Consider the following 223,132-nt stretch of genomic DNA (forward strand, 5'->3'; position numbering starts at 1 on the left):
CATCGACGGCCATCCCCATAGCCGCATCGAAGACCTCATGCCGTGGCGATTCCGCAAAACGTCAAGCCAGCCTCAATAGGGTTGCGGCTAAGCGCTTACCCGAAGTCTCGGTTTGTGCCGGCTGGTCCGCGATCTGATTTTCCGAAAGGAGCTTTGCCGCGAGTTTGCGAGCTTTCTTGAAACTGATTTTATTCACCGTGCCGATCAGCTTCTGAATGCGCCTTCCATCCTCAAAGTACTCGACAGCGTAAACCATTCGACCCTTTCGGGTCAGAAACACTGCAAAGCCCGGCAAGCCGTCTAGCTCTACCAATGTCTGGCCGATCCCGCTCACACAATAATTGTTAAACGAAAAATATGAAGAAGGCAATACCTGTTAAACAAAAAAGAAGAGGACGGCCTGCCACTGGGCAAACTCCCCTTCTTGGTTTTCGGGGGTCGCCGGACTTACGAGCTGAAATCGTCAAGTGGGCTGAACGTCAGCCTGATCAGCCGAAATTGTCGGAGGCTATTCGGCGGCTCGTCGAGTTGGGACTAAAGAAGTAGCGTCGCGGTGCTTCTGCGCCCTCACAAAACATTCTGCACTCCAGAAATAGGCTTGCTTTCGGAATGACCTTCAACGTTTTCGCGCAGACCAGCATCGGCTCTTTCTACAAGGCGATTGATCGTTGGGAAGACGGCTATCCAGAGAACACATTTGCCTACATGGCTATTAAGCAAGGAGCCGATTTTGTGCTTGCGCAAGGGATGCTTTGGCTGAATTCGCTAACCCATAAAACTCCGCTTATGTACTTCGAAACGGAGAATGTTTGCGCGGGACATTTTAAGCTGGCGGACGCCGGGAAGACCTATCGCGAATTCATCAGCAATTTAGGCGCTGGCACAATCGTCACGCCTCAGCGAACATTGCAATTTCCTTTCACTGGCGGTGCCAATCATCACGCCTCGTTCACACCACTCCATCCTTCGGCTTTGCAGGCGCAGTCCCGAGTAAATGTGCTCAAGATAACGGGCAACAATGCGCCATTGCAGGCCGAGACATCTGTGCTTGATTGGGAACTGAGGAGTGCCCCTAATCCGTACGACACAATTGCTGAGCTGCTTTCGGAATTTGGACTGGGCGGTCTGTTCACCGACAAGATCACAGTCGAAGTGATCGCCACTTCGGTGATGGGCTTCAACGGCGACGGTTGCACTATTTCTGGTGAGACCGGGACCATCGTTGTCCAACTCGCAAACACGTTAGACCGGAAGAACGCCTCTGTGGGATACAGGCAGATTAGCCAAGGCAAGGTCGTTCGGGGCAACCTAAGTGGATCACAGTTCGAATGGGAGCAGACGGACGAGAAACAGGTTGGGACCTACAATATTCCAGTCGCAAAGGGATCCATCCTCCATTGCTATGCTCTCTATAGCGGTGTCGCTCAAACACACTGGTTTATAACTGATCCCACCACGTCCCAAAATCCACGCCGCGTGGTAACCGAGGCTTTCGATGGCGGCCTTGCAATTCTCAATGAGTTTCTTGGTCGCTCGCGAGGAAAAGGCCGCGATGCACGCGATCTCGAAGTCGGCGTCGCGTGGCTATTCTGGATGCTCGGGTTTGGCACGGTCCAATTTGGCTCGACTGCACGAACGCAAGACTTCTCAGACGTGGTCTTAGTGACGCCACAGGGGCACATGGCAATTGTGGAATGTACGACTGGTCTCCTCCGAGTTGACAACAAACTACCTAAACTTATTGCTCGCGCTGCCGACGTGCGGGCGCGCTTGGACCGATCCAATCACGGCCACGTAAAGCTCCTGCCGATAATGGTATCAACGCTCTCGCGGCAAGAGCTGGAAGCCGACCTGGACGGCGCGGAAAAGCTGGGAGTTTTGGTTCTCGCGCGAGAGGAGTTGGATGAAGCCGTAAATCGCACCGTCATTAGTGCGAACCCTGACGAGCTGTTCGCTACGGCGGAAAAAGAGGTCGATAGGCTGAAGGCGAAGGCCCGAGGGAATGACGAACCTGAGCTTCCGCTGCCTCCGACAGCATGATCGATGTAAGCGCTCTGTGGACGTGATCTTGCGCGCTTGAGGCGGCTACCACGTGATCGATGATAGGACCACGTGACTTTCACGCCGAATTGCGCTCCTCCGGCCAGCACGTGATCGCGCGTCCCCGAGGATTAAATTTGCAACTCATGGAAAAGATTGAAGTTTCTCCAGGTTTAGAGCACGTGATTTTCTGTTTCTTATTTTCGGTAGTCGAGGAATTTCAGCAACGTCATGGAGTTTAAGAAAGCCGCATAACAGCTTGAATTCTCTGCAAGTCTCGCCATGTCGCGTTATGTCGCGTTACGACTATACTTTTAATCACGGGGTCCTGGGTTCGAGCCCCAGCGCGCTCACCAACACAATGAAGCAGTAATCCCAAACGCAACTTCGACAGAAAGCTCCATGTCGGCACTGTGTCGGCAGCTGAATTGCCGCTGCCGACGCGTCCTGCCGCCGCAAACGAGCGGCGCTTTGATGTCGGCGCTTGCCGACGAGACTCTTCCGGAAAGCTGGTGTGCCCAAAGCCATTCCGCCCCAAATAGGCCGCCTCAGTTGCCGCTCTCTCAGACGGTGCCGACGTCCCGCACGCCGGGCTCCGCCTCGTCACCGGAGCCAGAGAACAAGTAAAGTAAGGCGGCGCCGGTCGTCCCCGCCTTAAGCGCGCAATCTTGATTTGGGCTCTCTCCCCGGCGACAGGCCAATCCTATATGATAGCCAACGGACCATCGGCAGGAGCCACTCCATGCTTGCCTCAATCATGTTTGGCTTGGTCATTGTCACCCTGATGATGTGGTGTGGGCGCGTGACCGCCAATTTCGCGGCACAGAGAGGCCGGTCTAGGCGCATTTGGTTCATCTGGGGAGCGCTGCTGTTTCCACTGTTTCCGGCTCAATGGTTCGTCTTGGGACTTCTGCCAAAGAAGTAAGGCCGCTTCTCAAACGTCCGCCTCTTTCATTTGCCTATCGGCCTGAGTTCCGGGCGGAACGAACGGACAGTCGAACGATTGCTCCTCTTGAGTAGGAGTTGCGTCATGCGTCATGCGCCGTCGATTGTGCCGCTGGATCGGCTCGACCGGGAGATTTACCTGGTACTGGAAGACTTCGGCGCGCGCGCCGGCTGCTCCTGGCGCGAGGCCGACGAGCAGGATACCGACGTCGAGACCATCATCCGCGACCTACTCTCCGGGCAGTACGCGTATCCCGTCCGTATCGTCGCCTTCAACGCCATCGAGGGCTGGTCTCGCGATGCCACCAGCGAGATCGCAGATGAGCTTGCCGAGCGTGTCACGAGTAGCGAGATCACGCCGGCCTTGCAGGCCTTCGTCCAAGCAAATGCTTCCCGACCTTTTGCTGTACAACTGGCGCTTCCTCTACGGGGGGCCGCCTGAGTTCAATCTGTGATCGTGATGTTGCGTGGGGATTGCGGTGCCAGTGCACTAAACAGGCACAGCCATCGGAGGTTCGCGCTTCCCTTCGGCATGATTTTTTGGTACCAAATAAAATGAAACCAGCAAAAAAGATTCGTGCCAAAAAGCATCGCGGCCGCCCCGCTACTGGTCAAGGCGTCCAGATCGGCACGCGCTGGCCGGAGGCGACTGTCGCTCAGATCGACGCATGGGCGTCGGGGCAGGAAGACACTCCGGCTCGCTCTGAATCCATCCGTCGGCTGGTTGATATTGGCTTGGGCAAACCCGCCTCCGCCCTCGCGGTTACGTCTACCGCCAAGGCCTCGTCCGAGCGGGCTCGGGAAATGGCGGGTAATGCGATCGACAAGCTCAAAGACAACAAAGCGAGCCCGGATGACCAGGCCAGCCGCAAGCGGCGGCTCGTCAAGGGACCCGAGGAATTCCAGAATGTTCGACGCGACCGGCCAAATCGAAAATGAATTGACCGGCGCCCGCCTGGTCAATCTCGCCTGAAGGCAAAAAGCAAATGATCAAACCCAAACGGTCGGCCGCGCAACAAGTCGCGGACGAAGCCGATCGAAGGACCCTCAATCCGATAGGATCGAGACAGACAATAGCGGACAGCCAAGCCACTCCGGAGTTTCAGGAAAACCTCAAACGCCTGAAGTCCGAGCGGCTGGAGCGTGAGGCTAGACTGAATCCGAAGCGCAAGGTCTGATTTGAGCTTATCGACCCTTCGCCTCGCCTGGCTGGGCCGGTCAGGCGAACGGGCCGCGTCGGATGGCGGGTGCAGAAGGTCATGGGAATGTTGAACCGACGGTGGATGATCTTCCTGCTGGTTTGCGTGGTGATTGTTTGCTCGATCTTCGCAGGCGCTCGGTACTATCTGAGCAAATGCCATGGCATGGATGCGTGCGCGGCCGCCGAAGCCGAGAGCCATGAGCGAGACAAGCCAACCGAGCCACAATAGTTTTCGGGTGAAAAGCCGGCTGCGGAGGCGGATGAAGCCACCGGCGAGTTCGCGAACGAATGGCAGTCGACCGCGATGACCGCCTACACCACGCCGCCGAAGTCGATGCCTTCCTTGGCGAGCGCCTCGGCTTCCTCGGCGGACGCTGTCGGCTTCGTGTCGAGATAGGGACGCTCAGTCGCCGGCATTATCGTGCGGATGTTTTGGCCGTCTGTCCGCGTGATGCGAGCAACCCAGCGCTTGGGCCCGTGCTCGACTTGCTGGATGTGGTACTGCTTATAGGTAATCATGACTCACGGACGCAACTGACGCTAACGGCGGCTCCCTTTATATCCAACGGCACGCCGCCGAACAACGATTTCCTAAAGTGAGGTTAAGATCGCCGGCGTGAACCCGTTCAGCGATCATTCAGCCGCTCAGGCGTAGGCATAGTGCGATTGGGAGAAGTCCGATGATCGGTGCAGTTGTGGCAACCTTGCTGGCTCTACAGCTCGGTGAGGTTCATCAGGTTCAATACCGTGTCCCTGTGCACCCACCGCCGTGCGGCCACGGCTGGGACGTCAGCGCCCGCGACGGCATGTGCTACCCCAACGGCTACTTGCCGCCGCAAGAACAGGCCGCACGGCAGTACTATGGAGGCGGTAGAAGCTATGGCCACTATCCCGTTCCTTGCGGAAACGGTGCCGATATCGATACCCGCGACGGCCAGTGTTACCCGACCGGAACGGTTCCGCCGCAGTTTCAACAGGGCCGGCAAGGCTATTACGGCGATGACTATTACGAGCGCCGTCCGCGGCGTCGTTACTATTGAACGGCCCCTCAGGGCAAACCGGCGGGCCCCTGGTCGCTTCTTAGGATCCGGTGACAGTGCCGGAGCGCACTGTCACCAGCATTCCGTAGTTCCAAGTCGGGTAAAAAGCCGCGCTCACGTTAGCCCGCCAAGTGAGCGCGGACAAAGTCTCAGATCACCTGCCTGACCCTATCTTCAGCTCTCCGGGCCCGAAACTGTGGCAGGCACGCTCAACGGCGCTCCTCCAACTGAAACGGGACCTGCAGATTTCGACTGCCGAACGATCCGCTTGCGCATCGCTGCGGACAGTCCATAGCGCGCATGCGCTCTTCGAACGGAGGACGTGACGTCCGACATCATGGCATTTTGCAGCGAGTCGATCTTCGCAATCAGCGTGGACAGCTGCGAAGATACCTTCCTCACATCGACCCGTTCATCCGTGATGCTCTGCCGGAGCGAAAGCAGCACCATCGAATCCGCCTGCAGCACAGCCGCGTTTTGTTGCAAGGCCTGATTGCTCTCCTGCAGCGAAGCCGTGTGTTGCTGCTGGGTCGACTGAATATCCTTCAAGGCCGCGACAACCGGATCCGGCTTTGGCGCTGAAGCCTCTTGGCGCGGGAGCAGATCAGCCAGGCTGCTCAGATTCAGCGATGGCAGGCCGGACGGCCATGTGTAGATCGCCGCCGCGCCGTTGATGGCCAGGGCACACACCGACAGCGCCATGACCGACGTCCGGCCGGACCGCTTGATCGGTTCTGGCGCGTCCAAGCTTGCGGGTTCGCCGGCGGCGATGGCCGCAGCCAGTGCTGCAGGGTCGAGCTGTTCGACAAGGCCTTGCGTTTCGAAAGTCGCGGTCATGGCATTGACCCCAAATGAGCGAGCAACAGGAAGCCGTCGCCGGAACGTCCTCGCGACAGCTCCCTTACGCAGCACCCATCTACAACTGTCTAAAATTGTGGGCTTTTCAGCTTAATTCCACGTTAGCGGCCGCGGCCTGCTGCAGACCCCGGCCATCCCGGCCGACTACGGGGTCGTGCGAGGGTCATGACAGGCAGGCCGGTGCGCGAGCTCCTCCCGATCCCGGGAAGCCGCCCTGGTCCGAAGCGGATTTTCCGAAGTTCGCAGACTACCCCTGTTTTGCCCGACGCGTCAACCGGCGTCTCCGCCGGATGCAGGACCGCCATGTGCCAAAAAGAAAGCGTTGCGCCAGCGGGACTTAGCTACTGTGCATGGGGTTGTTTTGGCGATTTTGGCCATCGCCTGCTCGTGCGCCGGGCCCCTGTCCCAAAAGCCGCGAGACAACCCGCTCAAAAAGTGTAGGATTCGACAAAACAGGGAGGAGCGGCATGTTTGAAATCAGCGGTTTCGACACGGCAGGAATCGTCAGCCTCAAGCGGCTGTCACTCGCCGCCGCCCTCAAGAAGGCCAAGGAGCTCATCGCCGACGGATGCTGGGGCGTTCAGGTGATTGGTCCGGGTGGCCAGGTCTACACCTCGTTCGAGGAGCAAGCCGCGTAGTCGCCCGCCTTCGGCATCATTCGAAAAGCACCCGACCGATCGCGCGCCGCGCGGTCTGGCCGTTGCGGTGATAGACGTGAAAACCCCAGCGCCTGGTGGAGCGCTGGGGCGTTTTCAAAATATCATTTGGTCAAGCAATGAGGCCTTCGTAGCAGCGATCTCGACCATCGCTTGTGAACTGCTTCACACGGCCTTCGATCTTTCCACATCTTGACGAGGCTCAACTGCCGCGCGCCGTGCCGTTGCCAATCAACTCGTTTGGGAGCACGCTCTCTCCAGGCGCGCAGACGCCGCTCAGGGAGAAAGCCATGAAGGACACGGGCCTGGATCATCGCCACCGCGACAAGGATGGCGCGATCAGCAAGAAGCACGGCAACACGCTGGTCGGTACGTTGCGCAAGATCTACGGCAAGGGTTTTGCTGCCGGTTATCCGGATACGACTGAACTCAGCGAGGTCTTGCATCAGCTGAACGAGACATCGCTCAGCCAGTTGCGGCGCGATCACGACACCGGGCATCTCAGCCACAAGATCGACCACGTCCCGAAGTGATGGACGTCACGAGTCCCAACTTCAGGTAGTTGAATCAACTGGGCTGCCGGGCGTCTCGGCGAACTTGCCGTTTGAGCCCTCGCCGCCCGAGCGCTAGGATGAGCCTTTTACGGAGGCTCATTTGAAACAGTTCATGATCATCACCGCCATTGCACTCGCCGTGACGGCTCCCGCCCGCTCGCAGGCTCTCGTCGATCCCAACAAGGTTGCTCCCGAATATCGCGAGGCGGCCGAGAAGCGGCGGGCCGAGCAGATGCGGCAGCGCGAATGCGCGCTGAAGGCGGATCTCGAGAAGGTGCTGCCCAGGGATCGCACCGTCTATCTCAACCATTGCCTGGACACGATGGCGGCCAAGCAATAGCGCCTGATCGAGCGGCTTGAAGTCGCCGACGCGTTCAAGCTTTCTTCAGACATTTGGGATCACCTGACGATCCATTTTCATCAGTCATTGTCGATCGACCGCGCATGAGTTTCGTCCAGATTCAGTGCACGCGCTGCAAGACCGTATTCCGCGACCGCGCGGGACGGTTGCAGGACGGCTATTCCAGGCAATGTCCGAGCTGCGAGGTGGTGCTGTTCTTCGCGGAGGATTCACCGAACCCTCAGGTCAAGCAGGCCATGAAGCGCGCGCGCAAGGCTCGCAAGGAGCAGCGCGAAGCCGAAATGGCCAGAATGTCCGCGCCGCAACCGCGCGCCAATTTTTCGCGGGCCCACACCGGACGGATACAGCTCTCGTCGGAGGACGACGAGGAGGCCTAGCTCACCCGCGCTTCCGCGGAAACAGGCGGTCGCGGATATAGCGCGAGGTCGGCGTTAGGCGGATGCCGCGCGGCTTCTGCCAGACGGCGCGGTCGATCTCGTGCTTGTCGCCGATCGCGAGCCTGCCCTTGGCGCCCTTGGCGATGAAGATCGCGTCGCTCATCTTGCGGCCGGAACGCTTGTTCCTGGCCGTCACTTCCTTCCAGAGGCTGATCCGGCCGAGCTTCAGCTTGGGCAGCTCTTCCTTGATCTCCCGCCGCAGGCAGTCCTTGTCGGACTCGCGCGCGCGCTTGCGGCCGCCCGGAAACATCCACAGGCCGTCCGACCGGCGTCTGACCAACAATACCTTGCCGCGCTTGGCGGCAACCAGTTTGGAAGACTTCGCCATGTCCGCCGTAATCGAAAATAGAATCGAGCCCATGGTAACTTGTCTAGTCGGATAGACAAGTTCCGGATGGATCTTGATCACCCGGGCCAAGGCCGTCAGATCTGATTAAACCCGGCAGGCCGATCCCGCCGTTCGAGGCGCCAGATCAGCCCTCGCCCGCCGCTGTGCCCGCCCTTGCCCCCGCCTCTGCCCGGTCCTCCGTCCTGATCCAGGCCATCATCATCTCCCAGGCCACCGACAGGATGATCGGGCCGATGAACAGGCCGACGATGCCGTGGGCGAGCGTGCCACCGATCACGCCGACGAAGATGACGATGGTCGGCGTGGTCAGGCCGCGCCCCATCACCAGCGGCTTCAACATGGTGTCGAGGAAACCGACGAGGACGAGAAACACGGTGAGCAGCAGCGCGGTGGTGACGTCCTTGGCGGTCCAGATCCAGATGATCACCGGCAGCAGCACCAGGAAGGCGCCGATCTGCACGATCGAGAGCAGCAGCACAATGAAGGCGAGCAGGCCGGCGCTCGGCACCGCGGCAAGCTTGAAGCCGATGCCGGCGAGCAATGCCTGCACGATCGCGACGCCGATCACGCCTTGCGCCACGGCGCGGATGGTCGCGCCCGCGAGCCCCAGGAAATGCTCGCTCTGTTCGGGCACGATGCGAAACAGGAAACCGCGGCCGGCCGCAACCAGCCGCGGCCCGTGCGGAAACAGGAAGCCGGCCACGAACACCGAGACCAGGAACTGGAGCGTGCCGACGCCGGCATCGCCCGCGAGCGACAAGAGCGGTCCCGCCAGCGGCTGGAGATACGGCGCCACCTCGCGGAGCACTGCGCGGATGTTGTTGTAGGCCTGCTCCCAGAGGTCGAATAACCAGGGGCCAACGACCGGCCACGACTTGAGCTGCTCCGGCGCCGATTGAAGCGCGAGGTCGCCGGTGCCGAGCTGGTGCGCCAGCTCGCGCACTCCGTCCACTGCGCTGATACCGAGCCAGGTCGCAGGACCGATGACGATGCCGAGCGTGATCAGGGTCAGGATCGCCGCTGCGGTCTTGGGCCGGCCGCCGAGGATCTTGGCGACCCAGCTGAAGGCCGGGTAGAACGCGACCGCGAGCACGCCGCTCCAGGCAAGGATCGGCACGAAGGGGCGGATGATCAGCAAGGTCCAGATGATCAGCAGGCCGAGCAGGCCGACGCGGATCACGAGCTGGATGATGTCCTCGCCCGTCAGGAGCTGACGCAGACTTTTCACGGGCACGGCTTTCCTTGCGGCATTGACGCGGGTTCCGGCACTTGCGCGGCCCCGCGTTATTGCCAGCCGCGCACCCGGCGTCAAGACGACCGGGCCGGCACGAGCCGGCGATTAGGAACGCATCGGGCCATTCTGCATTCCGAGACGATGGCACGCCGCCCCAGAGAGCCCGTCGCACACGCGGGAATTCACCGCGGCATCCGCTTTTCGCTGAAGCCAAACGGCGCACCGGGCTATTGGCGCTACGCCTATGCCGTCGGCGACAGGGCCCGCACCGGGCGCGTGCAAGGCAGGCTGCCGTTGCTCGCCATCAGGCGCGTTCAGATGTGCATCGACCGGGACATGCGAAGCATCCGGACCGGCGATTGATCTTGCGGCGGCGCCGTGGGCGAGCGCCGGCAAGGTGCGCGACGTGATGCCGGCTTGGCTAACGGTGATTAACCGGATTTCGGCCGACCGGTTTACGTCGATGCAAAGGCGTGCACCTACGCTTCCATCGAGGTCCCTCAAACCACTTCGGTGCAATGGCCAATACCATCTGGACGATCGAAGAATTCACCTGCGCGGGTTGCAGCATGAACTACACGGCGACAAGGGAGGAGCACGCCGAAGCGCATTCCGGCACCTTCAAGTGCAGCATCTGCAGCGGCGTGGTGCACACATGGTCCGGCAAACATCATTTCTTCGGCTGGGAAGCGGTGAAAACCAAGCCACCCGTGTTCGGAAGGCGTTGGGCCGGAGCCGGCGGGTAGACTGCTTCCACCGGACCCAGACCAGCTACTCCCGTCAACGCCCCCTGCCCGAACTGCGGCTTCTGCTACTCTGCGGCAACGGTTAAACTCTCCGCCCCGCAACTGAAGCCGACACGCAATGACCTCACCCTTCGTTCCCCAGATCGCCCTTTACCGCACCTGGCTCGCCGAGAAGCGCGGCCTCAACTTCGACAGCTACGAGGAGATGCGGCAATGGTCGGTGCGCGATCTCGACGGGTTCTGGCACGCCATCTGGGACTATTACGATCTGCAATCGCCGACGCCGTTTGCCGCCGTGATCACCGAGCGCAAGATGCCCGGCGCGCTCTGGTTTCCCGGCGCGCAGGTCAACTATGCCCGGCAGGTGTTCCGCCACGTGGACGCGGCTGACGCCGCCGGCCTGCCCGCAATCGTCAGCTGTGGCGAGGACGGCAGGCTTTGCGAGACGAGCTGGCCGGAGCTGCGGCGCAAGGCGGCTGCGCTCGCGCTGCATCTGAAAGAAAAAGGCATCAAGCCCGGCGACCGCGTCGCCGCCTATCTGCCCAACATCCCCGAGACCATCATCGCATTCCTGGCGAGCGCCAGCATCGGCGCGATCTGGAGCCTGTGCGCGCCCGACATGGCCGCGCCCGCCGTGATCGACCGCTTCAAGCAGATCGAACCGAAAGTACTGATTGCCTGCGACGCCGTCACCTATGCCGGCCGCCGGCACGATCGCAAAGACGTCCTCGCCGAGCTGCGGCGGTCGCTGCCGACGGTCGAGCACGTCATCCTGCACAGCGAGGCCGCCGCGCCCGCAGCGGCCGACGCCCTGCTCTCCGAAATTAGCGCAACAACCGGCGCGGAGATCGACGCGTTCGAGCCGGCCTGGCTGCCGTTCGATCATCCGCTCTGGATCGTCTATTCCAGCGGTACCACCGGCCTGCCGAAGCCAATCGTGCACGGCCATGGCGGTATCATCATCGTGGTGCTGGCGCTGCTCGGCCTGCACAACGATCTTGGCTGCTCCTACCACGAGAACTCGTTCGGCGAGCGCTATCACTGGTACTCTTCGACGGGCTGGATCATGTGGAACAGCCAGGTCGGCGGCCTGCTCAGCGGCACCACCTGCTGCATCTTCGACGGCAGCCCCGGCGGCGCCAAGGACAAACCAGACTGGACCACGCTGTGGCGCTTCGTCGCGCAGTCGAAAGCGACCTTCTTCGGCGCGGGCGCCGCGTTCTTCGCCAACTGCGCCAAGGCCGAGGTCGACCTCGTCGCCGCCGGTGATCTCTCACAGCTTCGATGTCTCGGCTCGACCGGCTCTCCGCTGAGCGCCGACACCCAAGCCTGGTTCAACAACCGCTTCGCTGGCCTGTCGAAGACCAACGGCAGCAAGGCGCAGGCCGATATCTGGTGGGCCAACATCTCCGGCGGCACCGATTTCGCCGGCGCGTTCATTGGCGGCAATCGCGAACTGCCGCAGACGCCGGGCGCGATGCAGTGCCGTCTGCTGGGTGCTGCCGTGGAAGCCTTTGACGAACAGGGCCGCGCCGTCATCGGCGAGGTCGGCGAGCTCGTCTGCACCGAGCCGATGCCGTCGATGCCGCTCTATTTCTGGAACGACAAGGGCGGTGCGCGCTATCGCGCGAGCTATTTCGAGACCTATCCGGACAATTTCGACGGCACCGGCCGTGGGCCGGTGTGGCGGCATGGCGACTGGCTCAAGGTCGACCCGGACGGCTCCTGCATCATCTATGGCCGCAGCGATGCCACCATCAACCGGCATGGCCTGCGCATGGGCACGAGCGAACTCTATTCCGCGATCGAGGCCTTGCCGGAGGTGCTGGATTCCCTCGTCGTCGATCTCGAATATCTCGGCCGTGACAGCTACATGCCCCTGTTCGTGGTGCTGCGCGAAGGCGTCGCCTTCGACGGCGCGATGCAGGCGAAGATCAACAAGGCGATCGAGGCCGGCCTCTCGCGCCGATTCCTGCCCAACGAGATTTTTGCGGTCGCCGAAATTCCCCGCACGCTCTCGGGCAAGAAGCAGGAGCTGCCGATCAAGAAGCTGCTGCTCGGCCAGCCCGTCGAGAAGGTCATCAACCGCGAGGCGATGGCCAATCCCGCCTGTCTCGACTGGTATCTCGCCTTCGCACGCGACTATCTGGCGCGGAGCGAGACTTGAGGGAGATCGCCGCAATTGCGCCGATGCCGTTTGGACTCCGTTCACCGATCGCCGCTAGAGCAGGATGCATCTTCCGCAGCGAACGCGCGCCATGGCCGACCTCAACGCCGTCCTCTCCAGGCTGAACGACCGTCTGCTCCGCCTCGAGGGCGAGCTGTTCGTGCTGCGCTCGCTGGCCCGCGCGACGCTGACGGCGGGCGATGACCACGCGGCGCGAATGCGCAAGCTGGTCGAGGCCGCCAAGGTCGCGCTCGACGACGAGGCCACGCGTCCCCTCGACAAGCCGACGCGCAAATATGTCGATGCGGCGGCCGCGCTGGTGGAGGAATTGCTGGTCGAGCCGACCCAGGCGCGGCCGTTGTTCACCGTCATCGACGGTGGCCGGCGCGACTGAACGTCAAACTGGCCGTCCGTCGTCCGTCGCGGCGATATCGCCCGACTTGAGCCGGCTGAGGCCGGCTTCGATGATCGCGATCTCCTCGTCGATCTGGCCGATCGGCAGGCTGAAGTCGTAGCCGGACCTGCTCTTCAGATCGACTGCAAGCCGTTGCCTGTGCATCATCAGCTCGTCGAGGCCGCGCCGGTTCTTCAGCCGGACATAGACGTCGACGATCTGCTCAATCGCGCTCGGCATGAAATAGGTCCCGGCGAAAAAGCCCGCACGGCGCACCCGCGCCGGCGCGACAATCTCGGTGTCGCGGTACGCAATACAAATCCGCGACGGATTCGTCGATACGCCAAGCTGGTTGAGATCACGTTACCGTCAGATGATTTCGTGATGGCCGAGCATGAAAAAGCCGCTGGCGATCACGCCAGCGGCCAAATCCGGGTTCGAAAACGGATGCGGGTTGAAATGTCGCCAGCCCCGGTCGGTCCACGTTCTAACGGCAAATCCTGGGTCTCTCTGTTAAAAACGAAACACAGGAACCGGCCGTCGGCACTCGCCGCACCACCGTGGCGGCGCGGCAACGCTAGTCTGTGCCGCAGAAATATTTGCGCGGCAGCCTGCGGTAGGCGCTGTAGCGGTAATGCGGCCGGTACGCGTAGCCGCGATAGAGCGCCGGCGGCTCCTGGCCGTATTAGGCGCCGTGATAAAAATTGGTGACCGGCCCTTCCGCGCAGCGATAGGTGTCCCAGGTCGGGCCGATGAAGGGCGCCACCCCGACCTCGGGCGGAACCACGGGATAGGGCGGTCCGCCAGCGCGCGCCGAAGTGGTTGCAACCAAGGCCGCGAGAAGGACAAACCACGCGCTCCGCATGCGTTCACTCCGAGCCGATGCCATGCGCATGGAAGCACCGGACCGGCCGACACCGCAATCGCGGAATTCATCGCGCAGCCTCGCCCGGCGCGTTGTTGATAACCGGCGCAAACCCAGCGCGGGTGGTGACAGGACGTCCGGACGTGTTATCGGGAGATGACGCAGTTGCGAGACGGATCGGACACCCATGCGCATTACTCTTGTCGGCTCCCGCCATTTCGGCGTGACCACCCTGAACATGCTCCGGGAGCATGGTGTCTCGATCGTGCGCGTCGTGGTGGCCGACGCCGAGGATCGTCTCGCCGCAACAGCCAAGGCGGCGGGCATCGACGTCGTGGTCCAGGCCAATCCCAAACTGGTGGTGGCCTCCGAGATCGCCCCCGACACCGATCTGATCGTCACCGCGCACAGCCACGCCCGGATCGGCAAGGACGCGCTTGAGGCAGCGAAGCTGGGCGGTATCGGCTATCATCCCTCGCTGCTGCCGCGTCACCGCGGCAAGGCGGCCGTGGAATGGACCATCAAGGAAGGCGATCCGATCGCCGGCGGCACGATCTATCACCTCGCCGACCGCATGGACGCTGGCGCCATTGCGGCCCAGGAGTGGTGCTTCGTCAAGAAGGGCGAGACGGCGCGGGAACTGTGGGAGCGCGCGCTCGCCCCGCTCGGGCTCAAATTGCTGGCCGACGTGATCGACTATGCCAAGGTCCACAAGGCGCTGCCGTCCAAGACTCAAGACGAGCAGTTCGCGACTTCAGCGCCAAGTCTTTCCTGAGGCCCTTTATCCTGAGTCGATCTCCTGACGTTTACTCTTAACGTAACGGGGCATTGATTTTGCTTCAAGAATCCCAGCTTGAAACCCAAATAAACCATTGTTCCCACAGGAACAATTTTCGATTTGGCACTGCACCAAATTTCCGTCACATTTGGCCCGAATAAGGGTCAGCATATCAGACAAATTCAAGGACGGATTTTATGCGTTTTGCTCGCATTGCGGCGTTCTGTGCCGCCTCAGTTACCACCCTCGCCGCGCCCGCCTTTGCCCAGACCCCCTATGACGGCAACTGGCACGTCACCATCGTCACCAAGAGCGGCACCTGCGAGCCGACCGCGAGCTCCTTGCTGACGGTTGCCGACGGCAAGATCACCGCGCCCGGCGCTAACGTTTCCGGCACCATCGGCAGCGGGGGACTTGTGAAAGTTTCGATCAATGGTGCATATGCCAACGGTCAACTCAGCGGCAACGCCGGATCGGGGAAGTGGAATGGAGCATCTGCAGGCATACCGTGCAGCGGGCGGTGGGAAGCATCGCGCCAATAGAAAAATCGTGACGAGCGGTGTGGGCCGGCGGCTGCTGATCGCGGCCGCCGTTATGTTTGCCGCCGGAATTGCAAACTCCGAGAGCAAGGCCCAGTCCGGCCCGTTCGCCCCGCTGGCCGGCAGCTGGAGCGGCTCAGGCACGGTCACCCTGGATGACGGCTCGACCGAACGGATCCGCTGCCGGGCGAAATACGCTCCGATCGGACCGACCATGGAGTTGTCTCTGACCTGCGCCAGCGACGCCTACAAGTTCAACCTCGGCGCCAACGTCAAGGCTGAAGGCAGCGCCATCGCGGGCAGCTGGTCCGAGGCCAGCCGTAATATCAGCGGCTCCCTTTCGGGTCGCGGGGCCGGCGGAAACTATGAGCTGCTCGCCTCCACTGCCGGCTTCAACGCCAACATTTCGCTGAAGACGTCCGGCAACAAGCAGAACGTCACGATGCGCGCCGACAGCCAGTTCCGCGGCGCCAACATCTCGCTGTCGCGCTAAGCCGATACGAGTAGATTGACAATCGACCCGGCGATCTCGCCGGGTCGATTTTTATGTGCCCGGCACGAACGCCGTGACCTCGATCTCGACCTTGGCCCGGTCATCCACGAGGCCGCCGATGTAGAGCAAGGTCGAGGGCGGGAAATTGCGCCCCAGCGTTTCCTTCCAGGCCGCGCCGATGCCGGCCCCGGCTGCCTCATATTCGCTGCGGCTGGTCAGGTACCAGGTCAGGCGGACGATATGCTCGGGGCTGGCGCCGGCCTCGCCCAGGAGCTTGATGATCCGCTTCAGCGCGGTCCCGACCTGCGCTGCCATGTCAGGCGCGTAATTGCCGGTCTCGTCGCCGCCCGTCTGCCCGGCCAGCACCACCCAGCGGCCCGGCCCCTCGACCACGACACCATGGGAAAAGCCGCGCGGTTTTTTCCACTCGGCCGGCTGCAAGATGTGCATGAGCGAAGATCTCCCGATTGTTCTCGTTGTTCACTGATGCCTTAGCACGGCGCCCTGCATCGCTGCACCGGCAGATTTGACCGTTGCAAACGGCGAGGATGTCGCCGATACCGGCCTTCCCTCAAGACCTCGCCTCTCACACCCGCGCCGATGAACACGACACCGTCCAAAACGATGGCTGCCCTGTGGATGGCCGGCTGGCTGTCGCTGATGCTGGTCATGGCGGTCGCCGGACGCGAGACCACGCGCGAGCTGAATGTATTTCAGATCATGGAAGTGCGTTCGCTGCTAGGATTCCTGTTGCTTTCGCCGTTCATCTATCGGGCCGGCGGCTTCAAAGTGCTCAGGACGTCGCGCCTGCCGCAGCACATCGGGCGCAATTTGGTGCACTATGTTGCGCAGCTCGGCTGGTTCTTCGCGCTGACGCTGATCCCGATCGGCCAGGTGGTGGCAATCGAGTTCACCATGCCAATCTGGACGGCGCTGCTCGCAGCGAGCCTTCTCTCCGAGCGCATGACGCCGTGGAAGATCGCCGCCATCGCGCTTGGCCTTTTCGGTGTGATCGTCATCGTCCGACCCGCCACCGGCGAGATCAATCCCGGTCAACTCATCGCACTCGGCGCCGCCATGGGCTTTGGCGTGTCCATGGTGCTCGTCAAATCGCTGACCCGCACCGAAAGCGCGCTGTCGATCCTGTTCTGGATGCTGGTGGTGCAATCGGTCGCAGGCTTCATTCCGACGCTGTTCGTCTGGACGTGGCCCTCCGCCTACGTCTGGGCGTGGGTCGGCGTGATCGGCGTCTGCGGCACGTTTTCGCACTACTGCCTCGCCAGCGCGATGCGCTATGCGGATGCGACCATCGTTGTTCCCATGGACTTCCTGCGAGTTCCATTGACCGCGACCGCTGGCTGGCTGCTGTATTCGGAGCGGCTTGACACCTGGACGGTGGTCGGCGCCGCGCTGATCCTGTTCGGCAATCTCCTGAATCTAAAGCCAGCTCCGGCAGATCCTGCTCCCGCGCGCTGAACCTCGCGCCGCCTCGCGCGACAAAACCAAGTGGCCGTGTGATTTGGATCACGTTGGAAGGGTATTCCATCGTGCACATTCTGCCACACAGCAGCGGGTTGAACGCGACGAACTGCCGTTTTGGTGGCGCCGAGGCGGGCACTTCATGTAAGTTCGTGCCAATTCGTTGCTGCCTGCAATTTCGATTCTGTTGGGGATTCCAGATGCGCACTCTCACCCTCCTCGCGTCGCTGATGTGCATGGCACTGTCGGTCAGTGCCGCGAAGGCCGACCGCCGCGTTGCTTTCGTCGTCGGCAACGGCACCTACAAGAACGTCGCACAATTGCCGAACCCGCCGATCGACGCCAAGGCGATGGCGGCAACGCTGCGCAATGTCGGCTTCGAGGTGATCGAAGGTTCGAACCTCTCGCGCGACCAGATGACGGAGAAGCTGCTGGACTTCGGCCGCAAGGCGCAGGGCTCCGACGTCGCAGTGTTCTATTATGCCGGTCACGGCATCGCGGTCGGCGGCTCCAATTATCTTCTGCCTGTCGACGCCGACATCAAGTCGGAGATGGACGTCAAGCTCGGTGCCGCCATCAACATCGATCTGACGCTCGAGCAGACCATGGGCGACGCCAAGGTCAAGCTGGTGTTCCTTGACGCCTGCCGCGACAATCCGTTTGCCGCCAAGATCAAATCGAACTCCGCGACCCGCAGCGTCAACGTGCAGAGCGGTCTTGCCGAGATGAAATCCGGCGAAGGCACGCTGATCGCGTTCGCCACCGGCCCGGGCCAGACCGCGCTCGACGGCCAAGAGGGCAACAACAGCCCGTTCACCCGTGCGCTCATCGACAACATCACCAAGCCTGGTGTCGAGATCCAGCAGGCGATGACGTCGGTCCGCGCCCAGGTCAACGAGGAGACCCACAAGGGGCAGCTGCCCTGGGGCCACACCAATTTGACCGGCGCGGTCTATCTCAACCAGGCTCCGACGACGCAGGTCGCCAATGCGGCACCGACGGCTGCTGGCAGCGTGCCAATGGCGACGGGCGGCAGCTCGGACGGTGTCGAGCTCGAATACTGGCGTTCGGTCAAGGAGAGCAATAAGTCGGAAGAGCTCAACGCTTACCTCTCCGCCTACCCGAACGGTCAGTTCAAGGCGCTTGCGCTGGCACGCCTCGCGGCCATCAAGAGCGGCCCCTCGACCGCGACGCGCACCCTCACCGCTGGCGTCGATCCCGCGACCTTCACCGAAGAGGCCACCCAGCTTACCGAGGACCAAATCGGACTCGACAAGAACCAGCGCCGCGACGTTCAGCGTCGCCTGGGCGGGCTCGGCTTCGACAACAAACAGACAGGCGTCTTCGGCGACGAGACCCGGTCGGTGCTCAAGCGCTGGCAGGCGGCGCGCGGCTATCCCGCGTCTGGCTACCTGAACAAGCTCCAGCACAAGGCTCTGCTTTCGGAAGTCGTGGCCGGCCCGCCGACCGCGAGCGACAACAGCCAGAAGGCAGCCCGCCGGGCCGCCGCCCCCGCGGCCAGCAGCGCGCCCGCACCTGCTCCCCATCGCAGCAGCGGCGGCGATCCTGCCGGCGCAGCCTTCGTCGGCGGTGTCGTCGGCGGCATGATGGGCGGCATGTTCCGCCGCTGAGGCGAGGCCAATCGCAGATACAAAAGCCCGGCTCGCGCCGGGCTTTTTCGTTACGAATAAACCAAAGCTTTGGCGTCTACTTCCCCGCGGCCTTTCGCAGCGCCTCGTTGATGCGGTCCTGCCAGCCGGGCCCGCCGGACTGGAAATGCTCCAGCACGTCCTGGTCGATCCGCAGCGTGACCTGCTCCTTGACCCCCGGCGCCACGTTCTGCTTTGGCGGCGCCGCAGCGACCTTCGCCGTCACCTTCTTGAACGCCGCCTCGGCCTCCGTCCTGGCGTCGCCCAACGTCCGCGGCCGCCTCGGTGGTTGATCCGCCATGTCCTAGATTCCCTCAAACAGAGCCGTCGAAAGATACCGCTCGGAGAAGGACGGCACTATAGCCAGGATGGTCTTTCCCGCAGCTTCGGGTCGCTTGCCGATCTCGACGGCCGCGGCAATCGCGGCGCCCGAGGAGATGCCGCCCGGAATGCCCTCATGCCGCGCCAGTGCCCGCGAGGTCTCGATCGCCGTCGTCGAGTTGACCTTGACGATCTCGTCGATCACCGAGCGATCGAGAATGTCAGGGACGAAGCCCGCACCGATGCCCTGGATCTTGTGCGGCGTGTGCTGGCCACCCGACAGCACCGGGCTCTCCTCCGGCTCGACCGCAACCACGCGCAGCGAGGGCTTGCGCGGCTTCAGCACCTGGCCGACGCCGGTGATGGTGCCCCCGGTGCCGACGCCGGCGACGAAGAAGTCGATGTTGCCGGCGGTGTCATTCCAGATCTCCTCCGCGGTGGTGCGGCGGTGCACCTCGGGATTGGCGAGATTCTTGAACTGCTGCGGCATCACCGAATTCGGCGTCGTCTTCAACAGCTCTTCGGCCGTCGCGATCGCGCCCTTCATGCCTTGCGCGGCCGGTGTCAGCACCAGCTCCGCGCCCAGAAAGGCCAGCATCTTGCGGCGTTCGATCGACATCGACTCCGGCATGACCAGCTTGAGCCTATAGCCGCGCGACGCCGCGACGAAGGCCAGTGCGATGCCGGTATTGCCGGAGGTCGGTTCGATCAGCACGGTGTCGGGCTTGACGATTCCGGCCTTCTCCATGGCGATGATCATGGCCGCGCCGATGCGATCCTTCACGCTTGCGGCGGGATTGAAATATTCAAGCTTTGCCAAAATGGTCGCGTTCACGCCATGCATGCCCGGCAGCCGGCGCAAGCGCACGATCGGCGTGTCGCCAAAAGCATCGACGATCGAGTCATAGATCCGGCCGCGGCCGGGTTGGTGCGCTGCACCCGTGGTGGACGATGCGTCCATGATGAACTCCCTGTGGCGACGATTGTGCTTCTAGACAGCCTGCGGCGACACGCAAGCGAGATTGCGTTACATGTTAAATACGCTGCATCGCAAAATCGCGTGAGCAATAATTATCAGAAAACCAACGCATTTGTGTTGCGACCTCGTCAACTGATTCTGCTTATGTTAGACTTAGGTCTCAAGCTGGGAGGTCACCACGATGTCAGCAGTCGCTGAAGTGTTGTCGACCGTCGCACCGAACCGCGCTCCGCGTTGCAGTGAGTTGCCGGCCTGTCCCGTCTGCGCCGACTCCATGATCGCCGCCGAAGGTTCTGCGTATTTGTCGGAACACGTGATCAGCTATCTCTGGACCTGCGACAATTGCGGCTACGGCTTCGTGACCAAGCACTCCGTCAAGCAGCGCCTCGTCTGCAACTGACGTTTTGCACTTGACCTAGCGCGGGGCGATGTCGCCCCTCCCCCAGTCTTCGCGCGTACGCCGATAGAACTCCTCGAACGTTCCCTGTGCGATCGCGTCCCTGATGCCCTGCATCAGGAACTGGTAATAAGCGATATTGATCTCGGACAGCAGCATCGCACCCAGCGTCTCGCCCGCCTTGACGAGATGGTGCAAATAGGCGCGCGCGTAGCTGCGCGCCGACGGCCAGGAGCTCTCTTCGTCGAGCGGACGGGGATCGTCGGCGTGGCGCGCGTTGCGCAAATTCACCTGGCCGAAGCGTGTGAAGGCAACGCCATGCCGGCCATTGCGCGTCGGCATCACGCAGTCGAACATGTCGATGCCGCGCTTGACCGCCTCGAGGATGTCGTCGGGTGTGCCGACGCCCATCAGGTAGCGCGGCCGCTCTCTCGGCAGCAGCGGCGCTGTCTCGTCGATCATCGCCAGCATCACCGCCTGCGGCTCACCGACGGCGAGGCCGCCAATGGCATAACCATGGAAACCGATCTCGATGAGGCCTTGCGCGCTGGCATGGCGAAGCTGGGGTATGTCGCCGCCCTGCACGATGCCGAACAGCATGTAGCCGTCGGGCGCGCTCTCGAAGGCGCGCTTGCTTCGCTCGGCCCAGCGCAGCGACAATTGCATCGCGCGGTCGATGTCGGCGCGCTCGGCGGGCAGTCGCACGCATTCGTCCATCTGCATGGCGATATCGGAGCCGAGCAAACGCTGCACCTCGATCGAGCGCTCCGGCGACAGCTCGACCTTGGCGCCGTCGATATGCGAACGGAAGGTCACGGCCTGCTCGCTGACCTTGCGCAGATCCGCCAGCGACATCACCTGGAAGCCGCCGGAATCCGTCAGCATCGGCCCGTTCCAGCCGGTGAATGTCTGCAAGCCGCCAAGCGCCGCGATCCGCTCGGCGCCGGGACGCAGCATCAGATGATAGGTGTTGCCGAGCACGATGTCGGCACCGGCCTCACGCACCTCGCGCCAGTGCATGCCCTTCATCGCGCCGGCGGTACCGACCGGCATGAAGGCGGGCGTGCGCACCACGCCGTGCGGCGTGGTCAGGCGCCCGGTGCGCGCGGCGCCATCGGTGGCGAGCAGTTCGAAATGATTGGGCAGACCGGTGTCAGGACGATTCATGACCTGCTTATTGCGTGTCGGAGCAGGCCGATCAACCCGCTCGGGCGATGCCTCGGCCGGCTTATGCATCAGACTGGGACAATGGGTTCAAATATTGGGGGACACGGAATTGTGCGCCTGCGACGCTTGTTAAACAAAACGACACAGTGTAGTTTTACCTTGGGCTGGACGAGATGCCGCGGCGATGTTGCCGGCGGCGGTAGATGCGTGATCGCCAGCCACCGCAATGCCCCTCCCTTCAAGTTCGACTGACCCAGCCGGCCGTTCGCATGGCTGGACGAGGTGGACCGGCGCCCGCCTGTTCGGATTGCTGGTCCTGACGTGCAGCTTGGCGCTCGGCGCCTGCACCTCCCTGCCCCGCACGCCCTATACGGCCACCGAAGCCAGCACATCGCGCGTGCTCGATATTGATGGCCTGCGGCGCTACGCCGACGAACCCATCACGAAATTCAATTTCGAGAAGGACACCAGCACCGCGACGAAGTCCTACCTGGCGCTGTCAGGCGGCGGCGCAGATGGCGCCTACGGCGTCGGTGTGCTCAACGGCTGGACCGCGGCCAGAACCCGTCCCACCTTCTCGGTTGTCTCGGGCGTGAGCACCGGCGGCCTGATTGCGCCCTTTGCGTTTCTCGGCTCGCAATATGACGACACGCTGAAGGAGGTCTATACCAGCGGCGTCGCGGAGAGCCTGTTGAGCGATCCCAGCATCATGCGCGTGCTGTTCGGATCCGGCCTGTTCGGCAACACCCGGCTGCGCGAGCTCGTCGCCCGCTATGTCGGACCGGAGATCATGGCGCAGGTCGCCCATGAAAACGCCAAGGGCCGAAGGCTGCTGGTGGTGACGACCGATCTCGACACCCAGCGCACCGCGATCTGGGACATGGGCAGGATCGCCGCGGTCGGCACGCCCGAGGCGCTCAAGCTGTTTCGCGACGTGATGGCGGCCTCCGCCAGCATCCCGCTGGTGTTTCCGCCGATCATGATCGACGCCGAAGGCGAGGGCCGCAGATTTCAGGAGATGCATGTCGACGGCGGTGTGACGGCCCCGGTGCTGACGCTGCCGGAAGCCTTGCTTTTCCAGGGCAGTCGCCTTCCCGGCCCTGCGAAGCTGGACATCTACATCCTCGTCAACAAGAAGATCGAACGCAATTTCGAGCTCGTCTCCAACAGCACCATCGACGTTGCCTCCCGCAGCCTGTCGTCAGTCGCAGACCCGCTCGATCATCTTCTCGACTTATGATTTTGCGAAGCGCAACCGCCTGGGCTTCCATCTCTCCTATATCGCGCGCGATTATCCGGCCGCCCCCTCGGAAGGGTTCGACACCGCTTATATGCGGGCGCTGTATCAGTACGGATATGAGAAGGCGGCTTCGGGCGAGGCCTGGACTTCGACGCTTCCGTGAGCGCTCGGTGAGGAACGGGGCCGTGCCGAGACGGTTGACGATGCGATCATTCGGCCAGATTAGCCATGACGCACTCGTTGCCGCGCGTTATAGAGCAATGACTGATGTCACGACCGCGCAGGAATCATTGGGCATGGGATTGACTGCGACCAGGACAAGACCGGCGGCGCCGCGGCGCGAGGTGCCGAAATCGCGCGGCGGCCGGCCGACGAAAAGCGCCGCGATCGAGCGCGATCAGCGGCTGATCGAGGTCGCAACCCGCCTGTTCCTGGATCGCGGCTTTGATGCGACCTCGCTCGATGCGGTCGCGGAAGCCGCGCGAGTGAGCAAGCCCACCGTCTATGCCCGTTACGGCGACAAGCGCGGCCTGTTTGCAGCCGTGCTGAGACGCGAGATCGCGCGATGGCTGGCACCGCTGTCCGCGGCCGCCGAGACGCAGCTCGGCAGCGCCTCGGATATCTCGGTCGAGCAACGGCTCGTCGAGATCGGGCGCGAGATGCTGACATTCACCTGCGGACCCGATGCCGTCGCCTTCAGCCGCATGATGACGTCGCAGGCCATCAACTTTCCCGACATCGCCAAGCTCGGCAAGGAGGAAGGCTGGCTCAAGGCCGTCGCCACCACGGCACGCTTCTTCGACCATCTGGTGGCGCAAGGCGCGCTCGACGTCGACGACACCACCATCGCGGCGGAAGTGTTCCTCGACGTCGTCGTCGGTCATAACCATCGTCTGGCGACGTTTGGAACGCCGCCGGAGATGAAGGCCGCGGAAAAGCGCATGCGCGCTGCGATCAAGCTGTTCCTGGCAGGCGCGCTGGGATCAGCGGACGGCAGCCAGAGTGCCGCCAAGGGCACTCAGCGACGCCGCCCGTCGCGCTGACAATTCCGTGAGGTTGCGAACTTTCCGGGAGATCTCGTGGCCGCGCCGTTGACCGAAACAAAACGATACGGTATGGTTTAATTATAGGGCGATGCGGATCGCTTTTTCACCAGCCCCAAGAGGTCCGCACCGCTTCGATCGTCCCGGCGGTACAGCCCGTCGCGACGCTCAGCGGCCGACCGATGCCCAAGGTCGGCCGCAAATTCTTGACGATCATCCGGCATACTCGCTGGCCGAGGGTTCGAGCATGACGACGGCCAAACGACGGATCTCGGGACTGCTCGCGATCGCCCTGTCCGCACTCCTCCTCGCAGCGCCGGCGCGGGCGATCGTGAGCACGGGCACGCCGACCACCCTTCACAACGACACAGATGGTGACGCCGAGGCCGACCGCCAAGCGGTCAGCCGCGAGATCGAGCGCTTCCGCAGCTCGTCGATCTCGATCAACCAGGCCATGGCGATTGCGGAAGCCCGCCACGTCGGTGCCACCACGGCGGATGTGAGTTTCGACGGAGCCTCAGGCGTGCCGGTCTACCGGGTGAAGACCCTGCACAACGACCGGATCTGGCGCCACACCATCAATGCCGCGACCGGCGAGCTCGTCGGCGGGGAAGCCGCCCTCCCTCTCGCCGAGCTCGACCTCGACGATCGCAGCAATCTCGCAGCGCTCGGTGCCATCAAGCACCGACTTGCGGATGCCGTCCACGTCGCCGAACGCGCGGCCTCCGGCAAAGCCATCAGCGGCGGACTGGTGCGCGAACGCGGCCGGCTGAATTTCGCGATCGTCGTCATCAGTGGCGACAACCTCAAGGAGGTCATCCTCGAACCGCCGGGCGCCCGGACCAAATAGCGGCAGCCCCAATCCCGCCGAAAAGCCATTGACGGGGGCAGGACTCTCCCGCATAAGCTCCCGCCATGTTCGCGACCACCAAACGCACGACTAAAACCACCACGGCCTTCGGGGCCCGGGGAGGCGTGCGCGTGTAGTCGTCGACTAGAACGCAATCCACTCTACCGAAGCCCCGCCCATGATGGTCCGGGGCTTTTTTGTTGTTTAGATCGCAATTCAATGGAGGACAAAGTGAGTAACGATCCCGTCGTCGCGATTGTCGGCGTCACCGGTGCGGTGGGCGCCGAATTCATCGCCACCATGGACAAGCGCGGCTTTCGCGTCGGCAAGCTCAAGGCGCTGGCCAGCGCCCGCTCGGCCGGCAAGACGGTGTCGTTCCGTGGGCAAGACGTCGTCATCGAGGAGCTGACCGAACGCGCCTTCGAAGGCGTCGACATCGCCCTGTTCTCCGCCGGCGGCAGCATCTCCAAGAAGTTCGCGCCGATCGCAGTCAAGGCGGGCGCCGTCGTCGTCGACAACTCCTCCGCCTTCCGCATGGACCCGAACGTGCCGCTGGTGATCCCCGAGATCAACGCGAATCGCATCCGCGACCACAAGGGCATCATCGCCAACCCGAACTGCGCCGCCATCACGGCGCTGGTGCCGCTGTGGCCGATCCACCAGAGCAACCGCATCAAGCGGGTGATCATCTCGACCTACCAGGCGGCCTCCGGCGCCGGCGCTGCCGCGATGGAGGAGCTGGTCGAGTCCACCCGCGCCAACCTCAACGGGCAGGTTTATACGCCGAAGGTGATGCCGCATCCCTACGCGTTCAACCTCTTCAACCACAACACGGCGATCGACCCTGACACCGGCTACAACGACGAAGAGACCAAGGTCATCAACGAAACCCGCAAGATCTTTGAGGACGACAAGATCGCGATCGGCGTCACCTGCGTGCGTGTGCCGGTGCTGCGGGCTCATTGCGAGGCCATCACCTTCGAATGCGAGAAGCCGATCAGCGAGGACCAGGTCCGCGCCATCATGGCACGAGCGCGCGGCGTCAAGGTCGTCGACGACCGTGCCAGGAACTACTTCCCGATGCCGATCGACGCCTCGGGCCAGGACGACGTCCTGGTCGGCCGCATCCGCAAGGACTTCAGCGACCCCTCCGGGCATTCGATCTCGATGTTCGTGGCGGCGGACCAGCTGCTCAAGGGCGCTGCGCTCAACGCGGTGCAGATCGCGGAGCTCCTGCCACAGCGGGTGATGGCGTAACGGAAGATGCGTAAGGTGGGCAAAGGCGCGCAAGCGCCGTGCCCACCACTTCGCATCAAGAAAGTTGGTCGGCACGCTTCGCTTTGCCCACCCTACAATGGCAAATAGCGCGGTCAGGTCAACGCGGGGAGAATGTCTGTCTTAGCAAAGTCGGCTCCCTTGAAGAGCAGCGGTTGCGAACGCGCTTTCGCCAAGCGTAGACCGCACAATCGACGATGTTGAGCTGCGCCGGATGCCCCCCGCCCTTGCCGAAGCGTTGAAATGCCTCGAACGCGCCTTTCGCCATGTCTGCGTCGAACGGCACTACGACAATCCCGGCAGTCTCCAGCAATTCGTCGAAGAACTTCACGGCCGATGCTCCGAGGCGAGCAGAGAGAACGATCTTGTTTCCAGGATTGCTACTGCTGACATCGACAGGCTGGCAGCATCCAGCATGGCTTTCCGATAGCGCTGCCCATCTGGCTCGTTGGTGACGGTCGCGACGATCGCAGACGTATCCAGCACCATCAGGACGGCAGCCCGAAACGGTCATAGCCGAGGATTTCGTCTGCAGGCCGAGAATCGAGAACGGGCAAGCCAGCGGTTCGCTCGAGGAACGACGTCAGGGCGGCCCTCCTATCGACCGCCGGCGATGCCACGCGAGACAAGCGCTCCTCGATGGCGCGTTCGAGCGCCGTCTCGATATCTTCCCCCGTCAAGCGGGCGAGGCGCTGGGCAAGCTCATCGACTTTCGCGGAACGGATGTTCATCGGCCACTCGATCCATGCAAAACGTATGAGCAGTATAGCACGAGAACGCCGCCCGCGTCACTCCCGCGCCGGAAACAGCAAACAGGCATCCCCGTACGAATAGAACCGATAGCCGGTTGCGATCGCGTGTGCATAGGCTTGCTGCATCGCCTCCAGCCCGGAGAACGCCGACACCAGCATGAACAGTGTCGACTTCGGCAAATGGAAATTGGTCAGCAGAATATCAACGGCGCGGAAGCGATAGCCGGGGGTGATGAAGATCGACGTCTCGGCGGCGAACGGCTCAATGGTGCCGTCCTCGCTGGCTGCGCTTTCGATCAGGCGCAACGACGTGGTGCCAACCGCGATGATACGGCCGCCGTTCTTGTGCGCCGTGTTGAGCCGCTCCGCCGTCTCGGACGACAGCGTACCCCACTCGGCATGCATCTTGTGGCCTTCGGTGTCGTCCACCTTCACCGGCAGGAAGGTCCCTGCCCCGACATGCAGCGTGACGCGATTGATGCCGACGCCGCGCGCGTGCATCGCCTGCTCCAGCGCCGGGGTGAAATGCAGGCCTGCTGTCGGCGCGGCAACGGCGCCTTCGTTCACAGCGAACATGGTCTGGTAGTCGGCGAGATCCTGATCATCAGGCGTGCGTTTCGAGGCGATGTAGGGCGGCAGCGGCGGGCTGCCGAGATCGGCGATGGCTTGATCCAGCGTCGGGCCGTGAAACGAAAATGACAGCGTCACCTCGCCTTCCCCGCCCTTCGCCTCGACCTCGGCGTCGAGATGGCCGAGCAGGCAGACCTTGCCCTCATTGCCGAAGCGGATGCGGTCGCCGGCGATGAGTTTCTTGGCAGGCTTCACCAACGCCTGCCAGCGCGAGCCGTCGAGGCGCTTGATCAGCGTTGCCTCGATCTTCGGCTCGGTCTCGCGGCCGATGCGACGGCCTTTTAATTGCGCCGCGATCACCTTGGTGTCGTTGACGACGAGCTGGTCGCCCGGCTTCAGCCATTGCGGCAGGTCGGTGATGATTTGGTCGCGCAGCGTGCCGCGATCGACGACCAGCATCTTCGCGGAGTCGCGCGGGCTCGCCGGGCGCAATGCGATGCGCTCGGCGGGCAGGTCGAAATCGAAGAAGTCGGTGCGCATCTCGGTCTCAGGGCCGCACAGTCACTCCTCATCCTGAGGGGTGCGGAACGCGCGTCTCGACGGATGAAGGCCCCGCTGCTGCAGCTCGGCCTTCATGGTTCGAGACGGCGCCACGCGCCTCCTCACCATGAGGGTTGAACGCCTACGCCGCGTCAGCCGCCATCCGCGCCTTGACGATCTTGTCGGGGTTCTGCACGGGCTCGCCACGCTTGATCTTGTCGACGTTCTCCATGCCCTCGGTGACCTTGCCCCACACCGTGTACTGGTTGTCGAGGAAGCGGGCATCGTCGAAGCAGATGAAGAACTGGCTATCGCCGGAATCCGGGCTGGCGGCGCGCGCCATCGAGGTGGTGCCGCGCACATGCGGCTCCTTGTTGAACTCGGCCTTCAGCTTCTGGCCGGAGCCGCCGGTGCCGGTGCCCTGGGGGCAGCCGGTCTGCGCCATGAAGCCGTCGATCACGCGATGGAATACGATGCCGTCGTAGAAGCCTTCGCGCACGAGTTCCTTGATGCGTGCGACGTGGCCGGGCGCCAGATCAGGCCGCATCTCGATGGTGACGGGGCCCTGCGTGGTCTCGAGGATCAGTGTGTTTTCGGTGGCGCTCATGCTCGTCTCTCTTGGGTTGGGGGTGAAGTCCTGTCAGGTGAAGATTTGCGGTTGCGAAACTGGATCGCGAACGGACGCCCCGCAGCGGCGCCGGCCATCGCATCGGTAAATGGCATCGGCGTGCAGCGTTGCAATGCCTCCATCACCGCGACCCGGTATTGCAGCCGGTCATTGTCGGAAGCCTCCGCGGATTCATAGGTAATCCTCGGATGGCCCAGAATGTTTCCAGCCCGGTTGAAGCTCACCACGACGGTGATGTCGATCGGGCGGGCCCTGGCGGCGGGCGGCGGCTTCCAGCAGGTGCGCAAATGCCGGAAGATGTCCTGAATGGTGTTGACCTGTGCGTCCTCGGCGACCGCGCCTGGGACGCCGAGCAGCAGCACCGCGGCAACCAGCAGGAGCTTGCCACCGCAGCGCGCCATCGCCGCTCCTATTTGATGTCGGAAGCGACCTGCACCTTCACCATCTTGTCGGGGTCGGTGACGGTGCCGCCGCTCGATCCGGGAGGCGCCTTCTTCAGCTTGTCGACGACGTCCATGCCCTGCACGACCTCGCCGATCACGGTGTACTGGTTGTCGAGGCTGCCGCCGTCGGCAAACATGATGAAGAACTGCGAATTGGCGGTGTCGACGCTGTCGCCGCGCCGGGCCATGCCGACGATGCCGCGCGCAAAATGCACCTTCGAGAATTCCTGCTTCAGGTTCGGATATTTCGAGCCGCCGGTGCCATTGAAGTTCTGACCGTCGCCGGTCTGCGCCATGAAGCCATCCATGACGCGGTGGAACGGCACGTTGTTGTAAAAACCCTCGCGCGCGAGCTGCTTGATTCGCTCGGCGTGCTGGGGCGCAAGGTCCGGCCGGAGCTTGATGACGATGCGGCCCTTGGTGGAGTCGATGACGATGGCGTTGGCCTTGTCGAGGCCGGCCGGCAAGGCTTGCGCGAAGGCCGGCACCGCGAACAGAACCGCGGCAAGAACTGCGAGAATTCGGATCATGACAACTCCGGATCAGAGATGAGAAAGGAAACGCGCCGTTATCAGGCGAATTTTGCCTTGAGCTGGGCCGCAACCAGCGGCGGGACGAAGGCCGAGACATCCCCGCCCATGGCAGCGATCTGGCGCACCAAAGTGGCGGTGATCGGGCGGACCATGGGAGAGGCCGGCAGGAAGATCGTATGCACCTCGGGCGCCATGGCCTCGTTCATGCCGGCGAGCTGCATCTCGTAGTCGAGGTCGGTGCCGTCGCGCAGGCCCCGAATCATGATCGTGGCACCGTGCTTGCGCGCCGAGGTCACCGACAGATCGTCAAACGTCACGGCCTCGAGCACGCAGCCGGCCTGGGCGGCCACCGGCCCGCAGACGTCATGGAGCATCTTCAGCCGCTCCTCGGTCGAGAACAGAGGCTTCTTGCCGGGGTGCACCCCGATCGCGACAACAAGCCTGTCGCACAGCGACACGCTGTGCCGGACCACGTCCAGATGGCCGTTGGTGATGGGGTCGAAGGAACCTGGATAGAAAGCAATGCGCGGCATGGCCACGTCCTACCGCGCCCTGCCCGGCCCGGCAAGCCGGTCAGGTTCCCTGGCGGTTTTTCCGCAGAAGCGTGTCGGAATGCGCCGAATTGTTTCGTCCTGAGGGCGGCCACGACACAAAACGGAGCGCGAACGAAACCATTTCCCGCGTTCGCGAAGACGTCCGGAAACTGGCCATGGTTACTAATCCAGCCAACGAACGACGGGCCGCACACTGGGCGTAGCGGCCGCATCACAGGGGACTGTCATGATCAAGGCTCTTTCGGCGATCGCCATTTCTGCGTGTGTTGCTGCCACCCTCACGCTCCTGCCCGGCTTCGCCCCCACCGTCGAGGCGAGCGTGCCGCAGCCGCTTGCCAAGAGCGACCGGCTCGATATCCGTACCGTCGGCAAGGACTGCTCGCAGCAGGCCTGGCCGAATTTCGAAGCGTCCTGCCTCCGCCAGGCCGGCACCAAAGCCAACATCCGCGAGGCTCGCCTTGTGACTGCCAACCGTACTCCGTAGTGGGGGTCTGTCAGTTTCGCGTCAGCTAACTCTCAAGATAAACCCCAAAGATATACCCCATGGATATTTGCGACGTCCCGTCGCACACTGCCTGATGCTCGCGCCCGTCGGAATGACCCGTCGGGCGCGATCCCATCGGGGGGTCGCCATTGTCCAGCACGCCTGCAGTCGCCTCCGGCCATCAACCTGATCCACTGCCGATTGCCATGACCATGGGCGCCCTCGGGGTGGTCTATGGCGATATCGGCACCAGCCCCCTCTACGCCCTGAAGGAAGCCGCCAAGGCCGCCGCCCATGGCGGCACTTTGACGAACGATGCCGTTCTGGGCGTCGCCTCGCTGATCCTCTGGGCGCTGTTGCTGATCATCTCACTGAAATATGCGCTGTTGATTCTGCGTGCGGATAACCGCGGCGAAGGCGGCATCGTCGCGCTGCTGGCCTTGCTGCATGCCCGCAACGCTCAACCCGGTACCTGGCGCGCGCATTTGCTGGTCGTCGGCCTCATCGGCGCCGCGCTACTGTACGGGGACGGCGCGATCACGCCGGCCATCTCCGTGCTCTCAGCCATCGAAGGTCTGAAGGTCGACGCACCCTCGCTCGCGCCGGCGGTTGTGCCCGTGACCGTCGTCATCCTGATCGGACTGTTCATGATGCAGAAGCAGGGCACCGGCTTCATCGGCCGCATCTTCGGACCGGTGATGCTGGCCTGGTTCTTCGTGCTGGCAGCGCTCGGCATCCACGGCATCGTCAAGGCGCCGGCGGTGCTGGCGGCGCTCAGCCCGCTCTATGCGTTCGACTTCCTGATCCATCAGGATTTTCATGTCTCCTTCGCGATCCTGGGGGCCGCCTTCCTCGCGGTGACCGGCGGCGAAGCCATGTACGCCGACATGGGGCATTTCGGCCGCCTGCCGATCCGGCTGGCCTGGTTCGCGATCTGCCTGCCTGCGCTCGTGCTGAACTATTTCGGCCAGGCCGCGCTGCTGATCACCGATCCCACCATGATCGAAAATCCGTTCTTCCAGCTCTGCCCTGACGCCCTGCATTATCCGCTGGTCGCGTTCTCGGCGGTCGCGACCGTGATCGCCTCGCAAGCCATCATCTCCGGCGTGTTCTCGTTGACGCAGCAGTCGATCCAGCTCGGCTTCCTGCCGCGCATGCAGATCCGTCACACCACGAGCGACGCGATCGGCCAGATCTACGTGCCGTTGGTGAACTGGCTGCTCGCCGCCGCAACGCTCGGCGCCGTGCTGAGTTTCGGCAGCTCGGAGGCGCTGGCCGGCGCCTACGGCATCGCGGTGTCGCTATTGATGGCGATCACCACGCTGCTCGCCGCCCTGGTCGCGATCCAGTGGGGCTATTCACCGTGGCTCGTGGTTGCCGTGAACGGCTTCTTCTTCGTGATCGATTTGATCTTCTTCTCGGCCAATTCGATCAAGCTGTTCGAGGGCGGCTGGTTTCCGCTGATGCTGGCGGGCTTCGTCGCCTTCCTGATGCTGACCTGGCGCAGCGGCGTGAAGCTCGTCGAAGCCGCACGCGCGAAGCTGCGCCAGCCCGAGGAGGATCTGATCGAGACCGCGGTCAACCAGTGCAGCGCCAGACTCCCCGGCACCGCCGTGTTCCTGGCCTCGGCGCCGCGCGGCGTGCCGCTGGCACTGACCCAGTTCGTCAAGCACAACCACGTGCTGCACGAGCGCATCGTCCTGGTCACCGTGCTGATCGAGGAGCTTCCTCACATCGCCGACGAAGACCGCATCGAGGTGATCGAGATCATTCCCGGCATTACCCGCGTCGTTCTGCATTACGGCTTCATGCAGAACCCGACGATTTACGAAGGGCTGACCTTCGCCTGCCGCCACGGCAAGCTGCCCGGCATCGACCTCTCCGACATCACCTATTACGTCGGCCGCGAGACAATCATCCCGCGCGAGGACGTGCCGGGCATGTGGGTCTGGCGCGAAACCGTGTTCGCCTTCCTGCAACGCAACGCCGAACGCTCCGCCGCGTTCTTCGGCGTACCTACCAAGCAGGTGGTGGAATTCGGCACGGAGCTGGAGATTTAGCTGGTCAGTGCAGTATCCGGATCGAGCACAACTCAATCCGGGACAGCCGTCCGAATGAAGAACCCGGATTTCGCTTGCGCTCCATCCGGGCTACGGGGTGACGCATCACTCCCCGTTCGACTCCCCATTCGCCCCGTTTCCGCTCTCGGCCTCTTCCGTGATGTGCTCGACCGAGACGACGTGTTCGTCCTCCGCGGTGTCGAACACGATCACGCCCTGGGTCGAGCGGCCGGCGACGCGGATGCCTTCGACCGGGCAGCGGATCAGCTGACCCTTGTCGGTAACCAGCATGATTTGATCAGCATCCTCCACGGGGAACGACGCTACGAGGTTGCCGTTGCGGTTGTTGACGCTCATGGCGACGATGCCTTTGCCGCCGCGGCCCGTGGTGCGGTACTCGTAGGACGACGTCCGCTTGCCGTAACCGTTGACGGACACGGTCAGCACGACCTGCTCCTGCGCTGACATCTCGACGTAACGCTCCTGGGCGAGTTGGAAGCTGCCGGAGGTCTCCTCGGTCTCGGCGTCCGCCGCCGGCTCCTCGGCCGCAGCTTCGCCGGCGACCGCACGACGCATCTTCAGGTACGCCGAGCGCTCGTCGGACGTCGTCTCGACGTGGCGCAGGATCGCCAGCGAGATCACCTTGTCGCCCTCGGCAAGCGCAATGCCGCGCACGCCCATCGAGGTGCGGCCGGTGAACACCCGCACGTCGGTCACGGGGAAGCGGATGCACTGGCCGCCGGCGCCGGTCAAAAGCACGTCGTCGTGCTCAGTGCAGATCTGCACGTCGACGATCGCTTCATTGTCGTCGAGCTTCATCGCGATGATGCCGGAGCGGCGGACATCCACGAAGTCGGACAGCTTGTTGCGCCGGACGTTGCCGCCTGTCGTGGCAAACATCACGTCGAGATTGCCCCAGGTGGACTCGTCCTCCGGCAGCGGCATGATGGTGGTGATGCGCTCGCCCTGCTCCAGCGGCAGGATGTTGATCAGCGCCTTGCCGCGCGCATTCGGCGCGGCCATCGGCAGGCGCCAGACTTTGATCTTGTAGACCTGTCCGCGCGAGGAGAAGAACAGCATCGGAGTATGCGTGGACGCCACGAACAGCCGGCTGACAAAATCCTCATCGCGGGTCTGCATGCCGGCGCGGCCCTTGCCGCCGCGGCGCTGGGCCCGGTAGGCCGACAGCGGCACGCGCTTGACGTAGCCGGCGTGCGAGACGGTGACGACCATGTCCTCGCGCTGGATCAGGTCCTCGTCCTCGACCTCACCTTCCTGCTCGATGATGACGGTGCGGCGCGGGGTTGCGAACTCGGCCTTCACTTCGGCGAGCTCGGACTTGATGATGCCCAGCACGCGGTCGCGCGAGCGCAGGATGTCGAGATAGTCGGCGATCTCGCCGGCGAGCTTGTCGAGCTCCTCGCGGATTTCGTCGCGGCCGAGTGCGGTGAGGCGTTGCAGGCGCAGATCGAGAATGGCCCTCGCCTGCTCCATCGACAGCCGGATCGTGCCGTTCTCGCTGATGCGGTGGCGCGGATCGTCGATCAGCGTCAGCATGTCCTCGACGTCCCGGGCCGGCCAGTCGCGCGACATCAGGGTGTCGCGGGCGGTGGTCGGGTCGGGCGAGGTCCGGATGACGCGGATCATCTCGTCGATATTGGCGACTGCGATGGCGAGACCGACCAAAACATGGGCGCGATCTCGGGCCTTGGCGAGCAGGAACTTGGTGCGCCGCGTGACGACCCGCTCGCGGAAGTCGACGAAGATCGCCAGCAGGTCCTTCAGGTGCATGACCCGTGGACGGCCGCTGTCGAGCGCCACCATGTTGACGCCGAAGCTCGTCTGCAGCGGCGTGAACCTGTAGAGCTGATTGAGCACCACATCCGGCACGGCGTCGCGCTTCAATTCGATGACGACGCGGTAGCCGTCGCGATCGGATTCATCGCGCAGGTCGCCGATGCCTTCGATCTTCTTTTCCTTGACCAGCTCGGCGATGCGCTCGACCATCGTCGCCTTGTTCACCTGGTAGGGAATCTCGGTGATGATGATCGCCTCGCGCTCCTTGCGGATGGTCTCGATCGCGACCTTGCCGCGCATCATGACCGAGCCGCGGCCGAGGTGATAGGCGGCGCGGATGCCCTGCCGTCCGAGGATGACGCCGCCGGTCGGGAAGTCCGGTCCCGGCACGATGTTGATGAGCTCGTCGATGGTGAGCGCGGGGTTGTCGATCAGCGCGACGCAGGCGTCGATGACCTCGCCGAGATTGTGCGGCGGGATGTTGGTCGCCATGCCGACCGCGATGCCGCCGGCGCCGTTGACGAGAAGGTTCGGGAACTTGGCTGGCAAGACCGACGGTTCGGTCTCGTTGTTGTCGTAGTTCGGCTGGAAGTCGACCGTGTCCTTGTCGATGTCGGCCAGCAGAGCCAGCGCCGCCTTCGTCAATCGGGCTTCGGTATAACGATAGGCAGCCGGGGGATCGCCGTCGACCGAGCCGAAATTGCCCTGGCCGTCGATCAGCGGCACGCGCATGGAGAAGTCCTGCGCCATCCGGACCATGGCGTCGTAGATCGACTGGTCGCCATGCGGATGATATTTACCGATGACGTCACCGACCACGCGGGCGGACTTGACGTACTTCTTGTCCGGCGTGTGCCCCTGCTCGTTCATCGAGTACAGGATGCGGCGATGCACCGGCTTCAGGCCATCGCGGGCGTCAGGCAGCGCCCGCGCCACGATCACGCTCATGGCGTAGTCGAGATAGGACTTCTTCATCTCCTCGAAGATGGAGACGGGGCGAATATCCGAGGGTTGCGCCGGCTGGTCGCCGGGCTTGTCGTCGTCGTCAGCCAAGGGGAAATCCGGTGAGGTTTTATCTGGGAATCATATAGCGCATCGAGCCTCTGATAACCACCCTCGCGGCGTTCTGGGAAGCGCTTTTTCCGCCTATTTTTCCAACAACTTAAGCCCTTGCGAGCGGTGTCTCGGACAGCACTCGCATCGGCCTTGCAAAATCGCCGCTCACGCGTGGAAAACCGCGCGGTGAGCTTGCCGCGTCGGCGCGTTTGCCAAGCCGCAATCCGAGCTCACCCCAAACATGAAGCGGGCCCGGAAATGCCGAGCCCGTCCTGTCGATTAGTGGGATGTTCTGACATGAGATGAGAAGCGCCGCCCATCCGGCCGGGCGTCCGCATCAGGCGCCGCGTTCTTGGAGCGGAATCGCTCAGAACGGGATATCGTCGTCCATGTCGCTGTTGCGGCCACCGCCGCCGGCGGCAACAGGGCGCCGCGGCGTGCTGCTGACCGGACCGGAGGAGCCGAAATCGCCGCCCGGCTCGTCGCCGAAGCTGCCGCCTCCGCCACCGCCGCTACGACCGTCCAGCATCGTCAAGGTCGAGTTGAACCCCTGCAGCACGACTTCGGTCGAGTACTTTTCGACACCGCTCTGGTCGGTCCATTTGCGGGTCTGGAGCGCACCCTCGACGTAAATCTTGGCGCCCTTCTTCAGATACTGTTCGGCGACCTTGCAGAGCCCTTCATTGAAGATCACGACGCGGTGCCACTCGGTCTTTTCCTTGCGCTCGCCAGTCGCCTTGTCGCGCCACGTCTCCGAAGTCGCGACGCTCAGATTGGCGATCGGCCGCCCGTCCTGGGTGCGGCGGATTTCAGGATCCTTGCCGAGATTTCCAACCAGAATGACCTTGTTGACGCTTCCCGCCATCTCCGCTCTCCGCTCCGAATGCCACTGAATTCAAGAAGGCCGGTCCGCTCCCGCGTTCCGCCGTGCCTGTTGAGGCGACCCTATACGCTCGCCGAACACTTGCGGACGACGATCAGGCCGTCACCCTTCCGGTTATCCCCACATATAGCATCGACCTCCGGTTCGTTCCAGATTTGTTCTTGGCGAAGACAGATCTGAAGGCGTGGGATCGATCGGCCACATGTGTTGCGGAAAGGCACACGTCGATTGGAACCTTTGTAGGTTCCCAAAAATGGAAGAAAGAACTTAACATTCAGCAAGTTATGGGTACTCGCACTGCCCCGGTCTTGTTGCATTTGGGAGACGGACTCTGCCGCTCCGTAGAGCTACGGTTGCCTCGGACTTAGTTCATATGGGCCCTCGCGCCTGATCAGCCGCTTCGGGGAAATAAGAAGCGGACGAAACCTGGGGAGACTGGCAATGAATAAGCTTCTTATTTGTGCAATCGGTGCAGTGGCGATGGGCTTGTCGGCTCCCGCAAGCGCGGCGGACATGGCCGCGCGTCCCTACACCAAAGCCCCGCCGCCGGCGATTGCCGCCATCTACGACTGGAGCGGCTTCTACATCGGCATCAACGGCGGCGGTGGCTCCAGCCACAAGTGCTGGGACTTCGTCACGCCCGCGACCGGCGTTCTCGTCGGCGAAGGCTGTCACAATGCAACAGGGGGCACCGTCGGCGGCCAGATCGGCTATCGCTGGCAGTCCGCCAATTGGGTGTTCGGTCTGGAAGGCCAGGGCAACTGGGCTGACTTCCGGGGCGACAACGTGAGCACCCTCTTCCCTGGTACCGCTTTGGTGACGGGTGATCGCAACCGTTCCCGCATCGACGCTTTCGGTCTCATCACCGGTCAGGTCGGTTACGCCTGGAACAACGTGCTGCTTTACGTGAAGGGCGGCGCCGCCGTCGTCGGTGACAAGTACGACATCTACGCTGCTGCGGGTACGCCCGGCGCGGGCGCGCTGCTGGCTTCGGCCCGGGAGACTCGCTGGGGTGGCACGGTCGGGGCCGGTCTGGAATTCGGCTTCGCCCCGAACTGGTCGCTGGGCTTTGAGTACGACCACATCTTCCTTGGCGATCGCACGATCGGCTTCACAACGCCCGCGGGTGCGGTATTCGGCAGCGACCGGATTCGCCAGGACGTAGACATGGGCCTGGTGCGCTTGAACTATCGCTGGGGCGGTCCGGCCATCGCAAGGTACTGATCGCGCTGGACATATCGCACTTCGAAGGCCGGCCTTGCGCCGGCCTTTTGCTGTGCAGTTCTCCAATATTAATCGGTCAATAACCGTTCCGTTTTCCGACCGTTGTTGCTTTTGAGTGACACAACTTGCGGCTTCACTGGTGTAAGTACGGCATCAGTTGGGCAAGTGAGTCCGATGCCCTCCCTATCGTGGAAGGCACAATCAGAAACTGGGACTGGGATTAGTTGAAAATGAAAAAGGTTTTGTTGGCTTCGGCCTGTTTGTTCGCTCTCGCCGCCCCGGCTTCGGCCGCTGATCTCGCGGCGCGCCCCTACACCAAGGCCCCGGTGGCCATGGCTTCGGTCTACAACTGGACCGGCTTCTACCTCGGTATCGTCGGTGGCGGCGCTTGGGAAAATTCCTCGACCGACCCGAAGATGAAGGGCGGCTTCGTCGGCGGTACTGCCGGCTACAACTGGCAGACCGGCAATGTCGTGCTCGGCGTCGAGGCCGATGGTTCCTGGGCTGATGTCAGCGCGTCGGTCACCGGCCCCGTTGCCGTCCCCGGCTTCGGCCTCGTCAGCACCACCCTCAGCTCCAAAACCGATGCGATGGGAACCGTGCGCGGCCGCATCGGCTACGCCGTCAACAACGTCCTGTTCTACGGCACCGGTGGTTACGCCTGGATCGACAACAAGCTCAGCGTCAGCGCGCTCGGCGTGACCGTTTCCGACAGCAAGTGGCACTCCGGCTGGACCGTCGGTGCGGGCGTCGAAGCGTTCTTCGCTCCGCAGTGGTCGGTCAAGGGCGAGTACCTCTTTCGCAGCCTCGGCGGCGAGACCTACTTCTCGGGCGCCCTGCCCTCCGGCACGCTCGAGTTTCACACCGTGCAGGTCGGCGTGAACTATCACTTCGGGGGCCCGGTGGTCGCCAAGTACTGAGTTCAGTACTTAGCCCCAACGCCATCCGCGTTACGAGAGGCCGGCCTTGTGCCGGCCTTTTTGTTTTGTCGGGCACGTTGCCGCGCAGTTCCACCCTGCTCCTGCCAGATGCCGCCAGTGCGCCAACAATCCGTTGACGATTCGCAAGTCCCACTGGAAATCCGTCTCCGTTCTTCCTACGTTCGCTGACAACCCCATCGGCGCCGATCCCGGTTCCGGGCGAAGCGCGCCTTTTTTGTTGGCGCGATCGCGCGCCTTTGGGATTCCTTGAGGGCAACCCGGATGGATGAAGTGATCAAGGCGAAGCGCCAACAGCAGAACGTGGGATCAAACCTGCGCGCAATTACCATCCGTGGCGCGCGCGAGCACAATCTCAAGAACGTCGATGTCGAGATTCCCCGCGACAAGCTGGTGGTGTTCACGGGGCTGTCGGGCTCCGGCAAATCCTCGCTCGCGTTCGACACCATCTACGCCGAAGGCCAGCGCCGCTACGTCGAATCGCTGTCTGCCTACGCCCGCCAGTTCCTGGAGATGATGCAGAAGCCCGACGTCGACCAGATCGACGGCCTGTCGCCGGCGATCTCGATCGAGCAGAAGACGACGTCGAAGAACCCGCGCTCCACCGTCGGCACGGTGACCGAAATCTACGACTACATGCGCCTGCTGTGGGCGCGCGTCGGCGTGCCCTATTCGCCCGCCACCGGCCTGCCGATCGAGAGCCAGATCGTCTCGCAGATGGTCGATCGCGTGCTGGCGCTGCCCGAGGGCTCGCGCCTCTATCTGCTCGCGCCGGTCGTGCGCGGCCGCAAGGGCGAGTACCGCAAAGAGCTTGCCGAATGGCTCAAGAAGGGCTTTCAGCGCGTCAAGATCGACGGCGCCTTCCACGAGCTCGCCGAAGCCCCTGTTCTCGACAAGAAATTCCCGCACGACATCGACGTCGTCGTCGATCGCATCGTGGTGCGCCCCGACATCGGCCAGCGCCTCGCCGAAAGTTTCGAGACCGCGCTGAAACTTGCCGAGGGCCTCGCCGTCATCGAATTCGCGGATGCGCCGGCTGCGGCAGCACCCGCGGAAGAGAAGAAGAAGACCGCAAAGATCCACGACAAGAGCGGACCCGAGCGCATGCTGTTCTCGGAAAAGTTCGCCTGCCCGGTGTCCGGCTTCACCATCCCCGAGATCGAGCCCCGGCTGTTCTCGTTCAACAACCCCTATGGCGCCTGTCCTGCGTGCGGCGGCCTCGGCGTCGAGCAGCATGTCGACGAAGACCTCGTCATTCCCGACAAGGAGCTCGCCATTGGCAAGGGCGCAATCGCGCCCTGGGCCAAATCCTCGTCGCCCTATTACATTCAGACGCTGACTGCGCTCGGCAAGCACTACAAGTTCACGCTGACCACCAAATGGAAGGATCTGCCCAAGAAGACGCAGAACGCGATCCTCCATGGCTCCGGCGAGGACGAGATCAAGTTCTCCTACGAGGACGGCGTCCGCTCCTACGACACCAAGAAGCCGTTCGAGGGCGTCATCACCAACATCAACCGCCGCTATCGCGAGACCGAGAGCGAGTGGGCGCGTGAGGAGCTGGCGAAGTACTTCCACGACGTGCCCTGCGAGGCGTGCCACGGCTTTCGGCTGAAGCCCGAGGCGCTTTGCGTCAAGATCGGCGGCAAGCATATCGGCGACATCTCCGAGATGTCGGTGAAGGGCGCCGGCGCGTGGTTCGAGACCGTGCCGGAGGCGCTGAACACCCAGCAGAACGAGATCGCCGGCCGCATCCTCAAGGAGATCCGCGAGCGCCTCACCTTCCTGCTCGACGTCGGCCTCAACTACCTCACGCTCTCCCGCTCCTCCGGCACGCTCTCCGGCGGCGAAAGCCAGCGCATCCGGCTGGCTTCGCAGATCGGCTCGGGGCTAACAGGCGTGCTCTACGTGCTCGACGAGCCCTCGATCGGCTTGCACCAGCGCGACAACGCGCGCCTGCTCGACACGCTCAAGAGACTTCGTGACCTCGGCAACACCGTGATCGTGGTCGAGCACGACGAGGACGCGATCCTGCTCGCCGACCACGTGCTCGACATCGGCCCCGGCGCCGGCATGCATGGCGGCAACATCATCGCCGAAGGCACGCCCGCCGAGATCATGCGCAACCCCAACTCGCTGACGGGCAAATATCTCACCGGCGAGCTCGAGGTCGAGGTGCCCGAGCGGCGCCCGCCGAACCATCGCCGCACCATCAAGGTGGTCAACGCGCGCGGCAATAACCTCAAGAACGTTACGGCCGAAATTCCGCTCGGCCTGTTCACCTGCGTCACCGGCGTCTCCGGCGGCGGCAAATCGACGCTGCTGATCGACACGCTCTACAAGGCGATCGCCCGCAAGCTGAACAATGCCAGCGAAGGCGCCGCGCCGCACGACCGCATCGAGGGCCTCGAGCACATCGACAAGATCATCGACATCGACCAGTCGCCGATCGGTCGCACGCCGCGCTCCAACCCCGCGACCTATACCGGTGCCTTCACGCCGATCCGCGAATGGTTCGCCGGCCTGCCCGAGTCGAAAGCGCGCGGCTACGAGCCCGGCCGGTTCTCCTTCAACGTCAAGGGCGGCCGCTGCGAGGCCTGCCAGGGCGACGGCGTCATCAAGATCGAGATGCACTTCTTGCCCGACGTCTACGTCACCTGCGACGTCTGCAAGGGCAAGCGCTACAACCGCGAGACGCTGGAGGTCCTATTCAAGGGCAAGAGCATCGCCGACGTGCTCGACATGACCGTCGAGGAAGCGGCCGAGTTCTTCAAGGCGGTCCCACGTGTACGCGAGACGTTCCAGACGCTGCATCGCGTCGGCCTCGACTACATCCATGTCGGCCAGCAGGCCACGACGCTCTCGGGCGGCGAAGCCCAGCGCGTCAAGCTCGCAAAAGAGCTGTCAAAGCGCGCCACCGGCCGCACGCTCTACATCCTGGACGAGCCGACCACCGGGTTGCATTTCCACGACGTCAAGAAGCTGTTGGAGGTGCTGCACGAGCTGGTCGCGCAGGGCAACACGGTCGTCGTCATCGAGCACAATCTCGAAGTGATCAAGACCGCCGACTGGGTCATCGACCTCGGCCCCGAAGGCGGCGATGGCGGCGGCGAGATCGTCGCCTGGGGCCCGCCAGAGGACATCGCAAAAGCGCCGCGGAGCTATACGGGGAAGTTCCTGGCGCCGGTGCTGGCGAAGGCTCGGAAGCCGAAGCGGAGACGCGCGGCGAGCGAGGCGGCCGAGTAGGTTACGCCGCGGGAGCGGCCGACACATTGTCTGAGGGAGACTGAGTTTGCCTGCCGGACTTGTGCAAACCTATCGTGCGTTCGCCCACAATAATGCTTGGGCAAACCACCGGCTGCTCACCGCTTGCGCGGCGCTGTCTCAGGCCGACTTCGAAGCCGAGCGGACCGGCTTCTTTCCGAGCCTGCAACGCACGCTGAACCACATCCATGTCATCGACCTCTTCTATGTCGATGCACTGAAGGGCGGATGGTTGGGACCGGCAGCTTGGAAGAACGACGTGCCGCACCTTTCCCTTGCTGCGCTGAAGCCTGCGCAAGCCGCGATCGACAAGCGCTTGATCGCCATGTGCGATGCACTGACGCCCGAGATTCTCAACGGCATTGTGCGGATCAACCGCGACACGCGGGTCCAGGCCGAACGCCGCGACCGACTGCTCATGCATCTGTTCCAGCATCAAATTCATCACCGCGGACAAGCGCACGCCATGCTGTCCGAAACGAGCGTCGCGCCGCCTCAGCTTGACGAGTTCTTCGCCGAGGGAGAGGCGCCGCTCAGGGCCACCGAATTCGACCAACTCGGATGGACCGAGGAAACCGTGTGGAAAGCCTAGCGGTGTAGCTTCGTCTCCATGCCCTACTCCCTCGCCATCTTTGATCTCGACGGCACGCTGGCCGACAGCTTTCCGTGGTTCCTGCGCACCATCAACGACGTCGCCGATCGCTTCGGCTTCCGCCGCGTCGCGGACGAGGATATCGAGGGGCTGCGGCATGCTTCTTCGCGGGAGATTCTGAGCCGGCTCGAGGTGCCGCTGTGGAAGCTGCCGGCGATCGCGCGGCATGCGCGGCGACTGAAGGCGGAGGCTGCAGCGGAGATTTCGCTGTTTGCGGGGGTCGAGACAATGCTGCGGACGCTGGCGGAGAGTGGCGTGCAGCTCGCGATGGTGACGTCGGACAGCGAAGCCAATGCGCGCGAGAAGCTCGGCGATTGCGCGACGCTGTTCGCCCATTTCGATTGCGCGGCCTCGCTTTTCGGCAAGCCCGCGAAGTTCCGACGGGTCATCCGCCGCGCCGGCGTGGAGCCGGGCAAGGTCATCTCGATCGGCGACGAAGTGCGCGACATCGAGGCGGCGCGGACAGTGGGAATTGCCTGCGGAGCGGTGGGCTGGGGTTATGCGGCGCCGGCGGCGCTGCGGGCGATGGTGCCGGATCACATGTTTGATCAGATGGATGAGATTGTATGGACGCTGTGCCCCGGTGCCGTAGCCCGGATGAGCGAAGCGATATCCGGGAACGCCGGTGGATGAGGAGAGCCCCGTCCCGCATGTCGCTCCGCTCACGCGGGCTACACGCCCCTACTCCGTCCTGCGCAAGAATGCCCCAAACGCGCGCGGGCCGTCGCCGGTATTGACCTCGCCGATCAGCTTCAGCTCGACCGCATCGATGATATCGAGCGTGTTGCTTTCCCAGCAGGCGACGATAATGCGCTTGCCGTCGGCAGTCGCGGCAATGCCTTCGGGATAATCGCCGACATTGATGCGCTTGAGCGGCTTCAAGGTCGCCAGATCGAACACGCTGACAGTGCCGCCATACTGATCGGTGACGAAGCCGCGGCCCTGCGCCAACGCCACCGCATAAGGGCGCATCCCGACCTGCACGCGGCCGGTCTCGGCCCCAGTGGCGATGTCGATCACGGAGACGTCGTTGGAGCCGACATTGGCGGTGTAGGCGCGCTTGCCCTCGGCATCGATGGTGACGCCGAACGGACGGGTGCCGACCTTGATGGTCGTCGTGCGCTGGCGCGTCGCGGTGTCGACCACCGACACACTGTCGTCGTCGCGGTCGGCCGAGAGCAGCAGCTTGCCATCCGGCGTTACCGCGAGCCCCGATGGCGAGGCGCCGACCGCAATGCTGGCCGTGACGCTGCGCGAGGCCGCGTCGATCACCCGCACCGCCGCCGCATACCAGTCCGCGACATAGACGGTGCGGCCATCCGGCGCGACGGCAATGCCGAGCGGCCCGCCGCCGACCTCGATCCGCGCCGCAACCTGCCGCGTTGCTGCGTCCACCACCGTCACGGCTTTGGCATCCGGGCTCGTGACATAGGCAAAACGTCCGTCCGCGCTGACGGCGACGCCGGCCGGCTTGCCGCCGATCGGGATGGTCGCGACGCTGCGCGCCGTGGCGAGGTCCACGACCATCAGATCGTCGCTGAGCTGGTTGGTGACGAATGCCTCTTCGGCGAACACATGCGCGATGCCGGCCAGGCAAAAGCTGGCGGCGAGCGCCGCCAGGACCAGCGCCCGCACCGTCAGCTTCCGCTCTCGATCTTCTTCTTGAGTGCCTCGAGGCCCGCCTGGTACAGCCCCTTCACCGCCTTGACCGCGGCCTCGTCACTCAGCTCCGGCGGCGGCTCGTTGTTGGGAAAGCCACGATAGAACGCGCCGGCCCATTCCAGCGTCAAGCCCTTGCCGTCAGCGCTCGGCGTCACCGTCAATGTCGAGGAATAATTGGTGACCGGCAGCACCTTCACGTCCACATTGGTGATCCGGTAGGAATAGCTCATCGCGGCGGCGTCAAACTTGTAGAGCTCCTCGTCGACGGTCGCGCCTCCCGTCAGCGTCAGCTTGCGCGTCGCGCCGATCTCGTTGCCCTTCTCGCCCTCGGTCTTGGTGACAGGTGGCAGCCAGCTCATGTCCTGGAAATTGCCCATTGCGGCCCACACCTTGGCCGGGGCGGCGTTGATCTCGATGGATTCGCGCACCTTCTGACGGGTCGGCCCGTGGGCCCAGGCCGATGTCGAAACCGGGCCAAACGCCGCCGTCAAAGCCACCGCGCCCGCGGCAATCAGCACCGCGGCCAGGACCGTGCGCCGTCCAATCGTCACCCTCATCTCGTTTCCTCATACGTGTCGGTGATCATGCGCGACTTGAAGCGCGCTGGAATCATGGTAGCGCATTTTGCGGCCGCGGGGAGACCCGTTCGTGGCCGCGTTGCGGCGGGGCTCGCGCGCCCCACAACCCCTTGCCGCCCCGGCGGGCAAAACACCAATAAGCGGGTCAATCACGGCGCTTAAAAATATTTCTCTTTATCCGCATTTCGGATTATCATATAAAGAGCCATCCCAACCCGGCCGAGGGGCGGATCGCGATCGTCCACGAACGCGGGATGGGACGTGGTGGACGTGGGCCACACCGGCGCGAAGGCTTCGCAGGGCGGGCAACCGTGAGCGAAAGTGTCGCGCACACGACCGGTGCAGCCTGCGTACGGCAAAATCGTGTGGTCCTGGCGCCCGGGGTCTGTGCGCCAAGTCTTGCGGTGATGCGTGCGGGCCGACCGGGCCGCAGCGTCAGCCATCCGCAAGGCGACGGGGGCAATAGTGCATCGCTCCCCGGGGAGATCACGACATAAGCCGTAAAACCACTGCGCAGGGAAGGCCGTGTGTTGGGCTTCACCTGTATGCCGCTGTGCAGCCTCTCGTAGCGCAACCTTCGCACAGTGGACCGTGGGTGCCAGCCGGCACCCGGCCTTCCCTGCGCCCTCGGCATTTTGGGGGCAAAGAATGCCGCAAAGCTCGGGCCGCACAGGCCGCGAGAATGCGAAACCGCGCGTATCACGCGAATAGCAATGCCAGATGACTTCGGGCTCTCGTGCCCCGGACGCGGCGCAGCGCCCCTTCGGCGATGCGCCGCAGAGCCGTGACCCATCCTGCGGCAGAATGCACGGCTTCTGGATCCCGGCTCAACGCCACACCGCCGTAAGCGCGTTTACGCGCGTCTTCGACGCGCTATGGCGCTGCGTCGCGTTCGGGACGAGAGCCATTCCGATCGATCTCTTGATCGGGACATATCCGGAACGCAACCCTCACGAAAGCTGTATCTGAGAAACATGCAGCAACAAAACCCGATATGCCTCGCGAGGGCAAACTTGAATCTGGGATCGCGGTCCGAAAATGGCCTTGGAGAACCTGGCTCTGAGACAGTTTGCCGGCATGAGGCCAGCCCCACCTCGCGACCCCGCAATGATTGACGGACGTCCGGGACCGTAGGAGTGCGCGATGGTATCAACGTATTTCAGTTACAGCTACATCACGCGCAATCTCAAGCAGTCCCTGACGCGGGTCGAACAGCAACAGGACGTAGCGCGAGAGGCCGCCTATTACAAAGCCCACATCGGCAACGTGAAGTCCGTCGACGACTTCATGAAAGACTATCGCCTTTATCATTATGCAACGAAGGCGTATGGCCTGGAAGACATGGCCTACGCCAAGGCCTTCATGAAAAAGGTGCTGGAGAGCGACCTCTCCGACGCAAACAGCTTTGTCAACAAGCTGGTCGACAAGCGTTACCGTGAGTTCGCCGCCGCGTTTTCCTTCAATGGCAGTGCCACGCCGGTGGCGCAATCGGAGAACCAGACCGACGAGATGATTGGTCTGTACACGGCGACCAGGAAAAGCCAGGTCGATGCACTTGCCGGCGATTCGAATTACTACAGCGCCGAAATCGGTAACATCAGCAGTGCAGACCAGCTCCTGAACAACGACCGTCTTCGCAACTATGTCTATTCGGCGTACGGGATCGATCAAAGCAAGTGGTCGCGTGACACCATAAGCCAGGTCTTGCGCAGCGATCCATCCGATCCCAACAGCTACGTCAACACCACTTTCGCTTCTCAGCTAAGTGGCCTCAACGCCGACCTTGCTCAGGCCCGATCGGATGTCACCGCGGCCAATTCAAGGATCGCCGACTACACCGCCCAACTATCGCAACCGGGCGCGAACGTGACCCAGTTGAACGTCCAGATTCTGGTCGAAAAGCATCATTTGGAGTCATATGCGAGCAGCATTTCCAGCCTTAGCGAGCAGATAGGGACGATTGGCGGGTTCGTCGACCTGGCCGGTGCGTTCGAGTTTTCCTCCGACGGGTCGCTTCCGTCAGGTGTGTCGGCGCAGACTGCTGCAAATGTCACGATCACGAAACGGAAGTTCGACGACAGCAAGTCCGCCGTCTATTCGGCGGCGAGCCCGTTGAACGAAGCTTTTGCAATCAGGCAATTTAGAACTGCCATCCTCAAGATCAATTCAGTCCAGGCGTTCGTATCGACACCGGGCGTGTATGAATTTGCGCTGGGAGCTGTCGGCCTCGAGCCCGCGAACGTCTCGCCGGCGACTGTCAAGGCCGTGCTCGAAAGCGACATCAACGACCCCAAAAGCTACGTCTATACCCTCAAGGACAATCGATATTTGGAGCTGGCACGCGCCTTCAACTTCGACGCAAAAGGCAATCTGACCACCCCCTTGGTGGCTCAGGACTCGGCTGAAGTCCTCCAGATCGCCAAGGACTACGTCATTGGAGCGGTGAAGAGCGCCAGCACGGCGACTCCCCAGCAGCAGGCCGCAGTTCGGGCACAGGCCACGAAGGATGCGTCGGAATATCAGCAGGCCATCGCCGGCATCGACAGTGTTTCCGATCTTCTCGCAAACAGGCCGATGGTCGATTTCATTCTCTTGGCCAAGGGTCTGGATCCCAGGAAGGTCAGCACCGAATTTCTCAAGAAGATCTTCAGCTCCGACCTGAACGATCCAAAGAGCTTCGCGAACACCGAGAGCGATCCTCGCTTTGCCGAAATCGTGGCGTCGTTCAATTTCGACAGTAAAGGCAACGTCGCGCGTCTTCCGATGATGGGTCCGCAAAAGCGGGATCAGTTTCGGGAAACACAAGCGAACTATGTCGAGCAAAGCCTGGAGCAGCAGCAGGGCGATGCCAATCCCGGCGTGCGCCTTGCGCTCTATTTCCAGCGAAAGGCGGGGGACATCACGTCCGCATACGACATCCTTGCCGACAAGGCTCTTTCGGAGGTGTTCAGGACCACTTTCGATTTGCCTGACTCGATGGCGGCGATGCCGATCGATCAGCAGGCCAAGTTCGTAGACAGATTCATGAAGATCAAGGATCTGTCCGATCCCACGAAGGTGACAAAGCTGTTGAGCCGTTTCTCCGCCATGTATGACATCAGAAACAGCCAGAGCACCGGCCAGGGTCAATCCCCCCTGCTCAACCTGTTTCAGGGATCCAGTTCGGGGATCAGTGACTCCACATACTTGGCCATCGCCAAGCTGCGCACCCGCTGATGATCGCTCGCCGATACTAGCCCAACACCTCGAGCACCAGCTCCATGGTCATCAGCACGGGATTGTCGCCACGAATCAGACGGCCCTCCGCTATGCCGCCAGTGTAGTCGATCAGGGCGACATCGAGTGCGGCTTCGAGGGCGCCGGAGGAGCCGGCCGCAATCGCGCCGCCGGTTACCGCAAGCTCGGTCGCGAAGGGCTCAGTCACGCCGCCATGGGTGAAGCGCGCCCCAATGGTCGAGCCGACACCGCCATGGATCCTCGCGCGCGCGATGCCTTGCGCGCGGCAGAAGTCTTCGAGACAGCCCGCGAAATCCTGATTGGGGCGCAGCCGCAGCGCGAAAGCGCGGCTGGTCGTGCGTGCGCCGGTGCTCGCAGCCGCCACGGGCCCGAACAGCTTGAAATTGGTCTCGCGATCTGGCTCTGCGGCGAACATCGCACCATCGATGCCGAAGGCCTCGACCTCGAACGGCTCGGCGACATCGGTCACGTCCGGCAGCATGTGGCCACCACCGGCGCGGCCATCGGCCTCCGTCCACAGCCCATGGCAATGAAAGAACGGGGCGCCATTGTGCATGCCCAGCGTCATGCTGCCGAGCCTGGTGCGCGTCACGCCGCTTGGCCGGAATGTGTCGCTATAAAACGCGGCATTCTCGCTGGTCTTCGACAGCGCCGGCATGACATAGCCGAACGGCCCGAGCGCGCCGCGCCCGAAGCTGAGCACGCCGCCGGCGAATCCCTCCGCGGCGAAACCGCGGCGCGCCGCCTCCAGCAGCGGCAGACCTGCTTGAAGCGTGAAGGAGAAAGCGCGTCCCCTCGCCTCCGCCCATTGGATGCGCTCGGCGACCGGCGCGCCGGGCTGCTTGATGCTGCGCATGACCTTCGCTCAGCCCGCCCGTGTCTTGTCGAGATCGAGCAGCCCGCGCGCCTCGAGCTCGTCGCGAACCATCCGTTTGGGAACCTTGCCGTAGCCGGATTTCGGCAAGGCCTCCCAAAAGAAGAACCGCTTCGGCATCTTGTAGCGGGGGACCTTGGGGCCGAGGAATGCCGCCATCTCCGCTTCGCTCACCGGCTTCGCGCCTTCGCGGGCGACGCAGACGGCAACGCCGACCTCGCCCCAGGTCGCATCGGGTACGCCGAGCACCGCGACCTCGCCGACGCAAGGATGGGTCAGAATCTTCTCCTCGATTTCGCGCGGATAGATGTTGGAGCCGCCGGAGATGTACATGTCGGAGGCTCGTCCCGTGATGTAGACGAACCCCTCCTCGTCCATGTGGCCGAGATCGCCAGTGCGGAACCAGCCGTTGCGGAAAGCCTTCGCATTGGCTTCGGGATTGTCATAGTAGCCGGCCAGCACCGCGGGGCCGATTACGCAGATCTCGCCGCTCTGGTTGGCGCCGAGTTCACGGCCCTCGTCGTCCTGGATCGAGACCTGCATGCCGGTACGCTCGAAGCCACAGGTGCCGATCTTCGCGTGCGGCCCGTCCTCGGGGTCATGCAGCGCTGCCGGCAGCACGGTGATGTTGCCGGTCACCTCGCCGAGGCCGAAATACTGCACGATCACCTTGCCGAGCTTCCTCAGCGCAGCCTTCTGGTCCTCGCGATACATCGGCGCACCCGCATAGATCACATGGCGCAGCGAGGAATGATCGTATTTGTCGGCGGCGGGATGCTCGACCATCATCTTCAGAATGGTCGGCACCACGAAGAGATTGCTGACGCGATGCGCCTCGATCAGGCGGAACGCCTCGTCAATGTCGAATTTCTCCGTCGGCAGCAGCACGGTGCACACGCCGCGCGCGGTCTGCACCAGCTGATGCACGCCGGCGCCATGCGACAGCGGCGCCACCACCAGCGAGGCATCTGCTTCGGTGACGCCGGGCGTAAGATCGGCGAGATGGTTGGTGACGACAAAACCCATCTGACCGTGGGTGAGCACCGCAGCCTTGGAGCGGCCGGTGGTGCCCGATGTAAAGAAGAACCAGCAGGGATCGTCGTGCTCGACTGCGACGTTCTCGACCACCGTGCCGGCGCGCGACGCGACGGCATCCGCAACCGACGTCTCGGCAAACGGCGCCCGACCGTCGATGCTCCAGGTGAATTCCAGCGCGCCACCGCTTACGGCCGCGGCGTGCTCGGGAAAATCGACATGGCACAGAAACGCCTTCGCGCCGGAGGCCTGCGCGAGATAGGCGACCTCGTCCGGCATCAGGCGGAAATTGGTGGGTACCCAGACCGCGCCAAGCCGGAACGCGGCGAACATCGAGAAGAACATCTCATCGCCGTTCTTGGAATGAACGAGGATGCGGTCGCCCTTCGCGATCCCGCGCGCCGCGAGAGCGGCTGCCAGTGCCGAGACCTGCGCATCGATCTCGCGCCAGGTCCAGGATCTGTCGCCCCAGACGAAACCGGGACGCGCCCCATGCCGCCGCGCATTCTGGGTCAGCATGTGAGCGAGATTCATGACGCGGCGGGACATGCGCAGGGGCTGCATCGGGCTTCCTCTTCGGCGGCGGACGGCACGCGAGCCGGCCGCTCATTGCAGCCCATTTATCGCCATCGCCAGGAGCCCTGCAAGGTTGCCGGGCGCAGCGCAGCCCATCCAACCGTTCAGGAAATTTTAAACATGATCGGCGCAACCTCGCTCAGTTCTCGCGTACAGAGTGCCGCATCATGGTCAAAGCGCCCGCCCTCCTCATGTTATCGCTGGCGCTTGCCGGATGTGCCGTGGGCCCACAAGCGCACCTCGCCTCCGATCCTGCCTTCAAGCCCGCGCGCTATGCCTGGGACGGCGCCGGCGAAAATCCCAATCACCCGCGCGCTGCTTCAGAACCAGTGCGCGCGGCCCGATCCGAGCGCAACAGGTCGCAAGCCGCGCTTCAGCCCTATTCAAAGGAATGGTGGCAGGCGAAGGATGGCATCGAGGAGGAACGGGACGCCATGGTCAACCGTTCCCTCGTCATCTGCCAGGGATGCCTGCGCCCGCAGGCGCAGCCGGAGGATTCCAGGCTCGCCAAGGCGACCGATTGAAGCATCCGGGCGATCAGGCCTAGGAAGAGATCCAACGCCGGCGTTGCGAGAAGCGGCGGGGGGCTACAACGCCCCGAGCTTCCATAACGACTCCTGCACCGTCGGCAAGCCCGGCTTCAATTCCAGGCTGAGCGGGACACGCAGTTTCCGGATATCTCCCCTGCGGCAACCACTCTTGCTCGCACCTTGGCAAGGACCGGTTGAGGCGCCTAGATCAGAGGCAAGCAGCATGTCGGAAGGATTTTTGCATGGCGCCGTCGGTACGGGATAACAAGGACAGAAGCCGCTTCGAGCTCGATGTCGGCAGCGAAATCGCCTTCGCCAATTACCGGCTGACGCCGTCGGCGGTGATCATCACCCACACCGAGACGCCGCGCGCGCTGCGCGGCCGCGGCATCGGCTCCGAGCTGGTCAAGGGCGCGCTGGAATTGATCCGGCGCGACGGCAGGAAGGTGATTGCCGGTTGCGGTTTCGTCGTCGATTATCTCGACAGGCATCCGGAAGATGCGGATCTCGTCGCCTGAATGCAAAAGGGCCCGCGCGATCGCGGGCCCTTGGATTGCGACCGGGCGATCGGTCAGTGCTTGATCTCCGGCGGCAGCTTGCCGCCATTGGCGGCGAGCTTGGACATCACCTGCTTGTGCAGCCAGACGTTCATGGTCGCGGAATCGTTAGTGTCGCCGCTGTAGCCGAGCTCCTTGGCGAGGTCCTTGCGCGCAGCGAGGCTGGAATCGATGTCGAGCGCCTTCATCAGATCGACGATCGAGGTGCGCCATTCCAGCTTTTCGCCCTTGTGCGCAGCGGCCGCCGCGTCGACGATCGCGGCAACGTCCACCGTCGCCGCGGATCCGCTCGGCGCGGCCCCTGCGGGCGCGCTGCCCGACGGTGCGCTGCCTGCGGGCGCGGCGGAAGCTGGCTGGCTACCGAAGATCGCGCCCATAATTTTCCCGAAAATGCTCATGTCTGCTCCCCGAAAAGGACCCGCTGGAAGGGCCTTGAGTGGCACTTATAGACCAAGTTGCGTCGTTGCGCCCGCCAAAGTTCCGCGAACAAGCACGCAGCATCAGCTTATCTGCGGCGAAATAACGACCGAATGACACTGTAGAGATTGCACCGCGGCATCGAATCTCACCCAAGCGTGAGGGACAGGACTCGCAAATGGGCGTACGGTTGACGTTCAGTTCGCGATGCCATCCGGAATTCGCGTCTGGTTGGGGATCGCGAAACTCAGAATAGCGGCCGCTTGCGCCGTTGCTGGCGCCAGATGCGGCCGCATGGCAAGGGAGCTAGCGACCATGGCCACACTCTACCCGGGCAATGTCCCGTCCATGGCCCAGACCGCCGAAGCGGCTGGACCGGTGATCCGAACCATCCAACTCTCCGATCTGCAGGATGCGCTCAAGCGCGGCTGGGACGATTTCAAGGCGGTGCCGAGCCACGCCATCATCCTCTGCGTGATCTATCCTGTGCTGGGCCTCGTGCTCGCCCGCGTGGTGATGGGCTATTCAGTGTTGCCGTTGTTGTTCCCACTGGCCGCAGGCTTCGCGCTAATCGGCCCGTTCGCCGCTCTCGGTCTCTACGAGCTCTCCAGCCGGCGCGAGCGCCATGAGGAGGCCAGCGCCTGGGACGCCATGGAGGTGCTGCGTTCGCCCTCGTTCGGCGCCATGCTCGGTCTCGGCGCGCTGCTGCTGGCCCTGTTCGTGACCTGGGTTGCGACCGCGCAGGCAATTTATGTCGCCGCTTTCGGCTATGAAGGCGCATCCGGGATCTCGGATTTTCTGACGCGCGTGCTCACGAGCCGGCAAGGCTGGTGGCTGATCGTGGTCGGCTGCGGCACCGGCTTCCTGTTCGCCCTTGCCGCGCTGTGCATCAGCGCCGTGTCGTTCCCGCTGATGCTTGACCGCCATGCCGGCGCGTTCGAGGCCATGGTGACGTCACTGCGCGTCGTCGCGAAGAACCCGGTGCCGATGGCGGCCTGGGGCCTGATCGTGGCCGTCCTGCTGGCGCTGGGCACCATTCCGGCCTTCCTCGGCCTTGCCGTGGTGGTCCCCGTGCTCGGCCATGCCACCTGGCATCTCTACCGCAAGGTGATCGCGGCCGATCCGGGCGCGCGTCCGGTGCCGCCTCCGCCGCATCGTGCACGCAAGCCGGCCGCCGACTTCCCCGCCAACCTCTTCCCCTGGCGCAATCGGACCGACGCCTGACGATATCGTGACATGCGATCCTGCCCCGGTGCGGGCAGGATCGCGCACTGTCATACGCCTTGCTTTGGCCGCGGTTTCCATCGAGATTGCGCGCGCCGTTCAGATCACTTCACGGAATTTATTTGCTCGAATGACCCCGACGATTTCTCGTCTCGCCCTCGCAGCCTTAGCCATCACCGCGTCCATCCTATCCGCTCAGCCAGCGCTCGCCGCTGTTGCCTGCGGTTCAGGCAATTTCGACGCGTGGCTTGCAGACTTCAAAACGGACGCCGCGGCCAAGGGCGTCTCGCAACAGGCCATTTCCGCCGGGCTCGCCGGTGTGACGCTCGATCAGAACGTGCTCAACCGCGACCGCTCGCAGAAGGTCTTCAGCCAGACCTTCGAGGAGTTTTCCGGCCGCATGGTGCCGCCGCGCCTGACGCGCGGCTCCAACATGATGAAGCAATACGGCTCGGTGCTGTCGCGTATCGAGCAGACCTACGGCGTGCCTGGCGAGGTGCTGGTCGCGATCTGGGGTCTCGAGACCGATTTCGGCGTCAATACCGGCAAGTTCGCGACCATCCGCTCACTGGCGACGCTGGCCTATGACTGCCGGCGCTCCGAGCAGTTTCGCGCCGAGCTGTTGGATGCGCTCCGCATTGTCCAGCGCGGCGACCTCGCACCGGCCGACATGAAGGGCGCCTGGGCCGGCGAGCTCGGACAGACCCAGTTCATGCCGTCGTCATGGATGAAATACGCCGTCGATTTCGACGGCAATGGTAAGCGCGATCTCCTGCACAACGCCCCTGACGTGCTCGCCTCCACCGCGAACTATCTTGCCGGTTATGGCTGGCAGAAGGGTAAGGATTGGCAGCCGGGCAGTCCGAATTTCGCGGTGCTGCAGCAGTGGAACAAGAGCGAGGTCTACTCGAAGACCGTCGCCTATTTCGCCACCCAGCTCGCGCGCGCCCCTTAGATGAGATGCTTGCAGGACAAAAGCGTAGGGCCGATCGCTCGGCGACCGGCCCTCTCCTAATGCGTTCCTGAAGTTCCTATTTGCCCATGGTGGCGTGCATCGCTTTGTTCAGATGCGCGCCGCACGCACCCATTTTGCCGTTGAGCAGCGAGTCCTGCGCGGCCGCGATCTCCTTCTGCGCGACGAACTTGCCGTCACCATCGGCCATGTTTTCGATCGCGGTCTCTGTCTTCTCCAGATTGGCCGAGCTGCAGCCGCCGGCGGCGTGCTTGGCGGCCTGGGCCGGCGTGACGGCGAACGCAACGGCGGCAATTGCGATAACCCCGAGTAACTTCGTCATGACGTTACCTTCCTTCTCTTGTTCTTGGGCCAGAGCCAGCGACATTGCCGGAATCTGCGACATCACCTTCCTCCGGGCGCGGCAACTTGACGCAATGAATTCCCCGCGAGAATTGCGTGATGTTGCGCGGCGCGCAGAGCTGCATGCAAAATTTCTGATTTTCATTACACGCTTGTAATCAACGCCACACGTTCAGCGTGTGTGCACTGCGAGCGGGGACGGTTGTGGCTAACCAAGCGGGATAGTCCTGACTCGCCGCCCTTCGTCATGTGGATCCGCTGCAACCAGGCGAATCGCTGGCGAGAGTTGGCAAAAGTGTACGCACGCGCCAACTAATGAGTATCAATTCATTAGAATCATGCGATTCTCGCATGTGAGACTTGGTTATAGAAGCTAGTCGATCCGCTTGCGGACAAGAGCAAAGCGACTTATTTCGCTCCGAACGGAACCCGACTAGCCCATAGCAAATCCGTGAATTCACGGGACTTCAGACCTGTGCTCCCTGTTCCGCCTACCCTTTGGGCGGGAGTGCTTTCGGGTTAATCGTCCGTTACCAGCGCCATGCACTCAGCGCTTAGCTGCATCGCAGCATCGGAACTTTCGCACTGCACCACTCTCACCTATATTCATTTCAACGATGAGGCTCGGGCAAGAGCTGAATCGAACTACAGGAGATTACCAATGCTGCTCTCGCTCATCCGCATGATCCAAGCTTTCCGGGACTATCAGCGCAATGTTGCCGAGCTGTCCCAGCTCAGCGATCGCGAGCTTTCCGATATCGGCCTCGATCGCTCGGACATCCCGCGCGTTGCCGCCGGTCAGTATCAGGGCTGATATCGTTCAGCCCTGAACCGGACGGACCGATAGCGCCCGCCTCGTGCGGGCGTTGTCGCATCCGGAGGCAGAAAACTCGATCTCGGCGATTCCACTGATCGCCGAAAAGCGCTACCTGTCCGCCCCATGACAGGACCCCAATCAAATACCGTGCACGTGATCGGCGCAGGCCTTGCCGGCTCCGAAGCCGCCTGGCAGGTGGCCGAATTCGGCGTGCCCGTGGTGCTGCACGAGATGCGGCCGACCCGCATGACCGAGGCACACCGCACCGATGGGCTTGCCGAGCTCGTCTGCTCCAATTCGTTCCGCTCGGACGATGCCGCCAACAACGCCGTCGGCCTGCTGCATGCCGAGATGCGCCGCCTCGATTCGCTGATCATGCGCGCAGCCGACGCCAACCAGGTACCCGCTGGCGGCGCGCTGGCGGTGGACCGCGACGGCTTCTCGGCGGCCGTCACCAAGGCGCTGAACGATCATCCGCTGATCGAGATCGCCCGCGGTGAGGTCGCAGGCCTGCCGCCGGCCGAGTGGAGCAACGTCATCGTTGCGACCGGCCCCCTCACTTCGGCGCCGCTGGCCGATGCGATCCGCGAGTTGACCGACGAGAACGCCCTCGCCTTCTTCGACGCGATCGCGCCGATCGTGCACCGCGAATCCATCGACATGTCGGTGGCCTGGTTTCAGTCACGCTACGACAAGGTCGGTCCCGGCGGCACCGGCGCCGACTACATCAACTGCCCGATGACAAAGGAGCAGTATGACGGCTTCGTCGCAGCGCTGGTCGCCGGCGAGAAGACCGAGTTCAAGGAATGGGAGACCAACACGCCCTATTTCGACGGCTGTCTGCCAATCGAGGTCATGGCGGAACGCGGCCCCGAGACTCTCCGCCATGGACCGATGAAGCCGGTCGGCCTCACCAATCCGCACGATCCCACCACCAAGGCCTACGCGATCGTGCAGCTGCGCCAGGACAACAAGCTCGGCACGCTCTACAACATCGTCGGCTTCCAGACGAAACTGAAATACAGCGAGCAGCAGCGCATCTTCCGCACCATTCCGGGGCTGGAGAAGGCCGAATTTGCTCGCCTCGGCGGCCTGCATCGCAACACCTTTCTCAACTCGCCAAAGCTGCTCGACGGCCAATTGCGCCTGCGCGCGCAGCCGCGGCTGCGCTTTGCCGGCCAGATGACGGGCTGCGAGGGCTATGTGGAATCCGCCAGCGTCGGCCTGATTGCCGGTCTCTATGCGGCAGCGGAGGTGCGCGGCGAGACGCTTGCGAGTCCGCCGGTCACGACTGCGCTCGGATCCCTGCTCGGCCACATCACCGGCGGCCATATCGAGACCATCGAGCCCGGCACGCGCTCGTTCCAGCCGATGAACATCAATTTCGGCCTGTTCCCGCCGCTCGCCAGCGCGCCGACGAAGAAGCCCGACGGAAGCCGGCTGCGCGGGAACGAGAAGACGGTGGCCAAAAAGCAGGCGATGAGCGCGCTGGCGCTCGCCGATCTCGATCGCTGGATCGCCGATCACCTGCGCATTGCCGCCGCGGCGTGAGTTTTCGATGAACCTTCCCAAAGACGACGCCGCAACACTCTCGGCGCGCTGGACCGAGGGCGTGCTGCTCAAGCGCGACGTGTTCTCGACCGTCGAGCGCGGCCGATTCCGCGACGATGACGGCGAGGTCGACGCGGTGCTGCGCCGCCTCGACGAGGTGCCGTGGTGGTCATTCCTTTTGGCGCGCCACCTGTTCGCCCGCGAGAAGCATGCGCTGGCACTCGCTAAGGGACTCGATGTCGGCCCGGAGCTGCTGTGGGCCGGACGCCGCGCGCTGGTGCGCAGCTTCGTCGATGGTGTCGCACTGCATCTGGCGAAACCGCATGGCGACCTCGCCTATTTTCGCTCGGCGAAGGCCGCGCTGCGACGGCTGCGCCGCGCCGGAATCTGCCACAACGATCTTGCCAAGGAACAGAACTGGCTGGTCGGCCGCGACGGTCGCGCCTATGTGACCGACTTCCAGCTCGCCGCCTGCTTCGACCGTCGCGGCCGGCTTTACCGGATCCTGGCCTATGAAGATCTCCGGCATCTGCTCAAGCACAAGCGATCCTACGCGCCCGAGGCGCTGACGCCGCGCGAGCGCAAGATCCTGGCGAAGAAGTCGTTCGCCGCCAGCCTCTGGCTCGCCACCGGCAAGAAGGTCTATCGGGCAATCACCCGCGGCCTGTTCAACTTCACCGACCGTGAAGGCGGCGGCCGAAGGCTCGTCAACGACGCGCCGGTGCTGGCAGAATTGATCCGCAAGAACCCCGCCGTGCGCGACACCGCCATCGTCGCCTTTGCCGACCGCCGCTCCGGTGTCGGCCTCTATGCCTTCGTCGAAGCCGATCAGGCCGCGCTCGAAGGCCAATTGCGCATCGAGCTCACCGCTGCCAAGGGGCCAAAGCCGCCGGAACACATCCAGGTCGTGCACGCACTGCCACGCAATCCGGACGGCAAGCCGCGCACGGAGATCCTGCAACTGGTCGCCATGAACCAGCTCGACCTGATCGAGCCGATGATGAAGAACGACCAGGACCGTGCTTTCCTCAAGGACATCCTGGAGCAGCGCAAGAACCTGCGCGACCGCTTCAATTTCGAGGCCGACCTGCCGGCGAGCTAACGTGGATCACGCCTTGAAGCGTCCACATTGGCGATAGAGAAGCGATCCGATAATTCGAACTTGGTGGGGGGACTTGGCGGGGTCATGGGCACTCGGGGGTACATGATGCATCGTGTGGTTGGCGGCCTGATCGCTAGCCTTCTGCTGCTCGCCACCACGTCCGCAATGGCCGAGTCCCCCGCCGAGCTGATCTCGAGCTTCCGCCTCAAGCATGGTGAGGTCCGCGTCGTCCGCGATTCGACCCTCGACCGCATCGCCATGGACCAGGCGCGCGCGATGGCGACGAAGGACGACCTCAGTCACGACGCCCTCGGCCCGTTCAACCGCCGGGTCGCACCGGCCGGCGCAGGCCGCGCCGCCGAGAACATCGCCTACGGCTACGACAATTTCGAGAAGACCCTCGGACAGTGGATCGACTCGTCGGGACACCGCAAGAATCTGCTGCTGCACAACGCTTCCCGCGTCGGGATCGCGAGCGCGAAAAACGCTAGCGGCAAGCGCACCTATTGGGCAATGGTGATCGCCGGCGACTACGAGCCGAAGGGCAAAGGCAAAGGCAAGAAAGACGGGGAGCCGCTGGTTGCGGTGAAGCGCGAGGCTGCGCCCGCCAGCAAGCCAAAATCCAGCGGCTGCCACATCAAGCTGCTCGGCCTTTGCATCTGAGACCAAGCTTGGCCATCTTGTTCGCATCCCTCGACGCGTTTAATCCATGCATGAGGATCGCGAGACGCGGAGGCATGGATGATGGATATCGACCGAATTCGTCGCGACACCCCGGCTGCCTCTCGGCTCGCCTATCTCCACAACGCGGGCGCAGCGCTGATGCCGGCGTCGGTTGTTGCGGCGATGAAGGAACACATCGATCTGGAGAGCGAGATCGGAGGCTATGCCGCCGCCGACCGCGAGGCGCGCCGACTTGAATCCGTTTACGGCTCGGTCGCCCGCCTCCTGAACGCCGCGCCCGATGAGATCGCCCTCATGGAGAACGCGACGGTTGCCTGGCAGATGGCTTTCTACGCGCTTCCATTCAGCAAGGGCGACCGGATCCTGACCGCCGAGGCGGAGTACGCGGCCAACTATGTCGCCTTTCTTCAGGTCGCCAACCGAACAGGCGTCGCGATCGACGTCGTGCCGAGCGATGCCAGCGGCGAGCTCGACGTCGACGCGCTCGAACGCATGATCGATGAGCGCGTGAAGCTGATTGCGATCACCTGGGTTCCGACCAATGGCGGGCTGGTCAATCCGGCTGCAGCCGTCGGCAAGATAGCGCGGGCGCACGGCATCCCCTATCTGCTCGACGCCTGCCAGGCAGTCGGACAGATGGTGGTCGACGTCGAGGCCATCGGCTGTGACATGTTGTCGGGGACCGGGCGTAAATTCCTCCGCGGCCCGCGCGGCACCGGCTTTCTCTACGTCGGCCGAAAAATGCTGCAGCGGCTCGAACCGCCAATGATCGATCACTTCGCCGCACCCTGGGTCTCCCGGGACGCTTTTCGGCTGCGTGACGATGCGCGCCGTTTTGAGACCTGGGAGAACAACTACGCAGCCCGGCTTGGGCTCGGCGCGGCTGTCGATTATGCCCTCGATGTCGGGATCGGCCCGATCGAGCGGCGTTGCCGCATGCTGGCGGACCGCCTCCGGGGCGGCCTTGCATCCATTCGCGGCATCAGAGTTCGCGACCTCGGACGCGCTCCGGGAGCCATCGTCAGCTTCACGGTGGAAGGGTACGAGGCGGAAGCGGTCGTCAGCGACGCGGCCGCAGCCGGCATCACGATCGGTGCCTCAGATCCGTCGAGCACGCGCATCGATGCCGAAATCCGCTCGCTGCCGCCGGTGGTGCGCGCCTCCCCGCACTACTACAATACGGACGCGGAGATCGATCGGCTGATCGTCCATTTGGCGGGTTTGACGCGGCGATAGCGGCGATCATGCACGCTCAGGTACAGCGCGCACTCAATCCGGATGCGCCAAGCTTCGCCATGACCTCGTCGAGATGGGCGCTGTCGCGGGTTTCAATCACCAATTGCAGCAACGTCGCCTTGGCCGGAAGATCCGAGAACGTGCGCTGGTGCGAGACCTCGATGATGTTGGCGCCGGCCTCGGCCAGCAGTGCCGCGACCGCAGCCAATTGGCCGGGCCTGTCGGGAATGTCGAGCGACAATTGGGTGAGCCGCCCCTCGCGCGCCAACTCGCGGGTCAGGACCGATGCGATCAGACGTGTGTCAATATTGCCCCCGCTCAGCACCAGCCCGACCTTCTGACCGGCGAAACGGGACGGGTCGGACATCAGCGCGGCGAGGCCAGCGGCACCGGCGCCTTCGACGACCGTCTTCTCGATCGAGATCAGGGTCGCCACCGCGCGCTCGAGCTCGGCTTCGTTGACGAGCGCAATGTCGTCGACAAGGCGGCGGACGATTTCGGTCGTGATCTTGCCGGGCGACTTCACCGCGATGCCTTCCGCGAGTGTGTCGCCACGTGCCGGCAAATTGCCGTCATGGATGGCATTGTACATCGAGGGGTAGAGCCAGGCCTCGACGCCGAGGATCCGCAGCGACGGCTTGATCGATTTCGCGGCAATGGCGATCCCGCTGATCAGGCCACCGCCGCCGATCGGGACGACCAGCGTATCGAGCTCCGGCACGGCCTCGAGTATTTCCAGCCCGACCGTGCCCTGCCCTGCGATGACAAGCGGATCGTCATAGGGATGGACGAAGATCATGCCATGGACTTCGCCGTGGCTGCGCGCATACGCGGCCGCCTCCTCCAGCGTGGCGCCCGTCACCACCACCTCGGCGCCGTGATGCCTGGTGTTCTCGACCTTCACCATGGGCGTGCCGACCGGCATGACGATAGTGGCGGGAATGCCGAGCCGCTTGGCGTGATAGGCGACGCCCTGCGCGTGGTTACCCGCCGACATCGCGACGACGCCCCGCGCGCGCTCCTCCGGCGTCAGCGCCTTGAGGCGGTTGAGCGCGCCGCGCTCCTTGAACGAGGACGTGAACTGGAGGTTCTCGAATTTCAGCCAGATGTCGCAGCCGCAGATATTGCTCAGCGTGCGGCTGTAGCTACAGGGCGTCTCGACGACGGCGCCGCGGATCGTCTCGGCGGCGGCATGGATGTCGGCCGGTACGACCGGAAGGCCGCCCAGATCGGAAGATATGGTTTGGGACAACTCAGCCATAGGACAGCATAGAGCATTTGCCCGGCTCCGGCGATAAGCCAACCGCTATTTGGTAAATTCCCGCGAACGTGAAGCCCGCCACAGCGTCCACAGCGTACGCAGCCGCGATGACGGTTGCGGCGTAAATGGATTGCGCCCGGGTTGCGACAGGCGCTTGAGGTCGGCCCGCGCTTGTCCGAGCGGAAGGAACGTTGGACGCACTGATGCCGGCACCTCCACCAGCAGCGACAAGGCCGTCGTCAAATGTTGCTGCGCCTCGCCCGAGAGTTGGCCCAGCGCGGCGCGCAAGTTTGGCGTCTCCTTTCCGGCGAACACGTCTTCCACGTCGCAATCGTGGCTCGCCAGCACCTGCTGCGGCAGGAACAATTGCCGGCGCGCCGCATCGCGCGGCAGATTGGCGATGACCTGTACGATGCCCTGCGCCAGCCCGGCATGGCGGGCGAGATGCTCGGCCGCCGCCGACGGTGGTCCCATGATCCGGGCGGCGAGATCGAACAGCGCCGATGAGGTCGCCGCGAGGTAGCCCTCCAGCGCCGCCATTGTTGGCATTGGGTCGTTGTAGAGATCGAATTGATGCTCGTCGGCGAGCAGCGACAGCGGCTCGACCGGCAGGTCGAAATCACGGATTGCGCGGAGCAGCTCCGCCGCCACCGGATTGCCCTCGGCACTGCCATGGACTTGGCCCGACAGCATGTCGGTCCACCATTGCAGGCGGATTTCACCGGGCAAGGGCTGGCTCACCTGATCGCGGACGCGGACGATCTCGACATTGAAGGCATAGAGCGCCAGCAGCCCGCGGCGCTCGGCAGCGGGCGCGAACAGGGTCGCGGCATAGTGCGGAAAGTCGTGGCTGCGCACGAGGTCAGCACAGAACGCAGCAGAATCCGGCGGCGGCGCGGAGCCACTCATGGCACGGCGATCAGCGCGGCCGCGACGCGCCGCCGTTCGCCCATCATGATGTTGTAGGTACGCACGGCGGGACCGGTCTGCATCGCATCCAGCACCACCCTCGCCGCTTTGAGCGCCTGGCGCAGTTCCGGCGGCGGCAGCCAGACCCCGGTTCCGGTGCCGACCAGGAGCGTGTCGATGCTGTTGGCAGACTTGAAGACTCGATCCAGCGAATAGCGGTCGATCTTTGCAGGGTCCGTTATGTCCCAGGCCCAGATCGCGTCGGGCAGGCAAAGCAGCGATCCCCGATGCGACATCCCGGCAAAGGCAAAGCCGCCCTTGCCATAGGCTTCGATCGGCGCCGAGCGGGGGAAATGCGGTGCGTTGGGATCGCCGGCCATGAGCTTCGTCCGAATGAGCTTACTGCCCTCCCAAACTCCTGCGAGGGCATGCGGTTCGGATCATGCCTTGCTTTTCTTCGCCGGCGTAGCCTTATCGACCGCATCCTCGCGATGCTCGCCGACGCCGAGATAGATCAGGATCGGGGCCGCAATGAAGATCGAGGTATAGGTGCCGACCAGCACCACGCCGAACATCATGACCGCGGTGAAGCTGTGGATGGCATGGCCGCCGAACAGCAGCAGGGCCAGCAGCGCCAGCGTCACAGTGAAATGGGTGATGATCGAGCGCGACAGCGTCGAGTTGATTGATTCGTTGAGGAGCTGCGGCATCGGCATCTTCTTGTAGCGCCGCAGCATTTCACGGATGCGGTCGTAGATGACGACGGTGTCGTTGAGCGAATAGCCCAAAATCGTCAGAAGCGCCGCGATGCTGGTCAGGTCGAAATCGACCTGACTGATCGACATGAACCCGATCGTGAGCACGATGTCGTGCACGTTGGCGATCATGGCGCCAAGCGCGAACTGCCACTCGAATCGGAACCAGAGGTAGATCAGGATCGAGACGATCGCCAGCATCAGGCCGAGCATGCCGTAGGCGAGCAATTCGCCCGATACGCGCGGTCCCACCACCTCGACGCGGCGATAGTCGACGGAATCGCCAAGCGCGGTGCGGACCTTCTGCACGGCCTCCTGCTGGGCGGCGTCGCCGCCCGGCTGCTCCGCGACACGGATCAGGACATCGGCGGGGCCGCCGAATTGCTGCAACTGGACTTCGCCCAGACGCAGGGCATCCAACGTCGTACGCATCGCCGCAATATCGGCGGTGCCAGACTTGGCCTGCACCTCCAGTAGGGTGCCGCCGCGGAAGTCGATGCCGAAATTCAGTCCATGGGTGAAGAACAGCGTGATCGCGACGATCGACAACGCCGCCGAGATCGGGAAGCTGATCCGGCGAAAACGCGTGAAGTCGAAATGGGTATCGTCGGGGACGATGCGCAGCGACGGCAGCCAGCCGAATGCCGCAACCACGGTGAGAATGGCAATGAGGACGCCGAGCCCGATGAGAACAGTGTGATTCACGATCAGGCTCCTAGATCGGCACGCTCTGCGGCCGCTTCCACCGCACCCACCAGGCCACGATCAGCCGGGTCAGGGTGAAAGCGGTGAACACCGTGGTGATGATGCCGATTCCGAGCGTCACGGCGAAGCCGCGCACCGGACCGGTACCGATGTAGAACAGCACCGCGGCGGCAATAAAAGTGGTGATGTTGGAATCGAGGATGGTCGCAAGCGCCCGCTTGAAGCCGGCGTCGATCGCCGAGATCGCGTTGCGGCCGCCACGCAACTCCTCGCGGATGCGCTCGTAGATCAGCACGTTGGAATCGACCGCGATACCGACGGTGAGCACGATGCCCGCGATGCCCGGCAGCGTCAGCGTGGCGTTGAGAAGCGACAACAGGCCGAAGATCATGGCGACGTTGATGGCCACCGCGATGTTGGCGAACACGCCGAACAGCCGGTAGGTCAAGAGCATGAAGATGATGACCAAGATCGAGCCGACATAGGCGGCGAGCTCGCCCTTTTCGATCGAGTCCTGGCCGAGGCCCGGACCGACGGTGCGCTCCTCGACCACCGTGAGCGGTGCCGGCAGCGCGCCGGCGCGCAGCAGGATCGCGAGATCGTTGGCCGATTGCACCGTGAAACTGCCCGAGATCTGGCCTTGTCCGCCGGTGATGGGCTCGCGGATCACGGGAGCCGAGATGACCTTGTTGTCGAGCACGATCGCAAAAGGCAGCCCGACGTTCTCTTGCGTGGCCTGCGAGAACTTGCGCGCGCCCGACGTATTGAACTTGAAACTCACGACGGGTTCGCTGGTGCGCTGGTCGAAGCTCGCTTGGGCATCGGTCAGGTCGCCGCCGGCGACCAGCACCTGCTTCTTGACCACATAGGGTGTGGGCGGCGGTGACGCGCTCATCAGAAGCTCGGATTCCGGCGGCAAACGTCCTTGCTGCGCCTGATCGGGCGGCACCGACGTATCGACCATGCGGAATTCCATCTTCGCGGTCTTGCCCAGCAATTCCTTCAGACGAGTCGGGTCCTGGAGGCCGGGGACCTGCACCAGGATGCGGTCGTTACCCTGGCGCTGGATGACAGGCTCGACGGTGCCGAGCTCGTTGACGCGGCGTTCGACGATCTGGATCGACTGCTCGATCGTCTTGCGCATGCGGTCGAGCATCGCGGCCTGCGGGATGGTAAGGCGGATCACGCCACCGCCGGCGTCAGTCACATCCAGGTCGCGCTGACCGCTGGATCCGACCAGTCCTCCCAGCGGCTGGGACAGCTCGCGCAGCTTGGCGAGCGCAGGCTGCAGATCGGATTCCTTGGTGATCCGAACCTCGGCCGCGTCGTTGCGCACGGTGACGCCGCCGGTGAAGCCGATCTTGGCATCGCGCAGCGTCCGGCGAACGTCGTCGCGGACCTGGTCGAGCCGCTCCTTCTTCACATAGTTGCCGTCGACCTCGAGCAGCAGATAGGAGCCGCCTTGAAGATCGAGGCCGAGCACGAGCCGACGCTGCGCCCAGGCGGGCCAGGTCTTGACCTGCGCTTCGGGGAAGAAGTTCGGGACCGCGCAGAGGCACACGATCAGCGCCGTCAGGATAATCCCGAGCGCCTTCCACCGCGTGAAATACAACATCGACTGGACCTGTCAGATCAGGAGATTTGCAGGAAAACTTGAGAGACTCGCGGAAGCACTCACTTCGACGCGGCGTCTTCCTTGGCGCTTTCCTTGGATTCCTTGGCCGGCTCGCCCTTGGCGCGTACGCCGGAGACCATCGAGCGCATCTGCCGCACGCGCACGCCATCGGCGATCTCGAACTCGATCTGGTCGTCGTCGACGACCTTGGTGACCTTGCCGACGAGACCGCCCGAGGTCACGACGGTGTCGCCGCGGCGGATGTTCTTCACCAGGTCGGCGTGGTCACGGACCTTCTTCTGCTGCGGACGCAGAATCAGGAAGTACATGATCACGAAGATCAGGGCGAACGGCAGCAGCGACATCAACATGCCGCTGGTGTCGCCGGCGCCCGCAGCCTGGGCATACGCAGGGGTAATCAGCATTCGGACGATCCTCGTGAGAACGGGGGAAAACCGGTCAGGCCCAAATGGCGACCGGTTCGGTCAAATTCGCGCGGACTATAGCGGCCATTGCCCCAATTGCAACGCTGCCAGACCGCCCTTTTAGCCACCTTGCGGCGCGCGCACAGGCCCGATAAGGCTGCATTCTCAGGAACTTCGGACATGCCCCAAAAACCAAGCAAAAGCCCGGCCGGCAAAGGCCCTCGCACCCCTGCCGCGAAGGCAGCCGGCGTCGCGGCAAAACGTCCCAAGGTGGCCCTCAAGGCGGCTTCCAAGACGATTTCCAAGACGACGTCCAAGACGAACCAAAACGTCTCCCAGCAGCGCATCGTTCGCGCGCTGGAGACGATTGCGGCGCACCTCTCCGCGCAAGGCAAGCCCGCCGCCGAACGCGAGTCGTTCAAGCAGGCGGATGCTTTCGTCTGGCACCCGGACGGCCGCCTTGCGGCGGTGCCGCGGGTCAGCCGCGTCGAAATGTTCCTGCTCAAGGGCGTCGACCGGATGCGCGACATCCTGATGGAGAACACCGAGCGTTTCGCCAACGGATTGCCCGCCAACAACGCGCTGCTCTGGGGCGCGCGCGGCATGGGCAAGTCGTCGCTGGTGAAGGCGGCGCATGCCAGCATCAACGCGGAGCGCAAACCGGCCGACAGACTGAAGCTGATCGAGATTCATCGCGAGGACATCGAGAGCCTGCCCGCCCTCATGGAACAGCTTCGCGCCTCATCCTTCCGTTTCATCGTGTTCTGCGACGACCTCTCGTTCGACGGCAATGATGCGTCCTACAAATCGCTCAAGGCGGTGCTCGAAGGCGGCATCGAGGGGCGGCCGGAGAACGTCATCCTCTACGCCACCTCCAACCGCCGCCATCTGCTGGCGCGCGAGATGATCGAGAACGAGCGCTCGACCGCGATCAATCCCGGCGAAGCCGTCGAGGAGAAGGTCTCGCTGTCGGATCGCTTCGGTCTCTGGCTCGGCTTCCACCGGTGCAGCCAGGACGAATATCTCGCCATGGTGCGGGGCTATTGCAGCCATTTCGGCGTGAAGATCGACGATGACGCCCTGGAACGCGAGGCACTTGAATGGTCGACGACGCGCGGCTCGCGCTCGGGCCGTGTCGCCTGGCAGTTCGTCCAGGAGCTTGCGGGACGGCTCGGCGTCAAGCTGGCGGCGACGTAGCCACAGTCATAGCCCAACCCAAAACTGTCATCGCCCGCGAAAGCGGGCGATCCAGTATTCCAGAGACGGTTGTGATCGATCGAGAGGCCGCGGCGTACTGGGTCGCCCGGTCAAGCCGGGCGACGACAGCTTCAGTTGGGAGACAATGTAGGCCTCATCACGCCCCGTTCAGGAATTGAAGCGGATCAACCGGGCTCGATCCCTTGCGGATCTCGAAGTGGAGCTGCGGCGACGCCACCTCCCCGGATTGACCCGACTTGGCAATGACCTGGCCGCGCTTGATGGTATCGCCGCGCTTCACCATCAGCTCACTCGCATGGGCATATGCGGTGACGTAGCCGTTGGAGTGCCGAACCAGGACCAGATTGCCGTAACCTTTCAGCTCGTTGCCGGAATAGGCAACGACACCGTCTTCGGCCGCCTTGACCGGCGTGCCCTCGGGCACCGCGAGATTGATGCCGTCGTTGGATTTGCCATTGGTCTTGGCGCCGTAGCTCGTGACCACCTTGCCGCGCACCGGCCAGCGGAAAGTCGGCAGCGCGCTGGTGGTCTCCGCAGCTTTCGCGGGAGTGTCCGCGGCCTTGTCTTCGACGTTGGCGGTGGCCTGGGCCAGGCGCGCGCTCTGCACCGGCGCGGCGACGGCGGCCATCTTGGTGGCGGGCGCAGGCGCGGCAGCAACCGGCTGCAGCGTCCCCGCGACGGGAGCGGCTCCGACCGGAGCCGCGGCAAGCGGTGCTGCGACAGCGGCGGTCTTGGCCCCGGGCACGGCCAGCCTGGCGCCGAGCTTGAGTTTTGCAGAGGGATCGAGGCCGTTGGCGCGGGCCAATTCGGCCGCCGAGATATGGTTCTTGCGGGCAATGCTGGCGAGCGTGTCGCCGTGGTTCACGAAGTGCGTGCTTGACGGCGCGGCAACGGCCGCAACCGGCTTCGCAGCGGGCGCTGGGGCAGCGGCAACGGAAGCCATGAGCGGCGCGGGCGCAGCCGCCGTAGCTTGGTGCGGAATGATCAGTTGCTGGCCGGGCGAGAGCGCGCGCGGCCCCTTATAGCCGTTGGCGGCGAGGATCGCCTGCGGCGTGACGCGATAGCGTTTGGCAAGCAGGTCGAGCGTATCGCTGGTGCCGACGATGATCTTGGTTCCGCCGACCGGCTGGGCGGCTGCAACCGAGCGTGGCGGCACGGTGGCCGTGGTCTCGAGATGCGGCTGCGCCGGGGGTGCGTAGGAGCCCACGCCGCGTCCGCCTCCGGACACACCGCCTGCTGCAACGGGGTAGGATTGCGGCGTGGATACCGCCGGCGGCAAAGGCTGCGACTGATAATAACCGGACTGCGTCTGCGGCCGCGAATATTGCGGCAACTCACGCTGCGGCGGCGGGGCCTGCTGCACCGAACCGGTCGATTCCTGCGCGAAGGGATTGGAGAAGTTCGACTGGGACATGCGCGACGACATGTCGGCGCTGCACCCTGCGAAGCTGAAGGAGATCAGCGCCAGCACCGCGACCTGCGGCACACGGCGCGAGTAAAGCAACTCGGCGGCAACGGACATGGTTACTCACTCGTACGCAACAGAACTGGTGTTTTAAGTAAACACGCGCCGAGTAAATAACGGCTTAACCCTCCCAATAAGATGTTGGCAGCGCAGCCAATCCGGAATTCTACAGCTCCCGCGCCACGCCGGGCAGCGCCGGCACGAAGCGGACCTCGACGAGTTCCTTGCGCTCGATCCCGGCTTCGGTCCGGCTCAGCCGGATCAGCGTCTGCACCCCCTGATGCGGGCCGACGGGCGCGATCAGGATGCCACCCACCTCCAGCCGCTCGACCAGGTTCTCCGGGAGCTGCTCCATCGCGGCCGTGACGATGATGCGATCGAACGGGCCAATATTGGGGGGCAGATTGAGTCCGTCGCCCAGCATCACCTCGACGTTGTGATAGTTGAGTTTTTCAAGCCTGATACGTGCGGCATCCGCAAGCTTGCGGTAGCGCTCGACCGTCAACACCTGGCCGGCGAGCCGCGACAGCACCGCCGCCTGGTAGCCCGAGCCGGCGCCGATCTCGAGGACGCGGTGCTTCTTCTGAAGCTGGAGCTGCTCGGTCATGTAGGCGACGACAAAGGGCTGGCTGATGGTCTGCCCGCAGGCGATCGGGAGCGCGCTGTCGCGATATGCGCCGTCCCGATCGGCGTCGTCGACGAATTGATCGCGCGGCACCTCCTCCATGGCCCTCAGGACCGCCTGGTCGCTGATGCCCCGACGCCTCAGCGTGAGCTGAAACATCATCTTTTCCGGCGGGTGCTGATGGGGGGTCATTGCCTGCTTGTGCTGTGTTTGCGGTCCGGGACGCCCAACCCGGGCGCGAGATTCCTGTTCCGGCTCAGGGAACCCATGATAGGCTTCGGATGGCGTAGTTGACCATAAATTGGCTTGCAACGGGCGAGCCGCGATGGCCATTTTCAGGCATCCGTTCGTCGAAACGCGCATTGCGTCGATTCATGTTATCTGCGAACGTTTTTGGCAATGGGCAAGGACTCGACCATGACCGCGACGGGGCTTACTGGCCGCTCTGTATTCCTCGTCGAAGACGAGGTGATGATCAGGATGATGGTCGCGGACATGCTCGAAGAGCTTGGCTACAAGATCGCAGCCGAGGCGGGCGACATCACCGAAGCCATGCGGCTCGCCCAGGCAACCGAGTTCGACATCGCCATTCTCGACGTCAACGTCAACGGCAAGGTCATCTCGCCGGTCGCCGATGTCATCAAGGCGAAGGGCTGCCCGTTCATCTTCGCCACCGGATACGGTTCCTCGGGCCTGCCCGAGCAGTACCGCGATCGGCCGGCGCTTCAGAAGCCATTTCAGCTCGACGCCCTCGGCAAGACCATCGAAGCCGCGCTTCGCGGCGGCTAGGCCCCATTCCAGGTCGGATTACTTCAGCGTCGGACTTACTTCAGCGTCGCACTCAGCGCCTCGGAAAACGCCTCGTTGGTCCGGTCGAGCCTGAGCGGCGTGACGGAGACGTAGCGTTCGCGGAGCGCCGCGAGATCGGTGCCGTCGGCCGGCGTATCCATCATCGCGGTGCGCTCGAAGCCGATCCAGAAATACGGATTGCCACGGCCGTCCCTGCGCTCGTCGATCCTTAGGAAGCCGAGATTGCGCTTGCCTTGCCGCGTCACGCGGATGCCCAGCACATCCTCCGGCGCGCAGGCCGGGAAGTTGACGTTGATGACGGTGTCCTTCGGGATGCCGGCGGCGATCACCTTGCGCAGGATGTCGGGCCCGAATTTGCGGGCCGTGTCCCACAGCGGCCGGTCGCGGGTCTCCACGCTGAACTCCTGCGACAGGGCGAAGGACGGCAGCCCCAGGATGGTGCCCTCCAGCGCACCGGCGATGGTGCCGGAATAGACCACGTCCTCGGCGACGTTGCGGCCCTTGTTGACGCCGGACAGCACGACATCGGGCAGCTTGGCGCCGAGGATGTGGCGCGCGCCCATGATGACGCAGTCGGTCGGCGTGCCGCGCACCCCGAAATGCCGCGGACCGACCTCGCGCAGGCGCAGCGGATCGTTGAGCGACAGCGAATGCGACACGCCGGACTGGTCGAGCTCAGGCGCGACCACCCAGACGTCATCGGACAATGCGCGCGCGATCTCCTCCAGGACCTTGAGGCCGGGGGCGTGGATGCCGTCGTCATTGGTGCAGAGAATGCGCATGGGAAAGGTCGATTCCTGAAGCGGGTCTGAGCCGTCTTATCCGGCCGGGGCCGATCAGGCAAACCGGCCGACCGGGCGGCACCTGGTCGCCGGCTTGGCGGTTATCGGCGAACTCGCCATTGCGGCAGAAAGCGCGCAAGCCGGCCCTCCGCGTGCAATCTCATCGCCGGCACGACCGGGCTCACCATCGGCGCCTCAATCACGCCGAGCGCCTCCAGCTGCGCGACGAATGGGTCCGGCACCGGCGCCTGCGGAAAGCGTTCGCGTGCCAGCGACAGTGCCTGGTCGAAATCCGCGGCATTCACACCGGGCTTGGCGCGCCGGCTCTGGACCAGATCGTCGTCCCAGAGCCGCGTGATCGCGATGTCGAGCACGCCACGCAGCCGCTGATCGACGGCCTGGATACCGGCACCCGTCACCGCCCATTGTCTGCCGACCCAGAAGATATCGCGGTGCAAGGCCATGAACGATCGGTTCGCGTTGTCGGGTGGCCGGCAGGATAACCGGCCGCCCGATCTTCGCAACCAAACGTTTCTCCGTTTCAGATTGGCGGCACGCCTAGTCGCGTGCGACCACCTTCAGCCCGCCCATATAGGGCTGGAGCACGCTGGGGACCGCAATCGAGCCGTCCTCTTGCTGATAGGTCTCCATCACGGCGATCAACGCGCGGCCTAGCGCTGTGCCGGAGCCGTTGAGCGTGTGCACGAACCGCGGCTTGCCATCGGGGCCGCGCGAGCGCGCGTCCATCCGGCGGGCCTGGAAATCGCCGCAAACCGAGCAGCTCGAGATCTCGCGGAATGCCCCGCCGTCGCCCTGACCCGGCATCCAGACCTCGATGTCATAGGTTTTTTGCGACGAGAAACCCATATCCCCGGTGCACAGCGTCATCACGCGGTAATGCAGCTCGAGCCGTCGCAGCACTTCCTCGGCACAGGCGAGCATGCGCTCGTGCTCGTCCTTGCTCGTCTCCGGCGTCGTGATCGAGACCAGTTCGACCTTGGTGAACTGGTGCTGCCGGATCATGCCGCGGGTGTCGCGCCCTGCGGCGCCCGCCTCCGCGCGAAAACACGGCGTCAGCGCAGTCAGCCGCATCGGCAGCTGCTTTTCGTCGAGGATGGATTCTCGGACGAGATTGGTGAGCGCCACCTCCGCGGTCGGAATGATCCCGAGACGCTCGGTCCGGAGCCGCTCATGGTCGGGCGCGGCGAGCAATTCGCCCTTGATCGCCCAGAACTGGTCGTCCTCGAACTTCGGCAATTGTCCGGTGCCGAACATGATCTCGTTGCGCACGAGCAGCGGCGGATTGATCTCGGTATAGCCGTGCTCGTCAACGTGTAGATTCAGCATGAACTGGCCGAGCGCGCGTTCGAGCCGCGCCAGTCCCTTCTTCAACACGACGAAGCGCGCGCCGGAGAGTTTCGCTGCGGTCTCGAAATCCATGTCACCGAGCGCGGCGCCGAGATCGTCATGGGGTTTTGGCACGAACGCGTAGTTGCGCCTGTTGCCGAAGACATGGCGCTGCACATTGCCGTGCTCGTCGACACCATCGGGCACCTCGCCGAGCGGCAGATTGGGGATCGCCGCCAGCTCCTTGGCGAGCTCCTCGTCGGCAGCCTTCGCGGTCGCCTCGAGCTCCGGCATGGTGGTCTTGAGCTCGGCGACCTCCGCCATCAGCTTCGCCGCGCGCGCCTCGTCCTTCGTCTTCTTGGCATCGCCGATTTCCTTTGAGGCCGCATTGCGCCGCGCCTGCGCCTGCTCGGAAGCCAGGATCGCCGCACGCCGGGTCTCGTCGATCGCAAGCAGCGACGCCGACATCGGCTTCAGGCCGCGTCGTGCGAGGCCGGCGTCGAAGGCTTGCGGGTTGTCGCGGATCGATTTGATGTCGTGCATGGCCGTGGTCCTGGGGCTTGTTGCAACCCTGCAAATCCTGGATTTGCATTTATGCAAATGGCTGCTTCCCCTAGCACGGCTGTCATCGCCCGCGAAAGCGGGCGATCCAGTATTCCAGAAACATCACTGATTCCCCATAGGCCGCGGCGTACTGGATTCCCCGCTTTCGCGGGGAATGACACCGGAGTATGGGGCGCCCTACTCTGCCGGATTGGCCGGCGTCGATACGTCGGTGCCGCTAGAGGCTTGCGAAGCTGCAGCCTTCTTCTCCACAATTCCCACCGCGATGATCGAGCCCTCGTAGAGCGCGAGCAAGGGAATCGCGAGCGAGCACTGGCTGAGCACATCGGGCGGGGTCAGAACGGCCGCGATGACGAAGGCAACGACGATGAAATAGCGGCGCTTCTCGCGCAGCATTTTAGACGTGACGATGCCGATGCGCCCCAGCAGCGTCAGGATCACCGGAAGCTGGAAGGCGATGCCGAAGGCGAAGATCAGCGACATCATCAGCGACAGATATTCGCCGACCTTGGGCAGCAGCTGGATCTGCGCGGTCTCGTCACTGCCGGCCTGCTGCATGCCGAGCGAGAAGCGGACCAGCATGGGCAGCACGACGAAATAGACCAGTGCTGCGCCCAGCACGAAGAAGAACGGGGTCGCGACCAGATACGGCAGGAAGGCCTGCTTCTCGTGCTTGTAGAGTCCGGGAGCGACGAACTTATAGATTTGTGTCGCGACGATCGGGAACGAGATGAAGCCGGCGCCGAACAGCGCGAGCTTGAGCTGGGTGATGAAATATTCCAGCAGCGCGGTGTAGATGAATTTCGAGTTCTCGGGACCCGCGATCCACACGAACGGCCAGACCAGCACGTTGTAGATCTGCTTGGCGAAGAAGAAGCAGAAGATGAAGGCAATGCCGAAGCCGAGCAGCGCTTTGATCAGCCGCGAACGCAGCTCGATCAAATGGTCCATCAGGGGAGCTTTGCTGGCCTCGATATCGGCGGCGCTCATGACGCTTTGGCGCCCTTAATCGCCTCGGCCGGCGCAGTGTCCTGGGTGACCGAATCTTGCGTGACCGAACCTTGAGCGACCTGCGCCTGCTCGACCTCACGGGTGATGGCGAGCGGCTCGTTCACGGCCGCATGTGCCTCGGCTTCCACGAAGGTCTCCGGCGTCGGCGCTTCCGGCGTGGTGGGCGTCGTCAGCGCTTCGCTTGAAGTCGCCGACGGTTCGACAGCGGTGGAGATCGAGGTCTCGGCGGGTTTGTCCAGTGCATCGACGCGGAGCGCGTCGCTGACGTCTTTCTGGAGCGAGGTCATCAAATTGTTGCCGGCGAAGCCGGAAGCCGCTTCCTTGACCTCGTCGAAGCTCTTCTTGAGGTCGGCCATTTCGGCCTCGCGCATCGCTTCCTGGAATTGGCCCTGGAATTCGGCGGCCATCTTGCGCGCCTTGCCCATCCACTGCCCGACCATGCGCAGCACGCCCGGCAGCTCTTTCGGGCCGATGGCGATCAGAGCCACGACCCCGATCAGGACCAGTTCACTCCACCCGATGTCGAACATGAGGTCTTCCGTTCACGCCAGCCGCAGCCGGCCCAATCCCTCGCGCGCAGGATCGGGTCCGCTACCCGCGTCTCGCGTGCTCTCTGGCTCAGACGGCCTTGCTGCCGACGTCCGACCGTGCCGCGGTCGGCGCGGCATTGTTGTGCTCGATGGACTTGGCCGGCTCGGGCTTGTCGGCGACCTTGTCGTCGTCCTGCATGCCCTTCTTGAACGCCTTGATGCCCTGCGCCACGTCGCCCATCAGATCCGAGATCTTGCCGCGACCGAACAGCAGCAGGACCACTGCGATCACCAGGACCCAGTGCCAAATGCTGAGTGAACCCATCCTGCAACCCTCCAAACGCGCATGGCCGGGGACCGGCCGATCTTCACCGAAACCTAGGCTTGGCAGGTGTCAAAAACAAGGACCAAGGCAGCGCCAATTCGCTGTTGGCGCTGCGTAATTTTGCTAGTGTTAACTGGTCGCAGGCGGCCGGTAAAAGGCCGGGACGTCAGTCCTCGCTGCCACCCCCGCCCCCCTCATGGCCGCCTTCCGGCGGCGTCTCGGGCTCGACCGCGGGCGCCAGCGCCAGATCAAGGTCCTCGCCCGGCTCCAGCGGATCCTCGTCTTCCCGCAAAGTCGGGTCATCCGACGGCGTCGGCACGCTGAATCCGGTCGGCAGGCGCGAATCCAGCAGGCCCGTGCCCTTCAGCTCCTCCAGGCCCGGCAAATCGCCGAGCTGTTCCAGAGTAAACTGCGACAGGAAGTCCTCGGTGGTTCCGAAGGTCAAGGGACGGCCCGGCGTCTTGCGACGACCGCGCGGCTTGATCCAGCCGGTTTCCAGCAGCACGTCCAGCGTGCCCTTCGAGGTGACGACGCCGCGGATCTCCTCGATCTCGGCGCGCGTCACCGGCTGGTGATAGGCGATGATCGCCAGCACTTCGATCGCGGCGCGCGACAGGCGGCGGGTCTCGGTGCTCTCGCGGGTCATCAGCCAGGCGAGATCGCCCGCGGTACGGAAGGTCCATTTGTTGGCGACCCGCACGAGATTCACGCCGCGCAGGGAGTAGTCGGCCTGCAACTGCTCGAGCGCGGCCTTCACGTCGACGCCCTCGGGCATGCGCTTGGCCAGCGTCGCGGTGTCCAGCGGTTCATTCGAAGCGAACAGCAGCGCTTCCAGCAGCCGCAATTCTTCGGGACGTGCCTGGGACTCGTTCTCCATCGGCTCGGCCTCTTCTACCCGCACTTCAGCCAGGCTTGCCATGGCAGATTCTCCTTGTTGCACTTAAGCGACCGGCGCATCGGGCGCAGGAGCTGCGTCCATGACCGGCTTGGGGCGCCCCTTCCGGAAATAGATGGGCGCAAACGCCTCTTTCTGATTCAGCTCGAGCTGACCTTCGCGCACCAGCTCGAGCGCAGCCGCGAAACTCGAGGCGAGCACCGTCGCGCGCTGCGTCGGATCGGCGACATGCTGAAGCAGAAAATCGTCGAGAACGCCCCAATCGTCTTGCTCGCTGATGCTTCCGACGAGCCGCTCCAGCGTGGCGCGCGCCTCGGCAAGCGACCACACCGTGCGCTTGGCCAGATGCACGCTCGCCAGCACGCGCGACTGGCGCTGCGCGGCATAGGCGGTGAGCAGGTCATAGAGCGTTGCCGTGTATTTCGGATGCTTGATCTCGGCGATCTGCTCGGGCTCGCCGCGCGGGAAGATGTCGCGCAGCAATTGCTGCCGGTTCATCAGCCGGTTGGCGGCTTCACGAATCGCCTCCAGCCGGCGCAGGCGGTTGGCGAGCGCCGTCGCCATCTGCTCCGCGCTCGGGCCTTCCGCACTCGGCGGCTCCGGCAGCAGCAGACGCGATTTCAAGAAGGCGAGCCATGCCGCCATCACGAGATAGTCGGCGGCGAGCTCGAGGCGGATCTTTCGCGCGGCTTCGATGAAGTGGAGATATTGGTCGGCGAGCGCCAGGATCGAGATCTTGGCGAGATCTACCTTCTGCTGCCGCGCCAGTGCGAGCAGCAGGTCGAGCGGACCTTCATAACCCTCGACGTCCACCACCAACGCCGGCTCACCCTCGGCGAGCTCTGCGGGCCGCCCGGTTTCAAACGATAGGATTTCTGCGGTCATGCCGATGCCGTGTTTGCCCGTGCGATCAATGCCTCCAGTTCGGCGCGCGCGGCCGCGCGATCGAACGGTTGCGGTCCTTTACGCGCAGCGAGCGCGGCGTTCGCCCGCTCCAGCGCCCTGCCCGCCAGTTCGGGTGTCTGGCCGGCGACCTCACGCATTTCCTCGATGTTGCCGTTGCAATGCAGGGCCATGTCGCAGCCGGCCGCAAAAATGGCGCGGGTCCGTTCGGCGATGTTGCCCGACAGCGCGTTCATCGACACGTCATCACTCATTAACAAACCCTGGAACCCGATTGCGCCGCGAATCACCTCAGCGATCATTGTCGCAGATGTCGTCGCCGGATGGGCGGGGTCGACCGCGCTAAACACAACATGTGCAGTCATGGCCATCGGCAAATCCGCCAAAGGCTTGAATGCCGCGAAGTCGGTGCGATCCAGTTCGTCGCGCGACGTGTCGACCGTCGGCAGATTGAAATGGGTATCGGCCGTAGCTCGGCCATGGCCGGGGATGTGCTTGAGCACCGGCAACACGCCACCCTGTTCCAGGCCCTCGGTGACCGCGCGGGCGATCGCGGCGACCTTTCCCGGTTCGGTGCCGTAAGCCCTGTTCCCGATGACGGCGTTGGCGCCAGCCACCGGCACGTCGGCCAGCGGCAAGCAATCCACGGTAATGCCGAGATCTGCGAGATCGCAGGCGATCAGCCGGGCGCTGAGGCGCGCCGCGGTCAGCCCGAGCGCCGAATCAGTATCGTAGAGGCCTGCGAAAATAGCGCCCGGCGGATAGACCGGCCAATGCGGCGGCGTCAGGCGCTGCACCCGCCCACCCTCCTGATCGATCAGGACAGGGGCATCAGCGAAACCCGCAACCGCCCGCAATTCCGCAACGAGTGCAGCAACTTGAGCCGGCGTCTCGACATTGCGCTTGAAGAGGATGAAGCCCCACGGGCGTTCGCTGCGGATAAACTCCCGCTCGGCGGCGGTTAGTTCCGTTCCGGAAACGCCGGTAATGAAGGCCCGCGTGCTCATACGGCCGATTAACCCTGACCCGCGAGAGGGTCAAGGAAACGGCCGTTAATTCCTCTGGACGAAGCAGGCAGACAGGCCAGCGGATTTCAAACTGTTGCAGGCCTGGTTCGCCTCTTCGAGCGATCCGTACGGCCCAGCGAAGGCGCGGTAGACGATTCCCTTGCCCTTGTCGGTCAGGTCGACCCGCTTGACCACGGGTGCGCGGGAGCCAAGCACGCTGCCGTACTTGCTCTGAAGCACCCGGTACGAGGCGTGGGCGCTATCCTCGGTCTGCTGCGAGGAGACCTGCACGACGTAGCCGCCGCCACCGCTGCTCGCGGGCGCAATTTGCGTCGGATTGGTCGCAGCCATCCGCTGCGGTGGCTCCGCGGCCGGCGCCGATTGCGGCGCAAGCGAGAGCGGCTGATTGGCACTGGCATTGGCCGAGGTCGGCGGCGTGCGTGGTGCAGCTGGTGCCGCAACGGGCTTCGGGAGAGCTGTCGGCTTCGCGGCCGTGGTCGCTTGCGACGCGGTGGCGTCGGTCTGATCGCCCTTCACGGCCACGGTCCTGATCGCGCGCGGCGAATTGTTCGGCAGCGTGCCGTTGCTCGGATTCGGGCCCGCACTCGACAGCGGAATGCTGGACGGCGACACGCTCGCGACTGGCGGCGGGTTCGCGTTCTGGTTCAGCGCCGGGAACACCACGCGGGGACCTCCCGCCTTGGCGTTGACGTCGACAGGCGCCTCCTCGCGCGGCACGATCTTCTCGGCGCCATCTCCGGTGACCATGCGGTCCGGTACCTTGGCCGAGGAGTCCGACGGCGCCGGCACGATTTTGGTCGGCGTGTTGTCGGCCTTGATGATCGGCGGCTCGCCGCTGCGGGGCGAGCCCACATAGGTCTTGTAAGCGAACGCAGCGCCGGTCCCGACCACGGCAAGGGCCAGGATCGCCGCGACGGTCATCATGCCGCCGCGCTGCTTCTTCGGCTCGTCGAGATCGGCCTCGGGATAGTCGCTCTGGAACGCGTAAGGATCGTCGGGATAGGCGGGATCGCGCTGATAGTCCTGCTCGCCCGCCTCCAGCCGTCCGTAGAGCGCCTCGTCGTAGCGCGCCGGATCGGGCTGCTGGTGGGCTTGCTCCTGGTAAGCCTGATCGGGCTGCTGATATGCCTGATCCTGATAGGCCTGCCCCTGATGGGTGCGAGCTTGATAGGCCTGATCCGGATAGGCCTGCGGCTGACGATAATCAGGTTCAGGCTCGGGCGCAGTCGGCTGGGCTGAATAACGATGCAGTGGATGAACCGGGTTTACGGAAGCGGGATAGGCAGGCTCAGCTGGCACCGTCTGCGGCTGCACATTGGCGCGCCGCATCCATGAGGGTGGCCCGGGCGGCGGCGGGGCCTGGTCGGCATAGTCCTGCTGGCCATCGTCCTGGCGATAGTCGTCGTCCTGATAGCTCTGGGCAGGCGCAGGTGCTGCAGGCGGGTGCACGCCCGGCCGCCCTTGCGCTGCGAACGGATCGGTCTGCCCGATCAGGCGGGCAAGTTCGGCCAAGGGATCACCGCTCTCCGCCCTCCCATGCTGATCGCCACCGCGATAGTCATCGGAAGGAAACGGTCTGTCCTGATATCGTTCGGCCATCGTGATGATGCGTCCCTTCGGGAAAGCCGCGCGCCCCTCGACCAAGGCGCGGCTTTCGACCCACAAGGCTTTCAACCAAGTCTAAGCGATCCGGCTTCTGCCGGTTACCCCCGAAATCCCTTAAGTAGTTCGCCCCAAACTACCGCATCTCGTCCGGAGCATGGACGCCGAGGATGGCGAGGCCCGATGCCAGGACAGAGACGACGCCCTGGACCATGGCCAGCCGCGCCTTCGTTAGATCTGCATCATTATTGATAATGAAGCGTAAATAGGGCAAATCGCGCCCCTTCGTCCAAAGTGCATGAAATTCGCTGGCTAAATCATAGAGATAGAAGGCAATTCGGTGCGGCTCGTGGGCGGTTGCGGCCGCTTCCAGCATGCGCGGAAATATTGCGAGCCGCTTAAGAAGGTCGAGTTCAGCCGGGTCCGACAGCCGTTCCACCGCCGACTCACCCAGCCAGGCGATGCGCTTTTCCGTTTCCTCCGGGAGTTCCGGGAACACCTCGGCCCGGGCGTTGCGGAAGATCGAGTGGCCGCGGGCGTGGCCGTACTGCACGTAGAACACCGGGTTGTCGCGCGACTGTTCCATGACCTTGGCGAGGTCGAAGTCGAGCACCGCGTCGTTCTTGCGGTAGAGCATCATGAAGCGGACGGCGTCCTGGCCGACTTCATCCACCACCTCACGCAAGGTGACGAAGTCCCCGCTCCGCTTGGACATTTTCACCGGCTCGCCGTTGCGCAGCAACTTCACCAGCTGGACGATCTTGACGTCGAGCGCCCCCTTGCCGGAGGTGGTCGCCTTCACCGCCGCCTGCATGCGCTTGATGTAGCCGCCATGGTCGGCGCCCCAGACGTCGATCATCTCCGCGAAACCACGATCGAACTTGTTCTTGTGGTAGGCGATGTCGGCGGCGAAGTAGGTGTAGGAATTATCCGACTTGATCAGCGGGCGATCGACGTCGTCGCCATAGGCGGTCGCCTTGAACAGCAACTGCTCGCGATCTTCCCAATCCTCGGTCGGAGCCCCCTTTGGGGGCGGCAGACGGCCCTGGTAGACGTCGCCCTTGGCGCGCAGGAAATCGATGGTCTCGGCGACCTTGTTGTTGCCGGCGTTCTGTAGCGAGCGCTCGGAGAAGAACACGTCGTGGCGGATGTTGAGCGCGGCGAGATCATCCTTGATCTCGTCCATCATCATCGCGATCGCCTTGGCGCGCACCGTCCGTAGCCACGCGCCCTCGCTCACGGCGAGGAGCTTGTCGCCGTGCTCCTGCGCCAGCGCCTGCCCGACCGGCTTCAGATAGTCGCCGGGATAAAGGCCTTCCGGCATCGCGCCGATGTCTTCGCCGAGCGCCTCGCGATACCGGAGGAACGCGGAGCGGGCGAGCACGTCGACCTGCGCGCCGGCGTCGTTGATGTAATATTCGCGCGTGACGTCACGGCCTGCGAATTCAAGCAGGCTCGCCAGCGCATCGCCGAACACGGCGCCGCGGCAATGGCCGACATGCATCGGTCCGGTGGGGTTGGCGGAGACATATTCGACGTTGACCTTGGAGCCGCCGCGGACGCGGCCGTAATCGGCGCCCTCGCGCAGCACGGTCCGTAGCGCCTCGGCCCATGCGGCCGGCTCCAGCGTCAGGTTGATGAAGCCTGGACCTGCGACGTCGACCTTGGCGATCAACGGGTCCGCGCGCAGCCGTTCGGCGATCTGCTCGGCGAGGTCGCGCGGCTTTGCCTTTGCCTCTTTCGCAAGCACCATGGCTGCGTTGGTCGCCATGTCGCCATGGGAAGCATCGCGCGGCGGCTCGACCACCACGCGCGAGAAATCGATGCCCTCGGGCCAGTTGGCTTCCGCCGCGAGCGCGCGGCAGACCGCGTGCACGCGTGCGAGCACGTCGGCGAACAGGTGCAGTGCTGAGGATGTGTCGGGCATGGGCGCCGCCTAACGCAAATCCGGGGTCGAGTCAAAGAGCCGCTGGTGCTCGGTCAGGGCGAAACGGTCGGTCATTCCGGCAATGAAATTCCCGATCCGGCGGGCCCGGTCGCCCTCGTTGTCCGCCTCCGCCCCGACCAGCCATTCCGGCGGCAGCTCGCCGGGCGAGGTGAGGTATTTTGCGAACAGGTCGAACAGGATCTGTTCCGCCTCGCCCATCACCCGCATGACCCGCTTGTGGCGGTACATGTGCTGATAGAGAAAGCGCTTGATGGCGGCCTCCTCCTCGGCGACCGCGGCGGGGAATGCGATCAATGCCCGGCTCTGCTGGCGCACGTCCTGTGCGGATTGCGGTTTCACGGCGGCAAGGTTTATCTGGGCCTCGGCGAACACGGCACCGATCAAGTGTGAGATCAGCTCGCGCACCAGCTCGGCGCCGCGCCTGACGTCTTCGAGATCGGGGTAATGCGCAGAAGTCTCGGCGATAATCTCCGCGGTCAGCGGCATCACCTTGAGGTCGTCGAGGTGAAACAGGCCGGCGCGCAGACCGTCGTCGATATCGTGGGCATCATAGGCGATGTCGTCCGCGATCGCGGCGACCTGTGCCTCCAGCGAGGCGAAACTCCACAATTCGAGATCATAGATCTTGATGTAGTCGGCGATGCCGACGGGAACGCCGCGCTCGCGATAACGCCCGGCCGGCGCACCGCTGCGATCGGTCAGCGGGCCGTTGTGCTTGACGATGCCCTCCAGCGCTTCCCAGGTCAGGTTGAGCCCGTCGAATTCGGGATAGCGCTGTTCCAGGGCCGCAACGACGCGGAGCGTCTGGGCGTTGTGATCGAAGCCGCCAAAATCCTTCAGGCAGGCGTCCAGCGCCCGCTCGCCGGCGTGCCCGAACGGCGGATGGCCGAGATCGTGGGCGAGCGCCAGGGTTTCCGTGAGGTCCTCGTCCAGCCCGAGCTGCCGGGCCAGCGCGCGGGCGATCTGCGCCACCTCCAGCGAATGGGTCAGCCGGGTGCGGTAGTGGTCGCCCTCGTGGAACACGAACACCTGGGTCTTGTATTTCAGCCGGCGGAACGCGGTGGAATGGATCACCCGGTCGCAATCCCGTCGAAACGGGCTGCGGGTCCGGCTTGGCGGTTCCGCGACCAATCGGCCGCGACTGCGCTCGGGATCGCAGGCATAGGGCGCGTGGGGGGCAGCCATTCCGACGGACACGGCGAATTTAGTCTCTATCCATTTGATTCTGCGTATGGTGGCACTTAACTATGCCGGACGCGGGATACCAACTGAATAGGGCACGTGACCTTCAGGTGACCTTGGTGTGACCGCGGGCCTATCGGAGACGAACGATGACGACTGACGTGACCATCAGTGACAAGGCCGCACGCCGGATTGGGGAGATCCTCAAGGGCGAAGGGTCTGGCGCGATGCTGCGGATCTCGGTCGAGGGCGGAGGCTGTTCCGGCTTCCAGTACAAGTTCGACATTGACCGTGCCCGCACTGACGACGATCTCGTGATCGAGCAGGACAATGCGGTGGTGCTGGTCGATTCCGCCTCGCAGCCGTTCCTGGCGGGGTCGCAGGTCGATTTCGTCGACGATCTGATCGGCGCCTCGTTCCGCGTCAACAATCCGAACGCCACGGCGTCCTGCGGCTGCGGGACCAGCTTCTCGATCTGACGTCGCCGGCTAGGCGCCGGTCATCTGCCTTTCCTCGTCCGTCCACTCCACGTCGACCGACATGAGCTCCGGCTGAAGTGGTGCGTCTCCCGCCATCACATGTCCATCGAGCGCGCGCAGCAGCGCCGCCAGCAGCGCGGGTTTGCGTAGCGGCTTGGCCAGGAAGTCCGACATGCCGGCCTCGCGGCAGATCTTGACGTCCTCGGGGAAGGCATTGGCGGTGAGCGCGATGATCGGCAAGGATTCGAATCGGCCACCTTGCGCACGGATCGCCCGGGTTGCGGCAAGGCCGTCCATGTCGGGCATCCGCACGTCCATCAGCACGAGATCGTAGTCTTCCTCCGAGGCCGCCGCGACGGCCTCGACGCCGTCGGTGACGACGCGCAGCTCGACGTCGAAGGCCCCTAACATCTTGCTCACGACCATGCGGTTGACGGCGTCGTCCTCGGCGATCAGCACCCTCAGCGGTCGGTCGAGACTCGCGATACGCGCCTTGAGGTAGTCGGCTTCGTCGCGGTCGGCAATGTAGTCGGATGCCTTCTCCTGGCTCCAGGGCAGCACCAGCGTGAAGCTGAATGTCGAGCCCTCGCCCGGCGTCGAGGTGACGCCGATGGTGCCGCCCATCTGTTCGATGATGCGCCGGGAGATCGCAAGCCCAAGCCCGGTCCCGCCGAAGCGGCGGCTGATCGAGGCGTCGGCCTGCGCGAAGTCGGAGAAGAGCTGGCCAAGCTTCTCGGGGGCGATGCCGATACCGCTGTCGGTCACGCTCCATTCGACGGTGGCGAGCAGATCGCGGCGGGCCTGACAGACGGCTGCGATCGTGACTTCGCCTTGGTCGGTGAACTTCACCGCGTTGGATGCGAGGTTGAGCAGGACCTGGCGGATACGCGCGACATCGCCGCGCAGCGTCGGCGGCAGGTTCGGATCGAGCTTGACCTTGACCGCGAGCCCCTTGCTCTTGGCACTCGCGCGCACGACGGTCGCCAATGTCTCTACCAGCGCCTGCGGCGCGAAGTCGATCACCTCGAACGCGAAGCGTCCAGCCTCGAGCTTGGAGAGGTCCAGGATGTCGTTGAGGATGCGCTGGAGATTGTCGCCGGACTCGCGGATCGTGGTGACGGCCTCGTGCTGCTCCGGATCGAGTTTTGTCTCCAGCAGCATGCTGGCAAGCCCGAGCACGCCGTTCATCGGCGTGCGGATCTCGTGGCTCATCACCGCGAGGAAATCCGATTTGGCGCGGCTCTCGGCCTCGGCCTTTTCCGCGCGCCAGCGCTCGGTCACGTCGCGGCCGAAGCCGCGATAGCCGAGGAATTGACCGTCGCGGTCGTAGGCCGGCTTCGCGGTGAGCGACCACAGCCGCGCCTCGCCGCCGGCGACGACCTTGAGGTTCATCTCGTGCAGCGGTTCGGCGTGCTCCATCAGGCCGACGACATTGTAGGCCGCGCTCTTGTCTTCGGGGCACAGCATGTCGAGCACGTCGGCGAAATGCGAGCCCTTCAGCAAGGGCAGTGGCAGCTGTGCGACCGCGGCGAAGCGCTCGGGCACGTCGACCAAATGCCCTTCGGCGTCGGTCTGCCACAGCCAGTCGCTGGCGTTCTCCTGAAAATCTTTCAGCAATAGTGAGATGATCTCGGTCTGGCGCTCGAGCTCAAGCTGGGCCTTGAGATTGCCAAGGAACAGATTGCCTTGCGAGACGATGTTGCGCGCCATGAAGAACGCGAACAGCAGCAGGAACACGGCGGTCACGAGGTAAGGCCCGGTGCCGCATAACAGCAACGCACCGGCGCAGGCGATCGTCGTCGTCGCGAGATAGACAAGGCCCGCACGCGGGAAGGTCGAGAGCGTGAAGGCACCGCCGGACATCATGCCGACCATAAGGCAGGCCAGAATGAGCTGGCTGGTCGGCTCGATGCGGCTGAACAGCGCGACCGGCAGCGTGCCCCAGATTGCGGCGAGGAAAAACGCCTGCCGCAACATCTGCCGCACGGCACGGGGCGAGACTTCTTGCGCCGGGCTCTGGTGGGAGCGCCGCCACGCGCGCACCGCGAGCGAGGCGGCGGTCGCGAGGGTCATGCCCCAGATCGCGAGAAAGTCGTTCCAGCCACGACCCCAGAACAAAATCAGCACAACGGCGACGTTGAGCATGGTGACGGCCATCGTCACCGGGATCAGGCGTATCACCGCGTCGATCTGCTTGGCACGGATGCGGCTCAGCTCGCGCTCGCTGAGACCGGCGGTCAGGCCGTCCTCGATCTCGTAGCCGCCGAGCCAGTACAGGAACGCGCCGATCAACCCGTCGCGGGGCTCGGTTCGCTTCATGGCTTTGTTCGGCCGTCCCATTCGAAAAACCTTTTCACGATCAATGGCCCGGGCCCGACTTAAGCCGGGTTAATTTTGTGGGAGATTTCGCAGCGTCCTTGACGGGCGCGTTTGCATTTTGTTCTAACCATGGCCCCTGCCCGGAGCCGCCAAGATGCCCATCAGAATAGCCACCTGGAACGTGAACTCGGTCCGGCAGCGCATCGATCTCCTCCTGACCTGGCTGAAGGAGTGCCAGCCGGACATCGTCTGCCTCCAGGAGATCAAATGCGTCGACGAGGCCTTCCCGCGGCTGGAGATCGAGGCGCTCGGCTACAACGTGGTCACCCACGGCCAGAAGACGTTCAACGGTGTCGCTCTGCTCTCGAAGCTCCGGTTCGACGAGACCAAGTCGGGGCTGGCCGGCGACGACGAGGACGCCCATGCTCGCTTCCTCGAAGGCGTGGTGACGCTCAAGTCCGGCGTGCTGCGCATCGCCTGCCTCTATCTGCCCAACGGCAATCCGGTCGGCACCGAGAAATATCCCTACAAGCTCAAATGGATGTCGCGGCTTCTTGAGTATTCGAAGGAGCGCCTCAAGACCGAGGAGCCGCTGATCCTCGCAGGCGACTTCAACGTTATCCCGCATGCCCGGGACGTCCATAATCCCGCCGCCTGGACCGAGGACGCCCTGTTCAAGGCCGAGACGCGGGAGAGTTTTCAGTCCCTGCTCGGCCTCGGCCTGACCGATGCGCTTCGGGCCGTCACCGACGAGCCCGGGCTCTACACTTTCTGGGACTACCAGGCCGGCGCCTGGCAGAAGAACCACGGCCTGCGGATCGACCACCTTCTGCTGTCGCCACAGGCCAGCGACCGGCTCGCCAATGTCGGCATCGACAGCTATGTGCGCAGCTGGGAGAAGCCGTCGGACCACGTGCCGGTGTGGGCGGATCTCGATCTTGAGGCGGCGTGAGGCCGCCTCAACCCATCACTCCCGTCGACCCTGCACCCATTGCTCCAGCATCTGCAGGCACATGGCGCGATCGTCGTCGGAGGCCTTTGCGAAGGCGCGGTTGTAGTTTTCCTTGATCCAGGTCTCGTCGCTGCCGGCGCTGTCGCGCGCCAGCGTCAACCACATCAGGCCGCGGGCGGCCTGCCGCGGCAGGCGGTCGCCGTTGAACAGCATCTGGCCGAGCAGCGCCTGGGCCTCGTGCTGGCCCTTCTGCGCGGCGAGCCCAAGCCAGCGCGCGCCGTAGCGGAAATCCTCGCGCGAAGCGTCCGGCGTCTTCAGGTACAGGCGGGCGAGATCGTATTGCGCATCCGCATTGCCGAAATAGGACGCGGCATAGGAAAACATCTCCCGCGCCCGCTCCTGGTCCGGCTTGACCTTCGAATTCGGGATGCCGCTGAGATAATAGCGGCCGAGCGCCACAAAGGCGTTGGCGACGATCTGCGCCTGCGGCGCGGACGGGCTGTCTTCGGCGTGCGCGTTGGCGATGCGGGTGAAATACTCGAACGCACGCACATCGTCCTGGGCGACGCCGTCGCCATTGGCGTACATGCGGCCGAGCTTCCACTGCGCGATGGGGTGGCCACCCTCCGCGGCATATTGCAGGGCGCTGAGCGAGGTTTCCTGGGGCACGACTGGCGGTACATTGCGCACCTTGCCTGCTGCGCCCGGCAAGGTCGTGACCACCGGGATGGTCGCATCCTTCTGGCTGACGGGTGCGCCGTCAAAGGCGAGAGCCGGCGCGGCCAGCGCGGCAGCCCCCAACACAAACGCAACGATGGTACGCCTAGATGTCCGCATAGCACTGTTTCTCGTGCGCGCCGCCCGGATGGGTCACTGCCCCACCGACCGCTGGTCCAACCTGCTGAGCATATTTCCAGAGCGCGCCCGTCGTGTGGTTAGTCGCGCGAGCGGTCCATTTGGTCTTGCGTTGGGCAAGCTCCTGGTCGCTCAATTTTACGTTAAGGGTACCGGCGACCGCGTCGATTTCGATGATATCGCCGTCCTCCAGCAACCCGATCGGGCCGCCGATGGCGGCTTCCGGCCCGACATGGCCGATGCAGAAGCCGCGGGTGGCGCCGGAGAAGCGGCCGTCGGTGATGAGCGCGATCTTGCCGCCCATGCCCTGGCCGGTCAGCGCCGCGGTGGTCTGGAGCATTTCCCGCATGCCGGGACCGCCCTTCGGCCCCTCGTAGCGGATCACGATGACTTCGCCTTCGCGGTAGGTGCGCTTCTGGACGGCCTCGAAAGCATCCTCCTCACGGTCGAAGCACCTGGCCGGACCGGTGAACCTGAGGTTGGACATTCCCGCGACTTTCACGATCGCACCTTCTGGCGCCAGATTGCCCTTCAGACCGACCACACCGCCGGTGACGGTGATGGGCTTGTCTGCCGGGTGCACCACGTCCTGGTGCGGATTCCACTTCACGCTTTTGAGGTTTTCGGCGATCGTTCGACCGGTGACGGTCATGCAGTCACCGTGGAGAAATCCGTTGTCGAGCAGCGTCTTCATCAGAAGCGGTATGCCACCTACTTCAAACATGTCTTTGGCGACATAACGGCCGCCTGGCTTCAAATCCGCGACGTACGGTGTCTTTTTGAAGATTTCGGCGACGTCGAACAGGTCGAACTTGATGCCGCACTCGTGCGCGATTGCCGGCAGGTGCAGTGCAGCATTAGTCGAGCCACCGGACGCGGCGACCACGGCGGCGGCATTCTCCAGCGCCTTGAGGGTGACGATGTCGCGTGGCCGGATGTTTTGGGCGATCAGCTCCATGACCTGCTCGCCCGCGGTCATGCAGAAGGCGTCGCGAATTTCATAGGGTGCCGGAGCACCGGCCGAGTACGGCAAGGCCAGCCCGATCGCCTCGGAGACGGTCGCCATCGTGTTGGCGGTGAACTGCGCGCCGCAGGCACCCGCCGAGGGGCACGCCACGCGCTCGATCTCGTCGAGGTCCTCGTCCGACATTGCGCCGACCGAGTGCTTGCCGACGGCTTCGAACATGTCCTGCACGGTCACCTGCTGGCCCCGGAAATTGCCGGGCAGGATCGAGCCGCCATAGATGAAGATCGAGGGCACGTTGAGACGGACCATCGCCATCATCATGCCCGGCAGCGACTTGTCGCAGCCGGCCAGGCCAACGAGAGCGTCATAGGCGTGGCCGCGGATCGTCAATTCGACGGAATCGGCGATGCATTCGCGCGACGGCAGCGAGGAGCGCATGCCGTCATGCCCCATGGCGATGCCGTCGGTCACGGTGATGGTGCAGAACTCGCGCGGCGTGCCGCCGGCGGCTGCGACGCCCTTCTTCACCGCCTGCGCCTGGCGCATCAGGGAGATGTTGCAGGGCGCGGCCTCGTTCCAGCACGAGGCGACGCCGACGAAGGGCTGGTGGATCTGGTCGGTGGTCAGACCCATGGCGTAGAGGTAGGAGCGATGGGGCGCGCGCGCAGGACCTTCCGTCACGTGACGGCTCGGCAGCCTCTGCTTGATGTTGCTCTTCGCGTCCATCGCAAACCAGTTTCCCCGGCCAACCCTTTCAGACCCGAAAAATCAGAGCCAAGATTTGAATCGACCTTTTGAATCGACCTTGGGGATTTCCGTCGTCTTCCAGGATTACCGCTGCCGCTAAAATATTCGAGTGATTTTATTCATGCTCGGGTGTGGCCAAAAAGCGGCGTCGATGCGAACGGACAGAGAAGATGGTTAAATCCGTGACGAGTGTTGCACGGACGGCACAATCGTGGCCGTGAGGACACGATCGAGCTTACTGCGATACCCCCGGCGGGAGGACAATCCCACAACTTCAAGTTTCCGGTGCGTGCCTGCGTTGCAACTTCGGCGCGACGACGAGGCGCAGCCAAGGTGAGTCGGCGCTTCATCATCTCCCCGCCTGTCCGGACGCGCCGCAAGGGCGCTGCGTCCAGGCCACAGATCGAAGTGTTGTGCACACTCTCTCCACATCGTCTTTGCGAGCGGAGCGACTTGTCCGCCGAAGCTTTAGCGAAGGCGGAAGCAATCCAGAATCCTCCGCGGAAAGACTCTGGATCGCTTCGCTGCGCTCGCAATGACGGAGCAAGGGGCAGCAATCGCCATCCGCCAATGCAGATTCAACTTGCAGACACGCTTCGCGTTCTCGCGGCTGATTCCGCCCGAGCTTTGCTTCGTCGCTTCACCCTCTTGTCCAAGAGGGCGCAGGGTACCCGCTGTCGTGCTCGCCGGCGTGGGCAGCCTGATCGCGGTGCTCGACCATGCGCACGGGCTGATGACGAAACTGTCCATCGCCGTCGTGGTCTGCGCCTGGGTCTGGATCGTCTGTCGATCGCGGACGCGCGGCTTGAAAATCCGATCGTCCGTGCTGGCTGCAATGTGCGCCGCGACCGTTCTGACCGCGACGGCCGCGCTGTGGCCGGTGATGGGGCCCGCCGTCTTCCACACCCGCGGTGTCGCCAAGAAGCCGAAGCCTCCGGCCGGCTGATGGACGCAATCACAATCTTCGGACTGCTGTCGGTCAGTGCGATGCTGCTGTTTTACGCGCTCGAGCCGCGCGGACCGCATTTCGTGCTGGCCTTCGCGGCAGCTTGCGCGCTCAGCGGGGTCTATGGCTTTCTCCAGGGCGCCTGGCCGTTCGGGTTTGTCGAGACGGTTTGGACAGCGGTCGCCTTGCAGCGCTGGGCAAAGGTCCGGTTATCGGCATGACCGGACTTCAGTGCCTTGGTTGGCGCTCAGGCGTTCCGCATCGCGCGCCCGAACGGATCGGCCAGACGGACGATCTCACAGGCGGCGACGAGGCCGGCGAGCCAGATGGCGCTGGTCAGCCCGATCCGGGTCACGATGGCGGCGGTGAAGGCGCCCTCGCCGCCCAGGACCGGCGTCGCGGCGAACTCATAGACCGCGTAGGCGGCAACGAATGCAATCGCAAGCATCAGCGGCGTGCGGCCTTGCGGCAGCCTACGGAGGACCGTCGATGCTGCTGCGGTCGATAGCAGCGCAGCAGCGCCGATGACGAAGCCCCAGGCGATAGTGCTGGGGTCGATCGGATAGTGCAGCGCGCCGAAGCCGATGCCCTGGTTCACCAGCCAGGCGCCGGTGACGACGAGCAGCGCCGGACGCAGCGGCAGCATGGCGGCGGCGACAACCGCGCAAGCCGCAAACGGCGTGGCACAGGCGAATGCAAAGCTTGCCAGCGCGCATGACACGATCAGCAGCGCGAAGCCGAACAGCGGCGCAAGGCGCGCCGCGACCGGGGTAAGGCGGAAACGGTCGCGGAGGGGCGGCAGGATTGGACGGGGCATGGATGAACTCATGCCGACGATCCTAGCACATTTGCACCTGCTTGGATCACCTCCCGCGGCAGTTCAACTGCCTCATCAGAGGTCCCGACGGATGGTGACGCGCGCCCTCTTGCCCTCAGCTGGCTGCGCTCGGCCCTCTTCTCCTTAAACGGCGGGCTACGCTCGCCCTCTTGGGCGCTGGGCCTGAGCCCAGGCCGCGGTGACGTCGCGCGGCGGGACGTCGACGCGCCGGATCGGCGTCAACTCGCCGGAGGCGGAGATGATCGCGGTCTCCTCGCGGCGGCAGCGCGGGCAAACGAAGCGGACCTCGTTCGGCGAAGCCGACCAGCTCGAACGTCTTACATTGGCGGCCATCGGCCAGGCTGCGCAGTGAGAGCATGACACCAGGAACCGACCGGGATCGAGCATACCCATTCCAAAGGACTCCGCGTCCTGCCATCCCTTCAATGATTGATCCATGTGAATCGTTCCGGTGCCAAAACACCGTCGAGACACCATCGGCCCCGAACCAGGAGGCGGAGCCGCTCAGCGGGCGCCCTTGAGCGTGCACGACGTGCTGCAGGTGACCGTGTTGCCGTGGTCGCACGCCTTGCAGGCGGCAACGCACTGGGTCATGTCGCGGGGATTGAAGGAAGTGTAGTTCCGCATCGCGCAGACCGGGGTCGAGCCGGTGATCTCCTGCTCCTGGTTGCAGGCTGCCGTCATGAGTCCAAACATGATGACCGCAAAAAGGCGCATGGGATCGCCCTGTTAGGCACGACAAAACAATCTCGCGAGGCGCGCTGCACCGCAGCGAGCCCCGGCATTTCCACAGCGGGAAATCACCGGAGGCGTCCTCGCATCTGCATTGAGGATGCGCGCCAAGTGTTAAGAACGGATTGCCGGCGTCAGGCCGCAGCTTGGCTCGCTATGGCCTGCCGCATGTCCACCGCCAGCTGGCGATACCGCTCCGAGAGCTTCAGATAAAACTCACGCTTGGTGCTGTCGGTGGCGAGCCTGGCGATCAGCTCGCATTCGGCGGTGAGCGTCTCGAACCGTTCGAGCCTGTTCTCAAGTTCTGTCATCGGCGTGTCCCCATCAAACGCCTCAAGGACACCAAACCTAAGCCCGGGAAATAGGTCACTGCGAACATCGTTATCGAGTAGAATCAATTTTTCCCGCGCGGCCGACTATTTCTGCTCCAACCGCCAGGCGCCGTCCCAGCCCTCGTCCGGCGGATGGGCCTCGAACCGCGTGATACGAGCAAGCATTGCCCGCGAGGGGCCGTCGCCTGGGACGGCTTCAAGTGCCGCGTTGAAGCCGGCGCGGGCCTCGTCGAAGCGGCGGGCGCGATAGGCGGCGAGGCCTTCGGCGTAGTGAGAACGCAGGCTCTCATGCGCGGCCGTGAGTGCGCCTGCCCGGCCCATCACCTCGAAGATCGTTTGCGGCGCGCTCTGGCCGGCGACCGCAAGACGGTCGACCTCGCGCAATCCGAGGTGCGAGCCGATCGCGTCCGCTGTCGCCTGCGAGATCAGGATACGGGTGCCATAGGTCTTGTTGACGGCCTCCAGTCGTGAGGCGAGGTTCACGGCGTCGCCCATCACGGTGAAGCTCATCATCAGCTCGGAGCCGATGCTGCCGGTCAGGACCTCGCCGGTGGCGATGCCGATCCGCAGATCGCAAAGCCCGGGCATGGCGCGGATGCCGAGCAGATCCGGCAATTGCTTCTGCAGCGCGGGCACCTGATCGGCCATTTCGATCGCAGCAAGGCCTGCGAGCAGCGCCGGCTCTTCCTCCTCGATGAAGGGAGGGCCCCAATAGGCCATGATGGCGTCGCCGATATATTTGTCGATGATGCCGCGGTTGCTCCTGATCGGACCGGACATGACGGTAAAATAGTGGTTCATCACCTTGACCAGGCCGCGCGGGGTCATGCCCTCGCTCATCGCGGTGAAGCCGCTCATGTCGCAGAACATGATGGTCATCACCCGGCGCTGACCGTCGACGGCGACCTCCGGCCGGTCAATCAGCCCCTGCACCACCTTGGGATCGATGTAGCGGCCAAAGGTCTCGCGGATGCGCTCGTTCTGGCGCAATTGCTCGACCATGCGATTGAAGGCGGAGGCGAGTTCGCCAATCTCGTCCTGCGTCGAGACACTGATGGTCTTGTCGAAGCGGCCCGCCTCGACTTCGCGGGTGCCGGCCAGCAAGAGCCGGACCGGTCGCGTGATCCCGGTGGAGACCATGATCGCAAAGGCAAGTCCGACGATCGCCGCGAGGATGGTCACGATGCCCGAGACGATGATCGCCTGGCGCTGATGGCGGATCACCTGCGCGGTGCTCACGAACACCTGCGAGAGCATCTCGGCGCGGATCGCATCGATCCGCTGGGTGAAGAGATCGCGGAGCGCGTCCACATGGACGAGCACGTCGCGCGTGGCCGCAAAGTCCTTGGCATCGAGCAGCCGGAGCAGCTTGGCGTCCTCCTCGTCGAGTTCGCGGCGAAGCTCCTTGACTGCATTCTCGATGCGCGTCTCGATCCGGGCGAGTGCCGCGTTGTCCGACGGTGTGCTCTCATCGTCGATGATCGCGTTGATCAGCTTTCGCGCGGCTTCGGCCTCCTGCTCGACCTGGGCGTCCGTTTCCCTGAAGATCTTCAGCCGCGCCGCAAAGCCCTCCTCGTCCGGCGGCGTTTGCATTTTGGCGATCACCATGCGCCGCATCGCCAGCGCCCGCTCCAGCGAACGCACATTGGACCGCGCCAGGTGGCCGTAAGCCGGAATATACCGCGCGGTCAGCTCATCCAGAAGTTGGCCGACGCGGCTGGACATCACCATCGACAGGATCGCGGTGACGACCATCAGGATGATGAGGCCGAGCGCAATCCCGACGATCTTGCGCCGGATCGACTGGTTGAAAATCGGCATGGGCGCGGGACAATGGGCTGAAGGGGAAAGGCTTTGGAACCCAATACAACGGATTTGCCGCCGGGAATACGCGCAATTTGGCCGCTTCGAGGCGTCCTGAACCGCCGCAACCGTCGCGCGAGCCGTATTCGTTAATGAAGGTTAAGAGACCCGCTCGCCCCGCCGTTGCACAGGTTCCCTGGCTCCATCCGTATTTCGCCGCATTGTTGGAACAGCTTCAGGATGCGAAACGACGTCGTGTCACCATTTTGACGCCGTTTTGATTCTCGAGCCGCATCTCGTCGCGGACTTTGGTTTGTACTGGTTTCGCAGGGGGACCACGGAATGAACCAGTGCCTACGCTCGCTCGCGTGTGTCGTTGCCGTGGCCGCTTTGGCCTTCATCCCTACAGAGCTGGCAGCGAAGAGCGGTCACAAATCGTCCGCGCCGAAGAAGACGCATGAGGCGAAAACCGGCAAGCAGCGCCACGCCTCCGCCGGCAAGGCGCGGCACGGCAAGCATGCCGAGGCCAAGCGCAAGTCGAAGAAGCAGGACGACGCGCCCTCGGACAAGCCGGCAGCCCCGCCGCTGACTGGCGATCTCGCCGCGCTGAAGGATGCCATCGATCTCGCGCGGAAGGGCAAGACCGAGGACGCCAGCGCGGCGCGCGACCGCATTGCCGACCCGGCCGGACAGAAACTCGCCGACTGGTTTATGCTGCGCCATTCCGAAAGCACGGCGAATTTCAAGCGCTACGCCGCCTTCCTCGCCGCCAATCCGGACTGGCCGAGCAGCGCGCTGCTCCGCCGCCGCGCCGAGGCGCGGCTGTGGCAGGAGAAGGCCAACGCGGCGACCGTGCACAAATTCACGATGGACCGGCCGACCAGCGCCAAGGGCAAGTTCGCGCTCGCCCGCGTGCTGATGACCGAGGGCGACAGCGACAGGGCCGCGCGTCTCGTGCGCGATGCCTGGCGCACGGACGAATTGTCCGAGCGCAGTGAGGAGGATTCCTACCAAGCGTTCCGCGATCTCCTGACCGCCGAGGATCATCGCGCCCGCATGGACAAGCGGCTCGGCGCCAAGGACTATGCGGGGGCGCGGCGCGCAGCCAAGCGGCTCGGCGAGGATGCGCTCGCGATCGTCAAGGCCTGCGCCGCAGTCACCGGCAAGGCCAGCAAGGCCAAGGATTACCTGGAGGACATTTCGGCCGAGGCGCGCCGCGACCTCGGCTATGTGCTGTGCCGCGCGCAATGGCATCTCCAGAATGACCGCATCGACGACGCGGCCGAGGTGATCCTGGCCGCCGCGCCCGATACGATGGCGGCGCAAGACACCGACGCCTGGTGGCGCGAGCGCCGCCTGCTCGCGCGAAAGCTGCTCGACCAGGGCAAGTTCAAAACCGCCTATGATTTGGTGCGCTCGGCAGCCGTGCCCGCGATGGAGGTCTATCGCGCCGACTATCACTTCATGTGCGGCTGGATCGCGCTGCGCTATCTCGATGATCCCAAGGCGGCGATGACGCATTTCGCCGCGATCGACGAAGGCTCCGCCAATCCGATCGCGCTGTCGCGCGCGCATTATTGGCGCGGCCGCGCGGCCGAGGCAATGAACGCACCGGCCGATGCGCGCCTGAGCTATCAGGCGGCGGCGCGCTATCCGACCGCCTATTACGGCCAGCTCGCCCGCGCCAGGCTCGGTCTCGACCGCATCGAGCTGCGTGCGCCCTCGCCCGTGCTGGCAGCAGTCGACGCGCCGCCCGCGGACGAGCGCGTGCGCGCCGCCGACATGCTCTACGGCGTCGGTGAGCGCGACATGGTGTTTTACTTCGCCGAGGATTTTGCCAAGGAGAGCACCGACGTCGCCGCACTCGAAGCGCTCGGCGAGCTCGCCGGCCGGCGCAACGATGCGCGCGTGATGCTGGAGGTCGGCAAGTCGGCGCTGGCGCGCGGGCTCGCGCTCGATCACTACGCCTTCCCGACCATCGGCATCCCTGAACATAAGCAGGTGGCGCCCGCGATCGATCCCAGCGTGATCTATTCGGTGGCGCGCACCGAAAGCTCGTTCGACCAGCGCGACAAATCGGCCGCCAACGCAGTCGGGCTGATGCAGGTGACGCCGGAAGCGGGCCGCGACACCGCAAAGCGCTTCGGCCTGACCTATGACTGGGACAAGATGGTCTCCGATCCCGTCTACAACACGCAGATGGGCGCGGCCGAGCTCAGTGCGCTCATGTCGGAATATCGCGGCAACCAGATCATGACCTTCGCCGGCTACAATGCCGGCCGGGGCCGCGTGCGCGAATGGGTGCAGGCGCGCGGCGACCCCAGGGATCCCAAGGTCGATCCGGTCGACTGGGTCGAGCGCATCCCGCTGTCGGAGACGCGCAACTACGTCCAGCGCGTGATCGAGAACGTGCTGGTCTATCGTGCGAGGTTTGAGGCCAGCAGCGTCGTCGCGGCGAAGTCCGAGCAGCGCGTTACGACGCCGAACAGGGGCGCGATGCCGACGACGGCATCGGCCGCAGCCGCCGCGCCCTAGCTTCGCGACGCCGGGGCTGGACGCGGCGTGAAGCTGGATGCAGTGACTGCGACCGACCTCTCTGCGCGGGTCCGCATCGTTTGGCGAGCCGTCACCTCCTTCCGTGGTCAGAGGGTTCGTACGCGCGCAGAAATGCTTCCGTCAGCGAGCGCGAGAGCGCGCCCGTCTGCAGTATCCAGTTCCAGCTCGACACCGTGATCGCTTCGAGCGAACTGCGGTAAGGCCAGAGCATTTCCACCGCCGTCTGCTGATATCGACGGTAGCAATCATAGTCGCAGTACCGCCGCTCAGCGGGCACATGGCGGACGTAACTCGCGCCCAGCGGCTGCGCGCACGCGCTGCAGGTACCGCCGTGGCGAGGCCCTTCCTGATTGACGAACATGAATCTCATCGCGATGTCCTCTCGCCCGGACGGCAAATCCACCGCCCGTTTCGCCCTCCTATCCGCTCAAGACGCCGCTCGTGTGCGCCCCTCGATCAGCGGCGCAGCTTCGCCATGAAGCGCGTAACACTCGTAGCCGCAGTAGGGCAGCAGCGTCTTCGCATCGCGCAGATAGCCGCCGCTGATCTCCTCGCAGCACCAGAGGCAGGACGTTTTGCGAAAAGGGGTCCTGCCGTTCACCAATATGAACCTCATGTGGCACCTCCGAGCGCAAAGCAGTAGACCGTGTCGACGAGAGAGGCGGACGGCGGCGGCGCGCAAAGATGGTTGCGGCCGTCGGGATTATCCCTGTTTCGCTCGACCTTCTGAGGCGGAATGAGGATGTATTTCCCGTCTTCCCGGCGCAGCGCGTAGATGCTCCCCTCGACCCGCCGTATCTCGGTCGGGTAGCAGTCGGCGTTGTTGCAGCAAGTCAGCACCGGATTGTCCGGCATGTGCCAACTCGAATAGAACTGCTCGTGGAGGAGCAGATCCCGAGGCGGATGACGATGTGCGCCATCCTGTCCGGCCTCGTCCGCCTCCGCTCCAGTCATCAACGAAAGCGGCAGCGTGATCGCCAAGAGGAGCTTGCAACAACGGTTCAACGCGCAGCCTCCCGATACAGAATTGCCGAACGCAGCAGATCCGGTGACTGGTGCTTACGCCGCCTGAGACCGAAACAGCCATCGGCGATCGCGTTCGCGGCGCGCTCTGAAGCGATCGAGACATTTCCGGGAGCAAAGCGGCGCTCGCCAGGAATAATACCGGATCAGGCCGAACTTCCCGCTGCAGACGGCGCAGCTTTTTGCGGCGGAAGGGCGCTCGGAGTGTTCGGGCTTATCGCACATGATCCTCTCCTCCTGGCCTCTGATGGGCGCCTCTGACGGTCGAGGATCCCCACGGGCGCTGATGCACAATCATCACGTTCGTCAACGAAATGCGGCTTCTCAATCGTGACCAGATCATCGGCAAGTCAGCGCCAGCGGAGGCGAAGCTGGCCTCTTGAGTGCACGACCCCGCGCTACTCAACTGTTCAAGCGTTGCGATCGACACCACTGGATTGCCGGTGAGACTAGTCCCCATGTGACGGGCCGCTCAATTGTACGGAGGTAAATGCAGCGTATGACTAGGATTGCGCGACCTATACATAGGTTTGTCCGGTGATTTACCGGAGTTTCGTCCGCTCGCAACGAGACGGCGCAACGCTGGCAAGCTGCACGGAGCCCGCGAACTTTCGATGCGGAATCCTGCTTTGATCAGGGAATTGCCCCTGCTGTCGCAAAGTGCTCTACTCTCCCTGCCCCACGCGGGCCGGGACGCTTGCGATGATGCCTGGCCAGATCGCAAAACTAGGGAATTCGGCCGCGCAATTCCTGCTCGGCGGCCTTGCGGCGCTTCGATCTCTCGGCAATGCGGGGAAAGGCGAGTCCGCGACTGGGGATGGCTGGCGGCAGGACAATGCCGACCTGCGCGACGCCGTGAAGCAATGGCGACAAGTGTTCGAGCACAATCCGGTCATGTATTTCATGGTCGATCCGGCCGGAACGGTGCTCAACGTAAATACATTTGGCGCCGCGCAACTGGGCTACACGGCGGCCGAGTTGACCGGCCAATCTGTGCTGAACGTCTTTTTCGAAGAGGACCGCGATTTCGTCCGTCGCTGTGTCGGGCTGTGCCTGGAAACCGTGGACCAGTCGCACACCTGGGAGATTCGCAAGGTCCGGAAGGACGGCTCGGTTCTCTGGGTCCGTGAGAACGCCAAGGCCATGCGACGCGGCGACGGCACGCCGATCGTGCTGGTCGCCTGCGAAAACATCACCCAGCGCAAGGAGGCGGAGGATGCGCTGCGGCAGAGCGAGGCCTACCTTGCCCAAGCGCAGGAGTTGAGCCGCACCGGCAGCTTCGGCCTGAGCCTGGCAACCCGCGAGGCCGTCTGGTCCAGGGAGACCTTTCGCATCTTCCAATGTGACCCGCAGGTCAAACCGACGCTCGATTTCGTTTTCCAGCGCATTCATCCGGAAGATCGCAATGCGGTCAGCAAGACCCTTGATCGGGCCTTCCGTGAGGTCGGCGATTTCGACCATGAATATCGCCTGCTGATGCCCGATGGAACCATCAAATATCTCCATTCCGTGGCACGCGTGGTGAGACATGGATCCGGCCACATCGAGTTTGTCGGAGCGGTCACTGACGTCACTACGGCAAAGGAAACCGAACAGCGGCTGCGTCGCAGCGAAGCCTATCTGACCGAAGCCCAGCGCCTCAGCCACACGAGCAGCTGGGCCTGGAACGTGCGCAGTCAGGAGTTTGCCTACCGATCGGCCGAACTCTATCGCCTGTTCGGATTCAACCCGGACCAGATCGATCTGTCGGCGCAGGCTTTCCAACAACGGATCCTCGCCGAAGACTTTCGCCGGATCGTCGATGTGGAACGTCAGGCAATCCGGCAAAAGCAGCCTTTCGAAGTTGATTTTCGGATTTTGCGTCCGGACGGTTCCGTACGACACGTCCATACGGAGGGGCATCCCGTCGTCGGCGGGGACGGCGATGTCACGGAAATCATCGGCACCCACGTCGATGTCACCGAGCAGTTTGCCGCCAGACAAGCGCTGCAAAAAGCCTTTGACGAGCTCAAGCTGTCCGAGCAGCGATTTCGCGACTATGCCGAAACCGCCTCGGACTGGTTTTGGGAGAGCGGGCCGGACCACCGTATCACACGGATTTCGGAACATGCCGACACGGCCGGTCCCGTGCCCACGGGCGTGATCGGCCTCGCCCGTTGGGACATTCCACCCGATGCCGAGCTCGAGCCCGAGAAGTGGGAGCGGCATCGCGCGACGCTCGATGCCCACCTTCCGTTTCGCGACCTGGTCTACCGAAGCAAGGATCGCAACGGATCTCCGATCTACGTGCGCACCAGCGGCAAGCCCTTGCACGACGCGAACGGCAACTTTCTCGGTTATCGTGGCGTCAGCAGCGACGTGACGGCGGCCATCCGCGCCGAGCAGGCCGAAGAAGCGCTGCGCAAGGCGCAAGCCGAACTAGCTCACGTGACGCGTGTCACGATGCTCGGCGAACTCACGGCCTCGATCGCCCACGAGATCAATCAGCCCTTGGCCGCCGTGATCTCCAATGCGGATGCCTGTATCGGATGGCTCGGCCGCGAACCAGCCCAACTGAATGCCGCACGCCGTTCCGTGGAATGGATCGTCGAGGACGCCAATCGCGCCAGCGAGGTGATCCGCCGGATCAGAACGCTTGCGAAGAAGACCGAGATCGAGATGGCTCCGGTCGACATGAACCAGCTCGTCAGGGAGACGGTGGCGCTCGTCCGCCGCGAGCTTGCCACCCATGCCGTGTCGGTACGAATGGAGCTGGCGTCCGCTCTACCCAGCGTTTGCGGCGACCGGATCCAGCTGCAGCAGGTGCTGATCAACCTGGTCATGAACGGGATTGAAGCCATGCACGCCAATGTGGACCGTCCGCGCGAGCTTGCGATCCGCTCCAGCCAGGCGAGCGAGCACGGCGAAGGCCGCATGCTCCTGATCGTGACAGACAGCGGGGTCGGCCTCGGCGACGGCGCGACGGAGCGCATCTTCACACCTTTCTTCACGACAAAGCCGAGCGGCCTGGGGATGGGACTGTCGATCTGCCGATCGATCATCGAGGCTCATGCGGGCCGGCTCTCGGCCTTCCCCAATGACGGAAGCGGAGCAACATTCCAGATTGCCCTGCCCTTGCCGATCGAGGACACGTCGTGACCGACCTTCCCAAGGTGGCGACGGTGCAGACGAGTTCCGACGATCCGATCGTCTTGATCGTCGACGACGATCCATCGATGCGCCGTGCGCTCACCAACCTCTTTCAATCCGTCGGCCTCAAGGTCGAGGCTTTCGGCTCCGCGGCGGAGATCATGGAAGCCAAGCCACCGGCGGTCCCCAGCTGCCTTGTGCTCGACATCCGCCTGCCGGGCTCAAGCGGCTTTGACCTGCAGTCGGACCTAGCGAAGGCGAACATTCACACGCCCATTATCTTCATCACCGGTCATGGTGATATTCCGATGACCGTCAGGGCCATGAAGAGCGGCGCCATCGATTTTCTGACCAAGCCGGTGCGCGACCAGGACATGCTGGATGCGGTTCAGGCCGCGATCGAACGGGATCGCAAGCGACGCAATGCCGAGGAGTCGGTCGCGGGAGTGCGGTCCCGATTCGAGGGTTTGAGCGCGCGCCAGCGCGACATCCTCGCCCTGGTGGCGTCCGGCCTGATGAACAAGCAAGTCGCTGCCGAGCTCGGATTGGCTGAGATTACCGTCAAGATCTACCGCGGGCAGATCATGCGGAAAATGGGCGCCAAGTCGTTGGCCGATCTCGTCAGAATGGTGGAGGCGCTCGGAATCTCACGCCCGGGCGGAAAGGTGCAAACCTAAGTATGCTTTTCAAGCTCGCTCCAAGGGCTCACTTTCGTCAAGTGCGGCACCGTGATCGGCGGCTCCCCGATCAGGAGCGATCATCTTGTCAATCCCCTCGGCCATTTCCGTCATCGACGATGATCGATCAGTCCGCCTTGCGACCAATAATCTGCTGACGTCGCGGGGATACACGGTCAACATCTTTCGCTCCGCTGACGAATTTCTTCAATCGGCCGAACTGAAGACGACGTCCTGCGTGATCGCGGATGTGCAGATGTCGTTGATGGGCGGCCTTGAGCTCTTGACGCACATGCGCAGCCTTGGTCACCACACGCCCTTCATTTTCATGACGGCTTTTCCCGACGATGCCGTGCGCGACCGCGCGCTGAAAGCGGGCGCTATCTGCTTTCTGGCGAAGCCGTTCTCCACGCCCGCTCTGCTTGAATGTCTGCGGATGGCCCTGTCCGGCTCCGATCAAACCGAGACGTGATACGCTGGCGCCGAGCCCTGGCGACACGGCGCTCACTCCACCTTGATGTTCGCCGCCTTGATCATTGGCCACCACTTCGCGATCTCCGCCTTCTGGCGGGCGCCCAGGGCCTCGGGCGTGAGCTGATCCTGGGGTGTCATCTCAAGCCCCTGACTTTCGAGCTGCTTCTTCACGCCGGGATCGTTCAGCGCTTCCACGGCAGCGGCATTGAGCTTGGCGACGATCGCCTTTGGCGTGCCCTTCGGCACCCACATGCCGGACCAGAGCGTCATGTTGAAGCCCTTCAGGCCCGCCTCCTCCGCCGTCGGGATGTCGGGCGCCGACGACAGGCGCCTGTCATCGGTGATGGCGTAGGCGCGAATGGTGCCGGCGCGGACCTGGTTGATGGAGTTCGAGGTCTGGTCGACGATGACGTCGATCTGGCCGGCAATGAGATCGTTCAGGGCGGGCGCGGTGCCGCGATACGGTACGTATTGCAGCTTGATGCCGCTGACGCTCTCGAAATAGACCCCGGCGATGTGGCTACCCGAGCCCGCGCCGGCGGTGCCGGCGGTCGGCGGCGACGGTCGCGACTTCAGCCAGTCCAGCAGCTCCTTCAGCGAGGTCGCGGGCACCGCGTTCTTGCTGACGACGATCATCGGATTGCTCGGCAGCAGCACCACCGGCTCCAGGTCCGCGACCAGGTCGTAATTGAGCTTGTAGACGGCGCCGTTGGCAACGTGGGTGCCGAGATGGCCGAACGAGATCGTGTAGCCGTCGGGGGCCGAATGCACGGCGCGGCCGACGCCGATCGAGCCGCCCGCGCCGGTGACGTTCTCGATCACCAGCGGCTGCCCAAGCGATGTCCGCATCCGCTCGGCAAGCACTCGCGCCATCGCATCCGACGGACCGCCGGCGGCGAAGGGAACGATGATGGTGATGGGACGCGAGGGATAGTCGTCGGCGCGCGCGGCGCCTGCAACAGCGAGAATAGCAATCAGCGCAGCCCAGGCGGCCTTCATTGTCTTCTCCCAGCAATGTCATTGTTGTTTTAGTCTCTTCCCGCGTACGGGAAGAGGGATCGTTCCTGAAGGGACGAAATGCCGCGCTAGAACTGCGAATAGTCGATCGGCTTGTGGCGATCGAGCGTGCGGGTGACCGGCGGCAGCGGGTATTTCAGGCCGGTGGCGCAGTTGAACAGCATCACGCGGTCGGACTTGCTGACGCGGCCGTCGGCGAGGCTGTCCTTGTAGGCGGCGTAGGTGGCAGCACCTTCGGGGCAGAGCAACAGCCCCTCCTCGCGCGCGACCTCGCTGAGCGCCGATGAGATCTTATCGTCGTCGACGGCAATGGCAAAACCGTTGCTCTGCCGCACCGCGCGCAAAATGAGAAAGTCGCCGATCGCCTGCGGCACGCGAATGCCTGACGCGATGGTGTGAGCGTCCTCCCAGCGCGTCGCATGCTCGGTGCCGGCCTCATAGGCGCGCACCATGGGGGCGCAGCCGGAGGCTTGCACCGCGACCATGCGCGGGCGCTTGCTGCCGATGAAGCCGATCTTCTCTAGTTCGTCGAACGCCTTCCACATGCCGATCAGGCCGGTGCCGCCGCCGGTCGGATAGAAGATCACGTCGGGCACGTCCCAGCCGAGCTGCTCGGCGAGTTCGAGCCCCATCGTCTTCTTGCCTTCGATGCGGTACGGCTCCTTCAAGGTCGAGGTGTCGAACCAGCCGACTTTCGCCTTGCCCTCGCCGACGATCTTGCCGCAATCGTCGATATAGCCGTTGACGCGGTAGACGGTGGCGCCCTGCAGCTCGATCTCGCTGACGTTCACCTCCGGCGTATCGGCCGGGCAGAAGATCGTGGTCTTGATGCCGCAGGAGGTCGCATAAGCCGCGAGCGCCGCGCCGGCATTGCCGTTGGTCGGCATCGCCATATGCTTGATGCCGAGCGCCTTGCCCATCGACACCGCCATCACGAGGCCGCGCGCCTTGAACGAGCCGGTCGGCAAGCGCCCCTCGTCCTTGACGATGATCTCGCCGCCGCCGAGTTTTGCACCGAGCTTGGGCAGCCGGATCAGCGGCGTCGTGACCTCGCCGAGCGAGACGATATCCTGACATTTACGCACCGGCAAAAGCTCGCGGTAGCGCCACATGTCGGCGGGGCGCTGGGCGAGCGCGTCTTTCGTCAGCGCCGTCTTCACACCGGCAAGGTCGTAGCGCACCAGCAGCGGCTTGCCGGCCTTGGAGAGGTTGTGGACCCGGTCGGCGGCGTAATGATCGCCCTCCATCGCGCATTCGAGATGGGTGACGAAGGTCGGGCGTTCGATGGTGAGGTTGTCGTTGTCTTGCATGGGGTGATTTCCTTCTTGTTTTGCAAACAGATCCCTCCGCTCGTCATTGCGAGCGCAGCGGAGCAATCCAGAGTCTTTCCGCGGAGGCAGTCTGGATTGCTTCGCTTCGCTCGCAATGACGGTGGTGGGCGGCGATGCGCGCCCGTCAAATATTCAGCACCCGTCCATACGCATCCAGCACGGCTTCCTTCATCATCTCCGACAGGGTCGGATGCGGGAACACCGTGTGCATCAGCTCCTCTTCCGTGGTCTCAAGGTTCATGGCGACGACGTAGCCCTGGATCAGCTCGGTGACCTCCGCGCCGATCATGTGGGCGCCAAGCAGCTGGCCGGTCTTCTTGTCGAAGATCACCTTGACCAAGCCCTGGTCCTCGCCGAGCGCGATGGCCTTGCCGTTGCCGACGAAGGGGAAGCGGCCGACGCGGATCTCGCGGCCGTTCTCCTTGGCCTTGGCTTCGGTGAGGCCGACGGAGGCCACCTGCGGCTGACAATAGGTGCAGCCCGGGATCAGGTTCTTGTCCATGGCGTGCGGATGCAGGCCCTTGATCGCCTCGACGCAAATCACGCCTTCATGTTCGGCCTTGTGAGCCAGCATCGGCGGCCCCGCGACATCGCCGATGGCATAGATGCCGGGGATGTTTGTCTTGCCGTAGCCGTCGATCACGATGACGCCGCGATCCGTTTTCACGCCGAGCTTCTCGAGTCCAAGGTTCTCGATGTTGCCGACGACGCCGACCGCCGAGATCACACGCTCGAACTCGGTCGTCACAGGCTTGCCCTTGCCGTCGTCAATGGTAGCGACGACGCTGTCGGCCTTCTTCTCGAGCTTGGTCACCTTGGTCGAGGACAGGATCTTGATGCCCTGCTTCTCGAAACGCTTGCGGGCCAGGCCGGCGATCTCGGCGTCCTCCACCGGCAGGATCTGCGGCAGCACTTCGACCACGGTGACGTCCGAGCCCATGGTGTGGAAGAAGGAGGCGAACTCGATGCCGATCGCGCCGGAGCCGACGACCAGCAGCGATTTCGGCATCCGCTCCGGCACCATCGCCTCGAAATAAGTCCAGATCAGCTTCTTGTCGGGTTCGAGGCCCGGCAGCACGCGCGGCCGCGCGCCGGTCGCGACGATAATGTGTTTGGCCTGATACGTTCCCTCGCCCAGCGCACCCTTGGGGCCCTCGACGTCCGACTTCTTCACGGTGACTTTGCCGGGCGCGTCGATCGAGGCCGCGCCCCAGATCACGCTGACCTTGTTCTTCTTCATCAGGAAGCCAACGCCATCGTTCAGCCGCTTCGAGACACCGCGCGAGCGCTGCACCACCGCCTTCGGGTCGAACGAGACGTTTTCGGCGGACAGGCCGTAATCCTTGGCGTGCTGCATGTAGTGGTAGATCTCGGCCGAGCGCAGCAGCGCCTTGGTCGGGATGCAGCCCCAGTTGAGGCAGATGCCGCCGAGATAGGATTTCTCGACGATCGCGACCTTGAAGCCGAGCTGGGCGGCGCGGATTGCGGTGACATAGCCGCCCGGACCGGAGCCGATGATGATGATGTCGAAGGATGTGTCGGCCATGGCGGCTCCCATTCAACTCAAGAGGCGCCGCGGGCGCGGCGCTTGATCAGAAAAGACCTCACCAGCCATTCGAGCATCGTCGCCAAAGCCATTACGGCCAAGGCGATCAGCACGACCGGCTGGGCGATGTTCCGTGCCAGTTGTTCACCGGCAAAGAACGCGGAGTAAAGAAGATCGAGCCCAATCGGGTTGAGCGCGACGACTGCTCCAAGCAGCAGCGACATCCATGGCCAGCGGGTACGGACATGCAACGGTGCCCCCTCTACCGCGCGTCAGACCATCATCATGACGGGATTTTCGATCAGCTGCTTGAAGGCGCCGATCAGTTCCGCGCCGAGCGCGCCGTCGATGGCGCGGTGATCGCAGGACAGGGTCACGCTCATCATGTTCGCGATCTCGATCTTGCCGCCCCGGACTACAGGCCGCTCCTCGCTGGTGCCGACCGCGAGGATGGTCGCATGCGGCGGATTGATCACGGCAGTGAAGTGGCTGATGCCGAACATGCCGAGGTTCGAGACGGCCGTCGTGCCGCCCTGGTACTCTTCGGGCTTCAGCTTGCGCGAGCGGGCGCGTGTCGCAAAATCCTTCATCTCGTTGGAGATGGTCGATAGCGTCTTGGTCTCCGCCTTGCGGATAATCGGCGTGATCAGGCCGCCGGGCATTGCCACCGCAACACCGACGTCCGAATGGTGGTGCTTGACCATGCCGGATTCGGTCCAGCTCACATTGCAATTCGGGATCTTCTGCAGCGCGACCGCCATCGCCTTGATGACGAAGTCGTTGACCGAGATCTTGTAGAGCGGCTTCTTCTCCTTGTCCTTGGGAGCAGCCGTATTGATCTCCTCGCGCGCGGCGAGCAGCTTGCCGATGTCGCAGTCGATCGTGAGATAGAAGTGCGGGACGTTCTGGATCGACGCGGTTAGACGCTGCGCAATCGTGCGGCGCATGCCGTCATGCGGGATGACCTCGTAGGAGCCGGGTTCGAACAGCGACAGGATCTGCTTGTCCGACATGGTCGGCGCGGTCGAGGGTGCGCCTGACGGCGTCGCCGCGGGAGCCTTCAGGCCTTTGCCGGACTTGGCCTGCTCGACGTCGCGTGCCACCACGCGGCCATGCGGGCCGGTGCCAGTCACCATCGCAACATCGACGCCGGCTTCCTTGGCGAGCCGGCGCGCCAGCGGCGAGGAGAACACGCGGCCGGCATGGCCGTTGCTCTGCGCAGCCGGTGCTGCGGCCTGCGGTGCAGGTGCTGCGGCGGGCGCCGGCGCGGCCTTGGGCGCAGCAGGCGCAGGAGCCGATGCAGCAGCAGGGGCTTCAGCAGCTTTCGGAGGCGCGGCGGAGGCACTGGGCTTGGCGGCACCTGCCGCCTTCACGTCCTCGCCCTCGCCGGCCAGCACCGCGATCACGTCGTTGACAGGCACGTCCTGCGTGCCCTCTGGCACGAGAATCCTGGCGATCGTGCCCTCGTCGATGGCCTCGACCTCCATGGTCGCCTTGTCGGTCTCGATCTCGGCGATGATGTCGCCGGATTTGACCTTGTCGCCTTCCTTCTTCAGCCACTTGGCGAGGTTGCCCTTCTCCATCGTCGGCGAAAGAGCGGGCATCAGGATGTTGATGGGCATGCTGACCTCAAGAAGAACTTTGCAAAAATCCGTCTCCGGACCGAAGACGAACAGACCAGGTTAGTTGCCGATGTCGCCCCGCCACAGGCGCTCATTGGCAGGGATGGAACGCCAATTCTTCATCATGGTGATGGAGCGGTCGTCGGCAAGGTCGATCCAGGAGATGCCGAACTTGTCGAGAATGTCCTTGGAGCCCTCGAAGGTGACGGACTCTCCAATAACCACAAGCTTGACCTTGAACAGTGAGAGCGCACCGGCACACATCGCGCATGGCGACAGCGTGGTGTACATGACGGTATCGTGGAACGAAATCGCACCCGCCTCGCGCAGGCAACTCATCTCGCCGTGCAGGATCGGGTTGTTCTCCTGCACCCGGTTGTTGTGGCCGCGGGCGATGACCTTGTTGTCGCGGGTCAGCACGGCGCCGATCGGCAGGCCGCCTTGCGCAATCGAGGCTTCCGCCTCGCGGATCGCCTCCAGCATGAAATCGAAATGATAGGATTCGATCGCCACGGTCAGTGCCCCTTCCCGCGCGGCGTCGTGGTGCCGGTGTCGGTGGGACGCTCGATCTCGGCCTGGAACATCTCGATGATCCGGTTCAGCGCGTCCTCCTCGGTGTATTCGCTCTCGCGCGCATAGGCGCGCGCGGCGTGACGGGCGAGATCGACGAGCAGCAGGCCCCACATGTCGGGCTCGTCGAAGGCCCGCTGGAACGCCATCGACAGCCCGCCGTCCAGCACGAACACGCGCAGGATCTCGACCGCGTCGTCGCGGACGAGGACGTCGGGTGGCAATGGCTGCTCCTTCGGACCCGCCATGGTCTACCTGTAGCAGACGGCTTTGGCGGCCTCGACCACTTCGGCAGCCGAAGGCAGCGCGAGCTTTTCCAGGTTCGCGGCATACGGCATCGGCACGTCCTTGCCGGAGACCCGGGTTACAGGCGCATCCAGATAGTCGAAGGCATGCTCCATGATCCGCGCGGCGATCTCGGCGCCGACACCGCTCTGGGCCCAGCCCTCTTCCACCGTGACGGCACGTCCCGTCTTTTTGACGGAGTTGACGATGGTGTCGGTGTCCATCGGACGCAGCGTGCGCAGGTCGATCACTTCGGCCTCGATGCCGTCCTTGGCGAGTTCGTCGGCGGCCTTCAGCGCGTAGCTCATGCCGTTCGACCACGAGATGATCGTGACATGGCTGCCGGAGCGCACGATGCGCGCCTTGCCGATCGGAATCACGAAATCGTCGAGCTTCGGCACCTCGCCAGTGTGGCCGTAGAGCATCTCGTTCTCGAGGAAGATCACCGGATTGGGATCGCGGATCGCAGCCTTGAGCAGGCCCTTGTAATCAGCGGCCGAGAACGGCGCGACGACCTTGAGGCCCGGGACGTTGGAATACCAGGACGAATAATCCTGGCTGTGCTGGGCGGCCACGCGGGAAGCGGCGCCGTTGGGCCCGCGGAATACGATGGAGCAGCCCATCTGGCCGCCGGACATATAGAGCGTCTTGGCCGCGGAGTTGATGATCTGGTCGATCGCCTGCATAGCGAAGTTGAAGGTCATGAACTCGACAATCGGCTTCAACCCGGTCATCGCGGCGCCGACGCCGATGCCGGCAAAGCCGTGCTCCGTGATTGGCGTGTCGATGACGCGCTTGGCGCCGAATTCCTGAAGCAGCCCTTGCGTCACCTTGTAGGCGCCTTGGTATTCGGCAACCTCTTCGCCCATCACGAAGACGTCGGCGTCGCGGCGCATCTCTTCGGCCATAGCATCGCGCAGGGCTTCGCGGATGGTCTGCGTCACCATCTCGGTGCCGGCGGGCACTTCCGGGTCGGGTTCTGCGACGGCCTGCGGCGCCGGCGCAGCCTTGGGAGCTGGAGCCTCGGTCTTCGCGGCGGCAGGGGCTACGGATTCGGCAGCCTTCTGCTGCTGGGCAGGCGCGGGCGCCTTGGCGAGATCGGCGGCACTTTCGCCATCGGCCAGAATTGTCGCGATCGGTGTGTTCACGGCCACGTCGGCGGTGCCCTCGGGGATCAGGATCTTGCCGAGCGTACCTTCATCGGTCGCCTCGACCTCCATGGTCGCCTTGTCGGTCTCGATCTCGGCGATGACGTCGCCGGACTTGATCGTCTCACCCTCCTTTTTCAGCCATTTGGAGAGGTTGCCCTTCTCCATCGTGGGCGACAACGCGGGCATCAGCACTTGAATTGGCATATCGGCTCCAAAAGAAAGCTTGCGCGCGTTCAGCGGTAAATATCGGTCCAGAGCTCGGCGGCATCCGGCTCGGGATCATGCTGGGCGAAATCGGCGGACGCGTTGACGATGTCGCGCACCTCGGCGTCGATCGCCTTCAGATCCTGCTCGCTGACCTTGGCGGCCAACAGGCGGTTGCGCACCTGCTCGATCGGATCCTGGTCGTGGCGGACTTTTTCGACCTCCTCGCGCGTTCTGTACTTTGCGGGATCGGACATCGAGTGGCCGCGATAACGGTAGGTCTGCATCTCCAGGATGAAGGGTCCCTTGCCGGCGCGGCACCAGGCCGCCGCCTCGTCGCCGGCGGCCTTCACGGCGCGGACGTCCATGCCGTCGACCTGCCGGCCGGGAATGTTGAAGGAGGCGCCGCGCTTGGAGAAATCCTGCTGCGCCGAGGCGCGCGAGACCGAAGTGCCCATGGCGTAGCGGTTGTTCTCGATGACGTAGATCACCGGCAGCTTCCAGAGCTCCGCCATGTTGAAGCTCTCATAGACCTGGCCCTGGTTGGCCGCGCCGTCGCCGAAATAGGTGACGCTGACATTGTCGTTGTCGCGATAGTGATTGGCGAAAGCGAGCCCGGTGCCGAGCGAGACCTGTGCGCCGACGATGCCGTGGCCGCCGTAAAAGTGCTTCTCCTTGCTGAACATATGCATGGAGCCGCCCTTGCCCTTGGAATAGCCGCCGCGACGGCCGGTGAGCTCGGCCATGACGCCTTTGGCCTCCATGCCGGTGGCGAGCATATGGCCGTGATCGCGATAGCCGGTGATGACCTGATCGCCCGGCTTCAGGGCCATCTGCATCCCGACCACCACGGCCTCCTGGCCGATATAAAGGTGGCAGAAGCCGCCGATCGCGCCCATACCGTAGAGCTGGCCGGCCTTTTCCTCGAACCGCCGGATCAGGAGCATGTCGCGGAGCGCCTTGAGCTCCTGCTCTCTGGTGAATTCCGGGGGCGAACCGCCGTCGGTCTTGTCCTGTGCAGTACTCGCGGCGGCTTTCTTGGGTGCGGCCATGGGAATTCCGGGTCAGAGAAAACTTCAGCCCTGTCTAACCCAAGTCAAACGCCCTTGGAAAGCACCGCGGCGGCATGGCACGCCTTTCATTATGCCGCACTGCAACGCGATCGTAATATTGCAAAATCTTTGACGCGGATCGGGCAACATTTAGCTCCCCGACTCCCGCATCGTGTGTGGAATACCGATCGCAGACCCGCTCACGTCAGCCGCAGGAAGCAACGGGCTGCTTGCATATCGCAATCGCGCTGGCTCGATGGAGTCAGCGGCAGACCGCAAACCCCGCAAATGGCGCTTGTGCCGCTCGCGTGTCAGTTCGCCGGGATCGTCCGGACGAGATCGCGCGGATTGACGTAGTCGAGCTGGAAGCGCGCCCGCTCGTCCAGCATGTCGGGGTCGATCTTCGCGGAGCGCAGCAGCGAAACGCGCTGCTCGCTCCTGGCGCGCTCGCGCTTGAGCTGCGCCAGTTCGCTGGTCAGCGCCACGATCTCCTGGTCGAGCTCCTGGCGGGCGTTGAGGCCGTATTTGCCGGTATAGGCGTTGACGCCGAAATAGCCGACGATGGCGGCCGCCATCGCATAGAGGGCAAGACCGGTCAGGATCGATTTCAGGCGCGCGCGGGAGACCATCCTGGGAAGATGGGACAGGTTGGTTAAGGGCGTGCTAATTGCCCGCCCGCTTGGCGTTCCAATGCCTGGCTCAGCCGTCATGCCCGGCCTTGTGCCGGGCATCCACGTTCTTCGTCAATTTGGCAAAGACGTGGATGGCCGGGACATCTAGCGCGAAGACGCGCTTCGCGTTTTTGCCCGGCCATGACGGAGACCCGGGGTTCGCGGCCTCAGCCGTGATGCTTCGCGACGTGCACCGCAAACGCGTCGATATAGGCCTGGAGCACCGGCTTCAAGGACTCCTTGGTCAGGTTGCCGTCGGCATCGAACGCGTCGCCCACCCCGTTCAGATAGGCCTCCGGCTGCTGCATGATCGGGCCGGAAATGCCCGGCAGGATGTTCTGGAGCGTCTTGGCGGCACTGACGCCGCCGAGCGGGCCCGGCGAGTTCGCGATGATGCCCACCGGCTTGTCGTTGAACGAGCTCTTGCCATAGGGCCGCGAGGCGACGTCGATGGCGTTCTTCAGCACCCCCGGGATCGCGCGATTGTATTCCGGCGTGACGAAGATGACGCCGTCCGATTTCTGGATTTTTTCGCGGAAAGACAGCCAATCCGCCGGCGGCGCTCCCTCGAGGTCCTGGTTGAAGAACGAGATGCCGGCCGGCGTGATGACCTCGAGCTTGAGCGAGGCCGGCGCGAGCTTGGCGAGCGCATTGGCGATCTTGAGCGAAAAGCTGTCCTTGCGCAGGCTGCCGGCGATCGTGACGATATTGTAGGCCATGGAGTGTCCTCGAAATCTTCAGCGGGAGTGCCGGGTCGGCACTTAAGCGATCTCGACCGATAGATGCAAGTGCATGGACCGGTCGGATTTGGAAACGCTGGGTTTCTGAACGGTTGCCCAAACAATCAGGCCGCCAAGTGGCGGCCCGATCCCTGGTACAAATCTGCAAATCGGCTCAGATCGTCGGATTCCACGCCGACGGGATCAGGCGATATTTGGCGCCGTCCTTCTCGACATGGCCGACCGAGGGGAAGGTGAAGTGGAAGCCGATCACGGTCGCCTTCTCGGCCGCCGCCATGTCGTAGAATTTGTGGCGGGTTTCCTGCGCCAGCGCTGCATCGGTGTCGAACACCACATGCCAGTCCGGATTGCGCAGGAAGAACTCCGGGATGTTGGTGACGTCGGACTGGATCAGCACCTTGGAATCGCCTGAGGCGACCGCGAACGAGGTGTGCCCCGGGGTGTGACCGGGCGTCGCGATCGAGGTGATGCCCGGTGCGACCTCCTTGCCCCACTCGTACTTCGTCACCTTGGATTCGAGGCCGGCAAAGGTCTTCTTCACGTTGGCGAAGTAGTTCTTCATCATCGCGTTGGACTCGGCCTTGGCGGCGTTGTCCTCGCTGGTCCAGAACTCCCAGTCCTTGCCTGGCACCATGATCTCCGCATTGGGGAAGGCAAGCGCGCCGTCGGCGAGACGAATGCCGTTGGTGTGGTCGGGATGCAGATGCGAGAGCAGCACGACGTCGATGCTCTTGGGGTCGACACCGGCGGCCTGGAGGTTCTGCAGCGTGCGGCCGACCGCGCCCTTGCTGGGCTCGAGATTGGCGACACCGTTGCCGGTATCGATCAGCACGAGCTTGGAGCCGGTGTTGATGAGCTGCGGGTTGAACGGCACCGTGACCATGCCCTTCGGCATGTAGGCCGCCTCGCCAGCGGCCAGCGCTTCCTCCTTCGGCGCGTTGACGACGAACTTGTCCGGCATCGGGAAAGTGCGCGCACCGTCATTGATGGAGGTGCACTCGTAGCTGCCGACCTTGTAGCGGTAGAAGCCCGGCGCCTGCGTGCCGGCTTGCGGTACTGAGGCATTGGCGGCGGTCGGCCCAAAGCCGGTCACGGCAGCCGCACCGAAGGTGGCGGCGCCTGCAAGCAAATGGCGGCGATTAAGATCGGTCATGAGGTCCCCTTCTGAGCGCCCCGCGGTTTTCCCGCGTGCAAATGGCGGCGGAATAATCCCCGGCTTCGCTCAGAAGGCAAGACCTTCTTTCGGTGACGTGCCGTCGCACGTCCCGATTATTTGTTCGGGTTGATGAGGAATTTTTCGCCAGTGGCGCGTTTGGCGTACACCGCGATGTTGGCGGGATCGAGCGCCTCGGAAAGCGACACCACCTTGGTGTAGTGGCTGGCAAACGTGGTCTTCAGTTCGTCGACGACGCGCTGGCGCAGCCTGGCCCCGTCCGCCTGCCCGATCTTCATCAGGAACGGAAACAGCAGCCAGCCGCCGACGCCCCAAGCCATGCCGAAGCCGCGCGGCAGCTCAATCGGGCGGACATCGAGCGCGCCATAGACATAGACCTGCTTGTGCACGTTGGAGCCGTAGCGGCTGTATTCCTTCGCGGTCTTGTTGATCGCGACTTCCATGCAGTTGAGGATGTCGCCGGCGAGCTTCCCGCCGCCGATGGCGTCGAAGGCGATGGTGGCGCCGGTCTCGACCAGCGCATTGGTGAGATCGCCGAGGAAGCTCGGTGCGGTGGAATCGACGACATATTTGGCGCCGATCTTGTGCAGGATGTCGGCCTGCTCCTTGCTGCGCACAATGTTGACCAGCGGGATGCCGTCCTTGATGCAGATCTTGTTCAGCATCTGCCCGAGATTGGATGCGGCCGCAGTGTGCACCAGCGCCTTGTGACCCTCGCGCCGCATGGTCTCGGTCATGCCGAGCGCGGTCAGCGGATTGACGAAGCAGGAGGCTCCTTCGGCCGGCGTGGTGCCTTCCGGCAACGGCAGGCACTCGCGCACTTTCAACGTGCGATACTGCGTGTACATCGCGCCGCCGATCATGGCGACGGTCTTGCCCATCAGCGCCTTCGCGGCATCCGAGGAGCCGGTCCTGATCACGACTCCCGCGCCTTCGTTACCGACCGGCATGGATTCGTCGAGCCGGCCTGCCATCGCCCGCATCGCGCCTTCCGGCACTTTCGCGGTGATGACGGGAGCTTCTTTGGTGCCCGAAGCCTTTGCCGTGCTCATGTCGGCCGCGCCGATCAAGAGCCCGAGGTCGGACGGGTTGATCGGCGCGGCCTCGACGCGGACGACAACCTCGTCCGCGGCGGGTTCGGGGGTCGGCACGTCGAGCAGCGAGATTTCGAGCTCACCGCTCTTCTTGATCAGCGAACGCAGTTGCAGGCCGTTCTTGCCGTCGCTCATGTCGATCCTCCCCTGTTCTTGTCCGACCGCTGGCTTATGCCAGCGCCTTCAGTGCCGCCTTGCCGCCGTAGAGCGCCTGCTTGCCGAGCTGCTGCTCGATGCGCAGGAGCTGGTTGTATTTGGCGGTGCGATCGGAGCGCGCAAGGGAGCCGGTCTTGATCTGACCGCAATTGGTGGCGACCGCGAGGTCGGCGATGGTAGAATCCTCGGTCTCGCCGGAGCGGTGCGACATCACCGAGGTGTAGCCGGCCTTGTGCGCCATCTCGACGGCGGCGAGCGTCTCGGTCAGCGTGCCGATCTGGTTGACCTTGATCAGGATCGAATTGGCCCGTCCGGCCTTGATGCCTTCGGCGAGGCGCTTGACGTTGGTGACGAAGAGATCGTCACCGACGAGCTGGCACTTCTTGCCGACGAGGTCGGTCAGCTCCTTCCAGCCGTCCATGTCGTCTTCCGACATGCCGTCCTCGATGGTCACGATCGGATAGCGCGAGACGAGATCAGCAAGGTACTTGGCCTGCTCGGAGATCGAGCGGGTCTTGCCCTCGCCCTCGTAGACGTATTTGCCGTCCTTGAAGAACTCGGTCGAGGCGCAGTCGAGGCCAATGACGATGTCGGAGCCCGCCTTGTAGCCGGCCTTGCCGATCGCGTTCATGACGAATTCGAGCGCGGCGTCCGCCGACGGCAGGTTCGGGGCAAAGCCGCCCTCATCGCCGACATTGGTGTTGTGGCCGGCCTTCTTCAATTCGGACTTCAGGGTGTGGAAGACCTCCGCGCCATAGCGCAAGCCCTCGGCAAAGGAGGACGCGCCAACCGGTAGGATCATGAACTCCTGGAAGTCGATCGGATTGTCGGCGTGCATGCCGCCATTGATGATGTTCATCATCGGCACCGGCAGCAGCCGCGCCGAGGTGCCGCCAACGTAACGATAGAGCGGCATGTCGAGCGAGTTCGCGGCCGCCTTGGCGCAGGCGAGCGACACGCCGAGGATGGCGTTGGCGCCCAGCCGGCTCTTGTTCGGCGTACCGTCGAGGTCGATCATGATCTGGTCGAGCTGGGCCTGCTGCTCGACATCGAGGCCGCTCAGGGCCTCGAAGATTTCGCCGTTGACGGCGCCGACCGCCTTGGTGACGCCCTTGCCGAGATAGCGAGTCTTGTCACCGTCGCGTAGTTCCACCGCCTCATGGGCGCCGGTGGAGGCGCCGGACGGCACGGCAGCACGGCCAAGCGCGCCATCTTCCAGCACGACGTCGACCTCGACGGTGGGATTGCCACGGCTATCGAGAATTTCGCGGCCGATGATGTCGATGATGGCGGTCATGATGTGCACTTCCGTTCGTTAGGGCTGATCGGTGCCGCGGGTCTTACACGGACCGCAAGCAAATGTGAACGCTTGGAGGGTGGGCTTCGACTGACGCGTGAAGCGGCTCGGACTAAGGTTGACCGCATCTGGTCTGCCGCAAAACCTCAATCTGAAACGGTCGGGGTAACGCCATGAATCGCCGCCAGTTTCTTGCCTCGAGCATCGCCCTCCTCGCGACGCGCCCGAGTTTTGCGCAGGAAGGCCCGTTCCGGACAAAATACTATCCCATTAGCTCCGGCATCGGTCTGCACGACCTCGCTCCCGCTCCCGATGGCACGGTCTGGTTTACGGCCCAGGGCAAGGGCCTGCTCGGCAGGCTCGATCCGAAGGATGGCAGCCATAAGACGGTCAGCCTCGGCCAGGGCGCCGCCCCGCACGGCGTGACCATCGGCCCCGACGGCGCGCCCTGGATCACCGAGGGCGGCCAGAATGCGATCGCCCGCGTCGATCCTTCCGACCTCAAGGTCACCCTGTTCCGCCTGCCCGAGAAGTTCGCCTACGCCAATCTCAACACCGGCGTGTTCGACAAGGACGGCACCTATTGGTTCACCGGCCAGTCCGGCTATTACGGCCGCCTCAAGCCGAACGCGGGCGGGATGGACGTGTTCAGGGCGCCCAAGGGCGTCGGCCCCTACGGAATCACCGTCACGCCCAAGGGCGACGTCTGGTATGCCTCGCTTGCCGGCAGCTATATTGCCAGGATCGATCCGGCGACGGGCAGCGCCAGTGTGGTCGAGCCGCCGACGCCGAGCCAAGGTTCGCGACGGGTTTGGTCGGATTCGAAAAGCCGGATCTGGGTCAGCGAGTGGAACAGTGGCCACGTCTCGGTGCACGATCCCGCGGAAGCCTCCTGGAAGACCTGGAAGCTGCCCGGCGAGCGTCCCCGCACCTACGCGGTCTATGTCGATGACAAGGACAAAGTCTGGCTGACCGATTTCTCCGCCAACGCCATCGTCCGCTTCGATCCCGCCACCGAGCGCTTCAACGTGTTCGCCAGCGACAAGGCTAACGCCAATGTGCGCCAGCTCGACGGGAGGCCGGGCGTGCTCTGGGGCTGCGAATCCGGCAACGACCGGATCGTCATGATCCAGACGGTCGCCGCCGGTTGACGACAGCGGCATTTGCGTCCATCCCGGCACGCGGAACAGGATGTGACGACAATGGCGAAGAAATCCCTTCAGCTGGGCCGCGCGGTCGAATGGCCGCACACACCGGAAGAAGCGCAGCTCGACCGCGTGCCGAACCCGCAAAAGGGCACGGACTATCTGGTACGCTTCACCGTGCCGGAATTCACCTCGCTCTGCCCGGTCACGGGACAACCGGATTTCGCACATCTGATGATCGACTACGCCCCCGGCCAATGGTTGCTGGAGTCGAAGTCGCTCAAGCTCTACATCGCGAGCTTCCGCAATCACGGCGCCTTCCACGAGGACTGCACCGTGATGATCGGCAAGCGCATCGCGAGCGAGATCAAGCCGAAGTTCCTGCGCATCGGGGGCTATTGGTATCCGCGCGGCGGCATTCCAATCGACGTGTTCTGGCAGACGGGCCGCGCGCCGAAGGGATTGTGGGTGCCCGAGCAGGGCGTCGCGCCCTATCGCGGCCGGGGCTGAGCTTGAAGAGACCGTTTCTGACTCACCGCGTTCGGTCTCGACCGCGAAGATTTGCTCGCTCGGGGGACGAGGTATAGCGGCTAACAACCATGCCGCTCGAATAAGCCTTGGCCTCGAGTAATTTTAGCTTCCTGAACCCCGACGCCGCGAAGATCCTGACGCCGTCACCCAATACCGCCGGGTTGACGTAGAATTGAAACTCGTCAACGAGACCTTGTTCGATCAGCGCCGCGGCAAACCCCGCGCCACCGAACACGCCAATGTCGCGCCCTCGTTGGCTCTTTAAGGCGCCGACCACCTCGTGCAAATCTCCGCTGACAAGCGTGGTTCGTTCCCACGCCGGCTCCGTTGGCTTATTCGTCGGAACCATTTTGCTCATTTCTGTGATACGCTTAGCGAACGCGTAGAATGGCTCAGTTGGGTAGCGGTTCGCTGCGTTCTCCCAATGCCGTAGATACCCTTCATTCAGCATCTTCCGACTGAGAAGAATCGTGTCGATGCGCTCGAAGTGAGCATTGAAATCGCGCTTCAGTTCATCATCCCAAAAGTTGTTGTCACCCCAACCCCATAGCTGCCAATTTACCGTTCCGTAGGAGCCGACAAAGCCATCGGCTGACACCTGCATCTGAAGGATAAGTTTTCGCATCGGTCTATTCTCTCGAATCATGCAAGGATCGAAGCTGCGAACGATTCAGCAGCCCATTGTTTGAAGGTCGTTCGAGTTGTGTTTTCTGAAGTTGGCGTGTCGAGTGCCCATCGCTCTTGGCGATTGAAGCTCGCTGGAGTTTCGATCAACGCTTCCGTGAAGCTGGCTGATATCCTGTTTGCGATCATGCTGCTGCGGGCGTCATCGAGCGGGACAGATCGATAAGTCACGTCTTTGCGCAGTTTCCTGCCCAGGAGCTCTGTCACCTTCTGAAATATGTAAAAGCCGCCGCTTGCAACCTGATGGATATCTGCGGGCATTTTCCACCACTCCTCCAGCATTGAGACTTTGTGATTGGTTTACATTTGGAAGCATTGACGCCAGCCTCGAATGATGTCAATAGTAAATCGATTTACAAAGGGAACTACGGATGTCGGGAAGACAGCGATCAGGTTGCCCAATCAGTCTGTCGCTGGAGTTGCTCGGCGATCGCTGGACGCTGCTGATTGTGCGTGACATCGTTTTCGCGGGGAAACAGCACTTCCGGGAATTTCTGCAGTCCGATGAAACGATATCATCGCGGACGCTTGCGGAGCGGCTTCAAACGCTGCAAGAAGGCGGCGTCCTTACCCGTCATGACGACCCCACGCATAAACTGAAGGCGATTTATCGCCTTACGGAGGCGGGCATTGATCTGCTGCCTGTCCTCGCCGAGCTTGGCTTATGGGGCAGCAAATATCGTAATGCTGATCCGGATCTTGGTGCGATTGCCGAGAGACTATCGGCGGGGGGCCCCAAGATGCTTTCCCAGATGAAGCAAAAACTGAGGAAAGGAGGTTCTAAATGACGATACGCCGCGTCAGGCGCTAGACATCTTTTAGGCGACTGCATCCGATGGCGCCCGCTGTTTCAACAGCCGCGCACAGGCGAAGCCCAGCGCGACCATGATCGCGGCGCTCGCGAACAGGGTCGGCATCTTGCCGCCATGCTGGAGGCCAAGTCCATAGGCGAGCGGCCCCACCGTCTGCCCCATGAAGAAGAAGAACGAATGCAGCGACAACGCGGTTGCGCGCGCCTCGACCGAGAGTTCGCTGGCAAACATCTGAAGGCAGCCATGGGCGATGTAGAAGCCCCATCCCATCACGATGAGATTGAACGCCTGCACTTCCCAGCGCAGGCCGAAGCCGACGGCAACGAGCTGCGAAGCCACCAGCGTCATGCCCGCGATCATCATTCCCTTCATGCCCAGCCATGGCAGCAGGCGCGACACCGTCAGCGTGTAGAACAAGCCGCCGACCGCAAAGCCCGCGATGACGATGCCCGCGATCGAGAGCGAGGTCTGACCGAGCTCGAACAGGAACGAAGCGATGTAGGGAAACAGGCCGAGCACGCAGCAGCCTTCGATGAACACCGCCGCATAACAGACATAGGCGTTCGGGTTGGTGAAGATGGTGCGATAGCCCGCCTTCAGCGCCGACAGGCTCGTCTTCGGCGGATGCTTGACCTTGGCGCCACGAAAACCGGCGGCGACCGCGATCGAGGCAACGATCACCAGCGCGCCGAGCACCGCCAGCACGCCGCGCCAGCCGAGGAAATCGCCGATCAGGCCGGAGGCCGAGGCGCCGAGGAGATTGCCCGTCATCGCGCCGGCGAGCGTGCGGCTGATCGCGACCTGGCGCTTCTCCGGACCGACGAGATCGCTGGTCAGGCTGAGCGCCACCGGAAACACGCCGCCGGAGCCGATACCGGCGAGGATACGGGTCGCGAACAGAACCGAGAATGAGCTCGAGAGCGCCCCCAGGATGTTGGCAAGGCCGAGCAGCGCGAGGCAGCCGATCATCAGCCGCGTCTTGCCGAACAGATCGGCGGCGGCGCCGACGATCGGCTGGATGATCGAGAAGGTGAAGGCGAACACCGCGGCAAAACCGGCAGCGGTCGCGATGCTGACGCCAAAGTCCTCCGCGACGTGCGGCAGCACCGGATCGAGCGCGCGCGCGGAGAGCGCCGCGGCGAAGCTTGCACCGGAGATGACGTAAAGCGCGGCCGGCAGGCCGTGATCGTGCGCCCGCGCCTCGCCTTGCTGCATCAGCGCGGGTCGGCTTTGGTCGAATCCTTGGCGAGCGCGTCGAACGCCATCAGCCTTCGGATCAGCCCTTCGAACTCGCGCAGCGGCACCATGTTGGGTCCGTCGGACGGCGCGCTGTCAGGATCGGGATGGGTCTCGATGAAGATACCGGCAACACCGACGGCGACGGCTGCGCGTGCGAGCACCGGCACGAATTCGCGCTCGCCTCCGGAAGACGTCCCCTTCCCGCCCGGCTGTTGCACCGAATGAGTCGCGTCGAAGATCACGGGGGCGCCGGTGGTGCGCGCCAGGATCGGCAGCGCGCGCATGTCGGAGACCAGGGTGTTGTAGCCGAAGGACGCGCCGCGTTCGGTGACGAGCACGTTGGGATTGTTCGCGCTCGTGATCTTGGACACGACGTTGGCCATGTCCCAGGGCGCAAGAAACTGACCCTTCTTGACGTTGACGACCTTGCCGGTTGCGGCCGCCGCCAGCAGCAGATCGGTCTGGCGACATAGGAAGGCGGGAATCTGCAACACGTCCACCGCCTGCGCCACCTCGGCACACTGCCCGGCGTCATGCACGTCGGTCAGGACCGGCAGGCCGAGCGACGATCGGATTTCGGCGAAGATCGGCAGCGATTGTGCAAGTCCGAGGCCACGCGCGGCCGACGCGCTGGTGCGATTGGCCTTGTCGAATGAGGTCTTGTAGACGAGGCCGATCTGCAGCCGCGCGGCGATCTCCTTCAGCGCGGAGGCCACCTCCAGCGCATGCTGGCGGCTTTCGAGCTGACACGGCCCGGCAATGATCGAGATCGGCAGATCATTGCCGAATTTGACCTTGCCAATGGTGACGACCGGCGCCGCTGACGTCGAAGAGCTCAAGGCAAATCCCTCGTTCCGGCGCGACCATAGCCGCGATGAAGGGCGGATCAACCCCATTCGGCCTGGGCTCCCAGAATATCAGGGTTGCGCCCAGGCTCTCCGCGACGCCCTCGCGCCGGCCGCCTCTACTTCACCGCCGAGAAGGCGGTCGGCGCCAGGATCTGGCTGACGATGTTGCCGACGATCTGGCCGTCCGCCTCGCTCTCGGCGCGCCCCTTCATCCAGTCCGGATCGGTCATGAAGGCGGCCCACTTCTTCTCGCGCTCGGCGAGCGACTCCCAGGCCAGGAAATAGGTCAGCTCCTGGTTGGATTCACCGATCAGCGTCGTGAAAAATCCGGCCTGCCTGATGCCGTGCTTTTCCCACACCTTCAGGGTGACGGTCTCGAACCGCTTGAGCAGTGCCGGCAGGCGGCCGGGCACGCAGCGATAGATGCGCATTTCGTAGATCATTCGTATTCCTCCCTGATCAGGTCCGGCGGTTATAACGGCCGGCCCCGACGGTGTCTTGAGGCCCGCTCAGCCGCCCCGGTAGCGTTCCGTGCATGGCTAGAGCCCGCTCAAGCCGCTTCATCGAGAGCGGGTTCCCGCAATGCTGCCGCAATGATACGGCCGCTAGAATGGCGCGATTGAGGTTGAGGTGCGGATCATGCGGATTTTGCTCGTCGAGGACGAGGCCGAAATGGCCGACGCGCTGGCGTCGGCGCTGAAGCGCTACGACATGGTCGTGGACCACGCCCCCACGCTTGCCGAGGCGGAAGAGGCCATTTCTGCCGACGTCCACGCCGCCGTCCTGCTCGATCGCCAGCTTCCCGATGGCGACGGTCTCACCCTGATCCCGAAACTGCGGGCGCGCGCCGACGGCGTGCCGATCATCGTGTTGACGGCGCGCGGCGAACTCGCCGACCGGGTCGCCGGCCTCGACTGCGGGGCGGATGATTATCTGTCAAAGCCGTTCGCGGTGGAGGAATTGCTGGCGCGACTGCGCGCCGTGCTGCGCCGGCCCGCCGGGCTGCATCCCGACATCATGCACGCCGGCCGCCTCGCCTTCGATTTCGGCCATCGCGAGGCAAGCATCGACGGGGCTCCGCTCGAGCTGCCGCGGCGCGAGCTCCTCGTGCTGGAAGCCCTGGTCCGCCGCATGGGCCGGACCGTGCTGCGCTCCGCGCTGGAAGAAGCCGTCTACAGTTTCGACGACGAGATCCAGTCGAATGCGCTCGATACGCACGTGTCGCGCCTGCGCCGCAAACTCTCGGAAGCCGATGCGCGCGTGGAGATCCACGGCATCCGCGGCGTCGGCTATCTCTTGAAGAAGCTGCCATGAGCAAGCACCACGAACCCTATTGCCTGCGCTCGCGGCTGAGCTGGCGCCTGCTGTCGCTCCAGGCGGTGCTGCTCACGGCGCTCGTTGCCGTCGTCGTCGGGGCATTGAGCGCGTCGGGATTCGTGATCGCCGGGCGCGACGAAGATCGCGTGATCGATATCGTCCAGCGCGCGCTCGGACGCGACGCGCAAGGCGACCTGGTCCTGCGGCCGACGACCGAGCTGAAACAATTGCGCAGCGAGACCCCCGATCTCTGGTTCCTGGTCCGCGACAGGCAGGGACATTCGCTCAGCGAAGGCGCCGTGCCGGCCGAATTCGCCGCCATCGGCAGCGGCCTCGACCAGATCAGCCAGGCCCGGCTCGGCTGGCAGCTGTTCGAGGACGATCCGCGCAAGCCCCCGGCGCGGCTGAAGCGGGTCGATACCGACGCCGGCAATGTGCAAATCATCACGGCGACGCAAGGCAAGCTCACGGGCGCCAAGGCGTTGATCATGACATCGCTTGCACTGCTCGGCATCGCCCTGCCTGGCCTGCTCCTCATGGGAACGGCGACGTTCATCGCCACGCCGATGATCGTGCGGCGCGCCTTCGAGGCGCTCGATGCGACGGCGGACCAGGCGCGGCACATCGACATCCATCAACGCGGCACGCGGCTGTCGCTGGACCGGATTCCGCTGGAAGTCGTGCCGCTCGTGACCGCGGTCAACGACGCGCTGGCGCGGCTAGACCAGGGCTATGCCCGCCACAAGCGCTTCGTCGCCGATGCCGCACACGAGTTGCGCACACCGATCGCGATCCTGAACACGCGGCTGGAGTCGCTTCCAGCGGGGCCGGACAAGACCCGGTTGCTGGAGGATTCCGCGCGCCTGGCAACGCTTGCCGAGCAGCTGCTGGACATTCAAAGGCTCGACCGCTGCGGCCATCCCTTCACGCGCGTCGACCTCGTCGCAATCGCGCAAAGCGCGGCCGCAGATCTTGCGCCGCTGGCCATTGCCGCCGGCTACGAGTTGGCGCTCGACGCCCCCTCCACGCCGGTCGAAACGATCGGCGATGCGGCGGCGCTGGAGCGCGCGCTGACCAACCTTGTGCAGAATGCGATCCAGCACGGCCCGCGCCGCGGCACCATAGGCATTCGTGTCAGCAGGCCCGCGAGCATCGAGGTCACGGACGAAGGCGCCGGCATTCCGGCCGATCAGCGCGAACAGATATTCGAACCGTTCTACCGGCTGACACCGCTCGATCGCGGTGCCGGCCTCGGTCTCAACATGGTGCGCGAGATCGTGCTCCTGCATGGCGGCCACATCTCGGTCGCGGACACAGCGATCGGCGGCGCGTGCTTCAGGATGTCACTGCCGCCCGTCCGGGAGAATTGACGCAATCGACAGGCGGCACGCAATGCTGTCGCAATGCACTCAAGCGATTGTTCGGCCGCCTCACCTCTGACCTGCGAGGCGCAACCAAGATGCCGGAGTGCGCATGCCCAACGATTTCCTCTCGTTCTTCCTGTCATGGATGTCAGCCCCGCGCCGCGTCGGCGCGATCGCGCCGTCAGGCGCGGCGCTGGCCGATCTCATCACCCGCGAGATCACCGCATCGACCGGCCCTGTTCTCGAGCTCGGCCCCGGCACCGGCGCGTTCACCTACAAGCTGCTCAAACGCGGCGTGCGCCAGCAGGACCTCACGCTGATCGAATACGGCTCCGACTTCATGAAGGTGCTCCAGATGCGTTTTCCGAACGCGCGCGTCTTGTGGATGGATGCAGGGCGGCTCGCAACGGAGCGCCTCTATGACGGCGCGCCCGTCGGCGCGGTCGTGAGCGGCCTGCCGCTGCTCAACATGTCGACGCGCAAGGTGGTCTCGATCGTCGGTGGCGCGTTCAGTCATGTCCGCCCCGGCGGCGCCTTCTACCAGTTCACCTACGACATGAGTTGTCCGATCCCGCGGCCCGTGCTCGACCGGCTGGGCTTGCGCGCAAAGCTGGTGGATCGTGCCCTGCTGAACGTGCCGCCGGCCGCCGTCTACAAGCTGACGCGACGGCCGCAGATGAAGCTCGTCACGGGATCGCTTGCGCCTGATACGTCAATGCCGGCCGCGCCGGAGCCGATGCATCTTGCAGGTGACTGCACCGCCACGCGCTGAGCGATTACACCAGGCGGCTCTGAACCATTGCCGCGCGAATGAACGACGCGAACAGCGGATGCGGCTCGAACGGTCGCGACTTCAGTTCCGGATGGAACTGGACGCCGATGAACCAGGGGTGATCCTCGTACTCGACGATCTCCGGCAGCACGCCGTCGGGCGACAGGCCCGAGAATTTCAGCCCGTGCTGCTCGAGGCGATCCTTATAGGCGGTGTTGACCTCGTAGCGATGGCGGTGGCGCTCGGAAATCTCGGTCGCGCCGCCATAGACTTCCGAAACGCGGCTGCCGCGATTGAGCGCCGCGGGATAGGCGCCCAAGCGCATCGTGCCGCCGAGATCGCCGGCGTTGGTGCGCTTCTCGAGCTCGTTGCCGCGCAGCCATTCCGTCATCAGGCCGACCAGGGGCTCCTTGGTCGGGCCGAACTCGGTGGAGTTGGCCTCCTCGATCCCGACGAGATTCCGAGCTGCCTCGATCACCGCCATCTGCATGCCGAAGCAGATGCCGAAATACGGCACGTCGCGCTCGCGCGCGAACTGCGCCGCGCGGATCTTGCCTTCGGCGCCGCGCTGGCCGAAGCCGCCGGGCACCAGAATGCCGTTGACGTGCTCGAGGAACGGCGCGGGATCTTCCTTCTCGAAGATCTCGCTTTCGATCCAGTCGAGATTGACCTTCACCTTGTTGGCGATGCCGCCATGGGAGAGCGCCTCGATCAGCGACTTATACGCATCCTTCATGCCGGTATACTTACCAACGATGGCGATGGTGACGTTGCCCTCGGGATTGCGGATGCGCTCGTTGATCTGCTGCCAGCTCCGCAGCTCCGGCGGAATCCGCGAGCCGATGCCGAAGGCGGCAAGCACTTCGTCGTCGAGGCCTGCGGCGTGGTAAGCCTGAGGGACAGCGTAGATGCTGTCGGCGTCGCGCGCCTCGATGACGGCGCTCTCGCGCACGTTACAGAACAGCCCGAGCTTGCGCCGTTCCTCCTTCGGGATCTCGCGATCGGTACGGCAGAGCAGGATGTCCGGCTGGATGCCGATCGAGCGCAGCTCCTTGACGGAGTGCTGCGTCGGCTTTGTCTTCAGCTCACCGGCGCTCGGGATGTAAGGCAGCAGCGTCAAATGAATGTAGATGGCGTGATCGCGCGGCAACTCGTTCTTGAGCTGGCGGATCGCCTCGAAGAACGGCAGGCCCTCGATGTCGCCGACGGTGCCACCGATCTCGACCAGCACGAAGTCGTAATCGTCGTTGCCGTCGAGGACGAAATCCTTGATGGCGTTGGTGACATGCGGAACCACCTGGATGGTCGCGCCGAGATAATCGCCGCGCCGCTCCTTGGAGATGATGTCCTGATAAATGCGCCCGGTCGTGATGTTGTCGGCCTTAGTCGCCGGCCGCCCGGTGAAGCGCTCATAGTGACCGAGATCGAGGTCGGTCTCCGCGCCGTCATCGGTCACGAACACTTCGCCGTGCTGATACGGCGACATCGTTCCGGGATCGAGATTGAGATAGGGGTCAAGCTTGCGGAGGCGGACCTTGTAGCCCCGAGCTTGCAACAGGGCACCGAGTGCCGCTGAAGCCAGACCCTTGCCGAGCGAAGAAACCACGCCGCCGGTGATGAATATGTACCGCGCCATGGGGCTTAACCTCTAATCCCTCGAATTCGATTCGCCAAAGCGATTCGTATTCCGCCCCAAACATTTTGCGGGGCTGTGGGTGAGCCAGAACTGAGAGTGGTGACAGAGCCTTGATAGGGATTGTTGATCCAGGACGGTAGAAGCCGCCCTGCATGGCCCCCCTGTTTTATTGCGAACGCGGTACCTGCGGGCCGCTCGGTGCCGGAGCCTGCTGCTCGTCGGCCTTCTTCAGCGAATCCAGGATGCCACCCGAGGTCGGCGGCGCGATCGGTCCGCCACCGGCCGGCTGTGTCTGCGACGCCGGCGCACCGATGATCGACGACGGCTTGCGGTCGTAGCCGGCATACCAGGACAGGAACAGGCTGGTGAGGAAGAAGCCGACGGCCAGAATCGCGGTGGTCCGCGTCAGAAGGTTCGCCGTGCCGCGGCTCGACATGAAGCCTGCGCCGCCTCCCATGCCGAGGCCCCCGCCTTCCGACTTCTGGAGCAGGACGGCGCCGATCATAACGGTGACGATCATGAGGTGAATGACGATGACAACGGTCTGCATAGTGTCCTTCCGTCACAAGCCGACAGCGCCGAGACGGCGGCCAATCGTGCTTCGCGGGGTTTTCCTGAAGTTGCGCGGTGTTACACGATCGGACGGGGCATTGCCACCCCCGATCAGCCCCGGACCAGTGGTTTGAACCAGCCAGGGACGGCCCTGCCTAATTAGGGCAGCCCTGCGCAATCGCAAGGAAATCGGCCGCCTTCAGGCTGGCCCCGCCGACCAGCGCGCCATTGACGTTCTTCACGGCCATCAGCTCGGCCGCGTTCGAGGGCTTGACCGAGCCGCCATAGAGAATGCGCATCCCGGCGCCGTCGGCCTTGAACCTGGAGGTCAGGAATTCCCGGATAAAGCCATGAATCTGCTCGACATCCCGAGACGTCGGGGTCAGGCCGGTGCCGATCGCCCAGACCGGCTCATAGGCCACGACCAGATTGGCGGAGGTCGAGCCATCCGGCAGCGAGCCGGTGAGCTGGCCGCGCAGGATATCCAGGGTCTGGCCCGCATCGCGCTGGCCCTGCGTCTCTCCGATACAGACGATCGCCGTCACCCCGGCGCGCCAGGCGGCCTCAGCCTTCTGCCGGATCAGGGCATCGCCCTCGCCATGGTCGGCGCGGCGCTCGGAATGGCCGACGATGACGGCGGTCGCACCCGAATCCGCTAGCATTTCGGCGGCGATGTCGCCGGTATGGGCGCCCGAGGCTTTGGGGTGGCAATCCTGGGCCCCCACCGCGACCTTCTTGCCGCGTGCCTTCTCGGCAAAGGCAGCGATCAGGGTCGCCGGCGGGCAAACCAGCAGCTCGGCTTTGCCGGCCACCTCTGCCGCGCCATTGAGCATGGCGTCGAATTCGGCAGTCGAGGCCTTGAGGCCGTTCATTTTCCAGTTGCCGGCGATCAGGGGGCGGATGGCATCGGTCATGTCAAATTCCAGCAAAATTTGGTTTGTTCATGCGCTAGCAGAGGTCCAGTGGCAGTTCCAGAGACCAGGGGCTTTTAACCGCAGGGATCGAAAGCCTGCTAGACCCGAGGTTGCGGGGGGAAAGCCACCACTTTATGATGATTGATCAATTTGGTGACGCGCTTTTGCGGAATCTGCATTAAGACGCGCTCCCATTCCCCTCCTGCCAAACAAGTTGGACCAAATGCTTCGAGGAATGCGCAAGGCCTCATCAAACTGGCTCGGCAAGACCATTATGGCCATTGTGATGGGCGTGCTGATCATCAGTTTCGGCGTTTGGGGCATTGCCGACATCTTCAAGGGCTTTGGGCAGTCCACCGTGGCCAAGGTCGGCGGCACCGAGATTTCGTTGAACGAGTTCCGCCAGATTTACACTGATCGCCTCCAGCAGATCAGCCGCCAGTTCGGCCGGCCGCTGTCGCCTGAGCAGGCGCGCGCCTTCGGCCTCGACCGTCAGGTGCTCCAGCAGACGATCGCGGAAGCCGCCCTCGACGAAGAGGCGCGCCGGCTCGGGCTCGGCCAGTCCGACGACCAGATCCGCCAGCTCATCATGAACGACCCGAACTTCAAGGGCGTCGGCGGCAACTTCGATTCGAACCGCTTTCAGTCCGTGATCCGCAATTTCGGCTATACCGAGCAGCGCTACGTTTCGGAGCAGCGCAAGGTCTCACTGCGTCGGCAGATCACCGGCACGATCGGTGCCGGCCTCGAGCCGCCGAAGGCGATGCTCGACGTGCTGACGCGCTTCCAGAACGAGCAGCGCGCCATTGAATTCGTCAGGCTCGACGCAGCTCAGGCAGGCACCATCGACGCGCCATCGCCGGAGGCGCTCGCCGCCTATTTCGAGGATCACAAGGTCCAGTTCCGCGCGCCCGAATATCGCAAGATCGCGTTCGTCGTGATCTCGCCGGAGGAGATCGGCAAGTGGAGCGAGGTGTCGGACGAGGACGCCAAGAAAGCATTCGACCAGCGCAAGGACCGGCTCGGCACGCCGGAGAAGCGCCAGATCCAGCAGATCGTATTCCCCAACGCCGCCGAGGCGCAGGCCGCACGCGAGCGGCTCACCAGCGGGACGTCGTTCGAGGACCTCGGCAAGGAGCGCGGACTGAGCGCGTCTGACGTCGATCTCGGGCTCGTGACCAAATCCTCGCTCGATCCCGCAGTTGGAGACGCTGTCTTCGCGCTTCCCGCCGGTGAAATCAGCCAGCCGATCCAGGGCCGTCTCGGCACGTCGATCGTCAAGGTCGAAAAGATCGAGCCGGGCACTGAGGCGAACTACGCGAGCGTTGCCGCCGACATCAAGCGCGAGATCGCCACCGAGCGTGCGCGCGTCAAGGTCGCCGATCTCCGCGACAAGATGGAAGACGAGCGCGGCGGCGGTGCCAGCGTGATCGACGCGGCGCAGAAGCTCGGCCTCACCGCCGTGACCATCGACGCCGTCGACCGTTCCGGCCGCGCGCCGAGCGGCCAGCCGGTCTCCGGCATTCCGCAGGGCCTCGACGTGGTGTCGCAGGCCTTTAACACCGATGTCGGCGTCGACAACGACTCGATCTCGTTCAAGGGCGGCTATGTCTGGTACGACGTGCTTGCCATCACGCCCTCGCGCGACCGCAATCTCGACGAGGTTCGCGACCAGGTCGAGGTGCGCTGGCGCCAGGACCAGATCGCGACCAAGCTGAAGGCCAAGGCGACCGAGATGGTGCAGAAGCTCGAATCTGGCGGCAAGCTCGCCGACGAAGCAGCCGCGATCGGCGCCAAGGTCGAGACCGCCACCGGCTTCAAGCGGGACGACTCGCCCGCCAGCGTGCCCGCGGCCATCGTGTCGGCCGCCTTCCGCGTCGCCAAGGACGGCGTCGGGCAGACGGCAGTGACCGGCGGCACCGAGGTGATCGTGTTCCGCGTTACCGAGATCATCGATCCCACCGTCGATGCCGCTTCCGATGCGGTCAAGAAGCTGAAGGACAGTCTCGACCGCGCGCAGACCGAGGAGCAGGTCGCGTCCTACGTCAACAAGCTTGAAACCGACATCGGGACCACGATTAATCAGGCCGCCTTCGCGCAGGTGACCGGCGCGAACCAGTGAGTTGAAAGCACGCGATGGACGACCTGAAATCGATCATTGGAAAAGTGGCGACCGGCGCCAGCCTGTCGCGTGACGAAGCGGCTTCCGCCTTCGACGCCGTGATGTCCGGCGAGGCTACGCCCTCGCAAATGGGCGGCCTGCTGATGGCGTTGCGGGTACGCGGCGAGACCGTGGACGAGATCACCGGCGCGGTCTCGGCCATGCGCTCCAAGATGCTCACGGTCGATGCGCCCGCGGACGCCGTCGACATTGTCGGCACCGGCGGCGACGGCTCCGGCTCGGTCAATGTCTCGACCTGTGCCTCCTTCATCGTTTCGGGCGCCGGTCTGCCGGTGGCCAAGCACGGCAACCGCGCGCTATCGTCGCGTTCGGGCGCTGCCGACGTGCTGGCTTCGCTCGGGGTGAAGATCGATCTGAGGCCGGAGCAGGTCGGCCGCTGCATACGCGAATGCGGCATCGGCTTCATGTTCGCGCCCGCCCATCATCCCGCCATGAAGAACGTCGGCCCGACCCGGGTGGAGCTTGCGACACGCACGATCTTCAACCTGCTCGGTCCGTTGTCCAATCCGGCCGGTGTGAAGCGGCAGATGGTCGGCGTGTTCTCCCGGCAATGGGTGCAGCCGCTGGCGCAAGTGCTCAAGAACCTCGGCTCCGAATCCGCCTGGGTCGTGCACGGTTCAGACGGCCTCGACGAAATCACCCTCACCGGCCCGACCTTCGTCTCCGCGCTCCACAATGGCGAGATCCGGAATTTCGAGGTGACGCCGGAGGACGCGGGCCTGCCGCGCTGCGAGGCCGGTGCACTCAAAGGCGGCGACGCCGACGCCAACGCTATCGCCTTGCAGGGCGTGCTCGACGGCAAACCGAGCCCCTACCGTGACGTCGCGCTGATCAACGCCGCTGCCGCATTGGTCGTGGCGGGGCGTGCCGGGGATCTCAAGGAAGGTGTCGTGATCGGCGCAAAATCACTCGACAGCGGCGCGGCGCGCGCGCGGCTGAAACATTTGATCGCGGTCTCGAACGGCTGAGCCTGACATGTCGGACATCTTGACCAAGATCGAAGCCTACAAGCGCGAAGAAATCGCTGCGGCCAAGCGCGCGCAGCCGCTGTCGGCGGTAGAGGCGAAGGCCAAGGCGCAAGCAGCACCGCGCGGCTTCCTGCGCGCGATCAAGGCCAAGCACGCCAATGGCGACTACGCGCTGATCGCGGAGGTCAAGAAGGCGTCGCCGTCAAAGGGCCTGATCCGCGCCGATTTCGATCCGCCGCTGTTGGCCAGGGCCTATGAGGCCGGCGGCGCTGCCTGCCTGTCCGTGCTGACGGACACGCCCTCGTTCCAGGGCCATCTCGACTTCATGGTGGCGGCCCGCGCGGCAACGTCACTGCCGGTGCTGCGCAAGGATTTCATGTTCGACATCTATCAGGTGGCGGAGGCCCGCGCGCACGGCGCCGACTGCATCCTGATCATCATGGCGGCGCTCGATGATGCCGCGGCCAAGGAGCTCGAGGATGCCGCCATCGCCCACGGCATGGACGTGCTGATCGAGATCCACGACCGCGCCGAGCTTGACCGCGCGCTGAAGCTGCGTTCGCCGATGATCGGCGTCAACAATCGCAATTTGCGCACCTTCGAAACCACGCTTGCGACCAGCGAAACATTGGCGCCGCTGATCCCCGGCGACCGGCTGATGGTCGGCGAGAGCGGCATCTTCACGCCCGCCGATCTCGCCCGGCTCGAGCGCGTCGGCATGTCGACCTTCCTGGTCGGCGAGAGCCTGATGCGGCAAGCCGATGTTACCGCTGCGACGCGCACATTGCTGGCGCGCGAGACGACGGCGCGCGCGACGGGCACGCGCTGACATGGCCCGCAAGCCGACCGCGACGAAACCAGCCAAGTCCGAGTCCAAGACCCAGTCCAAGACCAAGACCGGCCCTGCCCTCACCCATATCGGCGCCTCCGGCGAGGCGCGGATGGTTGACGTGTCGGACAAGCCCGCCAGCGAGCGGCTCGCGGTCGCGGAAGGACGCGTCGTCATGACCAGGGCGACGCTTGACCTGATCGTGTCCGGCAACGCCAAGAAGGGCGACGTGCTCGGCACCGCCCGCATCGCCGGCATCATGGCCGCCAAGCGCACCGCGGAGCTGATCCCGCTCTGCCATCCGCTCGCGCTGTCGAAGGTGACGGTCGAGATCGAGCCAGACGCAACGCTGCCGGGCTGCCTCGTCCGCGCCAGCGTGAAGGTCACGGGCCCGACCGGCGTCGAGATGGAAGCGCTCACCGCCGTCTCGGTCGCCTGCCTCACCATCTACGACATGATCAAGGCGGTGGAGCGCGGCGTGCGCATCGAAGGCATCCATCTGGTCGAGAAGCTCGGCGGCAAGTCCGGCCATTACCGCGTCTGATTGCGGCTGCTACTTCAACGACGCGCTGATCGACCCGAATTTTGAATTGAGCTTGCTGCCCAGGCCGTCCACCACGGCGACGATCGCGAGCGCAATCAGCCCATACTCGATCGCATATTGATTGCTTTTGCGAGGGTCCCTTCACGGCCCATTAACCCAGCTTGCTAACTTCGCCTCCACTCCGTTCCCGTAAACCAACGGATGTTTCCGGGGCCAAGAATTGACCCTGGCGTGTGCACGACAACGATCGATCATGATGACGGGATTCGGCAGTCGCCTTTTTGACCAGGCCTTCGTGCGCAGCGGACCGATCCGCTGGCTGGTGGTGGGCGGCACGCTGTTGATCGCTGCGATCGCCGTCGGCGCGACGCTGATGGCGCAGAATTTCCGCGAACGTGCGCTGCGCAGCTCCGGGCGCGAGCTGGAAAACACCGTGCTGATGCTGGCCCATCATTTCGACCAGCAATTGCAGGATTTCGCGGTCATCCAGAAGGATTTCGTCGACTACGTCCGCGCAAGCGGCATCACCAGTGCGGCGGACTATCGCAAGCGCCTCGCCGGCCAGGACCTCCACCGGATGCTGCGTTCGAAGATCGAGCACTGCCCTACATGGGCGGCGTCAATATCATAGATGCCGAAGGCAATTTGATCAATTCGTCGGCGGCATGGCCGGCCCCGAACGTGAACGTTGCCGATCGCGCCTATTTCCAGACCTTCCGGTACGATCCCGACGCTCCCGACGTCCTGATCGAGCCACTCTACAGTCGCATCTCCGGCGCATGGACCATCCTGATCGTGCGCAAGGTCGTCGGACCGAACGGCGAATTCATGGGTGTGGTCGGACGCGGCATCGAGCCGGCAAACTTCGAAAAATTCTTCGAGTCAGCCGTGCTCGGCGAAAGCACGACGATCTCGATGCTGCACCGGGACGGCACGATGCTCGCCCGTTATCCCCATTCCAGTGAATTGATGGGACGGAATTTCAAGAACGGTCCGTTCGCGCATCAAAGGGTTTTCGGGCTCGACCATTTTACCGGCCGCTTCATGAGCCCCGTCGACGGCGAGGACCGGCTGATTTCCTCACATGCCCTGCCTCACTTCCCGATCCTGATGATGGCCACCACGACGCGCGCGACGGCCCTGACGGACTGGCGCGAGCAGATCGGCATCCTGATCTCGGTCGCGGCCTCTTCCGCGCTCGCCATCGCGGGCGTGTTGATCGCGATCGTTCGCAAGCTCCTGGAGCAGCATCGTCTTTCGCGGGAACGGCTGACGCTGGAAAAGCAGCGTCTCGACCGCGCCGTCAACAACATGACCCAGGGCCTGCTGCTGTTCGACGCCTCGCAGCAGCTCGTGATCTGCAATCAGCGCTACATCGAGATGTACGGGCTGTCGGCCGAAATCGTGAGACCCGGCTGCAGCTTTCACGACATCATTGCACACCGCAAAGCCACCGGCTCGTTCACCGGCGATGCGGACCAGTATGTCGCACGGGTCCTGCGCGACGTCCACGTGCGCAATTCCATGGTGGTCGAGACCTCCGACGGTCGCTCGATCCAGATCGTGAACGAACCGCTCACGGACGGCGGCTGGGTGGCGACGCATGAGGACATCACGGAGCGCCGGCGTATCGAGGAGCGCATCACCCATCTCGCTCATTACGACGCACTGACCGACCTGCCCAACCGCACCATGTTCCACGAGCATCTGCGTCAGGAACTCGATCTCGTCGCCGGCGGCGAACAACTCGCGGTGCACTACATCGACATCGACGAGTTCAAGGGCGTCAACGACGCGCTCGGGCATCTCGTCGGCGACGAGCTCCTGAAGTCGGTCGCGCAGAGCCTCCACCGCTGTGCGGGGCCGGCGGACTTCGTGGCGCGCCTCGGCGGCGACGAATTTGCCATCGTCCAGAGCGCGGTGACATCGCCGGATCAGGTCAGCGAGCTCGTCGCGCGGGTGTTTGAGGCCATCCGGGCGCCGTTCGACTGCATGGGGCATCATCTTGCCACCGACGCCAGCATCGGCATCGCGCTGGCGCCGCAACATGGAACGGCGCTGGACCAGATCCTGAAGAACGCGGACATGGCGATGTACGCCGCCAAAGCCGCGGGGCGCCGCACCTATCGCTTTTTCGAGTCGGAGATGGACGCCAAGATCCACGAGCGGCGGCAGCTCGAGATCGACCTGCGCCACGCCATCGCTCAAGGCGGGCTCGAAGGCGGCCTCGAGGTGTATTACCAGCCCTGCCTCAGCCTGAAGGTCGACCGCATCACCGGCTGCGAGGCGCTGGTGCGCTGGCGCCATCCCGAGCGCGGCATGGTCTCGCCGGCGGAGTTCATTCCGATCGCCGAGGACACCGGCCTGATCAACGAGATCGGCGAATGGGTGCTGGCGACCGCCTGCCGGGACGCGGCGAACTGGCCTGACGACATCCGCCTCGCCGTCAACGTCTCGCCGGTGCAATTCAAGAGCGGCACGCTGGCGCTGAAGATCATGGCGGCGCTTGCCGCCTCCAATTTGTCGGCGAGCCGGCTCGAGCTCGAAATCACCGAGGCGGTGCTGATCCGCGACGACGACACGGCGCTTGCGATCCTGCATCAACTCCGCGCCATCGGCGTCCGCATCGCGCTGGACGATTTCGGCACCGGCTACTCCTCGCTGAGCTATCTGCACCGCTTCCCGTTCGACAAGATCAAGATCGACCGCTGCTTCGTCAACGACATCGCCGGCCCCGACGGCTCCGCCAGCATCGTGCAGGCGGTCGTCAATCTCGCGGCCGCCCGCCGCATGACCACCACGGCCGAGGGCGTCGAGACCGAGGAGCAGCAGCGGTTGCTGCGCGCGCTCGGCTGCTCCGAGATGCAGGGCTATCTGTTCAGCGCCGCAAAGCCCGCCGACAAGGTGCTGGAGCTGTTCGCAGCTCATCGCAGCCGTCTCGCCCGGCGCGGCGGCAACGAAGGCCGCCGCCGCGAGGCAAGCTAGTTCGGACCTCGTGGTCGGCGCAGCGGCATTCCCAGAAGCTCTCCTCGATACACACGACGCAGGTGTCGCGGAGGTCATGCAATTGCTGGAGTTGCGGGTTCATCCCGGCGGCGAGGTCTGGTCGAGCGCGACCGCGCCCGCCGCTGGGCCGAGCGCGATGACTGCTACGAGGCCACCTTCGCGGCCATGAACCCGAGCTGACACAGCGTCCCGAAACAAGTTCGCCCGGGAACGGCTATCCGCTCCCGGGCGATCAACACCTTACCGTCGCGAGCGCCTAGTTCGGCACCGCAGCCTTCGACGCCGGCTTGGCGGCGACCGCATTCGCGGTTTGGCCGTGCAGGAAGTCGTAGGCCGTATGCAGGGCCTTGTCGTCTTTCGCTTCCGGTGGGACATAGGACTGCGATCCGGTCTGCTCGGTGCCGTCGGCTGCCTGGAGATGACCGCGCATCTGGGACTCCGCCATGGTGTCCATCCGGCCCTTCAGCTCGGGCGGCACGTCTTGGAGGATCTCGATGTCGGGCGCGATGCCCTGGGCCTGGATCGAGCGGCCCGAGGGCGTGTAGTAGCGCGCCGTGGTCAGCGCCAGCGCGCCGTTGCCGGTGCCGAGCGGAATGATGGTCTGCACCGAGCCCTTGCCGAACGAGCGCGTGCCGATCAGCGTCGCGCGCTTGTGGTCATGCAGCGCGCCGGCCACGATTTCCGAGGCTGAGGCGGAGCCGCCGTTGACGAGAACCACCAGCGGCTTGCCCTTGGTGAGGTCGCCACCATGGGCGGTAAAGCGCTGGGTCTCTTCCGGATTGCGGCCGCGGGTCGAGACGACCTCGCCACGCTGCAGGAACGCGCTCGACACCGACACGGCCTGGTCGAGCAATCCGCCCGGATTGTTGCGCAGGTCCATCACGTAGCCTACCAGCTTCTCCGGCGGAACCTCCTTGGTGATCGATGCGATCGCCTTCTTCAGGCCATCGGTGGTCTGCTCGTTGAACGAGGTGACGCGGATATAGCCGATATCCCCGTTCTCGACGTGGAAGCGCACGGGACGCACATGGATGATCTCGCGCTTGATCGCGACGTCGAGCGGGGCGTCGGCGCCCTTGCGCACGATCGTGAGCTTGGTCTGGGTCTCGACCGGCCCCTTCATCTTGTTGACGGCCTGCTCGAGCGTCATGCCCTGCACGGCATCGCCGTCGATCTTGCTGATGAGGTCGCCCGACATGATGCCGGCCTTGGATGCCGGCGTGTCGTCGATCGGCGAGACGACCTTGACCAGCCCCTCCTCCATCGTGACCTCAATGCCGAGCCCGCCGAACTCGCCGGAGGTGGTCTCCTGCATCTCGGTCCAGGCCTTGTCGTTCATGTAGCGCGAGTGCGGATCGAGCGAGGTCACCATGCCGGTGATCGCGCCTTCGATCAGTTTGGCATTGTCAGGCTTCTCGACATAGCTCGCCTTCACCCGCTCGAACACTTCGCCGAACAGATTGAGCTTGGAATAGGCGTCATCCGCGCTCGCTGCCGCCCGTGCCGCCCAAACGCCGCCGTGCGGACTGGCTACCAAAAGGGTCAGACACGCTCCGGTGAGCGCGCCCAGTGGAAACAGCAGGGTTTTCCGCATGGATAGGCTGGCCTTTTTGCTTCGCGGTTCGGTGGGCTGGGAGCCGCCATGCAAATGGCGATCCAGCCTGCTTCTCACAATACCATTCTGGTTTCTTCAAGGCCGGGATGCCACGCCGGCGGGTACACCGTAAAAATCGGTTGGTCCGGACCTAAACTTTCGGCAACGTTGCAGGACCGGTTCGTGCGCAGCGGGGGTCGGCCGGCCGGCCCGCGCCTCGCAGCCATGCCATTTTAGGATGGTTTTGGCGCCCCGGACGGGTTAGGCGATCAGGGAAGGCTTCAAATTCTCGGGAGGATAACAATGAACGAAGCACCCCGCATCCAACCGGAAAGGAACGTCGAGCTCGGCGCCAGCACCGAGCCGTTCCAGAATCTGCATGAATTCATCCGGAAAGCCCGCGCCAACCTCAACCAGAATGCATGGGACTATATCGTCGGCGCGGCCGAGACCGAGACCACGATGCGTCGCAACCGCATGGCGCTGGACGAGATCGCTTTCCGCCCGCGCGTGCTGCGCGATGTTCGCAAGGTTACAGGTTCGGTCGAACAGTTCGGCCGCAAGATGCGCCTGCCCGTGGTCCTCGCCCCGGTCGGCGCGCTCGAGATCTTCGATCCGGATGGTGCGGCGAGCGTGGCACGCGCCTGCGGCACTTTCGGTGCGGCGCACATGCTCAGTTCGGTGTCCGAGCCCGGCCTAGAAAAGACCGCCGAAGCTGCGTCCGACGCGCTGCGGCTCTACCAGCTCTATGTGCGCGGCGATGACGCCTTCGTCGCCGACGTCGTCAGCCGGGCCGAGAAGAACGCCTACGCCGCCTTCTGCCTGACCGTCGACACCGCCCACTACAGCCGCCGCGAACGTGACATCGCCAAGCGCTACGTTCGCGAGAGCCGCTTGCGCGCCACCGGGGGCGATTACCAGAAGGGTCTGGAGTGGCGGACGGTGAAGATGATCAAGGACAAGTTCAAGATCCCGCTGATCCTCAAGGGCATCGCGACGCCGGAGGACGCGCTGATCGCGATCGATCACGGCGTCGAATGGATCTACGTCTCCAACCATGGCGGCCGTCAGCTCGATCACGGTCGCGGCGCCATGCACGTGCTGCCCGAGATCGTCGACGCCGTGAACGGCCGCGCCAAGATCATGGTCGATGGCGGTGTCTGTCGCGGCACCGACATCGTCAAGGCGATCGCGGCGGGCGCCGACCTCGTCGGCATCGGCCGGCTGCAATGCTGGGCGCTGGCGGCGGCCGGCGAAGCCGGCGTGGCGCGCATGCTGGAACTGCTCGAGGACGAAGTGCTGCGCTGCCTCGGCCTCTTGGGTGCGACCTCGTTCGCCGAGGTCAACAAATCCTGCCTGCACCAGGCGACCGCAACCAACGCGCCGAGTGTGTTCAGCGCGTTTCCGCTGTTCGACCACGAGCCGTATCGATACTGAGTGAAAGGACGCAGGTGACATCGCTCTCTCCCGGCAGCGCGGATGCGCTCCTGTTCGATCTCGGCCGCGTCGTGCTCGATATCGATTTCTCCAAGGCGATCGCCTGCTGGGCGGGACATGCCGGCTGCAAGCCCGAAGCCATCGTCGCGCGCTATGTGCGGGACAGCGAAGCCTATCGGTTGCACGAGATGGGGAAGATCAGCGATGAGGACTATTTCGCCTCATTGCGAGCCTCGCTCGGAATCGGCATTTCGGATGCGCAGTTCCTGGAAGGCTGGAACGCGATTTTCGCCGGCGAAATGCCTGACATCGCCGAGCTGCTGCCGCGCGCAGCGAAACAGATGCCGCTCTATGCTTTCTCCAACACCAACCGGCCGCACGTGGACCATTTCTCGAGGGAATATGCCGACCTCCTCGGCCATTTCCGCGAGCTGTATTTGTCGTCCAGCATCGGCCTGCGCAAACCGGATGCGGAGGCCTTCGACCACGTCGTTGCGGCGATCGGCGTGCCCGCCGGGCGCATCGTGTTCTTCGACGATCTTGCCGAAAACATCGAGGGAGCGCGCGCGCGCGGCTTGACGGCGGTGCATGTGACCTCGCCGCGTGACGTCGGGAACGCATTGAAGGCATTGGGCATTTGACGACGGTCCGTTGTCGCGAAACCCACGACGGCACGGCCCGACGGACCAATTTTGAAAAATTGAGGAACCGGATCACTTTGTACATTTTTATACAGAGTTCCGGGAACGGAATACCGCCTTCCGGACTCTTAGAGTCCGTCGGGACTTCTACGGACGGATGCATCATCGTGCTGGGCAAAACCTACCTCACCAAGCAGGCCTCTCTTCTTCTTGAATTCGCGAGGACAACTTCAGATTCGGACCTTTCCGCCAAGCTTGTGAGCAAGGCCGCCGACCTGAAATCCCAAGCCGACCCGCTGCCCGACAAGGATCAGGGATCCAAGGCGCCCGACGTAACTCCCGGGCAGGCAGGGAGCTGATCGATTCAGGCCATGGCGCGTTCTCGCCTTGCCATGATTTTCGTCGCTTCCATGACCACTCTCCTGCCGATCTGTGACCTCCTTCGGATCATGCCGCGACGCGCTTGATCCTGCCTTCCGGAACAATGTGAAGGGGCGGGATGACTGTGCCTGCTCAGCCGCTTTTGCCTCTGCGCCTGCGCTCGGCTAGAAGACGTGCGGAACATTCGCCCGAACGTGCCGAGCAGGAGTTTTCGCCGTGGCCTTGATGCCGGTTTCTGACGCGCTTGCCGCGGTGCTGGCGGGTGCAGAGCCGCTGCCGGAAGAAATGATTTCCCTCGACGAGGCCTACCATCGCGTGCTCGCGCGTGACGTCGTGGCGCGGCGCACGCAGCCGCCGCAAGCGATGTCGGCGATGGACGGCTACGCGGTGCGCGCGGCCGACGCCGCGACGATCGATTCGGAGCTCACCGTCATCGGCGAAGTCGCAGCGGGCCGACCGTTCGAGGGGACGGTCGGAGCCGGCGAGGCCGTGCGGATCTTCACCGGCGGCGTCGTTCCCTTTGGCGCGGACGCCGTCGTGATCCAGGAGGACACGGTCGCCGCCGGCAAGCGCATCACGATCAAGGAAGCCGCGATCGCCGGCCGGCACATCCGCCCCGCCGGCGTCGATTTCCGCGAGGGCGACGTGCTCCTGCGCAAGGGAAGCCGTCTGACCGAGCGAGACCTCGCGCTCGCCGCCGGGATGAATCATCCGCACCTTGCCGTTGTCAGGCGTCCGAAGGTCGCGATTCTCGCCACCGGCGACGAGCTGGTGATGCCGGGCACCACGCCCGGCCACGGCCAGATCGTCTATTCCAACGGCTACGCCCTGCACGCGCTCGCCCGCAGCGAGGGCGCCGAGACCATCGACCTCGGTATTGCCGCCGACACGCTCGAGGCCACCACCGCCGGCATCCGCCGCGCCCGCGAGAGCGGCGCCGACGTCCTGATCACGACCGGCGGCGCATCGGTCGGCGACCACGATCTGGTCCAGCAGGCACTGCGGGACGAAGGCATCGCGATGGCGTTCTGGAAGATCGCGATGCGGCCAGGCAAGCCGATGATGCACGGGCGACTCGGCGCAATGGGTGTGATCGGCCTGCCGGGCAATCCCGTATCGTCCTACGTGTGCGCTTTCCTGTTCATGGTGCCGCTGATTCGCGCCCTGTCGGGCCGTTCAGTGATTCACCATCGCCATGAACGCGCCGTGCTCGGCCGCGACGTCGGCGCCAACGACCAGCGCGAGGACTATCTGCGCGCGCATCTTGAGGAGCGTGACGATGGCACACGCGTCGTTGTTCCCGTCAATCATCAGGACTCTTCGCTGCTTGCGAATCTCGCTGCAGCACAGGTACTTCTCGTCCGCGCACCATTCGCGCCGAAGGCCGAAGCCGGCACGGCTTGCGAAGTGTTGCGGCTCCCCGTCTGAGCGCCCCCGCAACGCGCGTTCCGCGCACTTTGCTCTGTTCACGGTAAATTAAGCAGTTGCGGAACATGTATCGAACATATAGTGTCTGTTCATGATTTGTTTCGAGCATGCAGCGGCTTATGGCCGAATTCAGCGTCTCGGAATCGGACGACATCAACCGGGGGACTTTGGTCGAGATGTTAACGCGCAAACAATACGAGCTTCTGCGGTTCATCAGTGAACGTCTGAAGGAAAGCGGCGTGCCGCCCTCCTTCGACGAGATGAAGGATGCGCTCGATCTGCGCTCGAAGTCGGGCATCCATCGCCTGATCACGGCGCTCGAGGAGCGTGGCTTCATCCGACGCCTGCCCAACCGCGCCCGTGCGATTGAAGTCATCAAGCTGCCGGAGCTCCAGGCAGCCGCTGGCAGCCGCCGCGGCTTCACGCCGAGCGTCATCGAGGGCAATCTCGGCAAGGTGCGTGCGAGCGCGAGCCTGCCCGCTGACGAGGGCGAACGTCCCGTCGCGGTGCCGGTGATGGGCCGCATCGCGGCCGGCACGCCGATCGAGGCGTTGCAGACCCGCAGCCATACTATCAGCGTACCGCCTGACATGCTCGGCTCGGGCGAGCATTACGCGCTGGAAGTGCGCGGCGACTCGATGGTCGAAGCCGGCATTCTCGACGGCGACATGGCCCTGATCCAGCGCAACGAGAGCGCCGATACCGGCGACATCGTGGTGGCGCTGATCGACGACGAGGAAGCGACGCTGAAGCGCTTCCGCCGTCGCGGCGCCTCGATCGCGCTCGAGCCCGCCAACGCGGCCTATGAGGTCCGCATCCTGCCGCCCAACCGGGTGAAGATTCAGGGCAAGCTGATCGGGCTTTACCGGAAGTACTGATACCGGGAGTCTTTCTATCGGCAGTACTTCATATCGGAAGCACTTCATGCCGGAGGTGCTTGGCGCCTCGCGCGCTTCCGATCGGCATCGCCGGTCAGAGATTGGAGCGGATCATCGTCCGCTCCGGCTGGATAGCCTTTCTGGTTCTGCACAGACTATCCGGCCCCTCCTCCAACGCTGGCTCCTCGCCACGCCGACGAAGCAGCACCGCTTCAAGCAGCACCGCTTCGCGGCTCGGTTGTTCGAGGAAACAGCGACCAGCGGTCAAGTTCGGCCGTTGCAGCCAAGTTGGCAATGTTCGCGTACGCGCCTCCCGAATGCATCGCGGCGAGCTTTGTTCCTATTGAATTCGGGAAAGATAATGTGATCGCGGCTTGCGGAAGCCAGCCGCAGATTTGCCCACAACCAAGCACAGCGTTCGTGCTTCCACTCTGATAGAGGCCTGCGCCTCGATAAGAGACGCGGGTTGCTATCCCAGCATGAGGAGCACCCGATGTGTGACTACAGCCTACATGCCGTCGCGTCGCGCCCCGCCGAAGTCGGCGAGACGATCGTCACGACAAGCTTCCGCGGCACCTCGACGCGCGGCTTCGCCTCTGCAGCCGATCCGTCCGTCGCCGTCTGCCTGCTGCCGGGGACGGAGCTCGCCTTCGCCGACGACGTCCGCTACGACAATCGCTGGATCTGGACGCGCACCATCAATTCCCGCGTCGGCAAGTTCGGCAAGATCGATCCGCACGTTCCCGACCGCCATCATGATGCGATCGAATTCCCCGACGGCAAATACGTGCTGGTGACGCAGCTCGTCGAAGGCCAGCGCGCGACGGTGCTGCAACTGCCGGTGACTCAGTCGGTCACCGAGCGCGAGCACAAGGCGCAGATCACCGCCGACAGGCAGCCGACCGTCACGCACCTGCCGATCGGCTGACAGAGCCGCCCTCCGGCTACGAGGTCGGAGGTCAGGATTGAATCGCCATCGCCGGCCGTGGCCGGCGAGATGGTGTGGTTTGCGCCCCGCGAATCCGAACGGACGCACCGAACCACTGCGTTGCTCCGCACCATCAGATCAATCGTCGGCTTGCAGGTCGGTGTCCGCCGGCGTTGCGTCCTTGATGCGAGGCGCGGTCGACTTTGGCGCGAGGCTGCCGTCGAAATCACCCTCGCCGGCGCCGGCCGGCAACCAGGGGCGGCTCGTGCCTCTCGCCCTCACTGCCTGAACCACAAAACCGTCACCACGCTGCGTCAGCGCCAGCGCGCTCTGGCTGGCGAGCCGCTGCCGATCGACCACCATCGCCGCGCAATCGGGCGGCGCGGGACGAGTCGTCACCACCAGGGCGGCCCGACTGCAATCGTCTGCGAGAGCGTCGACGCGCAGTGCCAGCGCGACCAGCCTCCCGTCGGCCAGTGGCGTCACGCAGCCGGATTCGTCGCAGGACACGCCATCGGCAAGCGAGGCTCTGCCCGCATCGCGCGGATCGGCGTCGGCAGCGAGCCATTCCTTGAGCAGAAAGCCGTCCTTGTTCGTCCTGATCAGGTGCAGATATCCGTCCCTGCCCCGCACCGCGACGCTCGCGCCATCCCCGGCAATCAGGATGTCGGGCTGCCGCGCCGACAGTCCCCAGAGGATCGCTGCCAGCAGCACCAGGGCGCCGGACCAGCGCAGCGGCGTGCGCAACAAGCCGAGCACAATGATTCCCAGGCTCGCCGCGATCAGCGGCGCGATCCCGAACGCCGGGATGCGGCCCACCGCGCCCGGCAAGGCCGCGACCCAGCGCGAGACCGCGACCATCCACTCGATGCCAATCCCCATCAGCCACCAGAACACGCTGTCCAGCCCGAACGGCGCAGCAAGCAGCCCCAACAGCCCCGCCGGCATCACCAGCGCAGAGACCACGGGCATCGCGCCGAGATTGGCGAGCACGCCGAACGGCGTGACACGGTGGAAATGAAAGGCGGCATAGGGCGTGGTCGCAAGTCCCGCAATCAGCGAAGCCATGAACAGCATCGCAATCTCGCGCCCACCCCACATCGCAATGCGCGCAGTCGCCGAATTGTCCGGCGAGGCAAACAAATTGGGCATGCCGATTTGCACCAGTGCGACCAAGCCGAGCGTTGCCGCAAACGACATCTGAAAACTCGGATGCACCAGCGCTTCCGGCGCGACCGCCAGCACGATCAGCGCAGCCACAGCAAGCGTGCGGAAGGTGATGGCGCGGCGATCGACCATCACCGCGATCAGCACCACCGCCGTCATGAAGAACGACCTTTGCGTGGCGACCTCCGCGCCCGACAGCAGCAGGTAGAACGCAGCGGCGACCAGCGCGGCGGCGGCCGACCATTTCTTGATGGCGAAGCCGGCTGCCAGTCCGGGGATCAGAGCGAGCAGCGCGCGCACCGCGAAGAACACGACGCCGGCAACGACGGCCATGTGATAACCGGAGATCGAGAGCACGTGGCCGAGGCCGGAGATGAACATCGCATCGTTGACGGGCGTGGTGATCGCATCGCGCCGCCCGGTGAGCAGCGCGGTCGCGATCGCCCGATTGTCGCCGTCGAGCGTCGCCCGGATGCGGGCATCGATCGCATCGCGCAGGCCTTGCATGAAGGCCGCGTAACGCAGCCGTAAGCCGCCGGTCTCAGGCGGCGACGCCACCGTGATGGCGCCCATCGCGAAGCCGGAGGCGCCGATGCCCTGGAAGAACATGTCACGCGAAAAGTCGTAGCTGCCGGGCCGCACCGGCGCGAGTGGCGGCATCAGCCGTGCCTTCAGCTGAACGAAGCTACCGACCTCCGGCGCGGTGCCCTTGCGGACCGACAGGCGCACGCGCTCGAGCCTGACGTCGCTGCGCTGCGCCTCCATCGCCGTGACGCGCAGCACGAAACGATCGGTACGCTCGCGGATGTCGCGAGCCTCGACGAAGCCCGACAACGACACCGAATAGAGCGCCCTTGCCAGCACCGGGTGGGCGATGCGCGCCGTCTTCCAGGTTGCGACGGCAAAGCCGGCCGCGACCGCCGCGATCATGATGGCCGGGGCGAACAGCCGGCTCCGCCGCAACAGAGCCGCGCCAAGCAGGAGCGCGATGGCGGTCGTGGCAACGACCCACAGCACCGGCTCATGATCGGCAGAGAAATAAAGCGCGATGCCGCAGCCAAACGCGACGGGCACCCACGGCAACAGCCGCCCGGCGCCCGCCTCGGCGCGCGCAGCCAGGCGCGGAGGGTCTCGGCCAGCGATGTCCAGAGGTCGAGGCCTGCAGGCGCGAGGCCGCCCGCGGACGCGGCGCGGCCCGCGGGCCACGTCCCCGCGATCCCCTGCGATCGTACCGGCCGGCCCGGCTCCGCCATTCCCTGCACTCGATGATACGCAACGAAGCCAGAAGCTACCGGAACGTGCAGGTGGGCGGATAGCGGTACGGATCAGGAACGAAGGGGCGCGGCCGCTACTTTTCCTCTTCCATCGTCACGGCCACATCCGCCTTGGCCGACAGCCTGACCTTGTTGCCCTCGATATCGGCGACGAGACCCTTGTCGATGAAGTGATGATGGCCCTTGTGGCTGCCCTCGCCGCTGTCCTTCTTGGTCAGCTTGATGCGATTGCCTTCGACCTTGTCGACGGTGCCGATGTGGACGCCGTCGGCGCCGATCACTTCCATATGCTCTGCGATGTTCTGCATGGTGGGTTCCTTGTTGGACCCACCCCAACGCGCGGGGAGCACGTTCGTTCTCTCACGAGAATGACGAAGCCGTGTGCCCGCTCGTCAGATCAGCGGCGCCTGCGACGAAGCATGGTGATTGACGATCTTCCACTCGCCGTCCTCGCGCATGATGACCCAGCTCATCTTGACCGAGAAATCGGGGCGTTCGCCGGCGAGATCGAACGAGATGGTCGCGGCCATATTGATCAGATCAGGACCTGCCTGCGCCGCCGTCACCTCGGAAAACACCGCGCTCGGCTTGCGCCAGCGCGGCAGGCCGTTGAAATAGTCTGCGACGCCGGCCCTGCCCCGGTAGAGCTTTGGGTTGGAGCCGAAGAAGAAGGCATTCCTCGCATAGAGCGATGAGAGCGCGGCCGCATCGAGCGTGGCGAAGCCGGCGCGCCATTTCGCGATGATGCCGGAAACGATAGCGTCGGCTTCGTTGCTCATTGTGGTCTCGCAGCTCTTTTCAGCCTTTGGCAACTTCCTTCGCGAACGTGTCGCGCAGACCGATAGTCCTGGAAAATACCGGTCTGTCGGACGTCGAGTCCTTGTCGCGCACGAAATAGCCCTGGCGCTCGAACTGCATCGGCTCGGTCGAATTGCTTTCCGCGACCGATGCCTCGACGCGGGCATTAGCGAGAATTTCCAGTGACTGCGGATTGAGGTCGGCGGCGAAGTTCGAGGCGTCCGGGCTCGGTTTGGCAAACAGCTGATTGTAGATGCGGATTTCCGCGGGCACGGATGTCGCCGCCGGCAGCCAGTGCATGGTGGCCTTGACCTTGCGGCCATCGGGCGCGTTGCCGCCCTTGGTCGCGGGATCGTAGGTGCAGCGCAGCTCCACCACCTCGCCGGCATCGTTCTTGATCACGCCGGTGCACTTGACGAAATAGGCGTAGCGCAGCCGCACCTCGTTGCCCGGCGACAGACGGAAGAACTTTTTCGGCGGGTTCTCCATGAAGTCGTCCTGCTCGATATAGAGCTCACGGCCGAACGTGATCTTGCGGGTGCCGGCGGAGGGATCATCCGGATGGTTGATCGCCTCGAGCTCCTCGGTCTGCCCCTCGGGATAATTCTCGATCACGATCTTGAGCGGCTTAAGCACCGCCATGCGCCGCTGCGACGTGCGGTTCAATTCCTCGCGGATGCAGAATTCCAGCATGCCGACGTCGACCACGCTATTGGCTTTCGCAACGCCGATGCGCTTGACGAATTCGCGAAGCGCGGCCGGCGGCACGCCGCGGCGGCGCATGCCCGCCATGGTGGGCATGCGCGGGTCGTCCCAGCCCGCGACATGGCCCTCGCGGACGAGCTGGGTCAGCACACGCTTGGACAGCAGCGTGTAGGTCAGGTTCAGCCGCGCGAATTCGTACTGGTGCGGCTTCGAGGGCACCGGCAGCTTCTCGATGAACCAGTCGTAGAGCGGCCGATGGTCCTCGAACTCCAGCGTGCAGATCGAGTGCGTGATGCCTTCGATGGCGTCCGATTGGCCGTGGGCATAGTCGTAGCTTGGATAGATGCTCCATTTGGTCCCGGTGCGCGGATGGTGCGCATGCAGGATGCGGTACAGCACGGGGTCGCGCAGATTGATGTTGCCCGCACCCATGTCGATCTTGGCCCGCAGCACGCGCGCGCCGTTCGGGAATTCGCCCGCCTTCATGCGACGGAACAGGTCGAGGTTTTCATCCACGGTGCGATCGCGGAACGGCGAGTTCTTGCCGGGCTCGGTCAGCGTGCCGCGCGCAAGACGAATCTGCTCCTGGGTCTGGTCATCGACATAGGCGAGCCCGTCGCGGATCAGCTGCTCCGCCCATTCGTAGAGGCGGTCGAAATAGTCCGAAGCGAAGAACAGGTTCTTGCCCCAGTCGAAGCCGAGCCAGCGCACGTCGGCCTGGATGGAATCGATATATTCCTGCTCTTCCTTGACCGGATTGGTGTCGTCGAAGCGCAGATGGCAACGGCCCGGAAACTCTTGGGCGATGCCGAAATTGAGCGCGATCGACTTGGCGTGGCCGATATGGAGATAACCGTTCGGCTCCGGCGGGAACCGGGTCACGATCTCCTTGTATTTGGCCTCCTCGAGGTCGGCCTGGATGATGTCACGAATGAAATCGCGCCCAACCTCGTTCGCCACCGGTTCTGTCATTACGAAAATCCTGTAGGGAAATCAGCGGCCCTTCTGCCAAATTCCCTTGGCTGAGCCAAGGGCTTAAGCAAGGTCTCAAGCAACCCCTGGCGGTCCGCTGCCGGGCTTTAGTTATGCTCCGGTCCTGTTATATACCAGCGCCTCCAATGCATAGGCCCTGCCAAGAATGACCTCTCCCGTCGTCACCCGTTTCGCTCCTTCGCCGACCGGCTTCCTCCATATCGGGGGCGCGCGCACGGCGCTGTTCAACTGGCTCTATGCGAAGAAGCACGGCGGCAAGATGCTGCTCCGGATCGAGGACACCGACCGGGAGCGCTCCACCGAGGCCGCGATCGGCGCCATCCTCGACGGCCTGAAATGGCTGGAGCTCGGCTGGGATGGCGACGTCATCTACCAGTTCAGCCGCGCCGCCCGCCACCGCGAGGTCGCCGAGCAGCTGCTCGCCGACGGCAAGGCCTATCGCTGCTACGCCACCGCCGAGGAGCTCACCGCGATGCGCGAGAAGGCGCGCGCAGAGGGGCGCACGCGCCTCTATGACGGCCTGTGGCGCGACCGCGATCCGGCGACGGCCCCGACCGACGTAAAGCCCACCATCCGGCTCCGTGCGCCCCAGACCGGCGAGACCGTGATCGAGGACCAGGTCCAGGGCCGCGTGGTCTGGCAGAACGAGAATCTGGATGACCTCGTCCTGCTGCGCGGCGATGGCAACCCGACCTACATGCTCGCTGTGGTGGTCGACGATCACGACATGGGCGTCACCCACGTCATCCGCGGCGACGACCATTTGATCAACGCGGCCCGCCAAAAGCAGATCTACGACGCGATGGGCTGGACGCTGCCGAGCATGTCCCACATCCCCCTGATTCATGGCCCGGACGGCTCAAAGCTCTCCAAGAGGCACGGCGCGCTTGGCGTCGATGCCTACCGCGCCATGGGGTACCTCCCGTCCGCGCTCCGCAACTATCTCGTCCGGCTCGGCTGGAGCCATGGCGACCAGGAAATCTTCTCGACGGAGGAGATGATCGCGGCGTTCGATCTTGCCAGCGTCGGCCGCGCAGCAGCGCGCTTCGATTTTGCCAAGCTGGAAAACCTCAACGGCCACTACATCCGCAATGCCGACGATCAATCACTCGTGAAGATGTTCGAGGACGTGCTCGACCACGTCGTGCCCAGCCGCGACGAGCTTAAGGCCAAGTTAAACGACACCACGCGCGCGCAGCTCCTGAAGGCCATGCCGGCCCTGAAGGAGCGCGCCAAGACGCTGATCGAGCTGATCGACAGCGCCTATTTCATTTTCGCGGACCGGCCGCTGGAGCTTGACCCGAAGGCGGCGGCGCTGCTGACGCCTGAGAACCGCAAGCTGATCGGCCAGCTTCATTCCGCGCTGGAGAAAGTCGAGACGTGGAGCGCGGCCAATGCGGAAGCCGCGCTGCGCGCCTTTGCCGAGGAAAATAGTCTCAAGCTCGGCGCGGTCGCCCAGCCGCTGCGGGCCGCGCTGACCGGTCGGACGACGTCGCCCGGCATATTCGAGGTTTTGGACGTCCTGGGACGCCAGGAAAGCCAGGGCCGGCTTAAGGATCAGGCTAAGGACTAGCTGAGGGCCAGCCTACGACGTAAGTCGACCATGCGTGGCGCCATCTTGCAGCGCACACAGCAATAATATACCCATCTCACCCGTACCTTCTGGAACATCCGGCCTGCCCCGCGATATCTCATCGGGGCCTCCGGGTCCGGCCCGTTTCACCATACATCGGGGACCTCTGATGGACGCCAAACCAAGCAATAAGACCGCCACACTGACGGTCGGAAACAAGAATTTCGATCTTCCGATCCACAGCGGCAGCGTCGGGCCCGACGTCATCGATATCGGCAAGCTCTACGGCCAGTCCGGCCTGTTCACCTACGATCCGGGCTTTACCTCGACCGCGAGCTGCCAGTCCAAGATCACCTATATCGACGGTGACGCGGGCGTGCTGGAATACCGCGGCTATCCGATCGAACAGCTCGCCGAGAATGGCGACTTCCTCGAGACCTGCTATCTGCTGCTGTTCGGGGAGCTTCCGACCGCCGCGCAGAAGAAGGATTTCGACGACCGCGTGATCCATCACACGATGGTGCACGAGCAGATGGCCCGCTTCTTCCAGGGCTTCCGCCGCGACGCCCATCCGATGGCGATCATGGTAGCGGCTGTCGGCGCGCTCGCCGCGTTCTATCACGACTCAACCGACATCAACGATCCGAAGCAGCGCATGATCGCCTCCATGCGCATGATCGCCAAGATCCCGACGCTGGCTGCGATGGCCTACAAATACACGGTCGGCCAGCCCTTCGTGTATCCGAAAAACTCGCTGAAGTTCGCCGAGAACTTCCTGCACATGTGCTTTGCCGTGCCGTGCGAGGACTACAAGATCAACCCGGTGCTGGCTGACGCGCTGGACAAGATCTTCATCCTGCACGCCGACCACGAGCAGAACGCCTCGACCTCGACCGTGCGTATCGCCGGCTCCTCCGGCGCCAACCCGTTCGCCTGCATCGCGGCCGGCATCGCCTGCCTGTGGGGCCCGGCCCATGGCGGCGCCAACGAAGCAGCGCTCGCGATGCTCGCCGAGATCGGCTCGGTCGACAAGATCCCCGAGTTCATCGCCAAGGTGAAGGACAAGAACTCTGAAGTCCGCCTGATGGGCTTCGGTCACCGCGTCTACAAGAACTACGATCCGCGCGCCAAGATCATGCAGAAGATGTGTCACGCCGTGCTCAAGGAGACCGGCCATGGCGACGATCCGATGCTGAAGGTGGCGCTCGAGCTCGAGAAGATCGCGCTCAGCGACCAGTACTTCATCGACCGCAAGCTCTACCCGAACGTCGACTTCTATTCGGGCATCACGCTGAAGGCGATGGGCTTCCCGGTCTCGATGTTCACCGTGCTGTTCGCGGTCGCCCGCACCGTCGGCTGGATCAGCCAGTGGAGCGAGATGATCGAGGATCCGCAGCAGAAGATCGGCCGTCCGCGCCAGCTCTACACCGGCGTCACCCGCCGCGACTACGTTGCGATCAACAACCGGAAGTAAGATCGAGCCCATCACGGCTTTCGAAGCGGCGCCATCTCCGGATGGCGCCGTTTTGTTTTGCACGGACACAACCCTGCTGCCGTGCACAACAACAAGTCGGCGCAATATCTCGGCCGACGCTTGACGTCGCAACGCTTCGCGCGCAAATTCTTACTCTAAGTAAGAATGACGACAGGGATGGAAATGCCGGAGCAGCCGAGAAGTCGGCGGCAGACGCGCGCTGCCATTTTGACTCACCTGCTTCAGTCAGGCGGGTCTTTTCGCCCGCCGCTGGCCAAGGCCGTGCGCCTGTCGGAAGCGAGCCTGTCGCGCATCCTGTTCGATCTGAAGGCCGAAGGCCTGATCGAGGAAGTGCGGCGCCCTGCCCCTTATGTCGGTGGCCCCACGGGTCTCGTGTCGCTCGATAAGGCGGTGGCGCTCGCGGCGTTCGAGCTGACCACTCAGCGGCTCAGCGTCGGGGTCGGGGGCCTGTCGGGCGAACTGCACTACACCGGGCATGTGCCGCTGCCGAAGACGCCGACCGTCGCGACGGTCGGCCGGGCGTTTCGCGAAGCGATGACATTGCTGCGCGAGTGGACGCGGCGTCGACGTATCCCCCTCGCACAGATCGGCGTCTCGATTCCGGGTCTCGGCCGGCTGGGCGCGTCAGGCAATCCGATCATTCCCTGCGATGTCGGGCGGATCAGCGAGATGTTCGGCGAGACGCTTCCCGGCGTGCGGGTCGAGTTCACCAATTCGGTCGTCGCGCACGCCATCTTTCACCGTTGCCGCACGGAGCATTATCCATTCAGCGGCGCGCATCTCTTCGTCTTCGTCGGTCAGGGCGTCGCGGGCACCTGGATGGATGACGCGGTCGAGGACGATGTCCTCCAGCCGGTCGAGCTCGGCCACATGGTGTTCGGAGCCGACGGACCAATTTGCCGCTGCGGTCATCATGGCTGCGTCGAGGCTTATACGTCGCTTCCCGCTTTGGCCGAGCTTCTTGGCGTCGCGGAAGCCGAGTTGCTTGAGCTCGGCAGCGAGTGGGTGACCGCGATGCCGCTCTCGTCGCGCGTGCGGCAGGAATTGCGCCGGCGGCTGTTCCGGCTTGGCCTTGCGATCGGCAATACGCTGAACGTGAAGCCATGCAAGGGCGTCGCGATCAGCGGCTGGCCGTCGCTCCTCACCGAGGACGATCGCAACGCGCTCGTCGAGGGGATCGACGCCAGCCTGTTGGGCGGCCGCAAACACGCGCAAGTGTCGCTCGCTTTCGTGCCGCCGTCGAACGGCAACGATCCGCGGGCGGCGCTGGCATTCGCGTCTTTCTGCCTCGCTTGCCGCGGCGGCATGCCGGCCGCATCGGCCGAGGCCGCCTGACGTACCTGATGCCGCGCGGCTCTCGCGCGAAAGAGTTCACACCGGGAGGAAATTGCCATGCCGATCACGACAACAAGGCGCCAACTGCTCGCCGGATCTGCGGCCGCGCTCGCGCTGCCGGCATTCGCCCGCGCGCAAGGCGCGATCAAGCCGCGTCTGACTGCGATCTCGCAATGGTCCGCAGGTAGCGATGGGGCGGCCATCACGGCACTCGGCAAGAAATTCGAGGAGAAAGGCGGGGTTTGGCAGCACTCGCCCGTCCCCGGCTTCACCACCGAGATGATGAACAAGCTGCGTGCCCAGATCATGGCCGGCGATCCGCCGGCCTGCTCGCAGCTCAAAGGTCCCGAGATCGCGGCCTGGTCCAAGATTGCCCCAACCGTCGATCTCGATGCCGTCGTCGCTGCCGCCGGCTACGAAAAGGTTGTCGCTCCGGATCTTGCAAAATTGCACAAGCCGGGGGGCAAGTGGATTGCACTGCCGTTGCAGATCTACAGCACCAACATGCTGTTTCTCTCCAAACGCGCGATGGACAAGGCCAAGGCCGACAAGGTCCCCGTCACATGGGCTGAGTTCAACGACCTCGCCGAGAAGATGAAAGCAGGCGGCGTCCCCTATCCCATCGCCAACGGTGGCACCCGCCCGGACGACGGCCAGAAATTCGAGGCCGCTTTGGCGGGCATCAGCCCCACCGCTTACCGCGCAGCCATCATGAATCTCGACAAGAAGGCCCTGGAGGGCCCCGAGATAAAGGCTGCCTTCGTACAGGTGCGCAAGATTGCCGACTGGATGGACCCCAACGTCGGCGCCCAGCACTTTTCGACCAACTTGAAGCGCTTTGTCGACGGCGACATGGGGATGATGATCATGGGCGGGTGGGCGCAGGGCGTCTTGCGCAACGCCGGCTTCAAGTTCGAGGACTTCATCATCGCCCCGGGCCCGAGCGACAATAGCAAGCCGGTCTTCCTGTTGAATGCCGATGCCTTCATATTCTGGCAGCGCAAGGAGCCCGACCTGCAGGCCGGCCAGACGCTGATGGCCCAGCTCGTCATGGATCCGGCGATCCAGACTATGTATTCGCAGATCACGGGATCGATCCCCGTGCGCACCGATGTCGATCTCTCCGGCGAAGGCTGGTCGGACGGGCAACGGCGGACCGCAGCAGCCCTGAAAGACGCGATTGCCAGCAATCAGGCCGTCCTCAGCCTTGCGCACAACATGGCGCAGGAAAACGGCATGACCGCAGCGATGATCGACGTGATCACGGAGTACGTGAAGAACAAGACGATCAAGCCGGAGCAAGCGGCCATACGCCTCGCCGAAGCCGTCGAGAGCTCACGTTGACGATCGCCGTCTCGACAACACCGGGCCGGCCGGCGGCCTCTGGCTGGGTACGCCGGCTGCCTGAATATCTGACGATCTGGGTGCCGCTGCTGTTGTCCGCCGCGCATCTCATTGCGTTTACGCTGTGGACGATCTGGATATCGTTCACGCCGTCCACTCTGGTCCCGGTCTCGGGCTGGGTCGGCTTGCGCAACTATTCTGCGGTCGCCGCATCGCGGAACTGGCAGATTGCCTTGGACAATCTGCTGCTGTTTGGCAGCGCCTTCGTGTTGCTGAGCCTGGCGACCGGTCTCATCCTTGCGATCCTGCTCGATCAGCGCATTCGCGGCGAGAATCTGCTGCGGTCCATCTTCCTCTATCCTCTGGCGGTGTCATTCGTGGTCACCGGCACGGTCTGGAGTTGGCTGCTCAATCCCGGCCTCGGGATCCAGAAGCTGGTCCGCGACCTCGGCTGGACCTCCTTCCGGTTCGACTGGCTGATCGACCGCGACATGGCCATTTGGACCATTGTCATCGCTGCGATCTGGCAATCGTCCGGTTTCGCCATGGCGCTGTTCCTCGCCGGCCTTCGCTCCGTCGACGCCGACCTGATCAAGGCCGCGCAGATCGACGGCGCCGGACCGATCCGAATGTACCGGCGTGTCATCCTGCCGACCCTTTGGCCGATCACCATCACCGTCATCGTCATCCAGCTGCAGTTCGCGATTTCGACCTTCGACCTCGTCCGCGCGCTCACCAATGGCGGACCCGGGATCGCCACCCAGCTGCCGGCCCTCGTCGTCTATGACCTGATGTTCCAGCGCAGCCTGCTCGGACGCGGAGCGGCGGCGGCAGTGCTCATGTTGCTCATTCTTCTTGCGGTTTTGCTGCCCTATGCAGCGTGGCGTTATGTCCAGCGGCGGCGGGCGATCCATGCGTGAGCGAACCATCGCGCCAAGCCGGATTCTGATCTATCTCGTCGTCTCGCTGATCGCTGCAGCATGGCTCGCGCCATTGGTTGTTGTCGTGCTGAACTCGCTCCGCACCAACGAGGAGATCGCGCAGGCGTCGATGATCGGCTGGCCGAAGCAATGGGCATGGAGCAACTACGCCGCGGCCTGGAGCGGTTTCTGCGTCGCCGAGACCTGCGCCGGCATCCGGCCGTACATGCTGAACTCCGCGCTCGTCACGATTCCCGCGACGATTTTCTCGACCCTGCTCGGTGCTGTCGCCGGTTACGCCGTGTCGCTCTGGCGTTTTCGCGGCGATAACTGGATCTACGGCATCGTGACCCTCGGCCTCTTCCTTCCCCAGCAGATGCGCTTGCTTCCCTGGACCATCGTGTTGCGCGATACGGGCCTGATGAACACGCTAACGGGCCTGGTCGTGATCCACACGATCCAGGGACTCTCCTTTACGGTCTTGTTCTGCCGAAACTACTACACTGCCATCCCGCAGGATCTGATAAGAGCTGCGCGCATCGATGGCGCAGGGTTCTTTCGTATTTTCTGGCGCATCATCCTGCCGCTCTCGCCGCCTATTCTGGTCGTCACCGTGATCTGGCAGTTCACGCATATCTGGAACGAATTTCTCTACGGCGTGACATTCACGACTGGTCAGCAACAGCCCGTCACCGCCGCGCTGATCGCGCTATCCGCAGCAGTCGCGGACATCCCGCAGCATGGCGTGCAGAGCGCGGCGGTGATGATCGCCGCCCTGCCGACCCTGCTGATCTATCTGATCGGCGGCAAGTATTTCGTGCGCGGCCTCACCGCCGGGGCCGTGAAATGATCGGATTGTCATGGCAGCCCTAAGCATTCGCTCCCTGTCCAAGCGCTACGCCAATCTGGAGGTGCTGAAGGGCATCGATCTCGACATCGAGAGCGGTGAATTCACCGTGCTCGTTGGCCCATCCGGCTGCGGCAAGTCCACGCTGCTCAACATCATCGCTGGGCTCGACCTCCCGAGCGCAGGCACCGTGGAAATCGGCGGACGTATCGTCAACGACATTCCGCCGAAGGACCGCGACATCGCGATGGTGTTCCAGTCCTACGCGCTCTATCCGTCGATGACGGTGCGCCAGAACATCACCTTCGGCATGGAATGCCGTCACGTCCCGAAGGCCGAGCAGGAAAAGGCGCTGGCGAATGTGGCCAGGCTGCTCCAGATCGAGCCGCTGCTCGGCCGCAAGCCCTCGCAGCTCTCCGGCGGCCAGCGCCAGCGTGTGGCGATGGGCCGGGCGCTGGTGCGCGATCCCCTGCTCTTCCTGTTCGACGAGCCGCTCTCCAATCTCGACGCCAAGCTGCGCGTCGAGATGCGGATGGAGATCAAGCGGCTGCACCAGCGCATCGGCGCCACCATCGTCTATGTCACACACGATCAGATCGAGGCGATGACGATGGCGACGCGCATTGCCGTGATGCATCGCGGCGTGGTGCAGCAGTTTGCCGACCCGGATACCGTGTATCGCTATCCCGCCAATCTGTTCGTGGCCCGCTTCATGGGCTCGCCGCCGATGAACACGATGCCGGCACGGCTGGAGGCCGATGCCGGCGGGCCGGTGGTCGTGATCGGCGCGGGACGGCCGGACGAGGTCCGCCTCCGCCTTCGTCAATACGACGCGGCGGCCCCTTTCGTCGGCCGTGACGTGGTGGTCGGGATCAGGCCGGAATGCCTCGCCGAGGGCAGCCGCGTGTTCTCCGCCGATCCGCCCGTCGTCGTCACCGCGCCGGTGGAGATGGTCGAGCCGACGGGAGCCGAAACGATCGTGCTGCTGCGGCTTGGCGGCGAGCCTGCGCTGGCGCGCATCACGCCGGACATCCGCCCCACACCGGGCGCCGCCGCCCCGTTCGCGCTCGACACGCGTCGCATCTGCCTGTTCGACCCCGAGACGGAGCGACTGATCGCATGACAAGAACGAGCTATGCCGGCCTTAGGGACCGCGTGGTGTTGATCACCGGTGGCGCCAGCGGCATCGGTGCCGCCTTCGTGCGGGCGTTCGCGGCGCAAGGGGCGCGCGTCGCGTTCCTGGATCTCGATGAAGCAGCCGGCCGGGCGCTGGTCGCGGAAGTGAAGGCCGCGGCCGGGACCGTACCCTTGTTCGTGCCGTGCGATCTCCTCGACATCGACGCCTTGCGCGGCGCCATGGCGCAGGTCCGGGGATCGCTTGGCGATGCCGCGGTCCTCGTCAACAACGCCGCCAATGATCAGCGTCAGGTGCTGGCCGAGGTGACGCCGGCCGAATTCGACTGGATGATCGGCGTCAACCTCAAGCACGTCTTCTTTGCCGCGCAAGCGGTGGTGCCGCAGATGCAGGCGCACGGCAGCGGTTCGATCATCAACATGTCGTCGATTGCCTGGATGCGCGGCGCGCCGGGGCTGCCTGTCTACGCCGCGGCAAAGGCCGCGATCGTCGGCTTCACCAACTCCCTGGCCCGGTCGCTCGGGCCCGACCGCATCCGCGTCAACGCGATAGCGCCGGGGATGGTGATCACGGAGCGTCAGCGCCGGCTGTGGTACCCGGACGACCAGGTGATCGCCGAGCTGCGCACGCGTCAGGCCATTCCCGACGCGGTGACGCCCGACGACATCGCCAACATGGCGCTTTTCCTCGCCTCGGACGACAGCCAGCGCATCACGCGGCAGTGTTTTCAGGTCGACGCTGGTCTCGGCTAGAGCGTGATCCGAGCTGCTGTCGTAGAGGTCCGCTCCGTCTCCGAGAGCAGCCGCGTGAGCCCACCTCACCTTGAGTCGGAGTTGGGCCATGAACGGACTCCTGCATCGCAGCGAGATAGCTCTATTCAATCACCTCGTCAGCGCGAATGAGTAGTGAAGGCGGCACTGTTAAGCCGAGCGCCCTGGCCGTCTTCATGTTGATCACCAACTCGAATCTGGTCGGCTGCTCGACCGGCAACTCGGGGGGCTTGATGCCTTTGAGGATCTTATCGACGTAGCCGCCAGCACGACGCAATAGATCGAAAATATCCGGGCCGTAGACGACTAATCCGCCATCCGCAAATTGTCGGAAGAAATGCATCGCGGGCAGATGATGTTTGGCCGCGAGCGCGATAACTCGTGGGGCTTGGCGAATGATAAGAACATCGCCAAAGACAATGATTGCATCGGCGTGCTGGGCGGCAGCCGAGGCAAAGGCGATATCAAGCTCCTCGTCCGCGGTCGCCTCAACTATCGGCAGAGCCACGCCCAACTTCCGGGCTGCGCTTGGTGCCTCCTCGGCTACCATCAGCCTGTGCATGGGGTTGCTCGGATTGACCAAGAGCGCAATTTTCGACGCGCCAGGAACCAGTTCCTGGAGGATTTCTATTTGTTTGGCGGTCCAATCTCCCGGCACCCAGCTCGCGAGACCGGTCATGTTACCGCCTGGACGCGCGAGGCTTTGGATGAGGCCGAGCCCCACGGGATCGGCGACAACCACGAATACAATCGGAATGGTGGCAGTTGCCGATTTAAGGGCAAGGGCTGGTGACGGCCCGAGGGCAATTACCAGATCGGGAGTTAGCGTCACCAACTCCGCAGCTAGGGTTGACAAGCGATCCGGAGTTTCGGCAAAACGATATTCAACGAGCAGGTTCCTGCCCTCGATCCAGCCCTTCTCGCGCAAACCACTGCGCCACGCGTTGCGACCCTGAGAATCTAGGAATCCGCCCAAGAGACCGATCCGGCGAGGCGTGCCCTGGGCCCGCAAACGCCGTGGCGAAACGAGCAGCATTGCACTGCCTGCTATGAACTCCCGCCGCTTCATTCGATCCTCATCGGAGCCCGAGGACGATCGAACACAGAGTATCACGTCTCGATAGTTGGTGCACTCACAGCTGGGAGATGCAGGGGATCGGCGCAGCGGCAACTTCGGGTCACGTGCCGATATCCTATAAACGAGCGCCAAGGTTGCCACGTAATCGCACCACTGGATTGGTTAGAAGTCATGCCTTATCGTGCGCGTACTTCTCCAAAAGCAGCCGACTACATCACTTTCTCAGGGCCTCCGCGAAATATGCCCGGCGACCAGCACGCACACACCGTAGGACCAGTCAGCGACACTGACTTGCGTATTCAGTCGGGCGCCGTGTGAAGGTGCCGAAAGCGAGTACGATTCTCCGGGCCCTAAACAAGCTGAGGCATTATGCCTCTTGGGGCGAAACACCCATTTCTACGGGTGCACCAGTCTCGTAGAATGTGGTTGCCCTAGAAGCGGGATGTGCCGAAGTCGCCGTTCGGGACCAACGAGAAGTGCTAGCGCTATCGGCAGGTGCGCTACCCTATGAGACCGCCCCTTTTCGGTTTCTCACCACGACTCCACATTTCCACGCGCGCAGCTTTTGCGGCGGCTTGTTGCAGTAACCCAGGGAGAAAAGCGATGAGCAAGATCGATCGAAGGTCTGCATTGACATTCGGGTTGGCAGCGGCTTCGGCGGCCATGATAAAGCCCGCCGCCGCTCAAACGACGGGCTACAAGGACACAACTCCGTGGCCAGGTGTGGTGGTGCGTGAGTATGATAGCGAGACACCATCGCTGATCCCGGGTTTTAAGACCGTCTCAATGCGCGACATCATCATGCAGCCGGGATCGAAGACCATGGGGCCCCCGATGATGAATGCCATGGTCTGCCATATCACCGAAGGAGAGCTTCGGCTTGAGCAGGACGAAAAGACCTTTACCGGCAAGAAGAATTTTGTCTGGACCTGCAACAAGGACACAAAGGAGCAGGCGTTCAATGATGGGAACGTGGTCGCGATTATGCGGATCACCGACCTGAAGGCTTAAGGCTCGTTCTTCGTAAGTAATCGATTGTGGGAGCGAATGACGCACGCGACGGTGCCGATCGCGTCGGTTTCCGCAATGAACCAATGGCCGCCACGCGACCGGCGACGGTGTCGTCATACTGGCGGACCGCAGCTGCGGCAGACGACCGGAGTGATGATCTAATCAATCGGGAAGGCGTTATCCTACAGAGGAGTATCCTATGAAGTTGGCTCTAACATCAGCACTAGTCATTTGTCTGCTCGGTGCGCCGGGAATTTCGTTGGCCGCGGACGCCAAGGGCGACGTGGAGAAGGCTTACGCCGCTTGGGATGCCGCATTCAATAAGCACGACGAGAAAGCCATCGGCGCCTCCTATGTTGCGACGGCAAAATTGATGCCACCCACACATCAGGTCGCGTCGGGTCCGGCTGAGATCGAGAAAATTCTTTGCCGGACTCTTCGCGAGCGGTGTGACGGATCACAAGTTGGAGATGATCGACGCCGGCGGAGACGATAAGGTTGTCTTCGGCACAGCCAAGTGGAGCGCCACGGGTAAGGACAAGGAGGGCAAGCCGTCTCCCTTCAGTGGTTTAGCGACGCATGTCTTCGAACGCCAAGCCGACGGATCGCTCAAATTGAGACTACAAACATTCAACTAAAGCGGTCGAAGCTTAATCGGTCCGGCGAGGCGGCGGCCTTACCGGACACCCAAAACGGCTACTTGTCTCCGGTGCAAGCTATGTCCGGGTTGGGTCCAAAAGCAGCGGTGGACGTCAAGTTGGATCGAGGTCCGGTTTGCCCCTGACAGCCGGCATGACACGCGCTCAATTGACCTTCGGCTAAGGGCCAAGAGGCGAAATTGACTCGGTCGCCAAAGGTAAAGCCGTGCCGAGGTAGTGATCGGCATCTCTAACGGCATGCACTTTCCGATTGAACCTTGGCGCAATTCCGATGACCCACGCAAATGGGCAGGGAAACGGAGGTTTCCATGACCAGTTCCAGTGGACGCCCGGTGCATTTTTATCGGTTGATCGTAGCCCTGTATGCGCCAATTTTTTCGGCATCAGCACAGCCTATTCACATGATCCGATCGGGCCAGAACTGAACGCTTGGTTCAAAAGTCTCAAGAATAAGGCAGGTGAGCCGTGCTGTGATGGAGGGGACGGCCAACACGCGGAAGCCGAGTGGGATGTGGCAAAAAGCGGCTATAGAGTCCTTCTGAAAAATCCGCAGCGCCCAAGCGAACCCGGGCAATGGTTTAACGTGCCAAACTCTGTCGTGCTCAACCGGCAGAACCTCAGCGGCAGGGCGCTGGTTTGGTGGTGGCCGTCCTACGCCGAAGGAAGAATGATTCCTTTGTGGCGCTGCTTCATTCCCGGACCGGAAGGATGATCCGTCGTTGGGCAATCAATAGCACCCGTAGTCCGCCATGGGTCAAGGTGCGAAGAACCCGGCCTGAGCAAAACCAGTCCGCTTCCACCCACGAAGCTGACCTCAATGAGACGGTTCGCCACTTCGCTGATGGGCCACAAGCGGGAATGCCAAATGAGCAGCTCAAGCCTCGCCGCACGAGGACGGGTGCAGTCCAATCCCCTCAGGAGATCGAGCGCCAACGCTCTTGGCTCATCCGCAGTTCAAACTCGAGCTGGTACTTTTGGGCTTTTCGGATCGCATCGCGGCGTTCTTGGCGAAGCCGGATCGAGGTATCGATCGCTCGTTGCGCTCGATCGAAGAGTTCTAGCGTTTCACTGCTGAAGGGCTGGGCCATGATGATCGCTCCCGTCTAGGCGGGAGCGCAAATCATCTCTCAGGCACCGACGCCTACGGACAAGCCTTTGGCCGGCGATAATCGGTAGTGCGCCACATCTGGAGGAACTGCAACCGAATACGCACTCCTCTGGAGCGAGCATCGATGCATCAGGTCCGTTTGGCCAGCGACAGATTGCGAGACTACTCGTGTGCTGAGAGCGGCGGGCGGAGCTTCTTCCGGCTGAGGGCTAATCTTAGTCTTTCCCTCAGTTGACGGATTTCGTCATATTGCTTTTCGATCTCTGGATCGATGCGCAGCCGTTCTAATTGCTGCTCGTGCAGTTTCGACAATGCTGCAATATACGAACTTTGGATGGGCGGGACACGCATGATGACCCTTAATAGAATGCGAGAAAAGCCTCTCAAAACACTTGGCCGAAGCACAACTTAGAAAGAGATTTTGGGGTGGAGCCTTTCTGACAATGCGGGCTCGCTGGCGAAGTTCGGTCGTTGCGGCTTTATGACGCCTGCAGGCTGTTCCCCGACCTTCAGGAGTCCAGCTTCTGGCGGAGCTTCCTGATCAATTCGCTGAGGCCGGCGGCATACTTTTCGATGATGCGCCGTCGGGCTCTCGGGGGCTTCACTTCTGGCTTGGGCGCAGGCTTATCGTTCATGGACATCACATCATGCGCACGGTGGCAGGCGGTTTTGATCCAGATCGATCGTTCTCTTCAGGGGAGCTGGTCTGCTCGCTTCGCGATCAACTCAGCCCGGGCCATTGCCGCTTCGGCGCGTGCAAGGCGGAGAAGTTCACGTTGTTTTCTCAAGGCGGCGCGAAGCGTGCGGGCCTCGTCGCGCAACCTGCGACTGTCCTCCCGCGTAGTCTGAAACTGGGCAAATGTCGAATCGTCCATAGCGGAATTGGGAGCAAGCCGGCCGGTTCCTGCATTTGGCTAGGTTAAAGAACACGGTGCCCACTCCCTCAGAGGGAGCTCGATGCGCTGGAGTCCGCTTTGGGTCAAAATGCGAAGAACTCAACGTGAGAAAATCTGGTCCGCCATGCCTCACTGATCGGACCTCACCCGGTGCGCTGCTACTTCGCCGATGGGCCAGGAGCCGACATGCACCTCATATTGATCCCAGCTCCGTAACCAGCTTGGGAAGCATCCTGCCGCGTAATGAGCCGGAGGGAGCGAAGCCGCAGTCTTTCGCGCCCATTCGTCGATAGAAAGGTGCAGCATCTGGGTCCGCTTCGATCACCATACGATGAGCGCCCATGGCTGTTGCTTCGCTGGTGGCTCAATGAAACAGCTTCATTCCTACACCATTACGAAGCATCGTCGGGTCAACGAACAACTTCAACAAATCAGCCTCGCTTCCAGTGACCTGGACTTGGGCGACGCCGACAATCTTGCCGTGCTCTTCCGCCACCGCAATCGAACTAGATTGCAGTTCGTATGGTTCGATAGTGAGTTCACCCCGACACGCGTCCATGAAGTCGTTGCCGTAACCCCATACAGCTTTGGACCTAAGACACAAAGCCGAGAGCGTTGGTAGTTCTTCAAGTCTCGGCGGTCTGAGAACACAAGTCACGAAGCTTGGCTCCTGCATCGGCTTTCGGATACCACATCGTGAGGCCGATGTCTCAGGCCACCAGCCGCCCGATCGCGCTCAACGTGAGAGGCTTCCGCTTTGCTCTCGTAAGCCAAGAGTTTAGGAGTACGCGTCCGGGCTCGCCCGCCTACCCTTGCGTATCGTCGCCAGCACGATGTCGGCTGCGAGCACGCTCGGCGATCTGTTGCCTGTCGACATGATCGTATCGAGCTGGGCGAATGCTTCCACCTGCTGCCGGCGCAGCGGTGAATCGGTCAGAAGCTCCGAGAGCGCGGGCGCCAGCTTCTCCGGCGTGCAGTCTTCCTGCAGGAACTCCGGGATGACATCCTTGCCGATCACGAGATTGGCGAGGATCACCGAGGAGACACGGATCGCGCGGCGCAGGATGAAGGCTTCGATCGCGCCGACGCGATAGGCCGTCACCATCGGAATGCCCGATAGCGCGAGCTCCAGCGTCACCGTGCCGGATTTTGCCAGTGCCGCGCGCGCGATGCGGAAGGCAGCGCGCTTCTCGTTCTCGCCGACCACGATTTGAGGCTTGACCAGCCAGTTCGCGATGCCTTCGCGGATGGTGGTTTCGAGATGCGGCATGGTCGGCAGCATCAGCTCGAACGCGCGGCCTTCGGTCTGCAATCGGCCGAGCGTCGCGCCGAACACGTCGAGATGGTGCCTGATCTCGCTGCGGCGGCTGCCGGGCAACACCAGCAAGACCGGCGGCTCGCCGTCGCGGCGCGCCTGCTCCTCCGCGTTCGGCCGCAGCGAGGGCAATTGCTCGATCAGGGGATGGCCGACATAGCTGCATGGCGGCCCGCCGAGCTTGCGGTATTCCTCCGGCTCGAATGGCAACAGGCCGAGCACATGGTCGACATAGCCGAGCATGGTCCGCGCCCGTCCCGGCCGCCAGGCCCAGAGCTGTGGCGAGACGTAGTCGACGATCGGGATCGCCGGATTGCGCGTCCGCACGCGGCGGGCGACACGGTGGGTGAAATCGGGGCTGTCGATGATGACGAGCGCGTCCGGCGCGGCTTCGGTCACTGCCTCCGCGGTCTCGCGGATCAGCCGCAGGATCTTCGGCAATTGCTGCACGACCGCGGCGAAGCCGACGATCGAGAGCTGCTCGATCGGAAACAGCGTCTCGAGCCCCTGGCGCGCCATGGTGTGGCCGCCGACGCCCACGAACTGCACGCCGTCGCCGAGGCGCTGGCGCAGCACCTTCATCAAGGCGCTGCCGAGCCGGTCGCCGGATTCCTCCGTGGCGATCAGGAAGATCTTGCGCTTGGGATCGCGACCCTGCATCACGCCGGCAGGCCGATGACGAAGAGATATTTTGCGTCGGCGAGTGCGATCATTGCCTGCGGCTCGGCGGCGATGGTGTTGCCGGCAACGACGGCGATCCCGGCCAGCCCTGCGGCGGCGACGCCCTCGAGGGTGCGCGGGCCGATCGTCGGCAGGTCGAAGCGCAGATCCTGCCCGCTCTTTGGGACCTTCACCAGCACGCCCCGCCCGGTGGCGGCGCGGATGCGGCCCTCTTCGCGCAGCCGTTCCACGCGCGCGAGCAGTGCATCGGTGCCCTCGATATCCTCGACCGCCACCACATGGCCGTCGATCACGACCGCGGCCTGGCCGATGTCGAACGGACCGAGGGCGGTCAGCACCGCGCGTCCGCGCTCGATGTCGGTCTTGCCGGTGTCGCTCGGCCAGGCGCGGCTGATGCAGCCCTCGGGCATCAGCAGATCGGGCGCGACATCCTTGATGCCGACCATGCGAAAGCCGCCCTGCTCGAGAATGCGCCCGACGCCGGACAACAAATGATCGTCGCCGCCGCGGAAGGCGCGGATGACATTGCCGAGCAGCCGAAGCGTCGTGAAGTCGACCCGGACCTCCGAGAGCGAAGGTCGCACCAGCGTGCCGATGAAAATCAGGTCGCGGCAGCCCTCCTCGCGAAACAGCCGCATGGCGCGGCCGAGCTGGCCGACCGAGATCCAGCGATGACGGAATTTCTCTACCCGCGCGGGATCGCAGGCTCCCCGAAGCGGAAACAACACCGGCGTGATGCCGCGGGCGGCGAGCGAGTCGGCAACCGCGAACGGCATCGCGCCGCCGCCAGCGACGACGCCGACCGGCGATGAAATTTCCGAAGCCGCCGATGTCATGCCCGGGGCCATTCCATCATCACTTCGCGATGGCGGGAAGACAGAGCGGGCGCTTGCCCTTGCCGATGAAGTCGAGGATTTCGCCGATCGCCGGATCTCCACCGGCGAGCGGCCGCGCCGCCTCCAGGCGTTCGGCAAAGGTAGCGGGGCCACGGAAGAGTTTCTGGTAGAACGCGCGCACGGTCACAAGCCGCTGCTTGGTGAACTTGCGCCGCTTCATGCCGATCAGGTTGAGGCCTTCGAGCACCGCATATTGGCCGTTGACCAGCCCATACGGGATGACGTCGTCGCGCACGCCGCAGACACCGCCAACCATCACATAGGGGCCGATGCGGGTGAACTGATGCACTGCGGACAGGCCGCCGATATAGACGGCGTCACCGATCTCGCAATGGCCGCCGAGCGTCGCCGAGGTTGCGAAGATCACGTTGTTGCCGACCATGCAGTCATGCCCGACATGACTGTTGTTCATGAAATAGCCGTCGTTGCCGACGCGCGTCAGGCCACCGCCCTTGATGGTGCCGACATTCATGGTCGCACCTTCGCGGATGGTGCAGCCCGAGCCGATCTCAAGCTTCGTGGGCTCGCCCTTGTAGCTGAGATCCTGGGGCGCCCCGCCCAGCACCGCGAACGGCGAGATCACGCAGCCATCTCCGATCGAGGTGTGGCCGATGACGGTGACCTGTCCGATCAGCTTGCAGTTATTGCCGATCGCGACATGCGGGCCGATGATGCAGAAGGGGCCGATCTCGGTGCCCTCGCCGATCACGGCGCCGTCCGCGATCCGTGCGGTGGGGTCAATCTTACTCATCAAGCAATCTGACTCATCAAGAAGGTCTGATTAGGTGTTGAAGTCGCTCGGTTTTCCGCTGGTTAGCGCGACTATGCCCGATCTGTCCAGTGACGTATGATCTCTCCGTGTTTCAAGTGCCGGATGAGGCAGCCTTCCCGGGTCATCAACAAGTTCACGCGGAGCTTCAGGTATCGTGGTCAGGGCCCTGGCACTTCTCCTCGCACAGTTCGCCGCGGCGCCGATCGTCTCCGAGACGATCGAGACCGCCGAACACCGCCCCATCGACCTCGCGACGTTCGAGTGCCGCGACATCAGCCGCAGCACGGTGCTTCAGCGGGTCTGTTACGACCGTGCGCAGCAGGCCCTCGTCGTGGCCGTTGAAGGCGTTTATGACCGCTATTGCGGCGTACCGGTCGACACGGTCGAGCGCCTGCTGGGCGCACCGTCCATGGGACAGTTCTTCAACCAGAACATCAAGCGCGAGGTCAGCGGCGGCCGGTACGCGTGTCCTGCGCGCGAGCGCATCCAGAGAAGTTGATCCCGCTCAGTCGGTCAGCATGGCGCCGACGTCGGCCTCCGCAACCACCTGGCCGTTGACCTTGGCGTCGCCGTGAAACCACCACATGGCCTTGCGGCGGCCGATCGAGCGCATGTGGTATTCGATGGTATCGCCGGGCAGCACAGGCTTGCGGAACTTGCACTTGTCGATGGTGAGGAAATAGACCGCGCGCGGCTTCTCGGTGCCTTCGACCGACTTGATGCCGATCACACCCGCGGTCTGCGCCATCGCTTCGATCATCATGACGCCGGGATAGACCGGGCGATCGGGAAAGTGGCCCTGGAACGGCGGTTCGTTGAAGGTGACATTCTTGATGCCGATGCCGCTGTAATCGGTGCGGATGTTGATCACGCGATCGATCAGCAGCATCGGAAAACGGTGCGGGAGCGTTTGCAGGATCATGTTGATGTCCACAAGCTCGAACCTGACCGGTGCTTCGTCCGTCACTCCCGTTCCTCCTGCTTCGGATCGGCCTTGCTGTCGCGCGCCAAGCGCTCGACCGCCAAAATTTCCTTGAACCACTGCCTGGTCGGCTTGGCGAAAAAACCACCCCAACGTCCGTTGGGAGGAACGTCGTCCTTGACGCCGCTCATGGCAGTCACCTGAGCTCCATCCCCGATCTTGACGTGATTGTTGATGCCCACCTTCGCTCCCAGCGCCACGTTGTCGCCGAGGGTGAGGCTGCCGGCAAGGCCGATCTGGGCTGCCAGCAGGCAGTGCCGGCCAATGGTCACATTGTGGCCGATCTGGACCTGATTGTCGATTTTGGTCCCTTCCCCGATCACGGTGTCGCGCAAGGAGCCCCGATCGATGGTGGTGCCGGCGCCGACCTCCACGTTGTTCTGAATCAGCACGCGGCCGGTCTGGGGCACCTTCAGATGGCCCTCGGGGCCGAAGAAGATGAAGCCGTAGCCGTCCTGGCCGATCGAACAACCGGGGTGGATCAGCACGTCGTTGCCGATCAGCGCGCACTGGATGGCGGTGCGTGCGCCGACATTGCAGTCCCGGCCGATCTTGACGCCGGGGCCGATCACGGCCCCCACACCGATCACCGTGCCGCTGCCGATCTCCACGTCAGGGCCGATCACGGCCAAGGGATCGACGATCACGCCGTCCTCGAGCCTGGCGGTGGGGTCGATGATGGCCGACGGCGCGATGCCGTCGTTGCCGGTCCAGGATTGCGGCCGGAGCGCGTCGCCATGCCACTCCCGCGCGATCCTGACGAAGGCGCGGAACGGCTGTGGCGCCCGCAGCACGGCGACATGCGCGGGCACCCGCGCCTCGAAGCGTGGGCTCACCAGGCAAGCACCGGCCTTGGTCGCCTTGAGCTCATCGGCATATTTGAGATTGTCGAAGAACGTCAGGTGCATCGGGCCGGCTTCGTCGAGCGAAGCAAGACCCCTGATGATTTGGCCGCCCCTGGCGGGATCGACCAACTCCGCCTTGGTCAGCGTGGCGATGTCAGCCAGCGCTGAGGCGGGCGGCTGTGTGAAGAAGGTCGGCTGCGCCATTCCACCCCGTCGCGGTCCGGCTTCGGCATGAAGCGGCCAAGCCGCATCATGCCTCATCTCCTGGATTGGCACGATCCCTTTCGGAAACCGGCTCCGGTGGTCCGGATCGTGCCGTGCTGTTCGAATTAGAACGAGGTGCCGCCGCCGAACCGGAACTCCTGCGTACGGTCGTTCTTGCCCTTGGTCAGCGGCACGGCGTAGTCGAAGCGCAGCGGACCGAACGGCGAGGCCCAGATCAAGCCGACGCCGACCGACGACCGGACCGCATTGCCATTGTCATACACCAGGCCGGTGCAGGTTCCAGCCGAAGCGGGATTGACGGTCGACGGCGTGCAGCTCGAATTCTTGGTCGTGGTCAGTTCGTTGGTCACCGACCACGTCGTCGGTCCCTGATAGTCGAACAGTCCGCCGGCGTCGGCGTAGACGGCGCCCTTCAGACCCACTTCCTTCGGCAGGAACCAGAACGGCATCTGCAATTCGAGCGAAGCACCCCAATACTTGGTGCCGCCAAGCGCGTCCTGCGTACCGAAGGGGTTCAAATCGCGCGGTCCGATGCCGTTCGGGGCAAAGCCGCGGACGAGGTTCGGGCCCATCTGGAAATGATCGAGCATGCGCAGATCGCTGCCCATCTTGTTCAGCATGCCGCCCTGGAGGCGAACGAGACCGACGATATCGGAGACCAGCGGAGTGTAGTACTTCGCGTCAACCACAGTCTTCAGATAGGAGACGTCGCCGCCGACGCCGGCGAAGTCCTGCCGGAAATCGACCAGCAGACCGTCGGTGGGGTTCTTGTTGTTGTCGAGCGTGTTGTAGGTCAGCGTGTAGCCGAGCGCCGAGGTCAGGGTCTTGCCGTTGGCAAGCTCCTTGCGGACCGGCAGCGAGGCCTCGCCGTCGCTGTAGCAGCCGAGGCCGTTGGTCGAGGGAGCCAGAGGAATACCACTCGCCGCGGAGAAAGCCGGGCTTGGATTGAATGCCGGATTCGGAGTGACACCGTCGGCAAGGAACTGGTTGTTGTTACAGTTCGCGAGGTACGACGGCAGCGTGATTTCCTGCCGGTAGATCGAGTAGCGCACCTGCAGCGACAGATCTTCACGCAGGGAGAAACCGAGGCGCGGCGAGAAGCCGAGCGTCTTGGTGCCGTAGGAGATGTAGCTGTTGGACCTCTGCTCACGCTGATAGAGGTCGAGACCCAGCGCGACCCGGTAGTCGAGCAGATAGGGTTCGACGAACGACAGCGAGTAGCCGCGGGCATACTGGCCGTAGGTCACCGCCGCCTTGGCGAACAGGCCGCGGCCGAGCAAATTGCGTTCGGAAACCGAGACTTCGGCCAGCGCGCCGTCGGTGGTGGAATAACCACCCGAGACCGAGAAGTCGCCGGTCGATTTCTCTTCCATGTCCACGAGCAGGATCACGCGGTCGCTCGACGAGCCGGGCTCCGTCGTGATCTTCACGCTCTTGAAATAGTCGAGGTTCTTCAAGCGGCGCTCGGCACGGTCGACCAGCGCGCGGTTGTAGGCATCGCCCTCGGAGACGTCGAACTCGCGACGAATCACGTAGTCGCGCGTGCGGGTGTTGCCGCGAAGGTTGATGCGCTCGATATAGGTGCGCGGACCCTCGTCGATGTTGAACACGACCGACACGGTGTGCGCCTCGAAATTGCGGTCGCCGCCGGGACGGACCACGGCGAAGGCGTAACCGCGACGCGAGGCCTCGATCTGCATCTCCTCGACCGACTTCTCGACCGATTCGACGTTGTAGAGCGAGCCGACATTGACGCGCGAATAGTTGCGCATCGAGGTGGGATCGAAGTTGGGAATGCTGGAGCGGAAGTCGATCGAGCCGACCCGGTATTGCGAGCCCTCCTCGATCTTGAAGGTAACGTTGAAACCCTTCTTCTCCGGATCGTATTCGGTGAGCGCGGCGACGACCTGGACGTCGGCGAAACCGTTCTTGAGATAGAAGCGGCGGATCAGGTCGCGGTCGGCCTCGACCCGATCGGGATCGTAGATGTCGCTGCTGGCGAGGAAGCTCAGCAGGTTGGATTCGTGCGTCTTGATGACGTCGCGCAGGCGGTAGGACGAGTACGCGTTGTTGCCGACGAACTCGATCGACTTGACGCCGGTCTTGGCGCCCTCCTCGACCGTGAAGACGAGATCGACGCGGTTGTTCGGCTGCTCGATGATTTCAGGCGTGACGCGAACGTCGTAACGGCCGGAGCGGCGATAGATTTCTGCGATTCGCAGGGTGTCGGACTGCACCATGGCGCGGGAGAAGGTGCCGCGCGCCTTGGACTGGACTTCACCGGTGAGCTGCTCGTCCTTGATCTTCTTGTTGCCCTCGAAGGCAATGCGGCCGATCACCGGGTTTTCCACCACGGAGACGACGATCTGGCCACCGGCCCCGCGGTTGATCCTGACGTCCTGGAACAGGCCGGTCTCGATCAACGCCTTGAGGCCGTCGTCGATGGCACCCTGATCCAGGCGACCGCCGGGACCCGGCTTGAAGTAGGAGCGGATCGTCTCCACCTCGACCCGGCGATTTCCTTCGACGGAAATCGACTGCACGGTCTGAGCAAGCGCAGACGAAGACACAAAGGCAGCCCCAACCGGGGCAAGCACCGGCGCGCCGAACATGATCAGGGTTGCGAGCAAGCCCCCCCGGAGTCGCAGTCCAAACTTCATTGCGCAACGCGCCCTTATCATTCCGTACCAGACCCAACCCCAACGCCGGTCTGGAGATTCCCCAAGTTCAAGCCGCTTGTAGACAATTTCACCGACGCCGCAAACGGTCGAGCGCGCCGTAATTTCATTTTCATTCCAAGACGTTGCCCAAGAGCAACGCCCGGGCAACGCCACAAAAAAGCCCCTATCAGGATGCGGCCATTCGCAGGATGTCGTTATAGGTCGCAAACACCATCAACATCAGCACCAAGCCAAGCCCGATTCGGAACCCCATCTCCTGGGTCCGCTCGGACAGGGGCCGACCACGGGCGACCTCCGCCGCATAGAACATAAGGTGACCGCCATCGAGCAGTGGGATCGGGAACAGATTCAGCAGGCCGATCGACACCGACAGCACCGCGCAGAGGTTGATCACGAACTGGAACCCGGCGCTGGCCGCCTGCCCCGACATCTTGGCAATGCCGAGCACGCCGCTGACCTCGTTCGGATTGCCGTTCCCGACGAACAACGAGCCCAGGAACTTGAAGGTGCTGGTGATGATGAACCAGACCTGCTCCACCCCGATCTTGAGCGCTTCGCCGACGCCGACCGGCGACGTCGAGGCCTCCCCGGCCTGAGACTTGTGTTCGACGCCGAGCACGCCGAGACGGTGGCTGTTGCCGAAGGGATCCTTGCGCTCGAGCAGCGCCGGCGTCGCGGTCAGCGACACGATGGAACCGTCGCGCTTGACCTGGAAGGCAAGCGGCGAACCAGCATTCATCGCAACCATGCGCTGCATGTCGGCAAAGCTTTCGATCGGCTTGCCGTCGATCTGGACGACGACGTCGCCGATCTTGAAGCCGGCTGCCGCCGCAGCGCCATCGGCGACGACACCGTCGACGCGCGCAATCGTGCTCGGCTTGCCGTAATACAGCGCCATGCCGGCGAAGATCAGCGCGCCCAGGATGAAATTGGCGATCGGTCCGGCGGCAACGATGGCGGCGCGCGGGCCGACCTTCTTGTGATGGAAGCTGCCGGCGCGCTCCTCGGCCGTCATGGCCGCAAGCTTCTCGGACGACGGCGTCGAAGCCTCGCTCTCGTCGCCGAAGAACTTGACGTAGCCGCCGAGCGGGATCGCCGAGATCTTCCAGCGGGTGCCATGGCGGTCGTTGAAACCGACCAGCTCAGGTCCGAAACCGAGCGAAAAAGTTAACACACGAACGCCTGCCCAGCGCGCGACCAGGAAATGGCCGAGCTCATGGAAGAACACGACGATGGTCAGGACGAACAGGAAGGGAACCGCGTAGCCAAGGAGCCCATGGCTCAACGTATTGAAACTATGGACGAAAAAGTCGATCATCGAATTCCCTCATCCAGTGCCGCAAGGCCCTGGCCCCGAACCATCTAGGATGCCTTTAAGGCAATTTGAGGCAATAGGGCGGCAGCCCTATTTCGCGCAACATGGTCAACAGCGATTGCATCGTCCGCTGACGTCAGCGGCGCCTGGTTCCCGCTGCGGACCCAGTCATCCAGCGTCTCCTCCACCAGCCTGGCAATCGCCCCGAACCGGATCTTGCCGGCGATGAAGGCGGCGACCGCGACCTCGTTGGCGGCGTTGTAGACCGTGGTCGCCCCCTTCCCGGTCCGGAGAGAATCGAAGGCCAGGCGCAGCCCGGGGAAGCGCTCGAAATCCGGCGCCTCGAAGGTCAACTGGCCGATCTTGGCCAGATCGAGCTTGGCGGCCGGACCCTTGATACGGTCGGGCCAGCCGAGGCAATGCGCGATCGGCGTGCGCATGTCGGGTGAGCCGAGCTGGGCCACGACCGAGCGATCGGAGAACTCGACCATGCCGTGGATGATCGACTGCGGATGAACGAGGACGTCGATCTCGTCGGGCGAGAGCGCGAACAGATAGGAGGCCTCGATCACCTCGAGCCCCTTGTTCATCATCGAGGCGGAATCGATCGTGATCTTCTGGCCCATGCTCCAGTTCGGATGCTTCAGGGCTTGCGCGAGTGTCGCCTGCTCGATGTCGGCAGGCTTCCAGGTGCGGAAGGGGCCGCCGGAGGCCGTGATGATGACACGGACGAGCTCGTCGCGATTGCCCGAGGCGAGCGCCTGGAACAACGCATTGTGCTCGGAATCCGCAGGCAGGATGCAGGCGCCCGCTTTCGCCGCGCGCTGCATGAAGAAATCACCAGCGCAGACGAGACATTCCTTGTTGGCGAGCGCGACATGCGCGCCGCGATCGACCGCCGCCAGCGCCGGCTTCAGTCCGGCGGCGCCACTCACGGCGGCCATCACCCAATCGGCCGGACGCGCGCCGGCCTCGATCACCGCGCTTTCGCCGGCGCCGCATTCGGTGCCGGTGCCCGCGAGCGCAGCCTTGAGTTCGGCAAACTTGGTGATGTCGGCGATCGCGACGAAGCGCGCGGAGAACTCCTTCGCGAGCTTTGCCAGCGCCTCGACATTGCTGTTTGCCGTCAGCGCCTCGACACGGTAGCGCTCGGGAGAGGCGCGCAGCAGATCCATCGTGCTGTCGCCGATCGAGCCGGTGGCGCCGAGAACCGTGACGCTGCGGACGCTCGATGCCGCAGCCTTGTTGTTACGCAATGGGACCGCGCTCATATGTTCACCAAACCATAAGACCGCTTCCGGCGCTATGCACACCATGGCGGAGGAAGCCGATAATCCATGCCACCAGGATGGCGGCGACAAAACCGTCCAGACGGTCCAATAGCCCGCCGTGGCCCGGAATTAAGTGACTGGAATCCTTGACGTCGAAGCGCCGCTTGACCGCGGATTCGAACAGATCGCCGCAGGCCGACACGATTGAGAGGACCGCGCTGACGAGCAGCAATGGAACTATCTTTCCAACCCCGCAAGCGGCAAAGGCGACCGCGACCAAAAGGCTCGCGGCAAAGCCGCCGAGCGCCCCTGACCAGGTCTTCTTCGGGCTCACGCGCGGCCACAGCTTCGGTCCGCCGATGCCGCGGCCGGCGAAATAGCCGCCGATATCGGTCGCCCACACCACGAGCAGCACGAACATCAGCGCGGCGAAGCCGTTCACGAGATCCTTCCGCAGCAGGATCGAGGCGAGTAGCGCCGCCGACGCATAGGCAAATCCGGAGGCCGCCCAGACGAACTTGCCCCGCGCGATCACCGTCACGACCGCCCCGCCAATCAGGCCGGTGATGATTGCGGTCTTCAGCGCGCCGAAGGCAACGCACAAGCCCATCGCGGCGATGACGATCGTCCCCGCCCCGGTCAGCGCGGTCGAGCCTGCGCCAACCACCATCAGCCATTCCGCGAACAGTCCGATCGACACCAGGGTGACGAGAAGCGCCCACAGCCAGCCGCCGGCATAAGCGAGCGCAATGGCGAGCGGCGCCAGCACCAGCGCCGCGAGGATTCGCATCACGAGATTGCTCGGGGCAGGCTGAGAGCCGGCCGGTGCGGAGTTGGGCTCGCTCACGAGGCGGTTTTCGCGACCAGGCCGCCGAAACGGCGCTCGCGCCTGGCGAATTCGGCGATTGCGCCTTCCAGCGCCGCCTTGTCGAAATCGGGCCAGTGAATCGGCACGAAGACAAGCTCGCTATAGGCGGCCTGCCACATCAGGAAGTTGGACAGGCGCTGCTCGCCACTGGTGCGGATGATGAGATCGGGATCGGGAATGTCGGGCGCGTCGAGATGCGCCCCCAGTGTCTCGGCATCGATCGTGTCGGGACTGCGCCGGCCCTCGGCGACTTCCCGCGCGAGCTTCTGCGCCGCCTTCGCGATCTCCTGCCGGGAGCCGTAATTGAAGGCGACGACGAGCGTGAGGCGCGTGTTATCGCGCGTCAGTTCCTCCGCCTCATTGAGAAGTGCGCAGATGTCGCCCTCCAGCCCGTCCCGCTCGCCGATGATGCGTACCTTGACGCCGTCGCGATGCAGGCTCGCCAGATCGTTGCGGATGAAGCGGCGTAACAGGCCGAACAGATCGCCGATCTCGCTCGCCGGACGCGACCAGTTTTCCGAGCTGAAGGAGAAGATGGTGAGATAGCGGATGCCAAGCTCATGCGACGCCCGAACCACGCGACGCAGGGCCTCCACGCCGCGGCGATGGCCCTCCGCCCGTGGCAAGCCGCGCGCGGCCGCCCAACGTCCGTTGCCATCCATGATGATGGCGACATGCGCAGGCGCATCGGACCGATCTGGTCCTTCCGTTGCGGGCGCGGCGGCGTTGGACATGAGGCTGCCTTAAAGCATGATCCGGACCCGAAGGGCCGCGTTAGCGCAAAGTGCGAAGCGGTTTTCCGTAAAGATCATGCGCGAACATAACCTAGAGCGCGATCCATCCTGCTTAGACGGTGAGGATTTCTTTTTCCTTGGCGGCCAGCAACTGGTCGATCTCGGAGATCGTGCCGTCGGTCGCCTTCTGCACCTCGTCGGCGTGGCGCTTCTGATCGTCCTCGGACATCTCGTGATTCTTCTCGAGCTTCTTGAGAACGTCGAGACCGTCGCGGCGGACGTGGCGCGCGGCGACCTTGGCGGCTTCCGCGTATTTGTGCGCGACCTTGACGAGCTCCTTGCGACGCTCCTCATTGAGTTCGGGGATGCGCAGGCGCAGAACCTGGCCTTCAGTCGCCGGCGACAGGCCGAGATTGGAATCGACGATCGCCTTCTCCACCGCCTTGACCATCGACTTGTCCCAGACCTGCACCGAAATCAGGCGCGGCTCCGGCACGCTGACGGTGGCGAGCTGGTTCAGCGGCATGTGGCTGCCATAGGCGTCGACCTGCACCGGATCGAGCATCGAGGCGGAGGCGCGACCGGTGCGCAGGCCGCCAAGCTCGTGCTTGAGCGACTGGATCGCGCCCTGCATGCGGCGCTTGACTTCGTTGAGATCGAAATTGTCCGTGGCCATCCCGTTTCTCCTTCAAAATCCCGGCGACCTCTCCGCACCTTCTCTCAGGGTGCAACGACAAGCCGTCAGCCGGCGACAATGGTTCCGTGGCCGCCGCCACGCAGTACAGCGCCGATCGAGCCCGGCTCCGCGATCGAGAACACGATGATAGGCAGCGACGTCTCGCGGGCAAGCGCGAAGGCGGTCGCATCCATCACCTTGTAGCCGCCCTCGATCGCCTGCGAATGCGTCAGACGGTCGAATCGCGTCGCCGTCGGGTCTTTCTTCGGGTCGGCCGAGTAGACACCGTCGACATTGGTCGCCTTCAGAACCGCCTGGGCGCCGATCTCGGCTGCGCGCAGCACCGCGGTCGTGTCCGTGGTGAAGAACGGATTACCGGTTCCGCCGCCGAGCAGCACGATCCGGCCCTCGGCGAGGTATTTATGTGCCGCGGTGCGGGTGAACAGCTCGGAAATCTCGGGCATGACGAAGGCCGACAGCGTGCGCGCAGGCGTGCCCTTGCGCTCGATCGTGGCCTCGAGCGCGAGGCAGTTCATCATCGTCGCGAGCATGCCCATGGTGTCACCGGTCGGGCGCGACACGCCGCGCGAGGAGACCTCGACGCCGCGAAAGAGATTGCCCCCGCCGATGACGACGGCGACTTCGGTGCCGAGGTGGCGAGCGGCGATCAGATCGTCGGCGACCCGGTCGATGGTCGGTTGATCGATGCCAAAACCCTGCGGTCCCGCGAGATATTCGCCGGACAGCTTGATCACGACGCGACGATAGACCGGATCAGTCATGAGCACTTTCCTTGTCCGGGCGCCGCTTCCGGCGGCACGCCGGAAGGAACGTTCCGGCGCTTACTTCTTGCCGCTGGCCGCCGCGACCTCGGCCGCGAAGTCGCTTTCCTGCTTCTCGATTCCCTCACCGAGAGCATAGCGCACAAAGCCCGCGATTTTCACCGCGCCGCCGACCTTGCCTTCGGCTTCCTTCACCGCCTGCGCCACCGACTTCCCGGTGTCGTGGATGAAGGCCTGCTCGAGCAGGCAAACTTCCTTGTAATAGGTCTTCAGGCCGGACTCGACGATCTTCTCGATCACGTTCTCGGGCTTGCCCTGCTGGCGATATTTGTCGGCGAGCACGTCCTTCTCGCGCTTGACGACCGCCGGATCGAGACCGGACGGATCCAGCGCCAGGGGGTTGGCGGCCGCGACATGCATCGCGATCTGGCGGCCAAGCGTTGCGAGCTCGTCGGCCTTGCCGGGGGATTCCAGTGCCACGATCACGCCCATCTTGCCGGCGCCCTCGACCACCGCGCCATGGACGTAGCTCGACACCACGCCCTGGCTGACCTCGAGCGAAGCTGCGCGGCGCAGCGTCATGTTCTCGCCGATGGTGGCGATTGCGTCATTGATCGCAGTTTCGATCGTGACGTCGCCGACCTTGGCGGCCTTGATCTTGTCGACATCGGCGCCGGTGTTGAATGCGACCTGGGCGATCATCTTGACGAGGCCCTGGAACTGGCCGTTGCGCGCGACGAAGTCAGTCTCGGAATTGACTTCGACCACGACGCCCTTGTTGCCCTTGGTGAGCGCGCCGATCAGACCCTCGGCGGCGACGCGGCCCGACTTCTTGGCGGCCTTCGACAGGCCCTTCTTGCGCAGCCAATCCTGCGCCGCTTCCATGTTGCCGTCGTTTTCGGTCAGCGCGGCCTTGCAGTCCATCATGCCTGCGCCGGTCGACTCGCGCAGGTCCTTGACCATCGCAGCTGTGATCGTTGCCATCGTTCAAAATCCTTTTTGCCTGCCGGTTTGCCGCGGCGCGGCCAGATCGCCTCGCCGCGGTCCATCTCAGGAATTCGCGTCAACTGAAATGGTGGCCGGAGCTTGTCCGGCCAACCCATCGCTCTTTTTGACTATTCCGCTTCCGCGGTCAGCGCCTTGGCCTTGGCCACCCAGGCGTCCGCGCGGCTCGGCAGGCCGACTTCTTCGCCGATCTTGTGCGCGGTATCGTGATCGAGCTCAGCCAGCTGCCAGAAGTGGAAGATGCCGAGATCGTTGAACTTCTTCTCGATCGCGCCCGACACGCCCGGGAGCTTCTTGAGGTCGTCGGACGTGCCGCGCGGGCCGGCAAGGCCTTGGAAGCCGCTCGTGGCGGGCAGCTCTTCTGCGACCGGCCGAACCGAAGCACCGACGTCGATTCCGGAATCGCCTTGGGCGCGTGAAATGCCGTCAATCGCTGCGCGCGCGATCAGATCGCAATAGAGCGCAATCGCGCGGCCGGCGTCGTCATTTCCCGGCACCACATAAGTGATGCCCTTCGGATCCGAATTGGTGTCGACGATCGCCGCGACCGGAATGTTGAGCCGCTGGGCTTCCTGGATCGCGATGTCTTCCTTGTTGGTGTCGATCACGAAGATCAGGTCGGGCAGACCGCCCATGTCCTTGATGCCGCCGAGCGAGCGGTCGAGCTTGTCGCGCTCGCGCTGAAGGGTCAGGCGCTCCTTCTTGGTGTAGGAGGAGGCATCGCCGCCGGCGAGCACGTCGTCGAGATGACGCAGGCGCTTGATCGAGCCCGAGATCGTCTTCCAGTTGGTCAGCGTGCCGCCGAGCCAGCGCGAATTGACGAAGTACTGAGCGCAGCGCTTGGCCGCGTCGGCAACGCCGTCCTGCGCCTGGCGCTTGGTGCCGACGAACAGGATGCGGCCGCCCTTGGCGACGGTGTCGCTGACCGCCTGCAAGGCGTTGTGCAGCAACGGCACGGTCTGCGCGAGGTCGACGATGTGGATGTTGTTGCGGGCGCCGAAAATGAACGGCGCCATTTTCGGATTCCAGCGGTGAGACTGGTGACCAAAGTGCACGCCGGCTTCGAGGAGCTGACGCATAGTGAAATCGGGTAGTGCCATCGTTCTAATTCTCCGGTTGGTTCCTCCGGAAGCGTGTGAGCAGGACAGAGCGTTGTCGCCCCGGCTGCCACCGGACGGCCTTGTGAGCCATGCTTCCGTGTGAGATGGCGCGGTGTATAGCGCGATTTCGGCCAGAAGCAAGGAAATAAGGGCCTTTCGGGGCGGCTTTCGCCCGCAAGAGGCCCCCTTCCGTAAAGATCGCTCCGGCCTAGCCCCTGCCTAGCATCTGGGCTGGTTCGGCGGGCACTTCTTTGCCGCCGGCGGCGGAGCCGGAGGACGCGGTGGAGGTGCTGCCGGGCGCGGCGGCGGCGGTGGCGCGACGGCCATCCGGGGCGGCGGAGGTGGCGCCGGCCGGGCGACCGGCGGCGCGGGCCGCGCCATTGGCGGCGGCGCCGGTCGAGCAACCGCCACGGGTGGAGCCGCCCGTGGCGGTGGCGGCGGCGCAACACGCGGCGGAGGCGGAGGCGCCGGCCGCGCCACGGCCTGAGGCCGCGGTGGTGGCGCCGACGGCCGGGCAGCCTGGGCGGGAGCTGCGGTCGGCTGATGCTGCGGCCTGATCGGCTCCCGCGCCGCCGAGGGCGGCGGCGTGACCGGTCGTCCAACTGCGCCAGGAGGCGTGCGGGCAGCAGGCGGCGAACCAGCCGGCTCGCGGGTCGCGGACTTGCCATGGTCCCCAGGCCCGGTCCCGGTCCCGGGCGGGGCTTGGGCCACCGGCGGCTTCGGCGGTTGGCCGGGCACAGCGGCCGGGTTTGTCGCCGTGGGCGCAGTCGCCGGCGCGGCGGCGGTCGGCGCACCGGGATGACCCGGCGGCGTGGTGCCGGGAGCAGCAGTCGTCGGCGCTCCCGCAGGCCCTCCCGGATGGGTCGGCGGCGGTGTGCCGGGAGCAGTGGCCGTGGGCAGCCCGGGTCTGCCGCCCGGCAGTGGCCCGGCTCCCGCTGGCGGTACAGGTGGACCGCCATGGGTGCCGGGAACCGGCAGGGTGTTGGCTTGGGGCAGCTTGGCCGGTGGCGTGGCAAGCGGACTGGCAGGTGGAGTCGTAGGTGGCGTACCGGTCGGTGCGGCATTGGCCGGCCTGGCCGGAGGCATTCCTGGCCTCGCCGTCGGCTGCATCGTCGCGCTCGGCGGCATCGGCGCCTTGCCCTGCTGAATCAGGGCGGCGCGCTGCACGACCGCCTGCGGCATGGCGGGACCAGCCGGATTGGTGCGCCCGGCAATGGCTGGCGCGAGATTGCCCGCTCCGGCACCCGCACCCGCCGGCGGTGCCGGCGGCTGGTTGATCACCGTGTTGATGACCGTCCTGTTATGGATGTTCTGATAGATGATGTTGTTCGGGGGCGGTGCGACATAGACCGGCGGCCTGACGAACACAGGAATTGGCACGAACATCGGCTGCGGCAGCACGAACAGGCCGACCACCGGCATCGGCGGCGACAGCACGACGAAATCCGGCGGCGGCGGTGGCAGATAATAGACCGGCGGCGGCGGTGGCGGCGCAAAGCCAAAATCCGGATCGCTGAAATACAGCACGGGACGCTCGACATAGACCACCTCCTCCGGCGGCGGTGGCGGCACGTCGTAGTCGATCATCGCGAAGCTCGGCGGCGGCTCGGCCGGCGCGGTGAGAATCGCCAAGCGCCGGCGCGCATCCGCCGCATGCGGACCGCGCGGATAGCGACGCAGATACGACCAATAGGCCTCCGGCGTGTCGGTCCGATAGGTCCGCCGCCAGGTGATGGCCTCGCGGCGCGCCGCGACGATCACCATCACGCGCTTCGACAGCGGGTCGCCGGGATAGGCGGAGAGAAACTCTTCGTAGGCCGGCAGCGTGTCGCGCGTGAGCGCGGCGGCATAGGCATCCTGCACGCCGAGATCGCGGATCGGCTTGTTGCGCATCGCGGCGACTTGGTCGGGTGCGGCCTCAGGCGGCGGCGCGTCAGGTCCGCGCTCGAAGAACGAGAATTGCGCCGATATCTTCTGCTCGTTCCAGGGCACTTGCGCGCCCTTGCTGGCCTCGTTGACGCGCAGGCGAACGCGGTCGAACACCTCAGGCAGCGGTAGGCCGCCGGTGCGGATCATCTCCGCCAGCGACTGCGCATAGATGCCGTAAGGTCCAGGCTCCTCGGGCGCCACCGTGCCGGGCGCGGCGTTGAACGCGATCAGCATGTTGGCGTCGGGCTCGACCAGCGCAAGTCCGCTCGCGATCTGCTGGCCGCCCTCCACGAAGGGCTGCGCCCGCGCAGCGTCGAGCACGACGATGTTGGCCTTGAGCGGAACGGAGGCGAGCTGGCGGAGATAGTCGCCGATGCGCAGGCCTTCGGTCGGAATGTCGGTGTCGCGGGTGATGTTGGAATCGACCGGGATGAAGTAGTTCTCACCGGCAAGTTGCACGCCATAGCCGGCGAGGTAGACCATCGCGACGGTGCCCGGTCCGGAGGCCTGCGCCTTCTGGATGAAATCGCGAAAGCTCTTGCGCAGCGTGTCGCCGTCGAGATCGCGGGCGCCGACGACGTCGAAGCCCGCCGCCTGCAGCGTCTGCGCGATCAGGCCGGCATCGTTTGCCGTCGTCGCCAGCGGCGACTTGGCATAGGCGCCGTTGCCGACCACGAGCGCCATACGCTTTTCCTGCTGCTGTGCACGCGCCGGATCCGGCGCGCCCGCGGCAAGGACCGCGATTGGCAGGAGAAGGCAAATGAAGGCTCGGAGCGTCCCACGCATGACTTGCTTGCCCGTTTTTGTTGTTGAGATGCCGCCACGCATCAGACGCGTGGCGAGCTGAATGACACTTGAACGAAAGGCTTCCAAATAACGAAGGCTTGGATTGAGGCGGCGGCATGGCGCCCGGCACCAACGCCAGGGCGCCTGCGTCAGCCTCGCGACAACGAACCGGCGCGAGCCGGTTCGTCTCGTCAGACCTGCGCGATCAGGTCGACCGTTCCCGTCGTGAGCCGATAGATGCCGCCGACGACCTTCAGCTTGCCCTGCTCCACGGCCGCATTGAGGATCGGCGCTGCCGACTTCAGCTTCGCGACGTTGTCGATGACGTTCTGCCGGATCGCCTTGTCGAGGACGTCCCCACCCTGCTGCATCGCAGCCTTCGCTGCAGGCGTGATCGCATCGACCAGCGATGGAATATGGCCCGGCGGCGGCTTGTTGTCCTTGATCGCCTTCAGCGTCGCATCGACCGCGCCGCAAGCGTCATGGCCGAGCACGAGGATCAGCGGCGCATTCAGCACGGCCACCGCGTATTCCATGCTGGCGATGGTTTCGGTGCCGGCAAAATTTCCGGCGACGCGGCAAACGAACAGATCGCCGCGGCCAGTGTCGAAGGCATATTCCGGCGCGATGCGCGAATCGGCACAGCTCAGTACGGCCGCGAACGGATTCTGTCCGCCGACCAACGCCTCGCGCTCGTGCTTGAAATCGTGCCGCCGCGACACGCCGTCGACATAGCGGGCATTGCCTTCCGTCAGGCGCTTCAATGATGCGTCGGGCGACAGCACGTTCTGCGGCTTGGGCGGCGCCTTGGTCTCTTTGGCGAAGGCTCTGCCGGTCAGGGCGAGGCCGAGCGCCGAGGCACCCAACAACATCGCGGATCGTCGCGACGGCGCGATCCTCTCATGTGGGGATTCATTGCACTTGTCGCACATGTCACGTTCCCTCCCGGCGCGATGGACGAACGGCCTCACGGCGATCATAGCCGCAACGCTGTGACGACACCACAAATGACGGTGCGGGCGGAGCTCGAATTTCGCGCGGAGGCTATTCTGCCAACCGAAGCTCTGCGATCGTCGTCCTGGCGGCCGATTCATCCAAGGGCAGGAAATCCAGCGGCCCCTGATTTTTATAGCCGGACGTCATCGCAAGGGTGAGACCCCAGCCCAGCACCCCCGTGCTCGCATTCGCGATCATGGCGCTCTTGCGCTGACTGAAGCGCGCTACGAAGAACACGGTCTGGCCGGACTGAGCCGAAAAGTCCACGCGCGTGACGCCGAGCGCCGCCTCCTCTGCTACGAACTGGTGCTGGCCTGCCGGGCGATCGACATAGACATATGTCCCGGTCTTCAGGCCCTTGATCGGCGTACCGTCGAGGGAAAATTCCCAGTCCGGATCGCCGATGCCGCCGAAGCCTTTCTCGCGAAACACGACGACACGGGCCTGCCCGGCTTTCGGCGGACCCAGCTTTCGTACCGTCTCCGAATATCCGAGCCCGCTCCTCGCCGTCTCACAGCCGCACAGCAGTGCCGCAGCCACGAGCAATACCAGCCCACGCAATAGCATCACGCCCTCAGATTTTCCCCGAGTGCATGCTAACCGAAAACAGCGAAAGGTTGCAACAGGGCCGCCGCATGTCCCGCGCAAGACATGCAGCCGCCTGCAACACCGTGCGCGTTGCTAGAGCTGCTGCACGTCCACCACACCGGCGACCGCCTTGATGGCGCCGGCGATCTGCGGCGAGACCTTGAAGCGGCCGCGCAGCTTCATCTCGACCTCGGTTTCGAGGTCGAGCATCATGACCAGCGAGACCTCGCCGTCGCCGTTGGAGCGGGGTGCGATGCCCGGACTGCCGACCTTCGGCGCGGCGCCGTTCGCCATGTCGGGGCCGGCGAGACGCTTGGCGATCGATTCCAGCGGCTTGGTGTCGCGCACGAAGATGCGCAGGCCCTTCTGCGTCTTGGCCGCGGCCTCGTCCAGCGGCTCGGCGTGCAGCACGCGCGCGCGGACGTCCTCGCCCTGGAGCTCGGCGCCGAGCTGGAGCAGCACCGCGGCGCCCGGTTCCAGGACGTCGCGATATTGCGCGAGGCCTTCGGAGAACAGCACCGCCTCAAAGTGACCCGTGGGATCAGAGAGCCCCATGATGCCCATCTTGTTGCCGGTCTTGGTCCGCCGCTCCATGCGCGACACCACGGTGGCCGCGACCTTGCCGGCGGTGGCGCCGGTCTTCACCGCGCGGGAGAACTCGGCCCAGGACTGCACGCGCAGCCGCTTCAGCACGGTGGCGTAATCGTCGAGCGGATGTCCCGACAGGAAGAAGCCGATCGCGTCATATTCGCGGCGCAGCCGCTCGGCCGGCAACCAGGGCTCGATCTGCGGCAGCATGATGGTCGGCGCGTCGGCCGAGCTGCCGAACATGTCGTTCTGGCCGATGGTTGCAGCTTCGTTCGCCCGCTGGCACGCGGCGAGAATCGAGTCGGCGCCGGCGAAGACCCGCGCCCTGTTCGGCTCCAGCGTGTCGAAGGCGCCCGCGGCGGCGAGGCTTTCGATGATGCGCTTGTTGATCGCGCGCGGCGACACCCGCGCGGCAAAGTCGGCGAGCGAGGTGAACAAGCCGTTTTTGGTCCGCTCCGCGATGATCTGCTCGACGGCCGCAATACCGACGCCCTTCAGCGCCGCGAGCGCGTAGTAGATGGTCTTGTCGCCGACCTCGAAAGTCGCGCCGGAACGGTTGACATTGGGCGGCTCGACCTTGATGCCGAGGCGCTGCGCCTCGGCGCGGAATTCGGACAGCTTGTCGGTATTGTTGAGATCAAGCGTCATCGACGCGGCGATGAACTCCACCGGGTAATGCGCCTTCATGTAGGCGGTGTGGTAGGACACCAGCGCATAGGCCGCCGCGTGGCTCTTGTTGAAGCCGTAGTCGGCGAATTTCGCCAGCAGCTCGAAGATGGTATCGGCCTGCCCCTTCGGCACGCCGTTCTTCACTGCGCCTGCGACGAAGATCTCGCGCTGCTTCTCCATCTCGGCGCGGATCTTCTTGCCCATGGCGCGGCGCAGCAGGTCGGCGTCGCCAAGCGAATAGCCCGACATCACCTGCGCGATCTGCATCACCTGTTCCTGGTAGATGATGACGCCGAAGGTCTCCTTGAGAATCGGCTCCAGCACGGGGTGGAGATATTCCGGCTCCTCGTCGCCGTGCTTGCGCGCGCAATAGGTCGGGATGTTCGCCATCGGACCCGGTCGATAGAGCGCGACCAGCGCGATGATGTCCTCGAAACGGTCGGGGCGCATGTCGACCAGCGCGCGCCGCATGCCCTGGCTTTCAACCTGGAACACGCCGACCACCTCGCCGCGCGCCAGCATCTGGTAGCTTTCGGCATCGTCGATCGGCAGCGTCGCGAGATCGACGTGGATGTTGCGCGGCTTGAGCAGTTTGCACGCGACGTCGAGTACGGTCAGCGTTTTCAGGCCGAGGAAGTCGAACTTCACGAGGCCCGCGGGCTCGACCCATTTCATGTTGAACTGGGTCACCGGCATGTCGGATTTGGGATCGCGATACATCGGCACGAGTTCGCTCAGCGGCCGATCGCCGATCACGATGCCGGCCGCATGCGTCGAGGCGTGACGGGTCAGGCCTTCGAGGCGCTGCGCGATGTCGAAGGCGCGCGCCACCACCGGATCCTCGTCGCGGAACGCCTGGAGTTTTGGCTCGCTCTCGATCGCGGCGGCCAGCGTCACCGGCGCGGCCGGATTCTGCGGCACGAGTTTTGTGAGCTTGTCGACCTGGCCATAGGGCATCTGCAGCACGCGGCCGACGTCGCGCAGCACGCCGCGCGCCTGCAGCGTCCCGAAGGTGATGATCTGCGCGACCTGGTCGCGACCGTAGCGCTCCTGGACGTACCTGATCACCTCGCCGCGGCGATCCTGGCAGAAGTCGATGTCGAAGTCCGGCATCGAGACGCGTTCCGGATTGAGGAAGCGCTCGAACAGCAGGCCGAACTTGATCGGGTCGAGGTCGGTGATGGTCAGCGCCCACGCCACCAGCGAGCCTGCGCCGGAGCCGCGGCCCGGCCCGACCGGGATGCCCTGGCCCTTTGCCCATTTGATGAAGTCGGAGACGATCAGAAAGTAGCCCGCGTATTTCATGCGCATGATGACGTCGAGCTCGAACGCAAGCCGCGCGTTGTAATCTTCTTCCGTCGTGCCTTGCGAGAGGCCGTGCACGCGCAGGCGGTTGGCGAGCCCCTCCTCCGCCTGCCGCTTCAATTCGGCCGCCTCGACTGCGGCGGCATCGGAGCTTGCGGCAGCGCCGACCGTGAAGAACGGCAGGATCGGCTTGCGCGTCATCGGCCGGAACGAGCAGCGCTCGGCGATCTCCACCGTCGAGGCCAGCGCCTCCGGAATGTCGGCGAACAGCACCGCCATCTCGGCGCGGGTCTTGAAGCGGTGATCGGGCGTGAGCTGCTCGCGCTCGGTCTCCGCGATCAGCCGCCCGCCGGCGATGCAGAGCAGCGCGTCATGGGCTTCATAATCGTCGGTCGTGGCGAAATACGGCTCGTTGGTCGCAACCAGCGGCAGGCCCTTGGTGTAGGCGATGTCAATCAGGCTGCTTTCGACCCGCCGCTCCTTCTCGATGTTGTGGCGCTGCAATTCGATGTAGAGACGGTCTCCGAACAGGCTGGCCAGACGCTCGCAGCGCGCCGCCGCGAGCTCGGTATAACCGCCGGCAAGCGCCAGCGAGATCGGTCCGTCCGGACCGCCCGTCAGCGCGATCAGACCTTCGGTCTCGCCTTCGAGCCAGTCGAACTTGATGTGGGGAGCATGAGTGTCGGGCGTCTCCAGGAACGCGCGCGAGTTCAGCCGCATCAGGCTGCGATAGCCGCGCTCCTGCGCGGCCAGCAGCACCACGCGCGAGGGCAGCAGCACGTTGCGCGCATTGGGATCCTGGTCGCCGAACTCGATCGCGATCTCGCAGCCCACGATCGGCTGGATACCGGAGCCCGCCATCTTGTCGGAGAACTCCAGCGCACCGAACATGTTGTCGGTGTCGGTCAACGCCAGCGCCGGCTGATGGTCTTTCTTCGCTAGCTCGGCGAGCTTGGCGATCTTGATCGAGCCCTTGAGCAGCGAATAGGCCGAGTGAACGTGAAGGTGGACAAATCCGGCGCTCGGCATGGTCGCGTGACGGCCTCTTGCAGATGAGATGGAGCGGTCACCGGCACCGGAGGCATCCTGCACTCGCCCGGCCGACTCGCCTCATAATGGTGGGGCGTCATGGTGCCAGAGTCCACGCCGGAGCGGCCGATCGGCCGCGTCGTCCTGCTTTTCCCCAACCTAGGCCCGCGCCTAGAGCTGCGGGAGCACCTGGGCCCAGATCGCAATCATCCCGACAAACAGCGCGATCGACGCCAACGCGGCGGCCTCTTCAACGAAAATCCTGAACATGGCTTACTCCATGGTGAGAACGTATGAAGAACATTGTTCTCATTTCGTTCTCAGGAGTCAAGCCATCTCGACCATCTCCAAACAGAATGGTTAACCCGCTGAATTTAAGCAACAAAAAAGCCCCGGCCGATGGCCGGGGCTTTCGCCAACCGCTCGAAGTCGAGCGATCGATAGCAGTCTTTTACTCAGTAACGGCCGAGGCTCGGGCCGCCGAACTTGTAGTTCAAGCGAACGAGGCCCATGTCGACGTCCTGGCGGATGCGATCGGTGCCAACCAGGCCTGCGAACGTGACGTTCTTGTCCTGCAGGAAGATGTGGTTGTACTCGACGCCAACCGACCAGTTCGGGGCGAAACCGTACTCGAGGCCGGCACCGATCGTGCCACCCCAACGGGTCTGATCGTTCGAGGACAGCAGCGCCCCGCCAAGGGTCGAGACTTCATACTTGCTGCCGGCGACAGCCGCACCGCCCTTGGCGTAAAGGAGGACGTTGTTCCAGGCGTAGCCGATCTGACCGGTGATCAGACCGAACGAGTCGATCTTGGAGCGGTTGCGCGTCGCGAACAGCGCGCTGACGTTGTCGCCCGAGAAGTCAGCCCAGTTGCCCTGACCTTCGATACCGAACACCCACTGGCCCGACTGCATGCGGTAGCCGATCTGGCCGCCGACCGTGCCGCCGGTCGCATCGTGCGAACCCTCGCGGCCACCGCCGACGAGATCCCAAGTCGAATGGGCGGAACCGCCGCCGCCGTTGACGCCGATGTAGAAGCCGCTCCAGTCGTAGATCGCGGCGACCATCGCCGGCGCCTTGGTGTAAGGCCGCGCAGCGAGGTCAGCAGCCACCGCCGGTGCGGTCGCGCCGAGCGCGACAAGGCTCACAGCAGCAAGCAACAGATTCTTGTTCATTTGATTCCCGTTCCAGTTTCGTCGTTAGGCCCCCGGGCCGTAGCGTCGTCATAGCAGCGCTCGACAGAATTGCTGTAACCTCGACGCCACAGTTCGCGCCAAAGGATCGCGCTTCATTAATGAAGATTTACCAGCGCGCGCGGGAAACCCTTTGAAACAAGAGTTTTCATGAGTTCCATTGTCGACTACGACATACGCAGCATGCGCGCGTAACAACGTCGCGCGCACGTTCGCGTGATTGGAGAATCGAATGCGCAGACGAATTGCTCTCCCCATTGTCGCCACATTTTCGCTCGCCCTCGCCACATTTGGTTTCACGCTTAGCGCAAGCGTGCCTGCGCGCGCGTTCGGGACCCACCATGCCTTCTGCCTCACCGGCGATGAATGGCCGGGGCTGAGCAATTGCACGTTCGACACTTACGCGCAGTGCCAGGCGAGTTCGTCGGGCCGCGCGCTCACCTGCATCGCGAACCCGTATTTCGCAGGCCAGAGCGACGATCCCTACGCGTATCAGAACAGGCCGCGCGCGCAGGTGCCGGGTTATTCGCCCGGTTACTATTTGCCGCGCTGAGATGCGTCGCGCTCGCTTCGCGCTCCTCGCGATCGGCCTGCTGCTCGCCGGCGCGCCTGCGCACGCGCAGACCTACGATCCGAGCTATCCGGTCTGCATGCAGATCTACGGTCCCGTCGGCTATTTCGATTGCCGCTACACCTCTCTCGAGCAGTGCAGATTTTTAGCCCTCGGTCGGTCAGCGACGTGCGTGGCGAACCCGTATTTTGCGCAGAAGAAGCCCCCTCGCCACTCGCGGCGCGTCAATTAAATCGGGACTTCGATATGCGGCCCGCCTTGCGTTGAGCTTCCGACGCCACGCTCGGCAATCTGGTCGGCGAGACCGGCGCCGCCGCTGGCTCTGGATGATCGAACCCGTTCGGATGCTGCCCGAGATCCGGTGGCTTGAGGAGCCTCCTTAACCAGCCATCGTAACGATCAACGGTCCGCTTCGCGTGGCGATCACGGTGTGCTCGTATTGAACGGTCGGCGCCTCGGGGCTGCTGTAGAGCGTCCATGGATCATCGCCATCCTCTGCCCATTCCGCGCCAAGGGACAGGAACGGCTCGACGGTGAACACGAGGCCTTCGCTCATGATGCGGCGTTCGGAGCGGTCGGGCCACGTTGCGATCTCCGTCGGCTCCTCGTGGAGCGACAGGCCGACGCCGTGACTGGCAAGGTTCCTGACCAGGCTGTAACCGTTCTTCCGCGCAAAGGTCCCGATGGCCTGACCGATACCGGCAATCGGTTTGCCGGCTCCGACCTGCTGCAGGCCCGTCCACATCGCCCGCCGGCCGTCCCTGCAAAGACGTTCGACCGCGCGGGTTGCGGGTGGAACGGCGAATGAGGCTCCCGTATCCGCAAAGAAGCCGTTCTTCTCGGCTGACACGTCGATGTTCACGAGGTCCCCGCGCGCGATCCGCCGATCGCCGGGGATGCCATGAGCGATCTCCTCGTTCACGCTGATGCAGGTTGCGCCCGGAAAGTCGTAGGCCAGCTCCGGAGCCGAACGTGCACCGGCGGCCTCCAGCAGCGTTCGCCCGATCTGGTCGAGCTCGGAGGTGGACATGCCCGGCTCGAGCGCCTTTCCCATTGCCTCCAGGGTATTGGCGACAATGCGCCCGATCTCCTTCAGGCGCGCGAGGTCGTTGTCATCCGAGATTGTCATGTCATGCTCTTCCGAAAGCCGGGACATAGCCCTTGTGAAGGCAGCTTGCAAACGGAAGAGATCGTTTCCAAAACGCGTTCAGATCTCGTCGAGCAAGGTGCGGACTTTGGCAGCCAGGTCTTCGATAGCGAAGGGCTTGGGAAGCAGATGCTTGCCGGCATCGAGCACGCCATTGTGAACGATTGCATTGCGCGTGTAGCCGGTGGTGAACAGCACTTTCAGCGCCGGGTATCGTTTCGACAGCTCGGCCGCCAGCTCGGCGCCGGTCATGTCGGGCATGACGACATCCGTGAACAGCAGATCTGGAACGAAACCATTTTCGATCGTCCTGATCGCCTCTTTGGCGCTGGCTGCCTCGATGACGTTGTAGCCAAGTTCGCGCAGGCTTTCGGACGAAATGTTGCGGACGCGCTCGTCGTCTTCCACGACGAGAATGGTTTCGTTCTGATGGCTTGCACCGGCGGGTATTTCTTCCTGTGACAGAGCTGAGCCCGCCTCCTCGCCGGCGAAGCGTGGAAGGTAGATCTTCACGGTCGTGCCAACATCGACTTCCGAGTAAATTTTGACATGGCCGCCCGACTGCCGCACGAAACCGTAGACCTGACTGAGGCCGAGACCGGTGCCCCTGCCCACGACCTTGGTCGTGAAAAACGGATCGAACACCTTGCCCAGCACGTCGGCCGGAATTCCCGTGCCGTTGTCCGTCACGGCCACGAGAACGTACTGCCCGGGTGCGAGTGCATACTCGCGAGCATATTTTCGGTCTATCGAGACGTTGCTGGTTTCTACTGTCAGCCTGCCGCCCTTCGGCATGGCATCGCGCGCATTGACCGCGAGGTTGATCATCGCGCTTTCCAGCTGGGCCGGGTCTGCCTTGACCCGCCAGAGGCCAGCCGCCAGCACCGTCTCGAGGCGGATCAGCTCGCCCAGCGAGCGCTCGAGCAACTCGCTCATCCCGCCGACCATCTTGTTGATGTCCACGACCTCAGGCGCGAGCGGCTGTTGGCGCGAGAACGCGAGCAGCCTCTGCGTCAACGTGGCTGCGCGATTTGCACCGTCGATGGCGCCCTCGATGAAGCGGTCTATGCTGACCTCTCCCCTGCCGAGCCGCCGCTTGGCAAGATTCAGGCTGCCGAGAATCACGGCCAGCATATTGTTGAAGTCGTGGGCAATGCCGCCGGTCAACTGCCCGACGGCTTCCATCTTCTGGGATTGCCGCAATTGCTCTTCGGCCTTCATGCGCTCGGCAATTTCGTCGGCAACACGTTGCTCCAATCCGGCGTTGAGCGCCTCGAGCCGGGTCAAGAGCTGGGCGTTGTCGATAGCGGTGGCGGCATGGCCCGCAATACCAAGCAACGCGGACTCCTGCTCGGCTTGGAATTTACCCGTCTCGGCGTGACCGAAGAAAAGTCCGCCGAAAACTTCGCCGGTGCGCGAGATCACAGGGACCGCCAGGTAGGATCGGACCGGAAGATGGCCCTCGGGCATGCCTTTCCGCGGCGCGTTCTTGCCATAGCGGGGGTCCCGCAGGATATCGTCGGACCTCACCACGCCGGAGCCCTCGAAGGTCGGGCCAAAGACGGCTGTGTTACGCGGCATCGGAAAGTTTTCAAACGCGGATCGCGGCGCACCAGACAGCGAATACAGCATGTAGCTGCCGCCATCCGGCGCCAGAACGTTGTAGAAAAAGGCGCCGAATTGAGCACCGGTGAGTCCGACGCCGGCATCCGTCACGATCTGGACGATCTTGTCGAGGTCGCGTTCGCGAGAGACCGAGGCCCCGGTATCATTGAGTATTCTGAGATGACGCTCGGTTTTCTTTTGCGCGGTGATATCCAGAACCGTTCCGATGAACCGAACAGCTTGGCCGTTGGCAAAGATGGCTTGACCGGTCGCGGCGATCCAGCGTTCGACCCCATCCTCGATGCCAATGGTCCGGTATTCCATGTTGTAGTTTGCCGGCGCGTGCGGCGTCAGCGCCGCGGAGACGGCCTCGTGGGCGCGCTGCCTGTCTTCGGGATGAAGGCCCTTCAGGAACGACCCTTCATAGCTGACTTCGGCGTCCGGCGATAAACCGAACACCTCCTTGCAGCGGCTATCCCATCGAAGAACGTTGTTGACCGGGTCGTAGTCCCAGGTGCCGATACCAGCCGCCTTGTTTGCAAGCGTCAGTCGTTCGGCGGCCTCCCGCGCCGCCTGTTCCGATCGGACGCGCTCGATGTGGGCCCACGACCGTTCGGTCACTTCGGTGAGCAAGGCGAGTTCGCGCGGCGTCCACTGGTGCGGGCCCCGTTGATGGATCGCCATCAAGGCGGTGAGTTGCCCTTCTTTGACCAAGGGCATGCAAATCGTCGAACCGATCCCGATGTTCTGGAAAGTGGCGGCTTCCTCAGGCGCAAGCTCCTTCAAATTGTCATTGATGATCAGGGGCCTGCCGGCGCCGAGCTCTCGCACCGCCTTCTTCCCGAAGTCAGCCAGGCTGTAGTGACCAAGGATATGCACCGCGCCCGGCGCCGCCCAATCCCCGCGTATGGTGAAGCCGTCCTGGTCGGGATCCATATCGGCATAGGCACAGCTCGATACCTCGAGATGCTCGCCAAGCATCCTGGTCGTCACCGCCATCACGCCGTCGGCATCGCGGGTCCTGGCCGTCTCCTTGTTGAGTGCGTCCAGGAAAAGCAGCCGGGCTTCGTTCTCCCGCACGGCCGTCTCAGCACGGCGACGCTCAACGGCCGTGCGCGTACGCTCGGCAACATCGCGAATGAGCTCCAGCTCTTCGGGGCTCCATTCGCGCGGCCCGGCATTGTTCAAATACAGCAGCGCCACGACCCCATCGGCCTCCGAGATCGGCATGTTGACGAGCGCACGCGCAGAGATCGCCTCGAGAGCCTCGGCACGATCGCCGACGCGAGGGTCTTTTTCAGCATCGGCACAGATGACGGTCTCGCCCCGCTTGAGATCTTCGATGTAGCTGCCATAGTCGCGGAAGCGCAGCACGCCTGCGAGGCTCAGGATGCCCGGTGCGTTCCAGTCGCGGACAATGGTGATGGTCTCGGCTGAGGTGTCGACCGTGCCATAGCCCGCCCGGCTGACGTTCAGGCTGCGGCCGAGCAGTTCCGCCGCAGCATAGGCGAGATCGTCGGGATTGCTGATCTCTCGGATGAAGTCGCCGAGTGTGGCTAAGACGGAATTGCGATCGGCCGAGCGGATCCCGGTCGCTGTCGTCATTGGTCTTCCCCTGCCACGTTCCTAGCTCCACGAGGAGCTACTGCTTGATCGTCCCGCTGCTGTTCGCTTCGACCACAGGTAGCCCGCCTGACTTTCTGAGTGATGCAGCCGGGTCGCGCAAATTGTCTGCGCGATAACCGCATGATGGCATTTAGGTTCCTGTCGTCACCGTCCCCTTGGGAGATGCTGTTCTGCCTGCTCCCACATCGCCGCCAGATTGCCAATCCAGCCGTCGCGGACAGACCCGTGCGGATGCGCCACCGCAAGTTGTGGCTGCGCGGATCATCGTGTAACATCGATCTCTGCTTTTCACTGCGGGTGGTCCCCGTCGTTTCATGCTCGCCCGTAGTCTGCTTGTCCTGGCCTCGCTGATGCTTCCTGGCGCATTGCACGCCGAAGGGACGCCGGCCGAGAAGACTGGATTTGCATCCAGGCTGACGATCTATCTTGCCAAGGGACCACCAGACGCCTGCGGACCGGGCTGCGACCGCTGGATCGCCATCGAGGGCGATATCGACCAGGACGCTGCGCCGCGCATTCGCCGCTTCCTTGCCGGCGTCAAGGACACGCAGCGTCCGATCTACCTCTATTCACCGGGCGGAAACGTGGAGCAGTCCTATGTCATCGGGCGGTTGTTGCGCAGCCGCAAGGCGATCGGTCGGGTTGGCCGGACCATCGCGACGGCGTGCGCCGCGGGCACGCAGGTGGACGCCGCGTGCCTGAAAATAAAAAATACCGGCGGCGAGGTGGAAGCCGAACTCACCACTTACCATGCGATGTGCAACTCGGCCTGCGGCTACCTGTTTCTCGGAGCGACATCGCGCGAGGTCGCCCCCGACGCCGCGCTGGCGGTCCATAATTCCAGGCTGGTCCTTGCCTTTCACGGGCATCCGCCTCCAGCGGCGGTCGCGGAATACAGGCAGCGCCGGATGGCCAGGGCCGATCGCGATCGCGCTGCGTTCATCGCGGCGATGGGGATCAGCCGCGAGCTAGACGATCTGATCCGGACGGTGAAGTTCGAAAACCTGCACCTGCTGACGCGCGCCGAGCTCTATCGTTTCGGCATCGACACGCGTTCGCTTGCCGAAACGGCGTGGAAACTGGAAAAGGAAGCGCGCCCCTTTGCCCGCAAGTTCGCGATGCTGAAGGAGAACGGCGCTTCGTTCCGGCCTATGGAATGGCGTCTGTCCTGCGAAAGCGGAAAGCGCGTGCCGTTGACATTCGCGCGCGAGATCGACGAGACGGCCGTCGGCAAGACCACCATCCTGGTGACGGCGGACGCCGCTCCGGACAACGCGGCCGGAGGGTCTGCGTTGCGGACCGGAAAATACGAAGTCTGGCGTGGCAGCATCGATCCGGACATGCTCAAGGCGATACTGGCGTCCCGCTCCCTCCATGTCCGCGAAACCACGCTGTTACCCGACGACAAGGCGGACATCACGAAATTCGACATCGACTTGACGGGCCTGACGTCAGTGTGGCCGCAGCTTGCGGCGTCATGCGCGGCGGCGACGCCGGCTCCGAAGAGCCCGTGGCCGGCCATTCAGCAGCCGAACGCCAGCGTAACGCCCCCGGCCGCACCGTCGCCATGAGTCAACGTGGCGAAACTCGAACATCGCGCCGAAGGTCAGCTCCGCCAGGGAGTGTTGCGGATGCGCGTGCATGCGTTCGGCTTGTGAAATGTGGGGTCGTGATCTTCGATGTAATCGAAATTGACAGTCCCGAACGTGGTCTGCGGCTTCTTCAAGGCCGAGCAGGTTTGTACCTGAAGGAATTCGTTCTTGAAATCACCGCGCGGAAATGCGGTGGTCACCTGGTCGCGCTGCTCTGGCGAGTACTCGTCATAGCCAATCCCCACGACGTCGACCAACACACCCGCATTCGTGAGAGCGATTTCCGGCCGCATGTATTGTGGAATTCCGGGCGTCGTATGTAACGCGATCGCCTCCCAAACCAGATCGGCTTTTGGCTCGTCGATGCCGTGCCCCCTCAGAAATTCGCGGGCGGCATCGGCGCCATCAACTTCAAATCGCTTGGTCTGTGTATGGTAATGGTCGACAAGCCCGAGATCATGGAACAGCGCCGCGATGTAGAGCAGCTCGGAATCGAATTTCAGATTTTGCCGATGTCCCTTGATCGCGCCGAACACAAAGACGCGGACCGAGTGGTTGAACAACATGTCGTTTTCGTACTGGCGCACCAGCTCGGCGGCCTCCCGTGCCATCTTGCTGTCGGGAATCTTCACGCCGGAAATTGCGATGGTCATTTCAAGCTCCTGCCTTGAATCGCCGATATCTCAGGACATGCCGTCGCAGTCGATGGCATGTGTTTACCCTCTTGCCGTCTGGCACCGGGGTCAGGCTGCCATCTCTTTCGCGGCCTGTGGCGTATTTCGGAAGCTGATTGCCATGCGATTGTACGCATTCATCAGGCCGATCGCGATGGTGAGATCGACGAGCTCGCGCTCCTCGAAGACGGCGCGGGCAGCCTCGTAAGCTTGATCCGGGATGCCGGTGTCGGCCACACGGGTCACCGTTTCAGCCCATGCGAGGGCGGCACGCTCCCGCTCGTCGAAGAGATGACCGCCTTCCGCCCAGGCCTGCACCAGCGCGATCTTTTCGATCTTCTGTCCGCTCTTCAGCAGATCGCGCGTGTGCATGTCGAGGCAGTAGGCGCAATTGTTGATCTGCGAAATGCGCAGATAAACCAGAGTGACGAGCGTTGCAGGAAGATTGCTCTGCATGACATAGCCGTAAACGCCGCCGAGCGCTTTCATGCCTGCGGGTGCAATGCGGTCGTAGTCGAGACGCTTAGCCATTTTCATACTCCATGATCGGTTCTGTTCGGCGGCTGTCGCCATGTACTTCCGCCATGTACTTCCCTGCCCGATAAATGGCCCCGCCCTGGTCTACAAAAAAGCACCAAGAATGGACGAAAATCGTGTACCACGGGGGCATGGTCAAACCGCTGCAGCTGGAGCTCGATCGATCTGCGAAGACGCCATTGGCGGAACAAATCCGCAGAGGTATCGGAGCTGCCATCGAGAGCGGCGTGCTGGCTCCGGGAGCTCGTCTGCCCTCATGGCAGGATTTGGCGGCTCAGCTGGGCGTGGCGCGCGGCACCGTGCGATCGGCCTACGAAAAACTTTCCTCTGCGCAACTGATCGTCGCGTCGCGCGCGACCGGAACGCGTGTTGCGGATCGACCCGCCTTTACCCCTCGGCAGGAAGCCGCTCCCCACCCCGGCTCGTTCATGGAGATGTACCAGGAGCTCACTGCGGGACCGGCCGTTTTCCAAATGGGTGTGCCCGCTCACGAGACCTTTCCCGCCAAGCTCTTCTCGAGGATGCGCACGCGGGCGGTGCGCGCGGAAACCAGCGCACCGGCCATTTATCGGGATCCCCGCGGCGAGCTGGAATTGAGGCGCGACATTGCGGCATATCTCGCGCTGGCGCGGGGGATCGAATGTGCACCGTCGCAGATCATCATCACCGGCGGCTTCAGCAGCGGCCTCGGACTGGCACTGCGGGTTCTCGGCCTCGAGCAGAAGAAGGTCTGGATGGAGGACCCGGGCTTCCCCTTCACAAGGCACGGCCTTGAGCTTGCAAGGTTGTCGATCAGGCCGATCCCAGTTGATGCAGACGGCATTGACGTCGGTTACGGCCTGAAACACGCTCCTGATGCTGCATTGGTGGTCGTGACGCCGGGACAGCAGGCACCGCTTGGCTCCACCTTGTCGCTGGCAAGACGTTCATGTCTTCTCGACTGGGCAGCCCAGGAAGGGGTGTGGGTGATCGAGGACGACTATCTGAGCGAGCTTCAGCTGAGAGGGCGCGCCACACCGGCGCTCGCCTCTCTCGATCGTTTCGGGCGCGTTATTCATATCGGTTCCTTCAGCAAGACCCTGACTCCTGCCTTGCGGCTGGGCTTCGTCGTTGCACCCGCCTCTCTGGCATCCCGTTTTGCCGAGGTGGCGGCATGCCTCGCTCCGGCGCCCGGGCCGTCCGTACAGCTCGCAACCGCCGAATTCATCCGCGACGGCCACTATCTGCGGCATCTTCGACGCACGAAGCGGGCCTATGCCGCGCAAGGCGATGCGCTGCTGAAATATTTGAAGGCACGCGCCAAGGACGTTGCGAAGGACGTTGCGATCGCCGGATTGGCCGCGGTCTTGAGACTGCCGGACGGAACCTCCGACGTCGCGATCGCGAGGGAAGCAGCATCGTTTGGAATGGCGCCCACGCCCCTGTCGCTATGGCATGCGTCCGCGGCCTCGGCGCGATCCGGCCTGTTGCTGGGCGTCGCCACATCTCCCCACAAGAGGATCGAGGCATCCTGCGATCGGCTGCTTCAGATCATCGACCGTCATACGTAACAAGCTTCGACCCCATGTTTCCGCAATCTACACCGGCGTATAGATCACGAGCTTCAGCGCCGGATCGTCATTGGCCTGAAAGCTGGTGTGCTCGAACCGGAGCACGCCCTTGGTCGGATGGTTCATGATCTTGAGGCCCGCGGCAGTGCTGCGGATCTCGTGCGCCTCCCACCATTTGACGAATTCCGGACTGCCCTTGCGCAGCCGCGTCAGCAATTCCGTAAAGGCGGGATCGCCGGCCCAGACGTCGTGAGTGGCGCGAAACATCGCGACCATGCTCTTGGCGATGTCAGCCCAGCCGGCACCGTAGAATTTTCGCGTCTGCTTGTTCGTCATGACCAGCAGCAGCGTGTTGCGGTCCTGCTCGGGCAATTGTCCGAACCCGAAGATCTCCTCGGCCGCCGCGTTCCAGGCCAGCACGTCCCAGCGCCGCCCCGTGACATAGGCCGGCTGCGCCAGGCTCTCGATCATCCGCCGAACGGGGGGCGGCACGATCTCGCGCGTGAACGCGCGCCTATCGCCGTCGCGCGCAAGTGCCTTGAGATGGGCGTGCTCGGTCTTGCTGAGGCGCAACGCTCGCGCCAGCGCATCCACGGTGGTGACCGAGGGGCTGACGGTGCGGCCCTGCTCGAGGCGGATGTACCAGTCGACGCCGATGCCGGCGAGCTGCGCCACCTCTTCGCGGCGCAGGCCCGCCGTGCGACGCCGCCGGCCCGCGGGAAGCCCGACCGTCTTCGGCGACAGCTTTTCGCGGCGGGACCTGAGGAAGTCGCCGAATTCGACGCGGCGTGGGTCGGCCATGGTGACGTGCCTCGATGGAGGGCTTGGGGAATACTAGGATAATACCAGGCCTTCCTGGGCCTGGAAAGGCGGCGCATATGGGCTTCAACCCACTTTGAGGTGAGATCATGAAAGCTGCCGTATTGAAATCATTTGGATCGCCGCTTGCGATTGAGGAAGCCGCGGACCCTGTGCTCGGCACGGGCGAGGTCATCGTGGACGTCATCGCAACGCGGGTGCTGTCCTACATGAACGAGGTCTTCAGCGGGGCACGCAACTATGCCCTCGACCTGCCGATCATCCCGGGGCCAGGCGGCATCGGCCGGGTGCGCGCCATCGGCCCGGACGCAACCAAGCTCAGCGTTGGCGACTGGGTGTTCTGCGACCCGACGGTGCGCTCGCGCGACGACGCCGCAGCGCCCGACATTGCCCTGCAAGGACTCACTGCCCCCGGTGCCGGCGCCATGCGCCTGCAACAGCATTTTCGCCATGGCTCGTTCGCCGAGCAGATGCGGGCGCCGACGGAGAACGTCAAACGGCTTGGCACGATCGCGTCGGAGGACGCCACGCGATGGTGCGCGCTGGGGACGCTGCTGGTGCCCTATGGCGGCTTTCTCGCCGCCAGCCTTCAGCCCGGCGAGACCGTGCTGGTGAGCGGGGCCACCGGCAATTTCGGCAGCGCAGCCGTCTCGGTCGCGCTCGCGATGGGCGCGGCCTGCGTGGTCGCGCCCGGCCGCAACGACAAGATCTTGGCCGACCTCGTCCGCCGTTTCGGCGATCGCGTGAAGCCGGTCAAACTCTCCGGCAACGAGGATGACGACCGCGAGAGCATGAAGCGTGCGGCGCCCGGGCCGATCGACTGCGTGCTCGACATCATGCCGCCCTCGGTGAGCACGAATGTGGTGCGCGCGGCGATCATGACGGTGCGCCCCAATGGCCGCGTCGTGCTGATGGGTGGCGTCGGCATGGCCGGCGGCGCCGGCCTCGAGCTGCCCTACCCCTGGATCATGCGCAACTGCATCAGCATCCACGGCGTCTGGATGTATCCGCCGGATGCGGCAAGCCGCCTGATCGCGCTGGTGCGCGCGGGACTGCTGAGGCTGGAGGAGTACGAGGCCACGGCCTTCGACCTCGACCACGCCAATGAGGCGGTAGCCCATGCCGCAGCCAATGGCGGGCCGTTCAAATTGACGGTGATCCGGCCTTGAACCTCCCGGGAGCGCCATTTTTTTCGTCAGTGCGCCCAAGCACTTGGCTACTGTGCATGGGGTTGTTTTCGCGGTTTTTACTCGAGCTCGACCACCTGGCCGTTCGACAGCGACACGCGGCGGTCCATCCGGCCGGCGAGCTCCATGTTGTGGGTCGCGATCAGCATCGAGACCTTGGTCGCCTTGACGAGCTGCATCAGGGCCTGGAAGACGTGGTCAGCGGTGTGCGGATCGAGATTGCCGGTCGGCTCGTCCGCAAACAGCACCCGCGGAGCATTGGCCACCGCGCGCGCGATTGCAACGCGCTGCTGCTCGCCGCCCGACAGCTCGGACGGACGGTGCGTGATGCGCTCGCCGAGGCCGAGATAGCCAAGGATCTCCTTGGCGCGCTTGACGCTCTCGGATTTCTTGAGGCCGCGGATCATCTGCGGCAGCATGACGTTCTCCAGCGCCGAGAACTCCGGCAACAGCCGGTGGGACTGGTAGACAAAGCCGATGTCGGTGCGGCGAAGCTGGGTGCGCTCGATGTCGGGCAGTTGCGAGGTCGGCGCGCCATTGACGTAGACCTCGCCGGAATCAGGCGCTTCCAACAGACCCGCGATGTGCAGCAGCGTCGACTTGCCCGAGCCTGACGGCGCCACCAGCGCGACGGACTGCCCCGCCCACAGCGCGAGCTTGGCGCCGTCGAGGATCGTCAGCGGCACCTCGCCCTGCAAGTACTGTCGCTTTATCTCGTGGAGATAAATGACCGGTACATCTTCCGCCCCCTGCTGCTCCATCAGCCCCTCACTCGTACCGCAGCGCTTCGACGGGATCGAGGCGCGCGGCGCGCCAGGACGGATACAGCGTCGCCAGGAACGACAGCGTCAGCGCCATGATCACGACGGCCGAGGTCTCGCCGATGTCGATCTCGGCGGGCAGCTTCGACAGGAAATATAGCTCTGGCGAAAACAGTTCGGTGCTGGTCAGCCAGGACAGGAATTGCCTGATCGATTCGATGTTCAGGCAGATCACCAGCCCGACGATGAAGCCGACCATCGTACCGACCACGCCGATCGAGGCGCCCGTGATCAGGAAGATGCGCATGATCGAGCCTTGCGAGGCCCCCATGGTCCGCAGGATCGCGATGTCGCTGCCCTTGTCCTTCACCAGCATGATCAGGCCGGAAACGATGTTGAGCGCGGCGACCAGCACGATCATGGTGAGGATCAGGAACATCACGTTGCGTTCGACCTGGAGCGCGTTGAAGAAGGTCGAGTTGCGCTGCCGCCAGTCCACCAGAAACACCGGCCGGCCCGCCGCCTCCGTCACGGCCTGGCGGAACGCGACGATCTGATCCGGATTGGTGGTGAAGACCTCGATCGAGGTGACGTCGTTGCTGCGGTTGAAATAGGCCTGCGCCTCCGCGAGCGGCATGAACACGAAGCCGAGATCATACTCGGACATGCCGATCTCGAACACCGCGGCGATCTTGTACGGCTTGATGCGCGGTGTCGTGCCCATCGGCGTGACCGCGCCCTTAGGCGCCACCAGCGTGATGCTGTCGCCGGCGTGCAGCGACAGCTGGTCAGCGAGGCGCCGGCCGATCGCGACCCCCTGCCCGTCATCGAAGCCCTCGAGCGAGCCCTGCTTGATGTTCTTGGCGATCGAGGTGAGGTTGTTGAGGTCGTCGGAGCGGATGCCGCGCACCAGGACGCCGGAGGCGTTCCACGGCGATGACGCCAGCGCCTGGCCATCCACCACGGGCGCTGCGAGCCGAATGCCCTGGACCTGACTGAGGCGGTCGGCGACGTCCTTCCAGTCGGTCAGCGGCGATTCCAGCGGCTGGACCAGGATGTGGCCGTTGAGCCCGAGTATCTTGTCGAGCAACTCCTTGCGGAAGCCGTTCATGACGGCCATGACGATAATCAGTGTCGCCACGCCCAGCATGATGCCGAGGAAGGAGAACCCGGCGATGACCGAGATGAATCCCTCCTTGCGGCGCGCCCGTAGGTAGCGCCCCGACAGCATCCACTCGAATGGTGCAAAAGGCGCGGTTTGAACAGTTTCGGTCATGGTCTCATCCATCGCTCGATAGTCCCATGATTCGGGGTCAAATGTGGCCGGATTGGCGGCCGCGATCTCGGGCGATGAACAATATTCAGCCGACCAGCCTTATCAGCCCACAAGTCTTGCGACCGCGTCCGCAGGCGACATGGTCTCGCGGGCGCCGTCACTTCGCCGCTTGAGCTCGACCTTGCCGTCGGCGAGCCCTTTCGGCCCGATCATGATCTGCCACGGAATGCCGATCAGGTCGGCGGCGGCGAATTTGGCTCCGGCGCGCTGTTCGGTGTCGTCGTAGAGCACGTCGACGCACTTGGCGGACAGCTCCGCATAGAGCTTCTCGCAAGCCGCATCGACCGCGGCATCGCCCTGCTTGAGGTTGAGAATCGACACGCGGAACGGGGCAACGGCCTCCGGCCATTTGATGCCGGCATCGTCATGGCAGGCCTCGATAATGGCGCCGAGCAGGCGCGAGACGCCGACGCCGTAGGAGCCGCCGTGGATCGGCACGTCGACACCGTCGGGGCCTGCCACCAGCGCCTTCATCGCCTCGGAATACTTCGTGCCGAAATAGAAGATCTGCCCGACCTCGATACCGCGGGTGTTCACCCGCTTGTCCGCGGGCACTTCCTGCTCGAAGCGCGCGGCGTCGTGAACGTCTTCCGTCGCCGCATAGACCGACGTCCATTGCTTGATGATCGGCGTCAAATCGCTCTCATAGTCGACGTCCTCGCCCGGCACCGGCAGGTCCAGCACGTCGCGATTGATGAACACGCCGGATTCGCCGGTCTCGGCCAGCACAATGAACTCATGACTGAGATCGCCGCCGATCGGGCCGGTCTCGGCGCGCATCGGGATCGCCTTCAGCCCCATCCGCGCGAAGGTGCGCAAATACGCGACGAACATCTTGTTGTAGGCGACGCGCGCCGCGGCCTCGTTGAGGTCGAATGAATAGGCGTCCTTCATCAGGAACTCGCGGCCGCGCATCACGCCGAAGCGCGGACGCTGCTCGTCGCGGAATTTCCATTGAATATGATAGAGATTCAGCGGCAGGCTCTTGTAGGACTTCACATAGGCGCGGAAGATCTCGGTGATCATTTCCTCGTTGGTCGGGCCATACAGCAGCTCACGCTTGTGCCGGTCGGCGATGCGCAGCATCTCGGGGCCATAGGCATCGTAGCGGCCGCTCTCGCGCCAGAGGTCGGCAAGCTGCAGCGTCGGCATCAACAGTTCCAGCGCGCCAGAGCGGTCCTGCTCCTCGCGCACGATCTGCTCGATCTTCTTGAGCACGCGGAAGCCGAGCGGCAGCCAGGCATAGATGCCGGCGGCCTCCTGCCGGATCATGCCGGCACGCAGCATCAGCCGATGCGAGACGATCTCCGCCTCTTTCGGATTTTCCTTCAGAATGGGCAGAAAGAACCGCGACAACCGCATGGCAATACTCGAGGAATCAGTGATGACTTGCAGTGAAACCGGATTGGCAGCCAAAACACAAGACCGGGAATGAGGAAAACCCGCTAACACAGCGGAATTCCTGTCATTTTTCCGTCGACTTCAGATTCGACGTGATGTGCCGAAGAGCCCGATTCAGGGCGCCGCCACCTCAAGCTCGTCCTCCAGCGTGATCTTCTCGAAATCGCTCACCAGCGCGTCGATCCGCACATGCCAGCGGCCCGCAAAGGGCAGCTCGACCTTGCGCACGTGCCAGTAGCTGTCCGGCCCGAGCGAGGCGTTCCGCTCCATCGGCTCGATGCCGCGTTCGGGCAGGCTCAGCGTCAGCGTCACCTCCTTGGCCTCCAGCACCGCCCCCTCGCCAGTCATGAGCTGCAGGACGAAATCGTCGATACCCGCCTTACCCGGCGAGACCAGGATCTGAAACATCGCCCTCTCCGTATGGATGTGGATCGCCAGCGGGGTCTCCGGAACGATCGTCCGCGGCGGCGGCGTGAAGCGCCAGCCGGCGACCACGGCGAAGATGCCGAGCGCGATGGCGCATTCGATCACGATCGAGCGCTTCAGGGCCGGCGCAGCCTTGTGATCTCCCGCCAGCGCCGGGGTCAGGCGGAAGCGGTTGAGCGCGGCAAGCGCCAACAGCACGAGGACCAGCGCGAGCTTGATCGAGAGGATGAGCCCGTAGCGGGTCTCGACCAATGCAGACGGATTCTCAAGCTGGACGATGGCGAGCCCGAGGCCGGTCAATGCGAGAACACCAACGACCGGCGCGGCGAGGCGAGAAAAGCGGTTCACGATAGGCAATGCCACGGCGGGCCGCTTCGATAACAGGGCGACCAGCGGTGCGAGGGCTCCAATCCAGAAGGCAACACCAAGACCATGGAGAAAGATTGCCGGCCGGGTCAACAGTTCGGGCGGTGCCGTAGCGGCGTGCCCGGTCATTGCCAGCGACAAGCCGACGCCGACGAAGGCAATAATGGCCAGAGCGCGCGCGCACCACGCGCTGCCTAGCGCCAGCAATGCGAACAGCATTGCAGCGACGGCCACGAGCAAGGCGGGGCCCGCGCTGGTCCCGAATGCCACTTTCCAGGGAGCCATCGTCGCGAGAGCCGACAACGGTAGCCCGAGGAGATCCAGCCCCAACACACCAAGGGACGCCACCGCGCTCGGGACGCCGATGGCAAGCGCCACGCACGGAATGGTTATGCCGGTCATCGACCACGCAACCCAGCGTGCAAAGAAAACGCCGCCGACGCCGACGAACAGGCCAAGATAGAGACCGACCCGCGCCAGCCAGATCAGCACGTTCAATCCGCGATCGGCGTTTGCGGGAGGTTGCGTCCCCGTCGGCATGCCGATAGAGAAGATCACCGATCCCGTGACGGGATGGCCGTCCTGCGAGATCACGCGATAGCTGACGACCGCCGTGCCCTGCGGCATGTTCATCGGCATCGCGACCGAGATGGTCTCGCCCGATGCGTTGACGCGCACATCATCCCGCGCCCTGCCCGCGCCGTCGATCAGCCGGATCGCGCCCGGCGTGACCGCCTCGTTGAAGTGCAGCTCCACGGCCTTCGGCGCGCTCGCGAGCATGCTGCCGCTCGCCGGCTCGACCGCGACGAGCGCCGCGTGCGCCGAGGCGCCGGTCGCTAAACCGACAAAGAGGAGCAGCGTCGCGAACGCGGCGAGCAGGCGCATCAGGGTTTTGGCAGGAGTTTCAGGCCAGGCGCCGGTGACTTGTCCTCGTGCGAATGCCCGGTCCCATCCGCGGGGATCTCGATCCAGCGGCTGACGCCCGTCTCGCATTCCTGGACGACGGGGAAATACAGCGTCGTATTCGGCTTCAGGCTCGTGGTGAGGAAGCTGCTGATGACGAACTCATCGTAATTGTGGTCCGGCAGCTTGCCGCCGGACCAGGCCACCTCCTTGACGCCGGAGGAAAGCTTGTTGCCGTGGTAGTCGTACTCATTGGCGTATTTGCCCTCGACGATATCGACGGTCCAGCCCGCCTTCGGCATCGGTTTCACCGCGATCACGCCTTCCGGAATCTGCACCCGGATCTTCACCGTGGGCGAGCCCTTGCAGCCGTGCGGCACGGCGAAGACGGCCTTGTAGTAGGAGCCGACCGCCGCCTGTTTGGTCTCTAGCGTGATATGCGCCGCCGCGGGCGACGCTGCGAGCGCGGCGATCAAACTCGCAAGGATTCGATGCATTGTCATGGAAGGCTTGATCTGTTTCATCACATCTTCATTCCCGAATGATCCGGCATTTTCTTCATCATGTGTCCGCTATCGCCGGGCGCCTGGGCGCCGACGCCCTGGACATCGAGGGAGACGACGACCTTGCCGGCCTTCTCGAACTGAAGCGTCACGGGGACCTTGTCGCCCTGCTTGAAGGGGCCCTTCAGCTCCTGGAGCATCAGGTGGTAGCTGCCGGGGGCGAACTTCACCGTCTTGCCGGGATCGATCACCAGGCCCTTGTCGAGCAGGCGCATCTTCATCACGCCGTTCTCCATCGCCATCTCGTGAACCTCGGCCTTCCCCGCGATATCCGCGGAAACGCTGACCAGCTTGTCGGCCACTGTGCCCTTGTTCTCGATGGTGAGATAGCCGCCGGCGACCTTGGCGCCGCCCGGCGTCGCCCGGCTCCACGGTTGCGAGATGACAAGATCGCCCGCCTTGACGTCGTCGGCCCGTGCGACGGCATAGCCGGTCAGCAATAGCGAAATTGTAAGCAGAGCTCGTCCGATAGTCTTCATGTTGATTGCCTCTTTCTCGATTGATCCGGCCACGGATGGCCCTGCATTCTTCCACGACGACCTTCCGCCACCGTCAGCATCGGCATTCGAATGCCGGCCTGCCGCGGGCCGAATATAGACCCAAGCGCCCATTTGCACGTCACCATCGATACCTCATTCCAGCGTACACTGCCCGTCCCGTGCCCGGCTCAAACAATGCTGACGTCGCCGTCGCTCGATCGATGATGCTCGCGCTGGCTGTGTAGGTCTTGTTGGTGAGATTACGCCCCTCGATGTAGGCAGACATCGGGCCACCATTGTCGAAGCCGGCTTTCAATCCCAACAGGGCGTAAGGCTCTGTCGTCAGCGTGTTCATGCTGTCGACGAAGTAGGCCTGTGGCACCCATTCGACGTTGGGTCCAACATAGAACCCGGAAGGGTGCTTGTAGAGAAGCTCCGCCCGCAGGTAGTGAGTTGGAGCTCCCGGCAATCGATTGTTTCCGAAGGTCGGATCTTTGTCGAAGCGGAAGTCGTTGAAGGAATAGGCGACATTCAGCCAGACCTTGTCCGGCGCCGGGCCATTGACGAAGATGTCACGAAGGATTGCTGCGCTCGCGCCGGCCTCGATGCCTTGATGAAAGGTGCGGTCGGCATTGGTCACATTGCAATTGCCGAAAGTACTATAGAGGCATTGCAATTCGTCGCGAATGTTGGCCCGGTAGGCCGTCAGTTCCCAGGCATAATCAGATCGCTTCATGCGAGTCCCGATTTCGTACGTGGTCGCAATCTGCGGGCGGATGCTGGTGAACGGGATCGTCGGAATGCCGAGACCAATCGCGCTTTCGCCGAAGCTCGGCACCTCGGCACTCCGCGAGACATTGGCGAAGGCTTGCCAGGCCGGATCAATTTGCCACAACACACCGCCTTTCGGCGACCAGAGATTAAAGCGCGTTGCCCCCGATTGATCCCCGTCGCTGATGAAGCGATCCTGCCGATTGCGGGTCGCGTACAGAAATTGCGTGCCGCCGATCAGCGCAAGATTTGGAAGGACGTAGAAGCTGTCCTCGACATAGGCGGAAATATTCTCCGACCGATCGATCGAGGAAGAAAGCAGTGCGCCCTTCTGCCCGCCAATGTTGGCGAACTGCTGGTTGTCAATGCTGCCGTTCAGCACATTGACGCCTGCGACCAACTTGTTGCGGAAGCCGCCAATGGTGCGGTCATCCGTGATCTTCGCGAATCCGCCGTAGTCCTTGTAACGGTAGTCCAGCCACTGGAAGATCGGATGCATCAAATGGCGATCGACGCCAAAGGCGCCGAATTCGACTTTGGTGTCATCGAAACGAACGGTGGTTTTGTTGGCGAGCCTGACAGTATCGATATTGCGCTGCTGATCCATCGCAACATTCGCGGGTGCAGCAGCTTCCGGATCGGTCAAAGCGGACGTCTTGGTCACGGTACCCGGAATTCGCTGCCGCACCTCGTTGGCATTGAGGTAGAACCGTGTCTCGACATCCGGCGAGAACTGATAGCCTACATTACCGCTCAAGCGGTTGCTCGAGCCGAAGCTGTGATCGCGAAATCCGTCTGCGGCCTGCGTGGAAGCGGTCACGAAGCCGTCCCACGGACCGTTGACGCCTCCTGCGTTCGCCTGAAGTCGTTTGTAGCCGAATCCTCCGACATCGAAGGACACACCATTCGGAAACGAGTCGCGGCCGGTCGGGGTCACGAAGTTGATCGCGCCTCCCAGCGAATTGGCGCCGAACTGAAGCGCGTTGCCGCCCTTGAAGACTTCAACATATTTGTAGGCGCTCGGATCGATCTCCTGGAAATCGCCATAGCCATCCGCAGTGTTGATCGGAATGCCGTCCATATAGAGCTGCACACCGCGCAGATGAAAATTGCGCGACAGGCCGGACCCACGAATCGAAAGGCGGGTGTCGTCGCCCCATTTGGGCTGGGCGTACACGCCGGGCACGTAATCCAGAACATCCTTGATCGTGTTGGACGGCGTCGAGTTCCTGTACGCCTCGGCCGACACGAGCGCCACGCCGCCCGGCGTCTGGTTAATCTCTGCCAGCGCTTGTTGCGCCGTCAGAACCGTCAGGGCACCCGGAGCCCCTGTACTCTGTTCGCTCGCGGTTTGCTGCGGTGATGGGGTCGTTCGCAGGCTTCGCGTGACGCGCGCCGATCGCGCAGAATTGCGTGGCGGTCGGACCGCCGACGCACGCTTCTGCTGAGGCGCCTCAACGGTGATCGGCGGCAGCACTGCGCTGCTGTCTTGGGCAAAGGCTCCGCTCGACGACGCAAGCAGCGCGGCCTGAATGGCAACGACGCTCACGCCACGGCGGGCATGACAACGTAACATGGGGCATTCCTGACGCCGGGCTTTCTCTCCGGCCATTCGACAGCATCAATCGCCTGCGGCGGACCGCGGCGATCACGAGAGTCGTCAGGAAAATTGAGGCGGGGCGCGCGCCTGGGCGTTTGTGCCCTTATGGGCCGCGCCGGCGAATGCCTCCGCCGCGCGCCACACCACGCGCTGGGCGTGGCGCAAGGGAACGGAGAGTGCGGCGTGCGGCGGCGAATCGGGCGACGCGCCCACCTGCGCCAGGCAACAGAGGGCACACGTACCGGCATGTGCGACCGGCGTACCCGCCGGATCGTTCAGCCCGCCTTGCTCGCCTGCGCTGTGGCAGATGACGGCGGCGGACAGCGGATCGGCCACGGCCTGGCCGGCCGCCAGACAGGCGGCAATCGGCGCCAGCACCTGCATCACTAGGGCAAGCAGGACCAGAGGTAGGAATTTTTGCAGCCGTGCGCGCATCCGCCGAACCGTTTGTTCGTCTACTAACTAAACACCGGCGGATGGCCAAGTCGAGCCCGGTTCCGCCGCCTTCTTGGTCCCGCGCAAATTCCCCGGAAACTGTGGTCCGGCCGGCCCAAGGGAGGGGACCTCCGGGATTTGAGGCAGTCGAGACCTGGCCCATCCACAGATTTCTTATATTTGTCATACACTTATGCGGCCGGCCGCCCGATCATTTCGTCAATTGCTCGAATTTTGAACATTCGTTGCCGAAAATGATGACAAGTGAGAAAAGTTGATCTAGCATCCTTTTGCTCAGGCTGGCCGCGAGGTCGAAGTCTGGTGGTCCAAGTCTCGGGAGGAGCCCCTGACGCGCAAAATGCAGCGTCGCCCCGCCAATCAAGATCAAATCTTAGAATCGGGGATAATAGGGTCGACACAATTTTCGAGCGGGGCTAGGGCCCCGCTCTTTTTTTGTCTGCGGGGCTAAAGCACCGATGAATCCTTCTCCCAATCCGATCGAACAGAGCTTTGAACTTGCAGCCTCGCGCTGCATCGATCTCACGCCACTCGTCTATCAGCGGCTGTTCGAGCAGCATCCCGAAACCCGGGCGATGTTCCGCACGCTAGGCAGCGAGATCGTGATGGGATCGATGCTCGCACTCACGATCGAGGCGATTCTCGACTTCGCCGGTGATCGCCGCGGGCAATTCCGGCTGATCACATGCGAGGTCGTATCGCACGATGGCTACGGCACGCCGCGCGAGCTGTTCATCGCCTTCTTCGCCGTCATCAGGGATACGCTGCGCGATCTTCTCCGCGATGAATGGTCGCCGGGCATGGCGCAGGCATGGGACCGATTGCTCATCGAGATCGACGCGTTCGCCGCCGTACAGGCCTGACGCTTTGCGCTGCACCAACACGAGCTCGCGGCGACCCCGCCGTTGATTGCGGATTGAGTGGCACCAACTCTTGTGAGACACTTTCGAACATCGGTCGCGCAATCAATGACGCGCCGAGATAGAATTGTATGGGAGCGAGCGATGTCCGGGACGAAAGATTTCTCGACGACGAGGCGCGATCTTCTTCAGGCGGCAGCAACCGCCGGCGCCGCGACTGCCATCCTCGGCAGCATGGGCATAAACCCCGCCCTTGCAGCCGAAGTCGGACGAAGCGAGAAGCCGCTGAAGGCGGCGTTCTCCAACGCGGGCCTCCAGGCGACCTGGTGCGCGCAGGGCAAGCAGGCCGCGGAATTCTGGGGCAAGCTGTTCAATGTCGAGGTCACCTGGTTCGACGGCCAGCTCGATGCCGTGAAGCAACGCGCGGCGATCGACAACATGGCCTCGCAGAAATGGGACTTCGTCGCGATCCAGGCTTTTGGCATCGGCACGCTCACCCAGCCGGTGCAGAAGATGATCGACGCCGGCACGCCCGTGATCGACATGGACACGCTGATTGCGCCGCTCGACCAGATCAACGTCCACTCCTTCCTCGCCCCCGATAACGAGTTCATGGGCGCCTCCGTGACGCAGGCGCTGTGCAACGCCATGGGCGGCAAGGGCAAGATCATCATGACGCAAGGAGCCCTCGGCCACACCGGCGCGCAGGGCCGCGCCAAGGGCTTCAACAATGTCGTGAAGCAATTCCCTGGGATCGAGGTGCTCGACACCCAGCCGGCCGACTGGGATGTGTCGAAGACCGCGCGTCTCTGGGAAACCTACCTGACGAAGTATCCGCAGATCGACGCGGCGTTCTTCCACAATGACGACATGGCGCTCGCCGCCGCCAACATCATGAAGGCGCGGGGCCGCACCAACATCCTGATCGGCGGCGTGGATGCGATGCCGCCGGCGATCCAGGCGGTCAGCGAAGGCCGCATGTTCGCCACCGTGCGCAATCCGTCCTGCCGCATTCATGGCGGCGCCATCATCGCGGGCGTTTCCGCCGTGGTCGGCGGCGAAAAGAGCGGACAGGGCATTCCCAAGAACGTCGTCACCGACGGTCCGGTCGTCACCAAGGCCAACGCCGCCGGCATGCAATGGATGCAGGATCACTTCCTGATCTGAGCCTCCATGCGAGAGGATCGTTCGCCCATCCTGGAACTGCAGGGCATCACGAAGAGCTTCGGCGGCGTCGAGGCGCTTCGTGGTGTCGACTTCGCGCTTTCACCCGGCGAGATCCATGGTCTCGTCGGCGAGAACGGCGCGGGAAAAAGCACGCTGATGAAGATCATCGCCGGCGTGCACACCGAATTCTCCGGCCGCTTCCTGATCGACGGACAGGAGATGCATTTCCGGTCGGCCCGCGATGCCCACAGCGCCGGCATCGCCATGGTGCACCAGGAGCTCTCCGTCGCGCCCGACCTCACGGTTGCGGAGAACGTGTTTCTGGGCAACCAGCCGACCAACGCCCTCGGCCTCGTGCAATGGCGGCGGATGGCGCGGGAGGCCGGCGAGCAGCTCGCCCGCTTCGGCATCGACGTCGATCCGATGAGCAGGCTCGGCGATCTCCCGATCGGGCTGCAGCAGCTGATCGAGATCGCGCGCGTGCTGTTCTCCGGCGCCCGCATCGTCATCCTGGACGAGCCGACGTCCGCCCTCTCTCCGCCCGAGGTCGAGCGATTGTTCGCGACGCTGCGGCGCCTGCGCGAGGAAGGCACGGCGATCGTCTTCATCTCGCATTTCATCGAGGACATCTTGCGCGTGTCCGACACGGTCACCGTGTTCCGCAACGGGCGGAAGGTCGCGGAGACGGCAAGTGCCGCGACCAACAAGGGCGCGCTGATCGAGGCCATGATCGGCCGCGGCGGCGAAGCGCTCGAGCACAGCTACAGCGACGATTTGATGCTGCCCCAACCGAGCGACAGCTCGGTTGTCCTAAGGGTCGACCAGCTGTCGCTGGCCCGCAGCCTGAAGGACATCTCCTTCGAGGCGCGCGCCGGCGAAGTGCTCGGCATCTACGGCTTCATGGGCTGCGGCCAGCAGGAGCTGTCGCGCATCTTGTTCGGCAAGCTGAAGCCGGACGGCGGCACGCTCGCTGTCGAGGGCAAGCCCAAGACCTTCGCGAGCACGGCGGCGGCACGGCGCGCCGGGGTGGCGCTGGTGCCGGAGAGCCGGCGCGCGATGCTGTTTCACCAGGAGCCGGTTTACAAGAACATCTCGATCAGCATCCTCGATCGCATCTCGGCGTTGCTGCTCAAGCCGGCGCAGGAGCGCGACATCGCAAAGCGCCAGGTCGAGCAGCTCCAGATCAGGCCACCCGTGGTCGGCCTCGATCTCGGCATGCTCTCCGGCGGCAACCAACAGAAAGTCGCGCTGGCGAAATGGCTGACCTATCCGCCAAAACTGCTGGTGCTCTGCGAGCCCACTCGCGGCATGGATGTCGGCGCCAAGAACGACGTCATCAACATCGTCCGTGATCTCCGCGCCAGGGGGCTCGCGATCATCGTGCTGTCGACCGAGCCGGAAACGGTGCTGTCGCTGGCCGACCGCATCCTGGTGCTCAAGCGCGGCGCATTGGTGCGCGAATTCAAGAACGAGCCGGTCAGCAAGGACCGCCTGCTGGAAGCGGCGTGACGGAGAAGCACCATGGCAAGCAGTGACACGGCTTTGGCGGCGGGGCAGCGGACGCGAGGGCTTGCGCCCTTCCTGCGCTCGCAGATGCGCAACATCGCCCCGTTCCTGACGCTGATCTTCCTGTCCGGCTTCTTCGCGCTGGCCAGTCCGTCGTTCGCGACGCTGGACAATCTCGGCAACATCCTGACGCAGGTCTCCGTCACAGGCATCATCGCCGTCGGCCTCACCTTCGTGATCCTCTGCGCGGAGATCGACCTCTCGATCGCCAGCATCGCCAACGTCACCGGAATCGCGGTCGCCTACTTCACGCTCCAGGAATCCTACGTCAACATTCCCAACATTCCCCTGCCCGGGGCCGCAGCGATCCTGCTGGCCATTTTGCTGTGCGCGTTTCTCGGCCTCGTCAATGCGCTGGGACTGACCGTGATCGGCATCCCCTCCTTCATCATGACCTTGGCGATGATGCAGATCGCGGCCGGCATCTCGGCGCTGCTGGTGCGGGGCCAGATCGCCTACAAGGTGCCCGGCGTGATCACCACGCTCGGCTCCGGATCGATCGGCGGCATCCCATGGATCGTCATCGTCGCCGCGATCATGCTCCTCTTGGGACATCTGGTGCTGACCTACACGCGCTTCGGCCGCTACGTCTACATGGTCGGCGGCAACCGCGAGGCGGCCGAATATTCCGGCCTTAACGTCAAGCTCATCCTCGGCGCGGTGATGGTCATTTCGGCGGTGTGCTCCGGTATCGGCGGCATGCTCGGTGTCGCTCATTTCGGCAGCGCGCAGCAGAACGAGTTCGACACCTATCTGCTCGACTCCATCGCTGCCGTCGTCGTCGGCGGCACCAGCCTGTTCGGCGGCCGCGGCGGCATCGGCAACACCATCGTCGGTCTCTTCGTTCTCGGTGTTCTGAACAACGGCCTCGACCACGTCAACATCGACAGCTTCCTGAAAATCCTGATCCGCGGCCTGATCCTGCTGGCAGCGCTGGTGATCAATGTTTATGCGCAGCGGCTGAGGGAGAAAGCGGTGGAATAGCCGCCCCTCAAAACAAAAAGCGCGAAAACAACCTCATGCACAGTAGAGACTGTGAGGGAATTCAACGACTTACAAAAATCCGAAATTGTGTAGCTGCGACCGTGGCGGCATTTGACTCGTCGGGCAAAACAGGAGCAGGATGTCATCGTGGCAGCGGGCGCGGATGGGCTCAGGGTCGCTCCCTAAACTCCGTCATTGCGAGCGCAGCGAAGCAATCCAGGCTGCCGCCGCGGAAAGATTCTGGATTGCTTCGCTGCGCTCGCAATGACGACGTGACAGCAGGGGCAATCCAGCCTCACCTCGATCGCGGAGCATGAGAACGCGGCTTAGCTCTCCGCTTTCTCATCCGGCGCAAGCCGCGAGAACCGGAAATTGCAGTGGCTCGCACCGCCCGCTAACGTCTGTGTCCTTTCCAGCCGGATGCCTCGCGCTGCGTAGGCAACGAAATCGAGCCCGCAGATGTTCGGCAAAATGTCCTTGTCGTCATGGCGCGCCGCGAGTTTGCAGAAGCCGCAAGCCTTGTAGTTGATGCCGAACTCAAAACTGTCACCCGTATCAGGCTCGACGAAATCGTAGACGAAATCTTCCGGAAATTCGGTCTGATGGCTTTCAGTCGCGATTCTTGCCGCCTGCTCGCGCAGCAAGGCCTGGTTCTCCGGCGACATGAATTGACGCCCTGAGTCGAGACGCTCCGCTTCAGGCGCGGTGAGCAATTGCGCCTTGTAGGTTTCCCGCTCGATCTCGCCGATCACAGGCACCGGCACGCCGTGGCGCCGCAGCACCCGGCTGATGGCCATAAAACCCATCAGACGCATGAAGAAATCGCTCATGCGGCTTGCCGCGCCGCCGACATAGGGCATTTGGGTGAGCACGATTTCGAACTCGTCCATCACCTCGCGCCTGATCTCGTCGATCTCGGAAAGTTGCGCGCACTCACGCAACATCGCTTCGGCCAAATCGAGCCGATCGCGCATGGCGGCCTCCATTGCACCGCGATGCGCTTCGTAAAACGGATGGATGATCTCAGCCATGGGACACCCGATATGATTGGCTCATTGCAAAGTCGGCTGGTTCACTCCGCGGCGATCGCCTCGATCTCCAGCAGCCATTTGCTGTCGACGGTCTCGACGATCACGACCGTCAGCGCAGGCTGGTGTTCGCCCAGCATCGCGCGACGAATGGAGCGGTTGGTCACGAGTTGATTGCGGTCAGTCAGGAACGTGGTGACCTTGACCAGATGCGCGATGCCAAGGCCGGCGGCAGCAAGCACCTCGATCAAATTGCGCCAGGCCTGCTCGCACTGCGCCTCGAAACCTTCGGGCACGGTGCCGTCGAGTCTCTCCGGCACCTGGCCGCTGATGAACAACAGGCGGCGATACTGCGTCAATTCAAGTCCCATGCAGTAGCCGCCGGCAGGCGCATGGACTGTTGCGGGATTGTGGCTGACGAGGTGAGCTGGGGGCACGAGGTTTCTCCGGATTGCGGGTCGGACCGTATCCGGCGCCATCACCGCTCCGCAAAGCATCATTGCTGCGGTTCAGCGCAAGAAAATCTATTGCAAGGCCACAGCCCATCAGTGTCAAAATGGAGCCCGATGACCTACGCCCTTCCCCCACTCAACGCGCTGCGCGCCTTCGAGGCCGCCGCGCGGCATCTCAGCTTCAAACTGGCCGCACACGAGCTGCACGTGACGCCCGCCGCCGTGGGGCAGCAGGTGAAGGCGCTGGAGGCGCGCCTCGGCGTGCAGCTCTTCGAGCGGCTGCATAAGCAGCTCGTCCTCACCGTCGCCGGTCAGGCCTATCTGCCCGGCGTCTCCGAAGGCTTTCGCCACATTGCGGAGGCGACCTCGCAATTGAAACCGGCAGGTGCGGTGCTGCTGCAATTGGGCATCCATGGCGGCTTCGACCTCCGCCGCCTCGACCTTGCGGCGTTTCGCAGCACGCATGCGGAGATCGGCTTGCGGGTGCTGCATCCGGCCGGCCTGCACGAATTGATCGAGGGCAAGGTCGACCTGCTGCTCGCCCGCGGCCTCGGCCACCATCCCGGCTATCGCTGCGACCGGATCGATGAGGGATCGGGTTTGGGCGATTGGCTGGTTGCGCCTGAAGGCACCGCGGATTGCCCGGAGATCGTCAGTTTTCGCGCGTGGCTGCGTGGCCTGTCGGCGGAGAACTCGATAGCGAATCGCCGCCCTCGTCTGGTTGGTGGCAGACGATAGGCTCGACCGGCACGGAGGGTAACGGAGATAGAGCGACGCTCGCTGCACCAATTTCGTCACTTCGCCAACACCTCACCGCGTGCCCGTCCGCCCGCGTTTCAAGCACAGGCCCCGGCTCGCGCCGACACACAGCCTCCGCATACCGGCATCGCGGGCTGAATGCGCATCCGTTCGGCGGATTGAGCGGGTTGGGAAGGTCGCCCCCTGTCGTCGCCAGCGGCGCATGGCGCAAGGGATCGGGGATGGCGGCGATCAGGGCTTGCGTATAGGGGTGCGCGGGCCGTTCGAAGATCTCGCGCCAGTGGCCGTTCTCGACGATGCGGCCGAGATACATCACGGCGACCTTGTCGCTCATGTGTTCGACGACGCCGAGATCGTGGCTGATCATGATGTAGGAGAGGCCGAGCGTTTCCTTCAATTCCAGCAGCAGATTGATGATCTGGGCGCGGATCGAGACGTCGAGCGCCGAGACCGGTTCATCGCAGATGACGATCTTCGGATTGAGGATCAGCGCACGCGCAATGCCGATGCGCTGGCGCTGGCCGCCTGAGAATTCATGCGGGTAGCGGTCGGCCTGCTCCGGCCGCAGGCCCACATGCCGCAGCATCTTCGCGACGCGGTCCTCGATCTCGCTCTTGGCCGTGACGCCATGCACGCGCAGGGGATCTTCCAGCGTGCGGCGAACGGTCTGGCGCGGATTGAGCGAGGCGTAGGGATCCTGAAACACGATCTGCACAATGCGGGCCAGCGCCTTCCGATCGCCGGATGGTCGGTTGGTCACGTCCTGTCCGTCCAGCACGATGCGGCCGCGCGTCGGGGTCACGAGGCCAAGGATCGACAATGCGACCGTCGACTTGCCGGAGCCGGACTCGCCGACGAGGCCGAGGCATTCGCCCCGCTTCAGGGTGAGATCGACGCCGTCAACGGCACGGAGCAGCCGCCGGCCGCGCCCGAGCAGGCCGCCTCCGAGCGGAAAATGGACCGCGAGATCTCTGACGCTGAGAATGACATCGTCGTCCGGCCGTGTTTCAACCAAACTAGCTTGCGGCTCATGCATGGTGGTGACACCTGACCAGGCCGCCGGCGTCCAGCAAATCCGCTTCCGGCGGGGTGGTCCGGCAAATATCGGTCGCCTGGGCGCAACGCGGATTGAACCGGCAGCCGTTGGGGAAATTCGTGATGGCCGGGACCACACCCGCGATCTCCGTCAGGCGGGTGCGGCCAAGCGCTGCGCGACTGCCGAGCCGCGGCAGCGAGGCAACCAGGCCTCGCGTATAGGGGTGCGAGGGTGCCCGGAAAATATCGGCCGAGCCGCGCTCCTCGACGATGCGGCCGGCATACATCACGGCCACGCGGCGGCAGACATTGGCGACCAGCCCCAGATCGTGGCTGATCATCAGGATTGCGGTTCCCCGCTCGGCACACAGATTCCGCATCAGCTCGATGATTTCGGCTTGCACGGTCACGTCGAGCGCCGTGGTCGGCTCGTCGGCGATGAGGAGATCCGGACCGCAAGCGAGCGCGATGGCGATCATCACGCGCTGGCGCATGCCGCCGGACAGCTGGTGCGGGTAATCCTTCACGCGCCGCTCCGGGGCGGGAACGCGCACGCTCGCCAGCGCCTCGACCGCCAGTCTATCGGCTTCCCGCCAGCTCTTGCCCTTGTGCAGCACGAACATCTCGGCGATCTGCCGGCCCACCGGCGAGACCGGGTTGAGCGCCGTCATCGGCTCCTGGAAGATCATGGCGATGCGATTGCCGCGCAGATCCCGTTGCCTGGCGGCTGAAAGGTGCTGGATCTCCCGTCCCTCAAACCGGATGACACCGCCGCCGATCGACAACGGCTGCCGCAACAGGCCGATCAAGGCCAGCGCCGTGATGCTTTTGCCGCAGCCGGATTCGCCGACAAGGCCGAACGTCTCGCCGCGATCGATGCGGAATGAAATGCCCTCGGCCGCCGCAACGCGCCGCGATCCATCGTCGAGATCGATACGCAAATCCTCGACTTCGATCAGCGGCGTGCGGGTCATGTGCGCCGGCTCCGCGATTGCGGATCGAGAATGTCGCGCAGGCCGTCACCGAGCAGATTGAGGCCGAGCACCGTCAGGAAGATCGCAAGGCCGGGAAACACCGAGAGCCACGGCGCGGTCGTGATCTGATCGCGGGCATCCGACAACATGCTGCCCCAGCTCGGAAACGGCGGGCGGACGCCGAGGCCGAGGAACGACAACGCGGCTTCGGACAAGACCGCGCTGCCCATGCCGAGCGTGCCGATGACGACGATCGGCCCTAGCATGTTCGGCAGCAGCTGCGTGATCATGATGCGGAGATCGCCGTAGCCGAGCACGGTCGCGGCCTGCACATAGCCCTGGCTCCTCAGCGACAGCGCCGAGGCCCGCGCGATCCGGCACGTGAAGGACCAGTTGGTCAAGCCGAGTGCGATCAGCAGGCTGGTCAGGCCGGGACCGAGCACCGCCATGATGGCCAACGCGAAGATCAGCGAGGGGATCGCGAGCATGAGATTGGTCAGGCCGTTGACGACATCGTCCCACCAGCCGCCCCAATAGCCGGCGCTCAGGCCCAACGCGACGCCGATGACGCTATTGATGAGCTGCGAGACGATGCCGACCGTCAGCGAAACCCGCGCGCCATAGACGACGCGGGAATAGATGTCGCGGCCTTGGTCGTCGGTGCCGAACCACCAAGTCCAGCTCGGAGGCTCTTCCGCGTTGAGCAGATTGGCGTCCAGGACAGGATCGGTATGCGCCAGCCATGGCGCGAGCAGGCCGACCAGGATCGCAAGCGCGAACAGCGCGCCACCGATGATGAGATTGGCGCGGAGCTTCATGCGTATCTGATCCTGGGATCGATCACGCCGTAGAGCACGTCGATCAGCAGATTGATAGCGAGAAAGGACAGCACCACGACAAGAATGGAGCCCTGGACGGCCGGAATGTCGCGCTGCAGGACACTGTCGACCAGCAGCGAGCCGATGCCCGGCCAGGAGTACAGTTTCTCGACCACGACCGCCTGCCCCATCAGCCCGCCGAACTGCAGGCCGACGGTGGTGAGAATGATGACAAGCGCGTTGCGCATCACATGCCACTTCACGACTCGGGTCTCGCTCATGCCCTTGGAGCGCGCGGTGCGGACGAAATCCGCGGTCATGATCTCGAGGACCGCGGCGCGTGTGGTCCGCGCGAACAGCGCCATCGGCGAGACGCCGAGCGTCACGGCCGGGAGGATCAGATATTTCAGTCCGCCATCGCCATAGCCGAAACTCGGCAGCCAGCCGAGCTTCAACGCGAACAAGTACATCAGCACCAGTCCGAGCCAGAATTTGGCGATCGAAAGGCCTGATACCGCCACGACCATGGCCAGCGTGTCGACGATACCCCCCGGCTTCAGCGCGGCGATGAAACCCAGGGGAACACCGATCACGACGGAAAACGCCATGGCGGTGAAGATGAGCTGGAGCGTCGGCCATATCCGCTTGGCGATCATGAACGTCACAGGCTCGCGCGTCCGGAACGACGTTCCGAAATCACCGGTCGCAAGCTTGGCGATGTAGGCGCCGAAGCGGACATAGACGGGATCGTCGAGCCCGAGCTGCTTCTTCATGCGCAGCTCGACCTGCGGATCGGCATCGTCGCTCATCGACGAGACGATGCTGCCGGGAACGACGCTGAACAGCACGAACACCAGAGCCACCACTGCGAGCACGGTCGGAATGGTCTGCAGCAGGCGGCGGAACAGGAAGGAGAGCATCGGCACTTTTCCTCTCTCCCTCCGTCGTTCATGGCGACGGAGGGAGCGCGAGAGCGCGTGTCACTTCGCGGGCGAGGTCTCGTCGACCCAGAGGTCTTCGACGTTCTGATGGGTCAGTTCGGTCGCATTCAGCTGAACCCCCTTGAGCCACGGCTGCACGGCCATGACCGCCTTGTTGTAGTTGAAGAACCAGACCGGCGCCTCTTCGTAGAGAACAGCATTGGCCTTCTGCAGCAGCTGGGTACGCTTTGCAGCGTCATCGGACTGCCCCGCCTCGTCGATCAGCTTGTCGAACTCGGCATTCTTGAAGTTCATGTAGTTGCAGGCCGACTGCGGTGTCGATGAGTGGAAGCATTTGAGGGCGGCCTGCGGATCGGGTCCGGTCGCCTGCGAATAGACAAAGGCCTGGTAGTCGCCGCTGCGAACCACCTCCGCCAGCACCGCGGTCTCGACCTGCTTGACCTTGGCCTTGATGCCCACCCTGTCCAGCATCGGGATCACGGCCGAGACGATCGGCAGACCCCAGCTCTCGTTCTGGCTGGTGGTCCATTCGAATTCGAAGCCTGAGGGATAGCCGGCGTCGGCGAGCAGCTGCTTGGCCTTGGCGGGATCGAAGGCGTAGGGCTTCATGGCCTTGTCGTAGGCGGTAGAGGTGAGCGGCAGCCAGCTGGTGGCCCGGTAGGCCTTGCCCTTGACCAGCTTGTTGATGATCAGGTCGGTGTCGATCGCGTAGTTGATCGCCTGCCGGACCCGCTTGTCGGCGAACGGCTTGAACGCGGGATTCATCCCCATGTAGCGGGTGAAGACCTCGGCGACTTCCACGACCGTGCCCTTGAGGTCGGCGTCGTTCTGATAGGCGACATATTGCGCCGGTCCCAGCACCGAGGTGTCGATCTCCTTGTTGCGGAAGGCGACATCGCGTGCCGCGGCCTCCCCCATGACCGACACGATGATCTTGTCAGCGTAGGGCTTGCCGGGCTTGTAGAACCGATCCCAGCGCTCCAGAACGATGCGCGACCCCGGCACGTGCTCGACGAATTTGAAGGGTCCAAGACCGATCGGCTTCTGGAGAAAGCTCTCCTTGGCGGCCTCGTCGGCGGGATAGATCGACGTGATCGCGTTCCAGAAGTAGAAACCTGGATCGACCTTCTCGGTCAGCTTCATCTCGAAGGTAAAGTCGTCGATTTTCTTCAGGCCGGAGATCTCCTTGGCCTGGCCCTTCTCGACCGCCGCCGCGCCCTCGATCACGCGGACATAGCGCGCACCGGGATAAGCCTTGGTGCCGTCCATGATGCGGTTGTAGGTCCAGATGATGTCGTCGGCCGTCATCTTGCGGCCGTTGTGGAAATAGGCGTCGTCGCGCAGCTTGAAGGTATGAACGAGGCCTCCGCCCGAGACGACGTCCTCCTTGGCAAGCTCCAGAACCGGCTTGCCTTCCGTGGAATTCCAGATGTAGAGCGACCGGTGCAGCGCCTTGGCGTAGATCTCGTCCTGGGCGCGCTGCGTGGTAAGAATCTCCAGGCTGGTGAAGCTCGAGCCATAAGGCGCGGTCATGCGGATGGTTCCGCCCTTGCGCGGCGTCTGGGCCTCCGCCGAGGCCACCAGTGCCAGCCCCAAACCCGCGATGATCGCCACTATCCTGAACATCATGGTCCCTCCGACAACGCAGCGTGCTCTGGTCCGAGAGTTGACCATCCACGGCACGTCGAGCGCAAGCGTCTTGAAGGGGTTGACGTATGCGAGCGTCGCGCGCGGGCCCCACCGATTTGCGCAGAAGCCCGCTAGAACTCCGGCTGCCAGTCGCGCAATTTTCGCGCTGCAGCGGTGACATCCGCGATGGTCGGAAACGCCCCCACCTCGAGCATCATCGCCCTTGCCAGCCTGACGGCGCGTGCTTCGCTGATCGCGCGCCGGCGCGGATCCTCGATCAGCTCGAAGTCGATATTGTGGGCGAGGCCGAAGATGCGGCGGATGGTTTTTGCCGCGGCGAAGCCGACCGTGTCCGCGAACAGCCGCTGCATGTAGGCCTGCCGCTCGGCTTCCAGCCGTGCCGCGCCTGTCTCGCCGGCGAACAGTGAGGCGGGATAGGCATCGCCTGCGGCGCCAGCGCGCCAGAGCTCGAGGAACTTTCGCGTAAAATCGTTCCAGACCGTTTCCACCGTCTCCAGCACCCAGGCCTCGAAAGCACGCCGTTCGCCCGGCGTGCGCTCATGCCCGGCGGAGGCAAAATAGGCCATCAGGAGGTTGGCCAGCACGGCGCCGACATCGAAACCCATCGGGCCGTAGAACGCGAATTCGGGGTCGATCACCCGCGTCTCGCCGCCCGTGACCATGATCGAGCCGGTGTGCAGGTCGCCGTGGAGCAGCGCCTCGGGGCTCGCCATGAACTTCAGCTTCAACCGGGAGATCGCGACGTGGAGGTCCATATCCTCGCGAAGCTCTGCGGCGAGCGCATCGAGATACGGCGCAGTCCAGCGGTTCTGCTCGGCGACGCGGTAAGGATCGGTGAAGATCAGATCCTCGGTGATCTTGCACAGCGCATGGTTGCCGGCGAAAGCTGCGATGCCCTGCTTCTTCTCGGCCGCCGACACCGCGAGGTCGGAGGTGAAGAACAATGTCCGCGCCATGAAGGTGGTGATGTCATCGACAAAGCGCGGATACTGCGAGCCCGCAACCATCCCCTTGCGCATGATGATGTGGGGCTCGAGCAGCTCCATCACCGTCAGCGCCAGGGCCTCGTTGTGATGCAGCAGCGCCGGCACGAGGCCGGGCGCGAGCTCGGCCTGCCGCGACAAAGCGAGATATTCGTAATGAGCCCGGGACAACGGCAGCGGCCAGCTCTCGCCGACGAGGCGGACATAGGGCAGCGCCTGCTTCACGGCGATGCCGCCGCGGCCGCCCTTGACGATGAAAACGAGATTGAGATTGCCGTCGCCGACTTCGGTGATCGACCAGGAGGCCGGCTCGCCGCCGAGGGTCGCGGCGAGATCCGCAACGCCCGCGAGATAGTCCCGCAACGCCGCCTCATGCAAAATCCGGTAGTCCCCCTGCCCCTGCGCCATGACGATCCCATCCCATGCTTGGCATGGCCGAATCGTTACTCCCGCTCCAGGAAGCTCGAGCCGATCTCGGCCTTTCTTTTGATCGGATCGTAATCACAATAGACGCTGTCCGCCACCAGCGTGTAGCTGGCGCTGACGGTGTATTTGTCTGTTTTGACCGAGTTCAGGCCGATCACCGCGGTGCTCTTGCCGCCGTTCCATTTGAATGGGGTCGAGCTCTTGGCCTGCTCGCAGGCGATCACGGCCTCGTTGAAGACATAGCCCTCGACGAACGCCTTCAGGGTGCGCACCTGCACGGCCATCTTCCACTCGAAATAGCCGATGGCGCCGAGACCGGCGACGATCAGCACTAGAAGCGCGACGACGATCCTCTGAAAAGTCATTCTTCCCCCAACCAAGCCAACCACGAAATTAAAACGGCATGCCCATCAATTTCGACAGGCGCTCGATCGACAAATAGCCGGCGTGATAGGCGACCATGGCGATCCCGTAGATGACCGCCGAGATGATGGTGGTCCAGATCAGCTTGCCCCCCATCCGCGTCAGGATCGGCGCGCCGGGGTCGCTGCCCGGCACTCCGACGCCGTCCTCGTGCTGGCTGCGCACGCCAAACGGCAGCGTCAGGAACAGCGCGACCCACCAGATGACGAAGTAGATCGCGATCGCGGTTGATATCTGGATGGCCATGGCTTCGGCCTATGCCTGCTCGATTTCGACCAGCGCGCCGGAAAAATCCTTCGGGTGCAGGAACAGCACCGGCTTGCCGTGGGCGCCGATCTTCGGCACGCCGTCGCCGAGCACCCTTGCCCCCTCCTTCACCAGCGTGTCGCGCGAGGCGATGATGTCGACCACCTCGTAGCAGACGTGGTGGATGCCGCCGTCGGCGTTGCGGTCCAGGAACTTTGCGATCGGCGAGGCCTCGCCGAGCGGCTCGATGAACTCGATCTTGGTGTTGGGCAGCGTCGCGAACACCGTGGTGACGCCATGCTCGGGCAGCGCGACGGCCTCCGAGATCTGGGCCCCGAATGCGGTGCCATAGATTTTGGCGGCCTTGACGGCGTCCTTGGTCGCGATCGCGACATGGTTGAGCCGGCCCAGCATGTTTCTCTCCCGTTACACTGTCAGCACATGTACCAGACAGGGGGGCTTTTTGCCCCAATGTTCGTTGATCACGGAGCGGACAGCGCGTCGCACCGACTCCGCCAGCGCATCCGGGTCGCGACGGCGCGCCTTCGGCAGGCCCTCGACGGTGGAGACCACGGCGTCGAAGACGAGGTCGTCGAAGGGCTCGCCCGCTTTGTTCTTCTCGGGGATACCGACGAGTTCGACCGCGGGATCGTCGGCAAGCTCGCCCTGCTCCGTCATGGCGATGGCGACAAAGGCGCAGCCGGAGAAGGCCATGCGGCGCCGCTCGCCCACCGCGCGGGACTTGGAGTCCTCCAGAATCGTGCCGTCCTTGTAGAGACGGCCCGCAGGCACTTGCCCAATGATGCCGGGATCGCCGGGGCCGAGCTTGACGAGATCGCCGTTGCGGCAGACCAGCACGCGCGGCACGCCGGCGGCACGCGCGAGCTTGGCGTGCTCATTCAGGTGCAGGGCCTCGCCATGGACGGGGATCAGGAGCTGCGGCCTGGTCCAGGCGATCATGTCGCGCAATTCGTCGCGGCGGGGATGACCGGAGACATGGACCAGCTGGTCGCGGTCGGTGATGACCTCCACGCCCTGCAAGACCAGGCCATTGATGATGGCCCCGACCGCCTTCTCGTTGCCGGGAATGGTGCGCGAGGAGAAGATGACGCTGTCGCCACGGTTGAGCGTGATCTCGGGATGGTCGTCATTGGCGATGCGCGCCAGCGCGGCACGCGGCTCGCCCTGGCTGCCGGTGCAGAGCGCCAGCACCTTGTCCTGCGGCAGATGACCGTAGACCTCGGCGGAGCGGAAACTCTGCACGCCGTCGAGATAGCCGGTCTCGCGCGCGACCTGCACCACGCGTTCCATGGCGCGGCCGACCACGACGACCTCACGGTCGGCGGCCTTCGCAGCGATGGCGACGGCCTTGAGGCGCGCGACATTGGAGGCAAAGGTCGTGACCGCGACGCGGCCCTTGGCGGCCTTGACGAGCTCGGTGATGGAGCTCGCAACCTCGGCTTCCGAGGGTGAGCGGCCGTCGCGCACGGCGTTGGTGGAATCACCGATCAGGGCGAGCAGGCCCGCATCGCCGAGCTCCCGCAGCCGCTTTTCGTCGGTCGGGCGGCCGATGATCGGGGTCGGATCGATCTTCCAGTCGCCGGTGTGCAGCACCGTGCCGACTTCGGTGTGAATCGCGAGCGCATGCGACTCCGGAATCGAATGGGCGACCGGGATGAACTCGACGTTGAACGGGCCGATATCGACGCGCCCGCCTGACGGCACCACCGTCACCGGGATCTTGGGCGCATTGCGCTCGGCGGCGCACTTGGCCTCGAACAGCGCGGCGCTGAACTGCGTCGCGTAGATCGGACATTTCAGCTTCGGCCAAAGGTCGATGATGGCGCCGAAATGATCCTCATGGGCGTGGGTCAGCACCAGCCCCATCAGATTCTTGCGTTCCTTCTCCAGGAAGCTGACGTCGGGCATGATCAGGTCGATGCCCGGCAGATGCTCCTCGTCGCCGAAGGAGACGCCGAGATCGATCGCCAGCCAGGCGCGCTGCTGGCGGTTGCCGAGGCCGTAGATCGACAAATTCATGCCGATCTCGCCGACCCCGCCGAGCGGTGCAAATACCAGTTCTTCCGGCTTCGCCATCACGCAGCTCCCACGGAGGCGGCCGTGCCGAAGAACACCTCGCCCGCGGCGACCGGCACGCGCCGGCCCTCCGCGGTGCGGACGATCAGGCAGCCGGTGTCGTCGATCGTGTCAAAAATGCCGTCCAGCGTCATCACTCCCGTGTGGATCGCGACCCGCTCGCCGAGGCCGGCGGCGCGCTCCAGCCACAATTTGCGAATTTCGGCAAAGCCACGGCCATTGTCCCAGATACCGCGGAATTCCACCCAGGCATCGGAGAGCGCCGAGAACAACTCCTCCGCACTGATCTGGACGCCGAGCGCGGCCAGCGACACCGCAGGCGTCGGCGTACCCTCGGGCGCGGCGACGACGTTGGTGCCGATGCCGACGACGATGGCAAGACGGTCGCCGATGGCTTCGGCCTCCAGGCCGATGCCGACCAGCTTCTTGCCGCCGGCCAGCACGTCGTTCGGCCATTTCAGGGCGTAGCGGGGACGGCCCTCGCCGAGGCGCAGTGCAGCCTCCAGGCTGACCTTCTCCAGGGCGGCCTCCTCGGCCAGCCCGGCCGCAAAGCCGATCGTCGCGGCGACGGAAGGGGCAACGTCCAGGACTTCGAGGACGCTGGCTGCAAGGTTGCCCTTTGGTGCGATCCAAGGGCGCTGGCGGCGGCCGCGGCCGGCGGTCTGCTCCGACGTCACGAACCACATCGGGCCGCGTTCGCCGCGCCTCGCGTGCTCGATCGCCTCGGTATTGGTCGAGCCGGTCCGTTCGAAAGCTGCGAGCTTGTAGCCCGCCGACGCCGCACGAGGACCGAGCGCGAATGCCATCCTAGAACAGCGACTTGGCGGCGGCGGAGGCGACGCTCACCACCGGGCCCGCGAACAGGGCGAACAGAATGTTGAACAGGCCCGCGACCGCCAGCACCGTCTTGACT

220 protein-coding genes and 3 pseudogenes (1 of these 223 cut by a window edge) are annotated in these 223,132 nt (G+C 63.9%); 89 read left to right on the forward strand and 134 right to left on the reverse strand.

Going from position 1 to position 223,132, the window contains the following annotated elements; genetic code table 11:
• Positions 1 to 61: 61 nt before the first annotated feature.
• Positions 62 to 334, reverse strand: coding sequence for an Arm DNA-binding domain-containing protein (locus IVB42_RS14870; RefSeq protein WP_247470542.1), 273 nt, complete (start codon positions 332 to 334; stop codon positions 62 to 64).
• 275 nt (positions 335 to 609) lie between these two features.
• Here IVB42_RS14870 and IVB42_RS14875 point away from each other — a divergent pair, with 275 nt between their 5' ends.
• The 4 genes from IVB42_RS14875 to IVB42_RS14890 all read left to right on the forward strand — a co-directional run bounded on the left by IVB42_RS14875 (position 610) and on the right by IVB42_RS14890 (position 4,163).
• Positions 610 to 2,040 (forward strand): hypothetical protein, encoded by a 1,431-nt coding sequence (locus IVB42_RS14875; protein WP_247398623.1) that lies wholly within the window; start codon positions 610 to 612, stop codon positions 2,038 to 2,040.
• A 1,030-nt stretch (positions 2,041 to 3,070) separates the two neighbouring features.
• The gene (locus IVB42_RS14880; protein ID WP_018457951.1) at positions 3,071 to 3,427 is read left to right on the forward strand and encodes a hypothetical protein; all 357 of its coding nucleotides are present in this window, start codon (positions 3,071 to 3,073) and stop codon (positions 3,425 to 3,427) included.
• A 113-nt stretch (positions 3,428 to 3,540) separates the two neighbouring features.
• Positions 3,541 to 3,924 carry a hypothetical protein gene (locus IVB42_RS14885; RefSeq protein WP_018457952.1) on the forward strand — a complete coding sequence of 128 codons (384 nt, stop codon included), beginning with the start codon at positions 3,541 to 3,543 and terminating at the stop codon, positions 3,922 to 3,924.
• Positions 3,925 to 3,971: 47 nt separating this feature from the next.
• Positions 3,972 to 4,163, forward strand: a complete 192-nt coding sequence (locus IVB42_RS14890; protein WP_018457953.1) for a hypothetical protein — start codon at positions 3,972 to 3,974, stop codon at positions 4,161 to 4,163.
• Positions 4,164 to 4,498: 335 nt separating this feature from the next.
• On the opposite strand, the gene IVB42_RS14895 is transcribed toward IVB42_RS14890, so the two are convergent.
• The gene (locus tag IVB42_RS14895; RefSeq protein ID WP_026233466.1) at positions 4,499 to 4,705 is read right to left on the reverse strand and encodes a hypothetical protein; all 207 of its coding nucleotides are present in this window, start codon (positions 4,703 to 4,705) and stop codon (positions 4,499 to 4,501) included.
• Positions 4,706 to 4,866: 161 nt separating this feature from the next.
• On the opposite strand from IVB42_RS14895, the gene IVB42_RS14900 reads away from it, so the two are divergent.
• On the forward strand, positions 4,867 to 5,226 hold the full coding sequence (locus IVB42_RS14900; protein WP_247397170.1) for a hypothetical protein: 360 nt from the start codon (positions 4,867 to 4,869) through the stop codon (positions 5,224 to 5,226).
• Between the two features lie 174 nt (positions 5,227 to 5,400).
• Here the strand turns inward: IVB42_RS14900 and IVB42_RS14905 are convergent, their stop codons facing one another.
• The gene (locus tag IVB42_RS14905) at positions 5,401 to 6,063 is read right to left on the reverse strand and encodes a hypothetical protein (protein WP_018457956.1); all 663 of its coding nucleotides are present in this window, start codon (positions 6,061 to 6,063) and stop codon (positions 5,401 to 5,403) included.
• 488 nt (positions 6,064 to 6,551) lie between these two features.
• On the opposite strand from IVB42_RS14905, the gene IVB42_RS14910 reads away from it, so the two are divergent.
• The 4 genes from IVB42_RS14910 to IVB42_RS14925 all read left to right on the forward strand — a co-directional run bounded on the left by IVB42_RS14910 (position 6,552) and on the right by IVB42_RS14925 (position 8,032).
• Positions 6,552 to 6,722, forward strand: a complete 171-nt coding sequence (locus IVB42_RS14910; RefSeq protein WP_018457957.1) for a hypothetical protein — start codon at positions 6,552 to 6,554, stop codon at positions 6,720 to 6,722.
• Between the two features lie 308 nt (positions 6,723 to 7,030).
• Positions 7,031 to 7,273 (forward strand): hypothetical protein, encoded by a 243-nt coding sequence (locus tag IVB42_RS14915; RefSeq protein WP_026233467.1) that lies wholly within the window; start codon positions 7,031 to 7,033, stop codon positions 7,271 to 7,273.
• A gap of 121 nt (positions 7,274 to 7,394) precedes the next feature.
• Entirely contained in the window at positions 7,395 to 7,634 is a 240-nt protein-coding gene (locus IVB42_RS14920; protein WP_026233468.1) for a hypothetical protein, read from the forward strand.
• Between the two features lie 104 nt (positions 7,635 to 7,738).
• Positions 7,739 to 8,032 carry a hypothetical protein gene (locus tag IVB42_RS14925; RefSeq protein WP_018457960.1) on the forward strand — a complete coding sequence of 98 codons (294 nt, stop codon included), beginning with the start codon at positions 7,739 to 7,741 and terminating at the stop codon, positions 8,030 to 8,032.
• 1 nt (position 8,033) lies between these two features.
• On the opposite strand, the gene IVB42_RS14930 is transcribed toward IVB42_RS14925, so the two are convergent.
• Together IVB42_RS14930 and IVB42_RS14935 are read right to left on the reverse strand one after the other, a co-directional pair.
• A complete protein-coding gene (locus IVB42_RS14930; protein WP_026233469.1) occupies positions 8,034 to 8,420 on the reverse strand; it encodes an NUDIX hydrolase in 387 nt (128 codons plus the stop codon).
• Between the two features lie 145 nt (positions 8,421 to 8,565).
• Entirely contained in the window at positions 8,566 to 9,675 is a 1,110-nt protein-coding gene (locus IVB42_RS14935) for an AI-2E family transporter (protein ID WP_026233470.1), read from the reverse strand.
• 141 nt (positions 9,676 to 9,816) lie between these two features.
• Between IVB42_RS14935 and IVB42_RS14940 the strand changes: the two genes are divergently transcribed.
• The 4 genes from IVB42_RS14940 to IVB42_RS14955 all read left to right on the forward strand — a co-directional run bounded on the left by IVB42_RS14940 (position 9,817) and on the right by IVB42_RS14955 (position 12,982).
• A complete protein-coding gene (locus IVB42_RS14940) occupies positions 9,817 to 10,038 on the forward strand; it encodes a hypothetical protein (RefSeq protein WP_018457963.1) in 222 nt (73 codons plus the stop codon).
• A gap of 155 nt (positions 10,039 to 10,193) precedes the next feature.
• Entirely contained in the window at positions 10,194 to 10,421 is a 228-nt protein-coding gene (locus IVB42_RS14945) for a hypothetical protein (RefSeq protein ID WP_018457964.1), read from the forward strand.
• Between the two features lie 118 nt (positions 10,422 to 10,539).
• Positions 10,540 to 12,588, forward strand: a complete 2,049-nt coding sequence (locus tag IVB42_RS14950) for an acetoacetate--CoA ligase (protein WP_018457965.1) — start codon at positions 10,540 to 10,542, stop codon at positions 12,586 to 12,588.
• 91 nt (positions 12,589 to 12,679) lie between these two features.
• On the forward strand, positions 12,680 to 12,982 hold the full coding sequence (locus IVB42_RS14955) for a hypothetical protein (protein ID WP_026233471.1): 303 nt from the start codon (positions 12,680 to 12,682) through the stop codon (positions 12,980 to 12,982).
• Between the two features lie 3 nt (positions 12,983 to 12,985).
• Here IVB42_RS14955 and IVB42_RS14960 read toward each other — a convergent pair whose 3' ends face one another.
• Together IVB42_RS14960 and IVB42_RS14965 are read right to left on the reverse strand one after the other, a co-directional pair.
• Positions 12,986 to 13,222 (reverse strand): hypothetical protein, encoded by a 237-nt coding sequence (locus tag IVB42_RS14960; RefSeq protein ID WP_026233472.1) that lies wholly within the window; start codon positions 13,220 to 13,222, stop codon positions 12,986 to 12,988.
• 445 nt (positions 13,223 to 13,667) lie between these two features.
• Complete coding sequence (locus tag IVB42_RS14965; protein ID WP_247397168.1) at positions 13,668 to 13,847, reverse strand: hypothetical protein; 180 nt, start codon at positions 13,845 to 13,847, stop codon at positions 13,668 to 13,670.
• A 187-nt stretch (positions 13,848 to 14,034) separates the two neighbouring features.
• Between IVB42_RS14965 and IVB42_RS14970 the strand changes: the two genes are divergently transcribed.
• The 3 genes from IVB42_RS14970 to IVB42_RS14980 all read left to right on the forward strand — a co-directional run bounded on the left by IVB42_RS14970 (position 14,035) and on the right by IVB42_RS14980 (position 15,657).
• Entirely contained in the window at positions 14,035 to 14,622 is a 588-nt protein-coding gene (locus IVB42_RS14970; RefSeq protein WP_018457969.1) for a formyltransferase family protein, read from the forward strand.
• 200 nt (positions 14,623 to 14,822) lie between these two features.
• Positions 14,823 to 15,167 carry a hypothetical protein gene (locus IVB42_RS14975; protein ID WP_018457970.1) on the forward strand — a complete coding sequence of 115 codons (345 nt, stop codon included), beginning with the start codon at positions 14,823 to 14,825 and terminating at the stop codon, positions 15,165 to 15,167.
• The gene (locus tag IVB42_RS14980) at positions 15,112 to 15,657 is read left to right on the forward strand and encodes a hypothetical protein (RefSeq protein ID WP_026233473.1); all 546 of its coding nucleotides are present in this window, start codon (positions 15,112 to 15,114) and stop codon (positions 15,655 to 15,657) included. Before IVB42_RS14975 ends, IVB42_RS14980 begins: the two co-directional genes overlap by 56 nt.
• A 51-nt stretch (positions 15,658 to 15,708) precedes the next feature.
• Here IVB42_RS14980 and IVB42_RS14985 read toward each other — a convergent pair whose 3' ends face one another.
• Positions 15,709 to 16,107: a RidA family protein gene (locus IVB42_RS14985; RefSeq protein ID WP_018457972.1), complete on the reverse strand. Its 399-nt coding sequence runs from the start codon at positions 16,105 to 16,107 to the stop codon at positions 15,709 to 15,711.
• 150 nt (positions 16,108 to 16,257) lie between these two features.
• On the opposite strand from IVB42_RS14985, the gene IVB42_RS14990 reads away from it, so the two are divergent.
• Together IVB42_RS14990 and IVB42_RS14995 are read left to right on the forward strand one after the other, a co-directional pair.
• Complete coding sequence (locus IVB42_RS14990; RefSeq protein WP_085353150.1) at positions 16,258 to 17,133, forward strand: DMT family transporter; 876 nt, start codon at positions 16,258 to 16,260, stop codon at positions 17,131 to 17,133.
• 203 nt (positions 17,134 to 17,336) lie between these two features.
• Positions 17,337 to 18,767: a caspase family protein gene (locus IVB42_RS14995; RefSeq protein ID WP_018457974.1), complete on the forward strand. Its 1,431-nt coding sequence runs from the start codon at positions 17,337 to 17,339 to the stop codon at positions 18,765 to 18,767.
• A 76-nt stretch (positions 18,768 to 18,843) separates the two neighbouring features.
• Here IVB42_RS14995 and IVB42_RS15000 read toward each other — a convergent pair whose 3' ends face one another.
• Together IVB42_RS15000 and cysK are read right to left on the reverse strand one after the other, a co-directional pair.
• Positions 18,844 to 19,086 carry a BrnA antitoxin family protein gene (locus tag IVB42_RS15000; protein WP_007610629.1) on the reverse strand — a complete coding sequence of 81 codons (243 nt, stop codon included), beginning with the start codon at positions 19,084 to 19,086 and terminating at the stop codon, positions 18,844 to 18,846.
• Between the two features lie 3 nt (positions 19,087 to 19,089).
• Positions 19,090 to 20,067: a cysteine synthase A gene (gene cysK / locus IVB42_RS15005; protein WP_018457976.1), complete on the reverse strand. Its 978-nt coding sequence runs from the start codon at positions 20,065 to 20,067 to the stop codon at positions 19,090 to 19,092.
• Between the two features lie 199 nt (positions 20,068 to 20,266).
• Here cysK and IVB42_RS15010 point away from each other — a divergent pair, with 199 nt between their 5' ends.
• A complete protein-coding gene (locus IVB42_RS15010) occupies positions 20,267 to 20,485 on the forward strand; it encodes a hypothetical protein (RefSeq protein ID WP_026233474.1) in 219 nt (72 codons plus the stop codon).
• 15 nt (positions 20,486 to 20,500) lie between these two features.
• On the opposite strand, the gene tgt is transcribed toward IVB42_RS15010, so the two are convergent.
• Entirely contained in the window at positions 20,501 to 21,649 is a 1,149-nt protein-coding gene (gene tgt, locus IVB42_RS15015) for a tRNA guanosine(34) transglycosylase Tgt (protein WP_247296644.1), read from the reverse strand.
• A 226-nt stretch (positions 21,650 to 21,875) separates the two neighbouring features.
• On the opposite strand from tgt, the pseudogene IVB42_RS15020 reads away from it, so the two are divergent.
• The 4 genes and pseudogenes from IVB42_RS15020 to IVB42_RS15035 all read left to right on the forward strand — a co-directional run bounded on the left by IVB42_RS15020 (position 21,876) and on the right by IVB42_RS15035 (position 26,039).
• Positions 21,876 to 23,052 (forward strand): annotated as a pseudogene (locus IVB42_RS15020) (patatin-like phospholipase family protein).
• A gap of 133 nt (positions 23,053 to 23,185) precedes the next feature.
• Complete coding sequence (locus IVB42_RS15025; RefSeq protein ID WP_018457980.1) at positions 23,186 to 23,932, forward strand: TetR/AcrR family transcriptional regulator; 747 nt, start codon at positions 23,186 to 23,188, stop codon at positions 23,930 to 23,932.
• 247 nt (positions 23,933 to 24,179) lie between these two features.
• Positions 24,180 to 24,782: a PepSY domain-containing protein gene (locus IVB42_RS15030; RefSeq protein WP_018457982.1), complete on the forward strand. Its 603-nt coding sequence runs from the start codon at positions 24,180 to 24,182 to the stop codon at positions 24,780 to 24,782.
• 219 nt (positions 24,783 to 25,001) lie between these two features.
• A complete protein-coding gene (locus IVB42_RS15035) occupies positions 25,002 to 26,039 on the forward strand; it encodes an aspartate-semialdehyde dehydrogenase (RefSeq protein WP_018457983.1) in 1,038 nt (345 codons plus the stop codon).
• Positions 26,040 to 26,157: 118 nt separating this feature from the next.
• Here IVB42_RS15035 and IVB42_RS15040 read toward each other — a convergent pair whose 3' ends face one another.
• The 8 genes from IVB42_RS15040 to coaD all read right to left on the reverse strand — a co-directional run bounded on the left by IVB42_RS15040 (position 26,158) and on the right by coaD (position 30,056).
• Positions 26,158 to 26,388: a type II toxin-antitoxin system VapC family toxin gene (locus IVB42_RS15040; protein ID WP_245288491.1), complete on the reverse strand. Its 231-nt coding sequence runs from the start codon at positions 26,386 to 26,388 to the stop codon at positions 26,158 to 26,160.
• Positions 26,385 to 26,546 (reverse strand): type II toxin-antitoxin system VapC family toxin, encoded by a 162-nt coding sequence (locus IVB42_RS15045; RefSeq protein ID WP_018457984.1) that lies wholly within the window; start codon positions 26,544 to 26,546, stop codon positions 26,385 to 26,387. The genes IVB42_RS15040 and IVB42_RS15045 overlap by 4 nt, the downstream gene beginning before the upstream one ends.
• Positions 26,546 to 26,788 (reverse strand): type II toxin-antitoxin system VapB family antitoxin, encoded by a 243-nt coding sequence (locus tag IVB42_RS15050; protein ID WP_018457985.1) that lies wholly within the window; start codon positions 26,786 to 26,788, stop codon positions 26,546 to 26,548. Before IVB42_RS15050 ends, IVB42_RS15045 begins: the two co-directional genes overlap by 1 nt.
• Before the next feature lie 57 nt (positions 26,789 to 26,845).
• A complete protein-coding gene (gene queA / locus IVB42_RS15055; RefSeq protein WP_018457986.1) occupies positions 26,846 to 27,919 on the reverse strand; it encodes a tRNA preQ1(34) S-adenosylmethionine ribosyltransferase-isomerase QueA in 1,074 nt (357 codons plus the stop codon).
• Between the two features lie 142 nt (positions 27,920 to 28,061).
• Entirely contained in the window at positions 28,062 to 28,526 is a 465-nt protein-coding gene (locus IVB42_RS15060; protein WP_018457987.1) for a peptidylprolyl isomerase, read from the reverse strand.
• Positions 28,523 to 28,948 (reverse strand): hypothetical protein, encoded by a 426-nt coding sequence (locus IVB42_RS15065; protein ID WP_018457988.1) that lies wholly within the window; start codon positions 28,946 to 28,948, stop codon positions 28,523 to 28,525. Before IVB42_RS15065 ends, IVB42_RS15060 begins: the two co-directional genes overlap by 4 nt.
• Positions 28,949 to 28,956: 8 nt before the next feature.
• Positions 28,957 to 29,520 (reverse strand): peptidylprolyl isomerase, encoded by a 564-nt coding sequence (locus IVB42_RS15070; RefSeq protein WP_018457989.1) that lies wholly within the window; start codon positions 29,518 to 29,520, stop codon positions 28,957 to 28,959.
• 41 nt (positions 29,521 to 29,561) lie between these two features.
• The gene (gene coaD, locus IVB42_RS15075; RefSeq protein WP_018457990.1) at positions 29,562 to 30,056 is read right to left on the reverse strand and encodes a pantetheine-phosphate adenylyltransferase; all 495 of its coding nucleotides are present in this window, start codon (positions 30,054 to 30,056) and stop codon (positions 29,562 to 29,564) included.
• Between the two features lie 247 nt (positions 30,057 to 30,303).
• Between coaD and IVB42_RS15080 the strand changes: the two genes are divergently transcribed.
• Both IVB42_RS15080 and IVB42_RS15085 read left to right on the forward strand, forming a co-directional pair.
• Positions 30,304 to 30,561 carry a hypothetical protein gene (locus IVB42_RS15080; RefSeq protein WP_018457991.1) on the forward strand — a complete coding sequence of 86 codons (258 nt, stop codon included), beginning with the start codon at positions 30,304 to 30,306 and terminating at the stop codon, positions 30,559 to 30,561.
• Positions 30,562 to 30,767: 206 nt separating this feature from the next.
• The gene (locus IVB42_RS15085; RefSeq protein ID WP_018457992.1) at positions 30,768 to 32,621 is read left to right on the forward strand and encodes a KUP/HAK/KT family potassium transporter; all 1,854 of its coding nucleotides are present in this window, start codon (positions 30,768 to 30,770) and stop codon (positions 32,619 to 32,621) included.
• 105 nt (positions 32,622 to 32,726) lie between these two features.
• Here IVB42_RS15085 and gyrA read toward each other — a convergent pair whose 3' ends face one another.
• Together gyrA and IVB42_RS15095 are read right to left on the reverse strand one after the other, a co-directional pair.
• A complete protein-coding gene (gene gyrA / locus IVB42_RS15090) occupies positions 32,727 to 35,471 on the reverse strand; it encodes a DNA gyrase subunit A (RefSeq protein ID WP_018457993.1) in 2,745 nt (914 codons plus the stop codon).
• 370 nt (positions 35,472 to 35,841) lie between these two features.
• Entirely contained in the window at positions 35,842 to 36,339 is a 498-nt protein-coding gene (locus tag IVB42_RS15095) for a single-stranded DNA-binding protein (protein WP_018457994.1), read from the reverse strand.
• A gap of 459 nt (positions 36,340 to 36,798) precedes the next feature.
• Between IVB42_RS15095 and IVB42_RS15100 the strand changes: the two genes are divergently transcribed.
• The 5 genes from IVB42_RS15100 to IVB42_RS15120 all read left to right on the forward strand — a co-directional run bounded on the left by IVB42_RS15100 (position 36,799) and on the right by IVB42_RS15120 (position 43,068).
• Positions 36,799 to 37,581 carry an outer membrane beta-barrel protein gene (locus IVB42_RS15100; protein WP_247397164.1) on the forward strand — a complete coding sequence of 261 codons (783 nt, stop codon included), beginning with the start codon at positions 36,799 to 36,801 and terminating at the stop codon, positions 37,579 to 37,581.
• 230 nt (positions 37,582 to 37,811) lie between these two features.
• Complete coding sequence (locus IVB42_RS15105; RefSeq protein ID WP_018457996.1) at positions 37,812 to 38,501, forward strand: outer membrane protein; 690 nt, start codon at positions 37,812 to 37,814, stop codon at positions 38,499 to 38,501.
• Positions 38,502 to 38,783: 282 nt separating this feature from the next.
• A complete protein-coding gene (gene uvrA / locus IVB42_RS15110; protein WP_018457997.1) occupies positions 38,784 to 41,765 on the forward strand; it encodes an excinuclease ABC subunit UvrA in 2,982 nt (993 codons plus the stop codon).
• A 46-nt stretch (positions 41,766 to 41,811) separates the two neighbouring features.
• Complete coding sequence (locus IVB42_RS15115) at positions 41,812 to 42,375, forward strand: DinB family protein (protein ID WP_247397161.1); 564 nt, start codon at positions 41,812 to 41,814, stop codon at positions 42,373 to 42,375.
• A gap of 18 nt (positions 42,376 to 42,393) precedes the next feature.
• Positions 42,394 to 43,068 carry an HAD family hydrolase gene (locus IVB42_RS15120; RefSeq protein ID WP_018457999.1) on the forward strand — a complete coding sequence of 225 codons (675 nt, stop codon included), beginning with the start codon at positions 42,394 to 42,396 and terminating at the stop codon, positions 43,066 to 43,068.
• A gap of 48 nt (positions 43,069 to 43,116) precedes the next feature.
• Here the strand turns inward: IVB42_RS15120 and IVB42_RS15125 are convergent, their stop codons facing one another.
• Positions 43,117 to 44,070, reverse strand: coding sequence for a cytochrome D1 domain-containing protein (locus IVB42_RS15125; RefSeq protein WP_018458000.1), 954 nt, complete (start codon positions 44,068 to 44,070; stop codon positions 43,117 to 43,119).
• A gap of 2 nt (positions 44,071 to 44,072) precedes the next feature.
• Positions 44,073 to 44,654 (reverse strand): SRPBCC family protein, encoded by a 582-nt coding sequence (locus IVB42_RS15130; protein ID WP_247397158.1) that lies wholly within the window; start codon positions 44,652 to 44,654, stop codon positions 44,073 to 44,075.
• 1,164 nt (positions 44,655 to 45,818) lie between these two features.
• Here IVB42_RS15130 and IVB42_RS15135 point away from each other — a divergent pair.
• The gene (locus IVB42_RS15135; protein WP_247470546.1) at positions 45,819 to 47,891 is read left to right on the forward strand and encodes a DUF1217 domain-containing protein; all 2,073 of its coding nucleotides are present in this window, start codon (positions 45,819 to 45,821) and stop codon (positions 47,889 to 47,891) included.
• Between the two features lie 16 nt (positions 47,892 to 47,907).
• On the opposite strand, the gene IVB42_RS15140 is transcribed toward IVB42_RS15135, so the two are convergent.
• Complete coding sequence (locus IVB42_RS15140; RefSeq protein WP_247336733.1) at positions 47,908 to 48,768, reverse strand: DUF296 domain-containing protein; 861 nt, start codon at positions 48,766 to 48,768, stop codon at positions 47,908 to 47,910.
• 9 nt (positions 48,769 to 48,777) lie between these two features.
• Positions 48,778 to 50,385: an acyl-CoA synthetase gene (locus IVB42_RS15145; RefSeq protein WP_247336735.1), complete on the reverse strand. Its 1,608-nt coding sequence runs from the start codon at positions 50,383 to 50,385 to the stop codon at positions 48,778 to 48,780.
• 179 nt (positions 50,386 to 50,564) lie between these two features.
• On the opposite strand from IVB42_RS15145, the gene IVB42_RS15150 reads away from it, so the two are divergent.
• The gene (locus tag IVB42_RS15150) at positions 50,565 to 50,921 is read left to right on the forward strand and encodes a hypothetical protein (protein ID WP_018458005.1); all 357 of its coding nucleotides are present in this window, start codon (positions 50,565 to 50,567) and stop codon (positions 50,919 to 50,921) included.
• Between the two features lie 248 nt (positions 50,922 to 51,169).
• Positions 51,170 to 51,445: a GNAT family N-acetyltransferase gene (locus tag IVB42_RS15155; protein WP_018458006.1), complete on the forward strand. Its 276-nt coding sequence runs from the start codon at positions 51,170 to 51,172 to the stop codon at positions 51,443 to 51,445.
• 53 nt (positions 51,446 to 51,498) lie between these two features.
• On the opposite strand, the gene IVB42_RS15160 is transcribed toward IVB42_RS15155, so the two are convergent.
• Entirely contained in the window at positions 51,499 to 51,882 is a 384-nt protein-coding gene (locus tag IVB42_RS15160; RefSeq protein ID WP_026233480.1) for a DUF3597 domain-containing protein, read from the reverse strand.
• A gap of 334 nt (positions 51,883 to 52,216) precedes the next feature.
• On the opposite strand from IVB42_RS15160, the gene IVB42_RS15165 reads away from it, so the two are divergent.
• Entirely contained in the window at positions 52,217 to 53,125 is a 909-nt protein-coding gene (locus IVB42_RS15165) for a DUF2189 domain-containing protein (protein ID WP_026233481.1), read from the forward strand.
• A gap of 130 nt (positions 53,126 to 53,255) precedes the next feature.
• Positions 53,256 to 54,080, forward strand: coding sequence for a lytic murein transglycosylase (locus IVB42_RS15170; RefSeq protein ID WP_018458009.1), 825 nt, complete (start codon positions 53,256 to 53,258; stop codon positions 54,078 to 54,080).
• Between the two features lie 76 nt (positions 54,081 to 54,156).
• Here the strand turns inward: IVB42_RS15170 and IVB42_RS15175 are convergent, their stop codons facing one another.
• Positions 54,157 to 54,483, reverse strand: a complete 327-nt coding sequence (locus IVB42_RS15175) for a hypothetical protein (RefSeq protein ID WP_018458010.1) — start codon at positions 54,481 to 54,483, stop codon at positions 54,157 to 54,159.
• 618 nt (positions 54,484 to 55,101) lie between these two features.
• On the opposite strand from IVB42_RS15175, the gene IVB42_RS15180 reads away from it, so the two are divergent.
• The 5 genes from IVB42_RS15180 to IVB42_RS15200 all read left to right on the forward strand — a co-directional run bounded on the left by IVB42_RS15180 (position 55,102) and on the right by IVB42_RS15200 (position 59,830).
• Positions 55,102 to 55,254: a DUF1127 domain-containing protein gene (locus tag IVB42_RS15180; protein ID WP_018458011.1), complete on the forward strand. Its 153-nt coding sequence runs from the start codon at positions 55,102 to 55,104 to the stop codon at positions 55,252 to 55,254.
• Between the two features lie 126 nt (positions 55,255 to 55,380).
• Positions 55,381 to 56,808 (forward strand): methylenetetrahydrofolate--tRNA-(uracil(54)-C(5))-methyltransferase (FADH(2)-oxidizing) TrmFO, encoded by a 1,428-nt coding sequence (trmFO, locus tag IVB42_RS15185; RefSeq protein WP_247336741.1) that lies wholly within the window; start codon positions 55,381 to 55,383, stop codon positions 56,806 to 56,808.
• 7 nt (positions 56,809 to 56,815) lie between these two features.
• Positions 56,816 to 57,910 carry a serine/threonine protein kinase gene (locus tag IVB42_RS15190; protein WP_026233483.1) on the forward strand — a complete coding sequence of 365 codons (1,095 nt, stop codon included), beginning with the start codon at positions 56,816 to 56,818 and terminating at the stop codon, positions 57,908 to 57,910.
• 105 nt (positions 57,911 to 58,015) lie between these two features.
• On the forward strand, positions 58,016 to 58,573 hold the full coding sequence (locus tag IVB42_RS15195) for a CAP domain-containing protein (protein WP_085384636.1): 558 nt from the start codon (positions 58,016 to 58,018) through the stop codon (positions 58,571 to 58,573).
• 78 nt (positions 58,574 to 58,651) lie between these two features.
• On the forward strand, positions 58,652 to 59,830 hold the full coding sequence (locus tag IVB42_RS15200; protein WP_018458015.1) for an aminotransferase class V-fold PLP-dependent enzyme: 1,179 nt from the start codon (positions 58,652 to 58,654) through the stop codon (positions 59,828 to 59,830).
• Positions 59,831 to 59,846: 16 nt separating this feature from the next.
• Here IVB42_RS15200 and IVB42_RS15205 read toward each other — a convergent pair whose 3' ends face one another.
• The 6 genes from IVB42_RS15205 to yajC are packed head-to-tail and all read right to left on the reverse strand — an operon-like array spanning position 59,847 to position 65,500.
• Complete coding sequence (locus IVB42_RS15205; RefSeq protein ID WP_018458016.1) at positions 59,847 to 61,091, reverse strand: threonine ammonia-lyase; 1,245 nt, start codon at positions 61,089 to 61,091, stop codon at positions 59,847 to 59,849.
• A gap of 45 nt (positions 61,092 to 61,136) precedes the next feature.
• Positions 61,137 to 62,000 (reverse strand): phytoene/squalene synthase family protein, encoded by an 864-nt coding sequence (locus IVB42_RS15210; RefSeq protein ID WP_018458017.1) that lies wholly within the window; start codon positions 61,998 to 62,000, stop codon positions 61,137 to 61,139.
• The gene (locus IVB42_RS15215; protein ID WP_018458018.1) at positions 61,997 to 62,380 is read right to left on the reverse strand and encodes an Mth938-like domain-containing protein; all 384 of its coding nucleotides are present in this window, start codon (positions 62,378 to 62,380) and stop codon (positions 61,997 to 61,999) included. Before IVB42_RS15215 ends, IVB42_RS15210 begins: the two co-directional genes overlap by 4 nt.
• Positions 62,381 to 62,440: 60 nt before the next feature.
• Positions 62,441 to 63,460 (reverse strand): protein translocase subunit SecF, encoded by a 1,020-nt coding sequence (gene secF, locus IVB42_RS15220; protein WP_018458019.1) that lies wholly within the window; start codon positions 63,458 to 63,460, stop codon positions 62,441 to 62,443.
• Positions 63,461 to 63,470: 10 nt separating this feature from the next.
• Positions 63,471 to 65,075 carry a protein translocase subunit SecD gene (secD, locus tag IVB42_RS15225; RefSeq protein ID WP_018458020.1) on the reverse strand — a complete coding sequence of 535 codons (1,605 nt, stop codon included), beginning with the start codon at positions 65,073 to 65,075 and terminating at the stop codon, positions 63,471 to 63,473.
• 59 nt (positions 65,076 to 65,134) lie between these two features.
• Positions 65,135 to 65,500, reverse strand: a complete 366-nt coding sequence (yajC, locus tag IVB42_RS15230; RefSeq protein WP_007610701.1) for a preprotein translocase subunit YajC — start codon at positions 65,498 to 65,500, stop codon at positions 65,135 to 65,137.
• A gap of 180 nt (positions 65,501 to 65,680) precedes the next feature.
• On the opposite strand from yajC, the gene IVB42_RS15235 reads away from it, so the two are divergent.
• Positions 65,681 to 66,697: an ATP-binding protein gene (locus IVB42_RS15235; RefSeq protein ID WP_018458021.1), complete on the forward strand. Its 1,017-nt coding sequence runs from the start codon at positions 65,681 to 65,683 to the stop codon at positions 66,695 to 66,697.
• Positions 66,698 to 66,854: 157 nt separating this feature from the next.
• On the opposite strand, the gene IVB42_RS15240 is transcribed toward IVB42_RS15235, so the two are convergent.
• Complete coding sequence (locus tag IVB42_RS15240) at positions 66,855 to 68,240, reverse strand: LysM peptidoglycan-binding domain-containing M23 family metallopeptidase (RefSeq protein WP_018458022.1); 1,386 nt, start codon at positions 68,238 to 68,240, stop codon at positions 66,855 to 66,857.
• 109 nt (positions 68,241 to 68,349) lie between these two features.
• Positions 68,350 to 69,000 (reverse strand): protein-L-isoaspartate(D-aspartate) O-methyltransferase, encoded by a 651-nt coding sequence (locus tag IVB42_RS15245; protein ID WP_026233485.1) that lies wholly within the window; start codon positions 68,998 to 69,000, stop codon positions 68,350 to 68,352.
• A gap of 225 nt (positions 69,001 to 69,225) precedes the next feature.
• On the opposite strand from IVB42_RS15245, the gene IVB42_RS15250 reads away from it, so the two are divergent.
• Positions 69,226 to 69,597 (forward strand): response regulator, encoded by a 372-nt coding sequence (locus IVB42_RS15250; protein WP_007590670.1) that lies wholly within the window; start codon positions 69,226 to 69,228, stop codon positions 69,595 to 69,597.
• A gap of 35 nt (positions 69,598 to 69,632) precedes the next feature.
• Here the strand turns inward: IVB42_RS15250 and surE are convergent, their stop codons facing one another.
• The 12 genes from surE to IVB42_RS15310 form a co-directional block, all read right to left on the reverse strand.
• A complete protein-coding gene (gene surE / locus IVB42_RS15255) occupies positions 69,633 to 70,400 on the reverse strand; it encodes a 5'/3'-nucleotidase SurE (protein ID WP_018458025.1) in 768 nt (255 codons plus the stop codon).
• A 101-nt stretch (positions 70,401 to 70,501) separates the two neighbouring features.
• Positions 70,502 to 70,864: a hypothetical protein gene (locus IVB42_RS15260; RefSeq protein ID WP_018458026.1), complete on the reverse strand. Its 363-nt coding sequence runs from the start codon at positions 70,862 to 70,864 to the stop codon at positions 70,502 to 70,504.
• Positions 70,865 to 70,958: 94 nt separating this feature from the next.
• Positions 70,959 to 72,290 (reverse strand): serine--tRNA ligase, encoded by a 1,332-nt coding sequence (gene serS, locus IVB42_RS15265; protein ID WP_018458027.1) that lies wholly within the window; start codon positions 72,288 to 72,290, stop codon positions 70,959 to 70,961.
• A 198-nt stretch (positions 72,291 to 72,488) separates the two neighbouring features.
• Positions 72,489 to 73,301, reverse strand: coding sequence for a twin-arginine translocase subunit TatC (gene tatC, locus IVB42_RS15270; protein WP_018458028.1), 813 nt, complete (start codon positions 73,299 to 73,301; stop codon positions 72,489 to 72,491).
• Positions 73,298 to 73,852, reverse strand: a complete 555-nt coding sequence (tatB, locus tag IVB42_RS15275; RefSeq protein ID WP_018458029.1) for a Sec-independent protein translocase protein TatB — start codon at positions 73,850 to 73,852, stop codon at positions 73,298 to 73,300. Before tatB ends, tatC begins: the two co-directional genes overlap by 4 nt.
• Before the next feature lie 88 nt (positions 73,853 to 73,940).
• Positions 73,941 to 74,177, reverse strand: coding sequence for a twin-arginine translocase TatA/TatE family subunit (locus tag IVB42_RS15280; RefSeq protein ID WP_007610722.1), 237 nt, complete (start codon positions 74,175 to 74,177; stop codon positions 73,941 to 73,943).
• A 166-nt stretch (positions 74,178 to 74,343) separates the two neighbouring features.
• Complete coding sequence (scpB, locus tag IVB42_RS15285; protein ID WP_018458030.1) at positions 74,344 to 75,096, reverse strand: SMC-Scp complex subunit ScpB; 753 nt, start codon at positions 75,094 to 75,096, stop codon at positions 74,344 to 74,346.
• Between the two features lie 21 nt (positions 75,097 to 75,117).
• On the reverse strand, positions 75,118 to 75,957 hold the full coding sequence (locus tag IVB42_RS15290; RefSeq protein WP_007590654.1) for a ScpA family protein: 840 nt from the start codon (positions 75,955 to 75,957) through the stop codon (positions 75,118 to 75,120).
• Complete coding sequence (gene nagZ / locus IVB42_RS15295) at positions 75,954 to 76,982, reverse strand: beta-N-acetylhexosaminidase (RefSeq protein WP_018458031.1); 1,029 nt, start codon at positions 76,980 to 76,982, stop codon at positions 75,954 to 75,956. The genes IVB42_RS15290 and nagZ overlap by 4 nt, the downstream gene beginning before the upstream one ends.
• A 45-nt stretch (positions 76,983 to 77,027) precedes the next feature.
• Positions 77,028 to 78,602 carry an SPOR domain-containing protein gene (locus IVB42_RS15300; RefSeq protein ID WP_026233486.1) on the reverse strand — a complete coding sequence of 525 codons (1,575 nt, stop codon included), beginning with the start codon at positions 78,600 to 78,602 and terminating at the stop codon, positions 77,028 to 77,030.
• 139 nt (positions 78,603 to 78,741) lie between these two features.
• A complete protein-coding gene (argS, locus tag IVB42_RS15305; RefSeq protein WP_018458033.1) occupies positions 78,742 to 80,532 on the reverse strand; it encodes an arginine--tRNA ligase in 1,791 nt (596 codons plus the stop codon).
• A 9-nt stretch (positions 80,533 to 80,541) separates the two neighbouring features.
• Positions 80,542 to 81,750, reverse strand: a complete 1,209-nt coding sequence (locus IVB42_RS15310) for a deoxyguanosinetriphosphate triphosphohydrolase (protein ID WP_026233487.1) — start codon at positions 81,748 to 81,750, stop codon at positions 80,542 to 80,544.
• Positions 81,751 to 81,884: 134 nt separating this feature from the next.
• Here IVB42_RS15310 and erpA point away from each other — a divergent pair, with 134 nt between their 5' ends.
• Positions 81,885 to 82,214, forward strand: coding sequence for an iron-sulfur cluster insertion protein ErpA (gene erpA / locus IVB42_RS15315; RefSeq protein WP_007610737.1), 330 nt, complete (start codon positions 81,885 to 81,887; stop codon positions 82,212 to 82,214).
• A gap of 9 nt (positions 82,215 to 82,223) precedes the next feature.
• On the opposite strand, the gene IVB42_RS15320 is transcribed toward erpA, so the two are convergent.
• Positions 82,224 to 84,554, reverse strand: coding sequence for an ATP-binding protein (locus IVB42_RS15320; protein ID WP_247336748.1), 2,331 nt, complete (start codon positions 84,552 to 84,554; stop codon positions 82,224 to 82,226).
• Between the two features lie 133 nt (positions 84,555 to 84,687).
• On the opposite strand from IVB42_RS15320, the gene xth reads away from it, so the two are divergent.
• On the forward strand, positions 84,688 to 85,485 hold the full coding sequence (gene xth, locus IVB42_RS15325) for an exodeoxyribonuclease III (protein ID WP_007610740.1): 798 nt from the start codon (positions 84,688 to 84,690) through the stop codon (positions 85,483 to 85,485).
• A gap of 15 nt (positions 85,486 to 85,500) precedes the next feature.
• On the opposite strand, the gene IVB42_RS15330 is transcribed toward xth, so the two are convergent.
• Both IVB42_RS15330 and ilvD read right to left on the reverse strand, forming a co-directional pair.
• Positions 85,501 to 86,322 (reverse strand): tetratricopeptide repeat protein, encoded by an 822-nt coding sequence (locus IVB42_RS15330; protein WP_026233489.1) that lies wholly within the window; start codon positions 86,320 to 86,322, stop codon positions 85,501 to 85,503.
• Positions 86,309 to 88,033, reverse strand: coding sequence for a dihydroxy-acid dehydratase (ilvD, locus tag IVB42_RS15335; RefSeq protein WP_027518135.1), 1,725 nt, complete (start codon positions 88,031 to 88,033; stop codon positions 86,309 to 86,311). Before ilvD ends, IVB42_RS15330 begins: the two co-directional genes overlap by 14 nt.
• Positions 88,034 to 88,733: 700 nt before the next feature.
• Here ilvD and IVB42_RS15340 point away from each other — a divergent pair.
• On the forward strand, positions 88,734 to 89,000 hold the full coding sequence (locus IVB42_RS15340; RefSeq protein ID WP_247336751.1) for a hypothetical protein: 267 nt from the start codon (positions 88,734 to 88,736) through the stop codon (positions 88,998 to 89,000).
• Positions 89,000 to 89,221: a hypothetical protein gene (locus IVB42_RS15345; protein ID WP_085353205.1), complete on the forward strand. Its 222-nt coding sequence runs from the start codon at positions 89,000 to 89,002 to the stop codon at positions 89,219 to 89,221. Before IVB42_RS15340 ends, IVB42_RS15345 begins: the two co-directional genes overlap by 1 nt.
• A gap of 26 nt (positions 89,222 to 89,247) precedes the next feature.
• On the opposite strand, the gene IVB42_RS15350 is transcribed toward IVB42_RS15345, so the two are convergent.
• From IVB42_RS15350 to IVB42_RS15370, 5 genes are all read right to left on the reverse strand, one after another.
• Positions 89,248 to 89,817, reverse strand: a complete 570-nt coding sequence (locus IVB42_RS15350; protein WP_085353207.1) for a hypothetical protein — start codon at positions 89,815 to 89,817, stop codon at positions 89,248 to 89,250.
• Positions 89,818 to 89,973: 156 nt separating this feature from the next.
• Entirely contained in the window at positions 89,974 to 90,276 is a 303-nt protein-coding gene (locus IVB42_RS15355; protein WP_247296609.1) for a hypothetical protein, read from the reverse strand.
• Positions 90,277 to 90,342: 66 nt separating this feature from the next.
• Positions 90,343 to 90,555, reverse strand: a complete 213-nt coding sequence (locus IVB42_RS15360; protein ID WP_018458043.1) for a hypothetical protein — start codon at positions 90,553 to 90,555, stop codon at positions 90,343 to 90,345.
• Positions 90,556 to 90,704: 149 nt separating this feature from the next.
• On the reverse strand, positions 90,705 to 90,881 hold the full coding sequence (locus IVB42_RS15365; protein ID WP_018458044.1) for a hypothetical protein: 177 nt from the start codon (positions 90,879 to 90,881) through the stop codon (positions 90,705 to 90,707).
• A gap of 105 nt (positions 90,882 to 90,986) precedes the next feature.
• On the reverse strand, positions 90,987 to 92,723 hold the full coding sequence (locus IVB42_RS15370; RefSeq protein WP_247397149.1) for an adenylate/guanylate cyclase domain-containing protein: 1,737 nt from the start codon (positions 92,721 to 92,723) through the stop codon (positions 90,987 to 90,989).
• 324 nt (positions 92,724 to 93,047) lie between these two features.
• Between IVB42_RS15370 and IVB42_RS15375 the strand changes: the two genes are divergently transcribed.
• Complete coding sequence (locus tag IVB42_RS15375; protein ID WP_247336756.1) at positions 93,048 to 95,240, forward strand: lytic transglycosylase domain-containing protein; 2,193 nt, start codon at positions 93,048 to 93,050, stop codon at positions 95,238 to 95,240.
• A gap of 91 nt (positions 95,241 to 95,331) precedes the next feature.
• Here the strand turns inward: IVB42_RS15375 and IVB42_RS15380 are convergent, their stop codons facing one another.
• From IVB42_RS15380 to IVB42_RS15390, 3 genes are read right to left on the reverse strand one after another with little or no spacing between them, the layout of a single operon-like run.
• Positions 95,332 to 95,631, reverse strand: a complete 300-nt coding sequence (locus tag IVB42_RS15380) for a hypothetical protein (RefSeq protein ID WP_018458047.1) — start codon at positions 95,629 to 95,631, stop codon at positions 95,332 to 95,334.
• Positions 95,632 to 95,688: 57 nt separating this feature from the next.
• Positions 95,689 to 95,877: a hypothetical protein gene (locus IVB42_RS15385; protein ID WP_039800268.1), complete on the reverse strand. Its 189-nt coding sequence runs from the start codon at positions 95,875 to 95,877 to the stop codon at positions 95,689 to 95,691.
• Entirely contained in the window at positions 95,874 to 96,242 is a 369-nt protein-coding gene (locus IVB42_RS15390; protein WP_231188449.1) for a hypothetical protein, read from the reverse strand. Before IVB42_RS15390 ends, IVB42_RS15385 begins: the two co-directional genes overlap by 4 nt.
• A gap of 744 nt (positions 96,243 to 96,986) precedes the next feature.
• Between IVB42_RS15390 and IVB42_RS15395 the strand changes: the two genes are divergently transcribed.
• The 3 genes from IVB42_RS15395 (at position 96,987) to IVB42_RS15405 (ending at position 100,562) form a co-directional block, all read left to right on the forward strand.
• Positions 96,987 to 99,422: a PAS domain-containing sensor histidine kinase gene (locus tag IVB42_RS15395; protein ID WP_026233490.1), complete on the forward strand. Its 2,436-nt coding sequence runs from the start codon at positions 96,987 to 96,989 to the stop codon at positions 99,420 to 99,422.
• Complete coding sequence (locus IVB42_RS15400) at positions 99,419 to 100,090, forward strand: response regulator transcription factor (RefSeq protein ID WP_018458051.1); 672 nt, start codon at positions 99,419 to 99,421, stop codon at positions 100,088 to 100,090. The genes IVB42_RS15395 and IVB42_RS15400 overlap by 4 nt, the downstream gene beginning before the upstream one ends.
• Before the next feature lie 85 nt (positions 100,091 to 100,175).
• Entirely contained in the window at positions 100,176 to 100,562 is a 387-nt protein-coding gene (locus IVB42_RS15405) for a response regulator (protein ID WP_018458052.1), read from the forward strand.
• A 32-nt stretch (positions 100,563 to 100,594) separates the two neighbouring features.
• Here the strand turns inward: IVB42_RS15405 and IVB42_RS15410 are convergent, their stop codons facing one another.
• From IVB42_RS15410 to eno, 14 genes are all read right to left on the reverse strand, one after another.
• Entirely contained in the window at positions 100,595 to 101,563 is a 969-nt protein-coding gene (locus IVB42_RS15410; RefSeq protein WP_085353215.1) for a tripartite tricarboxylate transporter substrate binding protein BugD, read from the reverse strand.
• A gap of 86 nt (positions 101,564 to 101,649) precedes the next feature.
• Positions 101,650 to 102,891 carry a threonine synthase gene (locus tag IVB42_RS15415; RefSeq protein ID WP_085353217.1) on the reverse strand — a complete coding sequence of 414 codons (1,242 nt, stop codon included), beginning with the start codon at positions 102,889 to 102,891 and terminating at the stop codon, positions 101,650 to 101,652.
• Between the two features lie 145 nt (positions 102,892 to 103,036).
• Positions 103,037 to 104,458 (reverse strand): dihydrolipoyl dehydrogenase, encoded by a 1,422-nt coding sequence (gene lpdA / locus IVB42_RS15420; RefSeq protein WP_085395056.1) that lies wholly within the window; start codon positions 104,456 to 104,458, stop codon positions 103,037 to 103,039.
• 17 nt (positions 104,459 to 104,475) lie between these two features.
• Positions 104,476 to 104,682 (reverse strand): hypothetical protein, encoded by a 207-nt coding sequence (locus IVB42_RS15425; RefSeq protein WP_018458056.1) that lies wholly within the window; start codon positions 104,680 to 104,682, stop codon positions 104,476 to 104,478.
• A 48-nt stretch (positions 104,683 to 104,730) separates the two neighbouring features.
• The gene (locus IVB42_RS15430) at positions 104,731 to 106,080 is read right to left on the reverse strand and encodes a pyruvate dehydrogenase complex dihydrolipoamide acetyltransferase (RefSeq protein ID WP_247397145.1); all 1,350 of its coding nucleotides are present in this window, start codon (positions 106,078 to 106,080) and stop codon (positions 104,731 to 104,733) included.
• A gap of 60 nt (positions 106,081 to 106,140) precedes the next feature.
• Positions 106,141 to 106,593: a nucleoside deaminase gene (locus IVB42_RS15435; RefSeq protein ID WP_247397142.1), complete on the reverse strand. Its 453-nt coding sequence runs from the start codon at positions 106,591 to 106,593 to the stop codon at positions 106,141 to 106,143.
• A gap of 2 nt (positions 106,594 to 106,595) precedes the next feature.
• Positions 106,596 to 106,898: a DUF5076 domain-containing protein gene (locus tag IVB42_RS15440; protein ID WP_007590623.1), complete on the reverse strand. Its 303-nt coding sequence runs from the start codon at positions 106,896 to 106,898 to the stop codon at positions 106,596 to 106,598.
• Positions 106,899 to 106,901: 3 nt separating this feature from the next.
• Positions 106,902 to 108,290 (reverse strand): pyruvate dehydrogenase complex E1 component subunit beta, encoded by a 1,389-nt coding sequence (locus IVB42_RS15445; protein WP_026233491.1) that lies wholly within the window; start codon positions 108,288 to 108,290, stop codon positions 106,902 to 106,904.
• A 29-nt stretch (positions 108,291 to 108,319) separates the two neighbouring features.
• Positions 108,320 to 109,342, reverse strand: a complete 1,023-nt coding sequence (gene pdhA, locus IVB42_RS15450) for a pyruvate dehydrogenase (acetyl-transferring) E1 component subunit alpha (protein ID WP_247397139.1) — start codon at positions 109,340 to 109,342, stop codon at positions 108,320 to 108,322.
• Positions 109,343 to 109,653: 311 nt separating this feature from the next.
• Positions 109,654 to 109,971 carry a septum formation initiator family protein gene (locus IVB42_RS15455; protein ID WP_007590617.1) on the reverse strand — a complete coding sequence of 106 codons (318 nt, stop codon included), beginning with the start codon at positions 109,969 to 109,971 and terminating at the stop codon, positions 109,654 to 109,656.
• A 209-nt stretch (positions 109,972 to 110,180) separates the two neighbouring features.
• The gene (locus tag IVB42_RS15460) at positions 110,181 to 110,732 is read right to left on the reverse strand and encodes an NADPH-dependent FMN reductase (RefSeq protein WP_085353225.1); all 552 of its coding nucleotides are present in this window, start codon (positions 110,730 to 110,732) and stop codon (positions 110,181 to 110,183) included.
• Positions 110,733 to 110,907: 175 nt separating this feature from the next.
• Positions 110,908 to 111,906: an MBL fold metallo-hydrolase gene (locus tag IVB42_RS15465; protein ID WP_247397137.1), complete on the reverse strand. Its 999-nt coding sequence runs from the start codon at positions 111,904 to 111,906 to the stop codon at positions 110,908 to 110,910.
• Positions 111,907 to 112,022: 116 nt separating this feature from the next.
• Positions 112,023 to 113,156, reverse strand: a complete 1,134-nt coding sequence (locus IVB42_RS15470; RefSeq protein ID WP_018458063.1) for a zinc-binding dehydrogenase — start codon at positions 113,154 to 113,156, stop codon at positions 112,023 to 112,025.
• A 34-nt stretch (positions 113,157 to 113,190) separates the two neighbouring features.
• Positions 113,191 to 114,474 carry a phosphopyruvate hydratase gene (gene eno / locus IVB42_RS15475; protein ID WP_018458064.1) on the reverse strand — a complete coding sequence of 428 codons (1,284 nt, stop codon included), beginning with the start codon at positions 114,472 to 114,474 and terminating at the stop codon, positions 113,191 to 113,193.
• Between the two features lie 173 nt (positions 114,475 to 114,647).
• Here eno and IVB42_RS15480 point away from each other — a divergent pair, with 173 nt between their 5' ends.
• Together IVB42_RS15480 and queF are read left to right on the forward strand one after the other, a co-directional pair.
• A complete protein-coding gene (locus IVB42_RS15480) occupies positions 114,648 to 115,625 on the forward strand; it encodes a lyase (protein WP_247336767.1) in 978 nt (325 codons plus the stop codon).
• A 51-nt stretch (positions 115,626 to 115,676) separates the two neighbouring features.
• Positions 115,677 to 116,129, forward strand: coding sequence for a preQ(1) synthase (gene queF / locus IVB42_RS15485; RefSeq protein ID WP_018458066.1), 453 nt, complete (start codon positions 115,677 to 115,679; stop codon positions 116,127 to 116,129).
• Positions 116,130 to 116,151: 22 nt separating this feature from the next.
• On the opposite strand, the gene IVB42_RS15490 is transcribed toward queF, so the two are convergent.
• Together IVB42_RS15490 and IVB42_RS15495 are read right to left on the reverse strand one after the other, a co-directional pair.
• On the reverse strand, positions 116,152 to 116,775 hold the full coding sequence (locus IVB42_RS15490) for a dihydrofolate reductase family protein (RefSeq protein ID WP_085395044.1): 624 nt from the start codon (positions 116,773 to 116,775) through the stop codon (positions 116,152 to 116,154).
• 17 nt (positions 116,776 to 116,792) lie between these two features.
• Complete coding sequence (locus IVB42_RS15495; RefSeq protein WP_247336770.1) at positions 116,793 to 117,095, reverse strand: hypothetical protein; 303 nt, start codon at positions 117,093 to 117,095, stop codon at positions 116,793 to 116,795.
• A 110-nt stretch (positions 117,096 to 117,205) separates the two neighbouring features.
• Between IVB42_RS15495 and IVB42_RS15500 the strand changes: the two genes are divergently transcribed.
• Complete coding sequence (locus IVB42_RS15500) at positions 117,206 to 117,622, forward strand: helix-turn-helix domain-containing protein (RefSeq protein WP_085395042.1); 417 nt, start codon at positions 117,206 to 117,208, stop codon at positions 117,620 to 117,622.
• A 30-nt stretch (positions 117,623 to 117,652) separates the two neighbouring features.
• Here IVB42_RS15500 and IVB42_RS15505 read toward each other — a convergent pair whose 3' ends face one another.
• The 3 genes from IVB42_RS15505 to IVB42_RS15515 form a co-directional block, all read right to left on the reverse strand.
• Positions 117,653 to 118,861, reverse strand: coding sequence for an MFS transporter (locus IVB42_RS15505; protein WP_085353232.1), 1,209 nt, complete (start codon positions 118,859 to 118,861; stop codon positions 117,653 to 117,655).
• The gene (gene kdsA / locus IVB42_RS15510) at positions 118,861 to 119,724 is read right to left on the reverse strand and encodes a 3-deoxy-8-phosphooctulonate synthase (protein ID WP_018458071.1); all 864 of its coding nucleotides are present in this window, start codon (positions 119,722 to 119,724) and stop codon (positions 118,861 to 118,863) included. The genes IVB42_RS15505 and kdsA overlap by 1 nt, the downstream gene beginning before the upstream one ends.
• A 125-nt stretch (positions 119,725 to 119,849) precedes the next feature.
• A complete protein-coding gene (locus tag IVB42_RS15515) occupies positions 119,850 to 120,176 on the reverse strand; it encodes an NIPSNAP family protein (RefSeq protein ID WP_007590607.1) in 327 nt (108 codons plus the stop codon).
• A gap of 196 nt (positions 120,177 to 120,372) precedes the next feature.
• On the opposite strand from IVB42_RS15515, the gene IVB42_RS15520 reads away from it, so the two are divergent.
• The 3 genes from IVB42_RS15520 (at position 120,373) to IVB42_RS15530 (ending at position 123,186) form a co-directional block, all read left to right on the forward strand.
• Positions 120,373 to 121,047: a response regulator transcription factor gene (locus tag IVB42_RS15520; RefSeq protein WP_085353237.1), complete on the forward strand. Its 675-nt coding sequence runs from the start codon at positions 120,373 to 120,375 to the stop codon at positions 121,045 to 121,047.
• The gene (locus IVB42_RS15525; RefSeq protein ID WP_247296590.1) at positions 121,044 to 122,420 is read left to right on the forward strand and encodes a HAMP domain-containing sensor histidine kinase; all 1,377 of its coding nucleotides are present in this window, start codon (positions 121,044 to 121,046) and stop codon (positions 122,418 to 122,420) included. Before IVB42_RS15520 ends, IVB42_RS15525 begins: the two co-directional genes overlap by 4 nt.
• A gap of 103 nt (positions 122,421 to 122,523) precedes the next feature.
• On the forward strand, positions 122,524 to 123,186 hold the full coding sequence (locus tag IVB42_RS15530) for an rRNA adenine N-6-methyltransferase family protein (protein ID WP_247470551.1): 663 nt from the start codon (positions 122,524 to 122,526) through the stop codon (positions 123,184 to 123,186).
• A gap of 4 nt (positions 123,187 to 123,190) precedes the next feature.
• Here IVB42_RS15530 and IVB42_RS15535 read toward each other — a convergent pair whose 3' ends face one another.
• The 3 genes from IVB42_RS15535 to tpiA all read right to left on the reverse strand — a co-directional run bounded on the left by IVB42_RS15535 (position 123,191) and on the right by tpiA (position 126,288).
• Complete coding sequence (locus IVB42_RS15535; RefSeq protein ID WP_007590604.1) at positions 123,191 to 124,822, reverse strand: CTP synthase; 1,632 nt, start codon at positions 124,820 to 124,822, stop codon at positions 123,191 to 123,193.
• 166 nt (positions 124,823 to 124,988) lie between these two features.
• Complete coding sequence (gene secG, locus IVB42_RS15540; protein WP_247296588.1) at positions 124,989 to 125,372, reverse strand: preprotein translocase subunit SecG; 384 nt, start codon at positions 125,370 to 125,372, stop codon at positions 124,989 to 124,991.
• Between the two features lie 157 nt (positions 125,373 to 125,529).
• Positions 125,530 to 126,288, reverse strand: a complete 759-nt coding sequence (gene tpiA, locus IVB42_RS15545; protein WP_085353242.1) for a triose-phosphate isomerase — start codon at positions 126,286 to 126,288, stop codon at positions 125,530 to 125,532.
• 223 nt (positions 126,289 to 126,511) lie between these two features.
• Between tpiA and IVB42_RS15550 the strand changes: the two genes are divergently transcribed.
• Genes IVB42_RS15550 through moaC form a run of 4 tightly spaced genes read left to right on the forward strand, consistent with a single transcriptional unit; the run spans position 126,512 to position 130,811 of the window.
• A complete protein-coding gene (locus tag IVB42_RS15550; protein ID WP_247369909.1) occupies positions 126,512 to 128,410 on the forward strand; it encodes a peptidylprolyl isomerase in 1,899 nt (632 codons plus the stop codon).
• Between the two features lie 14 nt (positions 128,411 to 128,424).
• The gene (trpD, locus tag IVB42_RS15555; RefSeq protein ID WP_085362122.1) at positions 128,425 to 129,438 is read left to right on the forward strand and encodes an anthranilate phosphoribosyltransferase; all 1,014 of its coding nucleotides are present in this window, start codon (positions 128,425 to 128,427) and stop codon (positions 129,436 to 129,438) included.
• Positions 129,439 to 129,445: 7 nt separating this feature from the next.
• Positions 129,446 to 130,267, forward strand: coding sequence for an indole-3-glycerol phosphate synthase TrpC (gene trpC / locus IVB42_RS15560; RefSeq protein ID WP_018458078.1), 822 nt, complete (start codon positions 129,446 to 129,448; stop codon positions 130,265 to 130,267).
• A gap of 1 nt (position 130,268) precedes the next feature.
• Positions 130,269 to 130,811 (forward strand): cyclic pyranopterin monophosphate synthase MoaC, encoded by a 543-nt coding sequence (gene moaC, locus IVB42_RS15565; protein WP_247296584.1) that lies wholly within the window; start codon positions 130,269 to 130,271, stop codon positions 130,809 to 130,811.
• A 9-nt stretch (positions 130,812 to 130,820) separates the two neighbouring features.
• Here the strand turns inward: moaC and IVB42_RS15570 are convergent, their stop codons facing one another.
• A complete protein-coding gene (locus IVB42_RS15570; protein ID WP_085353576.1) occupies positions 130,821 to 130,922 on the reverse strand; it encodes a Flp family type IVb pilin in 102 nt (33 codons plus the stop codon).
• Between the two features lie 142 nt (positions 130,923 to 131,064).
• Between IVB42_RS15570 and IVB42_RS15575 the strand changes: the two are divergent.
• Positions 131,065 to 133,796, forward strand: a pseudogene (locus IVB42_RS15575) (EAL domain-containing protein).
• Positions 133,797 to 134,073: 277 nt separating this feature from the next.
• Here the strand turns inward: IVB42_RS15575 and IVB42_RS15580 are convergent.
• Positions 134,074 to 135,411: a S41 family peptidase gene (locus tag IVB42_RS15580; RefSeq protein ID WP_026233497.1), complete on the reverse strand. Its 1,338-nt coding sequence runs from the start codon at positions 135,409 to 135,411 to the stop codon at positions 134,074 to 134,076.
• Positions 135,412 to 135,714: 303 nt separating this feature from the next.
• Between IVB42_RS15580 and IVB42_RS15585 the strand changes: the two genes are divergently transcribed.
• From IVB42_RS15585 to IVB42_RS15610, 6 genes are all read left to right on the forward strand, one after another.
• Positions 135,715 to 136,848, forward strand: coding sequence for an alpha-hydroxy acid oxidase (locus IVB42_RS15585; RefSeq protein ID WP_018458083.1), 1,134 nt, complete (start codon positions 135,715 to 135,717; stop codon positions 136,846 to 136,848).
• A gap of 14 nt (positions 136,849 to 136,862) precedes the next feature.
• Positions 136,863 to 137,489, forward strand: a complete 627-nt coding sequence (locus IVB42_RS15590) for an HAD family phosphatase (RefSeq protein WP_085395035.1) — start codon at positions 136,863 to 136,865, stop codon at positions 137,487 to 137,489.
• Between the two features lie 167 nt (positions 137,490 to 137,656).
• Positions 137,657 to 137,848 (forward strand): hypothetical protein, encoded by a 192-nt coding sequence (locus IVB42_RS15595; protein WP_026233498.1) that lies wholly within the window; start codon positions 137,657 to 137,659, stop codon positions 137,846 to 137,848.
• 238 nt (positions 137,849 to 138,086) lie between these two features.
• Positions 138,087 to 139,298, forward strand: a complete 1,212-nt coding sequence (glp, locus tag IVB42_RS15600; protein ID WP_247397126.1) for a gephyrin-like molybdotransferase Glp — start codon at positions 138,087 to 138,089, stop codon at positions 139,296 to 139,298.
• 176 nt (positions 139,299 to 139,474) lie between these two features.
• Complete coding sequence (gene lexA / locus IVB42_RS15605; protein WP_026233499.1) at positions 139,475 to 140,176, forward strand: transcriptional repressor LexA; 702 nt, start codon at positions 139,475 to 139,477, stop codon at positions 140,174 to 140,176.
• A gap of 493 nt (positions 140,177 to 140,669) precedes the next feature.
• Positions 140,670 to 141,104, forward strand: a complete 435-nt coding sequence (locus IVB42_RS15610; protein WP_018458088.1) for a hypothetical protein — start codon at positions 140,670 to 140,672, stop codon at positions 141,102 to 141,104.
• A gap of 138 nt (positions 141,105 to 141,242) precedes the next feature.
• Here the strand turns inward: IVB42_RS15610 and IVB42_RS15615 are convergent.
• The 4 genes and pseudogenes from IVB42_RS15615 to IVB42_RS15630 all read right to left on the reverse strand — a co-directional run bounded on the left by IVB42_RS15615 (position 141,243) and on the right by IVB42_RS15630 (position 146,020).
• Positions 141,243 to 143,524, reverse strand: a pseudogene (locus IVB42_RS15615) (ComEC/Rec2 family competence protein).
• A 95-nt stretch (positions 143,525 to 143,619) separates the two neighbouring features.
• Positions 143,620 to 143,853 carry a DUF2171 domain-containing protein gene (locus IVB42_RS15620; RefSeq protein WP_007610829.1) on the reverse strand — a complete coding sequence of 78 codons (234 nt, stop codon included), beginning with the start codon at positions 143,851 to 143,853 and terminating at the stop codon, positions 143,620 to 143,622.
• An 84-nt stretch (positions 143,854 to 143,937) separates the two neighbouring features.
• Positions 143,938 to 144,324 (reverse strand): nuclear transport factor 2 family protein, encoded by a 387-nt coding sequence (locus IVB42_RS15625; RefSeq protein WP_018458090.1) that lies wholly within the window; start codon positions 144,322 to 144,324, stop codon positions 143,938 to 143,940.
• A 19-nt stretch (positions 144,325 to 144,343) separates the two neighbouring features.
• Positions 144,344 to 146,020, reverse strand: coding sequence for a glutamine--tRNA ligase/YqeY domain fusion protein (locus tag IVB42_RS15630; protein ID WP_085395031.1), 1,677 nt, complete (start codon positions 146,018 to 146,020; stop codon positions 144,344 to 144,346).
• Between the two features lie 166 nt (positions 146,021 to 146,186).
• On the opposite strand from IVB42_RS15630, the gene gltX reads away from it, so the two are divergent.
• From gltX to IVB42_RS15670, 8 genes are all read left to right on the forward strand, one after another.
• Complete coding sequence (gene gltX, locus IVB42_RS15635) at positions 146,187 to 147,614, forward strand: glutamate--tRNA ligase (RefSeq protein WP_085353254.1); 1,428 nt, start codon at positions 146,187 to 146,189, stop codon at positions 147,612 to 147,614.
• A 169-nt stretch (positions 147,615 to 147,783) separates the two neighbouring features.
• Positions 147,784 to 149,088 (forward strand): citrate synthase, encoded by a 1,305-nt coding sequence (gene gltA / locus IVB42_RS15640; protein ID WP_018458093.1) that lies wholly within the window; start codon positions 147,784 to 147,786, stop codon positions 149,086 to 149,088.
• A 177-nt stretch (positions 149,089 to 149,265) separates the two neighbouring features.
• Complete coding sequence (locus IVB42_RS15645; protein WP_198957573.1) at positions 149,266 to 150,444, forward strand: ROK family transcriptional regulator; 1,179 nt, start codon at positions 149,266 to 149,268, stop codon at positions 150,442 to 150,444.
• A 57-nt stretch (positions 150,445 to 150,501) separates the two neighbouring features.
• Complete coding sequence (locus IVB42_RS15650) at positions 150,502 to 151,788, forward strand: ABC transporter substrate-binding protein (protein ID WP_085353258.1); 1,287 nt, start codon at positions 150,502 to 150,504, stop codon at positions 151,786 to 151,788.
• Complete coding sequence (locus IVB42_RS15655; protein ID WP_085362119.1) at positions 151,785 to 152,708, forward strand: sugar ABC transporter permease; 924 nt, start codon at positions 151,785 to 151,787, stop codon at positions 152,706 to 152,708. Before IVB42_RS15650 ends, IVB42_RS15655 begins: the two co-directional genes overlap by 4 nt.
• Positions 152,701 to 153,558, forward strand: coding sequence for a carbohydrate ABC transporter permease (locus tag IVB42_RS15660; RefSeq protein WP_018458097.1), 858 nt, complete (start codon positions 152,701 to 152,703; stop codon positions 153,556 to 153,558). Before IVB42_RS15655 ends, IVB42_RS15660 begins: the two co-directional genes overlap by 8 nt.
• Positions 153,559 to 153,568: 10 nt before the next feature.
• Entirely contained in the window at positions 153,569 to 154,678 is a 1,110-nt protein-coding gene (locus IVB42_RS15665; RefSeq protein ID WP_247336801.1) for an ATP-binding cassette domain-containing protein, read from the forward strand.
• Positions 154,675 to 155,442: an SDR family oxidoreductase gene (locus IVB42_RS15670; RefSeq protein WP_247336804.1), complete on the forward strand. Its 768-nt coding sequence runs from the start codon at positions 154,675 to 154,677 to the stop codon at positions 155,440 to 155,442. Before IVB42_RS15665 ends, IVB42_RS15670 begins: the two co-directional genes overlap by 4 nt.
• A 121-nt stretch (positions 155,443 to 155,563) precedes the next feature.
• On the opposite strand, the gene IVB42_RS15675 is transcribed toward IVB42_RS15670, so the two are convergent.
• Positions 155,564 to 156,529: an ABC transporter substrate-binding protein gene (locus IVB42_RS15675; RefSeq protein ID WP_247362617.1), complete on the reverse strand. Its 966-nt coding sequence runs from the start codon at positions 156,527 to 156,529 to the stop codon at positions 155,564 to 155,566.
• 612 nt (positions 156,530 to 157,141) lie between these two features.
• Between IVB42_RS15675 and IVB42_RS15680 the strand changes: the two genes are divergently transcribed.
• From IVB42_RS15680 to IVB42_RS15690, 3 genes are all read left to right on the forward strand, one after another.
• Entirely contained in the window at positions 157,142 to 157,549 is a 408-nt protein-coding gene (locus IVB42_RS15680) for a hypothetical protein (protein ID WP_085357631.1), read from the forward strand.
• A gap of 464 nt (positions 157,550 to 158,013) precedes the next feature.
• Positions 158,014 to 158,187, forward strand: coding sequence for a hypothetical protein (locus tag IVB42_RS15685; protein ID WP_247336810.1), 174 nt, complete (start codon positions 158,014 to 158,016; stop codon positions 158,185 to 158,187).
• Between the two features lie 292 nt (positions 158,188 to 158,479).
• A complete protein-coding gene (locus tag IVB42_RS15690; protein ID WP_247470555.1) occupies positions 158,480 to 158,920 on the forward strand; it encodes a hypothetical protein in 441 nt (146 codons plus the stop codon).
• Between the two features lie 202 nt (positions 158,921 to 159,122).
• Here IVB42_RS15690 and IVB42_RS15695 read toward each other — a convergent pair whose 3' ends face one another.
• The 4 genes from IVB42_RS15695 to lpxA form a co-directional block, all read right to left on the reverse strand.
• Positions 159,123 to 159,296 (reverse strand): hypothetical protein, encoded by a 174-nt coding sequence (locus IVB42_RS15695; protein WP_164988493.1) that lies wholly within the window; start codon positions 159,294 to 159,296, stop codon positions 159,123 to 159,125.
• Between the two features lie 1,694 nt (positions 159,297 to 160,990).
• Positions 160,991 to 162,190, reverse strand: a complete 1,200-nt coding sequence (gene lpxB / locus IVB42_RS15700) for a lipid-A-disaccharide synthase (protein ID WP_247336816.1) — start codon at positions 162,188 to 162,190, stop codon at positions 160,991 to 160,993.
• The gene (lpxI, locus tag IVB42_RS15705) at positions 162,187 to 163,044 is read right to left on the reverse strand and encodes a UDP-2,3-diacylglucosamine diphosphatase LpxI (RefSeq protein ID WP_039799320.1); all 858 of its coding nucleotides are present in this window, start codon (positions 163,042 to 163,044) and stop codon (positions 162,187 to 162,189) included. The genes lpxB and lpxI overlap by 4 nt, the downstream gene beginning before the upstream one ends.
• A 19-nt stretch (positions 163,045 to 163,063) precedes the next feature.
• Positions 163,064 to 163,855, reverse strand: a complete 792-nt coding sequence (gene lpxA, locus IVB42_RS15710; RefSeq protein ID WP_247298534.1) for an acyl-ACP--UDP-N-acetylglucosamine O-acyltransferase — start codon at positions 163,853 to 163,855, stop codon at positions 163,064 to 163,066.
• A 175-nt stretch (positions 163,856 to 164,030) separates the two neighbouring features.
• Here lpxA and IVB42_RS15715 point away from each other — a divergent pair, with 175 nt between their 5' ends.
• A complete protein-coding gene (locus IVB42_RS15715) occupies positions 164,031 to 164,375 on the forward strand; it encodes a KTSC domain-containing protein (protein ID WP_085353277.1) in 345 nt (114 codons plus the stop codon).
• Positions 164,376 to 164,381: 6 nt separating this feature from the next.
• Here the strand turns inward: IVB42_RS15715 and fabZ are convergent, their stop codons facing one another.
• The 16 genes from fabZ to IVB42_RS15795 form a co-directional block, all read right to left on the reverse strand.
• Positions 164,382 to 164,843, reverse strand: a complete 462-nt coding sequence (gene fabZ / locus IVB42_RS15720; protein ID WP_007610868.1) for a 3-hydroxyacyl-ACP dehydratase FabZ — start codon at positions 164,841 to 164,843, stop codon at positions 164,382 to 164,384.
• Positions 164,840 to 165,907, reverse strand: coding sequence for a UDP-3-O-(3-hydroxymyristoyl)glucosamine N-acyltransferase (gene lpxD / locus IVB42_RS15725; RefSeq protein ID WP_085353279.1), 1,068 nt, complete (start codon positions 165,905 to 165,907; stop codon positions 164,840 to 164,842). The genes fabZ and lpxD overlap by 4 nt, the downstream gene beginning before the upstream one ends.
• A 125-nt stretch (positions 165,908 to 166,032) precedes the next feature.
• Positions 166,033 to 168,588, reverse strand: a complete 2,556-nt coding sequence (gene bamA, locus IVB42_RS15730; protein WP_026232862.1) for an outer membrane protein assembly factor BamA — start codon at positions 168,586 to 168,588, stop codon at positions 166,033 to 166,035.
• A gap of 187 nt (positions 168,589 to 168,775) precedes the next feature.
• On the reverse strand, positions 168,776 to 169,927 hold the full coding sequence (rseP, locus tag IVB42_RS15735) for an RIP metalloprotease RseP (protein WP_085353280.1): 1,152 nt from the start codon (positions 169,925 to 169,927) through the stop codon (positions 168,776 to 168,778).
• A gap of 44 nt (positions 169,928 to 169,971) precedes the next feature.
• On the reverse strand, positions 169,972 to 171,195 hold the full coding sequence (dxr, locus tag IVB42_RS15740) for a 1-deoxy-D-xylulose-5-phosphate reductoisomerase (protein WP_018455038.1): 1,224 nt from the start codon (positions 171,193 to 171,195) through the stop codon (positions 169,972 to 169,974).
• A 4-nt stretch (positions 171,196 to 171,199) separates the two neighbouring features.
• The gene (locus IVB42_RS15745) at positions 171,200 to 172,042 is read right to left on the reverse strand and encodes a phosphatidate cytidylyltransferase (RefSeq protein ID WP_026232863.1); all 843 of its coding nucleotides are present in this window, start codon (positions 172,040 to 172,042) and stop codon (positions 171,200 to 171,202) included.
• Positions 172,039 to 172,797, reverse strand: coding sequence for an isoprenyl transferase (locus IVB42_RS15750; protein WP_007610887.1), 759 nt, complete (start codon positions 172,795 to 172,797; stop codon positions 172,039 to 172,041). The genes IVB42_RS15745 and IVB42_RS15750 overlap by 4 nt, the downstream gene beginning before the upstream one ends.
• A gap of 112 nt (positions 172,798 to 172,909) precedes the next feature.
• Positions 172,910 to 173,473, reverse strand: a complete 564-nt coding sequence (gene frr / locus IVB42_RS15755) for a ribosome recycling factor (protein WP_007603628.1) — start codon at positions 173,471 to 173,473, stop codon at positions 172,910 to 172,912.
• A 65-nt stretch (positions 173,474 to 173,538) separates the two neighbouring features.
• Positions 173,539 to 174,255 carry a UMP kinase gene (gene pyrH / locus IVB42_RS15760; protein WP_018455040.1) on the reverse strand — a complete coding sequence of 239 codons (717 nt, stop codon included), beginning with the start codon at positions 174,253 to 174,255 and terminating at the stop codon, positions 173,539 to 173,541.
• A gap of 60 nt (positions 174,256 to 174,315) precedes the next feature.
• Complete coding sequence (gene tsf, locus IVB42_RS15765) at positions 174,316 to 175,239, reverse strand: translation elongation factor Ts (protein ID WP_018455041.1); 924 nt, start codon at positions 175,237 to 175,239, stop codon at positions 174,316 to 174,318.
• Between the two features lie 131 nt (positions 175,240 to 175,370).
• Positions 175,371 to 176,360, reverse strand: coding sequence for a 30S ribosomal protein S2 (locus IVB42_RS15770; RefSeq protein WP_007603625.1), 990 nt, complete (start codon positions 176,358 to 176,360; stop codon positions 175,371 to 175,373).
• A 219-nt stretch (positions 176,361 to 176,579) separates the two neighbouring features.
• The gene (locus tag IVB42_RS15775; protein WP_247397104.1) at positions 176,580 to 179,075 is read right to left on the reverse strand and encodes a caspase domain-containing protein; all 2,496 of its coding nucleotides are present in this window, start codon (positions 179,073 to 179,075) and stop codon (positions 176,580 to 176,582) included.
• A gap of 191 nt (positions 179,076 to 179,266) precedes the next feature.
• Entirely contained in the window at positions 179,267 to 180,007 is a 741-nt protein-coding gene (locus IVB42_RS15780; RefSeq protein WP_085353578.1) for a carbonic anhydrase, read from the reverse strand.
• 112 nt (positions 180,008 to 180,119) lie between these two features.
• Positions 180,120 to 180,638 carry a hypothetical protein gene (locus tag IVB42_RS15785; RefSeq protein WP_026232865.1) on the reverse strand — a complete coding sequence of 173 codons (519 nt, stop codon included), beginning with the start codon at positions 180,636 to 180,638 and terminating at the stop codon, positions 180,120 to 180,122.
• A 114-nt stretch (positions 180,639 to 180,752) separates the two neighbouring features.
• Entirely contained in the window at positions 180,753 to 184,250 is a 3,498-nt protein-coding gene (gene dnaE / locus IVB42_RS15790; RefSeq protein WP_247397101.1) for a DNA polymerase III subunit alpha, read from the reverse strand.
• 455 nt (positions 184,251 to 184,705) lie between these two features.
• Positions 184,706 to 185,425 (reverse strand): outer membrane beta-barrel protein, encoded by a 720-nt coding sequence (locus tag IVB42_RS15795; RefSeq protein WP_085394829.1) that lies wholly within the window; start codon positions 185,423 to 185,425, stop codon positions 184,706 to 184,708.
• Between the two features lie 250 nt (positions 185,426 to 185,675).
• Between IVB42_RS15795 and IVB42_RS15800 the strand changes: the two genes are divergently transcribed.
• Both IVB42_RS15800 and IVB42_RS15805 read left to right on the forward strand, forming a co-directional pair.
• Positions 185,676 to 185,996, forward strand: a complete 321-nt coding sequence (locus IVB42_RS15800; protein WP_018455047.1) for a DUF3551 domain-containing protein — start codon at positions 185,676 to 185,678, stop codon at positions 185,994 to 185,996.
• A gap of 1 nt (position 185,997) precedes the next feature.
• Positions 185,998 to 186,246 (forward strand): DUF3551 domain-containing protein, encoded by a 249-nt coding sequence (locus tag IVB42_RS15805; RefSeq protein WP_018455048.1) that lies wholly within the window; start codon positions 185,998 to 186,000, stop codon positions 186,244 to 186,246.
• 147 nt (positions 186,247 to 186,393) lie between these two features.
• Here IVB42_RS15805 and map read toward each other — a convergent pair whose 3' ends face one another.
• Together map and IVB42_RS15815 are read right to left on the reverse strand one after the other, a co-directional pair.
• Positions 186,394 to 187,143 carry a type I methionyl aminopeptidase gene (gene map, locus IVB42_RS15810; RefSeq protein WP_085353579.1) on the reverse strand — a complete coding sequence of 250 codons (750 nt, stop codon included), beginning with the start codon at positions 187,141 to 187,143 and terminating at the stop codon, positions 186,394 to 186,396.
• A 78-nt stretch (positions 187,144 to 187,221) separates the two neighbouring features.
• Positions 187,222 to 190,371 carry a GAF domain-containing protein gene (locus tag IVB42_RS15815; protein WP_247397098.1) on the reverse strand — a complete coding sequence of 1,050 codons (3,150 nt, stop codon included), beginning with the start codon at positions 190,369 to 190,371 and terminating at the stop codon, positions 187,222 to 187,224.
• A gap of 335 nt (positions 190,372 to 190,706) precedes the next feature.
• Here IVB42_RS15815 and IVB42_RS15820 point away from each other — a divergent pair, with 335 nt between their 5' ends.
• Complete coding sequence (locus IVB42_RS15820; RefSeq protein WP_085353294.1) at positions 190,707 to 191,963, forward strand: hypothetical protein; 1,257 nt, start codon at positions 190,707 to 190,709, stop codon at positions 191,961 to 191,963.
• Positions 191,964 to 191,998: 35 nt separating this feature from the next.
• Here IVB42_RS15820 and IVB42_RS15825 read toward each other — a convergent pair whose 3' ends face one another.
• Positions 191,999 to 192,637, reverse strand: coding sequence for an HD domain-containing protein (locus IVB42_RS15825; RefSeq protein ID WP_247397093.1), 639 nt, complete (start codon positions 192,635 to 192,637; stop codon positions 191,999 to 192,001).
• A 90-nt stretch (positions 192,638 to 192,727) separates the two neighbouring features.
• Positions 192,728 to 193,189 carry a carboxymuconolactone decarboxylase family protein gene (locus IVB42_RS15830; protein ID WP_085353296.1) on the reverse strand — a complete coding sequence of 154 codons (462 nt, stop codon included), beginning with the start codon at positions 193,187 to 193,189 and terminating at the stop codon, positions 192,728 to 192,730.
• Positions 193,190 to 193,326: 137 nt separating this feature from the next.
• On the opposite strand from IVB42_RS15830, the gene IVB42_RS15835 reads away from it, so the two are divergent.
• On the forward strand, positions 193,327 to 194,745 hold the full coding sequence (locus tag IVB42_RS15835) for a PLP-dependent aminotransferase family protein (RefSeq protein WP_247298503.1): 1,419 nt from the start codon (positions 193,327 to 193,329) through the stop codon (positions 194,743 to 194,745).
• A gap of 27 nt (positions 194,746 to 194,772) precedes the next feature.
• Here IVB42_RS15835 and IVB42_RS15840 read toward each other — a convergent pair whose 3' ends face one another.
• Positions 194,773 to 195,546, reverse strand: a complete 774-nt coding sequence (locus IVB42_RS15840) for a helix-turn-helix transcriptional regulator (protein ID WP_247397090.1) — start codon at positions 195,544 to 195,546, stop codon at positions 194,773 to 194,775.
• Between the two features lie 107 nt (positions 195,547 to 195,653).
• Between IVB42_RS15840 and IVB42_RS15845 the strand changes: the two genes are divergently transcribed.
• Complete coding sequence (locus tag IVB42_RS15845; RefSeq protein ID WP_247369896.1) at positions 195,654 to 196,733, forward strand: zinc-binding alcohol dehydrogenase family protein; 1,080 nt, start codon at positions 195,654 to 195,656, stop codon at positions 196,731 to 196,733.
• A gap of 77 nt (positions 196,734 to 196,810) precedes the next feature.
• Here the strand turns inward: IVB42_RS15845 and IVB42_RS15850 are convergent, their stop codons facing one another.
• The 8 genes from IVB42_RS15850 to IVB42_RS15885 form a co-directional block, all read right to left on the reverse strand.
• On the reverse strand, positions 196,811 to 197,512 hold the full coding sequence (locus tag IVB42_RS15850) for an ABC transporter ATP-binding protein (protein ID WP_018455056.1): 702 nt from the start codon (positions 197,510 to 197,512) through the stop codon (positions 196,811 to 196,813).
• Positions 197,513 to 197,519: 7 nt separating this feature from the next.
• A complete protein-coding gene (locus IVB42_RS15855; RefSeq protein ID WP_018455057.1) occupies positions 197,520 to 198,800 on the reverse strand; it encodes a lipoprotein-releasing ABC transporter permease subunit in 1,281 nt (426 codons plus the stop codon).
• Between the two features lie 90 nt (positions 198,801 to 198,890).
• The gene (gene proS / locus IVB42_RS15860; RefSeq protein WP_018455058.1) at positions 198,891 to 200,210 is read right to left on the reverse strand and encodes a proline--tRNA ligase; all 1,320 of its coding nucleotides are present in this window, start codon (positions 200,208 to 200,210) and stop codon (positions 198,891 to 198,893) included.
• A 153-nt stretch (positions 200,211 to 200,363) separates the two neighbouring features.
• Entirely contained in the window at positions 200,364 to 201,926 is a 1,563-nt protein-coding gene (locus tag IVB42_RS15865) for a CopD family protein (protein WP_247369894.1), read from the reverse strand.
• On the reverse strand, positions 201,926 to 202,441 hold the full coding sequence (locus IVB42_RS15870; RefSeq protein ID WP_231190891.1) for a YcnI family protein: 516 nt from the start codon (positions 202,439 to 202,441) through the stop codon (positions 201,926 to 201,928). Before IVB42_RS15870 ends, IVB42_RS15865 begins: the two co-directional genes overlap by 1 nt.
• A 26-nt stretch (positions 202,442 to 202,467) precedes the next feature.
• Entirely contained in the window at positions 202,468 to 202,986 is a 519-nt protein-coding gene (locus IVB42_RS15875; protein ID WP_085384803.1) for a copper chaperone PCu(A)C, read from the reverse strand.
• Between the two features lie 139 nt (positions 202,987 to 203,125).
• Positions 203,126 to 205,333: a TonB-dependent receptor gene (locus tag IVB42_RS15880; RefSeq protein WP_247298552.1), complete on the reverse strand. Its 2,208-nt coding sequence runs from the start codon at positions 205,331 to 205,333 to the stop codon at positions 203,126 to 203,128.
• 84 nt (positions 205,334 to 205,417) lie between these two features.
• Positions 205,418 to 205,792, reverse strand: coding sequence for a DUF2946 family protein (locus IVB42_RS15885; RefSeq protein WP_247298489.1), 375 nt, complete (start codon positions 205,790 to 205,792; stop codon positions 205,418 to 205,420).
• A 476-nt stretch (positions 205,793 to 206,268) separates the two neighbouring features.
• Here IVB42_RS15885 and IVB42_RS15890 point away from each other — a divergent pair, with 476 nt between their 5' ends.
• The 4 genes from IVB42_RS15890 (at position 206,269) to IVB42_RS15905 (ending at position 210,387) form a co-directional block, all read left to right on the forward strand.
• Positions 206,269 to 206,673 carry a globin gene (locus IVB42_RS15890; protein WP_085353314.1) on the forward strand — a complete coding sequence of 135 codons (405 nt, stop codon included), beginning with the start codon at positions 206,269 to 206,271 and terminating at the stop codon, positions 206,671 to 206,673.
• Between the two features lie 141 nt (positions 206,674 to 206,814).
• A complete protein-coding gene (locus tag IVB42_RS15895) occupies positions 206,815 to 207,837 on the forward strand; it encodes a sugar ABC transporter substrate-binding protein (RefSeq protein WP_007610940.1) in 1,023 nt (340 codons plus the stop codon).
• Between the two features lie 6 nt (positions 207,838 to 207,843).
• Positions 207,844 to 209,346 (forward strand): sugar ABC transporter ATP-binding protein, encoded by a 1,503-nt coding sequence (locus tag IVB42_RS15900; protein WP_018455067.1) that lies wholly within the window; start codon positions 207,844 to 207,846, stop codon positions 209,344 to 209,346.
• Positions 209,347 to 209,358: 12 nt separating this feature from the next.
• Positions 209,359 to 210,387: an ABC transporter permease gene (locus IVB42_RS15905; protein ID WP_085353317.1), complete on the forward strand. Its 1,029-nt coding sequence runs from the start codon at positions 209,359 to 209,361 to the stop codon at positions 210,385 to 210,387.
• A gap of 326 nt (positions 210,388 to 210,713) precedes the next feature.
• Here the strand turns inward: IVB42_RS15905 and IVB42_RS15910 are convergent, their stop codons facing one another.
• Positions 210,714 to 211,418 carry an L-2-amino-thiazoline-4-carboxylic acid hydrolase gene (locus IVB42_RS15910; RefSeq protein WP_247298486.1) on the reverse strand — a complete coding sequence of 235 codons (705 nt, stop codon included), beginning with the start codon at positions 211,416 to 211,418 and terminating at the stop codon, positions 210,714 to 210,716.
• Positions 211,419 to 211,459: 41 nt separating this feature from the next.
• On the reverse strand, positions 211,460 to 211,852 hold the full coding sequence (locus IVB42_RS15915) for a RidA family protein (protein ID WP_026232871.1): 393 nt from the start codon (positions 211,850 to 211,852) through the stop codon (positions 211,460 to 211,462).
• A 129-nt stretch (positions 211,853 to 211,981) separates the two neighbouring features.
• Here IVB42_RS15915 and IVB42_RS15920 point away from each other — a divergent pair, with 129 nt between their 5' ends.
• Positions 211,982 to 212,605: a LysR family transcriptional regulator gene (locus IVB42_RS15920; protein WP_247369888.1), complete on the forward strand. Its 624-nt coding sequence runs from the start codon at positions 211,982 to 211,984 to the stop codon at positions 212,603 to 212,605.
• Here the strand turns inward: IVB42_RS15920 and IVB42_RS15925 are convergent.
• The 12 genes from IVB42_RS15925 to nuoN all read right to left on the reverse strand — a co-directional run.
• Positions 212,520 to 213,662, reverse strand: a complete 1,143-nt coding sequence (locus tag IVB42_RS15925) for an oligopeptide/dipeptide ABC transporter ATP-binding protein (RefSeq protein WP_247298478.1) — start codon at positions 213,660 to 213,662, stop codon at positions 212,520 to 212,522. The genes IVB42_RS15920 and IVB42_RS15925 overlap by 86 nt on opposite strands.
• Positions 213,655 to 214,635: an ABC transporter ATP-binding protein gene (locus IVB42_RS15930; protein ID WP_018455073.1), complete on the reverse strand. Its 981-nt coding sequence runs from the start codon at positions 214,633 to 214,635 to the stop codon at positions 213,655 to 213,657. The genes IVB42_RS15925 and IVB42_RS15930 overlap by 8 nt, the downstream gene beginning before the upstream one ends.
• Positions 214,632 to 215,453 carry an ABC transporter permease gene (locus IVB42_RS15935; RefSeq protein WP_007603580.1) on the reverse strand — a complete coding sequence of 274 codons (822 nt, stop codon included), beginning with the start codon at positions 215,451 to 215,453 and terminating at the stop codon, positions 214,632 to 214,634. The genes IVB42_RS15930 and IVB42_RS15935 overlap by 4 nt, the downstream gene beginning before the upstream one ends.
• Positions 215,450 to 216,373, reverse strand: coding sequence for an ABC transporter permease (locus IVB42_RS15940; protein ID WP_018455074.1), 924 nt, complete (start codon positions 216,371 to 216,373; stop codon positions 215,450 to 215,452). The genes IVB42_RS15935 and IVB42_RS15940 overlap by 4 nt, the downstream gene beginning before the upstream one ends.
• 60 nt (positions 216,374 to 216,433) lie before the next feature.
• Positions 216,434 to 218,020 carry an ABC transporter substrate-binding protein gene (locus IVB42_RS15945; RefSeq protein ID WP_247470569.1) on the reverse strand — a complete coding sequence of 529 codons (1,587 nt, stop codon included), beginning with the start codon at positions 218,018 to 218,020 and terminating at the stop codon, positions 216,434 to 216,436.
• 134 nt (positions 218,021 to 218,154) lie between these two features.
• Entirely contained in the window at positions 218,155 to 219,435 is a 1,281-nt protein-coding gene (gene mtnK / locus IVB42_RS15950) for an S-methyl-5-thioribose kinase (RefSeq protein WP_018455076.1), read from the reverse strand.
• Positions 219,436 to 219,470: 35 nt separating this feature from the next.
• Positions 219,471 to 219,818, reverse strand: a complete 348-nt coding sequence (locus IVB42_RS15955; RefSeq protein ID WP_007603574.1) for a hypothetical protein — start codon at positions 219,816 to 219,818, stop codon at positions 219,471 to 219,473.
• Between the two features lie 28 nt (positions 219,819 to 219,846).
• A complete protein-coding gene (locus IVB42_RS15960) occupies positions 219,847 to 220,122 on the reverse strand; it encodes a DUF1467 family protein (protein WP_018455077.1) in 276 nt (91 codons plus the stop codon).
• Between the two features lie 9 nt (positions 220,123 to 220,131).
• Positions 220,132 to 220,536 carry a methylmalonyl-CoA epimerase gene (mce, locus tag IVB42_RS15965; RefSeq protein WP_018455078.1) on the reverse strand — a complete coding sequence of 135 codons (405 nt, stop codon included), beginning with the start codon at positions 220,534 to 220,536 and terminating at the stop codon, positions 220,132 to 220,134.
• 12 nt (positions 220,537 to 220,548) lie between these two features.
• A complete protein-coding gene (locus tag IVB42_RS15970; RefSeq protein ID WP_018455079.1) occupies positions 220,549 to 222,219 on the reverse strand; it encodes a ribonuclease J in 1,671 nt (556 codons plus the stop codon).
• The gene (locus tag IVB42_RS15975; protein ID WP_085394843.1) at positions 222,219 to 223,025 is read right to left on the reverse strand and encodes a biotin--[acetyl-CoA-carboxylase] ligase; all 807 of its coding nucleotides are present in this window, start codon (positions 223,023 to 223,025) and stop codon (positions 222,219 to 222,221) included. The genes IVB42_RS15970 and IVB42_RS15975 overlap by 1 nt, the downstream gene beginning before the upstream one ends.
• 1 nt (position 223,026) lies before the next feature.
• On the reverse strand, positions 223,027 to 223,132 hold the 3' portion of the coding sequence (gene nuoN / locus IVB42_RS15980; RefSeq protein ID WP_018455081.1) for an NADH-quinone oxidoreductase subunit NuoN. Its footprint extends 1,331 nt past the window's final position; the window shows 106 of its 1,437 coding nt (coding positions 1,332-1,437); its start codon lies beyond the right edge, outside the window; the stop codon is at positions 223,027 to 223,029.

The sequence above is a fragment of the Bradyrhizobium sp. 45 genome, assembly GCF_023073155.1.
Lineage (GTDB): Bacteria > Pseudomonadota > Alphaproteobacteria > Rhizobiales > Xanthobacteraceae > Bradyrhizobium > Bradyrhizobium canariense_D.

What these genes read in the sequence shown, in the direction of transcription:
- IVB42_RS14875 (WP_247398623.1), top strand. Translation starts at nt 610, where the DNA reads ATGACCTTCAACGTTTTCGCGCAGACCAGCATCGGCTCTTTCTACAAG.
- IVB42_RS14880 (WP_018457951.1), top strand. Translation starts at nt 3,071, where the DNA reads ATGCGTCATGCGCCGTCGATTGTGCCGCTGGATCGGCTCGACCGGGAG.
- IVB42_RS14885 (WP_018457952.1), top strand. Translation starts at nt 3,541, where the DNA reads ATGAAACCAGCAAAAAAGATTCGTGCCAAAAAGCATCGCGGCCGCCCC.
- IVB42_RS14890 (WP_018457953.1), top strand. Translation starts at nt 3,972, where the DNA reads ATGATCAAACCCAAACGGTCGGCCGCGCAACAAGTCGCGGACGAAGCC.
- IVB42_RS14895 (WP_026233466.1), bottom strand. Translation starts at nt 4,705, where the DNA reads ATGATTACCTATAAGCAGTACCACATCCAGCAAGTCGAGCACGGGCCC.
- IVB42_RS14900 (WP_247397170.1), top strand. Translation starts at nt 4,867, where the DNA reads ATGATCGGTGCAGTTGTGGCAACCTTGCTGGCTCTACAGCTCGGTGAG.
- IVB42_RS14905 (WP_018457956.1), bottom strand. Translation starts at nt 6,063, where the DNA reads ATGACCGCGACTTTCGAAACGCAAGGCCTTGTCGAACAGCTCGACCCT.
- IVB42_RS14910 (WP_018457957.1), top strand. Translation starts at nt 6,552, where the DNA reads ATGTTTGAAATCAGCGGTTTCGACACGGCAGGAATCGTCAGCCTCAAG.
- IVB42_RS14915 (WP_026233467.1), top strand. Translation starts at nt 7,031, where the DNA reads ATGAAGGACACGGGCCTGGATCATCGCCACCGCGACAAGGATGGCGCG.
- IVB42_RS14925 (WP_018457960.1), top strand. Translation starts at nt 7,739, where the DNA reads ATGAGTTTCGTCCAGATTCAGTGCACGCGCTGCAAGACCGTATTCCGC.
- IVB42_RS14930 (WP_026233469.1), bottom strand. Translation starts at nt 8,420, where the DNA reads ATGGCGAAGTCTTCCAAACTGGTTGCCGCCAAGCGCGGCAAGGTATTG.
- IVB42_RS14940 (WP_018457963.1), top strand. Translation starts at nt 9,817, where the DNA reads ATGGCACGCCGCCCCAGAGAGCCCGTCGCACACGCGGGAATTCACCGC.
- IVB42_RS14945 (WP_018457964.1), top strand. Translation starts at nt 10,194, where the DNA reads ATGGCCAATACCATCTGGACGATCGAAGAATTCACCTGCGCGGGTTGC.
- IVB42_RS14950 (WP_018457965.1), top strand. Translation starts at nt 10,540, where the DNA reads ATGACCTCACCCTTCGTTCCCCAGATCGCCCTTTACCGCACCTGGCTC.
- IVB42_RS14955 (WP_026233471.1), top strand. Translation starts at nt 12,680, where the DNA reads ATGGCCGACCTCAACGCCGTCCTCTCCAGGCTGAACGACCGTCTGCTC.
- IVB42_RS14960 (WP_026233472.1), bottom strand. Translation starts at nt 13,222, where the DNA reads ATGCCGAGCGCGATTGAGCAGATCGTCGACGTCTATGTCCGGCTGAAG.
- IVB42_RS14965 (WP_247397168.1), bottom strand. Translation starts at nt 13,847, where the DNA reads ATGCGGAGCGCGTGGTTTGTCCTTCTCGCGGCCTTGGTTGCAACCACT.
- IVB42_RS14970 (WP_018457969.1), top strand. Translation starts at nt 14,035, where the DNA reads ATGCGCATTACTCTTGTCGGCTCCCGCCATTTCGGCGTGACCACCCTG.
- IVB42_RS14975 (WP_018457970.1), top strand. Translation starts at nt 14,823, where the DNA reads ATGCGTTTTGCTCGCATTGCGGCGTTCTGTGCCGCCTCAGTTACCACC.
- IVB42_RS14980 (WP_026233473.1), top strand. Translation starts at nt 15,112, where the DNA reads ATGGAGCATCTGCAGGCATACCGTGCAGCGGGCGGTGGGAAGCATCGC.
- IVB42_RS14985 (WP_018457972.1), bottom strand. Translation starts at nt 16,107, where the DNA reads ATGCACATCTTGCAGCCGGCCGAGTGGAAAAAACCGCGCGGCTTTTCC.
- IVB42_RS14990 (WP_085353150.1), top strand. Translation starts at nt 16,258, where the DNA reads ATGAACACGACACCGTCCAAAACGATGGCTGCCCTGTGGATGGCCGGC.
- IVB42_RS14995 (WP_018457974.1), top strand. Translation starts at nt 17,337, where the DNA reads ATGCGCACTCTCACCCTCCTCGCGTCGCTGATGTGCATGGCACTGTCG.
- IVB42_RS15000 (WP_007610629.1), bottom strand. Translation starts at nt 19,086, where the DNA reads ATGGCGGATCAACCACCGAGGCGGCCGCGGACGTTGGGCGACGCCAGG.
- cysK (WP_018457976.1), bottom strand. Translation starts at nt 20,067, where the DNA reads ATGGACGCATCGTCCACCACGGGTGCAGCGCACCAACCCGGCCGCGGC.
- IVB42_RS15010 (WP_026233474.1), top strand. Translation starts at nt 20,267, where the DNA reads ATGTCAGCAGTCGCTGAAGTGTTGTCGACCGTCGCACCGAACCGCGCT.
- tgt (WP_247296644.1), bottom strand. Translation starts at nt 21,649, where the DNA reads ATGAATCGTCCTGACACCGGTCTGCCCAATCATTTCGAACTGCTCGCC.
- IVB42_RS15025 (WP_018457980.1), top strand. Translation starts at nt 23,186, where the DNA reads ATGGGATTGACTGCGACCAGGACAAGACCGGCGGCGCCGCGGCGCGAG.
- IVB42_RS15030 (WP_018457982.1), top strand. Translation starts at nt 24,180, where the DNA reads ATGACGACGGCCAAACGACGGATCTCGGGACTGCTCGCGATCGCCCTG.
- IVB42_RS15035 (WP_018457983.1), top strand. Translation starts at nt 25,002, where the DNA reads ATGGAGGACAAAGTGAGTAACGATCCCGTCGTCGCGATTGTCGGCGTC.
- IVB42_RS15045 (WP_018457984.1), bottom strand. Translation starts at nt 26,546, where the DNA reads ATGGTGCTGGATACGTCTGCGATCGTCGCGACCGTCACCAACGAGCCA.
- IVB42_RS15050 (WP_018457985.1), bottom strand. Translation starts at nt 26,788, where the DNA reads ATGAACATCCGTTCCGCGAAAGTCGATGAGCTTGCCCAGCGCCTCGCC.
- queA (WP_018457986.1), bottom strand. Translation starts at nt 27,919, where the DNA reads ATGCGCACCGACTTCTTCGATTTCGACCTGCCCGCCGAGCGCATCGCA.
- IVB42_RS15060 (WP_018457987.1), bottom strand. Translation starts at nt 28,526, where the DNA reads ATGAGCGCCACCGAAAACACACTGATCCTCGAGACCACGCAGGGCCCC.
- IVB42_RS15065 (WP_018457988.1), bottom strand. Translation starts at nt 28,948, where the DNA reads ATGGCGCGCTGCGGTGGCAAGCTCCTGCTGGTTGCCGCGGTGCTGCTG.
- IVB42_RS15070 (WP_018457989.1), bottom strand. Translation starts at nt 29,520, where the DNA reads ATGATCCGAATTCTCGCAGTTCTTGCCGCGGTTCTGTTCGCGGTGCCG.
- coaD (WP_018457990.1), bottom strand. Translation starts at nt 30,056, where the DNA reads ATGCCGCGCATTGCTTTCTATCCAGGTTCCTTCGACCCCATCACCAAC.
- IVB42_RS15080 (WP_018457991.1), top strand. Translation starts at nt 30,304, where the DNA reads ATGATCAAGGCTCTTTCGGCGATCGCCATTTCTGCGTGTGTTGCTGCC.
- IVB42_RS15085 (WP_018457992.1), top strand. Translation starts at nt 30,768, where the DNA reads ATGACCATGGGCGCCCTCGGGGTGGTCTATGGCGATATCGGCACCAGC.
- IVB42_RS15095 (WP_018457994.1), bottom strand. Translation starts at nt 36,339, where the DNA reads ATGGCGGGAAGCGTCAACAAGGTCATTCTGGTTGGAAATCTCGGCAAG.
- IVB42_RS15100 (WP_247397164.1), top strand. Translation starts at nt 36,799, where the DNA reads ATGAATAAGCTTCTTATTTGTGCAATCGGTGCAGTGGCGATGGGCTTG.
- IVB42_RS15105 (WP_018457996.1), top strand. Translation starts at nt 37,812, where the DNA reads ATGAAAAAGGTTTTGTTGGCTTCGGCCTGTTTGTTCGCTCTCGCCGCC.
- uvrA (WP_018457997.1), top strand. Translation starts at nt 38,784, where the DNA reads ATGGATGAAGTGATCAAGGCGAAGCGCCAACAGCAGAACGTGGGATCA.
- IVB42_RS15120 (WP_018457999.1), top strand. Translation starts at nt 42,394, where the DNA reads ATGCCCTACTCCCTCGCCATCTTTGATCTCGACGGCACGCTGGCCGAC.
- IVB42_RS15130 (WP_247397158.1), bottom strand. Translation starts at nt 44,654, where the DNA reads ATGAGGGTGACGATTGGACGGCGCACGGTCCTGGCCGCGGTGCTGATT.
- IVB42_RS15135 (WP_247470546.1), top strand. Translation starts at nt 45,819, where the DNA reads ATGGTATCAACGTATTTCAGTTACAGCTACATCACGCGCAATCTCAAG.
- IVB42_RS15140 (WP_247336733.1), bottom strand. Translation starts at nt 48,768, where the DNA reads ATGCGCAGCATCAAGCAGCCCGGCGCGCCGGTCGCCGAGCGCATCCAA.
- IVB42_RS15145 (WP_247336735.1), bottom strand. Translation starts at nt 50,385, where the DNA reads ATGCAGCCCCTGCGCATGTCCCGCCGCGTCATGAATCTCGCTCACATG.
- IVB42_RS15150 (WP_018458005.1), top strand. Translation starts at nt 50,565, where the DNA reads ATGGTCAAAGCGCCCGCCCTCCTCATGTTATCGCTGGCGCTTGCCGGA.
- IVB42_RS15155 (WP_018458006.1), top strand. Translation starts at nt 51,170, where the DNA reads ATGGCGCCGTCGGTACGGGATAACAAGGACAGAAGCCGCTTCGAGCTC.
- IVB42_RS15160 (WP_026233480.1), bottom strand. Translation starts at nt 51,882, where the DNA reads ATGAGCATTTTCGGGAAAATTATGGGCGCGATCTTCGGTAGCCAGCCA.
- IVB42_RS15165 (WP_026233481.1), top strand. Translation starts at nt 52,217, where the DNA reads ATGGCCACACTCTACCCGGGCAATGTCCCGTCCATGGCCCAGACCGCC.
- IVB42_RS15170 (WP_018458009.1), top strand. Translation starts at nt 53,256, where the DNA reads ATGACCCCGACGATTTCTCGTCTCGCCCTCGCAGCCTTAGCCATCACC.
- IVB42_RS15175 (WP_018458010.1), bottom strand. Translation starts at nt 54,483, where the DNA reads ATGTCGCAGATTCCGGCAATGTCGCTGGCTCTGGCCCAAGAACAAGAG.
- IVB42_RS15180 (WP_018458011.1), top strand. Translation starts at nt 55,102, where the DNA reads ATGCTGCTCTCGCTCATCCGCATGATCCAAGCTTTCCGGGACTATCAG.
- trmFO (WP_247336741.1), top strand. Translation starts at nt 55,381, where the DNA reads ATGACAGGACCCCAATCAAATACCGTGCACGTGATCGGCGCAGGCCTT.
- IVB42_RS15190 (WP_026233483.1), top strand. Translation starts at nt 56,816, where the DNA reads ATGAACCTTCCCAAAGACGACGCCGCAACACTCTCGGCGCGCTGGACC.
- IVB42_RS15195 (WP_085384636.1), top strand. Translation starts at nt 58,016, where the DNA reads ATGCATCGTGTGGTTGGCGGCCTGATCGCTAGCCTTCTGCTGCTCGCC.
- IVB42_RS15200 (WP_018458015.1), top strand. Translation starts at nt 58,652, where the DNA reads ATGATGGATATCGACCGAATTCGTCGCGACACCCCGGCTGCCTCTCGG.
- IVB42_RS15205 (WP_018458016.1), bottom strand. Translation starts at nt 61,091, where the DNA reads ATGGCTGAGTTGTCCCAAACCATATCTTCCGATCTGGGCGGCCTTCCG.
- IVB42_RS15210 (WP_018458017.1), bottom strand. Translation starts at nt 62,000, where the DNA reads ATGAGTGGCTCCGCGCCGCCGCCGGATTCTGCTGCGTTCTGTGCTGAC.
- IVB42_RS15215 (WP_018458018.1), bottom strand. Translation starts at nt 62,380, where the DNA reads ATGGCCGGCGATCCCAACGCACCGCATTTCCCCCGCTCGGCGCCGATC.
- secD (WP_018458020.1), bottom strand. Translation starts at nt 65,075, where the DNA reads ATGTTGTATTTCACGCGGTGGAAGGCGCTCGGGATTATCCTGACGGCG.
- yajC (WP_007610701.1), bottom strand. Translation starts at nt 65,500, where the DNA reads ATGCTGATTACCCCTGCGTATGCCCAGGCTGCGGGCGCCGGCGACACC.
- IVB42_RS15235 (WP_018458021.1), top strand. Translation starts at nt 65,681, where the DNA reads ATGCCCCAAAAACCAAGCAAAAGCCCGGCCGGCAAAGGCCCTCGCACC.
- IVB42_RS15240 (WP_018458022.1), bottom strand. Translation starts at nt 68,240, where the DNA reads ATGTCCGTTGCCGCCGAGTTGCTTTACTCGCGCCGTGTGCCGCAGGTC.
- IVB42_RS15245 (WP_026233485.1), bottom strand. Translation starts at nt 69,000, where the DNA reads ATGACCCCCCATCAGCACCCGCCGGAAAAGATGATGTTTCAGCTCACG.
- IVB42_RS15250 (WP_007590670.1), top strand. Translation starts at nt 69,226, where the DNA reads ATGACCGCGACGGGGCTTACTGGCCGCTCTGTATTCCTCGTCGAAGAC.
- surE (WP_018458025.1), bottom strand. Translation starts at nt 70,400, where the DNA reads ATGCGCATTCTCTGCACCAATGACGACGGCATCCACGCCCCCGGCCTC.
- IVB42_RS15260 (WP_018458026.1), bottom strand. Translation starts at nt 70,864, where the DNA reads ATGGCCTTGCACCGCGATATCTTCTGGGTCGGCAGACAATGGGCGGTG.
- serS (WP_018458027.1), bottom strand. Translation starts at nt 72,290, where the DNA reads ATGCACGACATCAAATCGATCCGCGACAACCCGCAAGCCTTCGACGCC.
- tatC (WP_018458028.1), bottom strand. Translation starts at nt 73,301, where the DNA reads ATGAGCGCCGCCGATATCGAGGCCAGCAAAGCTCCCCTGATGGACCAT.
- tatB (WP_018458029.1), bottom strand. Translation starts at nt 73,852, where the DNA reads ATGTTCGACATCGGGTGGAGTGAACTGGTCCTGATCGGGGTCGTGGCT.
- IVB42_RS15280 (WP_007610722.1), bottom strand. Translation starts at nt 74,177, where the DNA reads ATGGGTTCACTCAGCATTTGGCACTGGGTCCTGGTGATCGCAGTGGTC.
- scpB (WP_018458030.1), bottom strand. Translation starts at nt 75,096, where the DNA reads ATGGCAAGCCTGGCTGAAGTGCGGGTAGAAGAGGCCGAGCCGATGGAG.
- IVB42_RS15290 (WP_007590654.1), bottom strand. Translation starts at nt 75,957, where the DNA reads ATGACCGCAGAAATCCTATCGTTTGAAACCGGGCGGCCCGCAGAGCTC.
- nagZ (WP_018458031.1), bottom strand. Translation starts at nt 76,982, where the DNA reads ATGAGCACGCGGGCCTTCATTACCGGCGTTTCCGGAACGGAACTAACC.
- IVB42_RS15300 (WP_026233486.1), bottom strand. Translation starts at nt 78,602, where the DNA reads ATGGCCGAACGATATCAGGACAGACCGTTTCCTTCCGATGACTATCGC.
- argS (WP_018458033.1), bottom strand. Translation starts at nt 80,532, where the DNA reads ATGCCCGACACATCCTCAGCACTGCACCTGTTCGCCGACGTGCTCGCA.
- erpA (WP_007610737.1), top strand. Translation starts at nt 81,885, where the DNA reads ATGACGACTGACGTGACCATCAGTGACAAGGCCGCACGCCGGATTGGG.
- IVB42_RS15320 (WP_247336748.1), bottom strand. Translation starts at nt 84,554, where the DNA reads ATGGGACGGCCGAACAAAGCCATGAAGCGAACCGAGCCCCGCGACGGG.
- xth (WP_007610740.1), top strand. Translation starts at nt 84,688, where the DNA reads ATGCCCATCAGAATAGCCACCTGGAACGTGAACTCGGTCCGGCAGCGC.
- IVB42_RS15330 (WP_026233489.1), bottom strand. Translation starts at nt 86,322, where the DNA reads ATGCGGACATCTAGGCGTACCATCGTTGCGTTTGTGTTGGGGGCTGCC.
- ilvD (WP_027518135.1), bottom strand. Translation starts at nt 88,033, where the DNA reads ATGGACGCGAAGAGCAACATCAAGCAGAGGCTGCCGAGCCGTCACGTG.
- IVB42_RS15345 (WP_085353205.1), top strand. Translation starts at nt 89,000, where the DNA reads ATGGACGCAATCACAATCTTCGGACTGCTGTCGGTCAGTGCGATGCTG.
- IVB42_RS15350 (WP_085353207.1), bottom strand. Translation starts at nt 89,817, where the DNA reads ATGCCCCGTCCAATCCTGCCGCCCCTCCGCGACCGTTTCCGCCTTACC.
- IVB42_RS15355 (WP_247296609.1), bottom strand. Translation starts at nt 90,276, where the DNA reads ATGGATCAATCATTGAAGGGATGGCAGGACGCGGAGTCCTTTGGAATG.
- IVB42_RS15360 (WP_018458043.1), bottom strand. Translation starts at nt 90,555, where the DNA reads ATGCGCCTTTTTGCGGTCATCATGTTTGGACTCATGACGGCAGCCTGC.
- IVB42_RS15365 (WP_018458044.1), bottom strand. Translation starts at nt 90,881, where the DNA reads ATGACAGAACTTGAGAACAGGCTCGAACGGTTCGAGACGCTCACCGCC.
- IVB42_RS15370 (WP_247397149.1), bottom strand. Translation starts at nt 92,723, where the DNA reads ATGCCGATTTTCAACCAGTCGATCCGGCGCAAGATCGTCGGGATTGCG.
- IVB42_RS15375 (WP_247336756.1), top strand. Translation starts at nt 93,048, where the DNA reads ATGAACCAGTGCCTACGCTCGCTCGCGTGTGTCGTTGCCGTGGCCGCT.
- IVB42_RS15380 (WP_018458047.1), bottom strand. Translation starts at nt 95,631, where the DNA reads ATGAGATTCATGTTCGTCAATCAGGAAGGGCCTCGCCACGGCGGTACC.
- IVB42_RS15385 (WP_039800268.1), bottom strand. Translation starts at nt 95,877, where the DNA reads ATGAGGTTCATATTGGTGAACGGCAGGACCCCTTTTCGCAAAACGTCC.
- IVB42_RS15395 (WP_026233490.1), top strand. Translation starts at nt 96,987, where the DNA reads ATGATGCCTGGCCAGATCGCAAAACTAGGGAATTCGGCCGCGCAATTC.
- IVB42_RS15410 (WP_085353215.1), bottom strand. Translation starts at nt 101,563, where the DNA reads ATGAAGGCCGCCTGGGCTGCGCTGATTGCTATTCTCGCTGTTGCAGGC.
- IVB42_RS15415 (WP_085353217.1), bottom strand. Translation starts at nt 102,891, where the DNA reads ATGCAAGACAACGACAACCTCACCATCGAACGCCCGACCTTCGTCACC.
- lpdA (WP_085395056.1), bottom strand. Translation starts at nt 104,458, where the DNA reads ATGGCCGACACATCCTTCGACATCATCATCATCGGCTCCGGTCCGGGC.
- IVB42_RS15425 (WP_018458056.1), bottom strand. Translation starts at nt 104,682, where the DNA reads ATGTCGCTGCTGCTTGGAGCAGTCGTCGCGCTCAACCCGATTGGGCTC.
- IVB42_RS15430 (WP_247397145.1), bottom strand. Translation starts at nt 106,080, where the DNA reads ATGCCCATCAACATCCTGATGCCCGCTCTTTCGCCGACGATGGAGAAG.
- IVB42_RS15440 (WP_007590623.1), bottom strand. Translation starts at nt 106,898, where the DNA reads ATGGCGGGTCCGAAGGAGCAGCCATTGCCACCCGACGTCCTCGTCCGC.
- IVB42_RS15445 (WP_026233491.1), bottom strand. Translation starts at nt 108,290, where the DNA reads ATGCCAATTCAAGTGCTGATGCCCGCGTTGTCGCCCACGATGGAGAAG.
- pdhA (WP_247397139.1), bottom strand. Translation starts at nt 109,342, where the DNA reads ATGGCCGCACCCAAGAAAGCCGCCGCGAGTACTGCACAGGACAAGACC.
- IVB42_RS15455 (WP_007590617.1), bottom strand. Translation starts at nt 109,971, where the DNA reads ATGGTCTCCCGCGCGCGCCTGAAATCGATCCTGACCGGTCTTGCCCTC.
- IVB42_RS15460 (WP_085353225.1), bottom strand. Translation starts at nt 110,732, where the DNA reads ATGGCCTACAATATCGTCACGATCGCCGGCAGCCTGCGCAAGGACAGC.
- IVB42_RS15465 (WP_247397137.1), bottom strand. Translation starts at nt 111,906, where the DNA reads ATGACCGATCTTAATCGCCGCCATTTGCTTGCAGGCGCCGCCACCTTC.
- IVB42_RS15470 (WP_018458063.1), bottom strand. Translation starts at nt 113,156, where the DNA reads ATGAGCGACGGCAAGAACGGCCTGCAACTGCGTTCGCTGATCAAGAAG.
- eno (WP_018458064.1), bottom strand. Translation starts at nt 114,474, where the DNA reads ATGACCGCCATCATCGACATCATCGGCCGCGAAATTCTCGATAGCCGT.
- IVB42_RS15480 (WP_247336767.1), top strand. Translation starts at nt 114,648, where the DNA reads ATGAATCGCCGCCAGTTTCTTGCCTCGAGCATCGCCCTCCTCGCGACG.
- queF (WP_018458066.1), top strand. Translation starts at nt 115,677, where the DNA reads ATGGCGAAGAAATCCCTTCAGCTGGGCCGCGCGGTCGAATGGCCGCAC.
- IVB42_RS15490 (WP_085395044.1), bottom strand. Translation starts at nt 116,775, where the DNA reads ATGCGAAAACTTATCCTTCAGATGCAGGTGTCAGCCGATGGCTTTGTC.
- IVB42_RS15495 (WP_247336770.1), bottom strand. Translation starts at nt 117,095, where the DNA reads ATGCCCGCAGATATCCATCAGGTTGCAAGCGGCGGCTTTTACATATTT.
- IVB42_RS15500 (WP_085395042.1), top strand. Translation starts at nt 117,206, where the DNA reads ATGTCGGGAAGACAGCGATCAGGTTGCCCAATCAGTCTGTCGCTGGAG.
- IVB42_RS15505 (WP_085353232.1), bottom strand. Translation starts at nt 118,861, where the DNA reads ATGCAGCAAGGCGAGGCGCGGGCGCACGATCACGGCCTGCCGGCCGCG.
- IVB42_RS15515 (WP_007590607.1), bottom strand. Translation starts at nt 120,176, where the DNA reads ATGATCTACGAAATGCGCATCTATCGCTGCGTGCCCGGCCGCCTGCCG.
- IVB42_RS15520 (WP_085353237.1), top strand. Translation starts at nt 120,373, where the DNA reads ATGCGGATTTTGCTCGTCGAGGACGAGGCCGAAATGGCCGACGCGCTG.
- IVB42_RS15525 (WP_247296590.1), top strand. Translation starts at nt 121,044, where the DNA reads ATGAGCAAGCACCACGAACCCTATTGCCTGCGCTCGCGGCTGAGCTGG.
- IVB42_RS15530 (WP_247470551.1), top strand. Translation starts at nt 122,524, where the DNA reads ATGCCCAACGATTTCCTCTCGTTCTTCCTGTCATGGATGTCAGCCCCG.
- IVB42_RS15535 (WP_007590604.1), bottom strand. Translation starts at nt 124,822, where the DNA reads ATGGCGCGGTACATATTCATCACCGGCGGCGTGGTTTCTTCGCTCGGC.
- secG (WP_247296588.1), bottom strand. Translation starts at nt 125,372, where the DNA reads ATGCAGACCGTTGTCATCGTCATTCACCTCATGATCGTCACCGTTATG.
- tpiA (WP_085353242.1), bottom strand. Translation starts at nt 126,288, where the DNA reads ATGACCGATGCCATCCGCCCCCTGATCGCCGGCAACTGGAAAATGAAC.
- IVB42_RS15550 (WP_247369909.1), top strand. Translation starts at nt 126,512, where the DNA reads ATGCTTCGAGGAATGCGCAAGGCCTCATCAAACTGGCTCGGCAAGACC.
- trpD (WP_085362122.1), top strand. Translation starts at nt 128,425, where the DNA reads ATGGACGACCTGAAATCGATCATTGGAAAAGTGGCGACCGGCGCCAGC.
- trpC (WP_018458078.1), top strand. Translation starts at nt 129,446, where the DNA reads ATGTCGGACATCTTGACCAAGATCGAAGCCTACAAGCGCGAAGAAATC.
- moaC (WP_247296584.1), top strand. Translation starts at nt 130,269, where the DNA reads ATGGCCCGCAAGCCGACCGCGACGAAACCAGCCAAGTCCGAGTCCAAG.
- IVB42_RS15580 (WP_026233497.1), bottom strand. Translation starts at nt 135,411, where the DNA reads ATGCGGAAAACCCTGCTGTTTCCACTGGGCGCGCTCACCGGAGCGTGT.
- IVB42_RS15585 (WP_018458083.1), top strand. Translation starts at nt 135,715, where the DNA reads ATGAACGAAGCACCCCGCATCCAACCGGAAAGGAACGTCGAGCTCGGC.
- lexA (WP_026233499.1), top strand. Translation starts at nt 139,475, where the DNA reads ATGTTAACGCGCAAACAATACGAGCTTCTGCGGTTCATCAGTGAACGT.
- IVB42_RS15610 (WP_018458088.1), top strand. Translation starts at nt 140,670, where the DNA reads ATGTGTGACTACAGCCTACATGCCGTCGCGTCGCGCCCCGCCGAAGTC.
- IVB42_RS15620 (WP_007610829.1), bottom strand. Translation starts at nt 143,853, where the DNA reads ATGCAGAACATCGCAGAGCATATGGAAGTGATCGGCGCCGACGGCGTC.
- IVB42_RS15625 (WP_018458090.1), bottom strand. Translation starts at nt 144,324, where the DNA reads ATGAGCAACGAAGCCGACGCTATCGTTTCCGGCATCATCGCGAAATGG.
- IVB42_RS15630 (WP_085395031.1), bottom strand. Translation starts at nt 146,020, where the DNA reads ATGACAGAACCGGTGGCGAACGAGGTTGGGCGCGATTTCATTCGTGAC.
- gltX (WP_085353254.1), top strand. Translation starts at nt 146,187, where the DNA reads ATGACCTCTCCCGTCGTCACCCGTTTCGCTCCTTCGCCGACCGGCTTC.
- gltA (WP_018458093.1), top strand. Translation starts at nt 147,784, where the DNA reads ATGGACGCCAAACCAAGCAATAAGACCGCCACACTGACGGTCGGAAAC.
- IVB42_RS15645 (WP_198957573.1), top strand. Translation starts at nt 149,266, where the DNA reads ATGGAAATGCCGGAGCAGCCGAGAAGTCGGCGGCAGACGCGCGCTGCC.
- IVB42_RS15650 (WP_085353258.1), top strand. Translation starts at nt 150,502, where the DNA reads ATGCCGATCACGACAACAAGGCGCCAACTGCTCGCCGGATCTGCGGCC.
- IVB42_RS15660 (WP_018458097.1), top strand. Translation starts at nt 152,701, where the DNA reads ATGCGTGAGCGAACCATCGCGCCAAGCCGGATTCTGATCTATCTCGTC.
- IVB42_RS15665 (WP_247336801.1), top strand. Translation starts at nt 153,569, where the DNA reads ATGGCAGCCCTAAGCATTCGCTCCCTGTCCAAGCGCTACGCCAATCTG.
- IVB42_RS15670 (WP_247336804.1), top strand. Translation starts at nt 154,675, where the DNA reads ATGACAAGAACGAGCTATGCCGGCCTTAGGGACCGCGTGGTGTTGATC.
- IVB42_RS15675 (WP_247362617.1), bottom strand. Translation starts at nt 156,529, where the DNA reads ATGAAGCGGCGGGAGTTCATAGCAGGCAGTGCAATGCTGCTCGTTTCG.
- IVB42_RS15680 (WP_085357631.1), top strand. Translation starts at nt 157,142, where the DNA reads ATGAGCAAGATCGATCGAAGGTCTGCATTGACATTCGGGTTGGCAGCG.
- IVB42_RS15690 (WP_247470555.1), top strand. Translation starts at nt 158,480, where the DNA reads ATGACCCACGCAAATGGGCAGGGAAACGGAGGTTTCCATGACCAGTTC.
- IVB42_RS15695 (WP_164988493.1), bottom strand. Translation starts at nt 159,296, where the DNA reads ATGGCCCAGCCCTTCAGCAGTGAAACGCTAGAACTCTTCGATCGAGCG.
- lpxI (WP_039799320.1), bottom strand. Translation starts at nt 163,044, where the DNA reads ATGACATCGGCGGCTTCGGAAATTTCATCGCCGGTCGGCGTCGTCGCT.
- lpxA (WP_247298534.1), bottom strand. Translation starts at nt 163,855, where the DNA reads ATGAGTAAGATTGACCCCACCGCACGGATCGCGGACGGCGCCGTGATC.
- lpxD (WP_085353279.1), bottom strand. Translation starts at nt 165,907, where the DNA reads ATGGCGCAGCCGACCTTCTTCACACAGCCGCCCGCCTCAGCGCTGGCT.
- bamA (WP_026232862.1), bottom strand. Translation starts at nt 168,588, where the DNA reads ATGAAGTTTGGACTGCGACTCCGGGGGGGCTTGCTCGCAACCCTGATC.
- rseP (WP_085353280.1), bottom strand. Translation starts at nt 169,927, where the DNA reads ATGATCGACTTTTTCGTCCATAGTTTCAATACGTTGAGCCATGGGCTC.
- dxr (WP_018455038.1), bottom strand. Translation starts at nt 171,195, where the DNA reads ATGAGCGCGGTCCCATTGCGTAACAACAAGGCTGCGGCATCGAGCGTC.
- IVB42_RS15750 (WP_007610887.1), bottom strand. Translation starts at nt 172,797, where the DNA reads ATGTCCAACGCCGCCGCGCCCGCAACGGAAGGACCAGATCGGTCCGAT.
- frr (WP_007603628.1), bottom strand. Translation starts at nt 173,473, where the DNA reads ATGGCCACGGACAATTTCGATCTCAACGAAGTCAAGCGCCGCATGCAG.
- pyrH (WP_018455040.1), bottom strand. Translation starts at nt 174,255, where the DNA reads ATGACTGATCCGGTCTATCGTCGCGTCGTGATCAAGCTGTCCGGCGAA.
- tsf (WP_018455041.1), bottom strand. Translation starts at nt 175,239, where the DNA reads ATGGCAACGATCACAGCTGCGATGGTCAAGGACCTGCGCGAGTCGACC.
- IVB42_RS15770 (WP_007603625.1), bottom strand. Translation starts at nt 176,360, where the DNA reads ATGGCACTACCCGATTTCACTATGCGTCAGCTCCTCGAAGCCGGCGTG.
- IVB42_RS15775 (WP_247397104.1), bottom strand. Translation starts at nt 179,075, where the DNA reads ATGCGTGGGACGCTCCGAGCCTTCATTTGCCTTCTCCTGCCAATCGCG.
- IVB42_RS15780 (WP_085353578.1), bottom strand. Translation starts at nt 180,007, where the DNA reads ATGTGCGACAAGTGCAATGAATCCCCACATGAGAGGATCGCGCCGTCG.
- IVB42_RS15785 (WP_026232865.1), bottom strand. Translation starts at nt 180,638, where the DNA reads ATGCTATTGCGTGGGCTGGTATTGCTCGTGGCTGCGGCACTGCTGTGC.
- dnaE (WP_247397101.1), bottom strand. Translation starts at nt 184,250, where the DNA reads ATGCCGAGCGCCGGATTTGTCCACCTTCACGTTCACTCGGCCTATTCG.
- IVB42_RS15795 (WP_085394829.1), bottom strand. Translation starts at nt 185,425, where the DNA reads ATGAACAAGAATCTGTTGCTTGCTGCTGTGAGCCTTGTCGCGCTCGGC.
- IVB42_RS15800 (WP_018455047.1), top strand. Translation starts at nt 185,676, where the DNA reads ATGCGCAGACGAATTGCTCTCCCCATTGTCGCCACATTTTCGCTCGCC.
- IVB42_RS15805 (WP_018455048.1), top strand. Translation starts at nt 185,998, where the DNA reads ATGCGTCGCGCTCGCTTCGCGCTCCTCGCGATCGGCCTGCTGCTCGCC.
- map (WP_085353579.1), bottom strand. Translation starts at nt 187,143, where the DNA reads ATGACAATCTCGGATGACAACGACCTCGCGCGCCTGAAGGAGATCGGG.
- IVB42_RS15815 (WP_247397098.1), bottom strand. Translation starts at nt 190,371, where the DNA reads ATGACGACAGCGACCGGGATCCGCTCGGCCGATCGCAATTCCGTCTTA.
- IVB42_RS15820 (WP_085353294.1), top strand. Translation starts at nt 190,707, where the DNA reads ATGCTCGCCCGTAGTCTGCTTGTCCTGGCCTCGCTGATGCTTCCTGGC.
- IVB42_RS15825 (WP_247397093.1), bottom strand. Translation starts at nt 192,637, where the DNA reads ATGACCATCGCAATTTCCGGCGTGAAGATTCCCGACAGCAAGATGGCA.
- IVB42_RS15830 (WP_085353296.1), bottom strand. Translation starts at nt 193,189, where the DNA reads ATGGCTAAGCGTCTCGACTACGACCGCATTGCACCCGCAGGCATGAAA.
- IVB42_RS15835 (WP_247298503.1), top strand. Translation starts at nt 193,327, where the DNA reads ATGGTCAAACCGCTGCAGCTGGAGCTCGATCGATCTGCGAAGACGCCA.
- IVB42_RS15840 (WP_247397090.1), bottom strand. Translation starts at nt 195,546, where the DNA reads ATGGCCGACCCACGCCGCGTCGAATTCGGCGACTTCCTCAGGTCCCGC.
- IVB42_RS15845 (WP_247369896.1), top strand. Translation starts at nt 195,654, where the DNA reads ATGAAAGCTGCCGTATTGAAATCATTTGGATCGCCGCTTGCGATTGAG.
- IVB42_RS15850 (WP_018455056.1), bottom strand. Translation starts at nt 197,512, where the DNA reads ATGGAGCAGCAGGGGGCGGAAGATGTACCGGTCATTTATCTCCACGAG.
- IVB42_RS15855 (WP_018455057.1), bottom strand. Translation starts at nt 198,800, where the DNA reads ATGGATGAGACCATGACCGAAACTGTTCAAACCGCGCCTTTTGCACCA.
- proS (WP_018455058.1), bottom strand. Translation starts at nt 200,210, where the DNA reads ATGCGGTTGTCGCGGTTCTTTCTGCCCATTCTGAAGGAAAATCCGAAA.
- IVB42_RS15865 (WP_247369894.1), bottom strand. Translation starts at nt 201,926, where the DNA reads ATGCGCCTGCTCGCCGCGTTCGCGACGCTGCTCCTCTTTGTCGGTTTA.
- IVB42_RS15870 (WP_231190891.1), bottom strand. Translation starts at nt 202,441, where the DNA reads ATGCATCGAATCCTTGCGAGTTTGATCGCCGCGCTCGCAGCGTCGCCC.
- IVB42_RS15875 (WP_085384803.1), bottom strand. Translation starts at nt 202,986, where the DNA reads ATGAAGACTATCGGACGAGCTCTGCTTACAATTTCGCTATTGCTGACC.
- IVB42_RS15880 (WP_247298552.1), bottom strand. Translation starts at nt 205,333, where the DNA reads ATGTTACGTTGTCATGCCCGCCGTGGCGTGAGCGTCGTTGCCATTCAG.
- IVB42_RS15885 (WP_247298489.1), bottom strand. Translation starts at nt 205,792, where the DNA reads ATGCGCGCACGGCTGCAAAAATTCCTACCTCTGGTCCTGCTTGCCCTA.
- IVB42_RS15890 (WP_085353314.1), top strand. Translation starts at nt 206,269, where the DNA reads ATGAATCCTTCTCCCAATCCGATCGAACAGAGCTTTGAACTTGCAGCC.
- IVB42_RS15895 (WP_007610940.1), top strand. Translation starts at nt 206,815, where the DNA reads ATGTCCGGGACGAAAGATTTCTCGACGACGAGGCGCGATCTTCTTCAG.
- IVB42_RS15900 (WP_018455067.1), top strand. Translation starts at nt 207,844, where the DNA reads ATGCGAGAGGATCGTTCGCCCATCCTGGAACTGCAGGGCATCACGAAG.
- IVB42_RS15905 (WP_085353317.1), top strand. Translation starts at nt 209,359, where the DNA reads ATGGCAAGCAGTGACACGGCTTTGGCGGCGGGGCAGCGGACGCGAGGG.
- IVB42_RS15910 (WP_247298486.1), bottom strand. Translation starts at nt 211,418, where the DNA reads ATGGCTGAGATCATCCATCCGTTTTACGAAGCGCATCGCGGTGCAATG.
- IVB42_RS15920 (WP_247369888.1), top strand. Translation starts at nt 211,982, where the DNA reads ATGACCTACGCCCTTCCCCCACTCAACGCGCTGCGCGCCTTCGAGGCC.
- IVB42_RS15925 (WP_247298478.1), bottom strand. Translation starts at nt 213,662, where the DNA reads ATGCATGAGCCGCAAGCTAGTTTGGTTGAAACACGGCCGGACGACGAT.
- IVB42_RS15930 (WP_018455073.1), bottom strand. Translation starts at nt 214,635, where the DNA reads ATGACCCGCACGCCGCTGATCGAAGTCGAGGATTTGCGTATCGATCTC.
- IVB42_RS15935 (WP_007603580.1), bottom strand. Translation starts at nt 215,453, where the DNA reads ATGAAGCTCCGCGCCAATCTCATCATCGGTGGCGCGCTGTTCGCGCTT.
- IVB42_RS15940 (WP_018455074.1), bottom strand. Translation starts at nt 216,373, where the DNA reads ATGCTCTCCTTCCTGTTCCGCCGCCTGCTGCAGACCATTCCGACCGTG.
- IVB42_RS15945 (WP_247470569.1), bottom strand. Translation starts at nt 218,020, where the DNA reads ATGTTCAGGATAGTGGCGATCATCGCGGGTTTGGGGCTGGCACTGGTG.
- mtnK (WP_018455076.1), bottom strand. Translation starts at nt 219,435, where the DNA reads ATGGCGCAGGGGCAGGGGGACTACCGGATTTTGCATGAGGCGGCGTTG.
- IVB42_RS15955 (WP_007603574.1), bottom strand. Translation starts at nt 219,818, where the DNA reads ATGACTTTTCAGAGGATCGTCGTCGCGCTTCTAGTGCTGATCGTCGCC.
- IVB42_RS15960 (WP_018455077.1), bottom strand. Translation starts at nt 220,122, where the DNA reads ATGGCCATCCAGATATCAACCGCGATCGCGATCTACTTCGTCATCTGG.
- mce (WP_018455078.1), bottom strand. Translation starts at nt 220,536, where the DNA reads ATGCTGGGCCGGCTCAACCATGTCGCGATCGCGACCAAGGACGCCGTC.
- IVB42_RS15970 (WP_018455079.1), bottom strand. Translation starts at nt 222,219, where the DNA reads ATGGCGAAGCCGGAAGAACTGGTATTTGCACCGCTCGGCGGGGTCGGC.
- IVB42_RS15975 (WP_085394843.1), bottom strand. Translation starts at nt 223,025, where the DNA reads ATGGCATTCGCGCTCGGTCCTCGTGCGGCGTCGGCGGGCTACAAGCTC.